The organism is Rhodothermus marinus (genome assembly GCF_009936275.1).
Classification (GTDB): Bacteria; Bacteroidota; Rhodothermia; order Rhodothermales; family Rhodothermaceae; genus Rhodothermus; species Rhodothermus marinus_A.
Genome location: NZ_AP019797.1, coordinates 177,501 through 408,186, shown reverse-complemented (window position 1 = coordinate 408,186; position 230,686 = coordinate 177,501). Strand labels below are relative to the sequence as shown.

General features: G+C 64.4%; 195 protein-coding genes, 3 tRNA genes and 2 rRNA genes (2 of these 200 only partly in view). 84 read left to right on the top strand and 116 right to left on the bottom strand.

Features of this window, described 5'->3' with window-relative positions; translation table 11 throughout:
• From GYH26_RS01850 to GYH26_RS01805, 10 genes are all read right to left on the bottom strand, one after another.
• Positions 1–224, bottom strand: partial view of a carbohydrate ABC transporter permease gene (locus tag GYH26_RS01850; protein WP_054683179.1) — the beginning only. The gene continues 586 nt to the left of window position 1, outside the view; only the first 224 of its 810 coding nucleotides appear in the window; the start codon lies at positions 222–224; its stop codon lies beyond the left edge, outside the window.
• Positions 225–227: 3 nt separating this feature from the next.
• Entirely contained in the window at positions 228–1,130 is a 903-nt protein-coding gene (locus tag GYH26_RS01845) for a carbohydrate ABC transporter permease (protein ID WP_161540254.1), read from the bottom strand.
• Positions 1,123–2,448 (bottom strand): ABC transporter substrate-binding protein, encoded by a 1,326-nt coding sequence (locus GYH26_RS01840; protein WP_161540253.1) that lies wholly within the window; start codon positions 2,446–2,448, stop codon positions 1,123–1,125. Before GYH26_RS01840 ends, GYH26_RS01845 begins: the two co-directional genes overlap by 8 nt.
• A gap of 3 nt (positions 2,449–2,451) precedes the next feature.
• On the bottom strand, positions 2,452–3,492 hold the full coding sequence (locus GYH26_RS01835) for a PorV/PorQ family protein (RefSeq protein ID WP_161540252.1): 1,041 nt from the start codon (positions 3,490–3,492) through the stop codon (positions 2,452–2,454).
• Positions 3,493–3,501: 9 nt separating this feature from the next.
• Entirely contained in the window at positions 3,502–6,795 is a 3,294-nt protein-coding gene (locus GYH26_RS01830) for a hypothetical protein (RefSeq protein ID WP_161540251.1), read from the bottom strand.
• 7 nt (positions 6,796–6,802) lie between these two features.
• The gene (locus tag GYH26_RS01825) at positions 6,803–9,469 is read right to left on the bottom strand and encodes a TonB-dependent receptor (protein ID WP_161540250.1); all 2,667 of its coding nucleotides are present in this window, start codon (positions 9,467–9,469) and stop codon (positions 6,803–6,805) included.
• A gap of 81 nt (positions 9,470–9,550) precedes the next feature.
• Positions 9,551–10,657, bottom strand: coding sequence for a T9SS type A sorting domain-containing protein (locus GYH26_RS15135; protein ID WP_242006544.1), 1,107 nt, complete (start codon positions 10,655–10,657; stop codon positions 9,551–9,553).
• Positions 10,658–10,683: 26 nt separating this feature from the next.
• Positions 10,684–11,682: an IS701 family transposase gene (locus tag GYH26_RS01815; protein ID WP_161540220.1), complete on the bottom strand. Its 999-nt coding sequence runs from the start codon at positions 11,680–11,682 to the stop codon at positions 10,684–10,686.
• A gap of 46 nt (positions 11,683–11,728) precedes the next feature.
• The gene (locus GYH26_RS01810; RefSeq protein ID WP_161540249.1) at positions 11,729–12,187 is read right to left on the bottom strand and encodes a hypothetical protein; all 459 of its coding nucleotides are present in this window, start codon (positions 12,185–12,187) and stop codon (positions 11,729–11,731) included.
• 123 nt (positions 12,188–12,310) lie between these two features.
• Positions 12,311–13,354, bottom strand: coding sequence for a LacI family DNA-binding transcriptional regulator (locus GYH26_RS01805; RefSeq protein ID WP_161540248.1), 1,044 nt, complete (start codon positions 13,352–13,354; stop codon positions 12,311–12,313).
• 322 nt (positions 13,355–13,676) lie between these two features.
• On the opposite strand from GYH26_RS01805, the gene GYH26_RS01800 reads away from it, so the two are divergent.
• Positions 13,677–14,072, top strand: a complete 396-nt coding sequence (locus GYH26_RS01800; protein WP_161540247.1) for a hypothetical protein — start codon at positions 13,677–13,679, stop codon at positions 14,070–14,072.
• Here GYH26_RS01800 and GYH26_RS01795 read toward each other — a convergent pair.
• Together GYH26_RS01795 and GYH26_RS01790 are read right to left on the bottom strand one after the other, a co-directional pair.
• Positions 14,051–14,236, bottom strand: a complete 186-nt coding sequence (locus GYH26_RS01795) for a hypothetical protein (protein ID WP_161540246.1) — start codon at positions 14,234–14,236, stop codon at positions 14,051–14,053. The genes GYH26_RS01800 and GYH26_RS01795 overlap by 22 nt on opposite strands.
• Positions 14,237–14,303: 67 nt before the next feature.
• Positions 14,304–15,188, bottom strand: coding sequence for a DMT family transporter (locus tag GYH26_RS01790; protein ID WP_161540245.1), 885 nt, complete (start codon positions 15,186–15,188; stop codon positions 14,304–14,306).
• Between the two features lie 116 nt (positions 15,189–15,304).
• On the opposite strand from GYH26_RS01790, the gene GYH26_RS01785 reads away from it, so the two are divergent.
• On the top strand, positions 15,305–16,549 hold the full coding sequence (locus tag GYH26_RS01785; RefSeq protein WP_161540244.1) for a metallophosphoesterase: 1,245 nt from the start codon (positions 15,305–15,307) through the stop codon (positions 16,547–16,549).
• 19 nt (positions 16,550–16,568) lie between these two features.
• Positions 16,569–17,870, top strand: a complete 1,302-nt coding sequence (locus tag GYH26_RS01780) for an RsmB/NOP family class I SAM-dependent RNA methyltransferase (RefSeq protein ID WP_161540243.1) — start codon at positions 16,569–16,571, stop codon at positions 17,868–17,870.
• Positions 17,871–18,227: 357 nt separating this feature from the next.
• Here the strand turns inward: GYH26_RS01780 and GYH26_RS01775 are convergent, their stop codons facing one another.
• Entirely contained in the window at positions 18,228–19,679 is a 1,452-nt protein-coding gene (locus tag GYH26_RS01775; RefSeq protein ID WP_161540242.1) for an amidohydrolase, read from the bottom strand.
• A gap of 233 nt (positions 19,680–19,912) precedes the next feature.
• On the opposite strand from GYH26_RS01775, the gene GYH26_RS01770 reads away from it, so the two are divergent.
• Positions 19,913–23,575, top strand: coding sequence for a two-component regulator propeller domain-containing protein (locus GYH26_RS01770; protein ID WP_242006541.1), 3,663 nt, complete (start codon positions 19,913–19,915; stop codon positions 23,573–23,575).
• Between the two features lie 94 nt (positions 23,576–23,669).
• On the opposite strand, the gene GYH26_RS01765 is transcribed toward GYH26_RS01770, so the two are convergent.
• From GYH26_RS01765 to GYH26_RS01745, 5 genes are all read right to left on the bottom strand, one after another.
• Positions 23,670–26,636, bottom strand: coding sequence for an LAGLIDADG family homing endonuclease (locus GYH26_RS01765; protein WP_161540240.1), 2,967 nt, complete (start codon positions 26,634–26,636; stop codon positions 23,670–23,672).
• A gap of 109 nt (positions 26,637–26,745) precedes the next feature.
• Entirely contained in the window at positions 26,746–27,288 is a 543-nt protein-coding gene (locus GYH26_RS01760) for a dihydrofolate reductase (RefSeq protein WP_161540239.1), read from the bottom strand.
• 10 nt (positions 27,289–27,298) lie between these two features.
• Entirely contained in the window at positions 27,299–27,688 is a 390-nt protein-coding gene (locus GYH26_RS01755) for a type II toxin-antitoxin system VapC family toxin (protein WP_161540238.1), read from the bottom strand.
• Complete coding sequence (locus tag GYH26_RS01750; RefSeq protein ID WP_161540237.1) at positions 27,681–27,911, bottom strand: type II toxin-antitoxin system Phd/YefM family antitoxin; 231 nt, start codon at positions 27,909–27,911, stop codon at positions 27,681–27,683. The genes GYH26_RS01755 and GYH26_RS01750 overlap by 8 nt, the downstream gene beginning before the upstream one ends.
• 56 nt (positions 27,912–27,967) lie before the next feature.
• Positions 27,968–28,819 carry a thymidylate synthase gene (locus GYH26_RS01745; RefSeq protein WP_161540236.1) on the bottom strand — a complete coding sequence of 284 codons (852 nt, stop codon included), beginning with the start codon at positions 28,817–28,819 and terminating at the stop codon, positions 27,968–27,970.
• Positions 28,820–28,900: 81 nt separating this feature from the next.
• On the opposite strand from GYH26_RS01745, the gene GYH26_RS01740 reads away from it, so the two are divergent.
• The gene (locus GYH26_RS01740) at positions 28,901–29,161 is read left to right on the top strand and encodes a hypothetical protein (RefSeq protein ID WP_054684982.1); all 261 of its coding nucleotides are present in this window, start codon (positions 28,901–28,903) and stop codon (positions 29,159–29,161) included.
• Between the two features lie 3 nt (positions 29,162–29,164).
• Here GYH26_RS01740 and apaG read toward each other — a convergent pair whose 3' ends face one another.
• Complete coding sequence (gene apaG / locus GYH26_RS01735; RefSeq protein ID WP_161540235.1) at positions 29,165–29,548, bottom strand: Co2+/Mg2+ efflux protein ApaG; 384 nt, start codon at positions 29,546–29,548, stop codon at positions 29,165–29,167.
• Positions 29,549–29,704: 156 nt separating this feature from the next.
• On the opposite strand from apaG, the gene GYH26_RS01730 reads away from it, so the two are divergent.
• The 4 genes from GYH26_RS01730 to GYH26_RS01715 all read left to right on the top strand — a co-directional run bounded on the left by GYH26_RS01730 (position 29,705) and on the right by GYH26_RS01715 (position 34,778).
• The gene (locus GYH26_RS01730) at positions 29,705–31,567 is read left to right on the top strand and encodes a 2-oxoacid:acceptor oxidoreductase subunit alpha (RefSeq protein WP_161540234.1); all 1,863 of its coding nucleotides are present in this window, start codon (positions 29,705–29,707) and stop codon (positions 31,565–31,567) included.
• A gap of 174 nt (positions 31,568–31,741) precedes the next feature.
• A complete protein-coding gene (locus tag GYH26_RS01725) occupies positions 31,742–32,800 on the top strand; it encodes a 2-oxoacid:ferredoxin oxidoreductase subunit beta (RefSeq protein WP_161542344.1) in 1,059 nt (352 codons plus the stop codon).
• A gap of 298 nt (positions 32,801–33,098) precedes the next feature.
• Positions 33,099–33,650 (top strand): hypothetical protein, encoded by a 552-nt coding sequence (locus GYH26_RS01720; protein ID WP_014066039.1) that lies wholly within the window; start codon positions 33,099–33,101, stop codon positions 33,648–33,650.
• A gap of 54 nt (positions 33,651–33,704) precedes the next feature.
• Positions 33,705–34,778 carry a PA0069 family radical SAM protein gene (locus tag GYH26_RS01715; protein ID WP_161540233.1) on the top strand — a complete coding sequence of 358 codons (1,074 nt, stop codon included), beginning with the start codon at positions 33,705–33,707 and terminating at the stop codon, positions 34,776–34,778.
• A 25-nt stretch (positions 34,779–34,803) separates the two neighbouring features.
• On the opposite strand, the gene GYH26_RS01710 is transcribed toward GYH26_RS01715, so the two are convergent.
• Positions 34,804–35,025, bottom strand: a complete 222-nt coding sequence (locus tag GYH26_RS01710; protein WP_161540232.1) for a DUF2283 domain-containing protein — start codon at positions 35,023–35,025, stop codon at positions 34,804–34,806.
• A gap of 420 nt (positions 35,026–35,445) precedes the next feature.
• Between GYH26_RS01710 and GYH26_RS01705 the strand changes: the two genes are divergently transcribed.
• From GYH26_RS01705 to GYH26_RS01695, 3 genes are all read left to right on the top strand, one after another.
• Positions 35,446–35,877 (top strand): DoxX family protein, encoded by a 432-nt coding sequence (locus GYH26_RS01705; protein ID WP_014066036.1) that lies wholly within the window; start codon positions 35,446–35,448, stop codon positions 35,875–35,877.
• A gap of 90 nt (positions 35,878–35,967) precedes the next feature.
• Positions 35,968–36,567: a DJ-1/PfpI family protein gene (locus GYH26_RS01700; protein WP_014066035.1), complete on the top strand. Its 600-nt coding sequence runs from the start codon at positions 35,968–35,970 to the stop codon at positions 36,565–36,567.
• Between the two features lie 191 nt (positions 36,568–36,758).
• Positions 36,759–38,051, top strand: coding sequence for a dipeptidase (locus GYH26_RS01695; RefSeq protein ID WP_242006539.1), 1,293 nt, complete (start codon positions 36,759–36,761; stop codon positions 38,049–38,051).
• On the opposite strand, the gene GYH26_RS01690 is transcribed toward GYH26_RS01695, so the two are convergent.
• The 7 genes from GYH26_RS01690 to GYH26_RS01660 all read right to left on the bottom strand — a co-directional run bounded on the left by GYH26_RS01690 (position 38,023) and on the right by GYH26_RS01660 (position 50,543).
• Positions 38,023–39,204 (bottom strand): endonuclease/exonuclease/phosphatase family protein, encoded by a 1,182-nt coding sequence (locus GYH26_RS01690; RefSeq protein ID WP_161540230.1) that lies wholly within the window; start codon positions 39,202–39,204, stop codon positions 38,023–38,025. The two genes, GYH26_RS01695 and GYH26_RS01690, sit on opposite strands and share 29 nt — an antisense overlap.
• Positions 39,201–40,472 (bottom strand): hypothetical protein, encoded by a 1,272-nt coding sequence (locus GYH26_RS01685; protein ID WP_161540229.1) that lies wholly within the window; start codon positions 40,470–40,472, stop codon positions 39,201–39,203. The genes GYH26_RS01690 and GYH26_RS01685 overlap by 4 nt, the downstream gene beginning before the upstream one ends.
• 2 nt (positions 40,473–40,474) lie before the next feature.
• On the bottom strand, positions 40,475–41,554 hold the full coding sequence (locus GYH26_RS01680; RefSeq protein WP_206751735.1) for a PorV/PorQ family protein: 1,080 nt from the start codon (positions 41,552–41,554) through the stop codon (positions 40,475–40,477).
• Entirely contained in the window at positions 41,544–44,459 is a 2,916-nt protein-coding gene (locus tag GYH26_RS01675; protein WP_161540227.1) for a TonB-dependent receptor, read from the bottom strand. The genes GYH26_RS01680 and GYH26_RS01675 overlap by 11 nt, the downstream gene beginning before the upstream one ends.
• Entirely contained in the window at positions 44,456–46,072 is a 1,617-nt protein-coding gene (locus tag GYH26_RS01670) for a hypothetical protein (RefSeq protein ID WP_161540226.1), read from the bottom strand. Before GYH26_RS01670 ends, GYH26_RS01675 begins: the two co-directional genes overlap by 4 nt.
• Before the next feature lie 70 nt (positions 46,073–46,142).
• Positions 46,143–48,341, bottom strand: a complete 2,199-nt coding sequence (locus tag GYH26_RS01665; protein WP_161540225.1) for a T9SS type A sorting domain-containing protein — start codon at positions 48,339–48,341, stop codon at positions 46,143–46,145.
• A 27-nt stretch (positions 48,342–48,368) separates the two neighbouring features.
• Entirely contained in the window at positions 48,369–50,543 is a 2,175-nt protein-coding gene (locus GYH26_RS01660) for a hypothetical protein (protein ID WP_161540224.1), read from the bottom strand.
• A 295-nt stretch (positions 50,544–50,838) separates the two neighbouring features.
• On the opposite strand from GYH26_RS01660, the gene GYH26_RS01655 reads away from it, so the two are divergent.
• Positions 50,839–53,982, top strand: coding sequence for a TonB-dependent receptor (locus GYH26_RS01655; protein WP_161540223.1), 3,144 nt, complete (start codon positions 50,839–50,841; stop codon positions 53,980–53,982).
• 72 nt (positions 53,983–54,054) lie between these two features.
• Here the strand turns inward: GYH26_RS01655 and GYH26_RS01650 are convergent, their stop codons facing one another.
• A complete protein-coding gene (locus GYH26_RS01650) occupies positions 54,055–56,457 on the bottom strand; it encodes an alpha/beta fold hydrolase (protein WP_161540222.1) in 2,403 nt (800 codons plus the stop codon).
• A gap of 63 nt (positions 56,458–56,520) precedes the next feature.
• Between GYH26_RS01650 and GYH26_RS01645 the strand changes: the two genes are divergently transcribed.
• The 3 genes from GYH26_RS01645 to GYH26_RS01635 all read left to right on the top strand — a co-directional run bounded on the left by GYH26_RS01645 (position 56,521) and on the right by GYH26_RS01635 (position 57,651).
• Positions 56,521–57,357, top strand: a complete 837-nt coding sequence (locus tag GYH26_RS01645; protein ID WP_161540221.1) for a DUF2726 domain-containing protein — start codon at positions 56,521–56,523, stop codon at positions 57,355–57,357.
• 129 nt (positions 57,358–57,486) lie between these two features.
• Positions 57,487–57,559 (top strand) — tRNA-Lys (locus GYH26_RS01640).
• A 7-nt stretch (positions 57,560–57,566) separates the two neighbouring features.
• A tRNA-Leu gene (locus GYH26_RS01635) sits at positions 57,567–57,651 on the top strand.
• A 70-nt stretch (positions 57,652–57,721) separates the two neighbouring features.
• Here GYH26_RS01635 and GYH26_RS01630 read toward each other — a convergent pair.
• The 5 genes from GYH26_RS01630 to GYH26_RS01615 form a co-directional block, all read right to left on the bottom strand.
• Complete coding sequence (locus tag GYH26_RS01630; protein ID WP_242006537.1) at positions 57,722–60,106, bottom strand: Eco57I restriction-modification methylase domain-containing protein; 2,385 nt, start codon at positions 60,104–60,106, stop codon at positions 57,722–57,724.
• Between the two features lie 228 nt (positions 60,107–60,334).
• On the bottom strand, positions 60,335–61,333 hold the full coding sequence (locus tag GYH26_RS01625; protein WP_161540220.1) for an IS701 family transposase: 999 nt from the start codon (positions 61,331–61,333) through the stop codon (positions 60,335–60,337).
• A 75-nt stretch (positions 61,334–61,408) separates the two neighbouring features.
• Positions 61,409–62,179, bottom strand: a complete 771-nt coding sequence (locus tag GYH26_RS01620) for a hypothetical protein (protein ID WP_242006535.1) — start codon at positions 62,177–62,179, stop codon at positions 61,409–61,411.
• Between the two features lie 24 nt (positions 62,180–62,203).
• Positions 62,204–62,431, bottom strand: coding sequence for a hypothetical protein (locus GYH26_RS15130; protein WP_242006533.1), 228 nt, complete (start codon positions 62,429–62,431; stop codon positions 62,204–62,206).
• A 221-nt stretch (positions 62,432–62,652) separates the two neighbouring features.
• A complete protein-coding gene (locus GYH26_RS01615; protein ID WP_161540219.1) occupies positions 62,653–63,306 on the bottom strand; it encodes a DUF2459 domain-containing protein in 654 nt (217 codons plus the stop codon).
• An 89-nt stretch (positions 63,307–63,395) separates the two neighbouring features.
• On the opposite strand from GYH26_RS01615, the gene ilvD reads away from it, so the two are divergent.
• Genes ilvD through GYH26_RS01600 form a run of 3 tightly spaced genes read left to right on the top strand, consistent with a single transcriptional unit; the run spans position 63,396 to position 68,340 of the window.
• On the top strand, positions 63,396–65,111 hold the full coding sequence (gene ilvD, locus GYH26_RS01610) for a dihydroxy-acid dehydratase (protein ID WP_161540218.1): 1,716 nt from the start codon (positions 63,396–63,398) through the stop codon (positions 65,109–65,111).
• 37 nt (positions 65,112–65,148) lie between these two features.
• Positions 65,149–66,525, top strand: coding sequence for an AAA family ATPase (locus GYH26_RS01605; protein ID WP_161540217.1), 1,377 nt, complete (start codon positions 65,149–65,151; stop codon positions 66,523–66,525).
• A gap of 57 nt (positions 66,526–66,582) precedes the next feature.
• On the top strand, positions 66,583–68,340 hold the full coding sequence (locus GYH26_RS01600) for a dynamin family protein (RefSeq protein ID WP_161540216.1): 1,758 nt from the start codon (positions 66,583–66,585) through the stop codon (positions 68,338–68,340).
• On the opposite strand, the gene queF is transcribed toward GYH26_RS01600, so the two are convergent.
• Positions 68,337–68,852, bottom strand: coding sequence for a preQ(1) synthase (gene queF / locus GYH26_RS01595; RefSeq protein ID WP_242006531.1), 516 nt, complete (start codon positions 68,850–68,852; stop codon positions 68,337–68,339). The genes GYH26_RS01600 and queF overlap by 4 nt on opposite strands.
• 130 nt (positions 68,853–68,982) lie before the next feature.
• Between queF and GYH26_RS01590 the strand changes: the two genes are divergently transcribed.
• The 5 genes from GYH26_RS01590 (at position 68,983) to GYH26_RS01570 (ending at position 75,743) form a co-directional block, all read left to right on the top strand.
• Complete coding sequence (locus GYH26_RS01590; protein WP_161540215.1) at positions 68,983–69,453, top strand: 6-pyruvoyl trahydropterin synthase family protein; 471 nt, start codon at positions 68,983–68,985, stop codon at positions 69,451–69,453.
• Positions 69,413–70,129 (top strand): 7-cyano-7-deazaguanine synthase QueC, encoded by a 717-nt coding sequence (gene queC / locus GYH26_RS01585; RefSeq protein ID WP_161540214.1) that lies wholly within the window; start codon positions 69,413–69,415, stop codon positions 70,127–70,129. Before GYH26_RS01590 ends, queC begins: the two co-directional genes overlap by 41 nt.
• A gap of 2 nt (positions 70,130–70,131) precedes the next feature.
• On the top strand, positions 70,132–70,833 hold the full coding sequence (locus GYH26_RS01580) for a 7-carboxy-7-deazaguanine synthase QueE (protein ID WP_161540213.1): 702 nt from the start codon (positions 70,132–70,134) through the stop codon (positions 70,831–70,833).
• Positions 70,834–71,160: 327 nt separating this feature from the next.
• Positions 71,161–72,054, top strand: coding sequence for a hypothetical protein (locus GYH26_RS15330; protein ID WP_161540212.1), 894 nt, complete (start codon positions 71,161–71,163; stop codon positions 72,052–72,054).
• Between the two features lie 35 nt (positions 72,055–72,089).
• Positions 72,090–75,743, top strand: coding sequence for a hypothetical protein (locus tag GYH26_RS01570; RefSeq protein ID WP_161540211.1), 3,654 nt, complete (start codon positions 72,090–72,092; stop codon positions 75,741–75,743).
• Positions 75,744–75,756: 13 nt separating this feature from the next.
• Here GYH26_RS01570 and GYH26_RS01565 read toward each other — a convergent pair whose 3' ends face one another.
• From GYH26_RS01565 to GYH26_RS01510, 12 genes are all read right to left on the bottom strand, one after another.
• Positions 75,757–78,858 (bottom strand): UvrD-helicase domain-containing protein, encoded by a 3,102-nt coding sequence (locus tag GYH26_RS01565; protein ID WP_161540210.1) that lies wholly within the window; start codon positions 78,856–78,858, stop codon positions 75,757–75,759.
• A 116-nt stretch (positions 78,859–78,974) separates the two neighbouring features.
• Positions 78,975–79,064 (bottom strand) — tRNA-Ser (locus tag GYH26_RS01560).
• 62 nt (positions 79,065–79,126) lie between these two features.
• Positions 79,127–80,056 carry an ATP synthase F1 subunit gamma gene (gene atpG / locus GYH26_RS01555; RefSeq protein ID WP_161540209.1) on the bottom strand — a complete coding sequence of 310 codons (930 nt, stop codon included), beginning with the start codon at positions 80,054–80,056 and terminating at the stop codon, positions 79,127–79,129.
• A gap of 14 nt (positions 80,057–80,070) precedes the next feature.
• Positions 80,071–81,675: a F0F1 ATP synthase subunit alpha gene (gene atpA / locus GYH26_RS01550; RefSeq protein ID WP_161540208.1), complete on the bottom strand. Its 1,605-nt coding sequence runs from the start codon at positions 81,673–81,675 to the stop codon at positions 80,071–80,073.
• Positions 81,676–81,679: 4 nt separating this feature from the next.
• Positions 81,680–82,258: an ATP synthase F1 subunit delta gene (gene atpH, locus GYH26_RS01545; RefSeq protein ID WP_161540207.1), complete on the bottom strand. Its 579-nt coding sequence runs from the start codon at positions 82,256–82,258 to the stop codon at positions 81,680–81,682.
• Positions 82,259–82,264: 6 nt separating this feature from the next.
• Positions 82,265–82,780 carry a F0F1 ATP synthase subunit B gene (atpF, locus tag GYH26_RS01540; protein WP_161540206.1) on the bottom strand — a complete coding sequence of 172 codons (516 nt, stop codon included), beginning with the start codon at positions 82,778–82,780 and terminating at the stop codon, positions 82,265–82,267.
• A 109-nt stretch (positions 82,781–82,889) separates the two neighbouring features.
• Entirely contained in the window at positions 82,890–83,117 is a 228-nt protein-coding gene (gene atpE, locus GYH26_RS01535) for an ATP synthase F0 subunit C (RefSeq protein WP_161540205.1), read from the bottom strand.
• 59 nt (positions 83,118–83,176) lie between these two features.
• Positions 83,177–84,379 carry a F0F1 ATP synthase subunit A gene (gene atpB / locus GYH26_RS01530; RefSeq protein ID WP_161540204.1) on the bottom strand — a complete coding sequence of 401 codons (1,203 nt, stop codon included), beginning with the start codon at positions 84,377–84,379 and terminating at the stop codon, positions 83,177–83,179.
• Positions 84,372–84,671, bottom strand: coding sequence for a hypothetical protein (locus GYH26_RS01525; protein ID WP_014066006.1), 300 nt, complete (start codon positions 84,669–84,671; stop codon positions 84,372–84,374). Before GYH26_RS01525 ends, atpB begins: the two co-directional genes overlap by 8 nt.
• Positions 84,672–84,789: 118 nt before the next feature.
• Positions 84,790–85,071, bottom strand: coding sequence for an AtpZ/AtpI family protein (locus tag GYH26_RS01520; protein ID WP_161540203.1), 282 nt, complete (start codon positions 85,069–85,071; stop codon positions 84,790–84,792).
• Positions 85,068–85,526 (bottom strand): bactofilin family protein, encoded by a 459-nt coding sequence (locus tag GYH26_RS01515; RefSeq protein WP_012842825.1) that lies wholly within the window; start codon positions 85,524–85,526, stop codon positions 85,068–85,070. The genes GYH26_RS01520 and GYH26_RS01515 overlap by 4 nt, the downstream gene beginning before the upstream one ends.
• 41 nt (positions 85,527–85,567) lie before the next feature.
• Positions 85,568–86,464, bottom strand: a complete 897-nt coding sequence (locus tag GYH26_RS01510; RefSeq protein WP_161540202.1) for a M23 family metallopeptidase — start codon at positions 86,462–86,464, stop codon at positions 85,568–85,570.
• Between the two features lie 125 nt (positions 86,465–86,589).
• On the opposite strand from GYH26_RS01510, the gene rpsT reads away from it, so the two are divergent.
• The 3 genes from rpsT (at position 86,590) to queG (ending at position 89,189) form a co-directional block, all read left to right on the top strand.
• Complete coding sequence (gene rpsT / locus GYH26_RS01505) at positions 86,590–86,844, top strand: 30S ribosomal protein S20 (RefSeq protein ID WP_012842823.1); 255 nt, start codon at positions 86,590–86,592, stop codon at positions 86,842–86,844.
• Positions 86,845–87,130: 286 nt separating this feature from the next.
• Positions 87,131–88,084 (top strand): PKD domain-containing protein, encoded by a 954-nt coding sequence (locus GYH26_RS01500; protein WP_161540201.1) that lies wholly within the window; start codon positions 87,131–87,133, stop codon positions 88,082–88,084.
• Between the two features lie 124 nt (positions 88,085–88,208).
• Positions 88,209–89,189 (top strand): tRNA epoxyqueuosine(34) reductase QueG, encoded by a 981-nt coding sequence (gene queG / locus GYH26_RS01495; protein ID WP_161540200.1) that lies wholly within the window; start codon positions 88,209–88,211, stop codon positions 89,187–89,189.
• Here the strand turns inward: queG and GYH26_RS01490 are convergent.
• The 8 genes from GYH26_RS01490 to GYH26_RS01455 form a co-directional block, all read right to left on the bottom strand.
• Positions 89,174–90,454, bottom strand: coding sequence for an MFS transporter (locus tag GYH26_RS01490; protein WP_014065999.1), 1,281 nt, complete (start codon positions 90,452–90,454; stop codon positions 89,174–89,176). The genes queG and GYH26_RS01490 overlap by 16 nt on opposite strands.
• A 7-nt stretch (positions 90,455–90,461) precedes the next feature.
• Positions 90,462–92,033 (bottom strand): lysine--tRNA ligase, encoded by a 1,572-nt coding sequence (gene lysS, locus GYH26_RS01485; protein WP_014065998.1) that lies wholly within the window; start codon positions 92,031–92,033, stop codon positions 90,462–90,464.
• Positions 92,034–92,154: 121 nt separating this feature from the next.
• Positions 92,155–92,937 carry a peptidylprolyl isomerase gene (locus tag GYH26_RS01480; RefSeq protein WP_161540199.1) on the bottom strand — a complete coding sequence of 261 codons (783 nt, stop codon included), beginning with the start codon at positions 92,935–92,937 and terminating at the stop codon, positions 92,155–92,157.
• Positions 92,934–93,329 carry a hypothetical protein gene (locus GYH26_RS01475; protein ID WP_161540198.1) on the bottom strand — a complete coding sequence of 132 codons (396 nt, stop codon included), beginning with the start codon at positions 93,327–93,329 and terminating at the stop codon, positions 92,934–92,936. Before GYH26_RS01475 ends, GYH26_RS01480 begins: the two co-directional genes overlap by 4 nt.
• Positions 93,304–93,858, bottom strand: coding sequence for a hypothetical protein (locus GYH26_RS01470; protein WP_161540197.1), 555 nt, complete (start codon positions 93,856–93,858; stop codon positions 93,304–93,306). Before GYH26_RS01470 ends, GYH26_RS01475 begins: the two co-directional genes overlap by 26 nt.
• Positions 93,859–93,935: 77 nt before the next feature.
• Positions 93,936–94,856 (bottom strand): Rossmann-like and DUF2520 domain-containing protein, encoded by a 921-nt coding sequence (locus GYH26_RS01465; RefSeq protein WP_161540196.1) that lies wholly within the window; start codon positions 94,854–94,856, stop codon positions 93,936–93,938.
• A gap of 90 nt (positions 94,857–94,946) precedes the next feature.
• Positions 94,947–95,867, bottom strand: a complete 921-nt coding sequence (locus GYH26_RS01460; protein WP_161540195.1) for an SDR family oxidoreductase — start codon at positions 95,865–95,867, stop codon at positions 94,947–94,949.
• Between the two features lie 33 nt (positions 95,868–95,900).
• The gene (locus GYH26_RS01455; protein ID WP_161540194.1) at positions 95,901–97,028 is read right to left on the bottom strand and encodes a 6-phosphofructokinase; all 1,128 of its coding nucleotides are present in this window, start codon (positions 97,026–97,028) and stop codon (positions 95,901–95,903) included.
• A gap of 130 nt (positions 97,029–97,158) precedes the next feature.
• Here GYH26_RS01455 and GYH26_RS01450 point away from each other — a divergent pair, with 130 nt between their 5' ends.
• From GYH26_RS01450 to GYH26_RS01410, 9 genes are all read left to right on the top strand, one after another.
• Positions 97,159–98,796 carry a LamG-like jellyroll fold domain-containing protein gene (locus tag GYH26_RS01450; RefSeq protein WP_161540193.1) on the top strand — a complete coding sequence of 546 codons (1,638 nt, stop codon included), beginning with the start codon at positions 97,159–97,161 and terminating at the stop codon, positions 98,794–98,796.
• 4 nt (positions 98,797–98,800) lie between these two features.
• Positions 98,801–100,792, top strand: a complete 1,992-nt coding sequence (locus GYH26_RS01445; RefSeq protein ID WP_161540192.1) for an OPT family oligopeptide transporter — start codon at positions 98,801–98,803, stop codon at positions 100,790–100,792.
• 88 nt (positions 100,793–100,880) lie between these two features.
• The gene (locus tag GYH26_RS01440; RefSeq protein WP_054684992.1) at positions 100,881–101,117 is read left to right on the top strand and encodes a DUF433 domain-containing protein; all 237 of its coding nucleotides are present in this window, start codon (positions 100,881–100,883) and stop codon (positions 101,115–101,117) included.
• Between the two features lie 3 nt (positions 101,118–101,120).
• Positions 101,121–101,483, top strand: a complete 363-nt coding sequence (locus GYH26_RS01435) for a DUF5615 family PIN-like protein (protein ID WP_161540191.1) — start codon at positions 101,121–101,123, stop codon at positions 101,481–101,483.
• A 118-nt stretch (positions 101,484–101,601) separates the two neighbouring features.
• Complete coding sequence (locus tag GYH26_RS01430) at positions 101,602–102,285, top strand: metal-dependent hydrolase (RefSeq protein WP_161540190.1); 684 nt, start codon at positions 101,602–101,604, stop codon at positions 102,283–102,285.
• A gap of 92 nt (positions 102,286–102,377) precedes the next feature.
• Positions 102,378–103,370: a hypothetical protein gene (locus tag GYH26_RS01425; RefSeq protein ID WP_161540189.1), complete on the top strand. Its 993-nt coding sequence runs from the start codon at positions 102,378–102,380 to the stop codon at positions 103,368–103,370.
• 45 nt (positions 103,371–103,415) lie between these two features.
• Positions 103,416–103,928: a metallophosphoesterase family protein gene (locus GYH26_RS01420; protein ID WP_161540188.1), complete on the top strand. Its 513-nt coding sequence runs from the start codon at positions 103,416–103,418 to the stop codon at positions 103,926–103,928.
• On the top strand, positions 103,925–105,643 hold the full coding sequence (locus GYH26_RS01415; RefSeq protein ID WP_161540187.1) for a PP2C family protein-serine/threonine phosphatase: 1,719 nt from the start codon (positions 103,925–103,927) through the stop codon (positions 105,641–105,643). The genes GYH26_RS01420 and GYH26_RS01415 overlap by 4 nt, the downstream gene beginning before the upstream one ends.
• A gap of 61 nt (positions 105,644–105,704) precedes the next feature.
• Positions 105,705–106,157 (top strand): LA_3696 family protein, encoded by a 453-nt coding sequence (locus GYH26_RS01410; protein ID WP_161540186.1) that lies wholly within the window; start codon positions 105,705–105,707, stop codon positions 106,155–106,157.
• A gap of 57 nt (positions 106,158–106,214) precedes the next feature.
• On the opposite strand, the gene GYH26_RS01405 is transcribed toward GYH26_RS01410, so the two are convergent.
• The 11 genes from GYH26_RS01405 to GYH26_RS01355 all read right to left on the bottom strand — a co-directional run bounded on the left by GYH26_RS01405 (position 106,215) and on the right by GYH26_RS01355 (position 126,858).
• Positions 106,215–108,050, bottom strand: coding sequence for a glycoside hydrolase family 13 protein (locus GYH26_RS01405; RefSeq protein WP_161540185.1), 1,836 nt, complete (start codon positions 108,048–108,050; stop codon positions 106,215–106,217).
• A gap of 35 nt (positions 108,051–108,085) precedes the next feature.
• Positions 108,086–111,058 (bottom strand): alpha-amylase family glycosyl hydrolase, encoded by a 2,973-nt coding sequence (locus GYH26_RS01400; RefSeq protein ID WP_161540184.1) that lies wholly within the window; start codon positions 111,056–111,058, stop codon positions 108,086–108,088.
• A 192-nt stretch (positions 111,059–111,250) separates the two neighbouring features.
• On the bottom strand, positions 111,251–113,302 hold the full coding sequence (locus tag GYH26_RS01395; RefSeq protein ID WP_161540183.1) for a T9SS type A sorting domain-containing protein: 2,052 nt from the start codon (positions 113,300–113,302) through the stop codon (positions 111,251–111,253).
• A 45-nt stretch (positions 113,303–113,347) separates the two neighbouring features.
• A complete protein-coding gene (locus GYH26_RS01390) occupies positions 113,348–114,388 on the bottom strand; it encodes a PorV/PorQ family protein (RefSeq protein ID WP_242006529.1) in 1,041 nt (346 codons plus the stop codon).
• Between the two features lie 5 nt (positions 114,389–114,393).
• Positions 114,394–118,191, bottom strand: a complete 3,798-nt coding sequence (locus GYH26_RS01385) for a hypothetical protein (RefSeq protein ID WP_161540181.1) — start codon at positions 118,189–118,191, stop codon at positions 114,394–114,396.
• A 13-nt stretch (positions 118,192–118,204) separates the two neighbouring features.
• Positions 118,205–121,063, bottom strand: a complete 2,859-nt coding sequence (locus tag GYH26_RS01380) for a TonB-dependent receptor (RefSeq protein WP_161540180.1) — start codon at positions 121,061–121,063, stop codon at positions 118,205–118,207.
• Between the two features lie 30 nt (positions 121,064–121,093).
• The gene (locus GYH26_RS01375) at positions 121,094–122,776 is read right to left on the bottom strand and encodes a peptidyl-prolyl cis-trans isomerase (protein WP_161540179.1); all 1,683 of its coding nucleotides are present in this window, start codon (positions 122,774–122,776) and stop codon (positions 121,094–121,096) included.
• Positions 122,773–123,828, bottom strand: a complete 1,056-nt coding sequence (locus GYH26_RS01370; protein ID WP_161540178.1) for a LacI family DNA-binding transcriptional regulator — start codon at positions 123,826–123,828, stop codon at positions 122,773–122,775. The genes GYH26_RS01375 and GYH26_RS01370 overlap by 4 nt, the downstream gene beginning before the upstream one ends.
• Positions 123,829–124,064: 236 nt before the next feature.
• Complete coding sequence (ispG, locus tag GYH26_RS01365; protein ID WP_161540177.1) at positions 124,065–125,180, bottom strand: flavodoxin-dependent (E)-4-hydroxy-3-methylbut-2-enyl-diphosphate synthase; 1,116 nt, start codon at positions 125,178–125,180, stop codon at positions 124,065–124,067.
• Positions 125,181–125,219: 39 nt separating this feature from the next.
• Entirely contained in the window at positions 125,220–126,125 is a 906-nt protein-coding gene (locus GYH26_RS01360; RefSeq protein WP_242006527.1) for a rhomboid family protein, read from the bottom strand.
• Between the two features lie 70 nt (positions 126,126–126,195).
• On the bottom strand, positions 126,196–126,858 hold the full coding sequence (locus GYH26_RS01355) for a rhomboid family intramembrane serine protease (protein ID WP_161540176.1): 663 nt from the start codon (positions 126,856–126,858) through the stop codon (positions 126,196–126,198).
• A gap of 143 nt (positions 126,859–127,001) precedes the next feature.
• On the opposite strand from GYH26_RS01355, the gene GYH26_RS01350 reads away from it, so the two are divergent.
• From GYH26_RS01350 to GYH26_RS01340, 3 genes are all read left to right on the top strand, one after another.
• The gene (locus GYH26_RS01350) at positions 127,002–127,751 is read left to right on the top strand and encodes a UDP-2,3-diacylglucosamine diphosphatase (protein ID WP_161540175.1); all 750 of its coding nucleotides are present in this window, start codon (positions 127,002–127,004) and stop codon (positions 127,749–127,751) included.
• A gap of 25 nt (positions 127,752–127,776) precedes the next feature.
• Entirely contained in the window at positions 127,777–130,128 is a 2,352-nt protein-coding gene (locus tag GYH26_RS01345; RefSeq protein WP_161540174.1) for a penicillin-binding protein 1A, read from the top strand.
• Positions 130,129–130,193: 65 nt separating this feature from the next.
• Positions 130,194–131,432: a metallophosphoesterase family protein gene (locus tag GYH26_RS01340; protein ID WP_161540173.1), complete on the top strand. Its 1,239-nt coding sequence runs from the start codon at positions 130,194–130,196 to the stop codon at positions 131,430–131,432.
• 6 nt (positions 131,433–131,438) lie between these two features.
• On the opposite strand, the gene GYH26_RS01335 is transcribed toward GYH26_RS01340, so the two are convergent.
• Positions 131,439–133,499: a S9 family peptidase gene (locus GYH26_RS01335; RefSeq protein ID WP_161540172.1), complete on the bottom strand. Its 2,061-nt coding sequence runs from the start codon at positions 133,497–133,499 to the stop codon at positions 131,439–131,441.
• 102 nt (positions 133,500–133,601) lie between these two features.
• Here GYH26_RS01335 and GYH26_RS01330 point away from each other — a divergent pair, with 102 nt between their 5' ends.
• A complete protein-coding gene (locus GYH26_RS01330) occupies positions 133,602–136,124 on the top strand; it encodes a zinc-dependent metalloprotease (protein WP_161540171.1) in 2,523 nt (840 codons plus the stop codon).
• Here GYH26_RS01330 and GYH26_RS01325 read toward each other — a convergent pair.
• Positions 136,118–136,426, bottom strand: coding sequence for an ArsR/SmtB family transcription factor (locus tag GYH26_RS01325; protein WP_161540170.1), 309 nt, complete (start codon positions 136,424–136,426; stop codon positions 136,118–136,120). The two genes, GYH26_RS01330 and GYH26_RS01325, sit on opposite strands and share 7 nt — an antisense overlap.
• A 181-nt stretch (positions 136,427–136,607) precedes the next feature.
• On the opposite strand from GYH26_RS01325, the gene GYH26_RS01320 reads away from it, so the two are divergent.
• From GYH26_RS01320 to GYH26_RS01285, 8 genes are all read left to right on the top strand, one after another.
• Positions 136,608–137,171 carry a YeeE/YedE family protein gene (locus GYH26_RS01320; protein WP_012842787.1) on the top strand — a complete coding sequence of 188 codons (564 nt, stop codon included), beginning with the start codon at positions 136,608–136,610 and terminating at the stop codon, positions 137,169–137,171.
• A 21-nt stretch (positions 137,172–137,192) separates the two neighbouring features.
• Positions 137,193–137,711, top strand: coding sequence for a DUF6691 family protein (locus tag GYH26_RS01315; RefSeq protein ID WP_161540169.1), 519 nt, complete (start codon positions 137,193–137,195; stop codon positions 137,709–137,711).
• Between the two features lie 94 nt (positions 137,712–137,805).
• The gene (locus GYH26_RS01310) at positions 137,806–139,260 is read left to right on the top strand and encodes an MBL fold metallo-hydrolase (protein WP_161540168.1); all 1,455 of its coding nucleotides are present in this window, start codon (positions 137,806–137,808) and stop codon (positions 139,258–139,260) included.
• Positions 139,261–139,373: 113 nt separating this feature from the next.
• Entirely contained in the window at positions 139,374–140,165 is a 792-nt protein-coding gene (locus GYH26_RS01305) for a sulfite exporter TauE/SafE family protein (RefSeq protein ID WP_161540167.1), read from the top strand.
• 47 nt (positions 140,166–140,212) lie between these two features.
• Entirely contained in the window at positions 140,213–140,545 is a 333-nt protein-coding gene (gene trxA, locus GYH26_RS01300; RefSeq protein WP_161540166.1) for a thioredoxin, read from the top strand.
• 17 nt (positions 140,546–140,562) lie between these two features.
• A complete protein-coding gene (locus GYH26_RS01295; RefSeq protein WP_161540165.1) occupies positions 140,563–141,132 on the top strand; it encodes a Tll0287-like domain-containing protein in 570 nt (189 codons plus the stop codon).
• Positions 141,133–141,208: 76 nt separating this feature from the next.
• Complete coding sequence (locus GYH26_RS01290) at positions 141,209–141,559, top strand: rhodanese-like domain-containing protein (protein WP_161540164.1); 351 nt, start codon at positions 141,209–141,211, stop codon at positions 141,557–141,559.
• 15 nt (positions 141,560–141,574) lie between these two features.
• Entirely contained in the window at positions 141,575–142,003 is a 429-nt protein-coding gene (locus GYH26_RS01285; protein ID WP_161540163.1) for a rhodanese-like domain-containing protein, read from the top strand.
• A gap of 175 nt (positions 142,004–142,178) precedes the next feature.
• On the opposite strand, the gene GYH26_RS01280 is transcribed toward GYH26_RS01285, so the two are convergent.
• The 9 genes from GYH26_RS01280 to GYH26_RS01240 form a co-directional block, all read right to left on the bottom strand.
• Complete coding sequence (locus tag GYH26_RS01280; protein ID WP_161540162.1) at positions 142,179–143,195, bottom strand: OmpP1/FadL family transporter; 1,017 nt, start codon at positions 143,193–143,195, stop codon at positions 142,179–142,181.
• Positions 143,192–144,775, bottom strand: coding sequence for a FlgD immunoglobulin-like domain containing protein (locus GYH26_RS01275; RefSeq protein WP_161540161.1), 1,584 nt, complete (start codon positions 144,773–144,775; stop codon positions 143,192–143,194). The genes GYH26_RS01280 and GYH26_RS01275 overlap by 4 nt, the downstream gene beginning before the upstream one ends.
• Positions 144,759–145,568, bottom strand: coding sequence for a hypothetical protein (locus GYH26_RS01270; protein WP_161542342.1), 810 nt, complete (start codon positions 145,566–145,568; stop codon positions 144,759–144,761). Before GYH26_RS01270 ends, GYH26_RS01275 begins: the two co-directional genes overlap by 17 nt.
• A gap of 107 nt (positions 145,569–145,675) precedes the next feature.
• Entirely contained in the window at positions 145,676–146,869 is a 1,194-nt protein-coding gene (locus GYH26_RS01265) for a site-2 protease family protein (protein ID WP_161540160.1), read from the bottom strand.
• Between the two features lie 68 nt (positions 146,870–146,937).
• Positions 146,938–148,146, bottom strand: coding sequence for a pyridoxal phosphate-dependent aminotransferase (locus GYH26_RS01260; RefSeq protein ID WP_161540159.1), 1,209 nt, complete (start codon positions 148,144–148,146; stop codon positions 146,938–146,940).
• A 73-nt stretch (positions 148,147–148,219) separates the two neighbouring features.
• Positions 148,220–148,708, bottom strand: coding sequence for a pantetheine-phosphate adenylyltransferase (gene coaD / locus GYH26_RS01255; protein ID WP_012842774.1), 489 nt, complete (start codon positions 148,706–148,708; stop codon positions 148,220–148,222).
• 5 nt (positions 148,709–148,713) lie between these two features.
• Positions 148,714–149,262, bottom strand: coding sequence for an RsmD family RNA methyltransferase (locus tag GYH26_RS01250; protein ID WP_161540158.1), 549 nt, complete (start codon positions 149,260–149,262; stop codon positions 148,714–148,716).
• A 16-nt stretch (positions 149,263–149,278) separates the two neighbouring features.
• Entirely contained in the window at positions 149,279–150,184 is a 906-nt protein-coding gene (locus GYH26_RS01245; protein ID WP_161540157.1) for a hypothetical protein, read from the bottom strand.
• 32 nt (positions 150,185–150,216) lie between these two features.
• A complete protein-coding gene (locus GYH26_RS01240; RefSeq protein ID WP_161540156.1) occupies positions 150,217–150,675 on the bottom strand; it encodes a hypothetical protein in 459 nt (152 codons plus the stop codon).
• A 210-nt stretch (positions 150,676–150,885) separates the two neighbouring features.
• On the opposite strand from GYH26_RS01240, the gene GYH26_RS01235 reads away from it, so the two are divergent.
• Both GYH26_RS01235 and era read left to right on the top strand, forming a co-directional pair.
• Positions 150,886–151,611, top strand: a complete 726-nt coding sequence (locus tag GYH26_RS01235) for a pyridoxine 5'-phosphate synthase (RefSeq protein ID WP_197738539.1) — start codon at positions 150,886–150,888, stop codon at positions 151,609–151,611.
• 10 nt (positions 151,612–151,621) lie between these two features.
• The gene (gene era / locus GYH26_RS01230) at positions 151,622–152,557 is read left to right on the top strand and encodes a GTPase Era (RefSeq protein WP_161540154.1); all 936 of its coding nucleotides are present in this window, start codon (positions 151,622–151,624) and stop codon (positions 152,555–152,557) included.
• Here the strand turns inward: era and GYH26_RS01225 are convergent.
• Both GYH26_RS01225 and GYH26_RS01220 read right to left on the bottom strand, forming a co-directional pair.
• Complete coding sequence (locus GYH26_RS01225) at positions 152,551–153,762, bottom strand: 4-phosphoerythronate dehydrogenase (protein ID WP_242006525.1); 1,212 nt, start codon at positions 153,760–153,762, stop codon at positions 152,551–152,553. The two genes, era and GYH26_RS01225, sit on opposite strands and share 7 nt — an antisense overlap.
• A gap of 70 nt (positions 153,763–153,832) precedes the next feature.
• Positions 153,833–155,326, bottom strand: a complete 1,494-nt coding sequence (locus tag GYH26_RS01220) for a TolB family protein (RefSeq protein WP_161540152.1) — start codon at positions 155,324–155,326, stop codon at positions 153,833–153,835.
• A gap of 281 nt (positions 155,327–155,607) precedes the next feature.
• On the opposite strand from GYH26_RS01220, the gene GYH26_RS01215 reads away from it, so the two are divergent.
• Both GYH26_RS01215 and GYH26_RS01210 read left to right on the top strand, forming a co-directional pair.
• On the top strand, positions 155,608–156,261 hold the full coding sequence (locus tag GYH26_RS01215) for a cell wall hydrolase (RefSeq protein WP_174238062.1): 654 nt from the start codon (positions 155,608–155,610) through the stop codon (positions 156,259–156,261).
• Between the two features lie 88 nt (positions 156,262–156,349).
• The gene (locus GYH26_RS01210) at positions 156,350–157,366 is read left to right on the top strand and encodes an endonuclease/exonuclease/phosphatase family protein (RefSeq protein WP_161540151.1); all 1,017 of its coding nucleotides are present in this window, start codon (positions 156,350–156,352) and stop codon (positions 157,364–157,366) included.
• Between the two features lie 58 nt (positions 157,367–157,424).
• Here the strand turns inward: GYH26_RS01210 and GYH26_RS01205 are convergent, their stop codons facing one another.
• Positions 157,425–158,060 carry a porin family protein gene (locus tag GYH26_RS01205; RefSeq protein WP_161540150.1) on the bottom strand — a complete coding sequence of 212 codons (636 nt, stop codon included), beginning with the start codon at positions 158,058–158,060 and terminating at the stop codon, positions 157,425–157,427.
• A gap of 110 nt (positions 158,061–158,170) precedes the next feature.
• Between GYH26_RS01205 and bshA the strand changes: the two genes are divergently transcribed.
• Positions 158,171–159,319: an N-acetyl-alpha-D-glucosaminyl L-malate synthase BshA gene (gene bshA, locus GYH26_RS01200; RefSeq protein ID WP_161540149.1), complete on the top strand. Its 1,149-nt coding sequence runs from the start codon at positions 158,171–158,173 to the stop codon at positions 159,317–159,319.
• 5 nt (positions 159,320–159,324) lie between these two features.
• Complete coding sequence (locus tag GYH26_RS01195) at positions 159,325–160,401, top strand: hypothetical protein (protein WP_161540148.1); 1,077 nt, start codon at positions 159,325–159,327, stop codon at positions 160,399–160,401.
• Positions 160,402–160,428: 27 nt separating this feature from the next.
• On the opposite strand, the gene GYH26_RS01190 is transcribed toward GYH26_RS01195, so the two are convergent.
• A complete protein-coding gene (locus tag GYH26_RS01190; protein ID WP_161540147.1) occupies positions 160,429–161,076 on the bottom strand; it encodes an MBL fold metallo-hydrolase in 648 nt (215 codons plus the stop codon).
• Between the two features lie 159 nt (positions 161,077–161,235).
• Between GYH26_RS01190 and GYH26_RS01185 the strand changes: the two genes are divergently transcribed.
• The 5 genes from GYH26_RS01185 to GYH26_RS01165 all read left to right on the top strand — a co-directional run bounded on the left by GYH26_RS01185 (position 161,236) and on the right by GYH26_RS01165 (position 168,650).
• Complete coding sequence (locus GYH26_RS01185; RefSeq protein WP_161540146.1) at positions 161,236–162,492, top strand: metallophosphoesterase; 1,257 nt, start codon at positions 161,236–161,238, stop codon at positions 162,490–162,492.
• A 10-nt stretch (positions 162,493–162,502) separates the two neighbouring features.
• Positions 162,503–163,948, top strand: coding sequence for an LptF/LptG family permease (locus GYH26_RS01180; protein ID WP_161540145.1), 1,446 nt, complete (start codon positions 162,503–162,505; stop codon positions 163,946–163,948).
• Entirely contained in the window at positions 163,917–164,657 is a 741-nt protein-coding gene (rsmI, locus tag GYH26_RS01175) for a 16S rRNA (cytidine(1402)-2'-O)-methyltransferase (protein WP_161540144.1), read from the top strand. Before GYH26_RS01180 ends, rsmI begins: the two co-directional genes overlap by 32 nt.
• Positions 164,654–165,739 (top strand): RNA 3'-terminal phosphate cyclase, encoded by a 1,086-nt coding sequence (gene rtcA / locus GYH26_RS01170; protein ID WP_161540143.1) that lies wholly within the window; start codon positions 164,654–164,656, stop codon positions 165,737–165,739. Before rsmI ends, rtcA begins: the two co-directional genes overlap by 4 nt.
• Before the next feature lie 67 nt (positions 165,740–165,806).
• Positions 165,807–168,650, top strand: a complete 2,844-nt coding sequence (locus tag GYH26_RS01165) for a glycosyltransferase family 117 protein (protein WP_161540142.1) — start codon at positions 165,807–165,809, stop codon at positions 168,648–168,650.
• Positions 168,651–168,653: 3 nt separating this feature from the next.
• On the opposite strand, the gene ybeY is transcribed toward GYH26_RS01165, so the two are convergent.
• The 17 genes from ybeY to GYH26_RS01080 all read right to left on the bottom strand — a co-directional run bounded on the left by ybeY (position 168,654) and on the right by GYH26_RS01080 (position 184,613).
• Complete coding sequence (ybeY, locus tag GYH26_RS01160) at positions 168,654–169,094, bottom strand: rRNA maturation RNase YbeY (RefSeq protein WP_014065938.1); 441 nt, start codon at positions 169,092–169,094, stop codon at positions 168,654–168,656.
• A complete protein-coding gene (locus GYH26_RS01155) occupies positions 169,091–169,558 on the bottom strand; it encodes a hypothetical protein (protein ID WP_014065937.1) in 468 nt (155 codons plus the stop codon). Before GYH26_RS01155 ends, ybeY begins: the two co-directional genes overlap by 4 nt.
• A gap of 78 nt (positions 169,559–169,636) precedes the next feature.
• Positions 169,637–169,924 (bottom strand): cold-shock protein, encoded by a 288-nt coding sequence (locus GYH26_RS01150; protein ID WP_014065936.1) that lies wholly within the window; start codon positions 169,922–169,924, stop codon positions 169,637–169,639.
• Between the two features lie 241 nt (positions 169,925–170,165).
• Positions 170,166–171,122 (bottom strand): methylenetetrahydrofolate reductase [NAD(P)H], encoded by a 957-nt coding sequence (metF, locus tag GYH26_RS01145; RefSeq protein WP_161540141.1) that lies wholly within the window; start codon positions 171,120–171,122, stop codon positions 170,166–170,168.
• A gap of 70 nt (positions 171,123–171,192) precedes the next feature.
• Positions 171,193–171,483: a hypothetical protein gene (locus GYH26_RS01140; RefSeq protein ID WP_242006523.1), complete on the bottom strand. Its 291-nt coding sequence runs from the start codon at positions 171,481–171,483 to the stop codon at positions 171,193–171,195.
• 109 nt (positions 171,484–171,592) lie between these two features.
• The gene (locus GYH26_RS01135; protein ID WP_161540139.1) at positions 171,593–171,961 is read right to left on the bottom strand and encodes a cytochrome C oxidase subunit IV family protein; all 369 of its coding nucleotides are present in this window, start codon (positions 171,959–171,961) and stop codon (positions 171,593–171,595) included.
• 18 nt (positions 171,962–171,979) lie between these two features.
• A complete protein-coding gene (locus tag GYH26_RS01130) occupies positions 171,980–172,660 on the bottom strand; it encodes a cytochrome c oxidase subunit 3 family protein (RefSeq protein ID WP_161540138.1) in 681 nt (226 codons plus the stop codon).
• Positions 172,661–172,700: 40 nt separating this feature from the next.
• A complete protein-coding gene (gene ctaD / locus GYH26_RS01125; RefSeq protein ID WP_161540137.1) occupies positions 172,701–174,398 on the bottom strand; it encodes a cytochrome c oxidase subunit I in 1,698 nt (565 codons plus the stop codon).
• An 18-nt stretch (positions 174,399–174,416) separates the two neighbouring features.
• A complete protein-coding gene (coxB, locus tag GYH26_RS01120; protein ID WP_161540136.1) occupies positions 174,417–175,367 on the bottom strand; it encodes a cytochrome c oxidase subunit II in 951 nt (316 codons plus the stop codon).
• A 23-nt stretch (positions 175,368–175,390) separates the two neighbouring features.
• Complete coding sequence (locus tag GYH26_RS01115; protein WP_242006521.1) at positions 175,391–176,194, bottom strand: SCO family protein; 804 nt, start codon at positions 176,192–176,194, stop codon at positions 175,391–175,393.
• A gap of 48 nt (positions 176,195–176,242) precedes the next feature.
• Entirely contained in the window at positions 176,243–176,635 is a 393-nt protein-coding gene (locus tag GYH26_RS01110; RefSeq protein WP_161540134.1) for a hypothetical protein, read from the bottom strand.
• A 79-nt stretch (positions 176,636–176,714) separates the two neighbouring features.
• Positions 176,715–177,968, bottom strand: a complete 1,254-nt coding sequence (locus GYH26_RS01105; RefSeq protein WP_161540133.1) for a hypothetical protein — start codon at positions 177,966–177,968, stop codon at positions 176,715–176,717.
• Positions 177,969–177,999: 31 nt separating this feature from the next.
• The gene (locus GYH26_RS01100; RefSeq protein ID WP_161540132.1) at positions 178,000–178,629 is read right to left on the bottom strand and encodes a c-type cytochrome; all 630 of its coding nucleotides are present in this window, start codon (positions 178,627–178,629) and stop codon (positions 178,000–178,002) included.
• A 6-nt stretch (positions 178,630–178,635) separates the two neighbouring features.
• Positions 178,636–179,289 (bottom strand): DUF3341 domain-containing protein, encoded by a 654-nt coding sequence (locus GYH26_RS01095; RefSeq protein WP_161540131.1) that lies wholly within the window; start codon positions 179,287–179,289, stop codon positions 178,636–178,638.
• Between the two features lie 16 nt (positions 179,290–179,305).
• A complete protein-coding gene (gene nrfD / locus GYH26_RS01090; RefSeq protein WP_161540130.1) occupies positions 179,306–180,760 on the bottom strand; it encodes an NrfD/PsrC family molybdoenzyme membrane anchor subunit in 1,455 nt (484 codons plus the stop codon).
• A gap of 28 nt (positions 180,761–180,788) precedes the next feature.
• Positions 180,789–183,908: a TAT-variant-translocated molybdopterin oxidoreductase gene (locus GYH26_RS01085; protein WP_161540129.1), complete on the bottom strand. Its 3,120-nt coding sequence runs from the start codon at positions 183,906–183,908 to the stop codon at positions 180,789–180,791.
• A 57-nt stretch (positions 183,909–183,965) separates the two neighbouring features.
• Positions 183,966–184,613 carry a cytochrome c3 family protein gene (locus tag GYH26_RS01080; RefSeq protein WP_161540128.1) on the bottom strand — a complete coding sequence of 216 codons (648 nt, stop codon included), beginning with the start codon at positions 184,611–184,613 and terminating at the stop codon, positions 183,966–183,968.
• 349 nt (positions 184,614–184,962) lie between these two features.
• On the opposite strand from GYH26_RS01080, the gene GYH26_RS01075 reads away from it, so the two are divergent.
• The 9 genes from GYH26_RS01075 (at position 184,963) to GYH26_RS01035 (ending at position 194,949) form a co-directional block, all read left to right on the top strand.
• A complete protein-coding gene (locus tag GYH26_RS01075) occupies positions 184,963–187,080 on the top strand; it encodes a glycosyltransferase (RefSeq protein ID WP_161540127.1) in 2,118 nt (705 codons plus the stop codon).
• An 8-nt stretch (positions 187,081–187,088) separates the two neighbouring features.
• Positions 187,089–188,120, top strand: coding sequence for an acetyl-CoA carboxylase carboxyltransferase subunit alpha (locus GYH26_RS01070; RefSeq protein WP_161540126.1), 1,032 nt, complete (start codon positions 187,089–187,091; stop codon positions 188,118–188,120).
• Positions 188,117–188,554 (top strand): acyl-CoA thioesterase, encoded by a 438-nt coding sequence (locus GYH26_RS01065; RefSeq protein WP_161540125.1) that lies wholly within the window; start codon positions 188,117–188,119, stop codon positions 188,552–188,554. The genes GYH26_RS01070 and GYH26_RS01065 overlap by 4 nt, the downstream gene beginning before the upstream one ends.
• A gap of 4 nt (positions 188,555–188,558) precedes the next feature.
• On the top strand, positions 188,559–189,473 hold the full coding sequence (nadC, locus tag GYH26_RS01060; RefSeq protein ID WP_161540124.1) for a carboxylating nicotinate-nucleotide diphosphorylase: 915 nt from the start codon (positions 188,559–188,561) through the stop codon (positions 189,471–189,473).
• A 48-nt stretch (positions 189,474–189,521) separates the two neighbouring features.
• Positions 189,522–190,706 carry a hypothetical protein gene (locus tag GYH26_RS01055; RefSeq protein WP_161540123.1) on the top strand — a complete coding sequence of 395 codons (1,185 nt, stop codon included), beginning with the start codon at positions 189,522–189,524 and terminating at the stop codon, positions 190,704–190,706.
• A gap of 69 nt (positions 190,707–190,775) precedes the next feature.
• The gene (locus tag GYH26_RS01050; RefSeq protein WP_242006519.1) at positions 190,776–192,962 is read left to right on the top strand and encodes a LysM peptidoglycan-binding domain-containing protein; all 2,187 of its coding nucleotides are present in this window, start codon (positions 190,776–190,778) and stop codon (positions 192,960–192,962) included.
• A gap of 142 nt (positions 192,963–193,104) precedes the next feature.
• Entirely contained in the window at positions 193,105–193,623 is a 519-nt protein-coding gene (locus GYH26_RS01045; RefSeq protein WP_161540121.1) for a translation initiation factor IF-2, read from the top strand.
• Positions 193,613–194,509 (top strand): GvpL/GvpF family gas vesicle protein, encoded by an 897-nt coding sequence (locus GYH26_RS01040; protein WP_242006516.1) that lies wholly within the window; start codon positions 193,613–193,615, stop codon positions 194,507–194,509. Before GYH26_RS01045 ends, GYH26_RS01040 begins: the two co-directional genes overlap by 11 nt.
• A complete protein-coding gene (locus GYH26_RS01035; RefSeq protein WP_161540119.1) occupies positions 194,506–194,949 on the top strand; it encodes a gamma-glutamylcyclotransferase family protein in 444 nt (147 codons plus the stop codon). Before GYH26_RS01040 ends, GYH26_RS01035 begins: the two co-directional genes overlap by 4 nt.
• Here GYH26_RS01035 and GYH26_RS01030 read toward each other — a convergent pair whose 3' ends face one another.
• Genes GYH26_RS01030 through sdhC form a run of 4 tightly spaced genes read right to left on the bottom strand, consistent with a single transcriptional unit; the run spans position 194,950 to position 198,428 of the window.
• Positions 194,950–195,666, bottom strand: a complete 717-nt coding sequence (locus GYH26_RS01030) for a succinate dehydrogenase iron-sulfur subunit (protein ID WP_161540118.1) — start codon at positions 195,664–195,666, stop codon at positions 194,950–194,952.
• A 49-nt stretch (positions 195,667–195,715) separates the two neighbouring features.
• Positions 195,716–197,455 carry a succinate dehydrogenase flavoprotein subunit gene (sdhA, locus tag GYH26_RS01025; protein WP_012842728.1) on the bottom strand — a complete coding sequence of 580 codons (1,740 nt, stop codon included), beginning with the start codon at positions 197,453–197,455 and terminating at the stop codon, positions 195,716–195,718.
• A gap of 37 nt (positions 197,456–197,492) precedes the next feature.
• Positions 197,493–197,996, bottom strand: a complete 504-nt coding sequence (locus GYH26_RS01020) for a succinate dehydrogenase hydrophobic membrane anchor subunit (protein ID WP_161540117.1) — start codon at positions 197,994–197,996, stop codon at positions 197,493–197,495.
• A 21-nt stretch (positions 197,997–198,017) separates the two neighbouring features.
• A complete protein-coding gene (gene sdhC, locus GYH26_RS01015) occupies positions 198,018–198,428 on the bottom strand; it encodes a succinate dehydrogenase, cytochrome b556 subunit (protein ID WP_161540116.1) in 411 nt (136 codons plus the stop codon).
• Positions 198,429–198,974: 546 nt separating this feature from the next.
• On the opposite strand from sdhC, the gene GYH26_RS01010 reads away from it, so the two are divergent.
• From GYH26_RS01010 to GYH26_RS00985, 6 genes are all read left to right on the top strand, one after another.
• Positions 198,975–200,789, top strand: a complete 1,815-nt coding sequence (locus tag GYH26_RS01010; protein ID WP_161540115.1) for an Rne/Rng family ribonuclease — start codon at positions 198,975–198,977, stop codon at positions 200,787–200,789.
• Between the two features lie 5 nt (positions 200,790–200,794).
• Positions 200,795–201,118 (top strand): hypothetical protein, encoded by a 324-nt coding sequence (locus tag GYH26_RS01005; protein ID WP_054683027.1) that lies wholly within the window; start codon positions 200,795–200,797, stop codon positions 201,116–201,118.
• 4 nt (positions 201,119–201,122) lie between these two features.
• Positions 201,123–201,914 carry an MBL fold metallo-hydrolase gene (locus GYH26_RS01000; RefSeq protein ID WP_272487315.1) on the top strand — a complete coding sequence of 264 codons (792 nt, stop codon included), beginning with the start codon at positions 201,123–201,125 and terminating at the stop codon, positions 201,912–201,914.
• Positions 201,915–201,986: 72 nt separating this feature from the next.
• On the top strand, positions 201,987–202,430 hold the full coding sequence (aroQ, locus tag GYH26_RS00995; RefSeq protein ID WP_161540113.1) for a type II 3-dehydroquinate dehydratase: 444 nt from the start codon (positions 201,987–201,989) through the stop codon (positions 202,428–202,430).
• 3 nt (positions 202,431–202,433) lie between these two features.
• Complete coding sequence (locus GYH26_RS00990) at positions 202,434–202,940, top strand: metal-dependent hydrolase (protein ID WP_161540112.1); 507 nt, start codon at positions 202,434–202,436, stop codon at positions 202,938–202,940.
• Positions 202,941–202,946: 6 nt separating this feature from the next.
• Positions 202,947–204,563 (top strand): lipopolysaccharide biosynthesis protein, encoded by a 1,617-nt coding sequence (locus GYH26_RS00985; RefSeq protein WP_161540111.1) that lies wholly within the window; start codon positions 202,947–202,949, stop codon positions 204,561–204,563.
• Here the strand turns inward: GYH26_RS00985 and GYH26_RS00980 are convergent.
• Positions 204,555–204,869: a hypothetical protein gene (locus GYH26_RS00980; RefSeq protein ID WP_012842719.1), complete on the bottom strand. Its 315-nt coding sequence runs from the start codon at positions 204,867–204,869 to the stop codon at positions 204,555–204,557. The two genes, GYH26_RS00985 and GYH26_RS00980, sit on opposite strands and share 9 nt — an antisense overlap.
• Before the next feature lie 66 nt (positions 204,870–204,935).
• Here GYH26_RS00980 and GYH26_RS00975 point away from each other — a divergent pair, with 66 nt between their 5' ends.
• A complete protein-coding gene (locus GYH26_RS00975; protein ID WP_242006514.1) occupies positions 204,936–207,251 on the top strand; it encodes a T9SS type A sorting domain-containing protein in 2,316 nt (771 codons plus the stop codon).
• Positions 207,252–207,254: 3 nt separating this feature from the next.
• Here the strand turns inward: GYH26_RS00975 and GYH26_RS00970 are convergent, their stop codons facing one another.
• On the bottom strand, positions 207,255–208,229 hold the full coding sequence (locus tag GYH26_RS00970) for an aldo/keto reductase (RefSeq protein ID WP_161540109.1): 975 nt from the start codon (positions 208,227–208,229) through the stop codon (positions 207,255–207,257).
• Between the two features lie 132 nt (positions 208,230–208,361).
• Between GYH26_RS00970 and GYH26_RS00965 the strand changes: the two genes are divergently transcribed.
• Both GYH26_RS00965 and GYH26_RS00960 read left to right on the top strand, forming a co-directional pair.
• Positions 208,362–208,790 carry a hypothetical protein gene (locus tag GYH26_RS00965; protein WP_242006512.1) on the top strand — a complete coding sequence of 143 codons (429 nt, stop codon included), beginning with the start codon at positions 208,362–208,364 and terminating at the stop codon, positions 208,788–208,790.
• An 8-nt stretch (positions 208,791–208,798) separates the two neighbouring features.
• Positions 208,799–209,350: a YqgE/AlgH family protein gene (locus GYH26_RS00960; protein WP_161540108.1), complete on the top strand. Its 552-nt coding sequence runs from the start codon at positions 208,799–208,801 to the stop codon at positions 209,348–209,350.
• Positions 209,351–209,360: 10 nt separating this feature from the next.
• Here GYH26_RS00960 and GYH26_RS00955 read toward each other — a convergent pair whose 3' ends face one another.
• Positions 209,361–210,464 carry a PAS domain-containing protein gene (locus GYH26_RS00955; RefSeq protein ID WP_161540107.1) on the bottom strand — a complete coding sequence of 368 codons (1,104 nt, stop codon included), beginning with the start codon at positions 210,462–210,464 and terminating at the stop codon, positions 209,361–209,363.
• A gap of 199 nt (positions 210,465–210,663) precedes the next feature.
• Here GYH26_RS00955 and GYH26_RS00950 point away from each other — a divergent pair, with 199 nt between their 5' ends.
• Complete coding sequence (locus GYH26_RS00950) at positions 210,664–212,025, top strand: nicotinate phosphoribosyltransferase (protein WP_161540106.1); 1,362 nt, start codon at positions 210,664–210,666, stop codon at positions 212,023–212,025.
• Here the strand turns inward: GYH26_RS00950 and GYH26_RS00945 are convergent, their stop codons facing one another.
• Genes GYH26_RS00945 through GYH26_RS00935 form a run of 3 tightly spaced genes read right to left on the bottom strand, consistent with a single transcriptional unit; the run spans position 212,026 to position 213,797 of the window.
• Positions 212,026–212,727 (bottom strand): SDR family oxidoreductase, encoded by a 702-nt coding sequence (locus GYH26_RS00945; RefSeq protein WP_161540105.1) that lies wholly within the window; start codon positions 212,725–212,727, stop codon positions 212,026–212,028.
• 4 nt (positions 212,728–212,731) lie between these two features.
• Complete coding sequence (folE, locus tag GYH26_RS00940) at positions 212,732–213,394, bottom strand: GTP cyclohydrolase I FolE (RefSeq protein WP_161540104.1); 663 nt, start codon at positions 213,392–213,394, stop codon at positions 212,732–212,734.
• Complete coding sequence (locus tag GYH26_RS00935) at positions 213,381–213,797, bottom strand: 6-carboxytetrahydropterin synthase (protein WP_161540103.1); 417 nt, start codon at positions 213,795–213,797, stop codon at positions 213,381–213,383. Before GYH26_RS00935 ends, folE begins: the two co-directional genes overlap by 14 nt.
• Before the next feature lie 159 nt (positions 213,798–213,956).
• Here GYH26_RS00935 and GYH26_RS00930 point away from each other — a divergent pair, with 159 nt between their 5' ends.
• The 3 genes from GYH26_RS00930 to coaE are packed head-to-tail and all read left to right on the top strand — an operon-like array spanning position 213,957 to position 216,922.
• Positions 213,957–214,304 carry a histidine triad nucleotide-binding protein gene (locus GYH26_RS00930; RefSeq protein ID WP_012842709.1) on the top strand — a complete coding sequence of 116 codons (348 nt, stop codon included), beginning with the start codon at positions 213,957–213,959 and terminating at the stop codon, positions 214,302–214,304.
• 6 nt (positions 214,305–214,310) lie between these two features.
• Complete coding sequence (locus tag GYH26_RS00925; RefSeq protein ID WP_161540102.1) at positions 214,311–216,272, top strand: hypothetical protein; 1,962 nt, start codon at positions 214,311–214,313, stop codon at positions 216,270–216,272.
• Positions 216,260–216,922: a dephospho-CoA kinase gene (gene coaE, locus GYH26_RS00920; RefSeq protein ID WP_242006510.1), complete on the top strand. Its 663-nt coding sequence runs from the start codon at positions 216,260–216,262 to the stop codon at positions 216,920–216,922. Before GYH26_RS00925 ends, coaE begins: the two co-directional genes overlap by 13 nt.
• Before the next feature lie 33 nt (positions 216,923–216,955).
• On the opposite strand, the gene GYH26_RS00915 is transcribed toward coaE, so the two are convergent.
• A complete protein-coding gene (locus GYH26_RS00915) occupies positions 216,956–217,813 on the bottom strand; it encodes a sulfurtransferase (protein WP_161540101.1) in 858 nt (285 codons plus the stop codon).
• Positions 217,814–217,858: 45 nt separating this feature from the next.
• Between GYH26_RS00915 and GYH26_RS00910 the strand changes: the two genes are divergently transcribed.
• A complete protein-coding gene (locus tag GYH26_RS00910) occupies positions 217,859–218,305 on the top strand; it encodes a hypothetical protein (RefSeq protein ID WP_161540100.1) in 447 nt (148 codons plus the stop codon).
• A gap of 11 nt (positions 218,306–218,316) precedes the next feature.
• On the opposite strand, the gene pdxH is transcribed toward GYH26_RS00910, so the two are convergent.
• On the bottom strand, positions 218,317–218,958 hold the full coding sequence (pdxH, locus tag GYH26_RS00905; protein ID WP_161540099.1) for a pyridoxamine 5'-phosphate oxidase: 642 nt from the start codon (positions 218,956–218,958) through the stop codon (positions 218,317–218,319).
• Positions 218,959–219,027: 69 nt separating this feature from the next.
• A complete protein-coding gene (locus GYH26_RS00900; RefSeq protein ID WP_161540098.1) occupies positions 219,028–221,103 on the bottom strand; it encodes a PAS domain-containing sensor histidine kinase in 2,076 nt (691 codons plus the stop codon).
• Between the two features lie 89 nt (positions 221,104–221,192).
• Between GYH26_RS00900 and GYH26_RS00895 the strand changes: the two genes are divergently transcribed.
• Positions 221,193–222,329 carry a trans-sulfuration enzyme family protein gene (locus GYH26_RS00895; protein ID WP_161540097.1) on the top strand — a complete coding sequence of 379 codons (1,137 nt, stop codon included), beginning with the start codon at positions 221,193–221,195 and terminating at the stop codon, positions 222,327–222,329.
• Positions 222,330–222,380: 51 nt separating this feature from the next.
• A complete protein-coding gene (locus GYH26_RS00890; RefSeq protein ID WP_161540096.1) occupies positions 222,381–223,253 on the top strand; it encodes a proline dehydrogenase family protein in 873 nt (290 codons plus the stop codon).
• A 1-nt stretch (position 223,254) separates the two neighbouring features.
• Here the strand turns inward: GYH26_RS00890 and GYH26_RS00885 are convergent, their stop codons facing one another.
• The 6 genes from GYH26_RS00885 to GYH26_RS00860 form a co-directional block, all read right to left on the bottom strand.
• Positions 223,255–223,818 (bottom strand): LysM peptidoglycan-binding domain-containing protein, encoded by a 564-nt coding sequence (locus GYH26_RS00885; RefSeq protein WP_161540095.1) that lies wholly within the window; start codon positions 223,816–223,818, stop codon positions 223,255–223,257.
• Entirely contained in the window at positions 223,815–224,819 is a 1,005-nt protein-coding gene (gene trxB / locus GYH26_RS00880; protein ID WP_012842699.1) for a thioredoxin-disulfide reductase, read from the bottom strand. Before trxB ends, GYH26_RS00885 begins: the two co-directional genes overlap by 4 nt.
• A gap of 29 nt (positions 224,820–224,848) precedes the next feature.
• Positions 224,849–225,196: a thioredoxin gene (gene trxA, locus GYH26_RS00875; RefSeq protein ID WP_012842698.1), complete on the bottom strand. Its 348-nt coding sequence runs from the start codon at positions 225,194–225,196 to the stop codon at positions 224,849–224,851.
• Positions 225,197–225,269: 73 nt separating this feature from the next.
• Positions 225,270–227,546, bottom strand: coding sequence for a phosphoribosylformylglycinamidine synthase subunit PurL (gene purL, locus GYH26_RS00870; protein WP_161540094.1), 2,277 nt, complete (start codon positions 227,544–227,546; stop codon positions 225,270–225,272).
• A 145-nt stretch (positions 227,547–227,691) separates the two neighbouring features.
• Positions 227,692–227,805, bottom strand: a 5S ribosomal RNA gene (rrf, locus tag GYH26_RS00865).
• A 113-nt stretch (positions 227,806–227,918) separates the two neighbouring features.
• Positions 227,919–230,686: ribosomal RNA gene (locus GYH26_RS00860) — 23S ribosomal RNA — on the bottom strand (it continues 909 nt past the right edge of the window).

Sequence of the window (230,686 nt, the reverse complement as noted above, 5' to 3'; positions counted from 1 at the left end):
GCCGTCACGGCCAGCGCCACCACCAGACTGTTGAGCAGCCCGCGCCAGACCGGAAGCCGCTCGAAGACGAGCCGGTAGTGGTCCAGTGTCCAGCGAGACGGAAGCAGCGTCAGCTCGGGAATTTCCGCCTCCGGCGTGAACGTGGCGATGCCCATCCAGACGAACGGATAGGCGAACACCACCAGTCCGATCCCGAGCAGCAGGTACAGTCCCAGCCGGCGCATGATTCAGCTCCAGGTGTCGGTTTCCACGAAACGTCGCTGCAGCAGCACCACGATGAAGATCACAATGGCAAAGCAGAAGCCCAGTGCGGCCGCATAGCCCATGTGGTTGAAGTAGAAGGCCTGGTTGTAGATGTAGAGCACGGCCGAGAGCGTGGCGTTGAGCGGTCCGCCGCCCGTCAGGATGTAGGGTTCGATGAACAGCGAGAATCCACCGATCGTCGAAAGCACCACCACCGTTACCATCGTGGGGTTCAGCATGGGAAGCGTCACGTGCCACCAGCGTTGCCAGGCGTTGGCGCCGTCCAGTTCGGCCGCCTCGTACAGGTGCTTCGGGATGTGCTGCAACCCGGCCAGAAACAGCACGATGTAGAGCCCCACGTTCTTCCAGGTCGCCATCAGCGCAATCGAAGGCATGGCCAGCGCCGGCGACACCAGCCAGGGCACCGGCTCCCCGCCCAGCGCCCGGATCATCCGGTTGATCAGGCCGGTGTCGAAGGCGAACAGTTGCTGAAACAGGATCGTGATAACCACGCCCGAAACCACCACGGGCATGAAGTAGGTCGCCCGGAAAAAGCCCCGGCCCCTGAGCGGACGGTTCAGCAGCTCCGCAAAAAACAGCGCCACAATGATCTGCAGCGGGATGTGGATGGTCAGAAAAATGCCCGTGTTGAGCAGCGCCCGGAAGAACAGATCGTCCCGCACCAGCCGCACGAAGTTCTTCAACCCCACGAACTCCATGGGCGTGACGATGTCCCAGCGATGGAACATCAGCACGAACGCAAACAGCAGCGGATAGCCGAAAAACACGGCCATGTGCAGCAGGTAAGGGGCCACGAGCACATAGCCGCTCCGCTCGCCGCGCAGGCGGATCTGCAGGCGCCGTAATGTCGCTCGAAGCTCAGGCATTCCAGTCCAGGATCATCTGAATGCGACGCAACGCACGACGGGTTGCCTCGGCGGGTGAGCGCACGCCGAAGACGGCGGCCGCCTCGAACTCCTGCGCGAACGCGTCCAGAATTTCTTTCAGATCAGGGGCACTGTCGACGCTCCGCGTGTAGGCGGCCTGTTCGGCAAAGCGCCGGAGGATCGGGTATTTTTCAAACACGGACGCGAAGTATGGATCGTCGAGCAGCCCCCGGCGCACGGGGATCTGGCGCGTGCGCTCCAGCAAGCGCCGGTCGGCCTCGCGCGACACCAGGAAGCGCGCCAGCCGCCAGGCCACGTCCGGATGCCGCGTGGTCGAAAAGATCACGATGTTCTTGTAGTCGCCATAGGTGTAGACCGGTCCTTCGTGATCGTCCGGCACGGGAATCGGCGCCACATCGTAGCGCAGCGTCGGCGGGGCGTTTTTTTCCAGCCAGATCAGGTGCCAGGGGCCGGTGAAGTCGGTGGCGAGCTGGCCTTTGAGAAAGCGGCTTCCGGCGCTGGTCCAGACGGCTTTCGGGAAGGCGCCCATGGCATACAGGCGGGCAAAGAAATCGAACACCCGGTTCGAAGCGGCCGTATCGACGGCCAGCCGTCCCTGTCGATCGAAGAGCGTGCGCCCGCCCGAAGCGGCAATGTAGAAGGCATAGTAGTCGAAATAGCGTTGCCACCAGATGGGTCGGATGTCGCGGTAGCCCATCCATCGGTCGATGAGCCCGTCGCCGTCGGTGTCGGCCGTGACGCGGCGGGCGGCCTCCAGGTACTCGCCGTAGGTGCGCGGCGGCCGCTCGAACCCCACCGCCCGCAATAGTTGCACGTTGTAGAACATCATGACGGGGTTCGTCTTCCAGGGAAGCTGGTAGAAGTGCCCGTCGCGGGAGCGGAACGGCTCGCGCACCGTCTCGGGGATACGGGCTTCGAGCAGCGAGTCGAAGTCCGGGAAGCGATCCAGCGGCACGAGCGCTCCGGCCTCGACGAAGTCTTCGACGATACCCGGCCAGATGTTCGAGCACAGATCGGGTGTCGTGCCCGCAGCCACGGCGGCCAGCAGCACCTCCTCGCTGGACTGTCCGGCCGGAATGGGCTGCACGATCACCTCGACGTCCGGGTGGGCCGCCGTCCATTCGGCCACCAGCTCACGGGCCAGCGCCAGCTCGTCGGGGTTGGGCGCCGTCCAGTAGACGAGCCGCACCTTTCCGTCTTCCGGTCCGGACGTCGGTGCCGGACGATGACAGCCGGCCAGCAGGAGCACCCCGGCCAGCAGCCCGATCCAGCAGCGATGTCGGAAGAGGCGGCGCATGAGTCAGAACGTAATGCCGATGCCTACGATATGCACGCCACCGAGCCGGCCGCTGTCGCGGTAGGCGTACTCCAGCTTGGCGAGTCCGCCCGCGTAGGGCAACACCTGATGTACGGCCAGCCCGGCCGAAAGCCCGCCTTCGGCCTCGGGTAGAAACAGCGCGTGATAGCCGCCACGCAGAAAGATCCGTTGCTGAAAGCCGTACTCCACGCCGACGTTGACGCTTTCGTAGTTGGCCGAAGGATGCAGTGCGTCGGCCGTAAGCAGCAGCTGATGCATGCGCGTTTGGATTGGACGCAGCGCTACGCCGAACTGAAAGTTGAGCGGCAGGCTCCAGCTATCCGTTTCGTAATTGGCCGGAATGCGGTTGTTGTTGCCCTCACGGGTGGGGTCCGGATCGACAAACGTGCGGAGATCCCGACCGCTCATCCGCATGTCGGTGCCGAAGTTGTAGACGGCCGCCCCGAGCGTCAGCCCGCCGAAAAAGTCGGTGTGGAACTGCACGCCCAGATCCACGGCAAAGCCCACGGCCGAGCTGTGCCAGATGCGCTGCTGGATGAACTTGGCCGTGGCGCCGATGGCGAAGCGGTCGGTAATGAAGCGGCCGTAGGACAGCCCGATGGCCAGATCGGCGGCATCGAACCATTCGCCGGTACCTTCCGGCCGGTCTTCGGTGCGCACGAGCATGTCCGGCACCGAAAGCATTGTGACCGAGACGCCGAGCGTACCCAGCGTCCCGAGCCGCAACGCGGCCCCCAGATAGTCGAAGCTGACGTCGGCCAGCCAGCGGCTGTGTACGGCCATGGCCTCGCCGCCCTCCAGGTGGGCCAGCCCGGCCGGATTCCAGTAAAGGGCCGACACGTCGTCGGCCGCCGCGACGAACGAGCCGCCCATGGCCATCGCACGGGCGCCCACGCCGATCTGCAGAAAGTCGCCGGCCACGGTGCCCGCCTTCGAGACGGTCTGTGCCCGAGTCGGCACCGCCAGTACCAGCGCCAGGCCGATCGCGGCCAGCCATTGCCCCTGTCGTATGCCCGTCTGCATGGTGGTTTTCTACTTGATGACCGCAAAGCGTCCGACGTACTCGCCCACGCCCGGCGCTTCCACGTGGAAGATGTAGACGCCGTAGGCGAGCTGCATTCCGTCCTTGGTGGTCAGATCCCAGGCCAGCTGGCCGTTGTCGATGCCGCCGTGATGCTCCAGCGTCTGCACATGCTGGCCCGAAAGCGTGTAGATGCGAATCGTGCACTCGGGCGGCAGATTCATGAAGTAGATGCGCCGCTCGCCCCGGCCGATGCGGTAGACGCTCGACGGCTCGAACGTACTGGTCGCCACGTACGGATTCGGCACCACGTAGATGTTGCGCAGGTCGTGGCGCGCTTTGCTGGCGTCGAAGGCCGGCGGCCGAATGGTAAACCGGATCCGGTCACCCGTCTGGAACGGCTTGATCGTCCGGAACCGGAAGCTCGTACCGGGCCGGGGCGGCCGGTCGGGTTTGTCCGGCTCCGCCACCGGGTCAGGTGGCAGGAAACGAATGGCCCAGGACGCCCGCCAGCGCCCTCCCTGCATCTGCGGCTCGCTATCAGGCGTCTCGCCCATGACCAGGATGATCAGGTCACCATGATCGTACTGTCCGTTCTGAAGTTCGGGCCGGTCTTCGACGATGATGAACGGTTGCCGTTCGCCCGTGGTCAGGTTTTCGATGTAGAACGGTGTGGGGATCTGCCGCATACCCAGCGCCAGCCGCAACGACGTATCGGCGAACGTCTCGGTAAAATGCACTTCGAAATCGGCCGGGAGCGGCACGTACCGGGCCGTGCCCACCACCGAGCTGGTCGAAGCCGGCTGCACGATGCCCGCGTAGGTCGTCTGCTCGTCGGTGAAAGTCAGTGAGCTACCGTCGATGCTGACGCCGGCCGGCTCATCGAGCGTCAGCACCCAGCCGCCTTCCAGCACGGCCAGTTCGTTCAGTCCCGCCCGCAGCGTCCCCTCCCGGAGCACCTCGCCCGTCTCACGCTGCACGCGGTAGTTGACCTCCGGCGCATTCTGCCAGAGCAACGGATTCTCGAACACCACCTCGTAGGTGGCGCCTTCCTGCACGGCCTCGGGTGCGGCCAGTTGCAGATCGATCGAGCCCGTGCCGATCGTCTGACGCTCGAACGCAGTCACTTCGGGGGGTACGTAGCCGGCCGCCGGCGCCCGGGGCGTCACCACGGCCGTGTTGATGTCAAGCGAAACCACCTGTCCGGCCAGGTCGGTCTTGATCGTGGCCGTGGTCAGGCTCGGCGCAATGCCCCGGATGAAGCCCTCGGGATCTACCACGATGTTGCCGTTTTCGTCGCGGGCCACATAGCCCCGGTCGTAGGCCACCACGGCGTAGTAGTAGGTCTGGCCGTTCTGCACGTCGCGATCGACGTAGACGTGCCGCAGGCCCGTGTCGTTGCCCAGGTTGAAGTGCACGCCGTTGACGGCCACCGGATGAAGCCCGCGAATGCCGTTCTTCAGGTCAAACTGTGCGATCGGCTTCCGGTAGGTCAGCGTGCCGTAGGCATCGGTGATCAGGAAGTTCTCGTTGAAATTGGGTTCGCTGGAGCGGTAGATCAGATAGCCCTCGAAGTCGTTCTCGCGCAGGAATGGATCGAACGAGCGCTCGGCCACGTCGTCCCAGATGAGCGTTACCTGACGGTCGCCCGGAATGGCAATGAGCGTGGGCTTATCGGGCGGCCGCGCAAACTGATAGTTCGCGTTGTAGATCTGCTGCACGGTCTCTTTCTTCCGGGCCAGCGACGTATTCTCCATGTTGCGCGGGTCCGTGAAGTCGTGGCCGGCAAACAGCAGCGCCATGGAGAAGCGCTCGGTCTGGCCCGGCTGCAGCGGGAAAGGACCCGACGAGAAGAACATGCCCAGGTTGCGCCCGCCTTCGAGCAGGATGTCTTCCAGCGGCGGCAACGCGCGCGAAAAGACCCGGTAGTCCTCCTCGTCGTCGATCAGCTCGTAGCGGTGCACATCGAAAATCTCGAAGCCGGTCAGGCCGATCTGGTCCGACTCGTCCTTATCTGTCGCGTCGAAGTTGCGCTCGCCGGGTGTGGGGCGGCCGTCGGTCTCGCCTCGATCGGCGCCGTTGTAGCCCGGATCGCCCGGACAGACCCCGTCCTCGCCGCAGTCGTCGTTAGTGGGCTCGCCCGGATCCCAGATGCCGTTCCCGTTCAGGTCGGTGAAACCCACCCAGGTCAGGTTCTCGTCGCTCGTCCACCAGCGCCCTGCCCGGTAGGCCGGACGCAATTCCAGCGGCCCGTAGAAGCGTTCGAAGTCCTGCAGGTTGTAATGCTGCTCCAGATAGGCCCGGATGTTTTCCTGACCTTCGATGAGCTGACCGGGACCACTGTCGCGCCGCTCGTCGGTGATGCCGTCCTGGTCGTTGTCGATGCCATCTGTGTGATTACCGGGCGACTCCAGGAAGGCATATCCTGCAACGCCCACCGGTCCCCACTGGCCCGGCGTGCCGATGCCGTCGAAGTCCCAGGCGAAGGCCAGATCGAGCCGCGTGTTGTAGGCCCCTTCGTCATCACCCGAATCGTCGGTGCCGCCCACGCCCCAGTCGATGTACTGGGCATAGAAAATGTCCGGGTAGAAAACGTCGCATTCGTTCGTGATCTCGTAGTGCCAGAAGATGACATCCTGGGCCAGCACATGCGTCCACTGGAAGCCACGCGCGGCCACCTCCATACCGAGCCCACCGCGTGTGGTATCATTCCGACACGGGAAGAACCGGTGGGGTGGTTGCGTCCACTCGAAGTCGTGCGCGTCGTCGAAGACGAAATAGGTCTCCAGGTCGGCGTTCATGATGCCCCGGCCGAAGTAGCCGTTCCAGTAGCCTGCCCATTCGATGGGGCGATCGGGCCACTCGGCCGGCCAGGTGCTCGGGTCGTCGCTGCGGGCCGGCGACGACTGGCGCGGATTCGAATAGCCGGGGAGCGGGGCCCAGCCCCAGGGAAGCTTGGTGACCGGGTCGCGGTCGATGAACTCCCGGTAGTTCGTGCTCATGGGGTAGATCGTGCGGCCCTGGCTGTCCTGCGTCCGCGCCGAGACGATCAGCGCCACGCCGTCCACGTAGGAGTGACCGGAGCCCTTGGGCCACTCGCCGGAAGGCTGATCGGGCCAGCGGGCCACCTCGCCGTGGTTGGCATAGAGCGTGCGCACCCGGTTTCCGTCCATGATCCCCCACTGCGTCAGCCGGGGGTCGCCTTTGTTCGGATCGGGCGTGCGCTGCGCCAGCGACGGCACGGCCAGCAGCCAGCCTGCCAGCAATCCGATCCCCCAGAACCGTCCTGCAGATACCCGCATCATGCCCGCACTAAAAGGTTACGTTCATGCCGATGTTGACCAGCCGCGGCGCCGAGTAGAAGTCGGGCCGCCGGAGGAATTCTTCTTTGGAATTCAATCCCTGCGGCTCACCGGAGTAGTAGCGCAGGTTCGGAAAAGCGCGGCCGGTATCGGTGTACACCTGGATTTCGTTACGATGGTCGAACACGTTGTAAACCCGAGCGAAAAGCTGCACACCGACGGGGCCGAGCTTCCAGAGACGGCTGGCGTACAGATCGAATTGCACGAAGCCGGGCCGCCGGGCCGAGTTTTCCACGCCGATGCGTTCGTCGGCGATCGATGGCGTGTAGGGAAGTCCGGACCCCAGACGCCCCACCAGCGTCACGGTCCAGCGCCCCGCCTCGCCCACGGTCAGGCTCGTATTGAGCTGATGGCGCCGGTCCCAGTCGAGCGGTACCAGTTGCTTTTCCGGCTCGATGCCCGACATTTCGTCGATGAGCACGGCCCGCGGGTCGCTCGCATTGCCCCGGGCAATCTGGAAGGTGTAGTCGATGCCGAGTCCGAAGCCGCCGGCCATGCGCCGTTCCAGCGACACCAGAAAGCCCTTGACCTGTCCGTAGTCCCGGTTCACGTAACGGCCGTACTTTTCGAGCTGGAACGGCTCGTCGAAGCCCGGTGCAATGACCTCGATCCGGGTGCTCAGCAGGTTGCGGATGTCTTTGTAATAGAGCACCAGATTCAGCCCGATCAATTCGGAAAACGCCTGCTGCAGGCCGATTTCGTAGGCGACAGTCTGCTCGGGCTCCAGGCCGGCATAGCCGAAAGCCCGACTCAGGCCGCGTTCCGGATCGTAGATGTAGTCGGCGTTCGTGTACAGGTAGTCGAAGGCGGGCATCTGGAAGAAATGCCCGTAGGCCAGTCGCACGGCGCCGTTCTGGCTGATCGGGAACGACAGGCCCAGCCGTGGTGAAAGCTGCCAGCGTACCGGAGCCGGACGGCGCGGAGAGGTGCGTGGCCGACTGAAATCCTCCAGCACTTCGGCCCGCGGATCGAAGAAATCGAACCGGAGCCCCACGTTTACCACCAGGTAATCGAATTCCATCTTGTCCTGCACGTAGGCGCTCAGCTCGATCGGTCGCTTGTGGTAGTAGACGTGGTCGGGCGTGTGCACCGGGGGAATGGCCGGCTGGAAGCCCGTCGACGGGTTGCGCTTGACCTCGAAGTCGCGCACCGTGAGCGTGTGCTGCTTGAACTCCACGCCGGCCTTCATCTGATGGCGCAACGTCACCTGGCTTGTGATGTCGAAGCGGGCCGTAAACGTCTCGGTTTTGCGCCGGAAATGCCGCATGATGGCACCGCCCCGGTAGAACGAGAAGTTGCCGCCCAGCAGCCGCAACGCATCGTCGCGCGGATAGCGGGGGTCCAGGGGATCTTCGTAGACGTATTCTCGCACTTCGTTGGTGAAATAGGCGCCTTTCAGCTCCGCAAACGTGCGCGACGAGAAGATGTGCGTGTAGGTGGCCAGTAACGAGCGCGAGCGGCCGTAGACCGTCGGCGTGCCGTCCGGGTTGTAGCGAAACAGGTGGTTGTAGTTCTTGCCCCGATCGCCCTGCCAGAGCCCGCTGAGCGTCAGCTTATGCTGTCCGAAGAGGCGGGCCGTCAGCTTGGCCTGCAGCGTGTGCTGCTCGCTCCAGTTCATGGGCACCAGCGCCGAGTCGCCCAGCGCCGGCACGAAGACCTGGCGGCCATCGACCGTCACGTACTGCGCACGAGGATCGTCCTGATCGACCGGCAACACGATCCGCCGGCCGTACAGGTGGCCGTCGTTGTGCACATAGCGCCCCGCCACAAAGAAGGTTACGTTCGAATAGCCCGGAATCAGCGGGCCGCTCAGGTCTCCCTGGATCGAGCGGGCATGGAGCGGCGAGATGCGCTCCAGTCCCATGAACAGGTCGGTAGCCGTCGTCAGGTAGTCGCCCACGTAGCCGCCCAGCGACCCCTGATAGCGCTCGCTTCCCTCGCGGGTCACGATGTTGACCACACCGGACTGAGCGCTTCCGTACTCGGCGTTGAAGGTCCCGGTGATGACCTCGATCTCCTGGATCGCGTTGTTTTCGACCTGGAAGGCAAAGGAGCGATCGTAAACGTCGTTGATCTGAACGCCATCGACCAGGTAGGCCACCTCCCCGATCCGGCCGCCCCGGAAATGGCCCTCCACGACGCCCGCCTGCAGGTTCACCACGTCCGTGAAGTTCTCCACGGGCAACACGGCCAGTTCTTCGCGGGAGACGGCCGCCGCCGTGGCCGTCAGGTCGCGCTGCACCAGCGGGCGCGTGGCCGTGATCACCACCTCCTGGCCGGTGATCGTCTCCTCTTGGAGCGTGAAGTTGACTTCGGTGGTCAGGTTGATCTGCACGCGCACCTCCTGCACCACCTGCGGCGTAAAGCCGACCATGGAGGCCCGGAGCGTGTAGGTGCCCGGCCGTACGTTCAGGATGACATAGTAGCCGTCGGCGTCGGTCGAAGCGCCCTGCTGTGTCTCCAGGATCACCACGTTCACACCGGGCAACGGCTCACCGGTCTGGGCGTCGGTCACGCGCCCGACGATCTTTCCCGTCGTCTGCGCCCGAAGCGGAAGGGTACTCAGCAGCAGGAGCAGCCCGATCCAACCCGCGCCACGCGTTACAAGTCCGGTCATCGTTCGACAGCCAGCAGCTTCTGGGGACAGAGAAAAAGGGCCGGGAGCCGCCCGACAGACGGCTCCCGGCCTGCAGCCGGACTACTTCACCAGCAGCATCTTGCGGGTCTCGACATACCGACCGGCCCGAAGCTGGTACAGATAGAGACCGGCCGGAAGGTCGCGCGCGTCGAACACCACCCGGTGCGTGCCGGCCGGAAGTAGTTCGTCCCGGATCAACGTGACCACTTCCTGGCCCAGCAGGTTGTACACCGCCAGCGTAACCCGCGTGGGCTCAGGCAACGAGAACGACAGCGTCGTGCTGCGACGGAACGGGTTCGGGTAGTTTGCATGGAGCAGGAAGCGCTGCGGCTGCTCGACCGAGCTTTCCTCGCTGACACCGGTGGGCAGTAGCGCACTGCCACCAATGCGCACGATGCTGACATCATCCCAGTAGGTGGTGCCGGTGAACTCATGCCAGTAACGCAAACGCAACTCCATCCCCACCGCCCCCTCCTTCGGATACACCACAAACGCATACTGACGCCATCCCGTCGAATCCACCCGCTCCGCCAACGGTATCACCTGCTCGTTGTACTCCCCGTTGAGCCGTATATCCACTCCCCCAATCTCCCCCCAGCCCGCCGCGCCACTCTCCATCTGATTGTACCACAGCGCCGTCAACCCAATGTTGTTGTTCCCCTCTCCAATCGTCTCCGGACTTGCCACCCCCTCGTACCGCACCCAGAAACTCACCAACACCGGCTCACCCGCCACCACCGGCACCCGCTCGCTGATCGCCACCGCCTCGTACTGCGACGTCCCCTGCAAATCCTCGATCCGCAGCGACCGACGCCCACGGTGCGCATCTGCCTCCGTCACCGTCACCGCAAACTCCTGACTGGCCGGCCATCCATCCAATCCCCGCGGAAAATCCGGCCACCAGTAATACCAACCTCCACTCACATCCACGTTCGCATTGAAAAAGTCCCCCTCCCAACCTTCCGCACTCGGATCCGCCTTCCGCACAAACACATCGTCCAGATACACCGTACCCGTCGCCTGCGAACCCTTCCGAAACTCGATCCGCACGCTCGTCGCATCCTCCGGCAAAATCAACGAACCCAGCGACGTGTTGTCGATCCGAACCCATCCGCCTGTCGACGGCTGATCCTGCGGCACATCGATCACCAGCGGACCGCCCAGCAAATCCTGCCCCGCACTGTTGTTAGGAGTTACGCAGTTGAATGAAGGATCAGGGAGGGAGAGGCCAAGTAATGACGGATAGCCTCCCGAAGGATGGCCTGTTTGGCCTCAAACCAGCTGATACCACGCTGCAAACGGGCCACTTCCAAGCGCAAAAAGGCTCGAATGGCCAAACCAATGTGGTTGCGCTGGGCTTCAGCCACACGAAATTGCCCCCGTTCGATCCCTGTGAACTGCTTCAGACCCTGATGATACACCTCGATTTGCCAGGCATGCCGGCCATACGCGGCGGTTTCTTCCAGGGTCATATCCAGGCGGCTGCTGGCCCGGTATTCCTCGCGACCGTCTGGGGTCACCGTCTTGAACACCTTCACCCAGCCGTACCCTTTCAGATGCATCACACAACCTTCAGCAGGGATCGGCCAACTCGATACCGGACGATTCCGGCGCTCGCCCTCTACCGAAACCAACCGGTTGGCTTTCAAACGCGTGAACCATTCCCATCCCAGCTGGCGCACATACTTCAAGTTGGCCAGACTGGCATACCAACTGTCAAAGACAACCAACCGGGGCTGAAAGCCACGCGCATGGGCCGTTTGCAGCAGGGCTCGAAAGTGGTCATTCTTGGTCAGGCCGTCTTCTGCCCGGTTGTAAAGGCGAAAATCGCAAGGCAGGCGTGCTTGGCCTTCGGTCCACAACAGCGAGATCAGGTTGATGCCCTGGACCACCCGCTTGTGCTTGCCCGACCAATGGCGTGTCACCCATGCCATCTTCCGAGCATGGGGCTTGTCCAGCGTGGTATCGTCCACCACCAACACCCCACGGTCTGGCCGGACAAAGGGGGCCACCTCCTGCCACAGGGCTTCCGTATCGGGCGGAATCCGCTTCAGCAGACGCGTATAGGCATCATGCGCCGGGGCGTTGAGCTCCCCTGCCCGAATCCGAGCCGCTTCGGTGGTGGTGAAGACCCGTTGGGCCGCAACCAAGAAATGAATGTAATCTAACTCATCCACTTTCGACGCGTTCACGGTTGGCCTCCCAGACTAAAGCGTTGTCCCAGTGTGCCTCCCAAAGTTACATCATCACGGTCAACTGCGTAAGTCCTATGTTGTAAAACGTAAAGACCAGCTGAAACTTCTCCTCGTCCGTCTGCGGGTTCGTGTTCACCCCCTCGGTCCACACCCAGCCCCCAACAACCAGCTCCAGATTCCCCGGAATCCGAGGCGTCCAGTTCCGAATCGCCTCCGACTGCACCCACGACGACGCCCCCGTCCCGCTGAGCTTCAAACTCCACTCCGGCGTGCGCGACCGCTCCCGCGTCCACGCCGCCCCATCGCCCACCGGCTCCCAGTAACTCGGTATCCCAGACTCAAACCCACCGTCCGAAAGCAGATTCATGGGCGAATCGGCCGTCAGCAGATCCAGCAGCGTCTGCTGCGCCTGCGCGGCCATGCTCCAGCCGCCGATTGTCAGGATCAGGCCGAGCCAGAGCGCCCGCCCGATCCGACCCGTGTGTCGTAGCATCGTCTTCATCGCCGTGCTCCGTTGGTGAAGGTTATCGTTTTTTTACATGGCCTTTTCATGCACGAAGCGGTTTCTGAAATCGAATTATAGTAAAGCGGTTTAATTCTCCGGCATAAAAAATCTGCTACCGGCTCATGCATTTTTTACCGACGAAGCGCGCACGATCAGCTCGGTGGGAGCCACGATCGTGTGCTGGCCGCGGGCGTAAGGACGGCGGGTCTGCTCCGGTCCGATCCGTTCGGCCAGGTGGCGCATGGCCAGTTCGCCCATCTGTTCCTTGAAGACACGCACGCTGGTAAGCGGCACCGGTGCCTGGGCGGCCCCCTGCACGTCGTCGAAACCCACCAGGGCCACATCGTCGGGCACCCGGAGTCCCGCCTGCAGCAGCGTTTCCATCACGCCCAGCGCCAGCGCGTCGTTGGCGCAAAAGGCGGCCGTGGGACGCTCCGGCAGCGCCAGCAGTTGTGCGCCCAGCCGTTGGCCCGTCGCCCGCGTGGGCTCGGCTTCCTCAACAACCAGCACCAGCGCCGGATCCATCGGCAGCCCGGCCCGCGCCAGCGCAATCCGGTAGCCTTCCAGCCGGTTGGCGATGCTCGGATGCCGGATGTCGGCACCGACAAAGGCAATGCGCCGGTGCCCCTGCTGGATCAGGTGCTCGACGGCCATGCGGGCGCCTCCCTGGTTGTCGATCACCACCGCCGGAAAACCTTCCGACTCATAATCGATCAGCACGGTGGGCAGCTTCATCGCCCGCACTTCCTCCAGAAACGCCTCGCTGACCTTGCCCGCGATCAGCAGACCGTCGACGCTTCGCTCCCGCAGAAAACGTGGCGTATGTTCGCCCTTGCGATAATCCCGCGGAATGGTGGTCAATAGCACGTAGAGGTTGTGCAGCCGCGCCTCGAATTCGGTCCCGAGGAAAATGTAGGTGTAAAACGGTTCACTGCGAGTGAAGTGATCTTCGCGAAGCACGAAGCCCACGTTGCCGGTGCGCTGCAGCGACAGGTCGCGCGCCGCGCGTGAGGGTACATAGCCCAGCTCCCGGGCGACTTTCAGCACACGCCGACGCGTCGCCTCGCTGACGTTGCCCTTGTTGTTGAGCACCAGCGAGACGGTCGAAATCGACACACCGGCCGCCCGGGCCACATCCCGAATCGTACTCCGAGCGCTTCTCATGTTGTCCAGCGCTTATCGAACCGTTTTACTAAAGGTAAGCGATCGCTCTTTTTCTGTCAAGGCCTTTGCTACAGGGGATTATCCGAAGCATGATGAGCCAGTGACTGCTATGCTCCGAGCACGACAGCGCGAACCTCCGCCGCATCTGGTGGCCCACGGTTCCGAACGGTCCTGCGCCCGTAGCCCGCCGCCAAACTTTTCGGCCCCTGGCCTTTGCCCTATCCCTCAGCGCCTGAAGTGCCCCGACGCCGACAAGATGCATACGAATCGACAGTCACCGACCGTTAGCACATGGTGCCTCAAGAATCGCCGTGTACAGATCATGCGATCGGTCTGCTCCGTGCTCCTGCTGGGGCTGCTTTCGATGGTCGACGCGCTGGCGCAGGACGCGCCGCGTATCTTCGGGTTTGAAGGGCTCCTCGATCGGGCCTGTCCCTGCCCGCCCGGACAGGTACTGGCGACGCCTCTGGTAGACCGGGCGATGATTCTTCCGCCGGACCCTCGTTTCCGACCGAAAATGCGCACCTTCCGTCCGGCACCCGGCCTTCGGCCACATTTCCGCAACCTGGCCTGTCGTCCGCTTCGACCACCGGCCTGGCTCGACTCGTTGCAGACGAAAGGACTCAGCCTGCGCTCAGGAGAACGCAAGCGGCTGCTGCGCTTTCGTTTTCCGGATCCGTGGCAATCGCACGCCGATTATGCCCGGAGATCGATGTGACGGCCGGTATCGCCGACGGAAGGTGCACCGGACGCATCCGGCGTCTCCTCACGCGTCTTCTTCCGACGCCGACGGTGCGTCGGTTCTTCCTCTTCCCGGTACTGCTCCCGATCGGCCGCCACTTCCGCCACCCGGGGCATCCAGCCAATATCGCCGGGACGCATGGTAACCCCCACACGTTGAAAGACATCTCTCCTAAATATCGTACATTTCGTGCCTTAATTAAACCCTTCATGAAAGGGAAACGGTCGCTCGGCGTGTGAAGGGACGAAGTTGCGAGAGCAGCATGCCGCCCAGCATCAGCCCACAGCCGAGAAGCTGGCGCGTCGAGAGCGTCTCGTCCAGCAGCCACCAGCCCCCCAGTGCCGCAAAGACGGCCTCTAAGCTGAACAGAATGGCGGCATGCGTGGGATGAGCCTCCCGCTGCGCCACCACCTGCAGCGTGTAGCCGATCCCCACCGACAGAAAACCCGCATAGAGCAACGCGCCCCAGGCCTCGCGAGCGGTCGGCAGCACGGGCGTTTCCACCAGCGCGGCCGTCAGGCCGCTCAGGACGGCACATGCGACAAACTGCGTGAAGGCCAGCCGGAAGGGCGACATGCGGTGCGCGTAGCGGTCGATCAGGTGAATATGAAAGGCCCAGCAGACGGCGCTGGCCAGCACGAGCACGTCCCCGGGATTGATCGTGAGCGTTTCGGCTACGCTCAGCAGGTACATGCCGGCGACGGCCAACACCGCCCCCAGCCAGGCGTCCGCATAGGTGTGTTGCCGCCAGAAGACACCCAGCAGCGGCACGAAGATGACGTAGAGTCCCGTGATGAAGCCAGCCTTGCCGGCCGTAGTGTAAACCAGTCCGATCTGCTGTGCGGAAGCACCGAGAAACAGGATCAATCCGGCCAGTAGTCCCACGCGGAGCTGCACGGCGGGCGGCACGTCGGACGGCTCGCGCCGCCCGAGCAGCGGTACCAGCACGAGGCTGCCCATCGCGAAGCGCAGCGCATTGAACCAGAACGGTCCCATGTGCTCCATGCCCACGCGCTGCGCCACAAACGCAAAGCCCCAGATGGCCGTCGCCAGCAGAATCAGCAGATCCGAACGCAGCGTGCGCGTCTTCATAACTCACCCGTGCCATGCCAGCGGTGGCGCATAATACGCCAATCAATGTATTTCCGGCAATTGATTCACCGGCATTTACCGGAACCGGGACCCGACGCTGCCGTCTCAGGGGCGCCATGCAGGAATCCGCCGTATCTGCTTCACGCCCGGGCGCTTCCGCCCCGCCTCATCCACCGGCCGCCGCGCTCCGGCGGCTGGCCCGTGGCGTGGTTCTCTGGACGACGGCGCACGCGGGCGTGCTGGCGCTCTTTCTGGCCGGCTACGGCTGGCCGGGACTTGTGGGCGCGGCGGTGCTCTGGCTACTGGGCATCGGACCAGCCTTCGTGCTGCTCCGGGCATTTCAGGGGAGGTTCTACCCGTCGGCGACCGTTCGGCGCTGGGTATTCCGGCCGTTCTGGTACGTGCAGCTGGCCCTGCCGCTGCTGAGCACTGCAACCGTGCTGGGCTGGCTGGCGGGGCTGCCGTTCAGCGCAGGCCTGGTAGGGGCACGCTACGCACTGGCTGTCATGGCGGGACTCTACCTGCTGGTGGTGCTGGCGGGCTATGCGGGCACCTACCGGCTGGTGGTGCACCACCGGACGTTCCGCTTTCCCACACTACCGCCAGCACTCGACGGGCTGCGCATCGTCCAGCTCAGCGACCTGCACATCGGACCGCATACCTCACGTTGGCTGCTGCGTCGCATCGCGCAGGCGGTCGAAGCGGCTGCGCCCGACCTGATCGTCTTCACCGGGGACCAGGTGGACGACTATGCGGCTGACGCTCGTCTGTTTGTGGACGCGTTCGGTTCGCTGCGGGCGCCGCTGGGCGTCTGGGCCATCGCCGGCAACCACGACATCTTCGCGGGCTGGCATGCAGTGCGGCACACCCTGGAATCGGCCGGCTTTATCGTGCCCGTCAACGAAGCACGCGCGGTCTCGTACCGGGGCGCCCGTTTCTGGGTGGTGGGTCTGGGCGACCCGGCCGGTTCGTTCTGGCCCTACGGTGGCGGTGCCGAAGCTGTGCCCGACGTAGCACGTGCGCTACAACACGTGCCGGATGGCGCCTTCGTGGTGGCGCTGGCCCACAATCCGGCCCTCTGGCCCGAGCTGGCCCGCCGCGGCGTGGCGCTGACGCTCAGCGGCCACACCCACCACGGCCAGGTCTCCATCCCGGCGCTGCGCTGGTGCCTGGCCTCGCCGTTCGTGCGCTTCGCCATGGGCTGCTACCGCTACCGGGATGCCGTGCTCTACGTACATCCCGGGTCGAACTACTGGGGGCTGCCGCTTCGGCTGGGCGCCTGGCCGGAGGTCACCGTGATCACGCTCCGGCGCGGACCCTCGGCGAACCATTGCACGAACGTGGCGTCTCTGGAAGACTGAGGGTGTAGGAGCTGACGCTATGGCGACCGAAACCGTCACACTGCGCGTCTATCCGGTGTGGATCGAGGCGGTGGCGACCGTCCTGCGGGAAATTTTCCGTTCCCCCCTGCCGGCCGACACCGTGCTGCAACAGTTCTTCCGGAAGCACCGGAGGATGGGCAAGCGCGACCGCGCGTTTGTGGCCGAGACCGTCTACGGCATGCTCCGGCATTATCGTCGACTGGCCCATGCGGCCCGGCGCCGGGCCGACGATCTGCGTTTCCTGACCCTGCTCTACCTGGAAGTGTTCGGCTTCGGCGAGGCGAAGCTGGACCTGCCCGTGCCTCCCGGAGAGGGCGGGGCGCTTGAAGCCGCCGCCCGGCGCTTCCGGGAGCCGGACTTACCGGACGATCCCGCCGCCCTCGGGATCCTGTACAGTCTGCCCGACTGGCTGGTGGCGGCCTGGCTGGAAGTATTGCCCCGCGAAACCGTCGAAGCACGCTGCGCCGCGCTGAAAGCACCGGCCCCGCTGACCGTCCGCGTCAACACACTCAAAGCCGACCGTGGAACGGTGCAGCAGCGGCTCCTGGAGGAAGGCTTCCCGAGCCGCCCGACGCCCTACAGCCCGGTGGGGCTCATTCTCGAAGAAAAAGCCTTCATCTTTCGCACCCGCGCCTTCCAGGAAGGTTTGTTCGAGGTGCAGGACGAAGGCAGCCAGCTCATCAGCCTGCTTACCGAGGCGCGTCCCGGTCAGGTGGTGGTGGACGGCTGTGCGGGTGGTGGCGGCAAGACGCTGCATCTGGCCGCGCTCATGGAGGGGAAGGGACGCCTGTACGCCTTCGACATTCATGAAGCCCGGCTACGGGAATTGCGTCCCCGGGCCCGTCGTGCCGACGTACACAACATCCGCCTGCACGTGCTGCCGCACAACCGGGCTTCCATCGTACGCCGCCTGTACGGCAAAGCGGACGCCGTACTGGTCGATGCGCCCTGCAGCGGCACGGGCGTGCTCCGACGCAACCCGGACGCCGCCTGGAAGATCACTCCGGAGCGGGTGACCGCCCTCGTCGAGCAGCAGCGGCAGATCCTGGAAGCCTACGCGCCACTTGTACGGCCGGGTGGGCGGCTCGTCTACGCCACCTGCTCGCTGCTCCCGGCCGAGAATGAACAGCAGATCCACACCTTTTTGAATGCGCATCCGGAGTTTACGCTGATTCCGGCTGCCGAAGTGCTGGCCCGTCAGGGCATCGCGCTTCCCCATCAGACCGACGCCTTTCTGCGCATCGAACCCGCCACGCACGGCACCGACGGCTTCTTTGCGGCCGTGCTGGTGCGAAGCTGATCTTTCAATGCGCTGATACCGACGCGCGGACACGACAGGGCGGACGCAGCGGTCTGTCCCTACGGGGTAGAAACGTTGCCGTTTGTCCGATAGGAGAGGCGCGCCGCCCGCGCTTTCAGCCCGGAAAAGAAAGGGGTTACAGCACACATGCCCATGCTACCCGAGCAATCGTATGGCCACGCATTGATCATGCGGTATGTCCTCCGCCTTCGCTTTCGGCGCCCCTTTCAGGCCCAGTGGCTACGCGCGCGCGGCGTGCATGTCGACTGCTCGTGCTGCCCGCTTTTTGCTGGCTGCGCGCCTACCACGCCACCGTGGACTTCCTCGACCGCATGTTACGCGACCGCCCGCTAATCATTAACGGTCGGTGCGGGACGGCAGAGGCGGCGGCTGATCGAGCGGCAGCGGCGATTGATAGGGCTTGCCGCCGGTCAGGCGAAGAAACTCCTCCCGGGCGGCTTCCAGCAGCTCGGGGCGCAGCAGCATGTCCAGGCCGGTCGTCGCAATGACCCTGGCGGCTACCTCAGCCCCTTTGTAGCCGATGGACGTACCGTGGCAGGCCGTCGTGGCCCAGCTATGCCAGGGCACATCCTTGGCCGCCGTCGCCACCGTAAAGCCCACCGTCGGCGTGATCCAGCTCACTTCGGCCACATCGGTCGATCCCCCGCTGGGCGGCTCCGGCCCTTCCGGCAGGGGCTTGATCGTCGTATCCAGCCCGACCGGTTCGATCTTCAGGAATTCCTGCAGACGGCGGGCGAACTGCTGCTCCTGCGCGTCGAACTGCGGCGGCCCCACCAGCTCCAGGTTGGCCTGCACCGCTTCCTGCAGCGGCCGGTTCAGCAGCACTTCATGCACGCCGGTAATGAACTCGATCTCGTACTCCGTACGCGTCATCAGGGCCGCCCCTTCGGCGATCTTTTTCAGCCATTCGTACATGAACTCGACGCGCTCCCGGTTGATGTCGCGCACATAATACCAGACCTCGGCGCGTTCCGGCACCACGTTGGGGGCCTCGCCGCCATCGGTGATCACGTAGTGGATCCGGGCGGTGGGGTGCACGTGCTCCCGCATCATGTTGGCCGCGTGGTTCATCAGCTCGACGGCGTCGAGGGCGCTGCGGCCGTTCCAGGGGTCGGCCGAGGCGTGGGCCGCCTGCCCGTAGAACCGCACGATGAAGTTGTTCATGGCCCGCCCCGGCTGGTTGCGCACGGCCGTCTCCGTGCCCGGGTGCCACTCGATGGCCGCGTCCAGATCATCGAAAACGCCCGCACGCGCCATGTACACCTTGCCCACCACCGTCTCTTCGGCGGGCGTCCCGTAGAGTCGGACCGTGCCGGGGATCCGGTGACGCTCCATCATGCGCTTCAGCACGATCGCTCCCACGGTGGAAGCGGCCCCGAACAGGTTGTGCCCGCAGCCGTGTCCGCTGCTGACCTCATCCTCTCTGGGATGGCGTTCCGGGACGGGCGCATTCCCCACCCCGGGCAGTGCGTCGTACTCCGCCAGAATGCCGATGATGGGCCGACCGCTCCCCCACTCGGCGATGAAGGCCGTCGGCATGCCGGCCACGCCCCGCTGCACCCGAAAGCCTTCGGCCTCCAGCGCATCGGCCAGCAAGGCGGCCGAGCGCTGCTCCTGAAGCGCCGTCTCGGCATAGCGCCAGAGTTCCTGTGCCAGGTGCCGGAGTGTTTCTCGGAGCTGCTCCGTTTCCTGCAGCGCCTCCTGCTTGTAGGCGGCCAGATCCTGACCTGCTGCCGCCGACGCGCTCAACGCCAGCAGCAGTGCCCAGACAATTCCGTAGCGTCGCATGGCTCGTTGTCTTGCGTTTTGCTTCACAAATATTTAACCAGTATGCTTTTCAAATGCAAGACGCCGTGGTTAATGCTCTGCTTTGAAAGTAAAGTCACAAATTGAATCGATTTAATTTTCTCTCATGATTGAACATTACGCTAAATGCGCTAAATGTCTGCATTTTTTAGTCGATAGTAGATCCGTAGGCTTGCGTACTTGAATCCTTCCAGTGTCCTGAATGCATGCGTTCAATGGGTCGTAGAATTGCAGCAATCGTGCTACTGGCCGGCGTCCTGAGCACCCCGGTGCTGGCGCAACGGCTTCGGTTTACGCATCTGACCAGCGACGACGGGCTTTCGCGTTCGTGGGTAACGGCCATCACGCAGGATTCGCCGGGCTTTCTCTGGATCGGGACGGCCGGCGGACTCAACCGCTACGACGGCTATCGCTTCACACTCTACGAGCACGATCCGCGCGATTCGACCAGCATCGCCAACAGCTACATCCGCTGCCTGTATGTCGATCGCCGCGGTACCCTGTGGGTAGGGACCGACGCCGGCCTCAGCCGCTACCTGCCAGCGCAGGACGCTTTTCGTAACTACCGGGCCGGCGACGGCACGGGCTTTCAGGGCGGTGCCGTACAGGACCTGATCGAAGATGCGCGGGGCTCCCTCTGGGTAGCCAGTACGAACGGACTGTACCGTTTCGATCCGAAGCGTGAAGCCTTCGCGCACTACGCAGCCGATCCTGAAAGTCCCACCGGCCTGAGCCACGCCGACGTGCGCGCGTTGCTGATCGACAGCCGGGGCAACTTCTGGGTGGCTACGGCCGGGGGGTTGGACCGCTTCGATCCCGCCACGGGCGTCTTCGAGCACTTCCGCCATGATCCCCGCGATCCACGCAGCCTGCCGCACAACGTGCTCTTCGACCTGGTGGAAGATGCGCACGGCCATCTCTGGGTATCGACCGACGGCGGTGGCCTGGGCCGGCTCGATCTGGACCACATCGCGCAGGGCTTCAAACGCTACCGGCACGATCCGCACAACCCGCGCAGCCTGGCCATCGACCGGGTGCGCGTGCTCTACGTGGATCGTGAAGGGCGCCTGTGGGTCGGCACCGAAAACGGCGGACTGGACCTGTTCGACTACCGCACCGAAACGTTCCGGCACCATCGCCACAGCCGCACCGATCCGAACAGCCTGAACAACGAATCGATCTGGGCCATCTATCAGGACCGCACCGGCAACCTGTGGTTCGGCACGTTTGCCGGGGGCCTGAACGTGCTCAAGCGCAACAGCCAGGCCATCGAACATTACCGCAGCGTGCCCGGCGATCCCTACAGCCTGAACGCCAACGCCGTCAGCCGCTTCTACGAAGACCCGCAGGGCAACCTCTGGGTGGCCACCGACGGCGGCGGCTTCCATCGCTTCGACCGTCGCACCGGTCGCTTCTACGGCTACAGCATGGCCAACACCAACGCCCGCACCGATGCGGTCTTCGCCATGGCCACCGATGCGGACGGCTACCTCTGGGTCGGCGGCTGGGCCGGCGGCATCGGCCGCTTCAGCCCCCGACAGGGGCGCTTCCTGGAGTTTTTCAATGACCAGAACGGCATGCTGCTCACGCCCCATGTGTTCGATGCGCTGGTGGATGCGCAGAACCGGCTCTGGGTGGCCAACTTCCTCGGAGGCCTGGTACGGATCGACCTGAACACCCGTCAGCGCAAGGTCTACACCCCGGAAAACAGTGCGCTGCGCAGCAATCAGATTCTTCGCATGGGGCACGACCCGGAGGGACGCCTCGTACTGGCCACGCAGGACGCGGGCGTGATTGTCTTCGACCCGCGCACCGAGACGTTCACCAACTACCGCCACGATCCTTCCAGTTCCAACAGCCTGAGCAACAACAGCGTGCTTTCGATCCTGGTCGCCGATGCCCACACGCTCTGGGTGGGCACGCAGTACGGCCTCAACCGGATCGATCGACAGACCGGCACCGTGACGCGCTTCTTCCGCGAAGATGGCCTGCCCAGCAATACGATCGTGGGCCTGGCACGCGACCGCCAGGGCTTTCTCTGGGTGGCCACCAACCGGGGCCTCTGCCGCTACAACGTGCAGGAAAAAACCTGCACCCTGTACACGAAAGCCGACGGGCTGCAGGGCAACGAGTTCAATCGCTTTGCCGACTACACGGCGCGGGACGGATCCCTCTATTTCGGCGGTTTCAACGGCTTCAACGTCATCTACCCGGATCGCTTCGAGCCCAACACGACCCCACCTCCCGTGGTGTTGACCGACTTCCGGCTCTTCAACCAGCCAGTGCGCGTCGGCACCAAAGACAGCCCGCTAAAGGCGCACATCAGCGTCACCCGCACGCTCACGCTGGCCCACTGGCAGAACGTGCTGACGTTCGAGTTTGCAGCACTGGACTTTACGGCGCCCTCGAAGAACCGCTACGCATACAAGCTCGAAGGCTTCGACCTGGACTGGAACGAGGTAAGCACACAGCGAACGGCCACCTACAGCAACCTGGATCCGGGCGAGTACGTCCTGCTCGTACGCGGCACGAACAACGACGGCGTCTGGAGCACCCGTCCCGCCACGCTGCACATCGTCATTACGCCGCCTTTCTGGGCGACCTGGTGGTTCCGATTGCTGGTGGGTCTGGCGCTGGTGGGTGCGGTGGTCGGGGTCGTCCATCGGGAACGTCGTCGCCGCAAACGCCAGGAAGCCATCAATGCCGAACTGGAGGCCATCAACCGGCGGCTCGAAGCCGAAATGCGCCATGCCGCCGAGGCTGAGCGAGAAAAACGCCGGGCCCGCGAAGAGGCGGCCGAGCACGACCGCCGCGCCCGCGAGCAACTCCAGCAGCAGCAGGAGTATCTGGAGCAGAGCGTACTCCGGATTCTGGAAGCCATGGAGCGGTTTTCGCAGGGCGATCTGACCGTCACGCTCACGGCCATGCAGGACGACGCCATCGGCCGCCTGTTTACCGGGTTCAACCGGGCCGTGGCCAACATGCAGGCCATCCTTCGGGAAGTCGCCTCGGTCATTCGGGCCACGGCCGACACCAGCAGGGAAATCTACCGGAACTCCGGCGAACTGGCCTCCGGGGTGCAACAGCTCACCCGGCAAACCGGCGAGGTGGCCGAGGCCATCGAAGCAATGGCCCGTACGATCTCGGAGGCCACCCGCAATCTGAGCCACGTGGCCGAACTGGCCGAGCAGTCCCTGCGACAGGCAGAAGAAGGCGGCCAGGTGGCCCGGGACGCCGTGGGCCGCATGAACGACGTGGCCGAAGCGGTAGCCCGCTCGTCGGCCATCATTCAGGCGCTGGACGAAAGCAGCCAGAAAATCGGCGAAATGGCCCGCATCATCGACGAGATCGCCGATCAGACGAACCTGCTGGCGCTGAACGCCGCCATCGAAGCGGCCCGGGCCGGTGAGCAGGGTCGCGGCTTTGCCGTCGTGGCCGACGAAGTACGCAAACTGGCCGAGCGCACGGCGGCCGCCACGAAAGAAATCGAACAGATGACCACCCGCATCCGGCACGATACGTCCCGCGCCGTGACCGCCATGGCCCGGGTCAACCAGGAAGTAGATACCGGCCGGGCACGCGTCGATCAGGTGGGCACGCTGCTGGAAGAAATCATCGCACGCTCCCGCCAGGTGCAGGAACGGATTGCCCAGGTGGCCACAAGCGGCGAAGAGCAGGCGGCCACCATCCAGCACATCAGCGAAAATGTCGAAGCCATCGCACAGGTCACGGAACAGGCGGCCGCCGGCAACACGTCGATCGCCGCCGCCATGGAGCAATTGACCGAGCGTATGGAAAGCCTCCGCCAGCTCGTCACCCGCTTCACCTTTGCCCGGACCGACTCGGAACCGAAGCCGGCCGGCTTCCCTGAAAGCTGACGGTATCCTCCCGTACTCGCTCGTCTTCCAGCAGCAGTGCCCATGCCTGCGGAACGGGCCTCTCGCCATCTGGCGAGGGGCTTCCTGCGTACGTTCAGTCGGCCTCGCGCTCGATGCTGCAGCAGTGCGTGCTTTCGGCCACGCCGGCGGTGACGGCTTCCAGCACGGCGCCCCGGACCGGGCTGGGCCGGTACGTGGTGCACCCTTTCAGGCCGTGATCGTAGGCCCAGTCGTAGAGCTGGCGGAAGGCACTGAAGGGCGTGTCGGCCGGCACGTTCACCGTCTTTGAAATGGCCCCGTCCACGTAGGGCTGCAGGGCTGCCTGCATCTTCAGGTGATCGTAGGGGTCCAGGTGCTGGGCATCGACGAACGCCTCGGGAAGCATCTCGCTGTCGCCGTGCAGCCGTTGCCACAACCGCAGGGCGTAGTCGGTGAGCGTGTAGGCCCGCCGCTCGCCATCAAGTCCCAGAATGTAGCGCGTGTAGCGATAGGCAAAGACGGGCTCGATGCCGCTCGACACGTTGTTGGCCAGCAGGCTGATCGTCCCTGTGGGCGCGATCGAAAGCAGGTGGCTGTTCCGGATCCCGTAGGTGGCGATGCCTTTGCGAATGTCTTCGGGGAGCGCCTGAATGAAGGGGCTTTCCAGATAACGCTCCCGCTCGAAGAAGGGGAAGACGCCTTTTTCGCGGGCCAGTGCAATGGACGTCCGGTAGGCCGTGTGGCAGATCGTCTGCATGACGCGGGCGGCCAGCTGGCGCGCCTCCTCCGAGGCATAGTGCAGGCCCAGCATGATCAGCGCGTCGGCCAGTCCGGTAATGCCCAGCCCGATACGCCGGGTGCCGCGGGCCTGCTCGGCCTGGGCCGGCAGCGGAAAGCCCGACACGTCGATCACGTTGTCGAGCATGCGCACGGCTACGGCGACGGTCTCCCGGATCCCCTCCCAGTCGAGATCGGCTTCGGGCGTAAAGGGCGCCCGCACGAAGCGCGTCAGGTTGATCGAACCCAGGTCGCAGGCCCCGTAGGGCGGCAGCGGCTGCTCGCCACAGTTATGCACAACAAAACCATTTGCATCAAAAGCATTGATTCCAGGCACACATGCATCATATACAGTTTCATAACCCTCAAACTTGACGCGGGCTATTCGGGCAATGAATACTTCTTTGTTCAGTGAGCGTTTATAGCTTTGCAAAGCTTCTTTTAGCTTTTTTGCCTTTTCATAATGTGAAAACCCTATTCTTTCTGCAAATATCTGCAAATTATCTTTTGAAATTACTAATTCATATTGTGCTCTACAATGGTATAGTCGAACTCCTCCTTTACCATCTGGTAAGTAATATTTGCCAGAGGGCCTTCTGTTAGAATAGATTTTAGCAACAATCCCCAAACGCAATAACATACGTTGTACTGCTCTTAGAATTTCTAAATTACTTTGCGCAAGTCGAATACTAATCCCTTTAAAATGCGATCCTTGTACACTGCCATCTGCATCAAATAGTCCACGCAAAAATCCCTTGTAAAAATCAGAAGAAGCTTTTTCTATTTTCGAAGTTATTATCTTTGCGCCAGGTCGAAGACCAAAACGATAAGCAAGAGAACGCAATGAAGCAGTTGCCAATCGATATTCGCCACGTTCTGGAATGGCTATCCAGCCACGAAAATCTTTACGGTGAGGAAAACTTCGAACAGCTGATTCAGCATATGCCATCATTGTACTTAAACTTTCTATCGAATCATTGTTAGTCCATACTGAAAGTACAGCTTTGTCTTTCTTAAGTGTTCCATCTCCTACTAATAATCCAAGTAAATACCCTTCTTCTTCAGAACCTTCCCCAGGCCATTCAAAACATCCTCGATGATTATTTAACACAACCCCATCTCCTATTTGGAGATATTTAACAGGAATCCATTCTGTTGTAGTACTCCAGCGAGTTCGCTTACGAACTCGAAGTACAGGATGATCTTCAGTTAAGCGAAGATTATAACCTTCCAGTGTTTCTAATCGATATACTTTTTTAACACCTGTGGCAAAAAATCCTTTAGGACACATGTAATCCTGACCGTTGACCCGGGCAAAAAATGGTTGACCTATCAAATCAGCCACACGACGTGGCCCCATAGAAGTGTGAATCCACGTGTCTGCTGTCACACAGGGGTTCGTCGCGGTGATGTGCTCGCGGTAGGCGAGGTTGTTCATCCGGTTGATCGTGTCGATGAAGAGCACGCCGGGCTCGGCGTAGTCGTAGGTAGAGCGCAGGATCTGCTCCCAGAGTGCCCGCGCCTTCACCACCCGGAGCACGCGGCAGGGCACAGGACCGTCGGTGCCCGTCCAGCGCCGGTACACGATCGGCCCGTCGCCCATGCCTTCGTCCTCCAGCGCGGCGGCCGGAAAGACCAGCGGCCAGTCGGCGTCGCGCCGCACGGCCTCCATGAACTCATCGAAGACCTGCACCGACAGGTTGAAGTGCGTGAGCACGCCGGGCCGGTGCTTGGCCGTGACGAAGGTTTCGATGTCGGGGTGGTCGCACCGGAGCGTGGCCATCATGGCGCCGCGCCGCGCGCCCGTCGAAAGCAGCGTGGCGCACATGGCGTCCCAGATGTGCATAAACGAAACCGGCCCCGAGGCGATCGTACCCGTCGTGCGCGCCCGCGTGCCGGCCGGCCGCAGCGTCGAAAAGTCGTAGCCCACGCCCCCGCCCTGCTGCATGGTCAACGCCCCTTCTTTGAGACTATCGAAGATGCCGTCGAGCGAGTCCTCAATGATGCCCATCACGAAGCAGTTGAAGAGCGTCACGCGGTGGCGCGTGCCGGCACCGGCCAGGATGCGCCCGCCCGGCAGAAACTTGAATCCGTAGAGTACCCGGTAAAAGCGTTCGGCCCAGCGCGCCCGCTCCGATTCCGGTTCGGCAGCCGCCAGCGCCCGGGCCACCCGCCGCCAGGTGTCCTCAATCGTCTGATCGCGCACGACGTTGCCTTCACGATAACGGTACTTCGCGTCCCAGACGTGCCAGGAGACCGGCTCGTGAAAGTGCGTGCCCAGATCCGGTAGCACTTCCGTTGCCATGGCCTATGCTCCTGTCAGTGCATGACTTGCCAGTAAAACGCCGTAGCACCTGCAGAGATTTGCCCTGCCGCGAAGAAGAAGCCGGCCTGCCGGAAAAGTGCCCGATTCGTTACGGCTTCGGCGCGTCGGGACGCCGCCGGTAGGTGACGAACCGAAAGCCCGGATGGCGCTCGACGGCCACCTCCTCGAAGACGGAGCCGATCAGATGCTCGTAGGGAGGAAAGAACGTATCGCCCTCGTAGTCGCCTTCGACGAGCGTCAGCTCCAGCCGATCGGCCCGGGGTAGAAACTGGGCATACACCTCGGCCCCTCCTGCAATGAACAGCACGGGCACATCGCCCACGGCCTTCAGCGCCGCCTCGACGTCCGGGTACACCTCGACGTTCGCCATGCCCGGATAGGTCCGACTCCGCGAGAGCACCAGGTGTCGCCGACCGGGCAGCGGCCCGCCGAACTCCTCCAGGAGCGACTCGAACGTCTTGCGGCCCATCAACAGCGGGTGCCCCATCGTCAGCCGCTTGAAGCGCCGCAGGTCCTCCGGCAGATGCCACGGAAGCCGGCCGTCGCGCCCGATCACCCGGTTCTTCTCGGCCAGCGCTGCAATCAGGACAATCTCCGGACGTCTGGATGTTACCGATGAAGACAAAGACATAGAAAAATCCTTAAATCAGCTCCACATTTTTGTACTTAATCAATGCGCTGTCCGCAGTTAAAAGCCGGGCTTTTTCGACAATAGCCTGAGCGACCAGTATTCGATCAAAAGGATCTCGATGATACAAAGGAAGATCTATAATTTTCGTAGCATGTTCTGTACGAATGGCCAGGGGTTCGAATCCTGAATCCTCCGCTGCTTCAACAATGGCATTCAAGTCGAGAGTAAGTTTCAGTCGCCCTATCTGTGCTTTTATAGCTATTTCCCACACACTTGCTGCACTGAAATACACCTCAAAGTATGGATCAATAAGACGTTCGCGTACTCGTTCAGGAATTCGTTCTGGACTAAAAAGCACCCATAGCAATACATGTGTATCGAGCAAATAGCGCTCAGGCATTTCCTTCAAAAGCGGATAGAATTTTTTCCGGCAGCGGTGCGTCGAAATCTTCGGGAATAGTCATGCGTCCCGCCAGCACACCCAGCTTTCGCGGCTTCCGCAGGGGTACCAGTCTGGCGACCGGACGCCCCGCCCGCATAATGATGACCTCCTCTCCCTGCTCCACCGCAGCGATCAACCGAGAAAGATGCACCCGGGCTTCTCTGATGTTAACAACCCGCATATCATCCCTGGTTTTTTCTGTAGAGACCCTGTACACCTGACCCGGGTTTCCCCTGTTCACACCGCAATGGGTGCCTTGATCGGCGGATGATGCCGGTAGTTCACGAATTCTAAATCCTCGTACCGATAGTCGAAGATCGACGGCGGGCGCCTTTTGATGACCAGCTTCGGCAGCGGGTACGGCTCGCGGGAGAGCAGCTCCTCGACCTGCTCCAGGTGGTTCAGGTAAATGTGACAATCGCCCCCGGTCCAGATGAGCTCGCCCACGTCCAGGTCCGTCTGCTGGGCGATCATGTGCGTGAGCAGACTGTAGGAGGCGATGTTGAAAGGCACGCCCAGAAACGCATCGGCCGAGCGCTGGTAGAGCTGGCAGGAAAGCCGCGGGCGCTCCCACTCGGGCCGCTCCGCCACGTAGAACTGAAACAGCACGTGACAGGGTGCCAGGGCCATCCGGCCCCGCCGTACGTTCTCCTGCGGTGAAAGGCGCTCGTCGGGCAGGTCGGCCACGTTCCAGGCGCTCACCACATGCCGCCGAGACCAGGGGCGCTCCCGGATCGAGCGCACCACCTCGGCAATCTGGTCGATCTCGCGTCCATCGGGCGCCAGCCACTGTCGCCACTGCTTGCCGTAGATCGGTCCCAGCTCGCCTTCCTCGGTGGCCCACTCGTCCCAGATCGTCACGCCGTGCTCGTGCAGGTATCGCAGGTTGGTGTCGCCCCGGAGGAACCAGAGCAGTTCGTGCACGACGCTCTTGATGTGGATCTTCTTCGTCGTGACCAGCGGAAAGCCTTCCTGCAGGTCAAAGCGCATCTGGTAGCCGAATACGCTGATCGTACCGACGCCCGTGCGGTCTTCCCTGCGCGTGCCGCGTTCCAGGATGTAGCGCAGAAACTCGTGATACTGGCGCATGGTGTGGCGGAACGTCGTGGGATGGCTCTCGTTCTTCGGGCGGACTGCCACAATCTACGAACAACCGGGCCGACAGGAAATATGGATCCGACGCTTCACCAGAAACAGGGAATCAACCACCTGAAGCGCGTGCTGTCCTACGCGCCCATGGTGGCCGAAAACGGCCGGGCGGAGGTCTTTCTGACGCAGGAGGACTGGTTCGTCGTGGCCGACACGCTCTTCCGGATGCACACCCCGAAGGAGCTGCTACCGCCGGAGATCCAGGAGTATCGGCTAACCGACGAAAACCGCGTGATCGAGCTGGTCACGCCGGAGCTGACCATCGAGGTCAAGATGTTCTGAGGCTCAGTTGGCCGCCACGCGCAGATCGAAGCGAGGGATCGTCACCCGGAAGCGGCGTCCGTCGGCTGAGCGCATCAGGTAGTAGCCTTCCATCGTGCCGCTGAGCGACGAGAGAATGCAGTAGCTGCTGTAGATGTGCGCATGGCCGGGCCGGATGACGGGCTGCTGGCCGATCACACCGACGCCTTCCACCTCGCGAACCGAGCCGTCCGCTTCCTCGATGCGCCAGTAGCGACGCAGGAGCTGCACCGGCTCGTCCGTGTGGTTTTCGATGCTGATGAAATAGGCGAAAACGAACCGCTTTTCGAAAAAGTCGGACGGATCATCCAGATAGACCGGACGTACGGTGACCGTCACACCCCGCGTTGTCGCTGCATAGGGAACCATGTCTGCCCCGCGCTTCTGTGCTGTTCAGTGGCCGGTGCATCGCACGAAGCGATGTAGCCGTTGAACTCCCCGCATCTTTTTGCGTTGCATCTTTTTGCGAAATATCGGACGTTCCGATAGATAGCCGTTATCAATCCGTCGTCTTTTTGCCAGATTATGGCCGTCTTTGAAAAACCTGTGGAGGTCCTCCCCGAGGCGACCGTGCTCTTTGCCGGCGACTCGGGTGACGGCATGCAGCTGACGGGATTGCAGTTCGCCCGGGCCACCGCCCTGGCCCGCAACGACCTGGCCACGCTGCCCGACTTTCCCGCCGAGATCCGCGCGCCGGCCGGCACCACCTACGGCGTGAGCGGCTACCAGCTTCACTTCGGCTCGGTCCCGGTACGCACGCCGGGCGATGCCGTCGATATGCTGGTGGCCATGAACCCGGCCGCGCTGAAGGTGCACCTGCCGCGCGTGCGTCGGGGTGGGACGCTGCTCATCAACGTGAACGCCTTCGACCGACGCGGGCTGGAGCTGGCCCGCTACGAGACGAACCCGCTCGAAGACGGCTCGCTCGAAGGCTATCAGGTCATCCCCGTCGAGCTGACACGTCTGACGCACGAAGCGCTGGCCGACAGCGAACTCGACAAAAAGGAGATCGACCGCTGCAAGAACATGTTTGCGCTGGGGCTCGTGCTCTGGCTCTACTCGCGCCCGCTGAAACCCGTCGAGGAATGGCTGGCGCAGAAATTTGCAAACCGGCCCGAGATCCGGGACGCCAACCTGAAGGTCCTGCACAAAGGCTACCACTACGGCGAGACGCACGAGCTGTTTGCCGTCCGTTACGAAGTGCGGCCGGCGCGCCTGGAGCCCGGTCTGTACCGGGCCATCCGGGGCGTCGAGGCGCTGGCGCTGGGGTTGATCGCGGCCAGCCACCAGAGCGGCCTGCCGCTCTTTTACGGCTCTTACCCGATCACGCCGGCCTCGGACCTGCTGCACGAGCTGAGCCGGCACAAGAACTTCGGCGTGATGACCTTCCAGGCCGAGGACGAGATTGCGGCCGTGGGGGCGGCGCTGGGCGCCAGCTTCGGCGGGGCGCTGGGCGTGACGGCCACCAGCGGCCCGGGTCTGGCGCTCAAGGCCGAAACGATCGGCCTGGCGGTGATGACCGAGCTGCCGCTCGTGGTGATCGACCTGCAGCGCGGCGGTCCCTCGACGGGTCTGCCCACCAAGACGGAGCAGAGCGACCTGCTCTTTGCACTCTACGGCCGCCACGGCGAGGCCCCGCTGCCCGTGCTGGCGGCCAGCTCGCCCGGCGACTGCTTCTACGCGGCCTACGAAGCCTGCCGCATCGCCGTACGCTACATGACCCCGGTGATCCTGCTGGCCGACGGCTACCTGGCCAACGGCGCCGAACCCTGGCGCGTGCCGGACGTCACCTCACTGCCGCCCTTCGCGGTGCAGTTTGCCACGGAGCCCAACTTCCGCCAGAACGGCGACGTGCGCTTCCTGCCCTACCGCCGCGACCCCGAGACGCTGGCGCGCCCGTGGGCACGTCCGGGCACGCCCGGCCTGGAGCACCGCATCGGCGGCCTCGAAAAAGAGCACGAGACGGGTAACGTCTCGTACGACCCGGCCAACCACCAGCGCATGGTGAAGCTCCGCGCCGAAAAGGTGGCCCGCGTGGCTCGGGAGATCCCGCCCACGGAAGTCTTTGGCGATCCCGAGGGCGACGTGCTGCTCATCGGCTGGGGTTCGACGCGCGGCGCCATCGAAGCGGCCGTCGAGCGCCTGCAGGCTCGCGGCCTGCGCGTCGGCAGCGTCCACCTACGCTACCTGAATCCGCTGCCGCCCGATCTGCCGGCCATTTTCGAGCGCTACCACCATCTGGTGGTGCCCGAGCTGAACAACGGCCAGCTCGTACGCGTCCTGCGCGACGCCTACCTGCGGCCGTTCGTGCCGCTGAACAAGATCCAGGGCCTGCCCTTCCAGGCCCGAGAGATCGAGGAGTTTGTGGCCGACCTGATGCCGTCCTGAAATTTCAACCCTGCGGTAGTTGCCATGTCCGACTCCAAGCGTCCGGAAGAAAACGCCCCGCGCGGTACGCGTCCCGCCATGCCGCCGGGGGCCAGGCCCGCCATGCCGCCCGGGGCCAAACCGGCCATGCCACCGGGGGCCGGTCCCGCTATGCCGCCACGTTCCAAACCGGCCATGCCGCCGGGGGCCAAACCGGCCGGCGACGGCAAGCCGCGCTTGACCCGCAAGGACTTCGCCTCGGATCAGGACGTGCGCTGGTGCCCGGGCTGCGGGGACTATGCCATCCTGGCCACCGTCCAGCGTCTGCTGCCCGAGCTGGACGTGCCCCGCGAGAACATCGTGTTCATCAGCGGGATCGGCTGCTCCAGCCGTTTCCCCTACTACATGAACACCTACGGCATGCACTCTATCCACGGCCGGGCACCGGCCATCGCCACGGGCCTGAAGGCCAGCCGGCCGGAGCTGGACGTGTGGATCATCACGGGCGACGGCGACGCCCTCTCGATCGGCGGCAACCACCTGATCCACATCCTGCGCCGCAACCTGAACGTGCAGATTCTGCTGTTCAACAACCAGATCTACGGCCTCACGAAGGGTCAGTACAGCCCGACCTCGGAAGAAGGCAAAATCACGAAAAGCTCGCCCTACGGCTCGATCGACCACCCCTTCAATCCGGTGGCGCTGGCACTGGGGGCCGACGCAACGTTCGTGGCCCGCTCCATGGACCGCGACACGAAGCACCTGCAGGAAATGCTCCGCCGGGCGCACGACCACCGGGGCGCCGCCTTCGTCGAGATCTACCAGAACTGCAACATCTTCAATGATGGCGCCTTCTTCCAGTTTACCGAGCGCGACACGAAGCCGCACCGGGCGCTCTTCCTGGAGCACGGCAAGCCGCTCGTCTTCGACGAAGGCCGCAAGGGGATCCGGCTCGACGGCTTCCGGCCCGAGGTGATCGACCTGACCGACGGCCGGTGGTCCCTCGACGACTGCCTCGTCTACGACGAGACGAACCGCGAACTGGCGCACATCATGGCGCGAATCTTCTTCCGGCCCGACCTGCCGCAACCCTTTGGCGTCTTCTACCGGGAGGAGCGGCCCACCTACGAGGACCTGCTGCACCGCCAGATCGCCGAAGTGACGGCGCGCAAGGGCAAAGGCGACCTGCAGGCCCTGCTCCAGAGCGGCGACACCTGGGTCATCGAACCCGAACCGGCCGAAGCCACCGAATAAAACCGGCACAGCGCACCGAACTGCCTGGCGAAGGGCGGTGCTCCCATCGCCCTTTGCTTTTCTGCACCGGCACGCTCGACGCGCCCGCTTCCGGGAAAAGCGCTCATGATATGATTTCCGGGAAATCATAGTGCATGTGAGAAAGCACGGGCGCACACTGCGGTGCGCCCCTACAGATCCTTGACGTTTTCCCTATCCCGTAGGGGCGGACCCCTGTATCCGCCCGATCATACCCGCCGGATCACGTCCGCCACACGGGGTGTGGCCTCCTCATGCACCAGTAAATCAGCGATCCCATATGACGCCTTTCGCCTACCTGTCGGTCCTGATCTCGATCGTGCTGGGTCTGGGACTCACCGAACTGCTCTCCGGCGTGCAGCGCCTCGTGCACCAGCGCGATCGGGTTCGTTTTCACTGGCTGCCGCTGACCTGGAGCGGCCTCGTCTTCGTGGCCCTGGTTCAGTGGTGGTGGGCCGCCTTCGGCCTGCGCCACCAGGTGGCCTGGAATTTCTTTTCATTTCTGCTGATTCTGCTTGTGCCGGTCCTGCTCTACCTGGCGGCCGCGCTGGTCCTCCCCAACAGGATCCCGGACGATCCCTGCGACCTGCTGGACCACTACCGCAAAATGCAACGGCCGTTTTTTGCGGCGCTCGCTGCGGTCAACGTGCTGGAAGGGCTCCGGGCGCTATCGGTGCACGACCGACAGGCGACCTTCCTGAACCTGGCGGGCGTCGTGCTGCTCGGCTCGCTGGCCGTCGTGCGTAACCTTCGTTACCACGCCGTGGTCACCATCCTCACTGCGATCCTGCTCCTGCTGTTCATCGTGCTGGAGACGCTCCGGATTTCGTAAGCGCGGCAACCTGAAGGGCCGAAGGCGGTACTTCCGACAAAACAACCCTGCTGCATGGCCCAGCTTCCAGCCCCCAAAGGCCGCGGGGCGGCCTTCAATCCGCCGAGCCGCTTCGAACCACGCCATCTGGAACCGGACCCGGAGGCGATCATCCGGGAAGAAACGCCCTACCGGGTACCCACGACCATCCTGGAAGACCACACGCGCTCGGCGCTCGCCCGCAACGACAGCCCGGACATCCCCTTCAACTTCGGGCTGAATCCCTATCGGGGCTGCGAGCACGGCTGCGCCTACTGCTACGCCCGCACCTATCACGAATACCTGGGCTTTTCGGCCGGACTGGACTTCGAGACGAAGATCGTCGTCAAACGCGACATTGCCCGCCTGCTCGAACAGACGCTCCGCCGCCCTTCCTGGGAGCCACAGCCCATTTCGCTCTCCGGCGTGACGGATCCCTACCAGCCGCTCGAACGCCGCCTGCGGCTGACGCGGGCCTGTCTGGACGTGCTGCTGCGCTATCGCAACCCGGTGGTGATCGTCACGAAAAACGCGCTCATCCGGCGCGACCTGGACCTGCTCGCCGAAATGGCCCGCCAGGAGCTGGTGCTCGTGTGGATCTCGGTCACCAGCCTGAAGCCGGACATCACGGCCCGCCTGGAGCCGCGCACGGCACGTCCGGCGCTGCGCCTGAAGACCATCGAAGCGTTGAGCCGGGCCGGCGTGCCCGTGGGCGTGCTGGCCGCCCCGATCATCCCCGGGTTGACCGACGAAGAGCTGCCGGCCATCCTGGAGGCGGCCGCCCGCGCCGGGGCCCGCTGGGCCGGCTACACGCTGCTCCGCCTGCCCGGAGCCGTACGCGAGATCTTTCTGGATGCACTCCGGCGTCACTTCCCCGAACGCTACGACCGCGTCGTGCGCCGCCTCGAAGCCATGCGTGGCCCTTCGCTCAACGACACGCGCGCCGGCCGCCGCCTGCACGGATCGGGCAAGGAGGCCGACCTGCTGGCTCAGCTTTTCCACCTGACGTGCCGACGACTGGGCCTCAACCGAACGCGCCCCGTGCTCCGCACCGACCGCTTCCGCCGCGACGGCGCCCAGCTCTCCCTGTTCGAGCAGGAAAGGCCCTGAGACAGGGCTTCGACCTGCACGCCGTTCAGGACGTCTCGCCGCCGGCCGGAACCGACTCGAACAGCAGGCGGCGCAGTTCTTCGGTAGCAACGCGCCGCGACAGGTAGAGCAATTCTATGCCGACCACCTGTCCGTCCTTGTTATAATCGAGCAGAATTCCGGGAGCTACCTCTTCCGTATAGGCAACCGGCTGATCACTTAGCGCCAGATAAAGCGCATCGGCCTGTTCGTCAATTTTCAGCCTCATACAAGCGTTATTCGACGATCGAAGTAAGCCGTAACCACACGAATTGGATTTACCTTCACGTTGACCACCACTCTAAGCGTTCGGTTTCCAAATGCAGCAATTGGTCCCAGGCGATGCTCCAGACTCGGATCCTGACGGTCCGGTTCGATACGATACGGATGAAACACCCAGGCCAGCGGAATGCCACGTCGTTCCAGCACCTCTGTTGCACGTCAGGGTATAGCTTCGCTCATGCGACATTGCAGCTCGTTCGCTACATGGAAACGAAACGAATTGTCAGAGATAAATTTATTTCACAACTCGAAACTGACGCGCATTCGGCCGCCGGTGCCATCCGTATCGGTTCAGAAGCGCTCCGCTTGTCTTGCGGGCGCGTCGCGACTATCTTCCGGCACCGGTTCACCAACCCATTGCGAAACCATGTGGCGTGATCCTGAAAAGCGTCGCGATCTGGGCCTGTTGATCGTGCGGATCGGTCTGGGCCTGACGTTTCTGTTCATCCACGGCGGTCCCAAACTGCTGGGCGGACCGGAGCGCTGGGCGCGCGTCGGTGGTGCCATGCAGGGCTTCGGGATCGACTTTGCGCCGACCTTCTGGGGTCTGGTAGCCGCGCTCTCGGAGGCGGTCGGTGGCGGTCTGTTGCTCCTGCTGGGCCTGTTCTTCCCCTGGGCCTTGATTTTCCCGACGCTCACGCTCCTGGTGGCCGCGCTCGGACACCTGACGGGCCTGATCCCCGGCGGTCCCTGGTATCCACTGGAGCTGGCCATTGTCTTCATCGCTCTGATGCTCACGGGTCCCGGCCGCTACAGCCTCGACGCGCGCCGCGCCCGCCAACAGGTAACGATTTCGTAACCGGCCCGACCGGAACAGCCCCGGCCGCTCTTCGTGCTTTCTCCGGAAGCGCTTAATCCCATCCCCATCCACCAATCCAGAGGAGGCGCCATGGCTGCCAAGCGAATTCTGATGATCGTCGGGGACTTCGGCGAGGACTACGAGATCATGGTCCCCTTCCAGGCGCTGCAGGCCGTCGGTTTCCAGGTCGATGCCGTCTGCCCGGGCAAGCGGAAAGGCGAAAAGGTCCGCACCGCCGTCCATGATTTCGAAGGCGACCAGACCTACTCCGAAAAGCCCGGCCACAACTTCCAGCTCAACGCCACCTTCGACGAGATCCGTCCGGAGGACTACGACGCGCTGGTGATTCCGGGTGGCCGGGCGCCCGAGTACCTGCGCCTGAACAACCGCGTGCTGGAGATCGTCCGCCACTTCGCTCAGAACAACAAGCCGATCGCGGCCATCTGCCACGGGCTGCAGATCCTGACGGCGGCCGACGTGCTGAAGGGCCGCCGCTGCACGGCCTACCCGGCCGTCGGTCCCGAGGTGAAGGCGGCCGGTGGCGAGTACGTCGAGGTGCCGGTCGATGAGGTCGTGGTGGACGGCAACCTGGTGACGGCGCCAGCCTGGCCGGCCCATCCGCGCTGGCTGGCCGAATTCTTCAAGGTGCTCGGGCTGCGCATCGAACACGAGGAAGCCGCCATGGCCTGAGCGCTCCTTGCACAGCATAGCCATCCGTGAGCCCCTCCCGCGCGGGAGGGGCTTTTCTGTATGGAGCCAGGCTGCGGATCGGCAAGCTATTCACGCCGTGAATCATTTTTATTCCCCGGCTTCACATACCTGATCGGCTCCCGGATCGAATGGCTGGCGCCGGACGTACTGGCCGCACCGTGGTGGACCGTATGCTGATGCGTCTCGCGTTTTTGCTGCTGTTGCTGGCGCCGGCCTGTCGGGCCCAGACGCCCACGCCGACGCCGCCTCTCCCGGCCGACACGCTCCGGGCCGAGGACGGTGGTCCCGTTGCGCTACCGCCACCCCGCTACCACGCCCTGCTGCGTCTGGACACACTCTGGGCACGGGTGCTGGCGCTCCACTACCGCACGCTGGTCTTCGACGGGCACATCGACACGCCCACCCGCATGCTGGAGGGCTTCGACTTCGGACGACGCCACCGCCGGGCCGACGGTCACGTGGACCTGCCCCGCATGTTCGAAGGCGGACTCGACGCCGCGTTCTTTTCGATCTATGTACCCGCCGCCTACGGCGAAGGCGCGGCGGCCGTCCGCTACGCCCGTCGCCTGATCGCCGAAGTGCGCCGCCAGGTGGCCGCCCACGCCGACAGCGTCGCGCTCGCCTACTCGGCCGCCGACGTGCTGCGCATCACACGAAGCGGCCGCAAAGCGATCCTGCTGGGGCTCGAAGGCGGCCACGCACTGGCCGGCTCGGTGGACACGCTCCGGGCGCTTTACGAAGCCGGCATTCGGTATGTCACGCTCACGCACGTCAACACGAATCGGCTGGCCGATGCCTCCCAGGATCGCCCGCGCTGGAACGGCCTCAGCAAAGAAGGCCGCCGGATCGTCCGCGCAATGAACCGCCTCGGCATGCTCATCGACCTATCGCACGCGTCCGACGCGACCTTCTTCGACGTGCTGGCCATCTCCGAGGCCCCCGTCATTCTCTCGCATTCCTCGATGCGGGCGCTGGTGCCCGCCGTCCGCAACGCCAGCGACGAAATGCTCCGGGCGCTGGCTCGCAACGGCGGCGTCGTGCTCATCAACTTCTTCGACGCGCTGGTCAATCCGCACCTGACGGCCGACGTCTACGCCGAGGCCGAGCGCCGCACAGGCGGCAACCTGCGCCAGCTCTGGAATGCTGTCTATGCGGTCCGGCGCGAGCGGGGTCTGCCGGGCGCCACGCTCGAAGACGTGCTCGACCATATCGACCACGCCGTGCAGGTGGCGGGGATCGACCACGTCGGGCTGGGCTCGGACTTCGACGGCGTGTTCGACCTGCCCGCCGGACTCGAAGACGTGACGCGTCTGCCCTGGATCACCTACGGCCTCTACCGCCGCGGCTACTCCGAGACGGACATTCAGAAAATCCTGGGCGGCAATTTGCTGCGCGTGCTGCGCGAAGCCGAACGCGTCGCCTCCCGCCTTCAGGCTACGGAAGCCGGATCAACGTCCGACTGACGCGCCGATCGCCCTCCGCCACCTCGACCCGATACACTCCGGCTGCCAGCCCTTCCAGATCGATGTAAAACCGCACCTGACCGACGCCCGCCGGTCGCTCCCACCGACGCACCAGACGTCCGAGCACATCCCATACTCGAATTGCGACCGGCGCCCCCCGGCCTTCCCAGACGACCCGGACCTGGCCGCGTGCAGGATTGGGGTACAGTTGCAGGGCAATCTCCGGCTCGCCGGAAACGGCCACGCCGGACGCCCCCCGAAACCGAAAGCGGGCATAAACCGGCAGGTGGTCCGACGTGGAAAACACGTAACCCGGGATTGCATCGAGCAGCGCCGTAAAACGGTCCGCCGAACTTTCCTCGTAGGCGTCGAACAGTTCGTCGGTGATCAGGATGTGGTCAAGTGTCGATCCCGTCCGGCACGTACTGCTGTTGCCGCACCAGGTGGGCAGGTCGGCCGCGTCCAGCGCTTCGGTCAGAAAGCGGTAATCGTCGGTATCGGAGCGGAAGTTTTCATAGGGCGACGGCAGGCCTGTGAGGATCGACGCGTGCAGCTCGTCGTTCCAGTCGCCCAGCACGATGACGGGACGGGTGCCATAGAGCAGATCGAGCCGGCTTTTCAGACGCTGTGCCGCTTCGCGCCGTCGGTCGTAGTCGTCCAGACCGCTCCCGGCTTTCATGTGCAGCGTGATGAAGGTGACTACGACCGTCGTATCGGGCAGGTGTACGGCAGCTTCCAGCAAAAGTGGCGGCCGGAAGGCGAACGCTTCGGCGAACTCGGTCAGGATTCGTTCGACGCGTCGGCGCTGCACCACGTCGCGGCGGTAGACGAAAGCCAGCCGCTGCGTCACGCCCGGCGAGGCCGTTTCGCCCAGCACGCCTTCGTAATCGCTTCCCAGACTATCGAGCAATGCCTGAAAGGCGGCCGGGTCGCTCACCTCCTGCAGGGCCCAGAGGTCGATCCCACTCTGCGCGATGACGGCGCGGACGTTCGCCTGCTGCCGCGCTTCGTCCGAGGGGCCGTTATCCGGATCGCCGAACCACTCCACGTTCCAGGTGCCCACCTCCAGCGTGGCGGATGTGCCCACCGAGGGGATCTGCGCCCACGCCGGAAGGACCCAGCCGAGCAGCAGGACGAGCAGCGCGCGCTTCATTCGAAGTCCGTGTTGAGGCGGAAGCGGGCGATGCGGTTGTTGCCGGTGTCGGCCACGTAGACGATGCGCCGGTCGTAGGCCACCCCCTGCGGGTTATTGAACTGGCGGGAGCCGTCTCCACGCCCACCGAACGATACCACCACCGGCTTCGTACTGGCCGCCCCGGGCGGCGGCGCCACGCCCTCGACACCCGCCGACGTGAAAACGAACAGGCTATCCTTGCAGGCGTCGAGCACGAACAGGTAGTTGGTGCCGTCGGCCGCAAAGGCCAGGTCCGAAGGACAGCCAAACTTGAAATCCTCGTACAGGAAGCCGTCGCCCCGCGTCGTGTCGCCCACGATCTGAATTTTGTCGGCGTCCGGGCGGTATTCGATCCCGTCGGGCGTCTCGACGGCGCGGATCGACAGGACGGCGTAGCGGAGCCGCTCCCCTTCGGGGGGCGTCTGGGCGATGTAAAAGTCGCGAAGGAATGGAAACGTCGTACGTTGCGGCGGATGAACGAACGTCAGCACATCCGAAGGGTTGATGGCGCTGCGAAGGCTCGGCTGGCGGGGATCGAGCGTCACGAGCGCCTGCGTGTTGATGCCGTCCGGCGTGAACTCCAGAATCGTGTTGTGGGGCAGAATGACCGAGGCCGGATCGTTGACCGGGCCGCGCCGCGCCACGTAGATCGAGTTGTCGGCCAGCACGGCCACGCCCGTGAACTCGACCTGTTCGTCGGTGGGAATCGGATCGGGTCGGTTCAGCCGACGCGAGCGGTCGTCGAACGGATGCCAGAGGATGTCCACCAGGCGGGGATTGCCCGTAGGAATGCCCGCATAGTGCAGCACGACGGGCAGATTCCAGGTGCGTCCTCCGATCGTGGTATCGCGCCGGGCCGTTACGTACACGTGCAGCCGCCGGTCCTGGATGACCGAAGTTGCCCCACCGGGAATCGGGATGAATACGGCCGGTCGGCCCGCCTGGTCCAGCACGTGCAGGCCCCGGGCGTCCACCACGTAGATGAACGTATCGAAGCCCACGTACACGTCCTTTGGCGCTTCCAGCGGCGCGCCGTCACCCCCCAGCGTGTAGAACGGAAAGAGCGGCACATACTCGACCTCGCGTAACAGGCCGGGCTCGGTGCGTCCCACGCGGAAAATCTCCTCGGTGGTCGGATCCTGCTTGGTGCCCAGCAGGGCGTCGCACCCGGCAAGCAGCAGTCCGAGTACGAGCAACGCGCCCCAGGTCTTTGTCCACCGACGTGCCACGCTACGGAAACGGCTCATGGTCACAACTCCAGATTAAGCCCCACGCGATGCACCGTGCCGAGGCGTTCCAGATGCTGGAACCCGTAGTCAAAGCGGGCCTGCACTCCGGCCACCAGTTCGGGCAATCGAAGCCCTACGCCCAGCGCGGGGGTGCGGAATTCCTCGACGCCGAACCGATAGCCCATCCGCACCATCAGCGTGTGATTCCAGGTGTATTCGGCCCCCACGTTGAAGGTCTCGGCGTTGTCGTTCGGGTTGGTGAGCTGGCCCAGCAGCGTTAGACGATGTTGCGGGTTGTCCCGGAGCAGCGTGTAGCTGACGCCCAGCAGAAACGTAGTGGGCGGCGTGATGGTCTCGAACTCGGTTTCGATGCGCACGCTCGGATCCGGCGTCGTCGCAATCGGCTCCGGATCGGCAGCCCGCTTGGCCGGACCCGTCTGCGCGATCACCGTACGCGCCAGTTTGCCCTCAGGGCGGCCGTCAAACCCGAAATGCCGGATCGCCACGGCCATCTGCACGCCGGTATCGCCCACCCGGTAGAAAATGCCCAGGTCGAACAGAAGCGTCTGCGTGACCAGCTCGGCCACACTCTCGCGCACGTAGCGGGCCGTGATGCCGTAGCTGAACAGGTCCGTGAGCGGCTGCGCCACGCTCAGCCCCAGCGCCAGGTCCCGGAAGCTGAACATCTCGCCGGTGCCATAGGGCTCGAACTCGGTCGTCACCGGCATCTCGCCCGAGTCGAGCGCCTCCAGGCTCAGCCCCAGCGTCAGCCCGCCCCAGCGGAGCGGATAGATCAGCGACAGGTAGTCGAGCCGGATGTCCACGAAATAGGCGGTGTGGCCGACGCCCACCTGCACGTTTTCGATCTGCGCGGCCAGCGCCGGATTCCAGAACAGCGCCGAAGCGTCGAATGCCTCGGCCACCACCGTCTCGCCCAGCGCGGCCGAGCGGGCATCCACCGGAATCTTCAGAAACTGGAAGCCCGACGTGCCGGCCCGATCTCGCCCGTAGGACGGCAGGAGCTGCGCCCGGGCCTCGCCGAACGCCCCGAGCAGCAGTGCCAGCAGCAGGCAGATCCGTGTCATTCGCTCAGAACGCATAGGAGATTCCAAACATCACATGGCGCGGCGGCAGGAAACGCGCCGGGTTGAACGGCGGCAACCCGGTCGTGGTCGGATCCTCGTAGCGCGGATCGCGCACGTTGATGGGCACATCGAAGTCTCGATTGCCCCGAAGCTTCGTAAAATCGGTCTTCTCCGGATCGACATCCGGATAGGCTTTACCCGTCACCGGATTGACGATCACGCTGTTTTTCTGATTGAACAGATTTGTGATCTCGACGGAAAGCTCCAGGTCGTTGCCAGCCAGTCGGATGCGACGGCGCAGGGCCAGATCGAACCACCACCAGGGCGCTCCGATGCGGCTGTAGCGGGCGGCCGGATCCGAGACGATCTCGTAGATGGGCCGCCAGTTCGCCTCGCCCGTGAAGGGATTCGTCTGGTAGCCTTTGAATTCGGCGGGCGTGTAGCGCTGGCCGCTCCGGAACGTCGTCGAAAGGAACAGTTGCAGCCGGTTCAATCCGGGCAGGCCCAGCAGCGGCCGCGGCCGATCGTAGGTGAGCGTGACGCTGGCCTTTAGATCGATCGGTCGGTCCCAGGCCAGCGGCGTTTCGAAGGTGTTTTCGATGTCGCCCCGGGCCAGAAATTGCACGAGCGCGTCGTTGTTCGTCGAGCTCAAGCCGGTGGCCCGCGAAAACGAGCCGGCCATCTGGCCCAGGAACCAGTCGCCGATGCGCTTCAGGTAGCTGACCTCCAGACCACGCACGCGGGCAAAATCGCCGTTGATACGGAAGGCGCGTACCGTCTCGCGGCCGGTCGGGTCGCGGATGATCACGTTTTCGATCGTGATAAAGTCGAACTTGTCCCGCCAGAAGGCCGTCACGCTCAGCACGTCGTTGCTCGTGACCTGGTAGCGAAGCCCCAGCTCGTAGGAGATGTCCACCTCCGGATTCAGGTTCGGATTGCCCAGGTCGGCAAAGAACGAGCGGTCCTGGTAGAACGGATCGAGCCCGGCATAGACGAAGGTCGGGTGCGGCAGGCGCGTTGCGCGCCCGTAGTTGAAAAAGAGCACCTGATTTTCGCGAATGGGGAACGAGACGCGAAGGCGCGGCAGCAGGAAGAACTTGGTCCGGAGCCCGAAAAACGGCACCGTGTCGTCCTTGTAGGCCCGGCGGACGGTCTCCAGAATCGGCGCGCGCGGATCGTCCACGAGCCGGTCCACGTACCGCCCCGGCGACCACCATTCCAGCCGAAGCCCGGCGTTCAGGATCAGGCCCCGGTAACGCACCTGGCCCGTCGTAAAGAGTGCACCGCGGCGCGGTTTGACGCGCCAGATGTCGGCGCTTTCACCGAGGCGTCCGGTCGCTTCCGCCGCTTCGGAGCCGATGGGCGCCCCCACCCAGGGCCGGATGATGTCGATCCACTGGTAGTCGTTGAATTTCAGCTCCAGTCCGGCATTCAGCCGCCGGTTGCGGTCCGTCGAAAACAGCGTGTAGGTGCCCAGCAGCGTCCACTCCTCGGCAAAGTGATCGTGGAAGCGCGTGGCGATCCCGCCGTTGTTGTACAGGCCGGGGCCGGGCAACACGAAGAGCGCGTTGGGGTCGAAGGGCTGGCCGTTTTCGTCCACGAAGATCGTGGCCGGGTAGGTGACGATGCTTCGCGGGTCCAGCTCGGTGGTAACGGCACGGGGGCGCCAGCGTCGCCCGTTCGCATCGGCCCGAAGCCGGGTAAAGAGACGGCTGATCTGGATTTCGTAGAAGGAGCGCTCGTTGATCACGTGCGAGGCCTTCACGTAGGCCAGCACGTTGTCGTGGGCGAACGTGTTGGCGTTTTCAGGCTGCAGGATGAAGGCATACTGGAAGCCGGGTGCCACCACGGCCTCGTTGCCCGTCACCTGCAGCATGCGCGTGTTCTGGTTGACCGTCAGCGAGCGCTGGTAGGCGGCCTGCAGCTTCAGTCCCGGCCAGGGCGTGTAGGTCAGTTTCAGAAAGCCATTCCAGCGGTTGCCCGTGCGGGGCAGCAGGAAGTCCCACTTCACCAGCGACGAGCGCACCGAGTCGGGATCCGATACGTGCCGGGTAAAGCCGTCGGAGAGCTGCACCTGACCGGCCACGAAAAAGCGAAGCCGGTCGGTGCCGAGCGGTCCGCCCAGCGTCAACTCGTAGAGGTCTTCGTGGAAGTTGCTGCCCCAGCTTTCGTTCAGGCTCCCGAAGTTATCCCGTTTGTGCGTGAAGCTACCCGAAAGACGCTCGCCGCCCTCACGGGTCTGGATCGAGACCACGCCCGAAGTGACGTCGCCGTAGCGGGCGTCCAGTCCGCCGGTGATCACCTCCACTTCCTGGAAGGCGTTCGTGCCCAGGTCGAGCCCGAAGCCGGTGCCGGCCAGCGGGTCGCGGGCCGAGACGCCGTCCACGTAGTAGCCGGTCTCGTAGGCGCGGCCGCCGCGGATGTACAGGCCCGTCGGATCGCGCAGGACGCCGGCCTGCTGGCCCACCACCTCCTGCACCGAACGCAGCGGCGCTGCCTCGATCTGCTCACGCGAGACGATGTAGGCGCTCGACGACTGTTCGACGTCCACCAGCGGCCGCTCGCCCACGACCACCACCTCTTCGCCGACCACCACCTGCTCCCGGAGCGTAACGTCCAGCGTGGTCGTCTCGCCGTCGCGGACGCGCACGCCGGTGAAGAGCACGGTCTCGAATCCCACGTAGGAGACGCGCACCGAGTACTCGCCCGGCCGCAATCCATCGATACGGAAGCGTCCGTCCAGGTCGGTGGCCGCCCCGTAGCTGGTGCCGACCACCACCACGTTCACGCCGGGCAGCGGCTCGCCGCGCTCGTCACGCACGGTGCCCGCAATGCTTCCCTGGCCGCGGGCCGGCAGGGCCCCGACCAGCGTCAGCAGCAACCACAGGATCGCGTTGCGTCCGGCTGTCCGTCGGTTCATCGTTCGGGAAAGCCAAGGCTTCGGAGCAGGAGCATGACGGCCCGGCGACCGGCCTCCGGGTCGCCGTCGGCCCCGACCAGCTCGGGCTCGCCACTGAGTTCGTTCACCAGGGGCAGCCCGAAAAGCGCCACGCGGGCGTCGGCGCTGATCGACGCCACGGTACGCGGATACGGCCAGGTGCCGCGCCGGCCGCTCCGGCTCAGGTACCGATAATCCGCCTCGTAGAGCGGGATGATTGTGGCCCCTTCGGCGAAGTAAGGCAGTTCGTTGATGAAGAACCGGTTGCTCTGCAGCGGCGGCAGTGCTTCGGCCACGCCCGGCGGTGCGCTGACGGGCGTGATGGCTGCGCCGGAGGGCAGCTCCAGCCGCCGCACCGAATCGGGCAGCACGAGCAGGTCGCTCAGCGGCAGCATCAGGATGGCCGGGTTGCCCAGGTTCGCTTCGGGGTCGCGCGGTTGCGTGACCGGACTGTGCACCAGGATACGCCCACCCCGTTCGAAGAACAGGTCCATCACCGCCGCGGCATAGGGCAGGTTGTTGCCAACCACGCTGTTGACCGTGGCCGTCGAGACCCAGTAGATGTAGTCCCAGAGCGCCAGCGTCTGGCGCAGCGTCGGGTCGGGCACGGGCGGCAGCGCGTCGGAGCGCGGCGTGTTGCCGGCCGATCCGGTTACGTAGGGGCGGGATATATCCCACTCGTCGATGGGCATACCCGGCGGCAGAAAGTCGCGCAGGATGGCCCGATGGTAGGCCATCACGACCGAACCCGTCGCCTTCCGGTAGTCGTTGACCAGCAGCACCCGGCTCCGGGGCTTCTTGACGAACCACGTGTGCCGGGCCAGCGCACTGCTCGTGTCGGCCTGATCCACGGCCCGCACGTAGAAGGTGTTTTCGGCGTCGAGCCGCAACCCCGGCACTTCGATCGTGGTAGACCGGAAGGCACGTCCCGTATAGACGCGGGCCGTTACTTCGGTCTGCGTCGGATCGTCGCGGTCGAAGTTCGCCACGAACGTCACGAAGTCCACGTCGGGCGGCAGCGCCACGAACTGCGTCGAGTCGTTGAAGCTGACTTCGATCCGGGCCAGGTTGACGGCACCGTCCGGATCTTCAGCCTGCCAGCTAAAGGAGAAGATCGGAAACGTCGTGTCGGGCGGCAGCTCGAAGCTGACCAGCCGGATTTCCGGCGGCGAATTCCGGATCGGGAAGACCGTGCGCGCAGGCGTGGGATCGGCCAGCCCTTCGTTGTCGATGGCCCGTACCTCGAACACCACATTGGCCGTGGCGCTCCCGGGCGGGATGGGCAGCAGGACGAGCGAGTCGTTGCGGATCGTGCGCGTCCAGAAGACGTCGGCCGGTCCCGTGGTGGCATCGTAGTAGCGGAACTCGTAGGCCGCCACATAGCCGTCCGGGTCGTCGCCCGTCCACGACACGTAGACGGTGCTGACGAGCCGCTCCTCGTCCGACAGGTTATCGACGAGCGAGCTGTCGCGCACGCTCAGGTAGGTCTCGGGCGGCTGGTTGGGTAGCGGCTCCCCCGTGAAGCCGGCGTCGCAACCGCCCAGCAGCACGATCAGCGCAATTAGTCCCGGTAACGCGCGCAGCGAGTACGTCACGGTCTCCTGCTCAAGTAATTGCCGGGCGGGGCGGCGGCCGCCTGACCGCCGCCCCGTTCCCGACGCTACGTTACTTCATGCGAACGATCATCCGCGTGGCCGTGCCGGCCTCCGTGGTCAGCCGCACCACGTAGAGGCCGTTCGACAGCCCGCGGCCGTCCAGCTTCACCTCGTGCACGCCGGCCGGCTGCACACCGTCGACCACCACGGCCACCCGGCGGCCCAGCAGGTCGAACACCTCCAGGCGCACCGGACCGGCCTGCGGAAGCGCGTAGCGCAGCGTGGTGACCTCGGCGAAGGGGTTCGGATAATTCGGGGCCAGCGTGAAGGCGGCCGGCAGGTTTTCGCCGGGTTCCACGTCGGTCGTGATCGGACCGATGTCCGTGTTCGGATCCTCGGGCACCAGCTTGTACTCGCCGAACGAGTACCACCAGATGCCCTGAATGAATTCCACCAGATCGCCCGCCTGGAAGGTGTTCACGGCAAAGTCCGAAGAAATGGCACTGGACCGGTCGTCGGCCTTTACCTTGTTTTCCTCGGTGCCGTCCGACGAGAACGACCACTCGCCATAGCCCTCGTCGGGATTGATGATCGTCACGTTCTCGAAACGCACGAGCATGCCTTCGTGGGCCTCGGCAATCGACGGATCGACCAGGTCGTTCGTAGTCATCGTCTTGTAGCCCAGAAAGTCGCCCGTGCCTTCTTTGGTGAACGTAAGGCTGTCTAACTCTGTTACACCTTGGTTTTCCTGGATGTAAGCTCGCGTGATGTGCAGCCGGTCACCCCGTTGGATCGTATCGCGGGCGGCCGAAGGCAGGTTCAGCAGGATGCCCGACCACGGCCCCAGGTTGGCGTCGTCCTGCACGGCCACCAGGCCCGAAACGGACGGCTGACTCTGCACCACCACATGCAGATCCATGTCGGTGGTCACACCGGCAAACGGACTGTCGCCCGGACCGCCGTTGGGCGTTTCCTGCACATGCGCGATCTGCGTAATGCCGCCATAGAGCACCCGGTAGTACTGATCGTCCGAGCGCGTGCGGGCACCCGTGTTGTCCTCGGCCTCGACCCAGTAGGTCACAAAATCGCCGTCCGGTGCGGCCGGAATCTGCGCTTCGTAGAGCGCCAGCGTACCCCGCGCGCCCGCCTTCGAAGCGGCCGGTGAAGCCTGCACCACCTGCGTGTCGGGCTGCGAGCTGGTGTAGTAGTGCAGCTCGACGCTCGTGAGCTGACGGTTCGGGTCGGCCGCCACGTCGAAGGTGATTGTCACGGGCTCGTTGCCCGGCACAAAGTCGGGGCGCCCCACATCCGAGATGGTCGGCGGCGCCTCAAGCACCTCCAGGTCGGTGTCTTCGAAGGGGGCCAGCCGCAGCATGGCGCCAGGCGGAATAGCCCCCAGATCGAATGCCTCAAAATACCCGCGGAAAACCACAAAGCCCTGCACGTTGATCAGTGCGCCCGGCGGCGGCGGGCGGAACGGATCGTTCGGAGCGCGCTTGTTGTACTCGTCCGGGTAGCCGGCGCGGTCATTCCGGAAGCGCAGCGAGATGTCGTCGGCCTGCACGAACGTCTCGCCACCGTCCGACGAGAACAGCCAGTTGGGGCGTCCCTGGTCGGCCAGCGTGCTGCGCAGCATCGTGGCGTTTTCGATCCGGACGTACTGATTGTTCAGCCGGGCGAAGTTGTCCCAGTTCACCTGCACTTTGCCTACGTCCACGTTCACGTTCAGGTCGGCCGTGGTGACCACCACCGGATCGAGCAGGCTGTCGGGCAATCCGAGACTTTTATAATCTCCCAGCAATTCAATTGAGATGGGCACTAACTGAATCGTGTTGAAATAATAGTCCACAACGGCCGTAAACGTAGCCACATCACCCTTTGTCAGGTTCTTCAGGCCCGTCGTCTCGTAGGCGCCGTCCACGATCTGAATGGTCATCCCATCTTTACCCTGCGAGACGGCCGACGTGTCGCGTACGAACACGTGCAGCCGGGAGGGTACGCCATCCTGGTTCGTGCTGGCCAGGCCGGACTTGCGTGGATCGCTCATCACCACGGCCGTGAACCGCACCGTGTCGCCGGTGAGCGGCGACTGAATGAGGCTTTCGATACGATCTGTAGTAAGGGAAGTACCGAGCTGTTTGAGCAGCGCCAGGCTGTCGGGGTGAATCTGGTTGATCTCCCGCACGGTCACGTCTTTGATCTGGGCGCGGGCCGGCAGCAGCAGCCCGATGCCCAGCAGCAGGAGCATCGTGGTAGCAATGCGTCGCATGGCAGTAAGGGGTCTGGTTGTTGAGGTCTATTTGATGATTACAAACTTCCCGCGCTGGACCTCGCCGGTATCGAGGTCCTTCACGGTGAAGAGGTAGAGTCCGGAAGCCAGGTCCAGGCCGTTTTCCGAGAGCAGGTCCCAGGCATGTTCTCCTCCGCTGAGCCGGCGGCCGGGACCGCTGAAGTCGTTGAACCAGCGGATGTCGCCCGTGTAGGTGGCCGCGTCGTGGTAGAGCGTTTTGACGATCTCGCCGGCCAGCGTGTAGATGCGGATTTCGCAACGAGGCGGCAGGTTGTAGAAGTAGAGCTTGCGCGTGCGGCTGGTGCCGCCGTCCCACGCTGCTCCGGCCCGATACGGGTTCGGGTAGACGCCGACCGGCCCGCGCCGCGTAGGCGTCGTGCCCGGAAAGACGCGCACCGCCCCGGCCGTTCGGGACGATTCGAGCGGCTCCAGCCCGGTATCGGGGTCGCCCTCGTCGAAGGCCGTCACGATGAACAGATACTGCCAGCCCGCCTTCAGATCGGACATCTCAAAGCGGTACCAGTACCGCGTCGTGTCGTCGGAAAACGTGACGGGCTCGGGCAGTCGGATTGCTTCAAATCCGTTGTTGAAGCCGGTCCGGTTGCCGGGTCTGTCGTACTGGGCGATCAGCACGGCCCGGTCGAGCAGGTTGCCAAACCGATCGTCGCCCGGATTCGTGCGGTAGATCCGGTAACCCTCGAAGTCCCGACGGCCGGTCACCGGGTCGATGGCCGACTCGGCGCTCCGGTCCCAGTAGAGCACCACGCCCGTGCGCGTGCGGCCTGTTTGCGGATCGGTGTCGGTGGTGAACTCGACGCGCACGCGAGGCGGCGGCGGGGGCTCAGGAATCAGGTAACGGTCGAGCCGACCATTGCCGTTCACATCTTCGCCCGGATCCAGCCGGCCGTTGTAGTTCAGGTCTTCGCCCGCGTAGGTGCGGCGGGCCCAGAACAGGTTCGTGCGCAGCAGGCTCCGGCTTTCGGCGTTGTCGATGGGACGCCCGGCCAGTCCCTGATAGGCTTCGGGCTTGAGCGCTCCGACGAAGGCGAACGTCACGCGCAGCGTATCGCCCGGCAGCACGCGTCGGAACGGCCCGACGGGCGTCAGGCCGATCCAGTTACCCTGCGAGCGCTGGCCGGCCGTGCGCAACTCTTCACGCCAGGCACGCACGGCCTGCACGTACGAAGAATCCTGGCAGGCCAGATCCTGCACGCCCCGGCAGCCCGGATAGTCGGCCGGATTCGGGTAGGGGGTGCCCATGCGCTGATAGCGCGTGCGGTCGTCGCCGGGCCGCGAGCGCTCGTCCGTTCCGCCGCTGAACAGCCACCAGCGCGGGTTCACGATGGGCGGCGTGTAGCCGTCCCGGATGTATTCGTCGGCTACATTCGGGTGAAAGAAGCGGTACTGTCCCGTGCGCGGATCCCGCCACTCGGCCCCCAGAAAGGCAATCGCCCCGTAGGTGTTGATCGACTCCTCGGTGCCGCCTGCATTGAAGGCATAGGTGGCCTGCAGGCTGTCGATGAAGCCGACGCCGTTTTTGTTAAAGAAAGCACTGCCCTGATCCTGCGTGGTGTTCACGTTGCGCACGACCAGGTCGTGGTAAAGCCCCACGTAAACGCTGTCCCAGGGCTGGTCGCTGATGTTGATGATGTCGAAGTTGATGATGACGAAGCTTTCGGTGAAGAGAAAATTCCAGGCGTAGCTGGTCTGGATGATCTTGGCGCCGAGCTGCCCGGCCGGATCCGGCATGGGAATGAGCGTGCCGGGCAGAAAGCGGGCCGTGTCGGTGTAGGCGGTCACGAAGTCCTGATGGCTGACGGCTGCACGGGTAAAGACAGGTGAGGTGGGCAGCGTGGAACGCTCGATGATCGGTTCCAGGGGCGCCAGTTCGTAGCCCGCTGCACCGGGCCGATAGCCGCCAGAAGAAGTGATAGCCCCGGTGCGCACCGTGATGAGGCCGTCGCTGCGGATGGCACCGATCCAGAGCCCGGCCTCGAACAGGTGCTCGACGCCCGAGTCGAGCGGATATTCGAACGAAGGCGGTCCGGCCGGATTGTTCCGCACGTTGGCTTTCCCCACGAAGCCCGCGTTCGTGATCGTGAGCCCCACGTTGCCGATGTTCACCACCGCTTCCTCGAAGCCCTGCGCCAGCGTTCCGGCACTCCACCACCCCAGCCACATCACAAGAAGGAAGCGCTTCCATATCTTCAGGGCCCAAGATGTCCTGCACATCTTCATCTGTGGAAGCACTGCTCGAACGACCGTTGATACCGTGTTTAATGTACGAGGTTGCCGCATAGAATACAATGCGGCGGGCAATTTAAAGCACGACCGCTTCCGTTTCAGGTTAAGCTTATGTTATGCGCAAAGTTTTAAAAATTAAATATTCTAAATGAACCGACTCTTCAACAATAGCGAACGCGCCGTTGTGTAATTTGGCGAGCGAATCGGTTCAACCAAACCCGTGCTTACCGCCATGCGACGAATCAGTCTGATACTGCTTTGCCTGCTGGGGCTTCCCCTGGCAGGCTATGCCCAGGGTGTGACGACCGCCGCCCTGACGGGCACGGTCACCGACGAACGCGGCGACCCCCTGCCGGGCGCCAACGTGGTGGCCGTGCATGAACCCACCGGCACCCAGTACGGCACCACCACCCAGATCGACGGCCGCTATGCGCTGCTGAACCTGCTGCCCGGCGGCCCCTATACCGTGACGGTTTCGTTCGTGGGGTACCAGACCCGTCGCGAAACCGACCTGATGCTCCCGCTGGGACAGACGCGCGTGCTCGACTTCACGCTCGCCGAAGCGACCGTAGAACTCCAGGCGCTCGAGGTGGTCGGCGTGCGCAGCTCGGTACTGAACTCCGACCGCACAGGCGCCCGCACCAACATCGACGAAGCCACCATCGAGCGGGTGCCCACCATCACGCGAAGCCTGGCCGACTTCACCCGGCTGACCCCTCAGGCCACCGGAGGCTTTTCGCTGGCCGGCCGCAACAACCGCTACAACAACATCCAGATCGACGGCGCCACGCTCAACGACGTCTTCGGCCTTTCGGGCACCGGGATGCCGGGCGGTCAGGCCGACGCCCAGCCCATCTCGCTGGACGCCATCCAGGAGTTCAACATCGACATCGCCCCCTTTGACGTCCGATACAACGGATTCACCGGCGGATCCATCAACGCCGTCACGAAAAGCGGCACGAATCGTTTGAGCGGCTCGGTGCGTTACCTGGGCCGTAACCAGAACTTCGTGGGCGATCTGAAAACACCCGACGGCGAGACGGTCCCCTTCGGCGACTTTTCGGAGTACACGCTGGTAGGCAACCTCGGCGGCCCCATTCAGCCCAACCGCGCCTTCTTCTTTGTCAACGCGGAATACCAGCGCCGCAAAACACCGCTGGACGTGGGCGTGCAGGGCAGCCGGGCCGCCACCATCTTTCCGGTAGCACTGGATTCGCTGAACCGGATCATCGAGATAGCGCGCACCCGCTATGGCTACGACCCCGGCGGCTTCGATCCGCTTTCCAACGGTACGGACAACTTCAAACTGCTGGCCAAAATCGACTGGAATCTGGCGCCCAACCATCGGCTGACGCTGCGCCACAACTACGTCAATGCCGACAAGGACGAGGGCATCAGCCGGGGCACGTTCAGCTTCGACCTGTCGAACCGGCGCTGGATCTTCGAAAGCGTCCAGAATTCGACGGTACTGGAACTGAAGAGCACCTTTGGCACCAATCTGTTCAACGAAGCGCGGCTGGTCTATACGCGCATCCGGGATAAGCGGACCGTTAAAGCCCAGCCGTTCCCGCAGGTGAGCATTCTGGTGAACAACCGCTACACGGTCAACCTGGGCATTGACCGCTTCTCCCAGGCCAATGCGCTGGACCAGGACCTGTGGGAGTTCACCGACAACCTGACCTACTTCCGCGGCAAGCATACGATCACCGTAGGCACCAGCAACCAGATCTATCGCTTCAGCAACCTGTTCATTCAGGATTACTACGGCGCCTACGAATTCAACAGCATTGCCGACTTCGAAGCCGGGCGGCCCTCGCGCTACTTCTTCAGCTACTCGTTGCTGGATGATCCCAAGCCGCGCGCCGAATTCACGGCCTACCAGCTCGGCTTCTACGTACAGGACCAGTATCAGGCGACGCCTCACCTGAGCGTGACGGTTGGCCTGCGCGTGGACGTACCGCTGTATCCGGACAAGCCGCTCTACAACCCGGCCGTGCCGGAGGCCTTCCCCGGCTACAGTACCGCCACGACGGCCAGCGGCAACCTGCTCTGGTCGCCACGCCTGGGCTTCAACTGGGATCTGTCGAAGGGGGCCCGTACCACCCAGCTCCGGGGTGGAACCGGCATCTTCTCGGGCCGCACGCCCTTCGTGTGGATTTCCAACCAGTACAGCAACACGGGTGTAGATTTCGGACGCGTCGACGCACGGAATCTACCCGAAGGCTGCTTCGTGCCCGAACCGGATCCCGCCGCCCAGCCGCGTCCGGGCACCGCGCTGGGTACCACCTGCGGTCTGGCGCCCATCACGACCACCGAGGTCAACCTGATCGACGAGGATTTCAAGTTCCCGCAGGTCTGGCGTACCGACCTGGCGCTCGACCAGCAATTGCCCTACGGGCTGATCGGTACCATTGAATTCCTCTATTCGAAGACGATCAACGATGTGGTCTTCGAGAACCTGAACATCGTCCGGACCGGTACGGCCCAGGGCGGCCGCGTGCTGTACGGCACACCGAGCTTCAACGGTTCGACCGCCCGCAAAGACCCGCGCTTCACGAACGCCATCCTGCTCAAAAATACCGACAAGGGCTACAGCACGAGCCTGACGGTGGGCGTACAACGTGAAGCCCAGGCCGAAGGGCTGAGCGGCGCCCTGTTCTACACGTGGAACCGGGCCGAAAACGTCAACAACGCCACCTCGAGCCGCGCCATCTCGAACTGGCAGTACAACGAAGCCCGCGACGTGAACAATCCGGAGCTGGGCACGGCCGACTTCGAGGTGCGCCACCGTATTCTGGCCCACCTGTCCTATCGCGTGCGCTACCAGCAGCGCTTTGCCACCACCGTCACATTGATCTACGAAGGACGCTCGGGTAGTCCCTTCACCTGGATCTACAACGGCAACGCGAATGCCGATACGCGCCGCGATAACGACCCGATCTACGTGCCGGCCAGCCCGGACGAGATCGTCTTCACGTCGGACTCGCCCGGCGGCTGGGACGAACTGAATGCCTTCATCGAAAGCGAACCCAGCCTGCGGAAGTACCGCGGCCAGATCGTGCCGCGCAACTCGGCCCGGGCTCCCTGGCGTAACCTGCTGGACCTGCAGCTCATTCAAGAGATTCAGACATTGGGTACCCAGCGTCTGGAGATTACCGCCACGTTGCTGAACGTGCTCAACCTGCTCAACAGCGACTGGGGTAAAGTTCGCTACACCCTTTTCGATACGGTCCGGCTGATGGACTTCCTGGGCTACGACGATCAGGGCCGGGCCATCGTGCGCTTCACGCCGGTGCAGGACCGGGACGATCTGTTCATCACGGACGACCTGGCTTCGCGCTGGCAGCTCCAGCTCGGTGTGCGCTACGTGTTCTAACGCCTGAGGCTCTCACCTGCAAAAAAGCCCCGCCCGGAGTCCGGGCGGGGCTTTTTGCGTTCAGGGCAACTCTTACCGCCGTCGGCCTGGGCCCACGGTCGTTTCGATCAGTTTCAGAATGCGTCTGTACTCGTCGGTCCAGCTCGAGGGCTCCTGGAAGCCGTGGCCTTCGACCGGGTAGACGGCCAGTTCCCAGTTCTCCTTGCCCAGCTCGATCAGCCGCTGCACCAGCCGGAAGATGTCCTGCGGCTGGACGTTCGTGTCCACCAGTCCGTGGCACATGAGCAGCGGGTCTTCGAGCCCCTCGGCATGGTAGATCGGCGAGGAGCGCACGTAGGCGATCGAATCGGTCTCGGGCGTGTTCAGGATGTTCGACGTGTAGGGATGATTGTAGTGCGCCCAGTCGGTCACGGCCCGAAGCGCGGCCCCTCCGCCGAAGTGTTCGCCTTCGGTAAAGAGCGCCATGAGCGTAAGGAAGCCGCCGTACGAACCGCCGTAGATGAAGACGCGCTCGGGCGGAATGCCATAGCGCTCCTGCACGTAGCGGGCGGCGTCCACGTAGTCCTGCAGGTCACGGCCGCCCATGTGGCGGTAGATGGCCGTGCGCCAGTCGCGGCCGTAGCCGGCCGAGCCCCGGTAGTCGAGGTCCAGCACCAGGTAGCCCCGGTCGGCCAGCAGGTTGTGGAACATGTACTCGCGGAAGTAGCTGCTCCACCAGCGGTGGACGTTCTGCAGGTAGCCGGCGCCGTGCACGAAGAAGACGGCCGCGCCGTTGAGTGAGTCGGGTTCGTAGACGCGGGCCGGCACCTGCGCGCCGTCGGAGGCCGGGATGAACCGGATCTCCGGATCCCGCCAGGGATAGGCCAGCCATTCTTCGGTGGGCGAGTGCGTGATACGCTGCGGCTCGCCCGGCCGCCCGCGCCGGAGCGGTTGCAGGTAGATTTCCGGCGGCCGGTTGCTGTAGGAATACAGGATCCCCATCACCTGCTCGTCCGGGCTCAGCACCACGTCGTTGCGGCCGGTCAGCGTGGTCAATCGCTCACGCGATCCGCCGTCGATGGGCATCCGGTAGAAATGGCGTTCGAAGGGCGAGCCCTCGCTGCTGATAAAGTACCAGTAGCGGCCGTCACGGGAAACGAACGGCTCGAACACCTCAAATTCCCCGTCGGTGAGCTGGCGGATCCGGCCGGTTTCGGCGTCCACCACGTACAGGTGGCTGTAGCCGGTGCGCTCGCTCTGGAAGTAGAAGTGCCGATTGTCGGGTAGCCAGCCCATCGTGCTGCGTCCGCCAAACCAGGAAATACCGGGACCGGCAATCCAGGCCTCGTCGTGCTGGCGGTCGAGCACGGTCAGCCGTCCCGTTTCCGGATCGAGCCGGACGATCCAGCGGTCCTTGTTGTCGCGCGCCCGGACCTCCAGCACGGCATAGCGCCCGTCGCCGCTCCAGTACGGCCCGTATGCGTACAGGAACCGCTTCGTCTTCTGCGAATCGGGCTCGACACCCTGCTCGCGCAGGTACTCGGGCACGTCGTAGGCGCCCGGCACCTGGTGCAGATTCACCCGGTAGGTCGTGTCGCGCATCAGGTCCTGCACATACAGCTCGAAGCTGCCCGGCGGCACGCCCACTTTGGGGCGCGCCTGCAACTCCCGCGCATAGCCCGACTCCGTCACATAATCCATGACGGCCGTGGCCTTTTCTCGCGGTTCGTCGGTCGTCAGCGCGAACGTTACGAAACGCCCGGTGGGGTCGAGCTGGAGTTGTTCAACGTTTTTATCGCCGTAGTAGAAGGTCGGCGGCGGATTTTCGGCCTTCCGATCACGCTCCTGTGCCTTTTCGCGCGCCTCGCGCATTTCCACCCGTTTGCGAATCACTTCGAAGAGGGCTCGCTGCTGCGCTTCGAGGAAGGCGTCCTGCGCGTCGGGCCTGCGCTCGCGCGGCTCCTGACCCCGTCGCAGGTCGGTCAGCTGCGTGAGCGCGCCCGTGCGCAGATCCAGTTGAAACAGATTGTTCTCTTTGACGAACACGACGGCCTGGCCGTCCGGCGTAAAGCGCGGGTTGCTTTCGCACTCGGCCGTGCGGGTCAGGCGCGTGAGCCGACGTGTAGTGCGGTCATACAGGTACAGGTCGCCGTCACGGGCGAACACCTTGCGCCGGAAGTCCGCGTCGTACACCCATTCGCCGTGATGCCAGCCGTCGAAGGCCGGCGGCAGGTTGCGGCGCTCTTCGGGCGTGACCTTCTCCGGCGCTCCGCCACTCCGAGACACCCTGTAGAGCGAGTCGGAGGGAAACTGTCCTTTGGGATTCCACCAGAAGTAGAGGTACTGGCCGTCCTCGGACCAGAACGGATTGTCGGGCCAGTCGCCGATCCAGGTTTTCGGATCCTGCATGATTTTCTCGACGGTGAGCTGCGGCTGGGCCCAGGCCACGCCGCCCAGCATCAGCAGCAGGATCCATCCGGCCGTCAGACGTTTCATGAGTGTGATCCGGCTTGTTGGTCGATGACAACACGCCCGCAAGATAAGTCGCCCGTGCAAAATATGGCGACCTCCTCCACGCCGGCTGATGTGGAAACACTCTACCGCCACGTGCAGGCACAGGCCTGGACGCCGGCGCTGGAGCTGGTTTACCGGCACCGGACGCTGCTTGCGGTCGATCCGCTCTGGCGGCATGCGGCCGACGTGCTCGTCCGGGAGCTGCATCCGCGTCTGGCCGAAGTCGGCGAGGCCGTGCTGGAACGGCTGTTTCTGCTGCACACCGGCCGACTCTACGCCCTTCCGGAGACGGTTTTCGCCGACCTGGTGGCCGAGCTGGTCCGTCGCCACGCCGACCGTCCTGAGCTGGCCCGGCGCTATGCCCGCTGGTGCCCGACGCACCCCGAATGCGCCCGTCTGCTCGCAACACCCACCACGGAGACGCCCTGGGAAGAGCTGAACGGCTTTGCCGTTCGACGGCACCAGCCCATCCAGCAGGTCAGATCGCCCTCGCTTTTTCGTTCGCAGCAGGAGTTCGTGTTTTTCCAGGCGGTGCGGGAGGTGTTTCCCACCTATCTGGTCTATCCGAACGTGGCGCTCTCGTGCCTGATCGATTATGAGCGCCTGGCCGATGTGCTCAGCGAAGCGGAACGCCGCTATGCACTCCAGGCACTGGTAGACTGCGCCGTGTTCGACCCGGACGACGGCTACCGTCCCCGCTACTGCTTCGAGCTGGACAGTCCGCTGCACGGCGCGCCGGAGCGCCGGCAACGCGACGCCCTCAAAGCCCGCATCCTGCAACAGGCCGGTTTGCCCCTTTTCTGCATTCGCCCGCCGACGGGCACCGTCGATCGTGACGCGTTCGTGGCCCTGCTGCGTCGACTCTTTCAACAGAACCTCTGAGCCGCGTTTGCATTTTTGCCTAATTGCGCGCAGGCTCCGTCCGGCCCGAATCCTTTGACGCGTGTTGTGCGTTTAGCGGTCTTGCCTGAAGGGAGAGGTCTGCTGTAATTTGGCATGCCTCTACCAGCGGACCCCGTAGCTCAGCTGGTAGAGCACCTGACTTTTAATCAGGGGGTCGCAGGTTCGAATCCTGCCGGGGTCACGGTAATGCCCGGGTGGCGGAATTGGTAGACGCGCCGTCTTGAGGGGGCGGTGCCCGTTAAGGGCGTGCTGGTTCGAGTCCAGTCCCGGGCACCTTTTCCAATTGATCGAACAAAAACAGGCCTGGCTTTACCGCCGGGCCTGTTTTTTTACCGGTTGCCCTTCAGGGGTGCACCGTGCGCGCCCGGCGCAATCGCTCGAGCACAAGCTGCGTGACGGCGCGATACACTTCAAGCTGTTCCCTATCGTTCAGCCCCAGTGCCCGGCATACCACCGTGTCCATCTGAAAGCGCTCGGGGGAAGCCTGTCGTACCTGGTCCAGCGTCAGCATCTCGGGCACCACGTGCTCATACGGATGATCAGGATGGGCGCATCGGGAACGGCGGCACCGTGGAAAACCCAGCTCCTCAAAAAGACTGCGGACGGGCCGATCTACCATCGCCTGAAATGCGGTTAGCAACCGGGCCTGCTCGTCGCTCGAAAGCACGTCTGGGGCGGGACACAGCAGCGCGGCCGCCTCGTACACTTTGAAATCCAACGCCCCTTCGCCCAGGTTGATGCGTCCCAGAAGTTCCATCTGTAGAGGGACAAGCGTGGTATTCATCAGCGCGGCCAGAAGCAGCGGGTCGGTCGTCTTCACATAGAGATCGTAGAGCCGGTTATCGCTCAACGCGACCGTATTGACCCAGAATGGATGCCGATCGTTGTAGGTCATCATGCAGAGCACCTGGCCGATCGGCCGCTCGCCGAGATCCCACCACCACCGGCGGCTGCTACACGTGGGGCGCTTCGGATAGCCCCGGGTTTCCCCCCATCGGATATAGTCGAGGATACCGGGATACCGAGCAAGTGGCGGATCCAGATTCGCTTCAAGATGAGCGCGCACCTCCTCAGGGGGCATCAATACCAGATATCGCAGATTTTCCAGACCAACCTTTAACGTGCGGATTTCTCGCGAGCTTTTGATGATGGGACGCAACCAGGCGGCCTCAAGGCGCCCTTCCCACCCGCGGCTGTTCCGCACCGGCACACGTGCCGATGGGTCCTGTTTTGCGAGCGTTGCGACCTCCTCGACCGTCTGTCCTACAGGCTCCAGATAGAAAAACTCGTTGACGCCCGTCGTAATGCCACGGCGCACTTCGGCTATCTCTCCCAATCGCACCCACCGACGCTGGCCCTGCTCAAAAAGGGTGTAAAAGATGTCGGGAGCCCGCAGGTACTTGCCCCCCCACTTGCTCCCCGAGTACTTTCCGGTTCGCCCGGCTTCTTGCAACAGCACGTTCGGCGCCCGCACGAGCACGCGGAAGGCTTCCTGACGCAGATCCTGCGTAGCCTCTACGATCTGGAGGATATCGGCCGGATGTACCTCTTCAAAGGCTCTGTAAAGCGCGTAGAAGCGCACCGGCTCACGATGCACAATCGGACGGGGAGCGAGTGCTACCGTGATGGCGGTGTTGATACCGGCGGCAAAAGAGCGATAGCTACGATTTTCCAGCACAAGCCGCAGGGGCGCATATCGCAGAAACAACTCCTGCAGCCAGCTCCCAAAGTCTACATCGAGCCAGGAATTCGACGCGATAAAAACGTGCACCCCTCGATCGTTCAGCAGCCGAAGTGAACGGACATAGAAGTAGACGTAGAGGTCAGCGCGCCGCTGCACTGCAGGCAAACGGGAACCAGCGATCGCTTCCCAGTCCATTCGGTAAGCGGCCGCCAGCATTGCTTTGTAAGCCGAGGGCGTAAGGTCACCCAGTACATCCGAAATCTGCTCCTGGCGCACATACGGAGGGTTACCGATCACCACATCAAAACCGCCCCGCTCTACCATCACATCGGAAAAATCCACCCACCAGACGAAGGGGCGGTGCCCCATGGCTGCAGCATCCAGCAGCTCCTGTAGCGCGGTCAATTGCTGCTGCGTTTCTGCATCGCCTGAGCTGCGGCGCGCTTTCTGGAACAGTTCGCCCGTGCTGCTGGCCTGTTGCTGCAACCTGCGACGCTCCTGCTGCACCATCGCCTGAAAGAGCGCTGTTTCGGCGGCACGCACCTGCTCCAGCGACGCCTTATTTTCAAAGTAAGCGCGGCGGTATTCGTTGAGCTGTTGGAGCGGTGCTCTGATTTCCGGGCGATTCCACAGCGGCCCGTCGGGACGCATCGGGAGCAGCCGCTTGCCGATCCGCTGGATCAGCGCATCGCCCTGCACAACGCGCAGACCCAGGCTGGGAAGAATCGGTCCTGAAGTATGCCGCACCCTGTCGTCTAAATCGACAAGGAGGGCCAGCCAGAGCCGCAGTTCGGTCATCCATACCGCCCAGCGCAGCACATCCACGCCATGCAGCACCTCGGCGATCAAGCGGCGCCGTCGTTGCACCCGGTCCGCACACCGATCTCCAAGGCTTTCATGGGTGCGGTCCAGTAGTTCTTCCAGCACCTGAAGCATGCCGACCAGAAAGGCACCGGAGCCAACCGCCGGATCAAGTACTTTGAGATCTTCCAGCGTTTTGCGTACCGCCAGCGCCTGATCGCTCTCAAGCTTCCCTTCGAACACAAAGCGGGCCGCCGCCGCTCAATCCAGCACCGCACGCTGCACCAGCGCTTCCATCAGCGCCAGCCGCACCATCAGATCGACTTCGACCCGGGGCGTATAGTGGGCCCCCACCTGTTCTTTCGCTCCGGTAATGCCCACCCCATTGATGAGCTGCTCCAGGATCAGACCCAGCAGTTCAGGCGTCAGCTCCAGATCGACGTCCTCATGCGTGCTTTCTTCAAGTAGGAGTTACGCAGTTGAATGAAGGATCAGGGAGGGAGAGGCCAAGTAATGACGGATAGCCTCCCGAAGGATGGCCTGTTTGGCCTCAAACCAGCTGATACCACGCTGCAAACGGGCCACTTCCAAGCGCAAAAAGGCTCGAATGGCCAAACCAATGTGGTTGCGCTGGGCTTCAGCCACACGAAATTGCCCCCGTTCGATCCCTGTGAACTGCTTCAGACCCTGATGATACACCTCGATTTGCCAGGCATGCCGGCCATACGCGGCGGTTTCTTCCAGGGTCATATCCAGGCGGCTGCTGGCCCGGTATTCCTCGCGACCGTCTGGGGTCACCGTCTTGAACACCTTCACCCAGCCGTACCCTTTCAGATGCATCACACAACCTTCAGCAGGGATCGGCCAACTCGATACCGGACGATTCCGGCGCTCGCCCTCTACCGAAACCAACCGGTTGGCTTTCAAACGCGTGAACCATTCCCATCCCAGCTGGCGCACATACTTCAAGTTGGCCAGACTGGCATACCAACTGTCAAAGACAACCAACCGGGGCTGAAAGCCACGCGCATGGGCCGTTTGCAGCAGGGCTCGAAAGTGGTCATTCTTGGTCAGGCCGTCTTCTGCCCGGTTGTAAAGGCGAAAATCGCAAGGCAGGCGTGCTTGGCCTTCGGTCCACAACAGCGAGATCAGGTTGATGCCCTGGACCACCCGCTTGTGCTTGCCCGACCAATGGCGTGTCACCCATGCCATCTTCCGAGCATGGGGCTTGTCCAGCGTGGTATCGTCCACCACCAACACCCCACGGTCTGGCCGGACAAAGGGGGCCACCTCCTGCCACAGGGCTTCCGTATCGGGCGGAATCCGCTTCAGCAGACGCGTATAGGCATCATGCGCCGGGGCGTTGAGCTCCCCTGCCCGAATCCGAGCCGCTTCGGTGGTGGTGAAGACCCGTTGGGCCGCAACCAAGAAATGAATGTAATCTAACTCATCCACTTTCGACGCGTTCACGGTTGGCCTCCCAGACTAAAGCGTTGTCCCAGTGTGCCTCCCAAAGTTACATCATCACGGTCAACTGCGTAAGTCCTACAAGAATAAAATTGAACCCATAGAGCAAGGAAAAAACCGGGCAATCGCCTCATCGGTAAGCGCAAGACGGGCATCGAAGGGTTGACGGCGAAACAGCTCCCCGTTGAGGAAAGGGGCGTCTCGGTAGATGATCGCGATGTCTTCGGGAAGCGTACGGAAACGTGCCGTTTTGGCCGAAGGAGCTGCACGAAACGCCTCAAAAAACAGCGGCCGAAGCCACCTGTTGTAGAAACCGGTCGCCTCCTCTTGCTGAGCGACCGTCTGGTAGCGTTCCAGGAGCCAGAGCAAAAAACGCGCCCCCTGATCCCCAAGCCATCCCTTTTTGGCCACAAAGCTCAAAAACAACACCCGTACGGTAAAGGCCAGGAAACAATCCTGATATTCTTGCCGGGAGCCTTCCCCATAGATACCGGAGACTACGCTCTTCTGAAAAATCTTTACATAGGCTGCGTAGAAAGCATGTCCAACGGCTTCCGCATCGAAAACTTCCAGCAAAGCCTCCCGGCTATCCGCCCGCATCAACAGGGGTACGCGTTCGCTAAAGGTTCGATTGGGATAACCCTGCTGCACCAGCAGGCTCCAGCGTCGGAAATTTCCCGATACGGGGGGACGTGCCTTTCCAGAACGTGGGCCTATCAAAGCCAGACGAAACGCCCTGCGCGCATCGTAAAACACACACAGTGCGGCTTCACCCTGTTGCGCACGTAACCAGGCGCACACAGCTTCCCAGTCGCTCCATCGCTTACGCTCGGCATCTGCAACCGGCACCGCTGCATCTGATAATATCAAGTCCTACCGCACTTCGAATCGCTTACGCTCGGCATCTGCAACCGGCACCTCCAACACCGGAACAGCTATATCCTCAAGCTCCAAAACGCCCAGCACCTGTGCCCGCGGCGGTGCAGCGGAGGCGTTCCCCGTCAGATCCTCTCGAAAACGCCCGGTCTTTTTCAACAACGCGAGCAACGTCGCGCGCTCATAGCCATGTGCAACGAGATGCGTACCTGGCTCCCGACTCATGCCCGATCACCTTTTGAACACGTTGACAATGCCTGCTTTGTGGTGCCGCCGGGTTACACGATAGCGCGAACAGGTATTTGTCCGCCCTCCCGGCTAACACACAGCCTCTAAGCTGGCACATGCTCGGTGACAGCACTATGTCTCTCCCGGCCCGCCGGCAAAATGCTCGTCGAACTACTTCATCTGGCGCTTGGAAGATACGCCTTCCACCGATTCGCTGGCTACCGGATGTTCGACAGGCACCCGGCCGCCTCCGGGCTGGCCGCCTGGCTCAACGGTTCAAGCTGACGCCAGAGGTCACCGAGGGTGAGCGCGCGGGCGGGATGAACGGACAGGCCAGCCGCGCGAAGCGCCCGCGCCACCCAGTGGTTGCAGTTGTTGAAAAGGTGATAGCGCCCCTCTGCCGCGTAGAACTGGCTCTCCATTCCGTACAATCCCGGCGCAACGGGCTTGAGCCTGCCCTGTGCGTCCCGTTTGAAATAATCGGCCACGTAGGCCACCAGCCGTCGGAATGCCGTGCTGTCGAGGTCGATCTGACGTACGGGTCCTTTGAAGATCAGAGCCGGCGGGTGGTCGAACGCGGCCACGTGCAGCACGGCGTCCGTGGGCCAGAGCGCCGCGCGAAGCGCATCGCCCGCACCGGGGTCCGGATCGGGGTAGTAGCCGGCCTCGCCCCAGCCCACCTCGACGAAGCGCCGCTCCGGAAAGAAAGCCTCGGCCGGCCAGTCGGTCCCTTCGAGATCGGCCTGACAGAAGGCGATCCCGGCATGCCAGCCGTGGTGGATCAGGTAGATCCGGAAACGCCGCTCCTGCGCCACGGCCAGTCCGACCAGCAGGAGCGTTAAGCCAAGCAGAAAGAAGCGCTTCCGATTCATCGATCCTCCATCTTGCGGGAACCCGAAATGCGCGGCCGGGGTGTGCAGCCGTTGCTGTTTGTCCGCGTAACCCAAGCCCAGGTTCCGCCATGCCGCCGCTCAACCGCTACAGTCGTCGCATCACTCAGCCGAAGTCCCAGGGGGCGTCGCAGGCCATGCTGCTGGCCACCGGCCTGAAGGAAGAAGACCTGGACAAACCCCAGATCGGCATCGCCTCGGTCTGGTACGAGGGCAACCCCTGCAACATGCATCTGCTGGACCTGGCCGCCGAGGTGAAGGCCGGCGTGCAGGAAGCCGGCATGGTGGGCTTCCGGTTCAACACGATCGGCGTCTCCGACGGCATCTCGATGGGCACCGAGGGTATGTCCTACAGCCTGCCCTCGCGCGACCTGATTGCGGATTCCATCGAGACGGTCATGGCCGCCCAGTGGTACGACGGTCTCATCGCGCTGCCCGGTTGCGACAAGAACATGCCGGGCTGCGTGATCGCCATGGGCCGGCTGAACCGCCCCTCCCTGATGATCTACGGCGGTACGATCCGCCCCGGCTGCCTCAACGGCCAGAAGCTCGACGTAGTGAGCGCCTTCCAGAGCTACGGCGAGTACCTGGCGGGCAAAATCACCGACGAGCAGCGGCGCGCCATCATCCGCCACGCCTGTCCGGGCCCGGGTGCCTGCGGCGGCATGTACACGGCCAACACGATGGCGGCGGCCATCGAGGCCATGGGCCTCTCGCTGCCCTTCAGCTCGAGCCTCCCGGCCGAAGACCCGCGCAAACGTGAGGAGTGCCGCCGGGCCGGGCACGTCATGCGCCAGCTTCTGGAACGGGACCTCAAGCCGCGCGACATCGTCACACGCGCCTCGCTCGAAAACGCCATCGCCGTCGTCATGGCGCTGGGCGGCTCAACGAACGCCGTGCTGCACCTGCTGGCCATCGCGCACGCCTTTGACCTGCCGCTGTCGCTCGACGACTTCCAGCGCATCGCCCGGCGCGTGCCGCTTCTGGCCGACATGAAGCCCAGCGGCCGCTACGTCATGGAAGACCTGTGCCGCATCGGCGGCGTGCCGGCCGTCATGAAGCTGCTGCTCGAGCACGGCGTGCTGCACGGCGACGCACTCACCGTGACGGGCAAGACGCTCGCCGAAAACCTGGCCGACGTGCCCGACCTGCCCGAGGATCAGGACATCATCCGCCCCTGGGACAACCCGATCAAGTCGAGCGCCCACATCTACATCCTCTACGGCAACCTGGCGCCCGGCGGCTGCGTGGCCAAAATCACGGGCAAAGAAGGACTCCGCTTCAGCGGTCCCGCCCGCGTCTTCGACTCCGAAGAAGACATGCTGGCCGGGCTCGAAGCGGGCCGCATTCAGCGCGGCGACGTGATCGTCATCCGCTACGAAGGACCGAAAGGCGGTCCGGGCATGCCCGAAATGCTCACGCCCACCTCGGCGCTGATGGGCGCCGGCCTGGGCAAAGACGTGGCGCTCATCACCGACGGCCGCTTCAGCGGCGGAAGCCACGGCTTCATCATCGGCCACGTGGTACCCGAGGCCCAGGAGGGCGGTCCCATCGCGCTCGTGCGCGATGGCGACATAATCACGATCGACGCCGAGGCCGGCCTTATCCACATGGACGTGTCCGACGAAGAGCTGGCCCGGCGGCGTGCCGCCTGGACTCCGCCCCCGCTCAAGGTCACCCGCGGCGCCCTCTTCCGCTACGTGCAGACCGTGCAGGACGCCTCGCGCGGCTGCATCACCGACGCCCCGATCGGCGAACCCCAACCCGCGGGATCTCCCACCACCTGAGGTGGTTTCCGTGGGGAAGCTCTGAGCGGGGAACGAGATGGCGGACCTGTTTCAACAGGCGGCCGAGCGGCTGCTGGCCGCGCAGGCGCCGCTGGCCGAACGCATGCGGCCGCGCACGCTCGACGAATTCGTCGGCCAGGAGCACATCCTGGGACCGGGTAAACTGCTGCGCCGCGCCATCGAGGCCGACCGGCTCTCGTCGCTGATCTTCTACGGACCACCCGGCACGGGCAAGACCACGCTGGCCCGCATCATCGCCCGCACCACCCGGGCGCACTTCACCGCACTCAACGCCGTACTGGCCGGCGTCAAAGACATCCGCGACGCGATCGAAGCGGCCCAGGAACGATTGCGGCTTCACCAGCAGCGCACCATCCTGTTCATCGACGAAGTCCATCGCTTCAACAAGGCCCAGCAGGACGCGCTGCTGCCGCACGTCGAAAACGGTACGGTCATCTTCATCGGCGCCACCACCGAAAACCCCTACTTCGAGGTCATCAAGCCGCTGGTGAGCCGCTCGCGCGTCTTCGAGTTGAAGCCGCTCACGCCCGAGCACCTGCGCCGCATTGCCGAGCAGGCGCTGACCGATCCCGAACGCGGCTACGGCCGCCTGAACGTCGTCATCGATCCCGAAGCGCTCGACCACCTGATCGACGTCGCCAACGGCGATGCCCGCTCGCTCCTCAACGCGCTGGAGCTGGCCGTCGAGACCACCCCGCCCGACGCATCCGGACGCATCCACATCACGCTCCCGGTGGCCGAAGAGTCCATCCAGCGCCGGGCCGTGCTCTACGACAAAGAAGGCGACGCGCATTTCGACACGATCAGCGCCTTCATCAAAAGCCTGCGCGGCTCCGATCCCGACGCGGCGCTCTACTGGCTGGCCCGCATGATCTACGCGGGCGAAGATCCGCGCTTCATCCTGCGCCGCATGCTCATCTTTGCGGCCGAGGACGTCGGGCTGGCCGATCCACGGGCGCTGCAGGTGGCGGCGGCCGCCGCCCAGGCCTTCGACTACGTGGGCATGCCGGAAGGCCAGTTCATTCTGGCCGAGTGCTGCCTGTACCTGGCCACCGCGCCGAAAAGCAATGCGACCATGGCCTACTTCAACGCGCTGGCCTACGTCGAGCGCGAGCAGTCCGGCGAGGTGCCCACCCACCTGAAAGACGCCAGCCGCGACCGCCAGGGCCTCGGCCACGGCCAGGGCTACAAATACCCGCACGCCTACCGTGAGCACTACGTCCCCCAGCAGTACCTGCCCGAGCACATGCAGGGCACCTACTTCTACGAACCATCCGATCAGGGCTACGAGCGCGTCATCGCCGAGCGGCTGGCCGCCTGGCGCCAGCGCGATCTGGCCGAAGGCCTGCAAAAACGCCTGCAACGCTACCTGCCCGACGATGCCGACCGGTAGCGCCGGTTGCGGACTTTTTTGTACCTTATCGTTCCCCGATCATCATCCACTCACCACATGGAAGCCCTCCTGACGGCCGAACACGAAGCGCTGCTCGAAGCCGAGCGCAACCTGCTGGCGCGTCTGCACGGGGTGCTGGCGCGCACAGGGGCCGACGAGTCGCTGCGCGAACGGCTTTCGGAAGTGATCGAGGCGCTCGACGCGCTCTTCGTGGTGGTCGTCGTGGGCGAGTTCAACGCGGGCAAATCGACCGTCCTGAACGCGCTCTTCGGTGAAAAACTGCTGGAAGAAGGACCGATCCCCACCACGGCAAAGATCACGCTGCTGCGCTACGGCGAAACGCCCATGGAGCGGCCGCGCTCGGAATATCTGGTCGAGCGCTACCATCCCTCGGAGCGGCTGCGCCATCTGGTGCTCGTCGACACCCCCGGCACCAACTCGATCATCCGCCGCCACCAGGAACTGACCGAGCATTTCATCCCGCGGGCCGATCTGGTGCTGTTCGTGACCTCGTTCGACCGCCCGCTGGCCGAAAGCGAACGTCAGTTTCTCTCGTACATTCGCGACACGTGGGGCAAGCGGCTCGTGTTCGTGCTGAACAAGGCCGATCTGGCCCGAAGCGAAGCGGATCTGGAGCAGGTGCTCGCGCACATTCGGACAGGCTGTCGGGAGCTGATGGGCTTCGAACCGGAAATCTTTCCGATCAGCGCGGCCCGCGCCTTCGAGGCGCGCACGAGCGACGATCCGGAGCAGCGCGCCCGGCTCTGGGAAAGCAGCGGCTTTGAAGACTTCGAGCGCCTGCTGCTCGATCGGCTGGCGGGTCCGGAGCGGCTTCGGATCAAACTGACGGCCCCGCTCGACGTGGCCGAGAAGCTGATCGAGCGCCTGCAGGCGCACCTGGCGGAGCGCCGCCAGCTCCTCGAACAGGACCGGACCAACCTGGAGCGCCTCGAAGCCCGGCTGGAGGAAGTTCGGACCGAGCTGATTGCCACCGTGCGGCCTTACCTTTCGGAGATCGACAACCAGCTCCTGCAGGTCGAACGCCGCGGGCTGCAGTTTCTGCAGGACACGATCCGCATCGGCCGTCTGGGACTACTGCGCGACCGCGACCGGTTCAAGGAGGAGTTCGCCCGCCAGGTGGTGCGCGATCTGGACCACCGGCTCGAAACGACGCTGGCCGAGGCCGTCGATCGCCTGCTGCAGCAGGGCCTACAGCTCTGGAATCAGACGCTGAGCGAATTTACCGAGCGCGTCGAGCAGGTGGTGCGGCGTCGTACGCCCCAGGTACGGGCCGATCTGCTCTACGATCGCCGCCAGCTCTTCGATGCCGTCGTGCGTCAGGCGACCCGCCAGCTCGAGACCTACGACCTGCGCGAAGAGGCCCGCCGCATTCTGGAAAACACGCGCGACGCCGTGGCGCTCTTTCTGGGCACCGAAGCGCTGGCCGGGCTCGGGGCGCTCGTGACAATGGTGATCACGGCGGCCGGACTGGACGTGACGGGCGGCTTCGTGGCGGCCGGGGCGCTGGCCGTCGTCGGACTCGTCGTGCTGCCCATCCAGAAGCGCCGCGCGCTGCGTGAATTTCGCGATCGGATCGAGCAGCTCCGCACCGAACTCCTGGCGGCGCTGGAGCAGCAACTCGAACGCGAGGTGGACGGCCTGCTCGAACGCCTGGCGGCCACACTGGCCCCCTACCGGGAGTTCGTGCATCACGAGCAGCATCTGGTCGAGGAAACCGGCGAGGCGCTGCAGGCGCTCGAGCGCGAGACGCGCCGCCTGCGGGCCGCCATCGAAAAAGCGGTGCCTGTCGGTTAACGGCCCTGCTCGCGGCTGTCGATCGTGCAGGTGGTCCGGATTCCCCCGCGCACGTTGTACACGGTGGTCACGCGGAGATATTCGGGGTCTTCGAGGTGGCGCATCAGGTCCTGGTAGATGATGGCCGTCAGGTCTTCCTGCGCCGCGCCGATGTTACGCCAGGAGACGATGTAGTACTTGAGGCTTTTCAGCTCGAGGATCCAGCTTCCGGGCACGTACTCGATCCGGAGCACGCCGTAATCCGGCAACCCCGAAAATGGACAGACGGCCGAAAATTCGCCGGGTTCGGTCTCGTAGACGACCACCTGACGCACGGCGTGCTCGTAGGGCAATCGATCGATGTGCTGCTGCCGCGCCTCCGGCGGCAAGAAGGGCTGAATGCGCCCTTCGGGCCGCACGCCAAAGCGGGCCATGTAGGCCAGGGCCTGTTCGGTGTGCGCCAGCGCCTCTTCGCGAAGCGCCGCCAGCTTCTCGGCCAGCGCCTGCCGCTCCTGCTCGGTCATCGCCTGCATGGGGTTCTGTTTACAACGCCTCGCTGCCAAACGCTTCGGCTTCGCGATGGTTCAAATTTTCCCGGAGCCGACACCCCCGGCGCCATCGCGCGTTGTATGCCGTGCAAGTGCTTGAAAAATTGAGCATCCCATGAAAGTTGCCAAACGGTTTCGGTTCGAGGCGGCGCACCGGCTGCCCTGGCACCCGGGCGCCTGTCGCCACCTGCACGGACATTCCTACCGGCTCGTCGTCGGGCTCGAAGGCGATCCCGACGCACGGGGCATTCTGGTGGATTTTCAGGACCTGAAACGGCTGGTCCAGCCCCTGATCGACACGTGGGACCACGCCACGCTGGTAGCCTCCGACGACACGGCGCTGCAGGAAGCGCTGGACGCGCTCGGCTCGCGCTACGTGGTACTGCCCTTCGACTCGACGGCCGAGAACCTGTGCACCTACGTGGCCGACTACCTGATCCGGGAGGCCGGCGACTGGCTCCGGGCACGGGGCGTCCGGCGGCTGTGGGTGCGCCTGGCCGAAACCGAGACCTCGTTTGCCGAAACCGAATGCGCGCTGATCCGCGATGTCCGCCCCGAACCTGCTGCCCACGCTGAAGCCCGCTGAGCACGGCGAGACGGCCCTGGTGCTGCTCTCCGGCGGGCAGGACTCGACCACCTGCCTCTACTGGGCGCTGCACTACTTCCCGAAGGTCGAGGCCATCGGCTTCCACTACGGCCAGAAGCACGCCGTCGAACTCGAGCAGGCCCGCAAGATCGCCGAACAGGCCGGCGTGCCCTTCACCGTGCTGGACCTGCGCGGCCTGCTGCGCGGCAGCGCCCTGACCGAGCACGACCAGGACGTCTCGGCCGCCCATCCGCTGGCCCCCCATCTGCCCGCCTCGTTCGTGCCCGGCCGCAACGCGCTGTTTCTGACGCTGGCCGCCAGCTACGGCTTCACGCGCGGCATCCACGACCTGGTCGGCGGCATGTGCCAGACCGACTACTCGGGCTATCCCGACTGCCGCCGCCCGTTCATCGACGCCATGGAGCGGGCGCTTTCGCTGGCGCTCGACACGACGATTCGCATCCACACGCCGCTGATGCACCTGACCAAAGCCGAAACCTGGCGTCTTGCCCGCGAACTGGGCATTTTGGACGTGATCATCGAACTGACGCACACCGACTACAACGGCGACCGCTCCGAGCGCCATGCGTGGGGCTACGGCCGGCTCGACAACCCGGCCTCGATCCTGCGCGCCCGCGGCTACGAGGAGGCGAAAGCCCGCGGCTGGCTCGACTGACCATGCGAAGCTATCGGATCAAAGCAATCTGGAAGACGCTGCAGGGCGAGGGTTTCTTTGCCGGACGCCCGGCCGTGTTCGTGCGTTTTGTGGGCTGCAACCTGTGGTCGGGCTACGAACAGGACCGGGAGCGCGACGCCCGGCGCACGGGCGCCGACTGTCCGCGCTGGTGCGACACGGACTTTCGGAAGGAAGGCAGCCGCGCCTATACGGCCGACGAGCTGGTGGCGGCCATGCAGGAAGTGGGCGGTCCGATTCGTTTCTGCGTGCTCACGGGCGGGGAGCCGCTGCTGCAACTCGACGCGGCGCTGATGCGCGCGCTGAAGGCGGCCGGGTACTTCGTGGCCATCGAGACGAACGGAACGATCAGTCTGCGCCAGGCCTGCACCGATCCGGAGACCGGCCAGGTCGTGGCACCCGACTGGATCGTGTGCAGTCCGAAGCTGCCCGAGGATCGGCTGACACTGGAGTACTTCGACGAGCTGAAGCTGGTCATGCCCGACTACCGGCCCGAGCAGTATGCACGTTTTGCGCGGCGGGCGCGCCCGCACCGGGCGGGCGGCCGGCGCGTGCCGCTGCTGTGGCTACAGCCCGAGGACGGTCCCCGTCTGGCGGAAGCCCGGCGCTGCGCCGTCGAACTGGCGCTGGCCCATCCCGACTGGCGCGTCTCCGTCCAGACCCACAAAATCCTCGGCGTACCGTAGGCCGACCCGGCCGCACATGCCCCAACGAACCCGATCGTCTTTCGGGAAAAGCCGCTTCGGCTGCTCATTTCAGCGTCTTCGATCGTCCCCCCAACCTTCCTGCGGCCGACTTTCTCTTACCTCAAACCACATCTTAACAATTTCTTAACCATTAAACACTTTCCTCGCAGACGCTTTTTTTTACAACTTGTATGTAGAGCTTCGTACAAAACCCGTCGGCCTGTCGGAGCCAGTGCTTTTCAGGCGGCAGGTCGAACTGCAGACCGTCAACTTTCAGAAGCCATGTCCGGCCGCATGATTAGAGGCAGAGCCTGCGGATCTCGGGCCATGCCAAGTCGGTGGCTGTGCGCGATCGGTTTGCTGGGCGCCCTGGCCCTCGGCCCGCCTTCCTCCCACGCCCAGTCGCTGCTCCAGGTGGTGCCCGATACACTCCTTCTCCACGACGAGGCAGGCTGCATGTGGATTGGCGAGGAAGAAGCCTGCTACAAGGGCCGGGCCGCTCTGATCAACCGCGGGACCGAACCCGTCCGTATCGACAGCCTCGGCATGCTGTGCGATGACCCCGAGGGAATCTGGTACATCTACTATGGCTGGGGAAATTACTGGGTAACGCTTTTCAAAGCTCCCGACTACAAGATAGAGGGGTTTCTCTACGGTCCAGACGATTGCTTTGCAAAATGTACCTACGAGGATGAAAACGGAATATCCCAGCCTGTACCAGGCTGCGTTGCTTTTCATTCCATCACCCTGGAGCTGGAAGTGCAGGACACGCTCTGGTTTTTGATTCGAGGCGTGGACATGTGCCCGATGTGTAAGCGGTCTGGTGCGGGCAACGTACAGGCCGACGCGATCGATATTCCGGACGTTTTCGCATTTTATCAGCAGGTGCCTTTTCCGGACACGGTGTGGTTGGCGGTGAGCTGGGATAGCCTGAGTCCTTCGGCGGTAGAGCCTGTGGAAGCGGAGGGGCTTGAGCTGCAGGCATATCCGCAACCGTTTCGGGAGCGTGTGCACCTTGCGCTGTCGGCCCGGCGGGCGGGTCTGTACGAGGTGGTGATCTGGGACGTGCTGGGGCGGGAGCAGGCGCGCTGGCGCTACCAGATGGTGCCGGGCGCCCGGCGGGAATGGTCCTGGCGGGCCGGGGCTTCGGGCGTGTACCTGGTGGGCATCTTCCGCGACGGACGCTTGCTGGCCTTTCGAACCCTGATAAGCATGCGATAGCCGCTTTTTCCGCAACCACCAAAACGCTTCCAGCCATGCATGCAGGCAAACGACTTGTCTTCCTTGTACTTCTTGTCTGTTCGCTCGGCATTACCGAAACGCTTGCCCAGTCGGGCTTGCCGGAGTTGAGCTGCGCCTCCGGAAGTGGCGAGGCGGTTACACAGGGCGTACAGCTGACCGGCACCCAGCCTTCCTATACTGCTGCCAGGCATTTTCCAGTGACCGGACAGGTAAACGTGCTGTTCATTCTGGCCAGGTTTCGCGACGACAACTACGAGCATTGCGCCGAAATTACCGGCTACGATGCGACCGGTTACCCCATCTTTGAGGAACGCAATTACCAGGCGTTCTGCGCCAACCGTAATGGTGACAGCTTCGAAGTGGGGGGCTTTCAGTCCTGGACGGACGATCCGGCTACGGAATGGCCCGTTGCTACGGGCGATCCTTCCAGGGACCGCCAGGTGTACAATGCGCACGAACACGAGCTGCCGGAATGGGCAAAGGGCACACGCCTGATCGATCCCCCTGGCGTCACAAGCATTACCCCGGGAAGCCTGACGGATTTCTACCATCGCATGTCGGGTGGGCAGCTTGACGTGCGCGGTTACGTCTGGCCGCGGGTCTATGTAACCGAGTACGGGCAAGACCATTACAAAGCTGATTCGATCGACAGCCAGGCCCGGTTTTTCGTAAACGGAGCCGCCGCTGCCTCCTACGAGATCATCACGTACGTGCGGGATCATCCACACGGGATTCCTCTGGCGAACTCTTCACTCTGGGATCGCTATACGAACGGCCAGGGGGACAACCTGACCCCGGACGGAAAGTTCGATATGATCGTGATCCTCTGGCGCTTTTCTAAGTTTGATTTTAGCTCCAGACCCGAGGAAAGAGACAAATCGTCAATTACAAGCCTGGGATCCACGTCTTCTTCAGGCGACGGTTTTGCTCGGGTGAACAACGGTCAGGGACTCTGGATACACGACCTGCAGGTGATCGACAATACCACGGCGGGTTCAGGCATTATTGGGGCGGCCCACACGCATAAAGGAGCCATTGCCATCACCGTCCACGAGCTCGGCCATCGCCATTTTGGTCTTTATCACACCATTGATGGACAGTCTTCTGCCTATCAATCGGCTTTCAGCGTGATGGGCGGGAGCTACTCGGTCATGGGGCCGGGCGATCGGCTCAAGCTGGGCTGGGTGGAGGCTGTGATGATCAATCTGGAAGACATTCGGAACCAGCACGGAGGCCGTCTCAGCTACGAACTGATCGACGGGACGCTCTCGAACCAGGTGCTCTACCTCTACGATGGCAGTCCTCAATGCGGCGACGTGGTGGTGGAAGCACGGACCTGGTCCAATTACTGGGACCGTCCCCCAGACGGGTTCAATGCCGACGGCGACTGGGAAGACACCTATTTGCCGGAAGGGCTCTACATAGAAAAAGCACCCTCTCCGTCCGGGAGTGGCTGTGGCTATGACTTTAATGGAAATCCTCGCTTTTCCAGTATGGAAAATACAGGCCTGGCTTTTGATCACCGACGTGTCGACAAATCGTTTCGATGGGGAAGTCGTTCTCCCATAGCCAGCGTGGCGTTTGGTCCCGGTGATGCCTATACGCCGTTTTCCCGGTACCTGCGGGATTTTCATCGCAACAGCACCCTGGACGGACGCCTTGCCCTGACCGACATCACGCGTTCAGGCAATGGTTTTCAGTTTACGATCTGGGGTGACTTTCCCGCGGCTTCTCAGACGCGACGCCTGACCACGAATTATGGCTTCGACGGTCAGACGGTAGCCCGGAATACCACCGGCGTCTGGTCGCTTCAGGGAGCACTGGTGCTACAGGGTACAGGAGCACCGCCTCCGATACCTGCCGGAACGACATTTCGTTTGGGATCCAATGCGCAACTTGTAGTCGAGCGGCCGGTCGAGGTGGTGGGCACGGCGACGCATCCGGTGCGGTTCGAACGGCTCGACCCCTCCCAGCCCTGGAAAGAACTCACGCTGCGGGCCGACAGCAACCGCTTCGAATACGTGGTCTTCGACGGTGGCACCAAGACGGTCGAGATTCTCAGCCGCGAGAACATGTTCCGCTTCTGTCGCTTTCGCAACGGCTGGCGGGGCCTCAGCTCGAATTTCTACCAGTATCCCGCTAACCAGGGGCGGAGCAGCTTCCGGCTGGAACAGAGCATCGTGGAAAACAACCAGACCGTCGGGGTGGTGGCCTACCACGCCGACGTGACGCTGCAGCAGGTGACGGTGCGCGGCAACGGCCAGGCCGGTCTGTGGCTCTACGACGGCTACGGGACCGTAGGAAGTAGTGTGATCGAACAAAACGGCACCGGTGCGTCCTATCGGAGCGGAATCGAGGTGCACTACAACAGCTACGTGCAGTTTTACTACACGAGCTCCTTTGTACCGGCCGTCAACCGGGTGGCGCGCAATGCGCACCACGAGGTGTATCTGGCCTCCAGTGCCGACGGGGCCTGGCTGGGTTATTGTTCGAGCGGTCCCATGGGCTCCTTCCACCTGGGGGATTACAATGCCATTTTTGACGACGGGCCGCAGGCCGGCGACGAGCGGCTCATCTACAACGGGACGAGCACGAACGTGGTGGCGCGCTGCAACTACTGGGCAGGCGCCGGGGCGGATAAGTTCTACGGGACGGTGGATCGGGCCTACCCGCTGAGTTACGATCCGACGGGGAGTTCGGGGGCCTACGAAGGGGGTGTGCCGGCGCGGGTGGCTTCGGACGCGCCACCCGAGGTGGCGACGGCGGGGTTGAACGCCTCGGTGGCGGCTTCGCCGGGCATGAGTGTCTCGGCAGCGGTAGCCGAAGAGGACGCGGCGCAGGCACTTCGGGCGCAGATGCGGGCGTTGCGGGCGCGGCTGTTGGCGGCGCCGGAAGCGCCGGAGGCGGACCGGTGGCTGCGCGAGTTGTACGCGCTGGAACAGGCGGACCGGTGGGACCGGCTGGGCGAACGGGCGGCCAACCGTCAGGTGCGGACGTGGCTGGCCGGTCGCCTGCTGGCGGGCGAGCGGCTGTCGGCGACGGGGCGACGGGCCGGCGAGGTGGCGCTGCTGCTGGAGCTGCGGGCGTTGCTGGCGGCGGGACAGTATGCGGAGGCGGCGGCCCGGCTGAAGTTCTACGATCGGTGGATTCGCGAGCCGGCCCATCGGCAGGAGCTGCGGTGGGCGCGGCTGGTGTTGCTGGAGCAGGCGGGTCGGCTGGCGGAAGCGCAGGCGGAGCTGGCGGCGCTGCAGGCGGAGGCTTCGGAGGCGGAGCGGGCGACGTGGTCGGTGCTGACCGAGGCGCTGGGTGCGAAGGCGGCCGCGGAGGAGGCAACGGCGAAGCGGCTGGAGGCGGCGCCGGAAGTGACGGCGGCGGAAGTGGCGGCAAAGCCGGAGGCGCTGACGCTGTCGGTCTATCCGCATCCGGTTCGGGATCGGGGCACGCTGGTGCTGGGATTGCCGGAGGCGGCGCGGGTGCGGGTGGTGGTCTACGACGTGCTGGGGCGCGAGGTGGGGGTGTTGCTGGAGGGGTGGCAGTCGGCGGGCTGGCACCGGGTGGTGCTGGATGGACGGCACTGGCGGAGTGGGTGGTACATGGTGCGGGCGGAGGTAGTGTGGCCGGACGGCCGGGTTGAGGCGCGCACACAGCCCCTGCTGCGGGTGCGGTGATTATCCCTGCAGGTCAGAACAGTTCCAGCTGACGGCCGCCGGTGGGAACGCGCCGCACGGTGTGGGTCCTGCGGCGGACGAACCGTGCGGGCAGATCGGCCAGAAAGCGCGACGGCTCGGGCGTGCGCACACGGCCCATCCAGCGCCGTCGCTGCGTATGCGTCAGGAAAAGTCGCTCCTGCGCCCGCGTCATACCCACGAACAACAGCCGACGCTCCTCGGCCTCCTGCTCCGGATCAAGGCGGCCGTCGTAGGTCAGCGGCAGCAGTCCCTCTTCACAGCCCACAATAAACACGACGCGGAATTCCAGCCCCTTGGCCGCGTGCAGCGTCAGCAGCGAAACGCCCTCGGCCCGCGCGTCCCACAGGTCTGCCTCGCTGCGAAGTGTCAGTTCGTTCCGGAAGGCTTCCAGATCGTCGCCGCACTGCGTGGCCAGCGTACGAAGCACACCGAGCAGCGCCTCGCGCTCCGGAGTACTTGTTGCCGCCCAGCGCTCCAGGCGCTCGGTCAGCGGGCCTTCGGGGTTTTCCTGCAGATAAGCCAGCAGCGCCTCAACCTCCGGCAGCTCGGCCAGCAGCCGGTGGCTGCGCTTCTGATAGGGGATGCCGGCCTGCGCGAGCACTTCCTGAAGCTCGGCCGCCTGCGCTTCGGTGCGGTAGAGCACGGCCACGTCGCCGAACGTGTAGCTGTGCTCCTCCCCGTCGGCCCGGCCGCTGTCGAGCGCATAGTACGACGTGCCGCCGATGAGCTTTTCGATCGTTTCCGCCACAAAAATGGCCTCAGAGCGCTCGCTCGGACAGGCCACGACTTCGACGGGCACGCCCCCCGGACGCACGGCCGCCAGTTCCCGATCGGGCACCAGCGAAGCACGCGCCATCATCCGAGCGGCCGCTTCCAGAATGGCCTGCGTCGAACGATAGTTCTGACGAAGGATCACGCGCCGGGTTGCCGGGTAGTCGTCGGCAAACCGGAGGAAGCAGCGCACGTCGCCGCCGCGGAAGCCGTAGATCGCCTGGTCCGGGTCGCCGATGACGAACAGCCGGGCGTCGGCCTCCGGCGCCAGCAGCCGAAGTAGCCGGTATTGATTGGCGTCCACATCCTGAAACTCATCGACAGCGATCCAGCGGAAGCGTTCGCGACAGGCGTCCGCCACGTCGGGATGGCTTTTCAGCAGGCGCACGCTCAGGCCGATCAGGTCGTCGTAGTCCACGCGGCCGCTTTCACGAAGGGCGCGGTCGTAGGCCTGCAGCGTGGCTTCCAGACGCTCGTCGCCCGGCTGGCCCGTCCGTTTTCGGTAGGAAATGCGGGGCAGCAGGCGCTGCGCCTGCGTGGGCGAAAGGCCCTGCGCTTCGAGCACGGCCCGCTGCTCGGCTTCGGTCGCCACCCGGAGCGGCTGCGGCAGCCCCAGCCGGTCGCCGCAGGTCTGCAGCAATTCAAGCCCGAGGCCGTGGAAGGTGGTCACCGTAACGTCGGCGGCCGCTTCGCCCAGCAGCGCCTGCAGGCGCGTGCGCATTTCGTCAGCGGCCCGGCGCGTGAACGTGACGGCCAGGCAATGCGCCGAATCGACGCCGCGCTCTTTGATCAGATAGGCCAGCCGGTAGGTGAGCGTGCGCGTCTTGCCCGTGCCCGGCCCCGCCACCACAAGCACCGGCCCGTCGGTGTACGTGGCAGCCGCCTGCTGCTCCGGGTCGAGTCCGACCAGCAGCCCACCGCTTCCGTTGCGCGGCGGTGTGTGAAGCGGCGGCGGAGTCGGCTCGGCCACCCGGGAAGGACGCGGCAGCGGGGGCTCGGAAGTGGCCGGACGTTTCTTACGGGGAGGTGTCGGTTCAGGCAGCTCGAACAGCAGCCCTACGGCGTTGCCCTGCTTGCGCTCGGCGTCGGTGAACAGCCGGATGACGCCGTAGGTCCCATCGTAGCCCGCCTCGCGGATGACCTCGCCGGCCCGCATGCGTCGGATCGCCTCGGCCAGCAGCGATCCCGCGCGCTGTTGCAGTTCTTCCAGCGGCACCTCCCGGAGGATCGTCAGCTCCGGACCGAACGTCCGAAGCAGCCGTTCGTAGCGCTGCTGGACGGCCTTCGTTCGGGCGCTCTTGTTTTCGATCTCGGCCAGCACCTCTTCAAGCGGAATCAGGCTCTCGAAGTGCATGGGTCGCGTCGGCGGTGTCCCCTCGGGGCGGTCGGCCAGCTCCTCGACGCGGTGCAGTACGCCCACGGTGAGCGGGCGGCCACAGACCGGACAGTGGCCGCCCAGCGCCCGCGTTTCGGACGGCTCCAGCCGCACGCCACAGGCGCGGTGGCCGTCCAGGTGGTATTTGCCTTCTTCCGGAAAGAACTCGACGGTGCCGCCGTAGCCCTGTCCCGTTTCCAGCGCCCGCTTGATGGCGAAATAGTCCAGCTCGGTGTCGAACAGGCAGGCCTCACGGCCCAGTCTGGCCGGCGAGTGGGCGTCGGAGTTCGACACCAGCGTGTAGCGATCCAGCGCCGAAAGCCGCCAGTTCATGGGCGGATCGGACGACAGGCCGGTCTCCACGGCAAAGATGTGCTCGGCCAGATCGCCATAGCATTCCTCGATGGAATCGAAACCTGACTTCGAGCCCAGCACCGAAAACCAGGGCGTCCAGATGTGCGCGGGCACCAGGTAGCAGCCCTCGCCCGCTTCGAGCGTGATTTCGAGCAGATCGCGGGAGTCCAGCCCGAGGATGGGCCGGCCGTCCGCGCTCAGGTTGCCGATGCGCCCGAGTGCCTCACGGATTCGTTCGGCCTTTTCCAGATCCGGCGCATAGATGAGGTGGTGGACTTTCCGGACGCGATCGCCTTTCTTGTAGATTGTGGAGATTTCCACTTCCAGCATGAAGCGCACGGGCGTCGTGGCGGGCACGCCGGCCAGGCGACGCGCCTCGCGGTCCAGCTCGTCGCGCAACCGGAACAGGCCCGGCTCGGCCGGCACGAGCTTTTCGCGGATTTCGGCCATCCAGGCCGGGTGCGTGAAGTCGCCCGTGGCCACGACGGCGATGCCCTTGCGGTAGGCCCAGAGCGCCAGGTGCTCCAGATCCAGATCGCGGCTGGTGGCGCGGGAGTACTTCGAGTGTACGTGCAGATCGGCCAGAAAAGCCATGGCGGTGGCACCGGTTTGCGTCTGGCCCAAAGTTAAGCGAAGCGCCCGCCCGATGCCAGTCCGAAAACAAACAGGCCCTGTCGCTTTTCGACAGGGCCTGCCTTTTCAGCGAGTTGCGGAGAGGGAGGGATTCGAACCCTCGGTACCGCTTTTGGCGGTACGGCGGTTTAGCAAACCGCTGGTTTCGACCGCTCACCCACCTCTCCGTATTGGAGCCGCGTGCTGTACGATGTTCGAAAAATAACGTTCCCGGCCACGTTTCGCAACGTCAACCGCCACCTTTTGCCAGCGCTTCAGCACCGCTGGTGATCTCCAGGATTTCTTTCGTGATGGCGTCCTGGCGCGCCCGGTTGTACTTGAGCCGGAGCTGATGGAGCAACTCTTCGGCGTTCGTGGTGGCATTGTCCATGGCCACCATGCGCGCGCCCTGCTCGGCGGCGTACGACTCCAGCAGGATGCGCCAGATCTGATAGTTCAGGTAGCGGGGCACGAGCGCGTCCAGGATGGCCTGCGAGCTCGGCTCGAAGATGTAATCCACCCGGTAGCCGGGCCGGAGCTGTGGCCGCCGCCCCAGCTCACGCTCCATGATAGGCGTCAGGAAACGCTCCGGCGGAATCGGCAGGAACGGCTCCACGATTCGGTTCTGCGCGATCGTGTTACGAAACTCGTTGTACACGATGCGCACCTCGTCCCACCGCCCTTCCAGGTAGCCGCTCACAATGTCCTCAGAGATTTCACGGGCGATGTCGAAAGTGAGCCGATCGAAGAAGCCCTGCCGGTTCGCCACGATCTGGTAGTTCCGCCGGCGGAAGTAGTCGTAGCCTTTCCGCCCCACGCAGTAGAGGTACAGACGGCCGGCCTGCTCCAGTTCGGCGTAGTCGCGGGCGATCGTCTGCTCGGTCAGCTTGATGATGTTCGCGTTGAAGGCACCGGCCAGTCCGCGATCGGCCGTGACCACCACAAGCAGCGCCGCCTGCCGTTCGGCGCGGGGCTGAAAGAGCGGGTGCGTGCTCGGATCAACGTGCCCCTGCAGGTGGCTGATCACCTCGGCCAGCTGGAAGGCATAGGGACGCGTCTGGAAGATGCGCTCCTGCGCCCGGCGCAGCTTGGCCGCCGCCACCATTTTCATGGCGCGCGTGACCTGCTGCGTGCTCTTGACCGAATTGATCCGGTTGCGGATGTCCCGAAGGCTTGCCATGGCGTGCGCTCAGCTCAGACCGGTTGGGTTTCGCCGCTCAGGTAGACTTCGATGAGCGCTTCGGCCTCTTTGCGGAAGATTTCGGTCAGCTCGTCGGTCAGGTCACCCGTCTCGGCCAGCGCCTTCAGCTTGTCGGCGTGGCGCAGGCGCAACCGCTCCAGGAATTCCCGCTCGAAGGGCCGCACCTTCTCGACGGGCAGGCGGTCGAGCAGGCCCTGCGTGGCCACGTAGATGATCGCGATCTGCTCTTCGACGGGCATCGGCTGGTACTGGCCCTGCTTGAGCACCTCGACAAGCCGCTCGCCGCGCCGGAGCTGCCGCTGCGTGGCCGGGTCCAGGTCCGAACCGAACTTCGCGAAGGCCTCCAGCTCGCGGTACTGGGCCAGTTCGATGCGGAGCGTACCGGCTACCTTCTTCATGGCCTTGATCTGGGCGCTACCACCCACACGGCTCACCGAGATACCCACGTTGATGGCCGGCCGGATGCCCGCGTTGAACAGGTTGGACTCCAGGTAAATCTGGCCGTCCGTGATCGAGATCACGTTCGTCGGGATGTAGGCCGACACGTCGCCCGCCTGCGTTTCGATGACCGGCAGCGCCGTCAGCGAGCCGCCGCCTTTGACCAGGTGTTTGATCGAAGGCGGCAGGTTGTTCATCTGGCGGGCCACCGCGTCGTCGCTGATGATCTTGGCGGCACGCTCCAGCAGACGGCTGTGCAGGTAGAAGATGTCGCCCGGATAGGCCTCGCGTCCCGGCGGACGGCGCAGCAGCAGCGACACTTCGCGGTAGGCCACCGCCTGCTTCGAGAGGTCGTCGTAGACGACGAGCGCGTGGCGGCCCGTGTCGCGGAAGAATTCACCGATGCAGGCGCCCGCAAACGGCGCAATGAACTGCATCGGGGCCGGCGCCGATGCCGGTGCGTTCACCACCACCGTGTACTCCATGGCGCCGTGCTCTTCGAGCGCCCGCACCACCTGGGCCACCGTCGAGGCCTTCTGCCCGACGGCCACGTAGATGCAGTAGACCGGCTTGTCGGTCTGGTGCGTGTACTTCTGGTTGATGATCGTATCGACGAGCACCGCCGTCTTCCCGGTCTGGCGGTCGCCGATGATGAGCTCGCGCTGGCCGCGGCCGATCGGAATCATCGCGTCGATGGCCTTGATACCCGTCTGCAGCGGCTCACGCACCGGCTCGCGGTAGATTACGCCCGGGGCCTTGCGCTCGAGCGGCATCTCGTACTTTTCGCCGCCGATGGGACCTTTGCCGTCGAGCGGATTGCCCAGCGGGTCGATCACGCGGCCCAGCATCTCTTCGGAAACCAGGATCGAAGCCACGCGGCGCGTCCGGCGTGCTTCGTCGCCTTCTTTGACCTTGTCGACTTCGCCGAAGAGCACGACGCCCACGTTGTCCTCTTCGAGGTTGAGCGCCATGCCCGTCACGCCGCTGCGCGGAAACTCGATCAGCTCGCCGGCTCCCACGCCGCGCAGCCCGTAGATGCGGGCGATCCCGTCGCCCACCTGCAGAACGGTGCCCACCTCGTACACGTCGGCTTCAGCCTCGAAGCCGCCCAGCTCCCGTCGGAGCACCTCGGTAATTTCGTCCGGTCGAATCGTTGCCATGGTTCTATTTCGATTCGTTGCTGCCGTTTACAAACGTTGCCCTGCGCCGCAGGCGCTCACGCAGCGCCGCCAGTTGCTGGCGCACGCTGCCGTCGTAGACCGTATCGCCCACCCGGACCACCACGCCCCCGATGAGCGAAGGATCCTGCTTGAGTTGCAGGCGGATCTTTTTCCCCGTCAGCCGCTCCAGCTTTTCCACGAGCGGCCGGGCGCCCGCCTCATCCAGCGGGAAGGCCGTGCGGACGTGCGCCTCGACGATCCCCTGCGCTTCGTCCTGCAACGCCCGGTAGGCCGCCACGATCGCCGGTAGCAGGTTTTCCCGCTCCTTTTCTACCAGCAGTTCCAGAAAGCGGATGGTCAGCGGCTGCAGCCGCCCGGTAAAAAGCGTCTCGATGATTTTTTTCTTCTTTTCCCGCGGGATCACGGGGCTTTCGAACACGCGGGCCAGTTCCCGCGAGGCCGCGAAGGCTTCGTGCAGCGCGGCCACGTCGGCGTCGATCACCTCGGCCTGACCCCGCGCCCGTGCTTCTTCGAACAGCGCCCGGGCGTAGCGTCGGGCTACCGGATGGCTGATTCCCTGCATCACGCTTCAGTTTTTGCTTGCCGGAAGCGACTCCAGGAACCGCTCCACCAGCCGCCGCTGCCGGTCGGCGTCCAGGCTTTCCCGAAGGATCTTCTCGGCAGCCTGAATGGCCAGGTCGGCCACCACGGCTCGCAGTTCGTCGAGCGCCCCCTGCTTTTCGCGCTCGATCTCGGCCCGGGCCTGCGCCTGCATCTGCTGGATTTGCACCCGGGTTTTCTGGAGTTCCTCCTGGCGCAGGCGCTCGGCTTCTTCACGGGCTTCGCGCAGGATGCGCTGCGCTTCCTGCTCGGCCTCGCGGCGGATCCGCTCGTTTTCGGCCTGGATCTGGCGCGCCTCGGCCAGCGCCCGCTCCGCGCGACGCAGTGAGGCATCGATGCTCTCTTCCCGCTCTTTGAGCGCCTGAAGAATCGGCTTCCAGGCAAACTTGTAGAGCAGGAAGAGCAGCAGCAGGAAGGTCAGGCTCTTCCAGAAGATCAGTCCCGGCTCAACCGAGACCAGGTTGGCTGCCAGTATCAGGTTCATTGTTGCCCTGTGGTCTTGGGTCTGTATCACACACGCTTGTACCCCCGGAGAGGCAGCCTCGGCCTACCTCTCCGGGGGCAGCCTGCTTCAGGCACCCCCTGAGCGCGTCTTACTTGATCGCCAGCAGGAAGCAGATCACCAGACCGAACAGCGCCACACCTTCGATCAGGGCGGCGGCAATGATCATCGACGTCCGGATGTCGCCGGCAGCCTCGGGCTGGCGGGCCGAACCCTCCATGGCCGAAGCGGCCAGGCGGCCAATACCCACGCCTGCACCGATGGCCACAATGCCCGCACCGATACCGGCGGCAAGGAATGCCAGAGCAGTTGGTTCCATAGCTCCTTACGTATGGTTGGTTTTACAGGGTTGCTGGTTGTAAAAGAAGTTGGTTGTCGTTATCCATGGACGACCACACGCGCCCCATCGGAGGTCGGCACCGCATGCACGACCGGCTCGTTGCCCGCTTCCTCTTCATGCTCGTGATGTTCATGGTCGTGCTCGACCACCGACATGCCGATGAAGAGCGCCGAAAGCAGCGTAAAGACGTACGCCTGAATGAAGGCCACCAGCAGCTTGATGGCCGAGATAAACAGCGTCAGCAGCACACTCGGCAGCGTGCTCATCCAGGCCGCCAGTGCCCCGAACAGCGCGTTGATCATGAAGATCAGGCCGATCAGGCTCAGGATCACCAGCGTGCCGGCCGTCATGTTGGCAAACAGACGGATGGCCAGCGCCGCGTGCCGGGTGAACAGCCCCATGATTTCCACGGGAATCAGAATCGGCTTGACGAAAACAGGCACGCCGGGCGGCCAGAAAATGTGCTTCCAGTGATCCTTCGAGGCGTAGATCGTGCCGATGATGAACGTAAACAGCGCCAGCACGCCCGTAACGGCCAGGTTCGAAGTGGCGGCGCCCAGGTTGGGCACCAGGCCGAGCAGATTGCAGAACAGGATAAAGAAGAAAGCCGTCAGCAGGTAGGGCAGAAAGCGGTCGGCCTTCTCGCCGATGTTGGGCCGGGCAATCTCGTCGCGGACAAAAACGATGAACACCTCGGCCAGATTCTGCAGCACGCCCCGCGGTGCCGTGGTGCGGCCAATCCCTTTGCGATAGCGTTGCGCGACCGGAATGAACAGCGCCAGCACCAGCAGGGCGGCGATCAGGCCGAATACGTAGTGGCGGGTGATCGACAGATCCAGCACCAGCTCGCCCTCGCGTGGATGCAGTTCGGCATAGAGGTGATGATGTGCCGCGATCAACTCTTCCAGTTCGGCGGGCGACTCGTAGCGACGCCCCTCGTAGTCGGCCACGTAGCGACCGGAGTGCAGCGCCGAGGCCGTGCTGCCGAAGGCGTCCAGTCGCCAGGAGCCCTCAGACGTTCGCACCAAGAAGATCCGGGGCAACTCAATCGTCACGAAAGGCTCCAGCGCGACGTAGTAACCATCGGCTGTATGATGGATAAGCACCTCGCTGATGTTCTCGTTCCCTTCGCCCTCTTCGGCGGCCAGCAGCGGACGCGGTATCAATCCGAACAACGCGACGACGGCAAGCCACAGACCGGTCCGACGCCACCCCTGCTGAATGTGCGTACGATCACCCATGCGTTCGTTGCAAAGCCGTTCGATGCCAGCTCCAGATTTCCAGAATCAATCCCAGGATAAACACCCCCCCAAATCCTCCCAGCAGCGCCGTCGTGTGCAGATTAAACACCCTGATGCACACGGCCAGCAGCAAAAGCGCGCCGATCATCCGCACCAGCATGCCGCCGAGCACCCAGCGCGTAAAGCGCGCCATGGGCCAGCGCCAGGCCCGTCGGACGCCCCAGAGGCCCACCCCCGTGTAACCCCCGGCCAGGCCGGCTCCCGCCATCAGGCTGATCCAGAGGTCTTCCATGCTAAAGCCCGGACGATGAACCCGCCGGAACGATCGACGCGCGCCTGGAACGTAAAAACTAAAACGAAAGACCCCACCGGTTGGGCCCAACGCAATGAATTCTGAATAAATAGGGGTTTTATTTTTCATGAGCCGCGTCGTGCTCCGGCCGGCGCGACCGTCGTTGCAGTTGCGTATTCACCTGCCAGAGCTTGGCCACGATGGCCACCAGCCCCAGCACGACGCCGACCAGCGTAAGCCAGGGCAATGTGCCCAGCCAGCGGTCCAGCAGGTAGCCCCCGACCGCAAAAAACGCCATCCCCAGGGCCAGTTGCAACCCCAGTCCCATGTAAGGCCCCAGCGCCCGAAGCGCTTCCTGCATGGAGGAAGTCGCCTCGCCGGATTTCTTTCGGGCCTTCATGCCCCGGCGCCTGGTTCAACATCCGCCTTTCGGGCACGCGCAGCATCCCGCGCGGGCGTCGCCGCTTCTTTGTCGGCCGAAGGCGTCGCCTTCGTCTCGATGACCCGGTCGATCTTGCCCATGCGGCATTCGCCGTCGAAAATGGCACCCGCCTCCACAACGAGCCGGCCAGTCTGGATGCGTCCTTCCACCCGGGCCGAGTCTTTGAGCAGGAGCGTCTCTTCGATGATCAGATCGCCCTGGACCTGACCGGCGACGTCGGCGCTTCGGGCATGCAACTGTCCTTCCAGCACCCCTTCGGCCGCAATGATCGCCTTCCCCTGCACGTACAGCGTACCGATCACCTTCCCACTGATGCGGATGTCGTGTGGCGTGCGCAGCGTCCCCTCGAAAACGGTGCCTTCGCCCACCAGATTCAACTGGCCGGGTGCCGGCGTGCCGGATGCGCGGCTCATGGTCGCCTCCTTTGTGTTTCCTTTAAATAAGGCCATAACGATCACTGGATGACAAAATAGTTCAACGGATCCTGCGCCAGTCCGTGGCGCCAGAGTTCAAAGTGCAGATGCGGGCCGGTGGTAATTTCGCCCGTATTGCCGCTCAATGCAATCGCCTCGCGGTCGCGCACGCGATCACCCACCTGCTTGAGCAGGCGCTGATTGTGCTTGTAGACCGAGACGTAGCCGTCGGCATGCTGTACGATAATAACGAATCCGCCCGCCTGCGTCCAGTCTGCAAAGATCACATAGCCGCTGCCGATAGACCGTACCACGGTGCCCTCCTCCACAGCCAGATCGACCCCGTAGTGTCCGCTGCGGGCATCGAAGCCTCGAGTCAGAAAACCTGCCACCGGCGGCAGCACGGGAAACTGAAGCTGCAACAGTGGATCGCTCCGGAGCACGGCCGGTTGCACCTTCGGCGTCGTCGGAACCGTCAGTTCCAGTACCGGCAGGGCAGGCGGCTGGTGCTCCTGCCAGTTTTCCGATGTCGGTGCGGCCTCGGGTAGCATCACACCCGTTTCGCCGGGCGACTCCGGCCGCTCCTCGCCTTCCCCGGCCGGCGTCACTTCTCCCAGGATAAGCTGACGCAACCGGGCAATGTACTCCTGCTGGACCGCCAGCGAATCTTCCAGCGCAGCCACCCGCATACTGCTCAGCCGCGCCCGCTGCCGCATTTCCTCAGTCGCCACACCGGGAAATAGCTCGCGCAGCGGCGTCAGCAGCACCAGCGCCACCAGCATGGCGGCCAGCAGCACCGCACTTCCCCCGATCAGTGCCAGCAAACGAAGCGGCCGCAGCGTATAGGGCACGGGCGCCCCGGCATAGGCGTCTTCCACTACCAGGACCACGACTTCTTCATCCCAGCGCGCCAACAACTTTTTGAAAAAAGGCCACATGGCTACGTTTTAAGATTTTTTGCAACACGCCTGCAACAAACCGGCCGGCATTCCGGTTTACGAAAGCCGCCATCGGCAGGATTTTTTTCTCAAACCGTCACGTTACTGAACCTTACAGGAGATCCATGGCACACCATAAGTCGGCGATCAAGCGCATTCGTCAGAACGCCAAGCGGCGCGCCCGTAACCGCTACTACCGTAGCTGGATGCGCACCCTGATCAAAAAAGTACGGGCAGCCCAGTCGCGCGAAGAGGCCCTTCCCCTGCTCAATCAGGCTAAAAGCCTGCTCGATCGCCTTGTGGTTAAGGGCATTATACACAAAAACAAAGCCGCAAACTACAAGCGCAAGCTGGAAAAGTACGTGAACCAGCTGGCCTGAAGCGGGGCTCTTTTGCCCTCCTGAGCCTGCCTGCGGGTGGGCTTTTTTTGTACCTTCCTTTCAAAAATTACAAATCGGTTGCTTTACTCTACGCGAAATTTTGCGTATGATATAGCTGGTTGTGAGCAAAGCGGGACGGCTCTTCCAGACAGTATGGAAATTCAGTTTCGTACCTACTGAAAATCCTGTTAACGATTTCCTGTTCGGCATTGGAAAGCTTGCTTTCGCTTTCGCTTTTGTAAATTGTATCCAGAGAATCTTGTTAACCAGTAACCTTCAACCAGCCATGCACACGATGAAACCCCAACGCTACCTTCTGCTGACCGCGCTGACGGCCCTGACCATTCTGGGCCTGACGGGCTGCCGTTCGACTCCGGTCGAAGTGCTGGGCGTCGAAGGCCCCGACAGCCTGCAGGTCAACCAGAGCGGCACCTTCACGGCCACGATCAACGAAGACGCCAAGCCGCCTGTCGAATTCAGCTGGGACTTCGGGGACGGAAGCTCCGCGGCGGGCAACCCGGTCACGCACGCCTACACGGAGCCCGGCACCTACACGGTGACCGTCACGGCCTCCAACCGGGGCGGCAAGTCCACGAGCACGGGTTCGACCTCGGTGGTCGTTTACCGCCCGCCCGTGCCGGCCGAGATCATCTCGATCACGGCCAACCCGATGCAGCCCGATACGCGCACGGCCGTGCGCTTCAGCGCGAACGTGCGCGGCGACCAGCCCATCACGTATCAGTGGAACTTCGGGGACGGCAGCACCGGCTCGGGTGCCAACCCCACGCACACCTACAGCCGTCCGGGCACCTACACCGTCACGCTGAACGTGTCGAACAACGCGGGCTCCGACTCGCGCACGCTTTCGATCACCGTGCGCCCCTACGAGGCGGAGTACTGCGCCGACGTGACGGAGATGAACCCGGTCTTCTTCGACCGGAACTCGAGCGTGCTGAACGACGCCGCCCGCGAGGCCCTGCAGGAGAACCTGCAGATCCTGCAGGACTGCCCGAACCTGTCGGTGCGCATCGAGGGCTGGGCCGCGCCGGGTGAGCGCAACCCGCAGCAGCTTTCGACCGACCGTGCCCGTGCCGTGGAGCAGTTCTACACGAGCAACGGTATCCCGGCCAGCCGCCTGGTGGTGGAAGGCAAGGGCCGCGTCACCGGCGTGACGAGCAAGAAGGAAGGGCTGGCGCAGTACCGTCGCGCCGACACCATCCCGGTGCGGGGCGGCATGTAATCGCCTCCTCAGGCTGAAAACAGCAGCGGGCTTCTCCTTCGGGGGAAGCCCGCTTTTTTATGGCGCCGGATCTCCGGGCGACCGCGTCCGTTGTTTTCTACGCGTACGCCAACCGCCTCCCCCTATGCCCGGCTTCGACGAACACGCACAGCAACGGCTGGCGCAGGCCCTGAAGGCCGAAGCGCGGCGGCTCGGCTTCGACGCCTGTGGCATCTCGAAGGCCGAGCCGCTCGACGAAGAAGCCCGTCGCCTGGAAGCCTGGCTGAAGGCGGGCTACCACGGCACCATGTACTGGATGGAGCGCCACTTCGACAAACGCATCGACCCGACCCGACTCGTCGAGGGCGCCCGCTCGGTCATCTCGGTACTGCACAACTACTACCAGCCCGTCGCACACGACCCCTCGCCCGAGACCGGCAAGATCAGCCGCTACGCCTGGGGCGACGACTACCACGAGGTGCTGAAGGAAAAGCTCTACCAGCTCTTCGCCTGGCTCGAAGCGCAGGTGGGCGAGGTGCACGGCCGCGCCTTTGTGGATTCGGCGCCGGTCATGGACAAGGCCTGGGCCCGCCGCAGCGGCCTGGGCTGGATTGGCAAAAACACGAACCTGATCAACCGCCGAATGGGCTCGTTCTTCTTCATCGGCGAGCTAATCGTGGACGTGCCCCTGCCACCTGACGGACCCATCCCGGACTACTGTGGCACCTGCACGCGCTGCATCGACGCCTGCCCCACCGGCGCGCTCGTGCAACCCTACGTGCTCGACGCCCGCCGCTGCATCTCCTACCTGACCATCGAGCACCGGGGCGACGACATCCCGCCGGAGCTGCAGGAAAAAATGGGCAACTGGATCTTCGGATGCGACATCTGTCAGGACGTCTGCCCCTGGAACAAGTTCAAGTACGCCACGAGCGAACCGCGCTTCATGCCGCGCCCCGGCCTGCCCGACACGCCGCTGGAACGCTGGGAAGAACTGGACCTGGAAGCGTTCCGCCAGAAATTCCGCAAAAACGCCGTCAAACGGGCCAAGTTTGACGGCTTCAAGCGCAACGTGCGGATCGCGCTGCAGAACGTGCGCCGCGCCACGCTTCAGACGCCCGAGTAAGCCCGTCGCTCCCGCGGTACGATCACGGCCAGCCAGGCCAGCCCGATCAGTCCCTGCACCAGCGCAAATGCCAGCACGGCTTCTCGCAGCGAGAGCACCTGCCACTCCAGCAGCATGCTGGCCGCCAGAATCGAGCAACTCTCCGAAAACAGCACGCCCAGCCACTCCGTGGCAAACACGCGTCCCCGGAAGGCGTCTTCCGTGCGCTGCTGGAGCAGCACGCTTGCCAGCACCCAGTTGGCGCCGCTGGCCGCATGGGCCAGCAGCACGGCGGGCGCCACGGCATAGGTCCAGTCCTGCAACCCCACCACGCCATAGCAGAGGCCGCTGAGCACGATGCTCCAGCCCAGCACGGCCGGCCAGCGCCGCGCATCCCGGAAGATCGCCCGGGCCAGCACCGGTCCGATTCCCGTGCCCAGCCCCCGTGCGGCAAACAGCCAGCCGATCCCGGCCGCCTGCGCCGTCGGCTCGATCGCTTCGCCGATCAGCGCCAGCATGTAGACGAGCCCTCCGCCAGCCAGCGCCCAGGCGCTCTTGGCCAGGGCGATGCGCCCGACACCGGGGTGCGTGGTGAGGTAGCGCCAGCCGTCCAGCAGCTCGCGCCTGGCCGTCCGCAGCAGGCCGCCCGCGGCCGGGGCCGTCTGTTGCGGGATGACGGTCCGGTAGATGAAAAAGGCCGAGACCAGATAGGTCAGGCTGTCGATCACGAACACCGGCGTCGTGCCCAGCCAGGCCGTCACCAGTCCGCCCGATGCCGCGCCCAGCGCCAGCATCACCGACCAGGTGGCCGACATGAGCGCGTTGGCCGTCAACAGTTCGTCGGTGCGGACGATGTTCGGGATCGATGCGCTCTTGGCCGGCTGAAAGACGGCCGTCACGACCACCTGCAGCGTGGTCAGCACATAGACCAGGTACACCTCGCCGGGCTCGTCGATCAGCAGGAAGCCCAGCACGATCACCGCCCGCACCAGATCGGCCCCGATCATGAGCCGCCGCCGATCGAACCGATCCACCAGCAGCCCGGCCAGCGGCGAAGCCAGCGCCCAGGGAAGCAGCTTTGTCAGAAACACGCCGCCCAGCGCGAACGGCGAGCCGGTCAGTTCCGAAACCAGCGTGTACAGAGCGATCGTGTTGAACCAGTCGCCCAGCAGCGAGATGAGGTTGCCCAGCCACAACCGGCGGAAATGCACGTTCCGGCGCACCAGCGCCACATAACCCGTCGCCGGGGCGGCGCGACCAACCGGCCGGGACGGAGCGGCCTCCATGGGACGCTCAGGCCTCGGACGTCTCCTTTTCGGCCCCGTCGGATCCGGCCGGCACGGCCGGTTGCTCGGGCCGCAGCAGCGGAAACAGAATCACGTCCCGAATCGAAGGCTGGTTCGTCAGAATCATGGCCAGCCGGTCGATGCCGATGCCCAGCCCGGCCGTCGGCGGCATGCCGTACTCCAGTGCCCGCAGGAAGTCTTCGTCGATCTGCATGGCTTCCTCGTCGCCGGCCGCCCGCAACCGCGCCTGCTCCTCGAAGCGTGCCCGCTGATCGTCCGGATCGTTCAGCTCACTGAAGGCATTGCACAGCTCCTTGCCGCCCACGATCACCTCGAAGCGCTCGACCAGCCCGGGCTTTTCGCGGTGGCGCTTCGCCAGCGGACTCAGCTCGATCGGATAATCAATGATGAAGGTGGGCTGGATCAGGTGGGGCTCGACGAATTCGCCGAAAATCTCGTCGATGATCTTGCCGCTGCCCATTGTGTCGTCGATCTCCAGCCCCAGCTTGCGGGCGATCTCGGCCAGCTCGTCGCGCGACTTGCCGTAGAGATCGTAGCCTGTCCGCTCCTTGATCGCCTCGAACATCGGGATGCGCGGCCAGGGCCGGCGGAACGAGATCGTGTGCTCGCCCCACTGCACCTCCGGCGAGCCGGTCACTTCGGTGGCCACATGCTCGAGCAACTCCTCCACGAAGTCCATCATCCAGTAGTAGTCCTTGTAGGCCACGTACAGCTCGAGCATCGTGAACTCCGGATTGTGGAAGCGGCTGAGCCCTTCGTTCCGGAAGTCTTTACCGATCTCGTAGACGCCCTCGTAGCCGCCCACGATCAGCCGCTTCAGGTACAGCTCGTCGGCAATGCGCAGGTAGAGCTGCATGTCGAGCGCGTTGTGGTACGTGATGAAGGGCCGGGCCGAAGCGCCCCCGTACATAGGCTGCAGAATGGGCGTTTCGACCTCCAGATAGCCCCGTTCGTCCAGGAACCGTCGGATCGTCGTAATCATGCGCGCCCGCTTGCGGAAAACCTCCCGCACTTCGGGGTTGATGATCAGATCGGCGTACCGCTGCCGGTAGCGAAATTCCTTGTCCGTCACCTCGTTGTACACCTTCCCGTCCTGCTCTTTGACGACGGGCAACGGACGGAGCGCTTTGGCCAGCAACTCGAGGCGTCGGGCGTGAACGGTGATTTCGCCCATGCGCGTGCGGAACACGAAGCCCTCCACGCCCACGATGTCGCCAATGTCCAGCAGTTTCTTGAAGACCTGATCGTAGAAGCCTTCGGGCAGGTCCTGGCGCCGGACGTACACCTGAATGCGGCCGGTTTCGTCCTGCAGATCGAAGAAGGCGGCCTTGCCCATGATGCGCCGCGTCATGATCCGGCCGGCAATCGACACCTCGTAGGGTTCGGGCGCCGGCCCGTCCTCCCGCGGCTGGTGCCGTTCATCGTCAAAGTTCTGCAGGATCTCGGCCGCATGGGCCGTAACCTCCCAGCGATAGGGGTACGGATTGATCCCCATCGCTTCGAGCTGCTGGCGCGCCCGGCGCCGTTCCAGTTCCTGTTCGGTCAGTACGCGCTTCATGGCTTGCGATCCGACGGCCTGACTTTCGGAAAAACAAAACAAAAGACGCAGCCCGACGAGCTACGTCCTTTCTGCCGGAAAACCGGGTAGCAGGTGGTACCGTACGCCGGCAAAACGGGTTTCAGGAGCCGGGTGAATAGTTTTCAAGCGGGCGAATCGTCATGGGAACGGGCTGCAGCGGCCGATCGAGCATTGTCGGCGGAGCCTGCCGACCGGTGCTTCGCGGCGTGGGCACCCGCGCGATGGCGTCCATCACCTCGAAGCCTTCGACCAGTTCACCGAAGACCGTGTAGAGTCCGTCCAGAAACGGCGCCCCGCCCACCGTCTGGTAAAGCTGCCGGACCGAGTCCGGGAAGGCGAAGTCCGGGGCCGGGATCTGCTCCCGCAGGTAGACTTCGATCTCGTCCAACGTGGCCTCGTCGAATGTGCGCCCGACGACCAGGTAGAACTGGCTGCCGCTGGAGCGCCGCTCGGGGTTCACCTCGTCGCCCTGACGGGCGGCGGCCAGTGCGCCGCGTTTGTGGAACAGGCCGGGACGAATCTCGGCCGGAAGCGTGTAGCCCGGCCCGCCGGTGCCGTCATTCGACGGGTCGGCGTCCTTCGAGTTCGGATCGCCGCCCTGAATGACGAACCCGTCGATCACCCGGTGAAACGTCGTGCTGTCGTAGAAGCCTGCCGCCACCAGCCGCTTGAAGTTGTCCCGGTGCAGCGGCGTTTCGTCGTAGAGCCGCACGACCATACGGCCCAGCGGCGTACGGATTTCGTAGTAGTTGGTGGCGGGAAGCGCCAGCGTGTCGGTCGCCTGCGCCAGGCTATCGGCTTCGACCGACGGTGTGGACGGGGCCGACTGACAGGCTGCTACAAAAAACGCCAGCGCCACGCCTGCAAGCCATCGTATGTTCATGACAGCAAGGGTTTGAAGTATTCCAGAATGGCAATGCGCAGCAGCTTTTCCTGATCGTCGCGCGAGAGTTCGGGCCAGGGTGAAAAGGCGGGCTCCCAGGCCGTGGGATCGTTCGCGACGCGCCGGTACAGGCCGATGGCGGCAAACGCATGCCGGGCGCCTTCCATGATCACCTCCTGCTTCTGTTCCCGGGACATTCCGGGCTCGAAGCCGCGCCCCCGTTCCTGAATGCCGATCAGAAACAGCACCTGTTCGATGCCGGTTGGCGTTCGGCCCACCAGATTTTCCAGATGCGCCAGGAGCCACGCCCACCGCGCTTCCAGCTCCTGATCGGCCTCGGCGAGCCAGCGCGCGATCGGTTCCGTGTTATTCGATCCACTCACGGGCTTCATGGAGGAGATGTCGTTGATGCTGTCGCAACAGGCGAAGCAGCAACGCTCCAACGCGACGGGACAGGCTGCTCCGGGGTTGCGCCCGGACGAGCGGTGGAATACGCTGCAGCGCGTCTTCGACGGCTTCGAGTGCTTCGGACAGAGCGAACCACCACGACCGCTCCGGCGGTCCGGATTCGACGGGCCGCTCGTAGCGCAGCACCTGCTGCCCGCGTTCGTTCAGCGCCCCGCGCAGCATCTGGATGGCGGTCGCCAGCGTCTCGGTCATCTCCTGCAGCGTCTCCCGCTGGGCCAGCGACAGCGAGGCGTCTGCCGCCTGCTGCTCGCGCTGCAGCACGCGCTCGAGCATGGGCAGCAACGCGGCCAGCACCGATTGGAATGCCAGCGTGGCCGCTTCTTCACCCCTCAGCAGGGTTTCCAGTCGTTCCAGGGCCGGATGCTCGATCGTAGCAAGCTCAACGGTTGGTGTTTCGGAAGATTGCGTCCAGCTCTTTCGTAAAGCCGCAGCGCGACGGCGTCGTATGCGCATATTTCAAACAACTCATTCTCCGTCACTTAGTCCGACGGCGCCCAACTTTGCAGGGCAAGGGATGTTCCGGTCTGTCGCTATGGCAGACGTTCCGGCGGTATATCCGACCGCGTATCGAGCGCTTCCTGCAGCCGATCCAGCAGGGCTGTCGCCCGCTCGGGGGCCAGACGCCCACTGCGCACGCCCACGCGGATCATCTCGGTGGTCAGCGCCGCATAGACGGGCAGCAGGTGGGGCAGGTGTTGCTGCAACGTCTCCAGGTGTTGCGTGATCGGCCCCAGATCGCCCCGCACGGCCGGTCCGGTCAGCGCCTCCTCCGGCAGCAACTGCTCCAGGTTGTGCAGCGTGCCCTGCACCAGCGGCAGCAGCATGGCATGCGCTTCGGGTCGCGAAAGGCCGATGCTGGCCAGCACTTCGCCGGCCATGGCCATGAGCGCTCCCAGCCCGTTCGAGGCGAGTACGGCGGCCAGGTGATAGCGCGGCTTCGTCTCGGCCGAGAGTTCGACCGGTCGGGCCCCCAGCGCCCGTGCCACCTCGCGTCCCAGCGCGACCGCCTCCGGATCGCCTTCCAGCCCGACGGCAACGCCCGCCAGCGAGGGCGGTGGCCCCTGACGGGGAAACGACTGGACCGGGTGAAAGCTCAGCAGCAGGGCGCCGCGGCGTCCCACCGGTTCCAGCACGCGCGCCGGGAGCGCGCCCGAGGTGTGCGCCACCACCGTACACGGCCAGTCGTGCGGCACCAGTGCCAGTTGTTCGGCCAGGCCGGGCAGCGCGTCGTCCGGCACACAACAGAACACCAGGCGCACTTCACCCGGCAGATCTTCCAGGGCCGCCGACGCCACCGGTGCTTCCACCTGCGCGGCCAGCTCGCGGGCCGAGACCGGATTGCGGCTGATCACGGCGGCGATCGGGTAGCCGGCCGCCCGCAACGATTGCCCCAGCGCCCGCCCGACGGCGCCGGCTCCCACGATGGCCACGACCGGTTGCGGGACCGACATGATCCGAGCCGTTTGTGATCCGCGTTACGGGAAAAGTAGGGATGCCACCACGCCTGCGCAACCAGCTTCTCTCAGGTAAAGCATACGTCCTCAGGCCGCCCGGCGCACGTAGGCGATCGTCTCGGGCGTGAAGGGTACCTGCGGCACGTCGAAGTCGCGGTAGAAAGCCGACGGATCGCACGTGTTGCCTTCGATCAGCATGGCGAGTTGCTCCGGGGTGACGGGCAGCAGGCCGATGCGTCCCAGCGTGCCGACCAGCAGACGCACCGGCCCCAACGGCAAATGCAATTTGGGTTTCGGCCGTCCGCGAAGGGCCCGGGCGATCACGTCCAGGATCTCGTCGTAGGCGAGCGGCTGCGGGCCGGCCACGCAGTAGGTCTGGCCACGCGCCTCCGGCCTGGTCAGCGCCTGCGCAAAAGCAGCCGCCACCACCTCGACGGCCACCGGCTGCAACCGATACTGCCCGTCGCCGAAGACGGGCAGTACCGGGAGCGGCCGGACGAGCCGTCGGGCCAGCTCCGTGACGAACTCCATCGGGGCCCCTTTCGGATCGCCGAAAATGATCGAAGGCCGGAAGATCGTCCAGTGCGCAAAGCCGGCATGCCGGACGATTTCCTCCGCTTCCCATTTGCTCGTCTGATAGGCCGTCGTGCCGTCGGGGCGTGCACCGTTGGCGCTCATGTGGATGAAGCGCGAAATGCCAGCCTGCTGAGCCGCCTCCACCATGTGCAGCGTGCCCCGACGGTGTACGGCATCGAACGTAATGCCCTGGCGGGGCTTTTCGGCGATGATGCCCACCAGGTGCACCACGGCCTCGCAACCGTCGAGCGTGCCCGCGAACGTCTCGGGGCGAAGCAGATCGCCGCCCACCTTCTCGACGCCCTCCTCCTCGAAAGGTAGCGGATGGTCGGGCTGCCGCACCAGGCACCGCACCTCGTGGCCGGCCGCCCGCAGCGCCTGCAGCACGTAGCGTCCGACGAATCCGGTGGCACCGGTCAGATAGACTTTCATGGTTCAGGCCATGGTTGGAAGCATTAATGCACCTCAGGCCAGCGGCGTGGTCGGCTCGGCGCCCACCAGCGGCGAGGTCAGCGCCCGGACGCCCAGCGACGTACCCACGGCCAGCGCGGCCCCCAGCATGGGGTGATCGAGCGGTACGGTACGCGTGCGTCCGGCCACCTCGGCCAGCGGGACGGTGGTCAGTCGGCCGTCGCGAAGTGCCACCATACAGCCATACCGTTCGGCCTGCACCAGCGCGGCCGCGTAGGCGCCAAAGGCCGAGGCCAGGCTGCGGTCGTAGGCTGTGGGCGTGCCGCCCCGCTGCACGTGGCCCAGCACGGTGGTGCGCACCTCGCTCCGCAGGCGCTCGCGAAGCTGGCGCTCCAGTTCGTAGCCGATCCCGCCCAGCCGGATCGGGTCGGGGCTTTCGGGCACGCGCTCCCGCACGTGGAAGGAGCCCCCTTCGGGACGCGCCCCTTCGGCCACCACGACGATCGTAAAGCGACGGCCGTCGCTTTCGCGCTCGCGGCACACCTCGGCCACCACCTCCACGTCGAAGGGCAGCTCGGGGATCAGGATCACGTCGGCTCCGGCCGCCACACCCGCATAGAGCGCGATCCACCCGGCATAGCGTCCCATCGTCTCACAGATCATCACGCGGTGGTGACTCTGCGCCGTGGTGTGCAGTCGATCGATGGCCTCCGTGGCGATGTGTACGGCCGTATCGAATCCGAACGTACGCTCGGTGCCCCAGATGTCGTTGTCGATCGTCTTGGGCACGCCGATGAAACGAAGTCCTCGCTCCGAGAGTCCGTGGGCGATCGTCATCGTGCCATCGCCGCCGATGGCCACGATGCCGTCCAGCTCCAGCTCGCGGTACAGCGCGATGACTTCGGCCGACACGTCGGCCTCCCCCCGTCGGTAGTAGCGAAACGGATTGGCCCGATTGCTCGTGCCGAGAATCGTACCGCCCCGCGTCAGGATGCCGCTGACGTCCTGAAATTCGAGCGTCCGAAATCGACCTTCGATGAGTCCTTCGTAGCCGTCTTCGAAGCCGATCACCTCGGCGTTGGCCTGAAGGATCAGGCTCTTGGTGACGGCGCGGATGACGGCGTTCATGCCCGGGCAATCGCCGCCGCCGGTCAGCAGGCCGATGCGTAAACGTCGCGGCATGGCTGGTAGCACCGTATGTTTTTCAGGGCTTCAAAGGGTCAACCCCGTTTGACAGGCGAAGGGTCCGCGCCTATCTTTTCCAACTGGTAACGAATCCCCCACCGAATCGCCGCTCTGCCGGCGCTTTTCCATGAAGACGCGGGCGCGTGTGCTGTTGCTGGCCGCGGTGCTGGCCTCGTGTCTGCGGGCGGGCACGGCCCGGGCGCAATTGCAGGCGCTCTGGAGCGGCGAGCGGTTGCAGGCTGGCCAGACGGCCAACCTGTTTGCCCGCTGGGAGGGTACGGTGCCCTTCTACGGAACCCTGCTGGACGTGCCGCCCGACTGGTCCGTGCGCCGGGCATGGGCCGTGCGTCCGGGCCTCGGACCGATTCTCCTTCGGCTCGACACGCTGGCAAGCGGTCGCTTCCGGCTGCGGCCGGATCGGCCGATCGACGGTCCACTGGTGCTCTGCATCGAGACGACGCCGGGCAGTCCCGGCCTGACGCTCTGGCAACTGGCATCGCTTGAGCCCTCCGAGTCTTCCGCAAAAAAGCTCGAACCCCGGACGGCCGAAGTGCAGCGACAGGCGCTTTTCGTGCAACCGGCCGATACGGAAAACCCGCGCAACTACGTGCTGGCGGTGCGGCGCGGCGCCCGGCCGCTCCTGGTGACGGACACGCTGCTGCGCCGACTGGACCTGCGGCATCCGTTCACCGTGGCCCTCTGGCTCAAAAGCACCGACCGCGACGCCGTGGTGCTCTCCACCTGGCGCGGCGACGAGCAGCAGCCCTATCCGATCGAGCTCGTGCTGGACGCGGCCGGCTTTCTGCGGGCCTACCGGGGCCGCCCCGGCCTGCACCAGGGCCTGATCACGCCACGTCCCGTCGCCGACGGAAGCTGGCATCACATCGCGCTGAGCTACGATCCGGTCTCGGGCTGGACCCGCCTCTATCTGGACGGCCGCGCGGTCGACTCGCTCTACGCACCGGACGTCGCGTCTATCGATCCGCCGGAAGCGCTCGCCCTCGGCGGTCGCCCGGGCCAGATGGAAACCGACTTCGGGGGCCTGCTGGATGCGATCGTGCTGGATCGACATGCCTGGTCGGCCGCTCAGGTGCGCCGCCTCTTCCGAAGGGCCGATCCGCCCGCCGACGGCCTGCGTCTCGACTTCGAGGCGGCTACGCTTCGCCTGCCGCCGGGCATGCGTCGTCGCCGCGCCGATCTATTTTTCTTTGAGCCCCTGCAACACCTGCAGGCGCTGAGCACCGACGACGGCCAGGTGCTGCTGAGCTGGACGTGCACGGACCGGCAGACCCGCGCCTTTGTGGTGGAGCGCTCCACCGACGGTCGCGACTTTACCATGATTGCCCGCGTGCCGGCCGACTGCTCGGGCCTGCCCTTTACGTTCCGCGATCCGTCGCCGCCTGACGCCCCGGTGCTCTACTATCGGATCCAGCAGGAACTTGAAGGCGGCGTGCTTTACCCTTCCGCCGTGCTCAAGCTGGGAAGGGCGCCCGTGCAGTCCGGACGCGCACTGCTGGTGGGCAACTTCCCGAATCCATTCCAGGGACGCACCACCATTCAGTACGAGCTGCACGAGCCGATGCCCGTCCGGCTGTCGATCTGGGACCTCTCGGGCCACGAAGTGCGCGTGCTGGTCGATGCCGTGCAGTCCCCCGGACGGTACACGCTCACCTTCGACGCTACAGATTTGCCCAGCGGTACGTATTTTCTCCGCCTGGAGACGCCCGAGGGCGTGCAGACGCACAAGATGATCCTGGTCCGCTGAGCCTATGGAACGTCCTGCTTCGGTTTCGACAGGTCCCTACATCCCGCCCGATCGATCGCTGCCGGAGATTACCGTCAAGGCGCTGATTCTGGGCGTGATTCTGGCCGCCGTGCTCGCCGCGGCGAACGCCTACCTGGGCCTCAAGGTGGGCATGACCGTATCGGCCTCGATTCCGGCCGCCGTCATCTCGATGGGCGTGCTGCGGCTGTTTCGACGCGCGAACATTCTGGAAAACAACATCGTGCAGACGGCCGCCTCGGCCGGCGAGTCGCTGGCGGCCGGCGTGATCTTCACGCTGCCGGCGCTGATCCTGCTGGGCTACTGGCAGGGCTTTCCATATCTCGACACACTGGCCGTGGCGGCGGCCGGCGGCGTGCTGGGTGTGCTGTTCACGATCCCGCTGCGACGGGCGCTCATCATCGAAGGGGGCCTGCGCTTTCCCGAAGGCATCGCCACGGCCGAGGTGCTCATTGCGGGCGACGAAGGCGGGCGGGGCGTGCGCGACATTGCCGTGGCGGCCGTTGCCGGCGGCCTGGTCAAGCTGGCCCAGACGGGCTTCCGAGTGCTGGCCGGCACGGTGGACGGCGCCGTGCAGGTGGGCCGCGCGCTGTTCGGCTTCGGGAGCGAGCTGGGCGTGGCGCTGCTGGGCGTGGGCTACATCGTGGGGCTCCGCATCGCGACGCTGGTCTTCGCGGGCGGACTGATCTCGTGGCTGTTCGGGATTCCCATCTACACGGCGCTGCACGGCCTGCCCGAGGGTGCTGAAGGCTACGAGGCCGCCCTGCAGATCTGGAGCACCAGGATTCGCTACCTGGGCGTGGGTGCCATGGCGGTCGGGGGCCTGTGGGCGCTGCTGTCGCTGATCCGTCCGATCCGCGACGGCGTGCGGGCTTCGTGGCAGGCTGTTCGGGAGGCCCGCCAGGGGCATCAGGTGGCCATCCCCCGCACCGAACGCGACACGCCCATTCATTTCGTGCTGGCCGGCACGCTGGCCATGGCGCTGCCGCTGGTGTTCGTCTTCCTGCACGTGATCGATCAACCGCACCTGGGCGCCTCAGACGGCACCTACGCGGCGACCATCGCCTTCGGCGTCCTGTTTGCGCTCGTGGCCGGCTTTCTGTTTTCATCGGTGGCCGGCTACATGGCCGGTCTGGTGGGCTCGTCGAACAACCCGATCTCCGGCGTCACGATCGCCACGATCCTGACGGCCTCGCTGCTGTTGCTGTTGCTGCTGGGCAGCCAGATCGACCTGCAGGTGAACGCCGAACGGGCCACGGCGGCGGCCGCCACGGCCATCCTGATCGGCGCGGTGGTCTGCTGCGCGGCGGCCATCGCCGGCGACAACATGCAGGACCTCAAAACCGGCCACCTGGTGGGCGCCACGCCCTACAAACAGCAGATCATGCAGATGGTGGGCGTGCTGACCGGTGCGCTCGTGCTGGCACCCGTGCTGGAGCTGCTCTTCAATGCCTACGGACTCGGCGGCGTCTTTCCGCGCGAGGGCATGGATCCGTCCCAGATGCTCGCAGCTCCCCAGGCCAGCCTCATGCAATCGGTGGCGCAGGGCGTCTTTGCCCGGAGCCTGGACTGGACGATCATCGGGATCGGCGCATTGATCGCCGTCGCCATCATTGCGGCCGATCAGGTGTTGAAGGCGCGTGGCAGCAGCTTCCGGATGCCCGTGCTGGCCGTAGCCGTGGGCATCTACCTGCCGCTGGAGCTGTCGGTGCCGATCTTCGTGGGCGGACTCGTCTCGTATGCGGCCGGACGGGCACTCGGCGGGCGCCAGGAGTCGTCGCGCGGGCTGCTGTTCGCCTCCGGGCTGATTACCGGCGAGGCGCTCGTGGGCATTCTGCTGGCCATTCCGTTCGCGCTGGCCCAGAGCACCGACGTGCTGCGCCTGGTGCCCGACAGCTTCGCCCCCGTGGCCCACACGCTGGGCGTGCTCGTTTTCCTCGGCTTCGTGTACTGGCTCTACCGCGTCGCGCGTACGTAATCACCTGCTGCATCGAAAACATGCGGCGATCCTCCGTGTCCTTTATGCGTAATTCAGCCTGAGCGTTGACATCTTGCCTGCACAACCCATGGAAAAGCCAGAGGCCCTGTGGACGCGTATTGAAGTCAATCCGCGCATCATGCTCGGGAAGCCGGTCATTCGCGGCACACGCATTCCCGTAGAACTCATTCTGCGCAAATTAAGCGAAGGTGCCACCGAAGAAATGCTCCTGGAAGCTTACCCCCACCTGACGCGTGAGGACATTCGGGCTGCCCTGGCTTTCGCTGCCGCCCTATTGGCCAACGAAGAGTCCTTAACGCTTTAATTCATGCCACTGCGTTTCCTGGTTGACGAAAGTTGCGACTACATAGTTGTTCAAGCGCTTCGGCAAGCTGGCCACGATGTACTGGCGGTTGCGGAGTCATTACGCGGCGCTGAAGACCAGAAAGTAGCTGAATACGCCTGGCGGGAAAAACGCATCGTTATCACGGAAGATAAAGATTTTGGACGTCTGGTTTATGCGCAGCGACAGACGCAAACAGGCGTTGTGCTGGTGCGCTTTCCCGCCTCCCGTCGAGCCGACCTGTGCCCGGCGCTTCTCTCGCTAATTCAGCGGTACGAGAATCAACTGGCCGGGGCCTTTATCGTTTTGCAGCCTGAACGTGTTCGCTTTCGCAAACTTCCCGAATAATCAACCCCTCGTAGCCGGATCGTAACAGGCACCTCGGCCGCTCGGACTGGCAAAAGACCTGGCCTTCTCGTTTATTAGAGAGGATGGATCCGGTCTTAACGCAAACCAGAGGATCACCATGAAGCTCACGTATTTCGGACATTCGGCCTTCCAGATCGAGACGAACGGCACGACGCTGCTTTTCGACCCCTTCATCACGGGCAATCCGCACACGCAGGGCGTCGTGACGGCCGACCAGCTGCGACCGGATGTGATTCTGCTCACGCATGCGCACGGCGATCACTGGGGCGATACGCTGTCCATCGCCCGCCGCACCAACGCGCTGCTGATCGCCAACTTCGAGATCACTCAGTATGCCCAGAAGCACGGGCACAGCAACGTCCACCCCATGAACACCGGCGGCTCCTGGCAATTCCCGTGGGGCCGCGTGACGCAGACCTACGCCCGGCACTCGTCGTCATTCCCGGACGGCACCTATGGCGGCAACCCGAACGGCTATATCCTTGAGATCGAAGGCAAGGTGATCTACGATCTGGGCGACACCTGCCCCTTCGCCGAGATGGCCTGGTACGGTGAGGATTACAACATCGACGTGGCGCTCATGCCGGTGGGCGATCTGTTCACGATGGGCGTCGAGGGGGCCGTCCGGGCCGCCAAGATGCTCAAACCCGGCCTGATCATTCCAATTCACTACAACACGTTCCCGCCCATTCAGATCGACATCGAGCAGTGCCGCAAGCGTCTGGAGCAGGAGGGCTTCAAAGTGCAGGTCATGAAGCCGGGCGAAAGCCTGACGCTCTAAGGGGCTGGACTTTTTGCAGATAATTTGTAAATTGTGGTTGCGGGTACGGTCCGATCCCGTACCCCTTTTGCCTTCACCAGCCATCCCCCACCATGCGAGGCGCTGGATTTCAGGCGCTGCGTCGGCTTGCCCGTACGGGCAGCATGTTGCTGCTGCTGGGCACCGGTCTGAGCGACCCGGCCGCAGCGCAGGCGCCCGCCCAGCTCAACGACGGGCTGTATCAGAGCGAAACGGCCCGCCGTAGTTTCTTCGACGGCTATGCCGTGGGAACCGAGCTGTTCTGCTGCGCCCGCACGCTCAATCAGGAAAGCGGTCCGGCCAGCAGCGGCCTGTTCGGTCTGCCGCTGGGGTTGCGCTTTCACCTGAACTATGCGCTGGGTGACCGGCTCGATCTGGGCGCCGTGCTCAACGCCAGCGGCAGCACCACAGGGCGCACGCTGGCCGTCGACTGGATCCTGCTCAAGTTCTATCAGGCTTCGGAAAACGACAGCTATGCGTTTCGGCTGGCCGTCGATCCGTCGGTAGACGGCATGCTGGGCTTTCCACAGATCGATGTGGCGCTGCTCACCTCGTCGCTGCTTTCGCCGTTCGTAGTGGCCAACTACGCCATCGGCCTGCGCCGCGTCCGCACCGGCTACGAGCGCTGGACGCCGCTGGAGGAAGTCGAGACGTCCCCGAACGCCGTACTGATTGCCGCCGACCCTCCGCCGCGCTTCGAAATCACCTACCAGCAGGCTTTCGGCTGGGAGTTGCACCTGCTGATGAGCTATGCGTTGCTGCTCAACCCGGCCCGCAGCAACGTCTTCGTGGGCCTGACCGGCACAGCCCGCTACTACAACCTGATGGAGTCGGCCCGCGAGACGCGCACCGTAACGGAAGGAGCCGGCAAGCGCGGCGCCGAGGAAGCGACCGTCTGGGAACGCACCTACAACGGCGGCATCGTCTGGGCGCAGGGTGGCCTGGAATACAACCGGCCGTCCTATCAGCTTTCGCCTTTCGTGGGGCTTCCGTTGCTGTTCTGGTCTTCGGAAACCGAAGAAGCCGCGCCGCGTGTGCAGGCAGGCCTGCGCCTGACATTGCGCTGAAGGCGTATCGGGACGGCAGGCGAATAAGCGGTCGTATTCGGTGCGATGATCCTCGGCATTCTCTCCGATACGCATGGTTTTTTTCATCCGGCGCTTCCCGAGGCGTTCGCGGGCGTCGACCTGATTCTGCACGCCGGCGATGTGGGCTCTCCGGAGGTGCTCGAGCGACTCGAAGCGCTGGCGCCCGTCCACGCCGTCTACGGCAACATCGACGGCCCCGAACTGCGCCGGCGCCTTCCGTCTGAACTCTGGCTGACGATGGAGGGCCTGCGTATCTGGATGACGCATATCGGCGGACGTCCCGGGCGCTGGGCGCCGGGCATCGCCGCCCGTCTGCGTCAGGAGCGGCCGGACGTGTTCATCTGCGGCCACAGCCACATCCTGCGCATCGAGCGCGTCCCCTCGCTGGGCGGCATGCTCTACCTGAATCCGGGCGCGGCCGGACGCGAGGGCTTTCACCGCGTCAAGACCTGCGTGCGGCTGCACCTGGCCGACGGCCGCGCGCGCCAGGCCGAAGTCGTGCATCTGGATGAAATCCCCGAAGCGTCGGCGCCATGAGCAACACCACCACGGTCAGACCGACCGACCGCTTCGACCTGCGGGCGCTCTACGAAGCGAGCCGCCTGCTGAGCACTTCGGACGACCGGGCGGCCGTCGTGCGCAACCTGCTGCTCTCGACGCTGAGCAAGCTGCTGGTCACACGCGGTGCCGTGCTGCTGTTCGACCCGCTGACGCAACGCTTCCGGGTGGCCGACGCCCGGGGACCGATCGATCTGGCACCGGGCACCGAACTGGCGCTGCCGCTACCGAATACGGATCGCCTGCTGCACGACGCGGAGGTGCCCGAAACCCTGCGCGCCCGGGGACTCTGCCTGCTGGTGCCCCTGATGTTTCGCCACCGGCTGCTGGGTCTGCTGGCACTGGGCCGTAAGGCTACGGGCCAGCCGTTTTCGAAGCGCGAACTGGAGTTCGTGCAGGCGCTGGCCACGCTGTCGGCCGCCGCGCTGCACAACGCGCTGCTCATCGAGGAACTGCAACAGGCCAACCGGGACCTGGATCTGCGCCTGCAGCAACTCGACACGCTGTTCGAGCTGGCACAGGAATTCAATGCGACGATCGATCGAAACCGGCTGGCGCATCTGCTCTCGCTGGCGCTGATGGGCCAGCTCCTCATCAACCGCTATCTGTTGCTGGTCCGCATCGAGGCCGCCGACGGCAACGCCACGTTCGAGGTACTTGCCAGCCGCGGACTGCCCTCCTCACTGCCTCCGGAGCGTATCGAACAACTGGGCCGCCTCGAACAGCCGCTGTTGCTGGAAGAAGCGCCCCCCGCCTGGGACTGGCTGCGGGCCTTTCAACTCTACCTGGTGCTGCCCATCCGGCAACAGGGGATCACCCAGGCCGTGCTGGGCCTGGGCCGGCGCATCAACGGCGCGCCCTACGGTCCGGGCGAACTGGAGTTTCTCTACGCGCTGGGGACGCTGGCCGCCTCGGCCATCCGCAACACGTTTCTGATCGAAGCCCAGATCGAACGCCAGCACCTGGAGCGTGAGCTGCAGCAGGCCCGCCAGATCCAGCAGCGCCTGCTGCCCCGGCGACTGCCCGAAGTGCCGGGCGTGGAGCTGGCCGCCTGTGCCCTGCCCAGCCAGGAGGTGGGCGGCGATTATTATGATGTACTGCGCGAACCCGACGGGAGTCTGCGCCTGGCCATCGCCGACGTGGCCGGCAAAGGCATGGCCGCCGCCCTGCTCATGGCCAACCTGCAGGCCTGCCTGCACGTGCTCGTGCCGCTCGAAAGCACGCTGGAACGGAGCACGGCCCAGATCAACCGCGTCGTCTGCGAAAACACCGAGGCCGACCGCTTCATCACGTTTTTCCAGGCACGCTACACCCCCTCCACCCGTCAGCTTGCCTACGTGAACGCCGGCCACAATCCGCCGATGCTGCTCCGCGCGTCCGGCCGGGCGGAGCGGCTGAGCCGCGGCGGCCTGCTGCTGGGCGTGCTTCCCGACGCCCGCTACGAAGCCGAACGCCTCTCCCTTGCGCCGGGCGACCTGCTCGTGCTGTTCACCGACGGCGTCACCGAAGCGATGGGACCCGGCGACGAACCCTTCGGCGAAGACCGCCTGCTGGCCTGCCTGCAGGCCCACCGCCACGCCTCGGCCCGGGCCATCGTCGAGGCCGTACGCCAGGCCGTCGAGCAGTTCACCGGTCGCCCGGCCAACAGCGACGACGACTTCACCCTGGTCGTTCTGAAAGTGCTGCCTTCCTGAGCCGGAACCTTTATCACAACATCACAAGTTCTGCAAAAGTAGCTGCTGATCGCCAGGTGCCATGGCCATTCTGACCGTTCCTAAAGTGCTCCGCGAAAAACTCGGCGACGATGGCGTCGAGGCGCTCATCGCGCTTTTGAACGAAGCGGCCCATCACGAGCGCAACAACCTGCTGGGCATCCTGGAGGAACGCTTCGAGCGGCGGGTGACGGAGGAAGGTAAGCGGCTGGAAGTGCAGATAGCCGAGACGGAAAAGCGTCTGGATTATCGAATCACGGAGGAGGTGGCCAAGCTGGACAACCGGATCACCGAGGAAATTGCCAAACTGGATAACCGAATCACGGAGGAGGTAGCTCGGCTGGACCGTCGCCTCACCGAAGAAGTCGCTCGTCTGGAGACGAGGTTGAGCACCCAGATGGCCGCAACACGCGCCGACCTGATCCGGTGGATGTTTATCTTCTGGGTGGGACAGATCGGAACACTCGTTGCCCTCCTGTTTGCCTTTCTCAGGTAAACAGGATTTTGTGCTTTATTCCATCCAGTATTTAGCGTAAAGGATTGCCGTTCTTCCTCACTGCCCGGCCAGCACAAGGCCGCTCAGCGGGGGTAGCGTCAGACGAAGCGTATCGGCTGTGGCGGTGACGGCATAGCCTTCGGACACCGTCGCCAGTCGGACCTGGAAACGCTCCGCTTCAGGCAACGACAGGGCCACCTCCCGCGCGTTTTCCTCCCGGTTGAGCGCCACCAGCACCTGCTCGCCCGCCAGCGCCCGTCGGAACACGAACAGCCCGCCGTCGGCCACCAGCACCTCGAACGTACCGCGACGCAGCGCGGCCGACTGCTTCCGCAGGGCGATTGCCTGCCGGTAGAAACGAAAGAGCGTGCTGTCGAAGCGCACCGGATCGGGCCGGCGCGGCCGCCCCAGCGGATCGGACGCCTCGTCGGCGTAGGTCAGCTCGGGCCAGACCATGGGCTTGCGATCGTCCGGGTCGTCGGCACCCCACATGCCCGCCTCCGTGCCATAGTAGATCATCGGCGCGCCCACGTAGGTCATCTGGAAAAGCGCCACCAGGCGTTGAATGGCCTGGTCGGTGGCATCAGGCGCCTGCACGTCGTAATCCGGGTTGTGACGCGGCGAGTTATCCCGATCGTAGCCGAACTGTTCGCGGTGCACATCCGCCGGATCCCGGTTGACGATCATCGACGCCAGCCGATCCGTGTCGTGCGAGTCGATCAGGTTCTGCATGGCGTACTGCACGGCCACCGGATAGCGATTGCGGCGTTCGTCGAGCAGGCGGGCAAACTCGGGCGCCTCCAGTCCGAAGTCGATCAGAAACGCCTTCACCGGAAAGGCAAACGCATAGTAGTTCATCGTGGCCGAAAAGCCGCCCTGCACGATCATCTCGCTGGCGTCCTGCCAGAGTTCGGTGACCGTGTAGGCGTTCGGATTCAGCTCCCGCACGTAGGCGTTCCAGTCAGCCCAGAAGCCCACGGGCACCTCGTTCGTCACGTCGAGCCGCCAGCCGTCGATGCCGTCGGACGGATCGCCATCGCCGTCGGGGTCCATCCACCGAGCCGTGGCGTGGAAGATGTAGCGTTTGGGGCCGGGATGCAGGTCGGTGCCATCCTCGTTGTCGGCAAAGACAGGGAGCGTCTTGACGCCCCACCAGCCCTCGTAGTCGAACTCGTTCGTGTCGGGGGTGGCCGGGTCGTCGAAGCTGTAGACGATGTACCAGTCCCTGTAGGGCGAGTCCTGCTGACGGCGGCGCAGGTCGGCGAAGGCGAAAAAGTCGCGGCCCGTGTGGTTGAACACGCCGTCGATGATCACGCGGATGCCGCGGGCATGGGCTTCCCGGATCAGTCGCAGAAACAGGCTATCGGCGGCCGTCCAGTGCCAGGTGTTCGGGTCTTCGGTTTCCTGCGCCATGAGTGCCAGGTCGCCTTCCGGATCGGGCCCGAAGTACGGGTCGATGTGGTGATAGGTGTTGCCGTCGTACTTGTGCAGCGAGCGGGCGTAGAAGACCGGGTTGAAGTAGATGGCCGTGATGCCCAGCTCCTGCAGATAGTCGAGTCGATCGATCACGCCCTGCAGGTCGCCGCCGTAGCGCCGGTGAAAGACCGCATAACTTTCGTAGAAGTCATCGCCCATTTCCCGTTCCCAGTCGTCGCGGGCGTACCAGTCGCCGGTCCAGGGCGAAATCCGCCACGAGGGCGGCGCCTCGGGCAGCGCGGGCGGATACTCCAGCGATTCGCGGGTGGGATCGTTCGTGGGATCGCCGTTCCAGAAGCGCTCGGGGAAAATCTGGTACCAGACGGCATCGGCCGCCCAGTCGGGCACGCGGGGACCGGAGGGACGCTCCGGCGCGCATCCGATCAGCAGCAGTGCCAGCAGCAACAGGCGTCGCATGGGGCAAGGTCTTCTGTGCAGAAGATGGTCGATCTTCAGGGGGCAAACAGCACCGGTCGGGTTTCCGCGTGGCCGCTGGCTTCGAGCCGCACCAGATACAGCCCGGCCGCCAGCTTTTCAGGCGTCCAGGTGATCGTGTGCCGTCCGGCCGCCTGCAGGCCGTCCGCCAGCGTGGCGATCCGACGCCCCAGCAGGTCGTAAACGGCCAGCTTCACCCGCATCGGCTCGGGCAGCGCGTAGTGAAGCGTAACCTGTGTGCGAAACGGATTCGGAAACGGCGCTTCCAGCCGCACGCGCTCCGGCCGCACCGACACGTCGCCCGAAGCAAGGCCCACGGTGATCAGGCCCGGCTCGGCCTGCCCCACATAACGGTTCGTGTAGAGCCGGAACTCGCCGGGCAGCAGTTCGATGCCTGTATTCGGATCGTCGACCACCAGCGAGTCGCCGTTGAAGTAGTCGTACCAGGTGCCCGTCTGCGGGAACGTGGGCGTGACCACCAGCGGCTCCAGGCCGAAGTTGCCCACCACCACAACGCTCAGCTCCGGATGCGTGAGCGAGAGCCACCGACCGGGCACGCCGTGCTGCAATCGCATGCGCACCTGCGTCTCCGGGCTGCGGAACACGGCATGTTCGCGCCGGAGCCTGAGCAGCTCGGCCCAGGTCTTGTACAGCTTCATCCGGAGCGGATCGTTGCGATAGTCCCAGCGGATGGGCTTCGGATCGATACGGCCGGGTGCAATAGACGGACAGCTATCGCCCGCGCCTTCCAGGCACTGCTCGCCGCGCTCGCCGTAGCCATAGCCCAGCTCGCCGAACTGCCAGATCATTTTCGGTCCGGGCACCGTGAAGAAAAACGCCCCGGCCAGCTTCATCCGATCCAGCGCCACGGGCAGGCTCCGCACGTCGTAGGATCCCTGCCGCGCTCCGTAGGCCCGCATCCGGTACATGAGCCACTGCTCGTCTTGGCTTTCCATGTAGGCGATCAGGTTCGGCGTCGGGAAACCCCGGTTTTTGTAATAGATCGTGGTCAGATCGGACGAAAAGTTCGGGTCGTTCAGGTACCCCGTCACGCTCTGGCTGAAGGCGCGGTTCAGGTTGTGCCAGAGTAGCATCCCGGCGCGTCCACGATCCTGCCCGTAGGCGGCCAGTTCTTTTTCTTCCTGATTGTCCGCAAAGTGCTCCAGAATGATGTAGGCCGTGGAATCGACCGCCCAGATCGCATCGGCCATGCGCTTGAGCAGCCGGATGCGCGAGGCGTCGTAGGCGCTCCAGGCACCGACGTCGTTGTCGGTGTATTTCTGCGTAAAGCCTTTCGAAAGGTCGAAGCGGAAGCCGTCCACGCGGAATTCCTCCAGCCAGTAGCGGTTGGCCCGGTCGAGCCAGTACTGAATGTAGGGGTGCTCGTGGTTCAGGTCGTAGAATACGTTGAAGGGATGGCGGGCGGGGATGTTGATGAAAGGATTGTCTGCGGTGGGGCCGTAGAGCTGCACCAGCGGCGAATTGCCCGTGGCATGGTTGTAGACGACATCGAGGATGACGGCAATGCCGCGGCGGTGGCACTCGTCCACGAAGCGCTTGAGGTCGTCGGCCGGACCGTAGTACTTGTCGGGCGCCAGATGAAAGGCCGGGTTGTAGCCCCAGCTGATGTTGCCGTCGAACTCGGCCACGGGCATCAGTTCGATGGCGTTGACGCCCAGGCGCTCCAGGTAGTCGAGCGTGTCGATAAGCGTGGCGTAGTCGTGCTTCGCCACGAAGTCGCGAAGGAGCAGCTCGTAGATGACCAGCTCGTGCGCGGGCGGCCGCTCGAAGTCGGTCACCTGCCACTGGTACTGTGGCGCGCCGGGTTGCAGCACGGCCACGATCCCTTCGGTCTTGCCGGTCGGGTAGGGTTTCAGGTTCGGGTACGTGCTGCTCGGGATGAACGGATCGTTCCAGGGATCGAGCACCTTGTGCGCGAACAGATCGGCCAGCCGCAACTCGCCGTCGATGAAATACTGGAAAGCGTACTCCTGCCCCGGCGTGAGCCCTTCGATGGTGATCCACCAGTGGACGCTGTCGGGCCGCGGTGCGTCGCGGTACATGAAGTAGGCCGGGTCCACCTCCCAGTTCGTGAAGTCGCCGATCACGTAGACGAACGACTTGCCCGGCGCATAAAGCGAGAGCGTGACCCGTGTGGGATCGTTCGGGTCGTAGTTGATCCCGTCTTCGATGCCGGGCGGACGCGGCCGGTCCTCGACGGCAGGGTTGCGAACGGCGTAGAAGGCGGCTGTATCGGCTTCGCCCAGCGAGTTTTCGGCGATGGCCAGCACGTCGAAACGACCGGGCACGTTCAGCGTCAGCGTGTAGCGAAGCGTGTCGTCGGTGGTCTGCGCTACTTCGACGCCTTCGACCAGCAGGCGGAAGGCCGTCAGCGTGGCGCCGGCCCCCGGATCGGCCACGGCGACGACCTCCACGCTGGTGTCGCGCGGTGCGATGAGCGGTCGCAGCGGCGTCACGCTCGGCGCGGCAAACGTGACGGCCAGACCGGGCGGCGCCACGTCCACGAAAATGTCGCGGCCGCCCACGTCTTTGCCCTCACGCGAGCCGTCGGCATTCCGAAAGACGAAAGCCAGCTTGAGGATCTGCTCGTCGTAGATGTTGTCCCACGGCGGCGCCCCGGGCGGCGGCGTGCCCGAGTAATCCTGATAGTAGGCGCGAATGTCGGGGATGTGCAGGCGATAGAGGTCTTCGCCGATGCGCTCCATGCGGATGTCCGCACGGTTTTCGCCCCAGTCCGCTTTCACATAGCGCCAGTCGGTGTCGGTGCGGCTTTCGTTCGTGATGACGCCCGTGTGCGCGTAGACATCGCCCGTGTAGCCGGCCAGCCCGCCCGTGCCTTCCTTCGCATTGAAGTAGATCGTAACGGGCCGGTCCACGCGCACCACGGCGGGATCGGTCCAGACCACCTGTGCCAACGCAGCGGTCGCGCCATACCAGAACAGCAGCGCAAACAGCCAGAACCTGCGCATGACTTTCGGATTTTTCTTCACGAATTCGCCCATGCCTGTATAAGCGGCGCGCCGTCTCCCGGCGCCACTTCGGCTGCGCCTTCGTGGCTTGCACCAAACAGTCTTCAGAAAAAATCGGGCGGGGTCGAGGCGGCCGGACCTACGGGTATGGGTATGTATTGCCCCGACCCCGCCCATTTCATGCACCCGGGCTTACCGGACGATCATCATCTTGCGGGCGAAGATGCCCGAAGGTGTCTCCAGTCGGTAGACGTAGATGCCGCTCGAGAGCCCGTCGGCGCGGAAGGTGACCCGGTAGGTGCCGGCCGGCTGCACCTCGTCGACGAGCGTGGCCACCACGCGACCCAGCAGGTCGTAGACGCGCACGCGCACGGGCTGCGTCTCGGGCAGCGTGTACTCGAACGTCGTGCGGTCCGCGAACGGGTTCGGGTAGTTGCGGCTCAGCGCGAAGCGCTCGGGCCGCGTGCCGTCGATCGGCTCGACGGCCGTGGGCGAGGTGCCGGCCGGATAGCAGAGGTCCTGCACGTCCTGCGGCAGCGAGGCCACGTCGGCCGTCGGATTGCACTCGAACGGCAGCAGGCCGCTTTCCTGAAACTGCACCAGCGGCATCGTGTATTCGGTCGGCCAGTTCTTGGCCGCCGAGGGCAGGATGTACTGATAGCGACGCCGACCGGGATCGAATCCGCCTTCCCCTTCATCCACGTAACCATCCACCACGTTGCCATAGCGGTAGCGGAAGCCGATGCCGTTGTAGGTCGGACCGGTCACCGTGAGCGTGCCCGTGTAGATCAGGTCGCCGTCGTCATCCGAGAGCAGCAGCGGCTCCAGGTCGCTCAGACCCAGCGGCATCGCCTGCGTCAGCCGCCAGAGCGGATCCTCGAAGACCACATAGACGCTGTCCTTTTCCGGATCGAAGGCCCGCTTGACCTGGAAGTTCAGCGCCGGGCTCATGTCGACCTGGAAGGTCACGTCGATCTGCGTGCCCTCCGGAATCACGTTCCCCTCCCGCACGTCGTTGAAAAACTGCACACCCAGATCCAGCGGGTCCTCGCCCGTAAAGACGAGCCGACGGTTGCTCCCACCGTAGTCCAGCGGTTCTTCCCAGCCCTCCGGCCATCCTTCGGCCTCAAAGTCCACGTAGAATTTGTAGTTGAATTCCGTATTCGGGAAGTTGGTGATCGGAATAGAGGTCGTGTACTGGGTGGGATCGACCGACTCGAACAGGGCGCAGTCGTCCGGGTTGCCGGCATCCAGACAGTTACCCCAGCCGTTGAAGTCGCCCCGCACGATGAGCGTGTCGCCTCGCTGCTTATCGAACAGTCCGGCGTTCACCAGCGGGTCGATATCCACGGTGAAGATCACGTTGGCCGTCACGCGCTGCTGGCCCAGCAGGTCCACCGGCTTCGTATTGCCGTAGTAGACCCAGTGCAGCGTCGTGTCTTTGTCGGGGATGACGAACGACCGGTTGCCGCTCAGATTGCCTTCTTCCCAGCCGTTGGGCTCGATGAAGAACTTGTACTCCTGGGTCGTGCCTGCCAGCGAGGCCGGATAGTAGGCCACACCGGAGAACAGATGGTAGCCGGGCATGTTTTTGTCGCTGGACTCCCGCTGCAGGATTACCCGGGTCGTGCCCCAGTCCAGCGGACCGGCCCCGTTGAGCGGATCCCCCCGCACGCCCACGACGATGCTGTCGGCGTTCGGATCGTAGCCATCGGCCGCGCCTTCCTCGGTACTCACGTAAACGCGGAACCAGACGGCGATCGTGTCGGGTTTCTGCTGCCAGGGCCGCCAGTCGTAGGCAAAGTCCCCACCTTTCTCGAAGAAGTGGAGCACCAGCGTGGTGTCGCCTGTACCGGCCGCCAGTACGTGGTTACCACCATCTTCCCAGCCGCCGATGCCGGTCGCCTCGGCCTGCGAGGAGAAGAATTTGAACTGCAGTTCTTCGTTGTCGGGGATCTGGAAGCTGATCTCCCAGTAGTCCCCGCCCACGTTCATGGGCTTGAGCGTGGTCTGATCGTCCCAAGAGATCACGTTGCCGTCGGGCAGCGTGAAGGGCCAGTCCTGGTTCGTAATCTGGCCGCGCACCTGGATGAGGCCGTCGGCCGTGCCCGTCGTGTCGGGCAGCGTGGCCGTGTTCAGGCGCAGCGTGACGGTGCGCTGCGCCAGCGCCTGGCCGGCCATCAGCACCGCCGCCAGGAGCAGCAGTGCCAGGCGGCCGCCGATTTTTGTGGTAGCGCTTACCATGGCGGTTTCACCGGTTTGGTTGTTGGGGTCTGGTTCGGGGTATGGTCAGAAGCCGACCATCAGCGTAAAGCGGTTGACGCCGTTGAAATAGCGCCAGCCTTCGTAGGCGTAGTCGAAAGTCACGTAGAAGGCACCGAACCGATAGCGCAGGCCACCGCCCAGCGAGAACGTGTGGGCGCTGTCGGTCAGAAACAGCTCGCTGTAGCCGCCGCGCAGCAGGAGCAGGTCGCCCAGCAGCCCGAGCTCGGCCCCCACGTTCACGTACTGGCTGCTGTTGCTCGGGCTGAGCGCATCAACGGCCAGCGTCAGCCGGTAGCCGTCGCGCTGCCAGACCTCGCCGGCCAGCCCGATGCGCATCGTCAGCGGTAGATCGAACGGGTCGGTGCGCAGCTCGGCCCGGTTGCTCGTGTTGTTGCCCCGGTTGTTCGGATCAATGTCGACGATCGTCAGCAGGTCGTCGCCGCGCATGCGCATCTTCGTGCCGAAGTTCGTGATGGCCGCCCCCAGGCGAATGCCCCGGAACGGCGTCACGAACAGCGTCCCGATGTCGAGCGCCAGTCCGCTGGCCGTCGAGAAGGAAATGCGCTCGGTGATGAACTTGACCGAACCGCCGATCGAGAACCGGTCGGTGAGCGCCCGCGCATAGCTCAGCGCCACGGCATAGGAGGCGGCCGTGAAGGTGCGTCCGGTGCCCTCCTGCTGCTCGACGGTGGTTTCTTCCATTTCCGGCGTGCGCACGGCCGTCACGCCGATACCTACCGTGCCGGCGCCCAGCGGCGTCGCCACGGCCACGTAGTTGACCGAGATGTCGGCCAGCCACTGCGCATATTCGGCCGTGAAGGTGCCGCGCGTCAGCCCGGTCAGACCGGCCGGATTCCAGTAGATGGCCGTCGGGTCGTCGATCGTTGCACTGACGGCGCTACCCATGGCGGTAGCACGCGCTCCGATCGGAATGCTCAGAAACTCTGCCGCGGCCGTACCGGCCCGCGTGACCGTGCGCGTCTCGCTGGCAAACTGCGCCTGCGCCACGCCGGCGGTCAGCACCAGCAGCCAGAGCATTGCCGCAATCGATCTATGTCCACGCATGGCGCTCATTTGATGATGGCAAAGGTTCCGGTTTTTTCGCCGATGCCCGGCGCTTCCACGTGGTAGAGGTAGACGCCGTAGGAGACCTCGAGCCCGTCCTCGGTGAGCAGGTCCCACACGAGCGTTCCGTTCATCAGCGAGGCGGCATCGAGCCCATCGTTGGAGCCCTCGTTCAGGCGAAGCGTGCGCACCAGCCGTCCGCTGATCGTGAAGATGCGCACGGTGGCCTGTGGCGGCAGGTGGATGAAGTGGATGGCCCGCGGGCCCCGCCCCGTCGTGTAGGGGTTCTGCTGCTCGAAGCGGTTCGTGGCGATGTACGGGTTGGGTACCACGCGAATCTGATCGAGCAGCGAGCGGGCGGCCTCCCGATCCACCGTCGGTCCTCGGGCCGTGAATTCGAATACGTCGGATGAAAGGAACGGCTTGCGCGTGATCAGCGTGGCCACGTCGCCCTGCTGCGGATTGCGCCGCCCCGTCTGTGTGATGTCGAGCGAAATGCGCCAGGTGACGCCCTCGCCGCCGCCGGGCAACGGTTCGATCAGCACCAGGTAGTCGCTGGCCGGAGGATTGGCTTCAGGGCTGGCCGTAAAGCGCGCCGGGGTATCCGACAGAATGCCGCCGTCCGTGTTGTCCCGATCCAGGAAGGCAAATTTCACTTCCTGGCCGGTGGAAATATTGACCACCCGGACGTTCGTGGGCCGCGCCGGGATGGTCTGCGCCCCGATCCGGAGCGGCTCGGACATCACCTCGCCGTCACCCACAATCTCGACCCGATAGTCGGCCGGATTTCGTAGCCCCTTGATGAACGGCGGCTGCACGAAGGGCTCCATCACCGGATCGTACACGTCCGGGTTGTTCCAGCCCGACTTTGTGCGGTCCTGCACCACGTAGGGATCCGGGAAGAAGATGAGCTGGAAGCCGTCGACGATGGGCACCTCGCGGCCGGGCTTGAAGGCCGTCGAGCGACGGATGAGCGTGTCGGGGTTGTCCGGATCCGTGATGTCGATCAGCGAGAAGTTCTTCGTCGTGAGCGTGTCGGGCGCGGTGCGCGTGCCGGGGATCAACGTGTCCTCAAACACGACGCGATAACGCGCCCCGTCGCGCACGGCCCGCGGGTCGATGATCTGATAGCCGATGCGGCTGGTCGTAAAGCCCTGCACGCGCGGCAGGAAGCCGTCGACGTTTTCCAGCTCGGCATTCCGGTAGCCGGCCACGGGCGCCGTGGGCGTCACGCGCACCACGTTCGGGCCGGTCTCGATCGTGCCGTCGGGCAACCGCCGGATGCGAATGGGCGTCTCGGTGGGGGCGATGTTCGCCTCGGCCGCGCCGAAGTCGTAGGCCGTCACGGCATAGTAGTAGGTGATGCCGTTCGTGACGGTCGTGTCGACAAACACGTGCCGGATGCCGGTGTCGTCGCCCAGGTAGAACTTGATCCCGTTGATGTCGACGGGATGGAAGCCCCGGATGCCGTCTTTCAGGTCGAACTGGGCGATCGGCTTGCGGAAGGTCAGGTTGCCGAAGCCGTCGGTGATGACCAGCGCGTCGAGGAAGGCCGGATCGGTGGCCCGGTAGATCCGGTAGCCCTCGAAGTCCCGACCGTTGAGCCCGATGCTTTCCAGATAGGAGTCGACGGACTCCTCGGCTTTCGAATCCCAGTAGAGCGTCACGCGGCCGTCGCCCGGCACGGCGACCACGGTGGGTGTCAGCGGCGCCTGGGCGAACTGGTAATCCTCCGAGTAGGCGCTCAGTGCGTAGTCGCGGCCCTTAAGCGCTTCGGTTCGATTGGCCGCCAGCACGATGGCCAGCGAGATGCGTTCGATCTGTCCGGCCCGGAGCGGGAACAGCCCGCTGGAGACGGCCAGGTCGTTATCGCCGGCAGGCGGCCGCTCCAGCTCCAGCTCGCCGGGCAGCATGAACGTGTTGAAGAGCGTCTGGTCGGCCGTCTGCGTCAGGTTCAGCGAGCCGGCCGGAAAGACCTGCACGTTGGTGATGCCGATCTGGTCCGACTCGGCCACGTCGGTTTTGTCGATGTTGCGCTCGCCGGGGAACGGCGTGCCGGCGCCACTGGTGGGCAGCCCGTCGGCCTCGCCCGGATCGCCAGAGTAAGGCACACCGTCGAGGCCTGTGTCGTCGCGGAGCGGATTCCAGTCGCCGTCGTTGTCGAGTCCGTCGTCGCGGCGCTCGTCAATCATCTCGTCAATGCCTTCGTCGATCCCCTCGTCCACGGCTCCGTCGCCGTCGTTGTCCACGCCGTCCGCATAGCACCTGCCCAGATCTTCCGGCCCCACGTCGTACAGAATGATGTCGGTGCCGGGCAGGCGGTAGCGACGGTAGGGATCGGTGGCGGCCGCGTCGATCATCTCCTGCGTCACACGCGGCGAGCCCGGCTCGGCCAGAATGTGCCCCTGTGCGTCGCACGTGTTATCGTTGTCGATTCCGTCCTTGAAGCCATGCCCCACGTCTTCCTGGCCCACGCCCACGAGGTGCACGATCGGCCGACCATTGGCACGCTGCTGAAGCGGATCGGACTCCGGATTCGGCGGCCAGCGGTTCCAGCGATCACCAGCGGCAGCCAGCACCATTTCGGGCGTCACAACAGGGCTCCCTACTTCTCCATCGTCGTCATTGTCAATGTAGTCCGCATAGCCCACGCCCGGGCTGGAACCCTGCTCGGCCTGGAAGGGCACGTGCGAGGCGTTCTCGTCGATCAGGCCATTGTTGTTGTCGTCGATCCCGTTCAGCGGGTTTTCGCCTTCCAGGAAAGCTTCGGGCACGACGGGGCTGTTACATTCGGCCACCGAGCAGTCCGGGTTGCCCGTTGAGCCGTCGGCGTCGTTGTCGATCCGGTCGATGCCGTTGCCGGGCGTCTCCAGAAACGTGATGGCCGCCACACCGACGGGATCCGGCCCGAAGTTCTGGTCGCCCACCCCGTCGCGGTCGGTCATGAAGGCGACGTCTTCAAGAATGTCGAAGTAGGGAATGTCGTCGCCACAGTCGCCACCGACACAGTCGGCCAGCCAGACCGTAAAGCCGACGCGTTCCAGGTCTTCGGTGCCGTCGTTTTTGACCTCGTAGAGCAGAAAGACGACGTCGTCGATCAAGATCTGCGTCCAGGCCATGTAGCGGGCCTCGACGATCAGCCCCAGTCCGCCACGCGAGGGATCGGTCGAGTCGGGCCGGTAGGCGTTCAGGTAGCGGTCGTACTGGTCGTCGCCCGCTTTGAAGAAGAACTCCTGGTCGGCGTTGAAGATGTTCTTGCCAAAGAAACCGTTCCACGAGCCGCGCCAGCCGGGATCGTTCTTGTCGGCCAGCTTGTCGGGCCAGAAGGGTGGCCAGCTCTCCGGGTCGTCGCTCTGCGCGATGCCGTATTCGCTTCCGGCCGGGTTGACGTAGCCTTTGATAGGCTCGAACGTCCAGGAATTCGTACCGCCGAAGCGATTCTGGCGGAAGTCGGCCACATCGACGATGTAGAGCGTCTGACCCGGGTTGCTCCCCACATTGGCCTTCACCTGCGCGCCCACCCAGAGCTGCGTCAACGACACGTAGATGCGGCGCGTGTTTTTGGGCCATTCGTACCAGAAGTCACCGGGATTGCCCGACTGCGCCGTCTGGAGCCAGTTCGTGATCGTGGCGCGGACGTTGTTGCCGTCGATGTCGTCGCGCCGACGCTCCAGCGGATCGACGCGTTCTTTACTGGGGACGTGCCCGCGCTCGATTGTCTGGGCACGTACCACGCTCCGGCCGGCGGCTCCGGCCAGCAGGATCAGGACAAGGCCATGGATCAGAAGTAAACGCTTACGCATAGCGGTTACACTTTCAAAACTGCAGTTCCAGTCCTACGTGAAGCCGTCGGGGCTCGCTGTAGTGTTCGGGCCGGACGAAGTAGCCCGGATCGAACGAGGCAGCCTGCTGCTGGGGCAGCGTCACGTCGGGCCGCCCCGTGTCGCTGAAGACGGCCACCGGGTTGCGCCGATCCAGCAGGTTGTACACCTGCACGAACAGACGCGGCCGCACCCCGGCGATCTCGAAGTCCCGGTAGGCGTAGAGGTCCACCTGCCAGGTGGACGGCATGCGGCGTGCATTGCGCGGAAAGGTCGGGGGCACGTCGGGTCCGGCGATGGCCGCTTCGGGGAACGACGGCGTGTAGGGGAAGCCGGAACCCCAGACGCTCACCATCGAGGCGCCCCAGTTCTTTCCGCCCAGATAGAAGGCGGCGGCCACCTTGTGCCGCTGGTCCCAGTCGAGCGGCAGCAGCGTCAGCGCGGGCTGCTGGTTGTTCAGCCGCGCGAAGAATTCTTCGTCCGGGTTCGAGTTGGAGCCCTCGGCCACCTGGTAGGTGTAGCTCACGTCGAAGCCCCAGCCGTGCTCGAAGCGCCGCGAGAAGGTGGCCGTCACGCCGCGCGTGCTCGCATAGTCGCGGTTCGTGTAGATCACATAGACGACGCCGGGGATCTCTGTCTCGATCGGGGTGGAGGTCGAGACCCAGTCGCGTACGTCCCGATAGTAGGCCGTCACGTCGAACAGGAAGGGACCCAGCCCCTGGCGGAAGCCGATCTCGTACATGACGGTCCGCTGCGCGTCGAGGTCCGGGTTGCCGTAAGGCCCGTACTGGCCCGACTGGTTCTGAATCTTGTAGCCGTAGCCGGCAAAAAGCAGGTTCAGCGTGGGAATCTGGAGAAAGTGCCCGTAGGAAAAATGCAGCACGCCGGTCTCGGTGATCGGGTAGGAAATGCCCAGCCGAGGCGAAAGCTGAAACTTGGGCTTCGGATACTTCCACCAGAACGCCTCGCGTTCTTCCAGTGTGTAGCGATTGTCCTCGCGTTCCTCGTCGACGGTGATCACGCCGTCGCCGTTCAGGTCTCTGTAGATGTGGATTTTCTTGAAGGGAAAGTAGATGTTCGGGTCTTCAGGATCGGCCGGGACCGGTGTGCGGGCGTCGAAGTAATCGAAGCGAAGCCCCACGTTCACAATGAAGTCCTCGAATTCGATCTTGTCCTGCACGTAGGCGCTGGCCGTAACTGGCGAGACGTCCTCGTAGTGCTGGTACCGCGGGGACGTCTCGGGCGGGATGGCCGGCCGGAAGGGCTGGATGACGTTGCCCTCGGCGTCGGTGGCCGGAATCAGGCTGAAGGCCGTGAAGTCCAGCCGGTCGATGCGCACCTCGGCGCCGAGCTTGACCAGGTGGTTGCGCGCCACCTGGCTGGTCAGGTCGGCCTTGGCAAAGTAAGCCTGCGAGGTACGCTCGAAGTGGTTCATGTCCATGCCGCCGCGGGCGAAGCGTCCTCCACCCGTCACGTAGGGTACCCAGACACCCGGCGCGACTTCGATGGAGTCCGGCGGCAGAATGGCCAACCCGTTGTAGCGAGGATCGAGCGGATCGTCGAATCGCCGGCTCCAGGCGTGCCGCCGGAAGGTGGCCAGATGGACTGTGTAGAAGGTACGGGAGCTGAGCAGGTGCTTGAGCTGCAGCTTCAGGTTGTAGCCCAGGTCGTAGTTGCGCGTGCGACCGTCAGGATTCCAGCGCCAGTAGAGGTCGTAAGGCCGGCTGCGCGTGACCGAGCCGAGGCCGATCAGGTTCAGAAACAGGTTGGGCGTCACCTGGAAGCGCAGGTTACCCTGCCAGCTCAGTTTCGAATAGGTGTTCATGGGCACCAGCGACGAGTCGCCGTAGGTGCCGTCCATGTTGAACATGCGGGCGCCATAGAGCCAGCCGTCGTTGTGGAAGTAGCGGACGAGCCCGAAAAGCGTCAGCCGTGGCGTGAAGATCGGCCCCTCGAGCGCCGCCTCGAAGTTGTAGTAGTGCGTGGGATTGATCGGCAGATAGCTGTAGGGATCGACGTCCCGGTACTGAATGCCCTGCCGCGTGTAGCGCTCCACCTCGACGCCGCGCAGGTAAGCCTCGCCCCCTTCGCCGAAGACCAGGTAGGAACCGCTGTAGGTCTTGATCGAACCGGCCCATCGGTCCGAGCGCCCTTCTTTCGTCACCACGTTGATCACGCCCGACATGGCGTTGCCGTACTCGGCGTTGAAGGTGCCCGAGATGACCTGCAGCTCCTGAATCCCTTCGTTTTCGAGCTGCACGGCCGTCGAGCCGTCGAAGTTGTCTGTGACGGGCACGCCGTCGACCATGACCACGACCTCGCTGGCGCGGCCGCCGCGGATGTGCAGGCCGCCCCGCTCGGTCACGCCCGCCTGTAGCGTCAGCACCTGGCTCACCTCCTGCACGGGCAGGCGGTCGATCGTCTCGGCCGTCACGCGCGCCTCGGAGCTGGTCAGGTCCTTGCGCACGGTGATCGGCGGCGCAACCACCACGATCTCTTCGCCCTCGATCACCTCCTCGCGGAGCGCAAAATCGACGCGCGTGGTCAGGCCGCTGCCCACCTGCACGCCCTCACGGCGCTCGGTGGCATAGCCCACAAAAGAGGCCACGACCGTATAGGTGCCCGGCCGCACGCCGATGATCACATATTCGCCGTCGACGTCCGTGGCGGCTCCCAGCGTGGTGCCCTCGATGTAAACGCTCACACCGGGGAGCGGCGCACCCGTGGCCGCATCGATGACGCGGCCGGTGATTTTCCCCGTGGTCTGTGCCAGAGCCGAACCGATCAGCCCACCGGCCAGCAGCAATCCACCCAGAAATGTAAGCGCTTTACTTACAATCGCTTGCGTTTTCATGATGGCCTGTAACAACGCGGTTGGTCCCATTCAGGCGTCGGTGGGGGATGTCAGGTGTAGCGTGTCCAGTCGGGCCAGATGGCGCGTGATCCGGTCTGCGTGACGCGCGGCCAGTTCTGCCAGGTGCTCCTGCCAGCGTCTGCGCGCAAAGAAAGGCCGGAGCTGGCGTTCGATGAGCGGCCGCGCCTCTTCGAAGGTCATGGGGCGTTCGGGCTGTTCAGCACCCACTCTCAGCAGCACGTAGCCGTCGGCAATCCGCAGCGGTCCCAGCACCTCTCCCTCGCCGGCGGCAAAGACGGCCTTCCCCACCTCACCCAGTTGTGCTTCGGCCACGAAGCCCAGATAGCCGCCCGTCGCCGCCGCGCCCGGTCGCCGCGAGTAGCGCCGGGCCAGTTCCTCGAACGGCGTGGTCGCCAGCAGCGTCCGGATGCGCTGCGCCTCTGCTTCGGTGGGCACCAGAATCTCCCAGACGGCCCGCCGGGCGGGCATCCGGAAATCTTCCCGGTGCGCCTCGTAGAAGGCCCGCAGTGTGTCCTCCGGCACCGTGGCCCCGGACTCCACCTGCTGCCGCACATACCGGTAGAGCCAGCGGTCGAGCGCCTCCTGCCGGGCCTGCTCGAAGGCCGGGCTGCGGTGCAGACCGGCCGCGCGGGCGCGCTCGGCCAGTACGTGGCGAACGACCAACCCGCGGGCGAACTCCTGCAGCGCCTCTGGCGAGCGCGCGGCCGCCTCCCGTTGTGCCCTGCCTGTCAGCCGCGCCTGCTCCCGGAAGTCGGCCACCGTCCAGGTCACGCGCTCTGTGGGCGGACCGAACGTCAGCAGCGGCGCCTGGAGCCAGCCTTCCCGTTCGCCCTCTGCCTCCTGCTCCACACGACCCGCAATCCGGGCGTAGAGTCGCTGCAGCGTCGCCTCGTGAAAGCGAATCTGCAGCGAATCGGCCAGACTACGCGCGCAGGCTTCCCGGGCGGCCTGTTGCTTCCGGTAGCGCAGGTAACGCTCCAGCAGGGGCCGCTTCTGCGCAAACTCGGTCTCGGTCAGGATCGGCTTCGTGAACCGATCCATCACCTGAATGATCGAGTAGCCGTAGGCCGTGCGCACCGGCGGCGAAATCTCGCCCGGCCTGAGCCGGAAGGCCACGTCCTCAAAGGCCGGATCCATTTCGTCAAACGAGAACCAGCCCAGATCGCCGCCGCTCCGGGCCAGTGCGGTGTCGCGGAAGACCTCGGCGGCCAGCTCCTCGAAGGAGGCGCCGGCCTGAAGGCGCGCGTAGAGCGATTCGGCGGCCGCCCGGGTGGGTGCCCACAGATGGCGCGCCCGCACCTCGGTGTTGATGCGCACGAACGCCTCGGCCAGCTCCGCTTCGCGCACCCGTACCGTGTCGTAGAGCACGTGCCGGGCGTAGGCCTCCACGAGCAGTTTGGTCTCGACGGCCCGGGCCTCTTCTTCGTAGGCCGGGGTGCGATCCAGCCCCTGCTGCCGGGCCTCGTAGGCCACCAGGGCCTCCCGGATCATCTGCTCCAGAAACAGTCGGCGCAGCCGCGGGCTGTCGGTCTGGCCGGAGCGCAGCAGGTAGTCCAGGTACGCCTCCCGGAAGGCGTCGGCCGTGATGTGCACGCCCGGCCCTTCGGCCAGCAGCGTCTGCTGGGCCGAACCGGCGTGGCAGCCGGCCAGCCAAAGCAAACCCACAACGGCGATGAGGCCCGTAGCCTTCATGTCTGGTTTCGGGAGAGCGTTGCCGTTTCGGGTTGACCGTCCCGCGCGCCCGGCGCACAGGTGCGGCGACAGATCAGCCGGGGGGCGAAAACCGTGCTGGTCACCGGCAGCTCCGGCTCGGCAATGCGTCGGAGCAGCTTTTCAGCGGCCAGCTTCCCCATTTCGTACATGGGCTGGCGCAGCGTGCTCAATCCGAGGAAGCGACTCACGCGCAGGTCATCGAAGCCGATCAGTCCCAGGTCGTCCGGCACCCGGAGCCCGGCCTCCTCAATGGCGCGTAGCGCGCCCAGCGCCATGATGTCGGACACGACGAACACGGCCTCCGGACGGGGCGAGCGCTCCAGGAGTTGCTTCATCGCCTCGTAGCCCCCTTCCTCCGTGTAGCCGTGGTTGTGCGGGTCGGTGCTGGCGACGATCAGGTCCGGATCGGGCTCCAGGCCGGCCTCGCGCAGCGCCCGCTCGTAGCCGTGACGGCGTTCCCGTGCCGGGACCGAGTCGGGATGCGCCATGAGCAGTCCGATGCGCCGATAGCCGTGCTCGAGCAGATGGCGCGCCGCCAGATACCCGCCCTGCTCGTTGTCGATCGAAACCGAGTCGAAATCCGGATGGAACGAATCCACCAGCACTACAGGCTGACGGCTGCGCTGCAGGCGCTCGACGCGCTCCAGAGTGATCGGCGTTGAAAAAATCATCACGCCGGCCGAACGGCCCCGCTGCAGCGCCCGTTCCAGGTGGGCATCCACGTCCGAAAGCGTAGGCGCGGCATAGACCAGCAGGTCGAAGTTCGTCTCGGCCAGCCGATCCTGCAGCCCCCGCAGCACTTCGACGAAGAAATAGTTGGTCAGCATGGGGACGATGGCCGCCACCGTCTGCGCCTGCCGCCGGGCCAGGCTCTGAGCGGACACGTGGGGCTGATAGCCCAGTCGCCGGGCCACTTCCAGTACCCGCTTGCGCGTGTGCGGCGCCACACGGGGGCTGTTGTTGAAGACGCGCGAAACGGTCGCTATCGAGACGCCTGCTTCACGGGCGATGTCGTAGATGGTCAGTCCCATGCGCCGGGCATATTGATCCAAACTTGCGTAAGCGCTTACCAGTCTATAAGTAAAACATCGAAGCGCCTCCTGTCAAGCCCAACGCGTCGCTTCGGCAGAAAAAATTCTACCCGGACTCCGGCCTTTCATCTTTTTTTGACAGAAAGGCAACCTGCCTGTGAAACCGGGCATGTAAGCCAGCCGACCTTTCACACAATGCGTTTCCGCCAGCCCGACGACGTGGCGGATCGCCCCCGTCAAGAGGCATCCGCCTGTCCGTTCGCTTGTGCGGGCGTCTCGTCCGGCGTCTCCTCCCACTGCTCGATCGCTTCCAGTACGGCGTCGACGATCTGGTCCTCGGGTACCACGCGCACGACCTTGCCCCGGATGAACAGATGCGCCCGACCGCGCCCCAGCGAAATGCCCAGATCGGCGCCGGCCGCCTCGCCCGGACCGTTCACCGCACAACCCATCAGCGCCACGTTCAGGTTCTTCTTGAACTTGCGCGCCTTGACGGCTTCCTCGACGGCCTCCACGATCGAGAACAGATCGCCGGTCAGACGGCCGCACGTCGGGCAGGCGATGATGTTCACGCCCGGCGGACCCAGCCGCAGCGCCTTCAGAATCTGGTGCGCCACCTCCACCTCTTTGACCGGATCCGTGGCCAGCGAGACCCGGATCGTGTCGCCGATGCCTTCGGCCAGCAGCGCCCCGATCCCGATGGCGCTCTTGATGCTACCGCTGACGAAAGACCCGGCCTCGGTCACGCCGAGATGCAGCGGGAAGTCCGTGCGCTCGGCAATCAGCCGGTAGGCCTGGATCATGTAGTAGACGTCGGAGTGCTTGACGGAGATGACGATGTCCTCGAAGCCGTGTTTGAGGCAGATCTCCACGTGCCGCATGGCGCTTTCGAAGAGCGCCTCCGGCTTCGGGTAGCCGTACTTGTCGAGCAGGTCGCGCTCGAGCGAGCCCGAATTGACGCCGATACGGATCGGGATGCCCTTCTCCTTGGCGGCCAGCAGCACCTCACGTTCCCACTCCTCTTTGCCGATGTTGCCCGGGTTGATGCGCACCTTGGCCACCCCGGCCTCGATGGCCTTCAGTGCATACTGGTAGTTGAAGTGGATGTCGGCCACGATGGGCACCGGGCTGCCCTGCACGATGTCGCGCAGCGCCTCGGCGTCTTCCGGGCGCGGCACGGCCACGCGCACGATGTCGGCCCCCGCCTCGGCCAGCTGTCGGATCTGCGCCAGCGTGGCCTCCACATCGTGCGTTTTCGTGGTCGTCATCGACTGGACGGAGATCGGGGCCACACCACCTATCTGCACATTCCCGACCATGACGGGCCGGGACCAGCGACGCGGTCGCTCCATGATCACATCAGGGGTTGCGTTCTCGGTTGGCTCCGGGCTTCAACGCCGACTGGCTTCGTAAAGGATCCGCTTCTCTTCCTCGGTGAGCGAATCGTACCCGTGCGCACTGATCTTATCCAGGATGCGATCCACCTCTTCCTCCAGCGAGCGTTCTTCGGCCGAGCTGCTCCGCCCTTCGGCCGCAGCACCGCGCCGTTGTTCCATCCAGGCGCCCACCCGGCGCAGCATATGGCCGGTCTCGGCCGTGACGGGCTGCCGCCGACGCGCGCGGCGCGGCTGGAAGAAGATGCGCGCCCAACCGGCCAGATCGAGCCCCCGCTGCTCCGCCTTCGCATACAGAAAGCCGAACAACGCACCGCCCAGGTGCGCCCCGACGGCCGTGCCGCTGCCGGCCATGAACAGCACGTCGAGCGCCAGAAAGATCAGCACCAGGTAGAGCAACCGGATCGGCCCGAACAGAAACAGCGCCACGCTCTTGAACGGGTAGAGAATGGCCACGGCCATGAGCACGCCCAGCACCGACGCCGAGGCGCCGTGCACCAGCCCGCCGAAGGCGCCCACGTTTGGAAACAGCGCATGCAGCAGCACGGTGAGCAACCCGCCGCCGACGCCGGCGATCAGGTACAGCGCCAGGAGCTGGTGCGAGCCGTGTAGCTCCTCGTATTCGCGGCCGATCCACACCAGCCAGAGCATGTTGAACAGAATGTGCAGCAGCCCCCAGAAGCCCGGTTGCAGGTGCAGAAAGTTGTAGGTGACGAGCTGCCAGGGGTGCGTCAGGATGGCCGGCCAGTCGGGGTTCAGCGCCAGCTGCATCCACACAAACCGGCGCACGGCGTCGATGTGCATGAGCGCCAGGATCCACAGCAGGTAGACCCCCACGTTGATCGTCAGCAGGGCCCGCAACGCGGGCGGCTGCATGCGATACCAGACCAGAAACCGGCTCACGGATCGCTCAAGCTGGGTGGTTCCACGGATCTGCTGTTGTGTACTGCATGGACGGGAGAAAGGTTTTGCCTTACCAGTACAGCCGCCGCGACGGTCGCCAGGGCAGCTTACCCCGCCAGTACTGAATCAGCAGAAAGCCGAACAGCATGCCCCCCAGATGGGCAAAGTGCGCCACGCCCGACTGGGTGCTCGTCACGCCGGCCCAAAGCTCCAGCAATCCGTAGCCGATCACGAGCCATTTGGCTTTGATCGGAAAGAGAAAGTACAGGTAAATGGGCGTGTTGGGAAACATCATCCCGAAGGCCAGCAGGATCCCGAACACGCCGCCCGAAGCACCTACCGTCGGGTACACTGCCCCGCTGAGCGTGACGACAAGCAACTGCGTCAGGCCCGCCCCCACCACACACACGAAGTAGTACACGCCGAAGCGCCGGGAGCCCCAGGCCCGCTCGATCGGCACGCCGAACATCCAGAGCGCGAACATATTGAAAAAGAGGTGGGCAAAGCCGCCGTGCAGGAAGCTGTAAGTGATGAGCTGCCAGGGCCAGAAGTTCGGATAGAAATCCGGAAGGCCCAGCGGCCAGAGCGCAAACCATTCGATGAGCAGCCGATCGGTGGTAGGCACCAGTTGCGCCAGAAACACCAGGCCGTTCAGAATCAGCAGGTTCTTGACGACCGGCGGAAAAACCGCAAACTGCGTGGGCGGCTGATAGTAGTCGTAGTCGCGGTACATGATCCGTTGGCTGGCTACCGGTTGACAGACGCGCTTCCAACGCTTCAACCGCCGAAAGGGTGCGTCTCTGGAACCCCACCGACGGCTTGCGCGAACAAGGGCGGCGCCATTAACAATTTACGCGATCTATTGCATAGCTGCCCGTGGTCCTGTTTTTCGCCGATCTGCATCTGGGACGCGCCGATCCCGCTACCGAGCGTGCGGTCGAGCAGGCGTTGCTGGCCTGCCTGACTGCGCTGGCCGAGCGGGTGCAGCACCTGGTGCTGGTCGGCGACGTCTTTCATCACTACATCGAATACCGTTACCTTGTCCCCCGCGGCTTTGTGCGCTTTCAGGCGCTGCTGGCCGACTGGACCGCACGCGGCATTCCGGTCACCTACGTGGTGGGCAACCACGATCCCTGGCACCGGGATTATTTCGAACAAGAGCTAGGCGTACGTGTGCTCCACGAGGCAGCGGTCGTTCCGTTGCTGGGACATCGTGTCTTTCTGGACCACGGCGATCTGGCCATCGCCCGGCCGCTCGCACGCGTGCTGCGCCGCTTGCTCCGTCACCCGGTGCCGGTCTGGCTCTACCGGACGCTGCTGCCCGGCGATCTGGGGCTCGCGCTGGCGCGGCGCGTCACGCAGTGGCGGCCGGAACGGCTAAACCCGGTCACCGTCGAGCGACTGCGGTGCTACGCACGGCGGGTGCTTCAGGAAAAACGGGCCGACGTGGTCGTACTGGGCCACAGCCATCAGGCCGAGCTGCTCCGCTGGCCCGACGGGCTGTACCTGAACCCGGGCTGCTGGTACCGGGATCAGACCTTCGGGCTGCTGGAGGACAACGCGCTGTCCCTCTGTCGTTGGACCCCGGACGGCCCACAGACGTTGATCCGATACGCACTATCCTGAGCCGAAAAACGGCATCGATCGATCCATGCCTGATCGCTGGACGCACACCGAGGAGGAACTGCGGCGGTATTTCAGCGACCCGAACTTCCGGCACGCCCGGTTGCGGGACGACGGCCACGCGACAAAGAAACGCCGGGGGCTGGTTGGCTTTTTCTATCGGCGCTTTCGAGATCCGCGGAAGGCGCAGGCCGCCCTGGTGCTGAGCGTGCTGGTGGGGCTGATCCTGCTGGGCACGCTGGCGCTGGGCCTGTACGTGTGGTCACTTTCGGACGAACTGCCTTCCTTCCAGCAGCTCGATAATCCCACCTTCGAACTGGCCACCATCGCCTACACGGCCGACGGCAAAGAGCTGGCCCGCTACGCCCGCCAGAACCGCACCTGGGTTTCCTACGACGAGATCTCGCCCTACGTCATCCAGGCCCTGCTGGCTACCGAAGACCACCGCTTCTACGACCACTGGGGCATCGATCTGTTTCGCACCGCCTCGGCCGTGGCGCAGACGATCCTGAGCCTGGGCCGCGAGGTGCAGGGCGGCTCGACCATCACGCAGCAGCTCGCCCGCAACCTGTACAACGAGCAGATCGGTCGGGCGCAGACGATCGAGCGCAAGCTCAAGGAAATGGTCACGGCCGTCGAGCTCGAGCGCCGCTACACCAAGCGCGAAATCATCGAAATGTACCTGAACACGGTCGAGTTCGTCTACAATGCGTTCGGCATCGAGTCGGCGGCCCGCACGTTCTTCAACAAGCCGGCCCGGGACCTGAACGTGCTGGAGGCGGCCACGCTCGTGGGCATGCTGCGCAACCCGGCCCTTTACAACCCGATCCGCTTTCCGGAGCGCGCCCGCCAGCGGCGCAACGTGGTGCTCTGGCAGATGGTCCGGCACGGTTACCTGGACCGGGATTTCTTCGAAGCGCACAAGGACGATCCGATCGTCACGGACTTTCGCACCTCGGCGATTACGGCCAGCATCGCTCCTTACTTTGCCGAATACGTGCGACGCTGGCTCGTAAACTGGGCGAAAGCGCACGGCTACAACATCTACACGGACGGTCTGCGCGTCTACACCACGCTTGACAGCCGACTGCAGGAGCTGGCCCGTCAGGCCGTCGACGAACAGATGCGCGGCCTGCAGGCCGTCGTCGACTACGAATGGAGCCGCCGCAGCGGGTTTTTCCTGGGCCAGGACGTCAACCTGTACCTCCAGCAAAAGAACTACGAGCCGTTCGCCTACTACTGGTCCAGCAAGCGCGACACGGTCGATCAGTTCATCCGGGAGACGGAGCGGTACCGGCGCCTGGTGGCCGGCGGCGTGGCCCCCGACGAAGCGCTCCGTCGGCTCCGGGCCGACCGGGCCTTCATGGATTCGCTCAAAGCGGTCAAGACGCGTCTGGAGGCCGGTTTTGTAGCGATCGACCCGCGCAACGGCTACGTCCGGGCCTGGGTGGGCGGCCGCGATCTGACACGGGACTGGTACGACCACGTGGCCATCGCGCGTCGGCAGCCCGGCTCGACGTTCAAGCCCTTCCTCTACACGGCGGCCATCGACAACGGCTGGTCGCCTTACGACGTGCTGCCCGACAGCTCGGTCACCTACGTGGACCCGGCGGGAAACGTCTGGCAGCCCAGAAACGCCGAGGGGGAATCGACCGGCCAGCTCCTCACACTGCGTGAGGCGCTGGCCCGCTCGGTCAACACGGTTTCGGCCCGGCTGGTACTGCAGGTGGGCGCGCGCAACGTGGCCTTCTACGCCCGGCGCATGGGCATCAAAAGTCCGCTGGAAGAAGTGCCCTCGCTGGCGCTGGGCACCAGCAACGTGACGCTCCTGGAGCTGGTCTCGGCCTATGTCACGCTGGCCAGCGGCGGCCTCTACTACGAACCCACGGTGGTCACCCGCATCGAAGATGCCAGCGGCAACGTGCTCTACGAAGCCCAGCCGGTACCGCGCGAGGCCATCTCTGAAGAGACCGCCTACACGGTGGTCGACATGCTGCGTGATGTGATTCGCTACGGGACCGGCACACGCATCCGCTGGCAGTTCGGGCTGACGCGTTACGACTTTGCCGGTAAGACGGGCACCACGCAGAACAGCGCCGACGGCTGGTTCATCCTGATGCATCCCGAGCTGGTCACCGGCGCCTGGGTGGGCTTCAACGACCCGCGCGTCACGTTCCGCACGCACTGGTGGGGCCAGGGCGCCCACAATGCCCTGTTTATCGTGGGTGATTTCTGGCGACGCATGGAGCAGGCGCCGGACATCGAAATCAGCAACGCCACGTTCCCGCTCCCGATCGGCCTGCACATGCCGGGCGCCGACTCGCTCCGCCAGGAACGTCGGATTACGCCCGAGCTGAACCAGCGACGCGTGGGCTGGTAAAGCGTGCTGGCATCCGATCGACCGCTGCCGTATCTTCTGGCTGATCGCCAGCCCGTCTTTCTCCCATGAAGATCCTGCACACGGCTGACATCCACCTGGGCATCACCACCTACGGCCGCGTCGATCCATCGACGGGGCTTAACTCGCGGCTGCAGGACTTCCGCCGCGCCTTCGAGTTCATGGTGGCGCAGGCGCTCGCCGAAGATGTCGATCTGTTTCTGTTCTGCGGCGACGCCTTCCGGAATCCCGATCCCTCCCCGACCGAGCAGACGATCTTTGCCGAGTGCCTGCAGCCGCTGACCGAGCGCGGCATCCCGATCGTCCTGCTGGTGGGCAACCACGACCACCCGGTCACCTTTGGCCGCGCCTCGTCGATCGACATCTTCCGCTATCTGGAAGGCCAGGCCCGCGTCTTCCGACGGCCCGAAGTGGCCACCATCCAGACGAAAAGCGGGCCGCTCCAGCTCATCGCCCTGCCCTGGCCGGTACGGAGCCTGCTGCTGACCCGCGAGGAATATCGCCGGAAATCGGCGTCCGAGGTGCGCGAGGTGATCGAGCAGCTCTACGTCGAATACGTACAGAAGGCGGTCGAGCGGCTCGATCCGTCGCTGCCCACCGTGCTGGCCGGACACTTCAGCGTGCAGGGCGCCGAGCTTTCCGGCTCGGAGCGCACCAGCCTGATCGCCCACGAGCCGAAGTTCACCGTGGGTCAGCTGGCGCTGCCGCCTATCGACTACGTGGCGCTGGGCCACATTCACCGGCATCAGAACCTCAATCCCGACGGCATCCCGGTCGTCTACAGCAGCAGCATCGAGCGCGTCACGTTCCGCGAAGCAGATGACCCGAAAGGCTTCGTGCTGGTGGAAATTCAGTCCAACGGCACGCGCAAGCAGACGCACTACCGCTTCGTGGAGACGCCCGCCCGCCGCTTCGTGGACCTGCACATAGACGCCCGCGACAGCGACGAACCCACCGAACGCATCCTGAGCGCCATCGCTCGCACTCCGGTGGCCGACGCCATCGTGCGCGTGCGCTACCAGGTGGACGAAGACCAGGTGGCCCGCGTCGACGTGCGCCGCATCCGCGAGGCGCTGCGCACGGCCGCCCACATTGCCGGCGTCGAGCGCACCGTCACGCCCGTGGTGCGCGAGCGCCGCACGATCGTCGAGCGCGACAGCTCGCTGCGCGAGGCGCTCTCGCGCTACATCGACCAGCACGAAAAGCTGCACCCGCTGCGCGAGCAGCTCATCGAAGCGGCGCTGGCGCTCGAAGCCCGCCTCGAAGCCGAGCGCCTGCCCGAGTAACCCCGGCTACTCCTCCGCCTCGACGGTCACGCCCGGAATGCGGCCTTTCTTCTCGAACCAGTCCATGATGTAGGCCTGCGTCCGCATGAAGTTGGACGGCCGCGAACCTGTCCCGTGGTACTCTTCATGGAAGCGGAGCAGCACGACCGGCACCCCCCGCATCTTCAGCGCCACATAGTACTCCTCGGTCTGACTCATCGGCGTGCGGAGGTCCAGCTCGCCGGTCATCAGCAGCGTGGGCGTTTTCACCCTGCCGGCCAGCATCAGCGGCGAGCGCGCCAGCCAGTCGGAGGGATCCTCCCAGAACGGCCGGTCAAACCAGTTGAACGTGAACAGCGGAACGTCGGTCGTGCCGGCCATGCTGATCCAGTCGGTAACCGGACAGCGCACGGCGGCCGCCGCGAACCGATCGGTCTGGCCGATCGCCCAGCTCGAAAGCACGCCACCGCCACTGCATCCGGTCACGAACAGCCGATCCGGGTCGATGTAGCCCCGCGCCAGCACCGCATCGACCCCGGCCATCAGGTCTTCGTGGTCCACGCCCGGATAGGCCTGGCTGATGGCCGCGCCGAATTCGGTGCCGTAGCCTGTGCTTCCGCGCGGGTTCGTGTAGAGCACAACGTAGCCGTTGGCGGCGAAATTCTGGAAGGAATAGTTGAAGCCCACGTTGTACATGGCATGGGGGCCGCCGTGGATGTGCAGGATCAGCGGATACTTCTGGGAAGGCTCGAAGTCCGGCGGCTTGACGATCCAGCCCTGAATGCGCGTGCCGTCGCGCGACGCATACCAGATTTCCTCGACCTCGCCCAGCTTTACGTCCTGCAGCACGTCGTCGTTGACGGCCGTCAGGCGTTCGATCTGATCCGGCCGGTCCAGCATAAAGCGAACGACGTCGTCCGGCTCATGGTAGCTGGTGCGTACGCCGACGGCAATACCGTTGCGGGCAATCGACGAGAGTGTCAGCATGTGCACGCCGCGCGTGACCTGCCGCACCTCGCCCCGGACCGAGGCGAAGTAGACGTTGCGCGTGCCCCGGTCGTCGATCGTGAAGTAGACGCCTGAGCCATCGGGGGCCCAGTGCAGATTGCTTACGTCCCGGTCGAGCGTTCGGGTCAGATTGCGCGGCGCGGTGCTGCCGTCGAGCGGCATCAGCCAGAGATCGGCGGCATGGTAGGTCTGGCGCGTCTCGGCATAGCCGGTGAAGGCCACCCAGCGCCCGTCCGGCGAGACGGCCGGCTGCGTCCAGCGTCCCGGCTCGCGGGTGAGCTGGCGAAGCTGCCGCGTGGCCACATCAATGGCATAAAGGTGGGCGTTCCGGTAATTGCGGTCCACCGAGTCGGCCGAGGCCTTGAACCCGTCGAAGACGATCGTGCGTCCGTCCGGGGTCCAGCTCAGCGTCGCACCGGCCGGAAGTCCGTCAAAGCGCGGTCCCACGTGCCAGGTGCCCTCGGTGAGTTGACGGGGCGTGCCGCCCTCGGCCGGGATCACAAACAGGTGCGTGTAGGCTTCTTCCATGAAACCGCGGCGGTCGGCCCGATAGTGCAGGCGCCGCACAAGCCGGGGCGGCTTGGTCCACGTGGCTCCTTCGGGCGGCTTGGGTAAGTCGACGTTCCAGCGCACCTCGACCGGCACGTTCATCGTGAAGGCGATCATCCGGCCGTCCGGCGACCAGGTGATGCTACCCGGCGCTTCCGTCAGGTGCGTCAACTGCGTGGGTGGCTCGGGAAGATCGACCCACTTGACGAAAATCTGCGGCCGGCCGTTTTCGTCCTCGGCAATAAAAGCGATCCGCGTGCCATCCGGCGACCAGCGCGGCGAGCTTCCCTCGACCAGAAACCGCTGCTGCGAACCATCGGCATTCATGATCCAGAGTGCCGATTGCCAGCGGTCCTTCTGCTTGTCCACCCAGCGACGCGTGAAGACGATACGCCGTCCGTCGGGTGAAATCTGCGGATCGTTGACGTCTTCCCATTCCAGGTAGCGCTCCAGCGTCAGTCGGTCCGATTGCGCACGGCTTGCCGGAGCAATCACCAGCAGGAGCAGCAGGGAAAAGACTGCGTGACGCATGGCGGCCTGCAGGTCTGGTTTTTCCAGAAAGCGCTTATCAAAATACGCGATTTGTTATTTTGATGCAGGCCGTACCTCCCTGCAAAATCAACCGAAAACGACATGCTGCGCCGCCTCCTGCTCGCGACGCTGTCGTTGCTCTGGGTTCGCCTGTCGGTTGCGCAACTACCGGACATCGACACCTTCACCCGCGATATGGTCCATCGGGACGGGCTGCTCCCGGTGTACCTCGACACGCTGAAGGGCAAGCTCTACCTGGAAGTCGTCCCTTCGGGCGAGGACCTGCTGCTGGTGCCGGCGCTCCCGGCCGGACTGGGCTCCAACGACGTGGGACTCGACCGGGGATTGTTCGGCAAGGAACGCGTCGTGCAGTTCCGACGGACCGGCAACCAGATCCTGCTCTACGCGCCCAACCTGACCTACCGGGCGCTCGAAGGCGATGCGCCGGCCCGGCGGGCCGTCGAGGAAGCCTTCGCGGCCTCCGTGCTGTGGCGCTTTCCGATCGTGGCGCGCCAGGGCGATCGGTTTCTGATCGACGCCACCGACTTTGCCCTGCACGACGCCATGGACGTGGTCGGCCGCCTGCGCCAGACCGATCAGGGCACGTTTCGGCTGGACCGCGACCGGAGCACGATCCTTTTCGAGGCGGTCAAGGCCTTTCCCCGCAACACGGTGATCGAAGCGCTGCTCACGTTTTCGAGCGAGCAACCGGGCCGTTTTGTGCGCCAGGTGGCGGCCGTGCCCGAGCACGTCACACTCCGCCAGCGTCTGATGTTTGTGGCCCTGCCGCCACCGGGCTATCGGCCTCGCGCACACGATCCACGGAGCGGTCTGTTCTACATCACCTTCTACGACTACACGAGCCCGGTGGGTGAGCCGCTGGCCCGACGATGGATCGTCCGGCATCGGCTGCAGAAAAAAGACCCGAATGCGCCCGTCAGCGAACCGGTACAGCCGATCGTTTACTACGTGGATCCCGGCGCGCCCGAGCCGATACGTCAGGCGCTGATCGAAGGCGCCTCGTGGTGGACCGAAGCGTTCGAGGCGGCCGGCTTTCGCAACGCTTTCCGCGTGGAGGTGCTGCCCGACACGGCCGATCCGCTCGACGTGCGCTACAACGTGATCCAGTGGGTGCATCGGGCCACGCGCGGCTGGAGCTATGGCCGTACGATCGTCGATCCGCGCACGGGCGAGATCATCAAGGGCCATGTGACGCTGGGCTCGCTGCGTATCCGCCAGGACTACCTGATCTTCGAAGGCCTGCTGGCACCCTACGACAGCGCATACGCCCACGGTTATCCACCGGAGGATGACCCCATGCTGCAACTGGCGCTGGCCCGCATCCGGCAACTGGCCGCGCACGAAGTGGGCCACACACTGGGCCTGCAGCACAACTTCGCCGCCTCGGTGAACGACCGCGCCTCGGTCATGGACTATCCGGCGCCCTACGTGCGCGTGCGCCCCGACGGTTCGCTGGACGTCTCGGAAGCCTACGACACGGGCATCGGCGCCTGGGATAAGATCGCCATCCGCTACGCCTACAGCGAATTCCCGCCCGGTACCGACGAGGCGGCCGCGCTGGAAGCCATTCTGGAAGAAGCCGCACGCCAGGGCCTGCACTTCATTACCGACGCCGATGCGCGGCCGCCAGGCGGGGCCCATCCGCTGGCGCACCTGTGGGACAACGGCACCGACGCCGTCGCGGCCCTGCACCGCGAGCTGCAGGTGCGAAGGGTGGCGCTGAAACGCTTCGGTCTCCGGAACCTGCGAGCGGGACGTCCGCTGGCCACGCTCGAAGAAGTGCTGGTGCCCATCTACCTGTGGCACCGGTATCAGACCGAGGCCACGGTCAAACTGATCGGCGGGGCGTTCTACACGTACGCGGTGCGCACGCCGGACATGCCCGAAGCGCCGGTAGTCCGTCCGGTGCCGGGTGCCACGCAACGGGCGGCGCTGGAGGCCCTGCTTACGGTCGTCCAACCGGCCACGCTACGGCTGCCCGAGACGCTGCGCGGACTCATTCCGCCGCGGCCGCCGGGCTATCCGGCCCTCCGCGAGCTGTTTGCCCGCCAGACGGCCCCGCTGTTCGATCCGGTGGCACCGGCCAAGGCGGCCGCGCGTCAGGTGTTCGACCTACTGCTGCAGCCGGAGCGGCTGAGCCGCCTGTACGATCAGGCCCTGCAGGATCCATCGCTTCCCTCGCTGGCGGAAGTGCTGGAACAGGTCAGCCGGAGCGTCTGGGCCGCGCCCGTGCCCGACGATCCCTACGACGCCCACCTGCAGCGCGTGGTGCAGACGGCCTGGACGGCCGGCCTGCTGGAGCGGGCACGGGACGCCCGCACGCCCGTGGATGTGCGCGTCGAGCTGGAAGCCCATCTGCACCGACTGGCCGACTGGCTCAGACAAAACCCGGGCACCGACGCGGCCACGCGGGCGCACCGGCGCTTCCATCGCGACTGGATCCGGCGCTTTCTGGAGCGTCCCTACACGCCCGACGAGCCGGGCGCGCCTGAACTGAACCTGCCCCCCGGCGCGCCGATCGGCCTGCTGGAGCAGGTGCTGGAAGCGCCCCGGCGCCTGCTGGAAGCCACCTACGATCCCGGCTGCGCGCTCATTGACTACTGAGCGGCGGCTTCCGGGACCTGGCTGCAGACGAGCACGCACAGGGCCGCCAGCATCGGATCGTTGATCCGGTAGTACGCATAGGGCCCTTCCTGGCGGCGGGCCACCAGTCCGGCCTCGCGGAGCAGCCGTAGGTGCTTGCTCACGTTTGCCTGGCTCTGCCCGGTGGCTTCCACCAGGTCCTGCACGGTCATCTCACCCCGTACGTGCAACAGGTTCAGGATCTCCAGCCGCACCGGATCGCCCAGCAGCCGAAAGCGCCGGGCCACCTGGTCGAGCTGCTCGCGCGGAATCAGTGTTTTCATCGATCTCCTTCAACATTCAACTCGCATGCAGGCCATGAAATAACTGGTCAGTTATATTTGTTTCTCCGATATGTTAACAAAATCAGTTTAAAGACATTAAATTTTGGCTAATGGCGGAAACAATATAACCGAATGGTTGTTCGACGCCCTCGAACACGCTTAACCCAACCCGGAGCAAACCATGCTGGAGTGGCTTTCACAACCGTGGCCCTGGTACGTGGCCGGTCCGCTGATCGGCCTGATCGTGCCGCTGCTGCTGCTGATCGGCGGTAAGTCGTTCGGCGTGTCGGCCAACCTGCGCCACCTGTGCGCGGCGGTGCTCCCGACGCGCGTGGACTTTCTGCGCTACGACTGGAAACGACAGGGACTGTGGAATCTGACCTTCGCGCTGGGCATCGTACTCGGCGGATTCATCGCCGCCACGCTGCTGGCCTCGCCGGATCCCTACGTGCACATCTCCGAGGCCACGCGCGCCGATCTGGCCGCGCTGGGCATCACGGACTTCCGGGGGCTGGTGCCTTCGGAGTTCATCAGCTGGAAGGGCCTGACCACGCTGCCGGGCCTGATCATGGTGGTGCTCGGGGGCTTTCTGATCGGCTTCGGAGCCCGCTACGCCGGCGGCTGCACCTCGGGACACGCCATCATGGGCCTGGCCGATCTGCAGCTGCCCTCGCTGGTGGCTACGATCGGCTTCTTCATCGGCGGCCTGATTGCCACCTACCTGATTCTGCCCCTGATTCTGTAACCTTCAACCGTGCAAAAGACCATGGCCGAACTGGTACGTGATACCCGGCCCGAAGCCTGCATCGACGTCGAGCAGGTAGCGCCGGACTACGAAGCACAGGCGCAGGAGACCGGCAACCGGCCGGGGAGCCTGCTGGCCTACCTGCTGCTGGGCATCTTTTTCGGAATCGTGCTGATCAAAAGCGAGGTGGCCTCCTGGTTTCGCATCCAGGAGATGTTCCGCTTCCAGAGCTTTCACATGTACGGCGTGATCGGCTCGGCCGTCGTGGTGGCCGGAGTGTCGGTGCAGCTCATCAAAAGGCTGCGGCTGAAGACGATCCACGGCGAGCCGATCGAGATCCAGCCCAAAGTCTGGGGCAAAGGGGTTCGCTACTGGCTGGGCGGAATCCTTTTCGGGCTGGGCTGGGGCCTGCTGGGCGCCTGCCCGGGACCGATGTTCGCGCTGCTGGGTAGCGGCGTGACCGTCATGGTGGTGGCCCTCGCCAGCGCCATGCTGGGCACCTGGGCCTACGCCGTGCTGCGCCCCCGCCTGCCCCACTGAGGGTTGACATCAACACTGGAAATGCATACGCTTCTGGAGCGGTCTTTTTATTGAGTAACTTGTAATAACATGTAAACCAACTTGCACGACTGCCATGCTATTCCGACAGATTTTCGACCCCAAGCTGGCCCAGTATGCCTACCTGATCGGCTGCCAGCAGACGAAAGAGGCCATCGTGATCGATCCGGAGCGGGATGTCGATCAGTACCTGCGTCTGGCCGAGGAGGAAGGGCTACGCATCGTGGCCGTGGCCGAGACGCACATTCACGCCGACTTCCTCTCGGGCGCGCGTGAACTGGCCGAACGCGTCGGTGCCCGGCTCTACCTTTCGGCCGAAGGCGAAGCGGACGGCTGGGCGTCGAACTGGGCCAGGAACGGCCGCTACGACGTCACCTTCCTGCGGGACGGCGACACGTTTCGGATCGGCAACATCGAATTCAGGGCCGTCCACACGCCCGGCCACACGCCGGAGCACCTGTGTTACCTGGTGACCGACCGGGGCGGCGGCGCCACCGAACCCATGGGTATCGTCACGGGCGACTTCGTGTTTGTGGGCGACCTGGGACGCCCGGATCTGCTCGAATCGGCCGCCAGGATTTCGGGCATGAAGGAGCCCTCGGCCCGCCGGCTCTATCAGTCCGTGCTGCGCTTCCTGGAATTGCCCGACTATCTGCAGGTCTGGCCCGGCCACGGCGCCGGATCGGCCTGCGGCAAGGCGCTGGGTGCCGTACCCGAATCGACGGTGGGCTACGAGAAACGCTTCAACGCCTCGCTGGCCCCGGCGCGTGAGGGTGAAGACGCCTTTGTGCAGGCCATCCTGAGTGGCCAGCCCGAACCGCCGCTCTACTACGCTCGCATGAAGGCCTACAACCGCGACGGCGTGCCCCTGCTGGGCCGCCTGCCTGCGCCACGCCGCCTGTCGGTGGCCGAACTGGACCGGCTGGTGAAGCAGGGCGAGGTGACCTTCGTCGACACGCGACTGGACCGCGCGGCCTTCATGCTTGCGCATCTCCCCGGCGCCCTCTATGCGCCTTTCAACAAGAGCTTCAATACGACGGTCGGCTCACTCGTGGCCGATGATCAGACGCCGCTCGTGCTGATCATCGACGACGAAGACGTGGAGCAGGCCGTGCGCGATCTGGTCCGCATCGGTTACGACCGCATCGAAGCCTACGCCACGCCGGAGACGCTTGTGCGCTACTTCAACGAGGGCGGCGCCCGGGCTTCGATCCCGATGATCACGTTCGAAGACGTCGTCCGCCTGCGCGAGCAGCCCGACGTGGCCGTGCTGGACGTCCGCTACGCTTCGGAATACGAAGCCGGTCACATCCCCGGCGCCATCAACGCCTCCTACACCCGGCTGCCGGAATACCTGGATCGTATTCCGAAAAACCGCACGCTGCTGGTGCACTGCGTCACGGGTGGACGGAGCGCGGCGGCCGCCTCGTTCCTGGCCGCTCAGGGCTACCGCGTGCAGTACGTCGCGGACGACTTCGCTACCTATCAGCAGATCGGGCCCGTGGAAAGTGGTCAGCCCGTCACGGCCTGACGCGACAGCACCAGGACCTTCCTCCGGTTGGGTTCCCCCGCCCCGCACGTGCGGGGCGGGGGCCGGGAAGGTTGCCTCTGAGTTTTTTTCAGCAACACAACGTGCATACGACCATGTGGATTGCGCTGATCGGGGCACTGCTGGTGGGACTTTCGCTGGGCCTCCTGGGCTCGGGTGGAAGCATCCTCACGGTGCCCGTGCTGGTGTATCTGGTGGGCGAGCCCGACAAGGTAGCCATCGCTGAAAGTCTGGGTATCGTGGCGGCCATTGCGGCGGCCGGCGCCCTGCCCTACGCCCGCCAGCGCACGATCGACTGGCGTAGCGTGCTGTTCTTCGGCATTCCGGGCATCGCGGGCACCTACGGCGGTGCCTGGCTGTCGCGCTTCGTGTCGGGACCGGTGCAGCTCGTGCTGTTTGCCGGCGTGATGCTGCTGGCCGCCGTGCTCATGTATCGCCGGAGCACACCCCGACCGACCCCGACCGTCTCCAGCGCGGGCGGCGTGGCTATCCGAAAGCACGCGGCCTGGAAAATCATGCTCGAAGGCGTCAGCGTGGGCGTGCTCACCGGACTGGTGGGCGTCGGCGGCGGCTTTCTGATCGTGCCGGCGCTCGTGCTGCTGGGCGGGCTCGACATGCGCCGGGCCGTCGGCACCAGCCTGGTCATCATCGCGCTCAAAAGTGTGGCCGGCTATCTGAAGTACCTCGACGTGCTGGCCGACCTGGGCCTGGCCGTCAACTGGGAAGTGGTAGGGTTGTTTGCCGCCGTGGGCATTGCCGGATCGTTCGCCGGCAACTGGATCGGCGGACGCATCCCCCAGCATCGACTGCAGCGCGGCTTTGCCGTCTTCCTGGTCGTTATGGGTCTCTGGATTCTCTACCAGAACCTGAGCGTGCTGACGGGATAACATACGGCGTGTATCCTTTTCTCAACAAAACCAAAGAAAAAAAAGCCATGACGCTTCCGGAATTCTTTCAGAAAGAGGTGATCGAAAAAAGCCACGAAAAGCCTGTGGTAGTGGACTTCTGGGCGCCCTGGTGTGGCCCCTGCCGCATCCTCGGGCCGGTGCTTGAAAAGCTGGCCCGGGAAAGCAAAGGGGCCTGGCGCCTGGTGAAGATCAACACGGATCAGCACCCCGAACTGGCCATGCACTATGGCGTGCGGGGCATTCCGACCGTCAAACTGTTCCGCAACGGCGAGGTGGTGGACGAGTTCGTGGGGGCGCTGCCCGAGCCGGCCGTTCGTCGCTGGCTCCAGCAGCACGTGCCGGAACCGAGCGCGTCCTGAAGCCTGAGCGATCGGCTATGCGAACCCTCATCGTAATGGCCGCGCTGTTGCTGGCCGCCTGCGGGCGAGAACCCGCCTCGGAAGCGCCGCCCGCGGCGGTCCGGCAACAGGTGGAAGAAGCGATCCGGGCGCTCGACGCCATGCGGGCCGGACTGGCCCGAACCATCACGGCCGGCGAGACGATCGACGAGGCCACGTTCAACCGCGTCTGCCGCCCCGTAGGCCAGCAGGCGCGGCAACTTGGCGAAACGAACGGCTGGATCGTGCAGCAACTGGCCGTGAAGTACCGCAACCCGGCGCATCGGCCCGACTCCCAGGCGGCCGCGCTGTTTGCCCGCTTCGAGGCCGACCCGTCGCTCGACAGCCTCTGGGTCCGCGCCACCTGGAGCGGTACGCCGGGCTGGCGCTACCTGCGCCGCATCACGGTCCGGCCTCAGTGTCTGGCCTGCCACGGCCCGCGCGATCGGCGCCCAGCCTTCATCGTGCAGAACTATCCCGAGGACCGGGCCTACGACTTCCGGCCCGGCGATCTGCGCGGCCTGTACAGCGTCTTCGTACCGGATTCGCTGCTGCAGACATCTTTTTGAACCAGACGCCCTGTCTGGTCAGCAGGAATCCGGGCGGATTTACCGTCTCCCGAAACCATTTTCAACGAAAACAACCATGTGGACTCGCCTGCTGGAATCACTGACGCGACCGGCTGAAACGCACGACGTGCTACGGCCGGAAGTTTTTCTACACCGCCGGCGTCCGGAAGACGTCGTGATCGATGTGCGCACGCCCGAGGAATTCGCCCAGGGGCATCTGGAAGGAGCGATCAATCTCGATCTGATGGCGCCTGACTTCCACGAAAAAATTGCGCGCCTCGATCCGAACCGGACGTACTATCTTTACTGTCGCTCCGGCAATCGTAGCGGACAGGCCGCACGGCTGCTGCGCGAACGCGGCCTGGAAGCCTACAACATCGGCGGGCTGGAAGACCTGGCCCGTGCCGGAGCTACCATCGTCCGCTGAAAACACTCGGTTGCTATGAAGACCCGTATCCTTTTGCTGCTGGCATTGCTATCTGGCTCGGCCGCCTGCACGACCGAACGCACCGAACCACCACAGACCACCACAACTGTGGTGGCCGACACGACGGCAATTGTGCGTCTCACGGCCGAGGAGTTTCTGACCCGCTACACGCCGGACGCCGTCGTGATCGACGTGCGCACGCCCGAGGAATTCGCACAGGGTCACCTGAAGGGCGCATTGAATATCGACGTGAAGGCGCCTGACTTCCGGGAGCAGATCCAGGCGCTCGGACTGGATCCGAACCGGCCCGTTTACCTCTACTGCCGCTCCGGTCGCCGGAGTCAGCGGGCCGCCGAAATCCTGCGTGAAATGGGCTTCCGCCAGCTTTACAACATCGGCGGCTTCGAGGACCTGGCCCGTGCCGGCGCCGAAGTGGCGCGTTGATAGGAGTTCCTGCGCCTCCTGCTTCCTTTCCCGGACTGAAATCGCGGCGTGCACCCTGCGTACCCGCGCCTCACACCAGGGCACCTGTGTTGCGCCCTCATGCCCCTGATCTGCGACGCTTTGGCGAGGCCGCTACCGAAACGCACCTGGATCCCGGAGTGCCGAACCGCCCCGGTCAGAGAAACAACCCCACCGACAGCATGTGCATCGGGGGAAGGGCGGTGTGTTCGAGCTGCACCGTGTAGCCGGCCTGGAAGGGCAGGTTGCCGAGCCGGGTAGCCAGCGAAAAGCCCAGCGCCGGTTGCCAGCCGCCGGCCTCGGGCAGGCGACCGATGCGGTCGAGTCCGCCCAGCAGCGCGAACGCCTCACTGAGCCGATAGGTGGCGCCCAGCCGGAGCTGCCCGCCCCGTGCCCAGCGCCGTTCGGAGACCAGCGCCTCGCGGGGCGTGTCGCCCACGAGCTGCACGCGCCGCTGTCGCACCTCGACGGACGTAAACGACGCCTCGTACTCGCCCAGCAGCCGGAGTCGCCCGGCCAGGGCCGTCCACGAAGCGCCCAGCCGCACGCGCATCGGAAAGCGATCCGACGTGGTGCTGCCCTGCTGCGGCCCGTAGAGATCCGACGTGTTCCAGGTGTAGCGGGCCAGCAGATCGTCGACGGCCAGTCCCAGGTGCAGCGTTTCGGTGGCGCGGTAGAGCAGCCCCAGGTCGAGCCCGATGCTCTGCACCGGCCGTAGCCCTTCGAACAGATCCGCCCGGAAGAACTGCAGGCCGAGCCCCAGCGTGAGCCGATCGCTCACCCGCGTGCCGAAGGCCACCAGCAGCGCGTACTCGTCCGTGCTGTAGGTCTGCGTGTGGTAGCCGCTGGCGTCGCGTCCGTCGATGTTGCGCACCCCGGCGTGCCGGAGCACGACCGCGATGCCCGCGCGCGGCGGCATGCGCGTGGACAGTTGTGCGCTCTGCAGCTCGCGATCGAGTGCCATAAACGCCGTGCTGAGCGCCAGCACAGGTCGTTCGGTAAACACGGCCAGCGCCGGGTTGTAGTAGGCGGCGGCGCCTTCGACATCGGCCACCAGGGCCTGTCCGAGCGCCAGCGCCCGCGCGTCGAGCCCCATCCGGGCGAAGACGCCCGCTTCCTGCGCCCGGGCCGCAACGGCCCAGCTCAGCACGATCAGCAGCGCGATCCGCTTCATTCGATCACCAGAATTTTGCCCCAGTAGGTGGCCGAGCCCGTCTCCACCGCGTAGAAGTACACACCGTTGGCCACGCGCACGCCGCGGGCGTCGAGTCCGTCCCAGATCACCTCGTGCGGGCCGGCCGGCTGCGTTCCTTCGAAGAGCGTGCGCACGCGCTGCAGGCCGAAGTCGAACACGTGCACGCGCACCGTGGCCTCTCGGTCCAGCTCGTAGCGAATGCGCACGAACGCATCGAGTGCGGGCGAGAACGGGTTCGGGTAGGCGTAGGTATCGACGCGGGGGACGGCCGGCGAGGGATTGTCGGGGCGAAGCGGCACATCGGCTCGGAACAGCCGCCAGGTGCGCCCGCCGTCGTCGCTGCGGAGGAGGCCGTCGGACGTCCCGATCCACAGATGCGAGCGCGTCACGGCCACGGCCAGCACGCGCACGTCGGGTCGCACGATGCGGTTCGAAGCGGGATCGTAAAAGTCGCGAATGGTGCGCCAGGTGCGCCCCTGATCCGTCGAGACGAACAGCCCGTTGTCGCCCGCGGCGTAGACGGTATCGCCCCGGAAGGCGAAGTCATTGATGCGCTCGCCCAGCAGCACCTGCTGGAAGGTGCGGCCACCGTCGGCCGTCCGCGTGATGCCGAACGTCTCGCCGGGTGCGGCGCCGGCCGGCCGCGTGGCGAACCACAGCACACGCTGACCGTTGGGTCGGCGCTGCTCGCCGATGGCCACGATCCAGTTGCCGGTGGGCGCATTGGGCCGGCCGTCGTTGAAGAACCGATCCCAGCTCAGTCCGCCGTCCACCGAGCGGTTGATGCCTCCGGCCGTGCCGGCCCAGACGGTCCCCTCGCCGTCCACATGCACGGAAAAGGCGAAGTAGTTGTCGTAGCGGTCCAGCGCGCTTACGGGCGGCGCTACGCGGAAGAAATAGGGCTGATCGGGACGAAGCGCGTCGAGCGAGTCGGGCGGGAGCACGGCCCGATGCCAGGTGCGGCCGAAGTCGTCTGAGTAGCGCAGGCCGCCGTACCAGCTCGCCGCCCAGAGCCGGCCGCGCCGCCGATCGTAGGCCAGGTCGAACGTCGTGGTAAGCTGCGGGGAGACGACCGGCTCGGCCGGGAGCCGCGAGACGCCGTAGGTGATCACCGTGTCGGTGGGTGCGTCGAGCGGCGGAAAGCGGAAGCCCCACGTGTTGCCGCCGTCGGTGGAATAGACCAGCCCCACGGCCTCGAACACGTCGTCGTCCACGCCGTCGCCGTTCAGGTCGGCCTGGTAGCGCGTGCCCAGGCTGGCCCAGATCGTGTCGCCCACTACCAGCAGTGCATAGACGCGGCCGCGTCCCTGCGTGATCGAATCGACGTCGGCCCGGTACCAAGTCTGTCCCCCGTCGAAGGTCAGGTCCAGGCGCGGCCCCACCCAGAGCGAGTCGCCGCGGGCGGCCAGGGTGCTGACAAAGTTTTCGGCGATGCCCGGCACCGGAATCAGCTCGGCCACGCGCCGGCTCCAGTCGGCTTTCGACTGCGCCCGCCCGTCGCCGGCCGTAAGGCCCAGCAGCAACCCCCCCCAGATCAGCCGCTTACTCCACGACCACATGACGGCGGACCTCCTCGCTGGTGAGTCCAGTTCGATCGATGGCCTGGAAGACGAACGTGTAGGTGCCCGGCACGTTGTCGCTGGCCAGCGAAAGCGTCATGGTGAACAGCCCGTCGCCGGCCACCGCGTCGCCGCTGTTGGGGATCCCGCCGCAGAGGCCTTCACCCCCATCGTCGCACAGCAGGATCGGCGCGCCGTTGTTGACGCGCAGCTCCACGCGCAGGATGTTTTCCAGACCGTCGGGGTCCGAAACCCGCGCCACCACCTGGAAGACAACGGGCGGCTCGCCAGGCGCCGGACGCCGGAGCGTGTCGGGCACCTGCACCTCCTCGATCACGGGCGGACCGCCGGTCGCCCAGAACCAGAGCGTACCGCGCACCTGATTGCTCAGGCGCTCCTCGTCGTCCACGGCATAGACCAGCACCGTGTAGGGGCCCACCTGCGCCCGATGCAGCCGGAGCGTCGTCTCGCCCGTGTAGCGATCCGTGCCGGACGCCTCCAGCGTGCCCATGGCCACGGGTTCGGTGGTGTTCAGCGGCGCCCGTACGACGAACGCCACGCGGGCAATCCGGCCGTCCGGATCGCGCGCCGTCACCGCCAGCGAAAGCGGGATGAGTGCCGTATCGCCCCGGATTTGCTCCGAAGGCAAGGTGTTGAAGTCGACCGAATCCGGCGCAAAGGAAAGGTCTGAAACCACCGGAGGACGCCCCTCCAGCGAGGGCGCGCCCGGAAGTGTATCGCATCCCCAGAGCAATCCGCCCGCCAGTGCCAGCAACCAGAAGACGTGTCGCATCGACACCGCTCCGTACGTCTGTTCAGCAGCCTGCGTGGTACCGAAGCGTCATAGGCGCGGGCGGATCTTTTCTGCAAAGATAAAAAACGGGAGGCTTCGATGCACCATCAGATCAGGTACAGCGGGCGAATGCTGAAGCAGAGCACGAAAATCGCGATGGCTACCCAGCCCAGCGCCCGCCGCGTACGCGAAAGCGGCACCCGGTACCATACCGGCGGATGATCGACCCGGATCAGGTACAGAATGATCAGACTCCAGAGAAACCAGCCGCTGTGTCCCATCCAGCCGACGAGGCTGGCCAGGCGGGGCGCCAGCGCGGCCAGCGCCATCAGCCCCAGCAGCACGGGCGCCACAATGCGGTGATCGCCGTCGAACAGCCGGTGCAGGTACAGGTAAAGCACCATTGCCAGACCGAACCAGGCGGCCGGCTCCAGCCACCAGATGCCCTCCTGCAGCAGGGGCGGAAGCGTCTCCAGCGCAAAGCCGATCGTGGCCGACACGAGCAGCAGCAGGACGAAGGCACGGGCCAGCCGCCGATGCCAGCGGCGTCCGAACAGCGCATAGAGCACATGTCCGCCGTCGAGCTGGCCCACCGGCAGCAGGTTCAGGGCCGTGAAGAACAGTCCCAGCCAGGCCGCAAACAGCGTGGGGTAGTGGTACAGCTCGTACATGGGCGGCACGTTCGGGAAAAAGCGGGCCAGCGTGTCGAACAGCAGCGTATGGCCCAGCACGAGCGTGACGCTCGTCGGGTCCTCGGAAGGGAGCGGGGCGGACGGAAAACGCCCGTGCGCCAGGATGTAGGCCTTGAGCGCTTCGTGGCCGGGCACGTCCAGCAGGTACGTGGGCGGCGGGAGCGTCAGCAGCGCATAGAACAGCACAACGAGCGCCACGACGAATCCGGCCAGCGGCCCGGCCACGCCGATGTCGAACAGCGAGCGCGTGTCGGGGATCGGCTCCCGGATGCGAATGACGGCCCCGAACGTTCCGATGCCGTTGAACGGAAACGGAATGTAGTAGGGCAGCGTGGCGTCGATCCGATGGGAGCGGGCGGCCAGGTAGTGCCCGAACTCGTGCACGGTCAGAATCAGCAGCAACGGCAGGCTGAAGCGCAGCCCGTCGGCCAGCAACGCGCCGTATCCCATCCGTTCGTAAAGCAGCCAGCGACCGGCCCAGTCGGGCCAGGTCAGCGTGGTGGTCACCAGCGTCAGCACGAACAGCAGCAGATGCAGCCACACCCGCTGCGGCCGCCGCGGGGGCGCCGCGACCGTTTCACGCCACCGGATGCCCGGAATCGGCTCCAAAGGTCTCTCCGACTTCGTTCGACATCGACCCGCTCATACGATCCGAGCGCCCGAATGCTTCCCGGTGCTCATTGCAGGGCCGCCAGCCCGGCTTCGATGCGCCGCATGGCCTCGGCCAGGTTTTCCATTGAGGCGGCATACGAGATGCGCACGCCGTTCGGATCGCCGAAGGCCTGGCCGGGTACCAGCGCCACATGGCACTGCTCCAGCAGGTACAGGCAGAGCGACTCGCTGTCGGTGATCGTCCGGCCGTCCGGCGTGCGCCGCCCGTAGAAGGCCGACACCTGCGGAAAGAGATAGAACGCCCCTTCCGGCTTCGGACAGGTGATGCCGTCAATGGCCTGCAGCCGCTCCAGCATGAAGTCGCGCCGCTGGCGGAAGGCGGCGACCATTTCCCGGATCGGCCCTTTGTCCATCTGCAGCGCGGCCAGCCCGGCCTTCTGCGAGATGCTGCAGGGGGCCGAGGTGAACTGACTCTGCACCTTGGCCGCCGCTTTGACGATGGGCCGCTCGGCCGCCAGATAGCCCAGCCGCCAGCCCGTCATGGCGAATCCCTTCGAGAAGCCGTTCACCGTGATCGTCCGCTCCTTCATGCCGGGCAGGCTCGCAAACGACACGTGCCTTGCGTCGAACAGGATGTATTCGTAGATCTCGTCCGAAAGCACGTAGACGTGCTCGTGGCGGCGCAGCACGTCGGCCAGCGCCTCCAGTTCTTCGGGCGCGTAGACCGTCCCCGTCGGGTTCGACGGCGAGCAGAGAATCAGCAGACGCGTGCGCTCGGTGATGGCCGCCTCCAGCTGCTCCGGCGTCAGCCGGTAGCCGGTTTCGACCGAGGTGGGCAGGATGACCGGCGTGGCCCCGGCCAGCCGGACCATCTCGGGGTAGCTGACCCAGTAAGGCGCCGGGATCAGCACTTCGTCCTCGGGCCGGCAGAGCACCTCGATGGCCATCGCCACGGCCTGCTTGGCCCCGTTCGTGCAGAGGATCTGGTCCGGCTCGTAGGTCAGCCCGTTCTCCTCGGCCAGCTTGCGGCAGATGGCCTCGCGGAGCTCGAGCATGCCCGCGTTTTCCGTGTAGTGTGTGAAGCCCTCCCGGATGGCCTGAATGGCGGCCTCGGCGATGGGTGCCGGTGTGTCGAAGTCCGGCTCACCGGCGCTCAGACTGATCACCGGCTTGCCTTCACGACGCAACTGCTTGGCCCGTGCCGTCATGGCCAGCGTGGCCGACGGCTGCACGGCCATCACCCGGGGATTGAACGTGTCGAGCTGCAGCGACATGGACGCTCTCGATTGGGTAGGAATTTTTACGGCAAAGATTTGCGCGGAAAGTTAAATGCAAAATGCGCCGGCTTCAACGGGCTGCACGTTTCTTCCGCAGCGCTTCAACAACGGGCGGCGGCACGAACAGGCTCACGTCGCCGCCCCAGCGATGGATCTCGCGCACGATCGAAGAGCTGATCATTGCATATTCTTCGGAGGTCATCAAGAAAACCGTTTCCAGTTCGGGGTACAGGCGACGGTTGGCAAACGCCATGCGAAATTCGTACTCAAAATCGCTCACCTGACGCAATCCGCGCACCAGCGCCGTGGCGCCGCGGGCTCGCGCGTGATCGACCAGCAGCCCCTCGAAAGCCACCACCTCGACGCGGTCCAGGTGCGCCGTGCACTGACGGATCAGCTCACAGCGTTCCTCGATGGAAAACAGCGGCTCCTTGCCGATGTTGACCGCCACGGTCACCTCTACCCGGTCGAAGATCCGAAGCGCACGCTCGACGATGTCGAGATGGCCGTAGGTGAACGGATCGAACGAGCCGGGGTAGAGGGCCAGGCGTTCACGCATGGGCGTCAGCGTTCGACGGGTTGCGGACGAAACACCGAGACGATCGTGCGACCGTAGCGTCGGCTGGTATCCAGATGCGGATGGCCCTCGAAGTTATGGCGCTTGTCGTGCTCAAGGATAAACAGGCCGTGCGGCTTCAGGTGAGGGAATGCCAGCTCCGGAAGCTGCGGCAGCTCGGGCAGATCGTAGGGCGGATCGGCCAGAATCAGGTCGAAGGGCGGCCCGCTGTAACGGCGCAGGTACTCGACGGCGTCGCCCCGAATGAATTCACAGGCATCCTCGACGCCCAGCGCCCGTGCGTTTTCTCGGGCGCAGACCAGCACCGGCCCCTGTAGTTCGACGAACGTCACGGCTACCGCGCCCCGGCTGATGGCCTCCAGCCCGAGCGCGCCGGTGCCGGCAAACAGATCGAGCACGTCGGCACCCTCCAGGTCCATCCGGCTTTCGACCAGATGGAAGAGTGACTCGCGCGTGCGGTCGGTGGTGGGGCGGGTCAGGTGTCCCTTGGGTGCCCGCAGCGTTTTACGGCGAAATCGTCCGGCAATGATCCGCATGGCGACGTCTCCTCGCTCAGCTTAAAGCAACCCCGATGCAGGGCACGTACGCCACGGCTTCCGCCGGGTTCAACGCCTTCGGGTCCAGCGTGGTCAGCACTACGGGATTGAGCAGCATGGGCTCCACCGGAAACAGCAGCCGGAGTTGCTCCGAGAGCGCTTCGGGCACATGCGAGCCGTAGAGCGCCACCTGTTCGACCATGACCGCACTCAGCCCGAGCCGATGCAGGAGCGCCATGGAGAAATAGGCTACGTCTTCGGTTCCGGGCGCGAAGTGGCTCAGGTACCAGTGGCCCCGACGGCAGAGCGTAAACTCGGTGTGCGTCTTGTAGCAACCGATGGCCAGCCCGACCTCGGGCGGCACCTCGGGTTCCGGACCGGGCAGGCGGCGTAACGTCTCGGCCGCACCGGCCGCGCTGAGTCGGATGCGATGTCGGCTGCAGGGTGCCTGCTGGAGCACGCGTTCCAGATGCGCCTGCATGTGGCGGGGCAGCACGAGCACCTGATACCAGCGCGCCCGTTCGTCTTCCGTCAGCGGCTGGTGCATGCCGGGCTCGACGTGCAGGTGCAGCGCGTCGGCCGGTCGACCGGTAATCCAGGAAGCTTCGGCAAGCAGGCGGCCGTGCAGCGCATCCGGTTCAAGCGCCTCGGGCTGCAGGCTGGCAAAGGCCGTCACGCCATGCGTCGGGTGCAACGCCACGTCCAGTTCGTCGGCGACCAGACCGGCCAGCACGTCCCGCAAGGCTTCCCCCACGATGTCCAGGTAGCGCGGCGCCTCGGCCTGGAGTTCGTCCAGCACGCCGAAGTCGAAGTCGCAGCTTCCCAGCCGCAGAAGCTGATAGCGATCACCGCGTCGCTCCAGCTCGGCGTAGCGCAGGACCGCGTCGTGTAGTTCAATCCCCGCCCGTGCCCGGGCTTCCATAAGCCAGCGCTCCTGGCCGCCTGTGGACGGCCTTATTCCCAACTGGCTGCATTCAGCTTGGTAACGTCCGGCTCCAGCGAACCGATGTGATCGTCGGAGGCCGGATCCTTCAGGTAATAGATTTCTACACGCCCCGTGTCGTTCACCACGTACTCGAATTTGCCGTCGCGCGGCGAGTAGATCAGCGAATCCAGATTGAAACCGGGCCCGAAGATGCTGTCGGCCTTGGCCATCATGAACGAATCCTGACGGATCCAGGCCACCAGCGAGTCGAGCGTCGGCGGATAGTGATCGTACAGCAGCTCGTAGCGGATGAGGGCCGTGCGAATGTCGCTCATGCGGTCACGTGTCAGGCGCGTCAACTCCTGCTCACGCTTCACCGCCTTGTAGGGCTCGGTGATCGACAGATACAGGTAGTACGCCAGGACCACGATCACCACACCCAGCACAATCTGCAGAACAATGCGCGTAATCTGACCACGGGTAGCCATGCGTTGCGTGCTCCTCTGATGGCTGAATCGTTTAACGGTTGCCGAAAGAAAAAGTGACATGGGAGGCCATGTCGGCTCGGAAAATACAGGACACGTCCGCGAAATGCAACCACTTTCTTTTCACGGACGCGGTGTTTCCGCCCGCCCTGCAACCCGCCTGCCTGCGCTCCGGTTAAAGGGGCCGGTCCGTAAAACCGAAGCATGATTGCCGTGACCCGTCTGCTTGTCAACATCGACCACGTAGCCACGCTGCGCAATGCCCGGCGCGAGACGTTTCCCGATCCGGTGCAGGCGGCCGTGCTATGCGAGCTGGCCGGCGCCGACGGAATCGTCTTTCACCTGCGGGAAGACCGGCGGCACATCACCGACCGCGACGTCTTCCGCCTGAAGGAAGTCGTCCAGGGCAAACTGGACTTCGAGCTGTCCACCAACGAAGAGATCGTGTCCATCTGCTGTCAGGTGCGGCCGCACCTGGCCACGCTGGTGCCCGAGCGCCGGGAAGAGATCACCACCGAAGGGGGGCTGGACGTGCTCGCCAATCGGGCCCGACTGCAGGAGGTCATTCCCCGTCTGTTCGACGCCGGCATCGAGGAAGTAGCGCTGTTCGTCGATCCGGATCCGCGCCAGATCGAGGCAGCCCGCGAAGTGGGCGCCAATGCCATCGAGCTGCATACGGGCGACTTCGCCAACGCGCCCACCGAAGCGGCCCGCCGCGCCGAAGCCGAAAAGCTGGCCGCCGCTGCCCGTGTGGCGCACGAGCTGGGCCTGCAGGTCCACGCCGGACACGGCCTCGACTACCACAACTATCCGCTCTTTCGCGAAACCGTCCCCCACGTCCACGAAGTGTCGATCGGCTTTGCCATCATCGCCCGGGCCGTACTGGTGGGGCTGGAAACCGCCGTGCGCGAAATGCGTCGGCTCGTGAAGGGTTACTGATTCATACGCCATGGAACCGGAAAAAACGCCATCACAACCCTCGCTGCTGATCGATCCCTCGCAGCTCCCGCCCGAACATCGGAGCGGCTACGTCGCCATCGTGGGTAAGCCCAACGTGGGCAAAAGCACGCTGATGAACGCCCTGCTGGGCCACAAGCTGTCGATCGTCACCCCCAAGCCGCAGACGACCCGCCATCGCATTCTGGGCATCCTCTCGGGCGACACCTACCAGATCGTCTTCCTGGACACGCCCGGCGTGCTCAAGAAGGCCCGCTATAAACTGCACGAGCACATGCTCCGCACCGTCGATCGGGCGGTGGCCGACGCCGATCTCGTCCTGTTCATGGCCGAGGCCACGCAGAAGACGCCCGATACGATCAGCCTGAGCCATCTGGGAAATCGTCCGGCCATTCTGGCCCTCAACAAAATGGACCTGGTGCGTAACCAGGAGCAGGTGCTGCCGCTCGTGGACGCCTACATGAAGCAGTATCCTTTCGAGGCGGTGGTGCCCATTTCAGCGCTGACCGGCTACAACCTGGATGTGTTGCTCAAGGAGATCATCCATCGCCTGCCGCCGGGTCCGCCGTTTTATCCTAAAGACCAGCTCAGCGAGCATCCCGAGCGCTTCTTCGTGGCCGAGATTATCCGGGAAAAAATCTTCGAGCAGTTCCGCGAAGAGATTCCCTATGCCGCGCAGGTCAACATCGTGGACTACAAAGAGCGGCCGGAAGGCAAGGATTTCATCGATGCGGAGATCATCGTCGAGCGCCCCACGCAGAAGGCCATTCTGATCGGCAAAGGCGGTCAGGCGCTCAAGCGGCTGGGTACGGCGGCCCGTCAGGAGATCGAGGCGTTTCTGGGGCGGCCGGTTTACCTGCAACTGCACGTCAAGGTGCGCGAGGACTGGCGCAACCGCGACCGACTGCTGCGCTCCTACGGCTACTGAGCCATTGTTTCCGCCGCGACCAGCTGCACGCCCAGCCCGACCGCCACAGCTTCCTGCAGCGAATCCGGGACGAAGGCGCGGTCGATCCGGTGCACCGAAAAGCTCCGGCGACGGGGATAGGTGCGGCGCAGTTCCAGAAAGCGCTCGGCCCGTCGCTCCGGCGTGCCGTTCTGCATGACGATTCGAAAGCGGGCATCGTCGGCGGCAATGTCGTACATCTGGCGCACCAGCTCGGCGAGCCATTGCGTTTCAGGCAGCCGATAATCGGGCGGGATCAGGTCCAGCCGATCGCCGGGCTGAGGCTGGAGCAGCTCGCTGTCGTCCGCCCGCAGCGGCAGGTTCAGATGCCGGGCCAGCGCTTCGGCCAGCATGAGCGTGGCCCGCACCTTGCCGTCGTAAGAGTGCCCGGCGATGTGTGGCGTGGCGATGTCCACATGGGCGACCAGTTCCGGATCGGGCGCCGGTTCGCCTTCCCAGACGTCCAGCACGACCGCCTCCGGACGCCCCTGTTTCCGGGCTTCCAGCAGAGCCCTTCCGTCCACGACGGCCCCGCGCGACGTGTTCAGCAGCCAGGCCGAAGGACGCAGGCGGGCCAGTGCCGCCGCGTCGATCAGGTGATAGGTGGCATGCGGGCCGGTGCGCGTCAGCGGCACGTGCAGCGTTACAATGTCGGCTTCGGCCAGGATGGTCTCGAGCGGCACGAAGTCGGTGCGTCCGGTCTGTTCGGCCAGCGGCGGATCGCAGCAGAGCACTTCCAGACCCAGCGTGGGTAGCCGTCGGGCCAGCCGTCCCCCGATGTGGCCACAGCCGACGATGCCGACCACCCGCCCCCGCAGCGACACGTTTCGACGCACGGCCAGCTCCAGCAGCGCCGCCAGCACGTACTCGACGACGGCATCTGCATTGGCACCGGGCGCATGGGCAAACGCAATACCCCGCTTCTGCAGATAGGCCAGATCGACGTGATCGATCCCGCTGGTGGCCGAGCCCACGAACTGCACACGACTGCCTTCCAGCAGGGCCGCATCGACGCGGGTCACGCTACGCACCAGCAGCACGTCGCAATTGCGCACTGTAGCCGGCGTGATCTGATCAGCGGGCAACGGCCGCACGACCCCGAACCCCCTGAAAGCTTCACGTGCAAAGGGGATGTTCTCGTCGGCAACGATGCGCAGGGGGCGCTGCAGCCCGGGGTGCAGCAACATGGGTCCGGCCATTGCCTGGGTTTCCTAAAAGTACAAAGGAAATGTCCCGAACGCCAGAGGCCGTCCCTTTTCAGGGCCGCAACCTGTCGCTGTTGCTTACAAAGGCGGCATGGCGGCTGTCCGGCGCCCAGCTGTTCACGTTCAGCGTACCCTGCCCACCGTAGAGATAAGCCACGACGCGCGGGGAACCGCCCGCTGCCGGCATCATGCGCAGGTACACCGGCCGGTAGAATGGATGATCGCTCGGATCGACGTCCGGCAGGTACGAGAGAAACAGCACCCAGCGGCCGTCCGGAGAAACATGTGGAAACCAGTTGTTGAACGCGTCATCCGTAAACTGTTCGGGCTCGGTCCCGTCCGGCCGCATACGCCAGATCTGCATGGTGCCGCTCCGCACCGAGTTGAAGTAGATATACCGGCCATCCGGCGAGTACTCCGGCCCGTCGTCCAGCCCGGGTGTGTCCGTCAGCCGTACCTCCTCGCCACCTTCTACCGGGATGCGGTAGATGTCGTAGTCACCGTCGCGTTCGGCCGTGTAGACCAGATAGCGGCCGTCCGGAGACCAGCCATGCAGGTACGACGGACCGGTGGGCGTTACCTGACGGGGCGTGCCGCCTTCGATCGGCACCACGTAGATGATGGAACGCCCACCGTACTCCGGGGCATGATGACTCAGTCCCAGCCAGCGACCGTCCGGTGAAAGCACGTGGTCGTTGTTGTTCTGGGTGGCAAAGCCGGTCGGAATCACCGAAGGCCTTCGTGTGGCCAGATCGAACCGGTAGAGCAGACCGTCCTGGTTGTAAATGAGGGCGCGTCCGTCCGGCGTCCAGTTGGGCGCCTGGATGGACGCCTCACTGGTGTAGAGCACCTTGCGGCGGCCGGTCTCCACGTCCAGCACTTCCAGCAGGCTGCCGATGTAGTCCTGGTAGGGCACGAAGTCTTCAGGGGCCGGCACGATCAGTCGGACGTTATCGAACAGGGCCCGCTCCAGTACCGTATCGTTGTGCGCACAGACGAACAAACCGGCATAGACGGTATCGCCCAGCGCCAAGCCACTCAGTTCCTGCTGAACGAACGGTTCGCCAAAACGGGCGACCGAGGCGACGTAGCGATCCCCGTCGCGTTCCAGCTGAAAAACGTCCGGTCCCTTCACGGCAAAGCGAATCTCTTCGGTGGGACCACCGCGGACGCGGCGGAACTGCACCGCAGCCAGTCCGTCGCCGTGAATGGCAATGTCCACGTAGGGATCGTCCGGCCCCAGTCCGGCCCGGATGATCCAGCCCATCTTGCGGTGCGGATCCACCCCTTCCCCGAGGAAGTGGCCGCGCGCCTGCAGCATGAAGCGGCCCGTCATGCGCCGCCAGAGAAAGTGGAATGCATCCCGATCGCCCCACATGTTGGCACCCGAGCCGGCCACCACAAAAACCTGCTCCTCAGGGTCATAGGCGACCGTTCCCGGTCGCTTTACTTCGCCGACATCGCCATGGGCTTCGAACGGTCCCAGCGGTTGCGCCTGTGCGTTCACAACAATCAGCAGCCAGCCTCCCAGTAGCAATGCCCGCATTGTTTTATTCCATTTGATGGATCTGTCTGTATAGCATACGGAACATTGCCCTTCAAAGACAAGCCCGCGTGTCGGCACAGGTTTTGACCAAAGTATTGGCGTGCATTCATCAGATTTTCGCCACATGCTCACCAATACTTGGCATTTAGCGAAACTACCGACGCACTGCGTCATTAGTGCCGCCAAGGGCTGCCGGGTCGTCAACAGGCAGGTTCATCACAGCCGCAGGCTGTCTGGCTGTTGACGACTCGGTTTGTTTTATGAACCAACCCGGTACGACTATGAGAAGCAGGCGAACAGCAGGTTTATTGCTGCTGGCGCTGCTCCTGCTGATGACCGGCGTTCTGGCGTTACATACGGATCGGTTGTTGGGTGACACCTCCCCCAGGGTTGAGGATACAGCGCAGGTGTACATAGAACTGGACTCGCTACAGACGGTACGGGCGCACCTGGTTCGGCTGGGTGCGCGTCGGCTGCCGCCGGTGCCGCCTGAAGCAATCGACTCAGAGACACTCTGGCTGGCACGGGTCATCTACTCCGAGACGAAGCGTCCCGAGGAGATGGAACTGGTGGCCTGGGTGGTCCGGAACCGCGTCGAGACGCGGTTCCGCGGCAAGGCCACCTACCGGGACGTGGTGCTCGATCCGTTCCAGTTCAGTGCCTTCATTCCCTACAACCCGCGCCGGCAGTATTACATGCGCCTGACGCCCCATTCCAGGGCGCCCGGCTGGCAGCAGGCGCTCAGCATCGCCTACTACGTACGCTTTGCGGATACAACGCATCGGCCGTTTTCCATCCGCACGCGCCATTTTTACAGCGAGCAGTCTATGACCGGCCGCCTGCTGCCCGTCTGGGCCGAAGGTGTCCATCCCGTACAACCCATGCGCTACCGGGTGGACGCACAGCGCTTCCGGTTTTACGAAGATATCTCCTGACACATCGCCACGCTTTCCGTAACTTGAAGGCCCGCGCTACAGAGACGCGGGCCTTTTTTGTTCCGAGAGCAGACATTCCGAACGTCCCATGCTGCGCCGTCTGACGCCCCTTTTGCTGACCATCTTCCTGCTGGTTCCTGCCTGTCGGCAGACCGAGCCGGAACCGGAAATCGTCGAATATCCGCGCGAAGGACTTTTCGTGCCCGAACCGCCCCCCGAGTATCGGGCCGAGGGCATCCGGATCGCGACGCTCAACACGTTCTTCCTGTTCGACGGCTACGGCGACGAAGGCCAGGCCGATTTTCCGCACAAGGGCAATCCCGAAGCGGCCCGTCGCCATCGCGCACGCATTGCACAGGTACTGCGCATGATCGACGCGGACCTTGTCGTCCTCCAGGAGGTGGAAAACGAAGAGGTGCTCCGGCGCATGGTGACCGAGGACCTGCCCGATCTGAACTATGAGGTCCATTTCGTGCAGGGACACGATACGTTCACCGGCCAGGATGTGGCCGTGCTGTCCCGCCTTCCGGTCGAAAAGATCGGCCGCACCGAGGAGCGCGTGCCGGTAGAAGGGACCGACGACACCTACGGCGTAAGCAAAAACATCTGGGTACGTCTCTACCTGGGCGATCTGCCCGCTACGATCATCGGCGTGCACTTTCTGGCGCAGCCAGACGACTCGCGTCGCAAGCCCCGCCGCGAAGCCCAGGCCGAGGTCATCCGCCGACTGGTCGAACGCGAACTGGCCGCCGGACGCGCCGTGGCTGTGCTCGGCGACTTCAACGACTACGACGACGCAATCCCTGACCTGAACGGCCACCGGCCGATCACCCGCACGCTGGCGCTGGTCAAAGCGGCCGGACCGGGACCCGACGACGACCTTTACAACGTGATGGCCGAAGTGCCCCAGCACGATCGTTTCACCGTCTTCTACGACGCCGACGAGGACTGGCAGGTGGAATGGCCAGAGCTGGCCGCCATCGACCACGTGCTGCTTTCGCCCCGGCTTCGTGCCCGCCTGCGCGAGGTACACTATGTGCAGGCCTACGACCCGCGCACCGTCACCGACCATTTTCCCATAGTGGTCATACTGGCCCCCCGCTGAAAAGCAGCAGGCCGCTCCGATGTTGGAGCGGCCTTCTTGTCGCAGATCGCTCACGGGCTTAAAGCGCTACCCCCACGCGCAGCATCACCACGTTCAGGTGCTGGCGGGCGTCGGGATTGATCTCGACCCCGGCCACTTCAAATCCTTTGGTAAACTCTGTGATGCCGAAAGTATATTGCAATTCAGGATAGAGCCGCAGTCCCAGCAGGCTCACCTCCACCCCCACGCCCAGACTACCGGCCAGGCTGAATTCTTTCAGATTATCCTTGATGCCCTCGTCACCAGACGGAAAACGCAGCACCGGACCGGCCATCACGTACGGCGTAAGAAACGGCAGCGTCATCCGGTAACGCACATCGATGGGAATCTCCAGCAGGGACACGTCGAAGCCTTCCTGAACTGATGGATCAGAAAGATCTTCCCGGAATCCCCGGTACAGAGACCCGGCGTCCATATAACGCAATCCGGGGCGAATGGCCACCGGTCCCAGCGGCAGATCGAACCAGACGGCCACGTGCCAGCCCTGGCTGTTGTCGAACGTGGCCCGGGTATCACCGGTTTTGATGTCGCTGAGCTGGTTGAAGTTGAGCCCCAGCGAAACGCCCAGTTGCGCCTGCGCGGTGGTCGGTAACGCAAGCAGCACCAAAAGCAACCCATACGAAAAGAAACGCGAAGCAACCGTCTGTCTGACCATAAGCCTTTCTGTTCCGGTTTGGTGAATGGTTACGTCTGCGGTGCAACCTGAACTCCGGCATCGGGTTCATGCTAACACGCCGCCTTGAGAAAATACCACCCGCCATCCCCATGCGCATCGGAATTTCCTGCTACCCGGTCTACGGAGGCAGCGGCGTGGTGGCCACCGAGCTGGGCAAAGCCCTGGCCGCCCGCGGCCACGAGATCCATTTTATCGCATACTCCATGCCGTTTCGGCTCTCGCACATCACCGAGCGCATCTATTTTCACGAAGTCAACGTCAACACCTACCCGCTTTTCGAATATCCGCCCTACGATCTGGCGCTGACCAGCAAGATGGTGGACGTGGTCAAGTACGAAAAGCTGGACCTGCTGCACGTCCACTATGCGATTCCGCACGCCACCAGCGCCGTGCTGGCCCGTCAGATTCTGGAAAAACAGGGCCTCTATGTGCCGGTCATCACCACGCTGCACGGCACCGACATCACGATCGTGGGGCAGGACCCATCGTTCAACCCGGTGGTCACCTATTCGATCAACGAATCGGACGGCGTCACGGCCGTTTCCGACTACCTGCGGCGCGAAACGCTCACGCACTTCGAGATCACCCGTCCCATCGAGGTCATTCCCAACTTCGTCAACACGCGGCGCTTTCGCCGGCTGAACAAGCTGCACTTCAAACAGGCCCTGTGTCCTGACGGCGAAAAGGTGATCGTGCACGTGTCCAACTTCCGGCCGGTCAAGCGCGTGCCGGAAGTGGTACGCGTCTTCCACCGGCTCCGGCAGGAAGGGCTGGCCGTCAAGCTGCTGCTGGTGGGCGACGGACCCGACCGCGTCCCGACCGAGCACCTGGCCCGTGAGCTGGGCGTCTACGACGACGTGCGCTTTCTGGGTAAGCAAGATCCGGTCGAAGAGATTCTTTCCATTGCGGACGTCTTCCTGATGCCCAGCGGCTCCGAGACGTTCGGCCTGGCCGCGCTCGAAGCGATGGCCTGCGGTGTGCCCGTTGTGGCCAGCAACATCGGCGGCCTGCCCGAGCTGATCGTCGACGGCGAGACCGGTTTCCTGTGCCCGCTGGGCGACCTGGACGCTTTCACCGAACGCACCCGTCGCATTCTCACCGACGACGAACTCTGGGCGCGCATGAGCCGGGCCGCCCGCCGCCGCGCCGTGGAACATTTCGACACGGAGCGCATCGTTCCCCGCTACGAAGCCTACTACGAGCAGGTGCTGGCCCAGGCCGCACCCCGCATGGTCTGACGATCATGGCGCATCTGATCAGCCGTAAAAAGCCGGCCTACCCGATCAGCGACTACCTGCGCACCTATCTGGAGCGCTACGGCCGCATCTACGACGGCGGCATCCGCTACGACGACCTGCTTCGCTACAACAACGCCATCCCGTTCTACGACGAACAGGGCCGCGACACGCTCTGGTCCACGGTCTTCTACCCGGAGCTGGAGCAGAAAGAAATCCACGACCGCCTGCGGCTCACCTACGCGCTCCTGAAGGCCGACGGCGACTTCTCTATCGCCGACCACCTCTACATCGACCGCATCGATCTGTGCCTCTACGGCAACACCTCGCCGTTCCGCGTGCGTATCGTCAACGCCCTCAACGACAACTTCGACTACTTTTACGTCAAGCGCGTCGATGCCAACCGCATCTACGGCCTCGAGCTGGAGCACATTCTCTCGCCCAACCGCATCAACTATTTCATCTGGGGCGACACGATCATCGAAGAGCACATCATCGGCATTCCCGGCGACGACTTCCTGAAAGACCACATGCCGACGAACCGATTCGACCAGGTGCGGCTGGCCAAAGAGTTCGTCAAATTCAACGAGCGCTGCTTCGTGCGGCTGCTGGGCGACATGCACGCGGGCAACTTCGTCATCGACGGCACGCCCGATCTCGAAAAGTGGCACTACCGGATCCGGCCGATCGACTTTGACCAGCAGAGCCACCACTGGCGCAAGGAGGTCTATCTGCCCGAATGCTTCCCGCAGAATGCGCCTTTCGTGGAACTGGTGGCCGAGTACCTGCCCGAGGAGACGATCATCCAGTACCAGAAGGAAGAGCGGGCGCTGATCGCCAACCGGATGCGCGTCTCGCACGGGCGCTTCCAGGCGCTCATGGAGGTGATGCAGGAAGACCTGATCGCACCCGAGGAGAACGTCCGCCGCCTGGGTGTGCAACTGGCCGAGCACTACGGCGACGCCCGCTTCGAGCGCTGCCTGACCATGGGCGAACTGGTATGGTGCTCCACGCAGATCGTGCTCGAGCGAAGCCGTCCGGCCTCGGTGGCTTTCTACCTCCGGGCCGTTATGGGCCACCCCTGAACGAAAAGCACGCGCCGCCGCCTTTTTTCACAGAGGAAAAGCCCCGGTCAGAAACGGATTGTGCCGCCGCTCCCGGCCGATGGTGGTCTCGGGTCCGTGCCCCGGATAGACGCGCGTGTCGTCGCCCAGCGGGACCAGCTTCTGAAAGATCGACTGCATGAGCACGGGCAGGCTGCCGCCGGGCAGGTCGGTGCGTCCGATCGATCCCTGAAAGAGCACGTCGCCCACGATCACCAGTTTGTGTTTTTCATCGTAGAAGCTGATGGAGCCCGGCGAATGGCCCGGCGTGTGCAGCACCGTCCAGGTGGTCTGGCCGAACGTGATCGTGTCGCCTTCGTCCAGAAAGCCTTCCGGCGGCGGAGGCGCCTCGACCGGCACGCCAAAGAACTGCCCCTGTGCTTCGGCCTGCTCCAGAAACGGCACATCGGCCCGGTGCATCCAGAAGCCTTTCCCCGCATACTCGCTGAAAAACCGACAGCCAAAGATGTGATCGATGTGGCCGTGCGTCAGCAGCAGATGGCGCAAGCGCAATCCGTTGCGCTCCAGGTAATCGACCACGGCCTGCTGCTCGGCGCGCGTGTGGCAGGACGGATCGACCAGCACGGCCTCGTCACCGTCGTGACAGATATAACAGTTCGTCTGAAACGGATTGAACGTGAAGCGATGAATTTTCATGGCGCCGGATTGTCGCGTTTCGGGCAAACTTATCACGCCGACGGCGTTTTTGAAAGCGGCTGACCGGTTTTTCACGCAGCGTCCGACACGAAGCGGAACATCTCCGGGGCGTTTCCGTGCTGCTTAGGCCATCGACCGGAGGGAAACGACGTCGTACGTATGGGGCGGTTTGCGCTGTTTTCGGTCGGGCTCGTGCTGCTGACGCTGGCCATCGACGGATACGTGTACGTGAACTGGCGTCGTTTTGCCCGACCCCGACCGGCGCTGCGCTGGACGCTTGCCATCTACCGGGTGCTGCTGTGGACGATGCCGCTGGCGCTGCCGGGCTACTTTCTGCTGTTTCGCTGGTGGGAGGTGGAGCCCAAGCTGGCCCGCGCGCTGTTTTTTGGCCTCTGGGCCTTTTACTACGTGCCCAAGGTGCCCATCGCCCTGGTGCTGCTGCTGAAAGACGGCGTGCGGCTGGCTTCCCGCCTGATGGCGCGCCTGCGCCCGGCCCCACCGGCCCCCTCCACCCCCTCAACGAACTCTGCCCGCCGCATGAGTCGCGCCGAATTTCTGCAGAAGCTGGGCTGGTCGGCCGCCGCCCTGCCGTTCCTGGCCGTCGGTCACGGCGTGCTGCGCACGCTGTACGACTTTACCGTCCATCGGGTGACGCTGCCCATCCCCGACCTGCCCCGAGCGCTCGACGGGCTGACCATCGGTCAGATTTCGGACCTGCACGCCGGTTCGTTTTTCGACGAGCGGCCGGCCCACGAGGCCGTCGAGCTGCTGCTGGCGCTCAAGCCCGACCTGGTCGTGATCACCGGCGACTACGTCAACCACGACGCCGACGAACTGCCCATCATCCTGCCAGCGCTCCGGAAGCTGAAGGCCGAGCTGGGCGTCTGGGGCTGCCTGGGCAACCATGACCATTACGCCCACACGCCCGACGTGGTGCGACGACTGCACGAGCAGACCCCGCTGCGGCTGCTCATCAATGCCCACCATACGTTCCAGATCGACGGAGCCCGCCTGCACCTGATCGGTACCGACAACACGGGCTTCCGCCAGCGTTTTGCCGACCTGCCCCGGGCACTGCAGGGGCTGGAGGCCGACCCGAACGGCGAAGAATTCCGATTGCTGCTGGCGCACGATCCGACGTTCTGGGACCTGGAAGTGCGGCCTTCTTACCCCGACATCGACCTGATGCTCTGCGGGCACACGCACGGCGGCCAGATTGGCGTCGAGCTGGGTCCGCTGCGCTGGGGACTGGCCCGGCTCGTCTACCAGCGCTGGGCCGGCCTCTACGAGGAACCCGCACCATCCCGCCGGGGCCGTCAGTACCTGTACGTCAACCGGGGCGTGGGTACCGTCGGACCACCGCTCCGGCTGGGCATCCGCCCCGAAATCACGCTGATCACGCTGCGCCGCGCCTGAACGGCCTGCCATGAAGCGGCTCCACCGCATGACGCTCGGCATGCTGCCCGGCCCGTTCCTGGGCTGGTTCGGCACGCTGATGTTTCTGCTCGTCATGCAGTTTCTCATCAAGTACCTGCCCGATCTGGTCGGCAAAGGCCTGCCGCTGGGCGTCATCCTGGAGCTGATCAGCTACAACCTGGCCTACATGGTGGTGCTGGCCGTGCCCATGGCCACGCTGATCGCCATGATCATGACGTTCGGGCGGCTGGCCGAATCGAACGCCTATCAGGTGATCAAAAGTGCGGGCATCTCGCTGCCGCAGCTGACCTGGCCGCTGCTCATCGTGGGGCTGTTGCTGACCGGCGGCATGATGTATTTCAACAACCTGATCCTGCCCGAAGCCAATCACCGCGCCCGCAACCTCTGGATCGACATCCAGCGCAAAAAGCCCGGCTTTCAGCTGCAGCCCGGCGTCTTCTACGACGGCATCGAAGGCTACAGCATTCTCGTGCAGCACCGCGATCCCGAAACCGACTCGCTTCGGGACGTCACGATCTACGACTACCGCAACAGCGGCGAGCATGTCGTGCTGAAGGCACAACAGGGTCTGCTGCAGCCCATTGCAGGCGGACGCTTCATCGACCTGATTCTGGAAGACGGCGAATTTCACCGGCTGCGCCGCCTCGAAGGCCAGGAGCGGTACGAGCGGCTGGCGTTTGGCCGCTACCGGCTGCGGCTGGACCTGTCGGACTTCGTGTTTACCCGGAGCCAGGAAGAAGGCTACCGCACCGACCGCACGACGCCTACCCCGCAGATGCTGGCGCTGGTCGATTCGATGGCGGCGGAGGTGCAACGCAACCGGACCCGCATTCGTCGGCTTCTGCTGCGTGTGCTGGGCGACACGGTGAGCGCTGCGCCTGCACCTGAACCGCCGCCTTTACAACGGGCTGCAGCCGACTCCGCCCGTCAGGCCACGCGACCGGCCCTTCGGGGTCTTTCGGAAAGCCAGCAGGCCAGGCTCTACGAGCTGGCCCTGCAGCAGACCCGACGGCTTCAGACCGAAATCGAAGACCTGCAGCGCTCGATCCAGTGGACCGAACGCCGGGCCGACCGCTACCGCGTCGAGATCCACAAGAAGTTTTCCATTGCCGTCGCCTGCCTGATCTTTGTGCTCATCGGCATGCCGCTGGGGCTGAGCGTGCGCCGGGGCGGTCTGGGGCTGGCCGGCGGACTGGCGCTGGGCATTTTTCTGTTCTACTGGATCACGCTCGTGCAGGGCGAAAAGCTGGCCGACCGGGGCTACCTGGCCCCCTGGATCGGCATGTGGTTGCCCAATCTGGTGATGGGGTTGCTCGGGGTAGCGCTGTTCGTGTACGTTTCGTTCGACCTGCGCGTGACGCGCCCGCTGACCTGGCTGGGCCGAAAACTGAAGACGCTGCGCCATGCTCTATCTCGTTCCTACGCCTATCGGTAACCTGGAAGACCTGACGCTGCGGGCGCTGCGCATCCTGCGCGAGGTGGATCTGATCGCCTGCGAGGACACGCGCACCTCGGCCAAGCTGCTCCGGCACTACGGCATCACGACGCCCACCACGAGCTACCATGCCCACAACGAAGCCCGCAAAGCGGCCGAGCTGGTGGCCCGCATGGAGGCCGGAGCACGTGTGGCGCTGATCACCGATGCCGGCACGCCCGGCATCAGCGATCCCGGCTTTTACCTGGTGCGCGCATGCCTGCGGCGGCGCATTCCGGTCGTGGCACTGCCGGGCCCGACGGCCTTCGTGCCGGCGCTGGCCGTCAGCGGACTGCCCACCGATCGGTTCGTGTTCGAGGGCTTTCTGCCAGTCAAAAAAGGACGCCAGAAACGTCTGGCCGAGCTGGCCGCCGAGCCACGCACGATCGTGCTGTACGAATCGCCCCACCGGCTGCTGCGCACGCTGGACGACCTGGCCCGTGCGCTGGGCGACGAACGTCCGGCCGTCGTGGCCCGCGAGCTGACCAAGACGTTCGAGGAATTCGCGCGGGGCACGCTGCGCACGCTCCACGCGTACTATGCGGCGCAACCGCGCGTCCGGGGCGAGCTGGTGCTCGTGGTAGCCGGGACCGGCTACCGGCCTGATCCCGACTGGCCGCGCGACCAGGCCATGGTCGTTTCGTCCTACACCTCGGAGGCCGCCTCATGAGCACCCCTGCACCGCTGCGTCTCGACGGAAGCCGGCACTCCGGAAGCGGCACGCTCGTGCGCCAGGCCGTGGCACTGGCGGCGCTGGTAGGCCGTCCGCTCCATCTCTACAATGTGCGGGCCCGCCGCCAGCCGCCGGGCCTGCGTCCCCAGCACCTGAAAGCCGTCGAGGCCGTGGCCGAGCTGGTCGACGCCCGCCTGGAAGGCGCCGAGGTCGGAAGCCGACGGCTGACGTTCGTGCCCCGACGTCGTCCGCGCGGAGGCACGTACCAGTGGGACATCGGCACGGCCGGCTCCGCCACGCTGCTGGTGCAGACCGTGCTGCCCGTGCTGGCCTTCGCCGACGGTCCGAGCCGGGCGCTCATCCGCGGCGGGCTGTTTCAGGACTTTGCCCCGACCTACTTCCACCTGCGCCATGCGTTGCTGCCCCTGCTGCACCGCATGGGACTGGAAGCCCGACTGGAGATGCTACGGCCGGGCTACGTGCCCCGGGGCGGCGGCGAGCTGCTGCTGGAGGTGACGCCGCTCCGGGCGCCCCTGCGTCCGCTCCGGCTGGAGCAGCAGGGGCGCCCTGTACGCGTCTTCGGCGTAGCGCTGGCTTCCCACCTGAAGCAACGCCGCGTGGCCCGGCGCATGGCCGACCGCTGCCGCCAGCGCCTGCTTGAAGCCGGTTTGCCCCAGCCACACATCGAGACGATCGACGACACGAGCGCCTACCAGCCGGGCGCCGCGCTGGCCGTTTTTGTCGAGACCGACACCGGCGCGCTGCTGGGCGCCGATCAGGCCGGCGCACCCGGCCGCCCTTCGGAGGCCATCGCCGACAACGTGGCCCGCATGCTGCTCGAAGACCTGCGCAGTGGTGCCACCGTCGATCGCCATCTGGCCGACCAGCTCATCCCTTATGTCGCACTGGCCGACGGAACGTCGCTCTACCACGTGCCCGAAGTGACCGACCACGTGGCTTCGAGCTGCTGGCTCGTGGAGCTGTTCTTCAACGTGGCCGTGGAACTGCAGGGACGCACGCTTTCGGTCGAGGGCAAAGCGCTGCAGCCGACCACCGGCAGGACAACAACGACGCCCTGACGGCAACCCGCCCTGCAGGGCGGCGTTAGAAAGGCGTTTTTTCGGGAAAAGACCAACCCCTGCCCCGATGCGTCGCACCCTGATTGAGCGTTTCGTAGCCGCTGCGGTTTTTCTGTACGCGCTGGTTCTCTACGGCCTGACCATCGCCCCGACCGTTTCGTTCTGGGATTCCGGCGAGTTCATTGCCAGCGTCTTTGGCCTGGAGGTAATGCATCCGCCGGGCGCGCCCTTCTACATGCTGGTGGCCCGGCTTTTCTCGATGCTGGCGCCGTCGCGCGAGCTGGTGGCCCTGGCCGTCAACTGGGTCTCGGCGCTTTCGAGTGTGGTCACCGTCCTGCTGACCTTCCTGATCATCGTGCGCCTGATCCGCTACTGGCAACCGCCGGCCGACCAGCGCACGTGGACAGACGACTTCATCGCGCTGGCCGGCGGCGTGGTGGGCGCCTGCACGTTCGCCGTGACCGATTCGTTCTGGTTCAATGCCGTCGAGGCCGAGGTGTACGCCATGTCCATGCTCTTCACCGCGCTGGTGGTATGGCTGGGGTTGCGGTGGAGCGAGCAGGCGGCCGCCGAAGTGGCCACGCTGCGGCGCGGCGGTACGCTCTCGGCCCTTTCGGCCAACCGCTACTTGGTGCTCATCGCCTACCTGTTCGGGCTGGCCATCGGGGTGCACCTGCTCAGCCTGCTGGCCCTGTTCTTTGTGGCGCTGCTGGTCTTTTTCACGGAGTTCGAGCGGCCGGAATGGACCTCCACGCAACGCTGGCTGCGCATCTTCGGGGCGCTGGTGGTCTCTTCGATCATCTTTTTGATCATCTATCCCGGCATCATTCAGGAATTGCCCGACTGGGCGGGTAAAAGTGGCGATCCGCTGCTGTTCGGCCTGGTGGTGCTGGCGCTGGTCGTAGGTGGCGTCTACTACACCCATCGCCGGCGGAAGCCCGCGGCCAACCTGGCCATGCTCTGCCTGGCGATGATCCTGCTGGGCTATTCGAGCTACGCGCTCATCATCATCCGGAGCAGCGTCGATCCCCCCATCGACCTGAACGATCCGGAGACGCCGCATGCCTTCGTCTCGTACCTGAAGCGCGAGCAGTACGGCGAGACGCCCCTGCTGCGCGGCGCCACCTACAACAACCAGACGGGCCAGATCGACCAGTCGCGTCAGGTGCTCTTTCCGCGTCGCTGGTCGCCGGACCCGAGCCACCTGCGCGTCTACGCGCAGTACGACTCGGACCTGGACTTCTTCCTGCGCTACCAGCTCGGCCACATGTACATCCGCTACTTCCTGTGGAACTTTGTCGGAAAGGCCAGCGACGTGCAGGACGCCCCGGCCATCACGGGCTTTCTGCCCGGCGAAAAAGATCTCTACTTCTTCCAGACGCCCAGCGAGCGCGCCTCCCGCAACGTTTACTACGCGCTGCCGCTGTTGCTGGGCCTGCTGGGCATGGCGTTCCACTTCAACCACGACTGGCGGCGGGCTTTCAGCGTGCTCGTACTGTTTCTGGTCACCGGCGTGGGGATCATTCTCTACCTGAACCAGACGCCGCTGCAACCGCGCGAGCGCGACTACTCCTACGTCGGGAGCTTCTTCGCCTTCAGCCTGTGGGTGGGTATCGGCGCGGCCGGATTGCTGGAAATCCTGCGAGACCGGCTCAAAGAGACGCTGCGGCGACCGTTGCTCTGGGGTGCGGCCGTGGTGATCTTTGCCGCCGTGCCGCTGCACATGCTGCTGCAGAACTACGACGACCACGACCGGAGCGGCCGCTACGTGGCCCGCGACTACGCATGGAATCTGCTGATGAGCCTGGACGACAACGCCATCGTTTTCACCAACGGCGACAACGACACCTATCCGCTCTGGTACCTGCAGGAAGTCGAAGGCGTGCGTCAGGACGTGCGCGTGGCCAACCTGTCGCTGCTGAACACCTCTTGGTACATCAAGCAGCTCAAGCACCAGTGGGCCCGCAAGTCGGCGCCGCTGCCCATCTCGCTGAGCGATGCCCAGATCGACCGCCTCAGCGTGGTGGCCTGGGAGCCACGCGAGATCGAATTGCCGGTCCGGCTCAATCCGGCCACCGACTACGAACGCCTGGGCATTGCCCCGGAAGACAGCGGCCGGGTCATGCGCCCGATGCGCTGGCGTCTGGAGGGCCGGCCCTACACGCGCGATCTGCACCTGCTCTATGCGGCCGACATCGCCGTGCTCGACATGCTCCGCACCAACGCCGAGCGCGACTGGGAGCGTCCCATCTACTTTGCCGTCACGGTCAGTCCCGACGGCCAGCTCGACCTGCAGAACTTCTTCCAGCTCGAAGGTCAGGCTTACCGCGTGGTGCCCATTCGCCACAACGTGACGCTCGGGCGCGTTGTGCCTTCGATCACGCTGGAGCGGCTCCGGCACTTCCGGTTCACCAACCTGGACAACCCGGATGTTTACTTCGACGAAAACATCCGCCGCATGGTGGATAACTACCGGAGCATTTACGCCCACATCGCCACGCAACTGGCCCAGCAGGGACTGGCCGACGAAGGCGAGGCGCTGCTCGACACGATCATGGTGCGCGTGCCGCTGGAGACGATCCCGGCCGACCTGCGCTCCTACTACTTCCTGGCCCAGGCCTACCAGCAGGTGGGCGCGCCCGAGAAGGCCGTGGCCATCTGGAAGAAGGCCGAACCGCTCGTACTCTTCACGCTGCGCACGGCTCGTTCCCAGCGCGAGGCCGACATGGCCGCCCAGTTCGTGCAGATCATCCGCTTCACCTACATGATGGCCGGCGACTATGAAGCGGCGGCGGCCTTCAGCAACCGGCTGGCGGACGTGCTGGGCGACGACAGCTTCCGCAAAACGCCGGACCAGCTGCGTCAGGAAATGCAGCAATTCCTGCGCGGCGACACCAGCGAAGAACAGTAGCGCCTACAGCAGCCCGGCGGCCTGCAGGTAACGGTCTTCGAGCCGGTGCATGTGCGCCCGGGCTTCGGGCGTGGCATCGTCGTAGCCGAGCAGGTGCAGCAGGCCGTGCACCACGTAGCGACAGGCTTCCTGTGTGAAGGTGGCACCGAACTCGGCGTGGCGCTCGGCCGCCGTGTCCAGATCGACGTAGATTTCTCCTTCCACCACGCCGGGTTCTTCGGAAAGCGGAAAGGAGAGCACGTCCGTGTCGTAGTCGTGGCCCAGATAGGTGCGGTTGAGCTCGCGCACGGTGGCGTGATCGGCCAGCACCAGACTCAAATAGCGCAAACGGGCCTTTTCGCCCGCAAGCACGGCCTGCACCAGACGCCGGAGCAGCGCGTTGGACAATCGACGAGAGGGGTGTGCCTGGACGATCTCCAGCGCCTCCGTCTCCGGAGCTTTCATTGTGACGACTCGTCCAGATCGTTGAAGAGCGTTTCGCTCATCGAGAGCGCCACGCTGCTCATGACCATTTCGGGCGGCAGTTGCATGAAGTCGGCCGAAAGCAGCCGCTCATGGACGTTGGCATAAAGCGAGCAGCCCACCTCGCGCTCGACCACCAGCCCGCTGACAAATCCCTGCTGGCGTCCGAAAAAGATCACCTCGCCCAGCTCCTGGCTGGCCAGGTACCCCGTGCAGCCCTGCAGTTGCAGAAACGAGCTGGGCGTGTAGACCGAAACCAGATTCGGTGGCATGACCTCCTGCAGCGCCGGGGGCAACTGCAGCGCACGCTGGATTTCGAGCGTCAGGCGACGTCCGCTTTCCGGATCGAACAGCGAAAACCGCACGCTGGAGCCTTCGATCTGCGGCGCCACGCCCAGCGCCGCAGCAATGCGCTGAATGTCTTCGTCGGAAAAGGTAAACGCCATGGTCTTCCGCTATCTTGCAGCCCCTGACTGCTGCAAGATAGCCGCACGACGAACGAAAAACAATGCCTCCGGCGCTTTTCAGGAGCGGCTCAGCGAATGGGATTGTTGCTGCCGGGGAGCGCGTTCGCCCGAGGCCGCCTTTCGCTGCGCTTCGTCGAGCGGCACCACGTTACGGGCATGGAGCCCTTTGGGGCCTTCGTGCAGCTCGAACTCGACGATCTGGCCGGTTCGCAACGTCTTGAAGCGCCGCTCGCTGATGATCTGCGAGTAGTGCACGAAAATATCGGCGCCTCCTTCCGGGTGGATGATGAAGCCGTACCCCTTTTTTGCGTCAAACCACTTGACGACGCCACGACGTGCTGCCATGGGAGGCCTCCCGCTGTCTACACTGGTACATATTTCCCGTCGGAAGCTTGGCCTCCCCGTCTCTCGCTGGCCGAGATGCCCGGGGACTACAGGCGCAAGACGCTATCTATCCGTAAGATAGCCGTCGATCCGTCGGCTGTCAATCTTTACCTATTCTACACAGAAAGGTCCGCATAAGCAACCACTCCGACTACTTTGCGCGAAAAACGCAGGGGGTGCCGATCTTTTGGCGTTAGTTCCGCTAAGCTATTTTGCGCAAATAGGCCACGACCTCGCGCACGTAGTCGGCGCGGAGCATGATGTAGAAGTGAATGCAGGGCACACCGGCCTCCAGCAACTCTTCGGCCTGTCGCCGCGCCCAGGCAATGCCGATTTCCGGAACGTGCTCCGGTTTGGCCGCTTCCACCTCGGCCACCAGTTCCTCCGGAATCTCAATGTGAAACCGGCTGGGGAGGAGCTGCAGGTGGCGTTTACTGGTCAGGATCTTCAATCCGGGAATGATCGGCACGGTAATGCCCACTTCCCGGCACCGCTCCACAAACCGGAAGTAGTGCCGGTTGTCGAAGAACATCTGCGTGGTGACGTAGTGGGCGCCCGCCTCGATCTTACGCTTCAGGTTCATGATGTCCCAGATCAGGTTGGGCGCCTCGAAGTGCTTTTCCGGATAGCCGGCCACCCCGATGCAGAAGTCGGTGGGCACGGCGTCTTCGAGCGGTTCCAGGTAGATGCCGCGGTTCATGTTGACGATCTGCCGCACCAGATCGACGGCGTATTCGTTCACCGTTCGATCCGGGGGGATGGGCTTCTGATAGTTGGGCGAGTCGCCCCGTAGCGCCATGACGTTCTGGATGCCCAGGTAATGCAGCTCGATCAGCGCGTCTTCGGTCTCCTCGCGCGTAAAGCCCCGGCAGAGCAGATGGGGTACGGTCTCGACGCCGAAGCGGCTTTTGATGGCGGCGCAGATGCCGATCGTCCCCGGCCGCTTGCGTTTGACGCGGGGCTTCAGGGTGCCGTCGGGCAACTGTTCGTACTCGACCTCGGCGGCGTGGCTGGTTACATCAATGAAGGGCGGATCGAACGGCATCAACTCTTCCACCACGGCCAGCACTTCATCCAGCGAGCCCCCTCGCCGTGGCGGAATGATTTCGTAGGAGATCAGCGGACCGGTCGCCTGCTCCAGAATCTCGATGACTTTCATGGCACGACGGGCGGGTTCTGCAAACGCCGCCTTCTACCGCGCTTGTCCGATCAGGTTCAGAAAAGAACGGTCAATTTCGCCGGAGCCAGAGATCGTCCACCCAGACCTCGGGCAAGCCATCGGAGTGGCCTTCTTCGAAGTGATAGACGGCCTGCGCAACGTGTGGCATGGTCGTGGCACGGGGGGCGGCCACGTGCACCGGCGCCCGGTGGCGGGGACGCATCGTCCAGCCCCGGAGCGAAAACTCACGATCGAAGGGTAGCGACCGCTCCGGAAACAGAATGCGTCCGGCCGTCACCACGGCCCAGACCAGCATGAAAAACAGTACGGGGACGAAAACCAGCGCCGGCAGCAGATACATGGCTTCGCCTTGATTTTCCATAGACACGCCCGGACGACGGTCAGGATCCACAAAAAAGGCGTCGGCCATGAAACCGACGCCTTTTGAAATTCCTCTGGTTTTCTGCCGCTCAGTGGCCGGCCGGGGCCTCCACCTGCTCTATCTGCGGCCCGCGAATCGGCTCCGGGCTGAGGTTTCCGATGTCGCCCCGATAGAATACATCCAGCAGCGTAAACGCCAGAAACACCCCTACCATCAGCAGGCCGATGATGAAAGCCAGCGCATTGATCGGCTTATCATATTTGAGTCCCATGAAAAACAGCACGACCAGCGCGGCCTTGATCACGGCAATGCCGATGGCCAGGGGCACGTGCAGAAAGTTGAAGGCGCCGAGGTCCGCCTGACCGGTCAGCGCCGTGATGATGGTCAGCGCCACCAGCGTCAGAAAAACCTTGAGCAACAGCGGCCGGGGAATGATATGGTGTGTCGCGTGTGCCATGATGCCTTTCCGTCTGCCTCAGTGAATCAGATACAGCAGCGGGAACAGGAAAATCCAGATGATATCCACCAGGTGCCAGTAGAGCGCCGAGATCTCGACCGGCGTGTAGTATTCGCTGCTGAAGACCCCTCGCTGCGCTTTCAGGGCCACCCAGGTCAGCACCCCCATACCTACCAGCACGTGCAGCCCGTGGATACCGGTCATCACGAAGTAAATGCTGAAAAACTGTCCCACGTAGGGAAGCTGCAGCCCTTCATAGGCATAGTTGCCGCCGGGAAAGATGTGGTGGTGGAATTTCTCCGAGTACTCGAAGTATTTCACCACCATGAACACGCCGGCCAGCGCGACCGTCAGCCACAGATTCTGCACCAGCCGCTTTTTATCCCCCAGTTGTGCATAGTGCACGGCCAGTGCTACGGTAAACGACGAAGTCAGCAGGACAATGGTGTTCAGACCGCCCAGCCGCCAGTCGAGCAGTTTGCTGGCCGCCTGGAACACCTCGGGATGCCAGACGCGGTAGACCGCGTAGGCTACAAACATCCCGCTGAACAGCAGAATTTCCGTGACCAGAAAGAGCCACATGCCGAGCTTGGCTGCATCGAACTGCTGCTCGGCCGACACAAAGTGATGCTGCAGATACGGCGGATGGTGCGCGTGCGCCTCCGCGTGCCCCGTTGCAGCTTCCGGAACGCCAGCCATGAGAACCCTTCTACGTTGTTGATGACGTCAACTTTCCGTTTCAGCTTTGCGCCTGCCCCTGCGCTGGAATGACCGCCGGGGTCCCACCCCCGTCGCCGTGGCCGTTGCCGAAGATCTCCTCGGCCAGGTGGTAGTCGTAGGGACCGCGCGTGACCACGGGCGTCCGCTCGAAGTTGTGCGGCGAGGGCAGCCGTCCCGTATGCGTCCATTCGAGCGTGCCGGCGCCCCACGGGTTGGCCGGTGCCAGCTGACCCTTGAAGAGGGAATGCAGCAGGCAGACGGCCACCAGCAGCAGCCCGAGGCCCAGAATCCAGGAACCCACCGTCGAAAGCTGGTGCAGCGTGGTGAACTCCGGCACGTAGTCGAAGTAGCGGCGCGGCATGCCCTGCGTTCCGAGGATGAACTGCGGGAAGAAGGTCACGTTGAAGCCCACGAAGATCAGCAACGCCGCGATCTGAGCCAGCTTTTCATTGTAGAGGCGGCCGAACATCTTGGGCCACCAGTAGTGCAGACCGCCCAGGAACGCCAGCAGCCCGCCGCTGACCATCACGTAGTGGAAGTGTGCCACCACGAAGTAGGTATCGTGCAGCGGCACGTCCAGCCCCAGCGTTCCCAGCGCAATGCCCGTGAATCCACCGATCGGGAAGACGAACAGGAACGCCAGCGCGTAGAGCAGCGGCGTGCGGAGCCAGATCGACCCGCGGTAGAGCGAAGCCACCCAGTTGAGCACCTTCACGCCCGTCGGCACGCCGATCAGGAAGGTCAGCAGCGAAAAGACCGTCGCCGCGGTGGCCGACTGACCCGAAACGAACATGTGGTGGCCCCACACCAGAAAGCCCAGGAAGGCAATGGCCACCGAGGAGAGCGCCACGAACTTGTAGCCGAAGATGCCCTTGCGCGAGAACGTCCCGATCAGCTCCGAAATCACCCCGAAGGCCGGCAGAATCATGATGTACACGGCCGGGTGCGAATAGAACCAGAAGAAGTGCTGGAACAGAATCGGGTCGCCGCCCAGCGCCGGATCGAAAATGCCGATTTTCAGAATGCGCTCCAGCGCCAGCAGCAGCAGCGTGATACCCAGCACCGGCGTGGCCAGAATCTGCACGATGCTCGTCGCGTAGAGCCCCCACACGAAAAGCGGCAACCGGCTCCAGGTCAGCCCGGGTGCCCGCATTTTATGCACGGTCACGATGAAGTTGAGACCCGTCAGAATCGACGAAAATCCCAGAATGAAGATACCCAGCACGACCCAGGTCACTCCCGAGCTGGTCATCGTCGAGTAGGGCGTATAGAACGTCCAGCCCGTGTCCAGGCCGCTGGTCACGATGCCCACCAGCATGGTAAGTGCTCCCAGCCAGAAGATGTACCAGCTGGCCAGGTTCAGCCGGGGGAAAGCCACATCCTTGGCGCCGATCATGATGGGCAACGCGAAGTTGCCCAGCACGGCCGGAACGGCCGGGATCAGGAACAGAAAGATCATGATCGCGCCGTGGAGCGTGAAGATGTGGTTGTAGGTATCGGCGGTCATGAGCGTCTGCCCGGGCTCGAACAGCTCGGCCCGAATCAGCAGCGCCAGAATACCGCCGACAATGAAGAAAAAGACCACCGAGATCAGGTACAGTATCCCGATCCGCTTATGGTCCAGCGTCAGCAGCCAGGACTTTAGCCCACGCGCGTGGTTCAGGTAATTGATCTCGGACTGTGCTGTCTTCTGGGCGGCGATCGTCTGCGTAGCCATGGCACCCCTCCTCAGCAATTACTGCTGCTGCTTGATAAATTCGATCAGCGCGGCCACTTCGCGCTCGCTCAACGAAGCATAGCTGGCCGGCATGACGTTCGGATACCCTTTCACAATTTTAGCCCCAGGTTGCAGAATGGATTCGCGGAGATAATTCTCGTCGGCAATGACAGTGGAGCCGTCTTCAAGTTCCACTTCGTGCCCGTAGAGTCCCTTGAAAGTCGGACCTACCGAGGGCGATCCATCGATGCTGTGGCAGCTGAAGCAGGCCTTCTCCCGATAGAGCCGGGCGCCCAGCTCGGCCAGCGGCATGTCTTCGGGAATGCCGGCGCTCTCCAGCCATTGCTCGAACTCCTCGCGCGGATGCACGATCACTCTGGCCAGCATGCCCGAATGCTGCGTGCCGCAGTACTCCGTGCAGAAGACCGTGTACTCGCCGGGTTTGGTCGCTTCAAACCAGAGTGACGAGTAGCGATCGGGCAGCACGTCCTGCTTGACCCGGAAGGCCGGCACGTAGAAGCTGTGAATCACGTCGGCGCTGGTCATGCGGAGCTTCACCGGCTGGCCGGCCGGCACATGCAGCTCGTTCGTGGTCTTGACCCCGTTCGGATATTCGAACTCCCAGTACCACTGATAGCCGTGTACCAGGATTTCGTAGGCATCCGGGGGCGCCGTGTACATCTTGATGTACACCCGGAAGCCCCAGGCAAAGACGATCAGCACCAGGATCGTCGGGACTACGATCCAGGCCAGCTCGACCACCTTCTTCTCCTTGACCGGCTCCGGCACCTCGTCGCGCCGGCGGCGCCGATAGCGCACCACGAAGAACGTCATGGCGCCGACGACGCCGACGAAAATAATCGCGCTCACCAGCGTCCAGAAGTGAAACAGGCTGTCCACTTCCGGCGCGATCGAAGAAGCCGCTTCGGGCAACCAGGCCGTATTCTGTAGCAGAATCATCCCGGACATCGCTTTGCGAACCTTCGCTTCGGTTAGCCGGCCGTCTGGAGCGCCTGCTGCTGGCGACGCCGCTCCCGCCGCCAGAACAGAAACAGGGTGATGCCGAGCACCACCACCGTCACCGCTCCACCCAGCCGCATGATGTTGTATGCGTTGGCTACGTAGGAATTTTCGTTCGGATCGTACTGAAAGCAGTAGAGCAATACCTGATCGACGACCGTCCCCACTTTCCCCTCCGACGCTTCCACGAGCGCCTTGCGCACATCGCCCGGATCATGCTCCAGGCCATAGAGGTAGCGTGAAATCTTCCCTTCGCCGCTCAGGAAAATCAGGGCCGCCGGATGCGCAAACTGCTGTTTTTCAGGCACCCAGCGGAAGGAGAACCCGACGGCATTGGTCAACGCTCGAATCGTCGTCGAATCGCCTGTCAGAAAGTGCAGCCCGGCCGCCGCTTCCGGCCGCTCCAGCATCTCCACATAGTGGGCCTTCTTCCGACGGGCCAGCTCGGGCGTCTCCCGATGGTTGAAGCTGACGGCCAGCACCTCGAACTGATCGCCCGGCGTCCACGACATCTGGCGCAGCGTCCTTGCCAGTCCGTCCAGCACCAGGTTGCAGAGCATCGGGCAGTCGTGATACACCAGCGTCAGCAGCACCGGCCGCCGACCGTCAAAGAACGTGCGGAGCGTCACCGGTTGCCCCGCTTCATCCCGGAACGTCAGGTCCAGCGGAATCCGCTCGCCCAGCTTTTCCTCGATCCCGACGCCCTCAAAGATGGCCAGATGCTGACCGCTCCGCTGAGCCTGCGCCGGAAATGCCAGCAAGCATACCAGGCTCAACAACCACCACCTTTTGCCCCACCACCGCATTGCAAAATCGTTGTCGGGTTACATGCGCCGCGAAACCGCTGAAGGCTGCGGAAGCGTCCAGACCGAATCTCCGCCGTAGGCCTCCACGATCTCCTCCATAGCCCGATCGATGGGCACGCGATAGACGCCCTGTTCGGCATCCACTACGCCATACCCCTCGAGCAGTTGCCGCGCGTGCGCCTCCGTCTCTTCCCGCAGCGGATAGCGCACCGTTGCCGCCGCCACTTCTGCATCTCGCTGCATCTGCCACTGGGTGAGCACCACCAGCCCGACCGAAATCACCGCCAGCAGTACGACGGTGATCCAGATCATCCGGTAAAGACGCGGCGCCTCAAAGTTCGCCTCGTCCGGCTGCACCGCCGGCAGTTCCGCTTCGGCTACGGCGGGCTGTTTTTTTTCCTGTTCGGCCATGGCTTTCGCAGTTCAACAGAACGAACGCCTGATAAAATTGCAGGTTGTCCTTTTTTGCAAAGGGCCTGTAAAAAAGTTCTTAATGCAGGGCCAACGAGCGTGCCAGGTAGGGATCGTTCTGCGGTACCAGACTGTGCCGGCTGAGCCGGTAAAAGAGCAACCCGACCACCACCCCGAGCAGCCCCAGCCAGCAGGTGACGTCCAGCCAGTGGAACGTCATGTGCTCGGTATGCAGCACGGGCATCGCCACCCAGAACAAGTCGATCCAGTGGATGATGGCGAACCAGATGCCCATCGTGCCCACCAGCAGCGGCGTACGCTTGGCCGCCCACGGAAGCAGGATCAGGAAGGGCAGCACGAAATGCCCCCAGATCAACGTCTGGCTCAACACCTCCCAGCCGTGCTCCAGCCGATGCCGATACCAGAGCGTTTCTTCAGGCAGGTTGCCGTACCAGATCAGCATGTACTGGCTGAAGGCGATGTAGGCCCAGAAGGCCGTAAAGCCGAACATCAACTTGCCCAGGTCCTGAAAGTGCGGCGTGCGCACGATGCCCTGAAGCGCCCCCCGACGCACCAGGATCGCGTAGCAGGTCGTAATGAAGCCCAGCGCCACGAAAAACGATCCTGCGAAGAAGTACACGCCGAAGATCGTCGAGTACCAGTGCGGATCGAGCGACATCAGAAAGTCGTAGCTGGCAAAGGCTACCGTCACGCCGTAAAGCGGCATGCCCCAGGCACTGACCTTCCGCTGCTGCGCAGGGATGGACGGATCCGGATCCACGTCCTGCCGCACCGAGAGCGTATAGAGCTTGTAGGCCAGCAGCGTCCAGATGAAGAAGTAGAAGGCGATCCGCACCAGAAAGAAGGGTACGTTCAGGTAAGCCCGCTTGCCGGCCAGGATGGGATCGTACTCGGGGCTGGATGGATCGTACAGCTCGTGGTGCGTCCAGTGATACAGATCGTGCAGCCCGAACAGAATGGGGATGAACAGCACGATCAGCACCGGGAACGTCCAGACGAGCGCCTCGGGCAATCGGCGCACGGCCACCACCCACTGCGCACGCGTCAGGTGCTGGATCATTACGAAAAACAGGCTCCCCAGCGCCAGCGTCAGGCAGAAAGTCCAGCCCACCAGGTAGGAGAAGTAGAACTGGCGCGCATCGATGGCCCAGCCCACCAGACTGACGATGAGCAGCCCGACGCCGATGGCCAGCGGTACGGCCCAGATCCGCACGTCTTCGGGCAGCCGGTAGCGCGGCTCTGCCTTTTCCCGCGTGGGCCGCAACGGATCCAGCAGCCAGCCCGGAAAACCGTTCGCATTCACTTCGGCCATGATCGTATCTCAGCCAGATGATTGATCTCGCTTATTCTCCCTGAAGCCGAGCCCGGACTTCCTCGGGCACGTCGGCCGCCGTCGCGTGCTGACTGCGCTGCAGCGCCCGCACGTAGGCCACGATGGCCCAGCGATCGGCCACCGGGATCTGATGGCCGTAGGCGGGCATGTTGCGCACGCCGTGGCTGATCACGTCGAAGATGTAGCCGTCCTCCACGTTGCGCAGCCGGTCGTCATGGAACGTCGGGGCCGGCGTGTAGCCGTAGTTGCCGCGCATGATGATGCCCTGGCCGTCGCCCGCCTGTCCGTGGCAGACGGCGCAGTAGATGTTGTAGCGTTCCCGCCCCCGAGCCACCAGCTCGGGCGTGACGGCCACGGGAATGCGCTCGACGTAGGCGCCGTCGGCCGTCTTACCGAAATAAAACGGCGTATCCTCTTTGAGCAGCCCCCGGGGTACCGTGCCGGGTACCGGCGGACGCATGGCCCGGCGGTCGGCGAAGAACGGGTTCAGCTCCTGCGCTTCAAATTTCTCCTGAAAGTCCATGTTCAGGTTCGGATGTACCGGGGGCTTGCTGGAGATCATGCCCCGGCAGCCTGCCAGTAGCAGGCCAAGCAGCAGTCCCGTCCAGATCGTGCGCGGCATTGCTGTGATGTTCTGCATGGTGGCTCAGCTCGTGGTTACGGCAGCTTCGGCGGCCGGTGCCGTCGCCGGCGTGACGTCCTCCTCGCCCCGGTCTTCGATGACCTCGATGTTGTAGCCGCCCAGCTGCTCCAGCAACTGGCGCGTGGCCGTCGGATCGAACTTCGGATCGCTGGCGGCGACGAACAGGAAGAACCCATCGTCGGTCACCCGCGCAAAGTTTTTCGAGTAGAACAGCGGGTTGTAGGGACGCGGCAGGCCGTTGAGTGCCAGCATGGTGGCCACCCCCGCCAGCGCCGAAAACAGGATCGTCAGCTCGAAGATGATGGGCACCGAGGGCGGCAGCGCAAAGAACGGCTTGCCGCTGATGTTCAGCGGGTAATCGACGGCGCCCATCCACCACTGCATCCACCAGGCCAGTGCGAAGCCGGCGATCGTGCCCGTAAAGAACGTGATGAAGGCCACCTTCGAGTTGCCCAGCCCCATGGCCTCGTCCATCCCGTGAATGGGGAAGGGGCTGTGCGCGTCGAAGTGGCGGTAGCCGGCCTTGCGCACCTGACGGGCCGCATGCAACAGCGCCGCCGGATCGGAAAACTCGGCCAGCAGGCCGTAGATCGACCCGTCGCGGGCCTCGTAGATGCCCATCGAAGCTTTCAGCGAGCGAAGCAATTCCTTCAGCATGGCGTCTCTCCGTTGCTCAGGACGAGCGTCCCCGGTTTACCTGGACCTCGGCCGGACGGCCGTGGCCGTCGCCGTGCGTCTCGTAAAAGTGCGGATCGGCCTCGGGCAGCACGCCCTTCACCTCGGCAATCGCCACCATCGGCACAAAGCGCAGGAACAGCAGGAACAGCGTGAAGAACAACCCGAACGAGCCGATCAGCGTGAGCACGTCCACCCAGGTGGGCACGAAGTAATCCCAGCTCGACGGCAGATAATCCCGGTGCAGCGACGTGATCGTGATCACGAACCGCTCGAACCACATGCCGATGTTGACCACGATCGACGCGATGAACATGAACGGGATGTTTCGCCGCAGCTTCTTGATCCAGAAGAACTGCGGGAAGATCAGGTTGCAGGACATCATCGTCCAGTAGGCCCAGGCGTACGGCCCCGTGGCCCGGTTGATGAAGGCGTACTGCTCGTAGGGCACGCCGGAGTACCAGGCGATGAAGAACTCCGTGATGTAGGCAAAGCCCACCATCGTGCCCGTCACGAGCATGATGATGTTCATCTTCTCCAGGTGGTCGATGGTGATCACGTTTTCCAGGCCATAGGCCTTGCGGGCGATCACCATGAGCGTTACGACCATGGCGAACCCGGAGAAGATGGCGCCGGCCACGAAGTAGGGCGGGAAGATCGTGGTGTGCCAGCCAGGAATGATCGAGACGGCAAAGTCGAACGACACGACCGAGTGCACCGAAAGCACCAGCGGCGTGGCCAGACCGGCCAGCAGCATGTAGACCTTCTCGTAGTTGCGCCAGTGGCGGTTGGCCCCGCACCAGCCCAGCGCGAAGAAGCCCAGAATCCTGGCGCGCAGGCGGCGGCCCATCAGGGCGGCCCGATCGCGGAGCGTGGCCAGGTCCGGAATGAGCCCGACGTACCAGAACACCAGCGACACAATGAAATAGCTGGAAACGGCGAACACATCCCAGAGCAGCGGGCTCTTGAACTGCGGCCACATCTCCATCTGGTTCGGGATGGGCAGCGTCCAGTAGATGACCCAGACGCGGCCCACGTGGAAGGTCGGGAAGATCAGGGCGCAGATCACGGCGAAGATGGTCATCGCCTCGGCCGCCCGGTTGATGGACGTGCGCCAGCGCTGGCGAAAGAGAAACAGGATGGCCGAAATCAGGGTCCCGGCGTGACCGATACCGACCCAGAAGACGAAGTTGACAATGGGCCAGCCCCAGCCGACCGGGATGTTGTTGCCCCAGACGCCCACGCCGTTCCAGACCTGGTAGGCCAGCATGGCCACCAGCGTCAGCATGCCCAGAAAGGCCACCGAAAAGGCGGCCCACCAGGCTTTCGGCGTCTTCTTCTCGGTATGCTGGGCAACCAGCTCCGTGATGTCGTGGAAGGTCAGTCCACCCCGCACCAGCACCTCTTCATCGGTGCGGGCCAGCGCCGACAGGTCTTTCGTTGCGTGCGCCATCGCGTTCTCGATCCTGCTTGCCTATCGATCAGGCCACTGGTTCCTGCTCCAGCAGCCGGGGATTCGGATTCGTAATGCGGGCCAGGTACGAAGTGCGCGGCTTGACGTTGAGTGCCGCCAGCATCTCGTACCGCCGCACGTTCTTGCGTTGCCGGACAACGGCACTATTCGGATCGTTTAGGTCGCCGAACGTGATCGCCTCGGCCGGGCAGGCCTGCTGGCAGGCCGTCTTGACCTCGCCGTCCCTGAGCGGCCGCTTTTCGATGTTGGCCTGCCGCTGCGCCTCGCGGATGCGCTGCACGCAGTAGGTGCATTTTTCCATCACCCCGCGGAAGCGCATGGTCACGTCCGGGTTCTGGGCCATCTGCACCTGAATGGGCAGCGTCTTGACCCAGTTGAACCAGTTGAACCGCCGTACCTTGTAGGGGCAGTTGTTCGAGCAGTAACGCGTACCGATGCAGCGGTTGTAGACCATTTCGTTGAGCCCGTCCGGCGAGTGCACCGTGGCGGCCACCGGGCAGACCGACTCGCAGGGCGCGTTCTCGCAGTGCATGCAGGGCACCGGCTGCACGACGATCTGCGGATCGTCGGCATGCGCCTCGTCGCTCACGAAGTAGCGGTCGATCCGCAGCCAGTGCATCTCGCGCCCGCGGCCCACCTCGTTTTTGCCCACCATCGGAATGTTATTCTCGCTATCGCAGGCCACGATGCACGCATTGCAGCCCGTGCAGGCGTTCAGGTCGATGACCATCGCCCACTGGTTGCGGTAGTAATCGCTGTCCTGGAAGGCGGGCTGCTTGCTCGGATGGGCCTCCTCCCAGAGGGTGGGATACTGATCCCACGGTTCCAGGCCCTCGAGTGGCGGCTCGGCCTCTTTTGCGAAGTCCGGGTTTTTCCGGAATTCCTCCACCGTGGCCATACGCACCAGCGGCCGCCCCACCATGGAGCCGTGGTCCTGCGTGGTCACGATCTTGTAGGTGCGTCCCGTCTTGCGCACCTGTGCGCCATAGGCCACCCAGGGGTTCTCGGGCCGCCGTAGCGGGGCTACGTTCACCCCCACACCGGTGGCAATGGCGCCGTGGCCGTAAATGTCCGTGTAGTCGTCCAGGTCGAAGAAAGGAGTCTTCCGCTCGGGCCGCGTCGAGGTGATCTCGCGACCGTAGCCCAGATAGACGGTGATCGAGTCGTCCGGATGGCCGGGCAGCACCCAGACGGGCAGCTCCACCGCGCGGCCGTCCAGCGACAGCTCGATCACGTCCGCGATGTAGACGCCCTTGTGGTATTCGGCTTTGACGCCCAGCGCCGCGGCCGTCTTCGGGCTCAGGATCGCAACGTTATCCCATACGATCTTCGTGATCGGATCGGGAAGCTCCTGCGCCCAGGCGTTGTTGGCGAAGCTGCCGTCCAGCACGGTCGGATCCAGCCGGAAGACCACCTCCAGACCGCCTTCCGTCGCCTGCGGCCAGTCGGCCAGTGCCTGACGGTTCGGGCGCAGCGAAACGGTCGGATAGCCCGAGTCCGGCAGGAAGCCGTCGTGCAGCACGCGCTGCCAGGCCTGCTCGAAGGCGCCCCGGCCTGCCAGCAGCCGCCGCCAGGTGTTACGCACCAGGTCGTAGGCGCTCTGCTCTTCGCCGGTGGCCAGCAGGGCCAGCACCTCCAGCGGCGAGTGGGCAGCTTCGTAGAGCGGAGCGATCAGCGGCTGGATGACCGAGAGCGTGCCGTCGTAGGCGCGTCCGTCGCCCCAGGCTTCCAGGTAGTGCGTGGAGGGCAGGTGCCAGGTGCTCCGGCGGGCCGTCTCGTCCACATGCAGTCCCAGGTGGATCACCTCGGGCACCTGCGCCAGTGCCTCGGCAAAGCCCAGGGCCGCCGGAGCGTCGTAGACCGGGTTGACGTTCAGCAGCAGCAGCGCGTCCACCTCACCGGCCTGCATGGCCTGCACCAGCTCGGCCAGTGCCGCATGCTGAGCGGTGGCCGGCTCCTCCAGCGCATGCAGGATCACCGTGCGGCCCAGGCTTCCCAGCAGGTCGTTGATGACGGCGCAGAGCGCGTGCACGGCCGGCGGCTGCGTTTCGCCTGCCAGCACCACGCCGCGCGCACCGGCCGCCCGCAGGTCGCGGGCAATCTCCACCACGTACGGATGCCCGGCAAAACGGGCGCCCGCTTCGCGGAGTTCGCCGACGCCCAGCTCGGCCGCCAGCGCCGCGGCGAACGCCGGAATGTCGCCGGCGCGCAGCCGCAGCCGGTGGTCGGCCATGCCGCCCGTGACCGTGTAGGTGCTTTCGATCACATACAGGCGGCTGATCTCATCTTCGGGCCGCTCCATGCGCCGGCTGGCGGCAAACTCACGCGTGTTCTCGACGAAGTTGCGGTCGGTCGGTCCCAGAAAGTCGGCGTCCAAGCTGACGATCACACGGGCCTCCGAAAAGCGGTAGCGGGCCCGCACCGGACGGCCGAAGGCCTGCTGCAATCCCAGCGCCTCGTGGTCGTCGCCCTCCGGACGGTAGGTGACCCAGCGCACCTGTGCGTAGCGCCGCTCCAGCTCTCGGCGCAGCGCGGCCAGCGTGGGCGAACTGCTCGGCTCGCAGAGCACGGCCAGCCGCTTCGACCCCGCCTCGGCGGCCAGCGACCGGGCAAACTGCACGAAGTCGCCCCACGAAGCCGGCTCGCCCTTGCGGAGCACCTGCTGCGAACGGTCCGGATCGTACAGATTCAGCAGCGAAGCCTGCTCGAAGACGCCCGTCGCGCCCCGGCTGAGCGGATGATCCGGGTTGCCCTCGATCTTGGTCGGGCGCCCCTCGTGGCTTTCGACCAGCAGCGGCCGCACGCTGCCCCGGAAGGGCATGGCCGTGGCGTAGTAGAGCGGAATGCCCGGAATGATCTCCTCGGGCTGGCGCACGTAGGGCAGGATCTTCTCGACGGGACGGCGACAGGCCGTCAGTCCGGCCAGCGCCATCGACGCCCCCATGATCTGCAAAAACTGGCGCCGCGAGGTGCCGCTCGGCGGCTCCGCCACCCCCGGCATGAACTCGTCGTGCGCCAGCTTCACCCATTCCGGATCCCGGCGCAGGTCGGCCGTGCTGCGCCAGAGGCGCTTGCCCGAACCGGGCGTCTCGGCACCGTCAGGATTGACCACAGGCAGTTCAATCATAGGACGCTCTCCACCGACAAACGCAAGATTCCTTCACAGAAAACAAGAAAGCCCGGCTCAATAGTGGCAGGCCGAGCAGTTCGTGGGAGGACGAATCCCTTCTTTCCGGATGCGCTCCAGGTTGCGCTCGATGTAATCGGCCGGCGGCTGATAACCCATCGTGGTGATTTCGCTCTGCGGCCGCAGGTACAGCTCCGGCTGGCGATGACACTCCAGACACCAGCCCATCGAGAGCGGCTTGACCACGCGCACCACGTCCATCTGATCAATCCGGCCGTGGCAGGTCTCACACCCCACTCCGTTGTTCACATGCGAGGCATGGCTGAAGTGCGCGTAGTCGGGCAGGTGATGCACCTTCACCCACTCGATAGACTGATCCGTCGCCCAGCTATCGCGCACGGCCTGCAGCCGGGGCGAGTCGGTCAGAATCTGGCTGTGACAGTTGATGCAGGTCTGCGTGGGCGGAATGTTCGCCTTGTCGGAGACCTCCACCCAGTTGTGGCAGTAGCGGCAGTCCAGCCCCAGCTTGCCTACGTGAATGCGGTGGCTGTAGGGAACCGGCTGCTCCGGCGCATAGCCTACCTCGTAAAACTCGGGCGAAAAGTAGTACCAGACCAGAAAAACGGCCAGCACGCCCCCGAAGACGGAACCGGCCAGCGAAAGCGCCGGCAGCCGGTTGGTCTTTCTGGAAAAAATCTGCGGCATAACGTTCCAGGCCTCAGGCTACACTCTCGGATAAGGAAGGAATCTACAGTTTCCCGCAAAATGCGGGAGCCCTTTCCTGCGAAATTCGGATAAAAAGCATTTCTTTGCAAAAACAGCCCTAACACTACAGGACTTAGCACGAAAAAATCAACCACCCCGAAGATTCCTTGCAGGATTTTCGGGAATCGTTGACAGAGCTTCCGCAATCCGCCCACATCTCGCCGATCGGCGGGTCCGGACAGAAAGTATGCCGCCGTTTTCTTTTTTGCAAACCCTTGGGCCGAAGGCCTGAGGCTTTCGTGTTATCTTTGAACCCGGCCGTGCCGTAGCGATCTGCCGCCCCGAATCGATGTCGTGCGCGTCGTCCATATCCGCTCCTGCCAACCCGGCCACACCGGCGCCCTGCGACCTGTCGGTCATCATCGTCAACTACAACGTGCGCGACCTGCTCGAACAGGCGCTGCGCTCGGTCTTCCGGGCCGCGGACGACCTGAAACTGGAAGTCTTCGTGGTGGACAACAACTCGGTGGACGGCTCCGTTGAGATGGTGCGTGCGCATTTCCCCGAGGTACACCTCATCGCCAATACCGAAAACGTCGGGTTCAGCCGCGCCAACAATCAGGCGATCCGCCGGGCTCGCGGCCGCTACCTGCTGCTGCTCAATCCCGACACCATCGTGCAGGAAGACACGCTGCGCGTGATGGTGGACTTTCTGGACGCGCATCCCGAGGTAGGCGCGGCCGGCTGCAAGATTCTCAACCCGGACGGCTCGTTCGCGCCGGAAAGCCGCCGGGCCTTCCCTACACCGGCCGTCGCCTTCTACCGCATGGTGGGGCTCAGCCGCCTGTTTCCACACAGCCGCCGCTTTGGCCGCTACAACCTGACCTACCTGTCGCCCGAGGTCGAAACCGAAGTCGACGCGCTCAGCGGCTCCTGCATGTTCGTCCGGCACGCCGCCCTCTACTTTTCTCGCACGGCCTACGAGCGCCTCTGCCGGGAAGGCCTCGGCCCCACCGCGCACCTGCTGCCCGACGGGCTGCAACCGGACGGCGGCGCGGGCCTGCTCGACGAAGACTTTTTCATGTATGGTGAAGACCTGGACTGGTGCTACCGCATTCAGCAGGCCGGCTGGAAGATCGTCTATACGCCCCGCACGCAGATCATCCACTACAAGGGCGAAAGCACCAAAAAAGGCGAACTGCGCTACGTGCGCCTGTTCTACGGAGCGATGCTGCGGTTCGTCGAAAAGCATTTCCGCGATCGGTACTCGCCGACCTTTCTGGCTCTGCTGCGGCTCGGCATTGCCCTGCGGGCCGGGCTTTCGGCACTGCACCGGGGCGCGCGCCGGCTGGCTCCGCCGGTGATCGACGGCCTGCTGACCGCCCTGATCGTCACGCTGGGCGGATGGCTGCGCTCGCTGGCGGCCGGACGCCCTCTGGCCGCGCTCTTTCTGCTCAGCGTGGTGCCGGCCTATGCGCTGAGCACGGTGGCCGGCATTGCACTGATGGGTGGCTACCGGCGCGGCCGCATATGGCAATTGCGTCCGGTCTTCTACGGCACGCTGATCGCCCTGCTCTTCATGGGTACGCTGTCGTTTCTGGTGCCCGACATCGCATTCTCCCGGATGGTAGTGCTGCTGAGCGCACCGTTCGCGCTGGCCGCGCTAATGGGCTGGCGACTGGCATGGCGTCGCCGCCATGCCGCCCGGCTGCAGCGGGCGCTGCTGGTGGGCCCCGCCGACGAAGCCCGACGCCTGCACCGGCTACTTGAGGCCGCTCCCTGGCCTTCTTTTCAGCTCATCGGATATGTATCGCCGGAGCCGGACGGTACGGATCGGGACACACCTCCACGACTGGGCGCGCTGCACCACCTGCGCGACCTGGTGCGACTGCGCCAGGTGGATGCCGTGATCTTCGCCACGGCGGGCCTGTCGCACACCACCGTGCTGCAGTTCATCCAGCAACTGCGCGACCTGCCCGTGCAATTCAAGATCCTGCCCGAAGGCCGCCCCCATGTGATCGGCAAAGCGCACATCGAAACGCTTGAGCCGCCCTCGCTCGTCGACGCCGAGGCCGCCCTGCCCACGCTGCGGAGCCTCCCCCTGGGCCGCGCGTTGGAGTGCGGGCTGGCACTGGTGGGGCTGGCTCTGCGGCCGTTGCTGAAGGGAATGGCCCGCCTGAGCGCCCGACCCGGCCTGCGGCAACTGGTCCGGCGCCTCGACGGCCTGCCCGATGTGCTGCGTGGGCGCCGCGCGCTCGTCGGCTGCCACCCGGACGAATGCGCGCTGCTGCCCGAAAGCTGGGGCATCCGGCCCGGCCTGTTTGCCGTCAGCGAAGCCCGCCCCACCCCGCCACGCACGCCGGAAGATATTCGCCAGCTTTATGCTTATTATATACAACAGCGAACCGCCTGGCTGGAGCTGCGCCTGCTCCTGCAGGCCCTCCGTCGGCTGCTGCAGACAACCTGACCAGACTTATGGCTCGAAAATCCTCGCAATACCTGCTTGATTTTGAAAAGCCTATCGCCGAGCTTGAGGAGAAGCTCGACGAGATGCGCGCCCTGATGGCCGAAAATCCCGAGGTGGACCTTTCTGCCGAAATATCGGCCCTTGAAGCCCGGGTGGCGGCCCTGCGGGAGTCGGTCTACCGCAACCTGACGCGCTGGCAACGGGTGCAGATCGCCCGCCATCCCGACCGCCCCTACACGCTCGATTACATCGGGGCGCTCTCGGAGGGCTTCGTCGAGCTGCACGGCGACCGCTGTGCCGGGGACGATCCGGCCATCGTGGGCGGCTTTGCCACATTTCAGGGCAGCCGCTTCGGCTACCGCGACCGCACCGTGCTGTTCGTGGGCCATCAGAAAGGGCGCGACACGAAAAGCCGGAAATACCGCCGCTTCGGGATGCCCAACCCCGAAGGCTATCGCAAGGCGCTCCGGCTGATGAAGCTGGCGGCCAAGTTCGGCAAGCCCGTCGTGACGATGCTCGACACGCCGGGCGCCTATCCGGGCATCGAAGCCGAAGAACACGGACAGGCCGAAGCGATTGCCCGCAACTTGTTCGAAATGGCGCGCCTGCCTGTGCCCATCGTGGTGGTGGTGATCGGCGAAGGGGCCTCGGGTGGTGCGCTGGGCATCGGCGTGGGCGACCGCATCCTGATGCTGGAAAACGCCTGGTACTCGGTCATCGCCCCCGAAAGCTGCTCCCAGATCCTCTGGCGTTCCTGGGATTACAAAGAAGAGGCAGCCCGTGCGCTGAAGCTCACCGCGGCCGACCTGCTCAAGCTGGGCGTCATCGACGAGATCATCCCCGAACCCATCGGCGGGGCCCATCGCGATCCCGAAGCGACCTTCCAGGCCGTCGGTGCCGCCATCGCCCGAGCGCTGCAGGAACTGGAAGGCCTCGAGCCGCGCGTGCTGATCGACGCCCGTATCGAAAAATTCGCCCGGATGGGCGTCTACCGCGAAGAGCCCGAAGCCACGCCCTCGACCGAAACCGGAGCCTCATGATTCGACACGTCTATCAGCACCGGGTGCGCTATCGGGAATGCGATCCGATGGGCATGGTCTACCACGCCCACTACGTGGACTATCTGGAAGCGGCCCGCACCGAAGCGCTGCGCGATCTGGGTCTGCCCTACCGCGAACTCGAGGCCTCCGGCATCATCATGCCCGTGGTGGACCTGAGCCTGCGCTTTCACCGACCGGCCTACTACGACGAGCTGCTGGACGTGATCACCATGATCCGTGAGCTGCCCCGCGCCCGGCTGCACCTCGACTACGAAGTGCGCCGCCACGAAACGCAGGAGCTGCTGGCGACCGGACACGTGACGCTCTGCTTTGTCGATCGCGCCCGCAACCGTCCCGTCCGGGCCCCGCAGGCGCTGCTGGACGTGCTGCAGAAAGCTCTGGAACCCTCGCTTTCGCCCGACGGTCAGCGCTGAGCCTATGGCTGCCGAGCCGACCACCTCGACCACCTGGCCGCCCTACGTGGACGAAGCCACGCTGGACCGTCTGATCCGGCAGTGGCTGGCCGAAGACATCGGTCCGGGCGACGTCACCACCGAGGCCACCGTGCCACCCGAGCGCAAGGCCCGCGGGCTTTTTCTGGCGAAAGCAAACGGCGTCGTGGCCGGACTCCAGGTGGCCACGCGCGTCTTTCAGCTCGTCGATCCCGACGTGCACGTCCGCTGGCACCAGGCCGACGGCTCGCGCGTGACGGCCGGTACCATTTTCGGCACGGTGGAAGGCCGCGCCCACAGCTTGCTCATGGCCGAGCGCCTGGCGCTGAATCTGCTGCAGCGCATGAGCGGCATCGCCACGGCCACCCGCCGCCTGGTGGAACGCGTACGGCCTTACGGCACCAAAGTGCTCGATACCCGCAAAACCGCTCCGGGACTCCGGCTGCTGGACAAATGGGCCGTGCGCCTGGGCGGCGGCACCAACCACCGCCTGGGCCTCTACGACATGATCCTGATCAAAGACAACCACATCGTGGCGGCCGGCGGCATCCGCGAAGCCATCGAAGCCGCCCGACGCTATCGGGAGCAGCACCGGCTCGACATTCCCATCGAGATCGAAGCGCAATCGCTGGAAGACGTCGATGCCATTCTCGCTACGGGCGGCGTCGACTGGATCCTGCTGGACAACTTCGCCCGGCGCCTACCCGACGGCACGCTCGACGTCGAGCCCCTCCGAGAGGCCGTCCGGCGCATCGGCAGCCGCTTCCACACGGAGGCTTCCGGTAACATCACGCTCGAAACGGCCGAGGCGATCGCCGCCACCGGCGTCGAAGCCATCTCCTGCGGCGCCCTGACCCACTCCGTACAGGCACTCGACCTGTCGCTGGAACTCAGTCTGTAGGCGACTTTATAAGGCGCGAACCCGTCCACGAATCGGGCCCATAGCGCCATGACCGAATTTGTCCGGCTGCTGTACCGCCAGCTTCAGGCGACATTGCCGCCCACCCGTGCCTATTCGATCCAGGAGCTTCGCCGGCTGGGCCTGCCCGACGCACTGGTGCACCACCTCCAGCATCAGGCGATCGCCCGGGCCGAAACCATGCTGCCGGTGCTCGACGACACCTGGTTCGAAACCGAGGCGCCGGACGTCCAGGAAGCCTTTCAGCAACTTCGCAACCGGCTTCGCTCACACGTGCGCATCCCCGCTTCGGTCTGGCCCGAATTGCTCGGCGAAAGCCTTCAGGCGCTGACCGGCTATCTGATCCAGCCCATCCGTACGCTCACGGCCCATATTTTTGACGAGGCCGATTCGGTCCCGGCCGCCGAAGCGCTGCGCCGCATGCACTGGTTTCAGCCTTATGCCTACTTCCGGGAGGCCGTCGCCCTCTACGTCGAGGAAAAGCAGGTAACCCGCCTGGAGCGCGACCGCTTCGAGAGCCTGCTCGTGCGCGTCGACCGCGAGCTGACGGCCGACTTCGACGCCGAAGCGTGGGTGCGCCTGCTGCGCCCGCTCTACGAACTGGCGACCCTGCTGCCGGAACGTCCCGTCGTGCTACCTGCCTCGCTGCTGATCGCCTTCTTCACGGAAAAACAGCGACCGGATCTGGTGCAGCGCCTTCAGGCCGAAGGCACCGCCTTGCTCACGGCCGAGGCGCTTGAGCGGCTACTTGCCGGCAAGGAGCCATCGGCTCCGGGTACCGCCCCTGTCGCCGAAGAAGAAGCGGAAGCTCTGCCACTCTGGCGCCGATTCCAGCTGCAGCAGGCCGGCGCAGGCGAGGCCCGATCCGCCAACGAAGCCGCCGCCCTGCCTCGCTGGATGCAGTTCTACCAGCAACCCCCGGCCGAGCAGATGCCGGCGCCGCCCACGGCGGAGCTGGAGCGCGAAGTGCTGGGCGAGACGGGGCTGCGCAACCGGGAGCTGTTCATCACGCACCTGTTCGATGGCGACCGTTCCGCTTACCTCCGCGTGCTGCGCCTGTTGCGCGACACGCCCACCTGGGCCGAGGCCTCGCAGCTCATCGCCCGCGAGGTCTTCCGCCGCTATCAGGTGAATATCTACAGCGAACCGGCCGTCGCCTTTACCGACGCCGTCGAACGCCGATACCGTAAAAATCAGGCGTCCCCCTTGCAATAAACGCGGCCGGTGTGTATTGTTGGGCAACGTGTTGAAGTGATACGTGAACGGTCAAAAATGAGGGCGGCTGTGTTACGAGGGCTATTCCTGTTGCTACTTGCGTGGAGTCTGGTCGGAACAGGACATGCGCAGGATACGAGGCGAATCGCTCCGCCACTTCCGCTGGAACGACTTCAGGCGTATCCTTCCGAAGAAATTCCCTTTGCCCGCCGGGTACGGCTGCTCGGCGCCGGGCTGGCGGGATTGCTTCCACCAGCCGACAGTCTGAGTGAAGCGGAGCTTCTCGAATACCTGGCCCGCCTGTACGATCAACAGGCACGTATTCTCAAAGCGGAAGCGGACGGCGATCTGGATCAGGCCGCCCAACTCCTGGATGAAGCGCTGGAAGCCCTGGCCGCACTGAGTCGTCAGCCCGGCATCGAGGCGGACGTCCGGTTTCGTGAACTGTACCGCTCGCTTCTTGTCGAATACGAGCAGCTCTACGGCACGCCGCCGGACACGCTGACGCTGAGCTACGGCGACATCTTCGCCTTCCGCGAGGCCATGTTCGCGGCCATGGAGACTGTACGCGAGCCGCTGCTGGAAGACGTTTTCACCCCGAACCTCACGGTCCCTGCCAGCTCGGTCCCGCTCACCATGAACCGGCTCGTCAAAGCCAGCATGGATTATCTGCTGCGCGAGCCGGAAAAGCACCTGCTGCGCTGGCTCAGCCGGGCCGAAACCTACTTCCCGATGATCGAGCAGATCTTCGAGGAAGAGGGCGTGCCGGACGAACTGAAGTACCTGGCCATGATCGAAAGCGGGCTCAACCCCTATGCTCGGAGCCGGGCCGGCGCCGTGGGCATGTGGCAGTTCATGGCCGGAACGGCCCGCCTGTACAACCTGAATATTACGCCCTGGGTGGATGAGCGACGGGATCCGGAAAAATCCACGCGGGCGGCCGCCCGTCACCTGAAGGACCTGTACGCCATGTTCGGCGACTGGCATCTGGCGCTGGCCGCTTACAATGCCGGAGCCGGCCGGGTCCAACGGGCACTTAATCAGGCTGCGGTGCGCCACGGCACAGACCAGCTCACCTTCTGGGACATCTACCCGTACCTGCCGCGCGAGACCCGCAACTACGTGCCCATGTTCATTGCGACAGCGCTGGTAGCCTCCAATCCCACCGCACTGAACCTGACAGTCGAGCCGGGCCCGCGCTACGAATACGACTACGTGCCCGTACAGGGCATGCTCTCGCTGGAAGAGATCGCGCACCTGGCCGGTACCGACGTGGCCACGTTGCGCGCGCTGAACCCCGAACTGCGCCAGAACACGCTACCGCCCAGCCGGGGCCCCTACTTCATCCGCCTGCCGCTGGGTAGTTACGCACGCTTCGCGGAGGCCTACGCCCGATTGCCGGAAGATCGTAAGCGGCCGGTCACGACCTACACGGTGCGTCGGGGCGACGCGCTCAGCATCATTGCCCGGCGCTTCGGCGTGAGCGTCTCGGCCCTGATGCGGGCCAACGGGCTGCGCAGCACGGTGATTCGTCCGGGCCAGCGCCTGATTGTGCCGGTCCCCCACTACGAAAGCACAAACGCCCTGCAACTGGCCGAGGCCAAGCCCGTCAGCGTGCAGTACGGCAGCCGGGCCGTCCGCCCGCTCTACACGACGCAACCCATCCAGACGAGGGCGCCCGCTACCACGGCACAACCGACCGCACTGGAAACGTCCTCGGAGCGAAATGAACCCCCGTCTGATGCAGAATCAACCGTCGACGAAGCCCGAACGCCCGAAGCTCCTACCCGTGTCGTATACACCGTGCGTCGGGGTGACGCCCTCAGCGAAATTGCTCAGAAGTACGGAGTCTCGGTGGCCGACATCAAACGCTGGAATAACCTCTCCGGCAACACCATCCGCGTCGGCCAGGAGTTAGTCCTCTATCTCTCCGAACCGGTAACGCCCGAGCGCGTGGTGTACACAGTACGCCGGGGCGACACGCTCAGCGAGATCGCCCAGCGCTTTGGTGTCTCGGTGCAGGACCTGAAACGCTGGAACAACCTCTCCAGCAATACCATTCGGATTGGCCAGCGCCTGACCATCTATCCGGAAGCTGGCGCCACACAGGGTTACACCATCTATCATGTGCGTCCCGGCGACACGCTCAGCGAGATCGCCCAGCGCTTCGGCGTCTCGGTGCGCGACCTCAAACGGTGGAACGGGCTGCGTTCCAGCCGGATTTATCCGGGCCAGCGCCTGAAAATTTTCTCATGAAAGGCTTTCTTTGCCCCGCAGATCGGAAAGCTTTTCCCTTGCAGGCCGAAACCCATGTTTCGGGCTATCGTTCGTCTATGCAGGCACGGCGCTTGTAGGTAAAACTACGGACCGAATCTCCCATCCATCCGGAGAGTGCACCATGCACGACGAACAGATTCGCAGGCTGATCGAACAGTTCCGGGCCAGGTTTCTGGAGCTTTCGAGCGAAGAGATTCAGCAACTGATCGAGGAGGCGAAGGCCGAGGCCCTGGCCGAAGCGCGCGCCATCATCAAGGAGCAGATGCTGGAGGCCATTCTGGAGCAGTCGGCTCGCCTGCAGACCCGGTCCGCAGCAGCCCAACCGGCTTCCTCCGCCGCCGCACCGACCTCCTCACCCCGGCAGCCCGAACCGGCGCAGCGCTCCCCTTTTGAAACACCCCGGGTGACGCTGGTCAGTCGCCCGGAAACGCCTCCTGCGCCGGAAAAAAAAACATCCCGGCCCAGTCCTGAGCCGGCCACTGTAGAAGCAGCCGAGCAGAACGGCGCCGAAATCGACGGGGCCCGCAAGATCCTGCGCGAGATCGAAAACCTACGCCAGCAGCTCAGCGCCAACGAAGAATGGCTGAAGCGTGCCGGCGGATCAGGCCCGGGAGCATCGGACTATGCGGATGAATCCTGAAAAACCGGCGCTGCGCTGGCACTTTCCCGAAGAGGAAATCCTCCAGTTGACCGAGGCTTCGCGACAGGAAGCGCTGGCGCAGGCGCGAGCGTTGCTCAAGCAGTGGTGGCTGGAGGCCATCCTGCAGCAGATTGGCCGGCATCTGGAGCCCATCCCGGCGCCGGAAGAACAGGTTTACTACGTCTACGGCGTCACCTGGGCGGGCCTTTCGGTGCAAGGGCCGGAACCGCTGGAGGCCATTCCGTTCCGCAACCTGCAGGCGCTGGTGCGCCGCGTCCCGGCGCACGAATATGGGCTGGACGTCCTCCGGCGGCGGCTGCAGGACACGGAATGGGTGCGCGAACAGCTCCGTGCGCATCATCGGTTGCTGGCCGCCCTCCAGCTGGAGGGACCGCTGCTGCCGCTGCGCTTCGGCACGATCTGTCCGGAAAAAGCGCACGTAGAAGCCCTGCTCGAAGCCAATTACGAGGATTTCTGCGCCACGCTGGCACTGCTGCACGGCCGCCAGGAATGGACGCTCCGGCTTGGTGCCGACCGTGCCCGCCTGAAGGAAGCGATCGCGCTGGTGCACGGCACGCGGCCCGACGATCCTTCGCTCGAAGCCGAAGCCGACCGACTGCTTCAGATGGCGGCCGAACACTGCCACCAGACGCTCTCGGCACTGGCCGACCGCAGCGAAATCCACCAGCTCGACGTCCGCCAACGTCCGGTGCTTCGCACAGCCTACCTGGTCGCCACTGGCCAGACCGACGCTTTCCGAAACCGAGTGGCTTCCCTGCAGCGGGCCTATCAGGCGCTGGGTATCCGACTGCACCTCGAAGGGCCTTCGCCGCCGTTCAACTTTGCCCGACTGCACCTGGAAGAAACGGATGCAGCGGCAACATGAGCCGCATGTGGTACCCGCCACGCTGTACGCCGGTCACGCTGCTTTTCGTCTACGGCACGCTGCGCGGGCAGATCCGACGATTTCTTCCGGCCACGCTGCACCACGCGGTGCACCTGCTGGGACCGGCCCGCTACCGGGGACGGCTGTATGATCTCGGCGCTTACCCCGGCGTCGTGCCGGATCCCGATCATTTCGTGCACGGCGAGCTGTATGCGATCCGACGCGACGAAGCCTCCCGCATCTTCACGTATCTGGACGCTTACGAAGGGTGCGATCCACAGCGCCCGGAAGCCGGCGAATACCGGCGCGTAATGGACACCGTACTGCTCCCCGATGGCCGGGCGCTTTCGGCCTGGATCTACCTGTACAACGGCGACCTGTCGCGGGCGCGGCCGATTCCGTCCGGCGACTGGCTTTGCCACCGGGGCCAGCCCCGGTGATTACCGCGCCGCCACCTCCATCACGGCCCGCCGCTTCAGCGCCGAGAGCCAGCGGGAAATGTCGATCTCCTTGGGGCAGGCCTCGTTGCAGTTGAAAATTGTGTAGCATTTCCAGAGTCCCTCGCGCGAATCGACCACCGGCAGCCGCTCCTCGGCCCCTTCGTCGCGCGAGTCGAACGTGTAGCGATAGGCTTTAAGCAGGGCGGCCGGCCCCAGGTAGTCCGGATCGGCCCACGTGCTGGGGCAGGCATGCGTGCAGGCCCCGCACATGATGCACTTGGTGGCGTCATCGATCAGCGCAAATTCTTCCGGACTCTGCAGCCGCTCCCGTTCGGGTGGTGGCGTACGCGTGATCAGCCAGGGCTTGACGGCCCGGTACTTCTCGAAGAAGCGGCTCTGATCGATGACCAGGTCCTTGACCACCGGCGCCGTGGGCAGCGGCTCGAACGTGATCGTGTCGCCCTCGCCCTTCACCAGATCCTTGACCAGCACTGAGCAGGCCAGGCGGTTTTCGCCGTTGATCTTCATGGCGTCCGAGCCGCAGACGCCGTGACCACAGCTCTTGCGGAAGGTAAGCGAGCCGTCAATATGCCACTTGATGTGCAGCAGCAGCGACAGCGCGCTGTCCATCGGATCCGCATCGACCTCGTAGGTCTCCCAGTGCGGCTCGGCGTCGGTCTCCGGATTGAACCGCTTGATTTTGACCTTGACTTTCATGGTTACAGTCTCGTCAGTTGGGCAACCCTGAACGAAACGGGCAGGGTGCTCAGTACTTCCGTTCCTGCGGCTGGAATCGGGTGATCGTCACCGGTTTGTAGTCGAATCGGTACTCGCCTTCCCCTTCGCGGTAAATGAGCGTATGCTTGAGCCAGTTCTCGTCGTCGCGCTTCGGGTAATCCTCACGCGAGTGGGCGCCGCGGCTTTCGGTTCGGTTCAGGGCCGAGCGCGTGATCACTTCGGCCAGATCGACCAGAAAGCCCAACTCGACAGCATCCATCAGCTCCGTGTTGAAGCGCTTGCTCTTGTCGCGGATCACCACGCGCTGGGCCCGCTCCCGGATCTGTTTGAGATCCTCCAGCGCCGTGTTCAGCGTCTCCTCGGTGCGGAAAACGGAGACGTTGTCCATCATGGTCTGCTGCAGGTCCGCGCGCACGACCGCTACCGGCTCGCCCTGCGTCCGGCTCAGAATGTCCTCCAGCATTTCGCGGACGCGTCGGTCCGGATTTTCCGGCAGCGGTTCTTTTTTGCGCCCTTCCTTGCGCAGCGTCTCGGCCATGTGGATGCCGGCCCGGCGTCCGAAGACGACCAGATCGACGAGCGAGTTGGAGCCCAGCCGGTTGGCACCGTGCACCGACACGCAGGCGCATTCGCCCACGGCGTAAAGGCCGGGCACGATGCTGCCGCGACCGGCCCGCTCCACCTGCCCGTCGTAGCTGGTGGGGATGCCGCCCATTGCATAGTGGCAGGTGGGCGCCACCGGGATCGGCTCTTTCACCGGATCGATCCCCAGATAGGTGCGGCTGAACGTGGCGATCTCGGGGAGCTTCGTCTCGATCACTTCGCGCCCGACGTGCCGCAGATCCAGATAGACGTAGTCCTTGCCGTTGATGCCACGGCCCTCGCGGATCTCCCGGTAGATGGCCCGCGAAACCAGGTCGCGCGGGGCCAGATCCTTCACGGTGGGCGCGTAGCGCTCCATGAAGCGCTCGCCCTTATCGTTGAGCAGAATGCCGCCTTCGCCGCGAGCCCCTTCGGTCACCAGAATGCCCAGCCGGTACAGGCCCGTGGGATGGAACTGCACGAACTCCATGTCTTCAAGCGGCAGGCCGCTGCGGAGCACGATGGCCATGCCGTCGCCCGTGCTGGCGTGGGCGTTCGAGGTCGTCTTATAGACGCGCCCGTAGCCGCCCGTGGCCAGGCAGACCATCTTCGCATGGAAGATGTGAATCTCGCCGGTGAGCAGCTCGTAGGCCACCACCCCGCAGCAGACCCCGTCGGGCGTCATGATCAGGTCCAGCGCCTGAAACTCGTCGTAGAAGCGAACCTGGTTTTTGACGCACTGGTCGTAGAGCGTATGCAGGATGGCGTGACCGGTCCGGTCGGCGGCGTGGCAGGTACGCCGCACCGGCGCCTCGCCGAAGTTGCGCGTATGGCCGCCGAAGCGCCGCTGCGCGATCTTCCCCTCCTTGTTGCGGCTGAAGGGCACGCCGTAGTGCTCCAGCTCGATGATGGTCCGGGGGGCGTCCTGGCACATGATCTCGATGGCATCCTGGTCGCCCAGGTAGTCGCTCCCCTTGACCGTATCGAAGGCGTGCCAGAGCCAGTGGTCTTCCTCTTCGTTGCCCAGCGCCGCGCCGATGCCTCCCTGCGCGGCCCCGGTATGCGAGCGCAGCGGGTGCAGCTTCGAGATCACCGCGACGTCCGCCCCTCCCTCTTTGGCATAAAGCGCCGCCATCAAGCCCGAACCACCGGCTCCTACGATGACGACGTCATGTGAGAAAATCATGGCCGTCTTCGGTTAGCAGTCAGAACCCCGTTGGCATTCACGATGCGGGCGTATAACCCCAACCGGCTACGATGATGGAGTACAGCCCCACAATGAGCAGCACCAGCGCCAGCGTCCAGGAGAGCGTCTGGGCCAGCACGCGCCCGATCGGATTGCGGATGTAGTCGGTCAGGATGTTGTTGAGCCCGTAGAACCCGTGATGCAGCGCAAAAATCAGAAACAGGATGTTGAATCCCTTCCAGAGCACGGCATAGACCGGATCGGCCAGCCGGAGCATCACCACGTCGTAGGGTGTGACCTCGGCGTCGGGGCCATAGCGGGCCCGCACCGCCTCTTTGGCCGCCTCCGGATAGTCGGGCAGCGCGCCGGCCTCGATCTGTTCGCTCGAGAGCACCTGGGCCGCCACGCTGGCCGTCTGCGCATCGTAGTGCTGCACCCAGAAATGCGTGATCAGCAGAAACACCAGAAACGTCCCGGTAATCCGGTGCAGGAACCAGTTCGTCGCATAGGATCGGGACGTCTTGCCGTACTGGATAGCCATGATCCCCGCTGCGTTTTGGTGTCAGGAACCCGTCAGGTACGTGATCACGGCATAGAGCGACGGATAGCCGCCCACGCCGATGATCAACAGACAGACGACGGCCAGCGTCCAGAACAACTTCTTGGAATGCGGATGCCAGCCCAGGAAATCGATCAGCACGATCCGCAGGCCGTTCAGCGCGTGATAGGCCACGGCTGCCAGCAGCAGAAACTCACCAATCTTAAAAATCGGTGCGTGGTAGGTGGCAATCAGTTCGTTGAACGCTTCCCGATCGGTAAGCGCCCGTAACCCCCACACGTGCAGAATGAGATAGACGACCAGTCCGATACCCGTCAGGCGATGCAGCAGCCAGGCCAGCATGCCCGTGCGGATGCGGTAGCGCTGCAGACGCCGAACGCGCCGGACCTCCGGTTCAACGGTTTCAACCGCCATGATCACCTTAAAGGTTTGCGTTTCAATCCGGTACCGCTTCGCGGGACTTCCATCTAATTTTAAGAAACCAGAAGGAAAATAATCAGGCCATTGCTTCGCTCCTTGCGAATTTACGTTAAAGCCTTTCCCGAGGCGAGGGGATCATTTTATCCACACGGGCGATTTATTTCCTTACCGGGATCAGGACTTTTCCCGGATGCTATCGGCAAAGGCCCCGCTTTTGCCAGCCGCTCTGCCGGTCCGAAAGCGCGGCCACCTGCCGCCTTGTTTTTTGTGGGGTTGCCAGCCACCGCATGGTTTTACGTCTGCTGCGCATAGTGTTTTCGCCATTGCTGCACCTTCTGGCGGTGCAGCACCCCTGCTTTATCCTGTATCCGCCAACCGCAATAACCGCCTCGAACCGGCGGGCGATCTGGAAACCGCGAGTTTCCCAGCCGAGCTTCCTTCAGCCGCCATTCTCGCCGTCGCTGCCTGCCGGCGGTTCCGCCTCTCTGCGCGCTCGTTTCCGACCGCACCCGGTTCGGGGCCCATGGAAAGAGGAGTTGTATGGCCAAGGAGATCATCATCAACGCCGAGAAGGATCAGACGCGCATTGCCATCGTCGAGGACGGGACCCTGGCCGAGTTCTACATCGAGGATCCCGAGCACGAACGCACCATCGGCAACATTTACCTGGCCCGGGTCTGCCGCGTCATGCCCAGCATTCAGGCCGCCTTTGTGGACATCGGTCAGCAGCAGGACGCCTTCCTGCACTTTTCGGACATTGCACCGAGCCTGCCCCTGCAATTGAAGTTTCTGGCCGATCCGCAACCGAGCGTTCGCAAACTGGCGGCCGAAATCGAACAGCATCACCAGAGCCTGGCTCGACGCCGACACCCACGGCCGCACCGCGCCGATAAGTCCGAAGCGTCCGACGAAGACGAAACAACGGAAGCAGCCGAATCCTCGCGGCGACGGCGGCTGGACGCCCGACTGCGCGGGCGACGACGCTCGGCGCAGCGCCGGCTGCAGCGGAAGACTTCGGCCGAAACGACGACCACCGAGGCCGAGGCGGCACCGCACACCGACGTTTCGCCCGAGACGCTGCTGAAACGCGACCAGCCGCTGCTTGTCAAGATCATCAAAGAGCCCATTTCGTCCAAAGGGAGCCGGGTCTCGACCGACATCTCGCTGGCCGGGCGTTTTCTGGTGCTGGTGCCATTTGCCAACTACGTGGCCGTCTCCAAGAAGATCACCTCCTACAAGGAGCGGCGGCGGCTGCGGGCACTGGCCCGGAGCCTGCTCCCTGAAGGCTTCGGTGTGATCGTGCGCACGGTGGCCGAAGGCCAGACCGCCAAGGCGCTCGACACCGACCTGCGCCTGCTCCTGGAGAAGTGGGAGCGCATCGAAAAGAAGCTGGCCGAGCACCCCAGACCGCCCGTCCTGCTCCATGAGGACGTGAACATGGTCTCGTCGGTCATCCGGGACCTGTTCTCGGAGGACTGCACGCGCATCCTGGTGGACAATCCCCGCCTGCATCGCAACATCCGGAGCTATGTGCAGGCGGTGGCCCCGCACAAGGTGGAGGTGGTGCAGCTCTACCGGGGCAAAGAACACATTTTCAAGGCCACGGGCATTGCCGAGCAGGTGGCCCAGGCCTTCGAAAGCCGCGTCGACCTGCCCTCGGGCGGCTACCTCTACATCGAGCACACCGAGGCCATGCACGTCATCGACGTGAACTCGGGACGGGCCGGACGCGGCCTGAGCCAGGAGGAAAACTCGCTGCGCGTGAACCTGGAGGCAGCCCGCGTCATCGCCCAGCAGGTGCGCGTGCGCGACCTGGGCGGCATCATCGTGATCGACTTCATCGATCTGAAAGACGAGAAAAACAAAAAGAAGGTCTACGACGAGCTCAAGAAGGAATTCAGGAAAGACCGGGCCGTGACCAAGATTCTGCCCATGAGCGACTTCGGCCTGGTCCAGATCACGCGCCAGCGGCTGCGGCCCAGCCTGACCACCACGTTCGACAAGATGGCCGAGCGGCTCGCCCGCGAGAAAATTCTGCCGCCGGCTCCATCTCAGCCCACCCCGGAGGCATTGCTGGAAGCCATGGAGCGCTGGCTGCAGGCCTACCGACACGCGGGCGGACGCCGGAACGTCACGCTGCGGGTGCATCCGTTCACGGCCGCCTACCTGACGCGACGCGTGCCGACCTACCCGACGCGCTGGTTGCTCAAGCACCTGGTACGCGTCCGGCTGGAATCCGACCCGAACCAGCCGCCGCTGAGCTTCCGCTTCGAGGATCCTGCGACCGGCGAGGACCTGACCGAACGGTTCACGATCTTCCAGAACGGACAGCACCCGGAAAAAATACCTGCCTGAAAGCGATGGCCCGCAGCCGGGACAGCAGGCACGCTGCCACACGCCGACTGGTGGACGAACTGATCGCCGTCGCCCGCCAGCTCGGCCTGGAGGTGCGCGTAGAGTCCGGACCGTTCCGGGGTGGCTACTGCGTCAAGCAGGGGGACGAGCTGGTCGTGCTCAACCGGCAGCACCCGCCCGAAGTGCATCTGGCCCTGCTGGCCGAGGCGCTGCGCACGCGGCCGCTCGACACGCTCTACCTGAAGCCGGCCGTCCGCCGCGCGCTCGAAGAAGCCTGGGATCGCTCCTCGCCTTCCACGGACGCCGTGCTGGATGTCGCGCTCGACTGACACCCTGCGGGTGACGCTGCTGGGCACCGGCACGTCCACCGGCGTGCCGGTCATCGGGTGCACCTGTCGCGTCTGCCGCTCCTCCGACCCGCGCGACAAACGCACGCGCTGCGCCTGCTACATCGAGGCCAACGGCCTGAGCATCCTGATCGACACCGGCCCGGACTTCCGCCAGCAGGCGCTGCGCGAGGGCATCCGGCGTCTGGACGCTGTGCTCTACACGCATCACCACTTCGACCACGTGGCCGGCATCGACGACCTGCGGCCGTTCTTCTTCGAGAACGACCGTCCCATCCCCTGCTATGCCCCGCCCAACACGGCCCGCGTGCTCTACCGGATGTACGCCTACATTTTCGCCGACGGCACCTATCCCGGCGTGCCCCGGCTGCGCCTGCACGCCGTCGAAGGCCCCTTCGAGGTCACCAGCCGCTACGGCGACGGCAGCCGCGTGCGCGTGGAGCCCATCGAGGTGCTGCACGGCCAGCTTCCCATGTACGGCTACCGCATCGGCCGCTTTGCCTACCTGACCGACGCCAGCCGCATTCCGGAAACCAGCTACGAACGCCTTCGGGATCTGGATGTGCTCGTGCTCGACGCGCTGCGCGAGCGGCCCCATCCCACGCACTTTTCCATCGACGAAGCCATCCGGGTGGCCCGACGCATCGGCGCCCGCCAGACCTATTTCATCCACATGACCCACGAGGTGCTGCACGCCGAAGTGGACGCCCGCCTGCCTGAAAGCATCAACCTGGCCTACGATGGCCTGCAGTTCACCTGCCGCCTCACCACTTCTTAACAGTGCAGTGTGCGCCGTTTTGTAATTTCACGGCGAACCTGCAGCCTCTGAACACCAACCGAATCATCTGCCATGAAAATTCTCGTATTGAACGGTCCCAATCTGAACCTGCTGGGCAAGCGCGAGCCGGCCATTTACGGACGCATCACGCTGCAGCAATTAGAAAAAATGCTCCGGGAAGCGTTTCCAGACGTCACGCTCGAGTTCGTGCAGAGCAACCACGAAGGCGAGCTGATCGATCAACTCCACCGGGCCGAAGCCGAGCACTTCGACGGCGTCGTCTTCAACCCGGGCGGCTACACGCACACGTCGGTGGCCATCCGCGATGCAGTGGCGGCCATCTCGGTGCCCGTGGTGGAGGTGCATCTTTCGAATCTGCACGCTCGGGAGCCCTTCCGGCAACACTCGCTGACGGCGGCCGTATGTGAGGGTCAGATCGTCGGCCTGGGAGCTATCGGCTACCGGCTGGCGATTGAGTATCTTGTAGAACGTGCGCGCCAGAAGCCCAAACGCTAAACCGTGGCAAACTATCGCGGACATCTGGCCGGGGCCACGGCCTTCTTTGCCGTGTACCTGGCCGGATTGTTCTACGTGTTTTCGATCGACGCGGCCTACACCCGCTTCACGCTGCTGGAGCTGGTGGCCTACCCGCTGGCCCTGTTCGGCCTCTGCCTGATGTTTGCGCTCTGGCCCGACGTAGATACGAATTCGCTGGGCCAGACGCTTTTCTACTGGATTTTTTTCCTGGTCGACGTGGTGCTGATTGCCACGCGCCACTTCCAGGAAGCCGCCTACCTGGGGTTGTTCGCCATCCTGCCCGTACTGGGCAAGCACCGGGGCTGGACGCACACCTGGTGGGCCATGCTGCTCATCCCCTCGCCGCTGCTCCTGCTACCCTACCTGTTCTTCCCGGAGCGGCCGCTCTACGGCCTGCCCTTCTACGGGGCGGCTGTCGTGGGTTACCTGAGCCACCTGGTACTCGACGGCGTGCTGTTTCGCATCCGCCGACGCCGCGCCTATCGCTGAGCTGCCATGCCTGCGGGACGCCTGCGCCAGCTCGCCTCCGAAACGGCCATCTACGGGCTGTCGTCCATCCTGGCCCGGCTGCTCAACTTTCTCCTTTTTCCCTTCTACTCGCACGTCTTTGCACCCGACGCCTATGGCGTCATCTCTATCGTCTATACGGCTTTCCTGTTCTTCAACATCGTCTACCAGTACGGCATGGAATCGGCCTACCTGCGCTTTGCCGTGGAGGCCGACGAGGACGGACGTCGACGCGTCTTCAGCACGGCCGTCGGTTCGCTGCTGGGCACCTCGCTGGTGCTCTCTGCGCTGATCGTGCTGTTCCCTGCGCCCGTGGCCGCCCTGATCGATCTGGAGGCCCGCTACCGATGGCTGCTCTACTACATGGCCGCGATTCTGGTGCTCGACACACTGGCCGTCGTACCCTTTGCCGAGCTGCGGCTGCGCAACCGCGCCTGGCGCTTCGCGCTGATCCGGCTGGCCGGCGTGGCGGTCAACATCGGCCTGAACGTGCTGCTGCTGGTGGGGCTGCACATGGGCGTGGCGGGCGTCTTCATGGCAAACGCTGCAGCGTCGGCCACCACCCTGCTGCTGCTGACGCCGGAATTTCTGCGGCTCTGGCGCCCGGTGTTCGATGCCGGACTCTGGCGCCAACTCCTGCGCTTCGGCTTGCCCTTTCTGCCCGGCGGGCTGGGCTATGCCATCACGGATCGCATCAACCTGCTGTTTCTGAAGCGCATGACGCCGGAGCAGGTACGCCGGCTCTACGGCGATCGGTTCGATCTGGAGGCGCTCGCCCACGAGGCCGAACGGGCGGCCCGCGCCGTGCTGGAACGGGCCAGCGGCGTACTGACGCCCGAGGTGCAGCAGCGCATGGCCGAGGCCGCCCAGGCCGTCTACGGCAACCACGTGGTGGGCGTCTACAACGGCGTGCTCAAGCTGGCCATCTTTCTGATGCTGGTGGTGCAGATGTTCCGGTTTGCCTGGCAACCGTTCTTCCTGCAGCACGCCCGCGATCCGGACGCCCCTCAGCTCTTCGCCCGCGTCTTCTCGCTGCTGACGGCCGTCAGCCTGCTGGTGCTGCTGAGCGTCTCGTTTTTTGCCGACGAGATCGTCCGCCTGCCCCTGCCCGGCGGCTACGCGCTGATCAACCCGCGCTACTGGACGGGGCTGTTCATCGTGCCGGTGGCGCTGCTGGGCTATGTGTTTCAGGGCTGGTACTACGTGTTCTCGGTGGGCGCCTACCTCCGACACCGCACAGCGCTGTTCATTCCGGCCACGCTGGCCGGAGCGGCCGTGGCGCTGCTGTTCAACGCGCTGCTGGTGCCCCGGCTGGGCATGCTGGGAGCCGCCTGGGCCACCACGCTGGCCTATGCCACCATGGCACTTGCGCTCTGGGGACTGACCCGCCTGCACTACGCGGTACCCTACCGATGGGGTCAGGTGCTGGCGCTGGGCGCCTGGAGCGCGCTCCTCTTCGGCGTCTGGCATACGTGGCCGGCGCTGCAGCGGCCCCTTTTCGAGCTGCTCCTGCTCGTCGGATGGGCGGCCGCCCTGCCCGTGCTCCGCGTGGTCACCCCCGCCGAGCTGCGCACGCTGCTCCGACGCCGCCCGCCCTCAGCGTAGCCGCTCCCACCGATGCACCCGGAGGTGCGTATAGGGTATCCCCTGCCAGCGATCCAGGTACGGCGTGCCCTCGACCCGGAGCCGGACCGGCGCTTCGGCGGCCACCGCCTGCCGATCGGCCTCGTTTTCAAAGACCAGCAGATAGTAGTTGTGCGCGGCGGTCTCCAGCACCAGGGCGGCAAACGGCGCCTGGCCCCGCGAGACCACTTCGCCCTCCACGACGATCGGCGGCTGTGCTGGTGGAGGCTGCGTGGCGCATCCGATCACAAAAAGCATGCTCAGCAGCAGTAATCCATAACAACGCATGGCGAAATGCTCCAGGGGTAGATTGTCCGGAACGCTTTGCAGTATTTTCGTAAAAATAAAACTTCCATGCCACCAGAACCCGAAGATTTTCCCATGTACCGGATCCTTGCAGGGCTTGTGCTGCTTTTCTGCGTCCCCGCCTTCGCCCAGCAGCTGCAGCCCTTTTCGCCCCGACCCGAGCCGGACAGCTACATCCTGCACGTGACCGACCGGCTCAACCGCCGGCCGGAAGTCCGTCAGGCGCTGGAAGATTTTCACCGGCGCAAGGCGCTGGGCCTGCTGCCGGCGACCCCGACCATCCAGGCACCCCCGCAGGTAGGCGATCGCCAGCCGTTCAAAGTGTACAACTTTGAAACCGAAACGACCGAATCCCGCGAGTTCGAGCTGCGCGTCATTGAAGACCGCTTCTACCTGTGGGTCGAAGTGGCCTCGCTCGACAGCGGCTGGGTGACCGACGAGAAGCTGGAGGCGCTGCGGGCGGCGCTGGCCGACGCCACCCCGGCCGGCTCCATCAATCCCAACCAGGGCATCATCGCCAACGACGAAGACGTTTTCGGCAACCCGCCCGATGTGGATGGCGACGGAAAAACTGACGTGCTGCTGGTGGACATTCGTGACGGCTGGGATCCCAAAAGTAGCGGCGGCTTCGTGGCCGGCTTTGTGTACGGAGGCGACCTGAGCCCTCTGGGAAATGGGAACCGTCGGGACATCCTGTACCTGGACACGAACCCATCGCTGTCCACCAACCGCCCGATCGAATCGCTCCTCTCGACGGCCGCCCACGAGTACCAGCACCTGATTCATTTCAACTACGATCTTGATGAAGAAAGTTTTGTCAATGAAGGGCTTTCCGAATGGGCCGAGGTGATGAACGGCTACGGCCGACGGGCCATGAGCTACCTGAGCGACGTCTCCCACTACAACGTGCCCATTTTCCGCTGGTCTGAAGACAACGTGAACGTGCTGGACGACTACGAACGTGCCGGGCTGTTCACCACCTATCTGGAAGACCGCATCGGCTGGGAGGCCGTGGGAGCCATCACCCGAGATCCCCAGAGTGGATTCTTCACCTATCAGAATGCCCTCTCTTCTCGGGGGCTTTCCTTCTACCCGGTTCTTCTGGACTTTCACACGGCCAACTTTCTGAACAATCGCAGTGTGAATCCCGCGTACGGTTACAGCCGCACCGACTTTCAGAACCTGGGAGCTGCCCCCTCGGTCGTCTACAACGGCCGTATCGCTACCCAGACGCCCGATACGACGATTACGGTAGCCGCCGGTGGTGTGCAGTATCTGGTGTGGCAGCATGTGCGGGATCTGCAGGTCACGCTTTCTGGCCCTACGCTGGTCATCCGCGCGCTGAAGTATCCGGAAGGCGGAGGCATTGTGGCTGAAGACCTGGATCCCGGAACTTCCCCCTTCACCTTTACCGGCGCGTACGAACAGGTGGTGCTGATCGTTACGCGCACTTCCACCTCCGGAAGCTCGCAGGTCACCTACAGCGCCACCTGGAGCTCGGACCAGACCTTCACCAGCCAGATTGCCCAGTTCGACAACGGCCAGGCCCTTGAGTTTATCCTTTCCGGTGGCCTGGAGCTGCTCACCCGCTTCGACAATCCGCAACCGGGCTACACGCTCCTGGGGCGCGTCTATCTGCCCCTGTATTTCTACAGCCAGTTCAGCAACGGACCGCCTGCCACCGAACCCCGCGACTTCACACTGACCGTGCGGGCCGCCCAGCCCGACGGCACCCCGGGAGACGTACTCTTTGAAACCACCATGGATGATCCGCGCGGTTATCAAGGAGTTACCTCTAACACCCTGCAGTTTGCTGAAATTGACCTCTTTCCCTATGCCGCCCAGATCGGCGACCTGCCCGAGGTGCTGTTCATCGGCTACCGGGACGCCGGAACCGACACCAATTCCATCGTACTGGCGACCTCCAGCTATACCCCCGAAAACCGCTCATTCATCGGCCCGACCCAGCAGGGCTGGCGGGCGCTCTGGGATGTCACACTCACCAATGGTACCTCGCTCAACGGCCGGATCATTCCCATTCGGGTCGAATTCCTGGTCGGAAGCGAGCCGGTGCCGTCCGAACCGGTGGCCGAATTGCCGCGTGAACTGGCCCTGGAGCCGCCCTATCCCAACCCGTTCCGCACGACCGCGCTGCTGCGCTACCACCTGCCGGAGACCGGTCCCGTGCGGCTACGCGTCTTCGATCTGCTGGGCCGTGAGGTGGCCCGGCTGGTCGATGGCCCGCAACCGGCCGGCACGCACACGGTGCGCCTGGACGCCAGCGGCTGGGCCAGTGGCCTGTACCTGTGCGTGCTGGAAGCGGGCGGACGGCGAAGTGTGCAACGCCTGCAGGTGGTGCGCTGAGGCTCAGGGCACGCGCTCGCCGCGGGCCGCCGTCAGCAGCGCGTACCACTCCTCGCGCGTCAGCGCAACGGCGTCGGCCTGCGCGCTGGCGCGGATGCGCTCGGGCCGCAACGTGCCGATGATCGGCTGAATGGGCGCCGGATGACGAAGCAGCCAGGCCAGCGCAACGGCCTCGCGGGTGGTCTGCCGCGCCTCGGCCAGTTGCGCCACGGCCTCGGCCGCGCGGAGCGTGCGGCCGTCCGCTTCGGCCGGCGGATCGATCAGATGCCCTCTGGCTACCGGCGACCAGGCCTGCACCAGCACCTCGTGCAACCGACAGTAGTCGAGCAACCCCGTCACGCCGGCATAGGCCGAGGCGTTGTCGTGGTTGGCCACGATGCCGTCTTCGATCAGGTGGGCATGCAGCAGACTGAGTTCGAGCTGATTGACTACCAGCGGCTGATCCACGTATCGAGCCAGCAACGCCATCTGGGCGGCCGTATGGTTGCTCACGCCGAAGTAACGCACCTTGCCGCTCCGGTGAAGTTCGTCGAATGCTCGCGCCACCTCTTCCGGCTCCATCAGCGGATCCGGCCGGTGCAATAGCAACAGATCCACATAATCCGTCTGCAACCGGCGCAGGCTGCCCTCGACCGAGCGCACGATGTGCTCGTAGCTGAAATCGTAGCGCTGCGGCGTGCCCGGCGGATCGTCCTTGAACCGAATGCCGCATTTGGTCTGGAGCACGATCTCGTCGCGCCGCACGAGCCCTGCTTTCAGCAGCTCGCCAAAGACCGCCTCGGATTTGCCCCGGCTGTAGATGTCGGCGTGATCGAACAGGTTGATGCCGACTTCCAGGGCCGTCTGCACGGCCTCGGCGGCCCGGCGGCGCACTTCGTCCGAAAGGGTCTCGGCCTCCCAGGGTCCGCCCAGATGCATGCAGCCGTAGGCAAGGCGCGAGACCTCCAGATCCGTGTGCGGGATGCGATACGTCTGCATCGGATTGATCCATCGGTTGGATGAAACTTCGTCTCAAGGTAGCGAACGCGGACGAGCGGCGCAACGGGAGCGCGGAAGCCTTGGCGCTTCGCGGGAGATTTCCGATCTTCCCCGAAAAAAACCGCGCTGCGTATGGGACGGGTCATCCGGACGGGCGATACGCCGGCCAGTCGGCGCCACCAATATCTGCGTTCCTGTGCCGAGGTGCTGCATCTGCTGGCAAAGCGCGCGCACTTCGACGACGAGGCGCGCGACATGGTGGCTTTTTTTGTGTTCAACCTGCGCAGTATTGCCCAGACCATCGAAGAGAGCGCACAGAGCTGGGAGAACCGGGGCTACTGGCGCAAGGCCGAATCCTTGCGGGAAAACTGGCGTTGGACCCGCACGGCCGCCGACGAACTGGAGCGGCTGATTCGTCAGGATCGCTGGGAAGCCATCCCGTCCGTCCTGCTTCGTCTGATGCCCCACTTTCAACACATTACGGTGGCGTCGATCACCCGCAACGCCGACTGGTGGTGCGGTGCGCTCAAAGCGCTGCTGCGTTCCACAACCAGGTCGTAACCGTGCCCATGGAGTCGCCGACGCTGCGTCCCGGAATCCTGCTCATCGCGCCCCCCATGCTGGAAGACCCGAACTTCTGGCGCACGGTGGTGCTGCTGTGCGCGCACGGCGAAGACGGGAGTTTCGGGCTGATTCTGAACCGGCCGACTACGCTGACGCTTCGCGAGGTGCTCGACGTGCCCGTCTCCTATCCGCTGTTCATGGGAGGCCCCGTTCAACCCGACACGTTGCACATCCTGCACCGGCTGGGCGACAAAATTCCCGAGGCGCAACCCGTGGTGGACGGCGTCTACTGGGGCGGTGAGGTGGAAGCCCTGCTGGACCGGCTGCGCACGAATCCACCGGAGCCCGACGACATGCGTTTCTTCCTGGGCTATTCGGGCTGGGCGCCGGGACAGCTCGAAGCCGAATACGAGGCGGGCGGCTGGATTCTCGCCCCGGCCCACGCGGCCAACGTATTTGAGGACACGCCCGAAAAGCTCTGGCGCACGGTGCTGCGCCGCATGGGCGGCGAGTATGCGCTGCTGGCCAACTTTCCGGACGATCCCCGCCTGAACTGACGTCGGCCGATCAACCAATCGGCACCTCGCCCACCACTGGACGCAGCACGATCACCATCCCGAATATCGGTTCCGAAAGCAACCGGAGCTGCACCTGAAACGTCTGCACGCTACCGCTCCGGCTTTCCAGTCTTCGGATTCCCTGCCAGATGCCTCCGTGCAACTCCAGCCAGGACATCATCCGATCGAACCGCTCGCCCGGCATAAGCGCCGTGAGCATTCCGTTGAGTGGCCGGCCTGTGATCTGGCGATGCGGCTCGCCCAGCAGCGTCCGTGCCGTGCGGTTGGCATACACCACACGTCCGACTTCATCGACCACCAGCACGGCTTCGTCGAGCGCTTCCAGAATGACCTCCGGCAGCGTCTCGGAAGCGTTCGACGCAAACCGCTCCTGTTGTTCGGCCTCGGTCAGTGGTCGCAACAGTACCAACTGGCAGGGATCATCCTCCTCACAGGGAATGATGCGTAGCCGAAGCCGGCTCGACCCGGGTGCTCGGAGCGCTCGGACAAAGCCCGGTGTTTCTTCCTGTACAAAGGCTTCGAGCGGCTGCCCAACCAGATGCGCCTCGGCGTAACCCAGCAGTCGCTGCGCCTCCTCGTTGGCCATCAGAATGCGCCCTTCGGCATCCAGAATCAGCAACCCGTCTGGATAATGTTGCAGAATCGCCCGAAAGCGGGCTTCGCTGGCGTACAGCTCCTGCAGGTATTCCGAAAGGTTGTTCTGCACGCGTTGCCGCTCCCAGGCCCGTTGTACCACGTGCTCCAACAGCGGCGCACTCAGCGCATCCCGGAGCAGGTAGTCGGCCGTGCCCATCTGCAGCAGGTGCGGCCCCAGCATGGCTTCGCTCCGGTCGATCAGTGCCACGACCGGAATGTTGATGGCGCGTACTTTGACCTCGGCAAACGCATCGAGTCCCTGATAATCAGGCAGGTTCAGATCGACCAGCACAAGATCGGGCGGATCTGCTTCCAGAGCATGCCAGTGAGTGATCAGCGCCTGCAGCGAAGGAAACCGTTCGCACACCTGCACCCCGGCGCGCTCAAGCCAGCTGCTCAGTTGAGCTTCCAGCCCCTCATCACCGCTGATCAGAATCAGTCGGGCGGCTCTGCGCATGGCGTGCGTTGTTTAGCTCTGGATTCGTTAGCACAAAATACAAGAAAGGTGCCGCTTTCTGCAGAATGCCTTCTTTCATGCAAACCGGCTAATTTTCACTTTTTTATGCGAAACCTAAAGACCTGAAGTAGCGACCTTAAAGTGCGCCCCTGTTGCCGTATCTTTTATCCGATCCTGCAATAGCAAATTTTTCCGCCCTATGCACTGGGTAACCGACGAAAACGCCGCACTGTTTACCGATCTGTACGAGCTGACCATGCTCCAGGCCTACTACCGGGAAGGCCTGGACACGGCTGTAGCGACGTTTGACCTGTTCGTGCGCCAGACGCCCGGCCGCAACTATCTGCTGGCCTGCGGCCTCGATACGGTGCTCCACTACCTGGAGACGCTGCACTTCACGCAGGAAGCGCTCGACTACCTGGCCTCGCTGGGGCGCTTCGAACCGGACTTTCTGAATTACCTGGCACGCTTTCGCTTCACGGGCGACGTGTACGCCGTACCCGAGGGGACGCCGGTCTTTGCCGGGGAACCGCTGCTCCAGGTGGTGGCGCCCATCGGACAGGCCCAGCTCATCGAAACCTTCGTGCTCAACCAGATCACCTTCCAGACGGGCATTGCCTCGAAAGCCAGTCGGGTGGTACAGGCGGCTCAGGGGCGGCTCGTGGCCGACTTCGGTGCCCGCCGCATGCACGGCGCCGACGCTGCGCTGAAGGCGGTCCGCGCCTATTACATCGCCGGGATTCAGGCGACCTCGCTGGTGCTGGGCGGCCAGATGTTCGGAGTGCCCGTCACCGGCACCATGGCGCACAGCTACGTCGAAGCCCACCCCACGGAAGAGGACGCCTTCCGGGCATTCGCCGGCCTTTACCCCGGCACGACGCTGCTGGTGGATACCTACGACACGCTGGAAGGCGTCCGGAAGGTCATTGCCCTCTGCAAAGAACAGGGCGACCGGTTTCAGGTAGGGGCGATCCGGATCGATTCGGGCGACCTGGCCGCGCTGGCGAAGGAAGCCCGACGCATGCTGGACGAGGCCGGCCTGACGCACATCAAGATCTTCGCCAGCGGCAGCCTCGACGAATACCGCATTGCCGAGCTGCTGGCCCAGGGTGCGCCCATCGACGGCTTCGGAGTGGGCACGCGCATGGGCACCATCAGCGACCGCCCCTACCTCGACAGCGCCTACAAGCTCAGTGAGTTCGAGGGCGAGGGACGCATGAAGCTGTCGCTGGAAAAGGCCAACCTGCCCGGACGCAAACAGGTCTTTCGGTTCTACGACGAGGACGGACGCGCTACCCACGACGTGATCGCCTGCCACGACGAACACTTGGAGGGTGGTGAGCCGCTGCTGCGCTGCGTGATGCGTGGTGGCCGGCGCACCGAAGCCGGTCGCGATACGCTGGAGGCGGCCCGCGAGCGCGCCCGCCGGGGCCTGGCCCGCCTGCCTGAACGGTTGCTTTCGCTCGAAGAAGCCGATCCGCCCTACCCGGTGCACATCAGCGAACGGCTGCAGGCGCTGGGCGAGGCCGTCCGCCACCGACTGATGCAGCAGGAAACCTGATCAGATGTCGCCCTCCTGGGGCCGCAGCACGATCTCTTCGGCCACGGTCCGGGGCGACAGGTGGTACAGCGCCCGTACGGTCCGGGCAATGTCCTCGGCCGGCATGAAGCGTTCCTCGGGCAAGTCCACGCCCTCCCAGCTCGGCGTGTAGGTGGCGCCGGGGAGCAGCACGGTCACGCGCAGTCCCAGCGTGCGCGTTTCCTCGCGCACCACGCGGGCCAGGCCCAGCAGGCCGTGCTTGGCCGCGCAGTAGGCCACGCTGCCCGGATAGGCCCGGATCGAGGCCACCGACCCCATGAAGAAGATATGCCCCTGCCGCCGGGCAATCATCGCTTCCAGAAAAGCCCGTGTCACCAGAAAGGCACCGGTCAGGTTGGCCTCGAGCTGTGCGCGAAACGTCTCGACCGAAGTTTCCCGCAGCGGGGCCGGCCGGAACTGCCCGGCGTTGTTGACGAGCACATCGGGCGCGCCCCAGCGGTCGAGCACCTGTCGGGCCATGGCTGCCACGGCCGCTTCGTCCGTTACGTCGCAGGGCAGCACCAGCACGTCGGCCCCGCGCGCCCGGCAATCGGCGGCCACCGCCTCCAGCTTGTGCTGCTGACGGGCCACCAGCGCCAGGCGTGCCTGCGGCTCCTCGGCAAACGCCCGCGCAATGGCCGCTCCGATTCCCTGACTGGCGCCGGTAATGACAACGACGGACACGGCCTCACCCTCCGTTGATCAGCCGCATGAACTCGGCCCGCGTGGCCTCTTTCAGAAATTCACCGCTCATCGCGCTGGTGGTGGTGATCGCATGCTGCTTTTCCACGCCGCGCATCATCATGCACAGGTGCTGCGCCTCGATCACCACGGCCACGCCCAGCGGCTGAAGCACCTCTTCCAGCGCATCCCGAATCTGAATCGTCAACCGCTCCTGCACCTGAAGCCGCCGGGCGAACACGTCCACCACACGGGGAATCTTGCTCAGTCCGACGATCTTTTTGTTCGGGATGTAAGCCACATGCGCTTTGCCGAAAAACGGCAAGAGGTGATGCTCGCAGAGCGAATAGATCTGAATATCTCGCACCAGGATCATCTCGCTGTAGTCTTCCTCGAAGAGGGCCGACTCCAGGATGGCCCGTGGATCCTGGTGATATCCCTGCGTCAGGTACTGGAGCGCCAGCGCAACCCGCTCCGGAGTGCGCCGGAGCCCTTCGCGATCCGGGTCCTCGCCGATCCAGCGAAGGATTTCGCGCATGTGCTGCTGAATGGCTTCGGTCGCCTCGGCCGGGTACCGATCCACCCGCTCGAAATGATCGATCGGGTGGCTGTCCAGCTCCAGGTGGGCGCCCGAGCGCACAAGCACCCCGGTCGATTTATTCTTCACCATAGTATTCCACGTAGTTGTGTTCGGTCTCGTAGAGCCGGATCCGGTGCAGGCGTCCGGCCGGCAGCGCGTCTTCCAACTCCCGCCAGATCGCGACGGCCAGGTTTTCGGTCGTCGGAATCACGCCCTGCAGGAAATCGACGTCCAAGTTCAGGTTCTTATGATCCAGCTTCTGCAGAATGCGCGTCTCCAGAATCTCTTTCAGGTGGGAAAGATTCAGCACGAAGCCGGTTTCCGGATTCGGCTCGCCGGCCACGGTGACTTCCAGCACGTAGTTGTGGCCGTGCCAGTTCGGATGATTGCAGGGGCCGAAGGTCTCCCGATTCCACGCTTCCGAGCGGGCCGGATTGTGCAGGCGATGCGCCGCGTTGAAGTGCACGCGACGGGTCACGTAAACGGTGGGCATCCTCCAGCCATCGGATTGTTTGCACATCGGTTGCCACAAACGTACGCTCCCGGAACGCGTTCCGGTTGGTGCAACGAATCGCCGATCCGTTACAGGCGAAAGTGCCCGCCGTGCCCTATATTTGAAGCGATCTGCAGCCGGACAACCATCCCCTGAGCCATGGCGGAAAAGACGTTGTTTCAACGCATCATGGACGGCGAGCTGCCGGGCGACATCGTCTATGAAGACGAGCAGTGCGTGGTGCTCCGCGACATCAACCCGCAGGCGCCCGTCCATCTGCTGATTATTCCCCGTAAGCCAATTCCTTCGCTGAACGAGGTGACCGAAGAAGACGCCCCACTGATCGGGCACCTGTTCGTAGTGGCCCGCCAGATGGCCGAACGCGAGGGCATCGCCCGCACCGGCTACCGGACCGTCTTCAACACAGGTCCGGACGCGCAGCAATCCGTCTATCACCTGCACCTGCATCTGCTGGGCGGCCGCAAGTTCACCTGGCCGCCCGGCTAATGGCACATGCGCTTCGGGCTGCTCGGCATCGGATGGCTGTTGCTGCTGAGCCAGGCGGCAATGGCCCAGTCGGGCTGGACCGTCCGGACCGGCTTCGTGCGGGATGTCAGTCGCTATCGGTGGACGGCCGGACTGGACCTCACGCCTTCGGTGGGCGCCTGGACGCTGCACTGGCAGCAGCAGTTCGTGAGCGACGCCTTCCAGTACGGGACCGATCGGCTGGACTTTCGGGATGAATCCTGGACGACCTGGACGCTTGCACCGGCGGGAGATACCACGTTGCAGCCCCGGCTGTTCGGCCAGTGGGCCTGGTTCAACCAGAGCCGCGTGCTTATGCAGCAGGCGCTGGCCGGCCTGCGCTATCGCCCCCGAAACGACCTCTGGCTGGAGCCGGCCCTGGGCGTCGCGCTGGACCAGCGACCGGGCGCCGGAGGAGGACTTGCGCAACCACCGCTCCAGACGGACTACGGCCCGGCGCTCAGCCTGCAACTGGGCTTTCGTCCGCAGACGCCGACCGGCTACACGCTGCGCCTGGAAGGCGGCGGCCTGCTGCAATACCTGACACCGCGTCGGGGCCTCACCGCCTACGTCGATCTGCTGTTTCAGCGACGGGCGGAGGCGGTTGACGTGCTCCTGCAGCTTCGTGGCGCGCGCTTTCGGCGCGATACCTACCAGGCCGTTTCGTTTCTCAACCGAACAACCGCCGCGCCTCCGCAGAGCGTCGAGGCCACCTGGAGCGACACACTCCAGGGGCTGCTGGCCGTGCAACTGCCCCTGCATTCCCACCTGCACCTGCGCGGACGGCTCGGCGGTGAGTGGTTCCGCCGACAGGTGCGCTTCCTCCGGGCGCCCGACGACGCACTGTTCTTCAACACACGCTTCGATCACCGCCAGCTCGACGGCGCCCTGGCCCTGCTCTACGGACGAGGCGGCCTGAACCTGGAACTCGAGCTGGAAACCGGCGCCGAGGAAGAAATCCGCACGCTGACCAACCGGGCCGATCTACCGGCCGCGCAGGCTTCCCAGAAGGCCCTGTTGCTCCAGCAGGCCGACTACGCCCGCAGCTACCTGACGCTGAGCGGCCGGAGTCAGCTCGAAGCCGGACGCCTGACCGTCGGCCTGCGGGCCTACGCCACCATCCTGCGCCACGACACGCCGGAAGTCAACCCGGACGACCGCGACGAACTCCAGCAACAGGCCCGCCTCGACCTCCGGTACCGGCTGACCCGAGCGCTGCAGCTCGACCTTGGTCTGGAGGGCGGCTACTACCATCTGGTTTACCTCAATGCCGTCCGCTCGGCCGAAAACCATGTGCAGCGCACGCTCCGGCTGCAGCCCGGGCTGACGTGGACGCCTGCGCCGACCACACGGCTGTGGCTACAGGGTGAGGTACGCGCCGCTTACACCGTGGACGACTTCGTGCTGCCCGGCCGCCAGCGTCAGGACCAGTCCGCCCGCGAGCTGGGCTACCGCCTGCAGGCCGAGCAGGTGCTTTCGCCCCGCCTTCGCGCGCGCTTCGACGGCTCCTACAGCGAACTGCGGCTGGGTCGGTTGCTCTGGGATCGGTTTGCCGAGATCCCCTTTGACACGCTTCGCACCTACACCGGCTGGCTCCGGCTGGAGGCGCAGACGGCTCGGCTACGCAGCAGCGTGGGCTTTCGCGTCTTTCTCCGACGCGACTACATGGGCGGCCTCCTGATCGCCTACACGACCGCCGAGGGCACCCCGGCTACGGTGAACCGACCGGGCCAGCTCTGGATCGTGCAGGTAGGTCCCACCTGCGGCCTGCACTGGCAACACGGCTCGTTGACTTTTTCGCTGGAGGGCTGGTTGATGCTCCAGCGCCTCCATCGTCGCCTCTACGGACCGCTTCCCGAAGCCTCGGCCGACCGCATCCGCGAGGCCGCCTGGAACGGCCCCCGCACCCGCATACCCAACCTGACGTTTTCACTCACATGGCAACGATGAACGCGCCGCACGTGCGGACCCTGGGCGTCACCGGCGGCATCGGCAGCGGCAAAAGCACGGTGTGCCGCCTGCTCGAAGCACTGGGCGCCCGGGTGTTCTATGCGGACGAAGAAGCGAAGCGCCTGATGACCGAAGATCCGGCGCTGCGCCGGGCCATCGTCGAGGCGTTCGGCCCCGAAAGCTACCTGCCCGACGGCCGGCTCAACCGAGCCTATCTGGCCGAGTGGGTGTTCCACGATCCCGAGGCGCTGCGCCGACTCAACGCGCTGGTACATCCGCGCGTGCTCGAAGCCTTCGAGCAGGCTCGTGAGCAGGCTGCCCGCGAGCAGGTGCCGCTGCTGGTGCTGGAAGCGGCCCTGCTGTTCGAGTCGGGCGCCGACCGCCTCGTCGATCACGTGCTGGTGGTGGACGCACCCGAGGCGGAGCGCATCCGGCGTGTAGTAGCACGCGACGGCGTCACGCCCGAGCAGGTGCGCGCCCGCATGCAGCACCAGCTTCCCCCGGAAGAACTCCGCCGCCGCGCCGACTTCGTGCTCGAAAACACCGGCTCACTGGAGACGCTTCGGCAGCAGGTGGAAGCCCTCTACCGCCGGCTCACGTCCGAAACGGAAACGCCGGGCCAGAAAAGTATCCGGCCGACTGATCGGTAATATTCCCCTGCCACTTCATACGGACGTTCTCTTTCACGGCGCGGCTCCGCGGGCCACGGGCCGCCGGGGATCGGTGATCCATTCGCTCCAGGAGCCCACGTACAGTCGGGCGCCCGGTAGCCCTGCATGGGCCATGGCCAGCAGGTTGTGGGCGGCCGTCACACCGGAACCGCAGTAGCAGATGACCCGCTCGGGCGGCACGTCCCCCAGCAATGCTTCGAACCGTTGCCGTAGCTGTTCAGGCGGACGGAAGGTGCCTTCGGGCGTCAGATTTTCGGCGAACGGCGCGTTCACAGCCCCGGGAATGTGGCCGGCCACCGGATCGATCGGCTCCTGCTCGCCTCGGTAGCGCGCGGGCGCCCGTGCGTCGAGCAGTCGCCAGGCGGGATCGTGCAGGTGCCGCAGCAGCTCGTCGGCCGAGACCACCCGTTCCGGCCGGATCTGCGGCACGAACGTCCGGGCCGGTCGCGTCTCGATCCCGCTGCGCACCGGCCGTCCCTCCCGCACCCAGCGGGGCCAGCCGCCGTCGAGCACGGCCACGGCCTCGTGTCCGAGCCAGCCCAGCAGCCACCAGAGCCGGGCGGCAAACGCCCCGCCGGCATCGTCGTAGGCCACCACCTGTGTGCGCTCATCGATACCCCAGGCCCCCAGCTTCCGGGCCAGTTGCTCCGGATCGGGCAACGGATGGCGGCCGGTCCGGCCGGGCACGATCGGCCCGGACAGATCCTCGTCCAGATGGGCATAGACGGCACCCGGAATGTGCGCGTCCTGATAGGCACGGCGTCCGTACGCCGGATCGCTTAGCGAAAACCGACAGTCCACCACCACCCAGTCGGGATCACCCAGATGCGCCTGGAGCGTTTCTGGATCGATCAGCGTCGTGAAAGCCATCGTTCGTATCTTTTATTGCAGAGCCATTCAGGAACGACAACCGCCATGTCTACGCTGCGTTTTGCATTTTTTGTGCTGCTCCTGCCGATCGGCCTGCTCCGCGCCCAGCCGCTCGCCGACACGCTGTTCGTCTGGCAGGGTTACCGGCAGGAAGGCCGCTGTCGCGTGCAGCTCTTTCGCACGCCGCCCGGCACCGACCGCGCCTACGTGGTGGTGCTGCAGGAGCTGGCCGACAACCCGGGTCCTTCCACCGTGGCCGATGCCCGCTACCTGGTGGAGCGCCTGAGCCGCCACTTCGGCTTCGATCCGGCCGACGCCTACTGGATCTTCCACTGGGGCGCCTTCAGCTTTCCCGGTGCCCGGGCTTCGTCCAAAGAGCTTTTCCTTCGCGCCACCTTCAGCCGCACCACGACGGGCCGGCTGAGCACCCCCCGGTGGCAGGTAATCACGCGGGCCGAAGTGGAACGGCTCACCGACCGGCAGTTTCGCTGAAGGCGAGCGCCTCACGGTGCCAGGCGCTCCCGCACCCAGCCATGCTCCGTGCGCCGGTAGCGTAGCCGATCGTGCAGGCGGCCGGGCCGTCCCTGCCAGAACTCGATCACGTCGGGCACCACCCGGTAGCCGCCCCAGTACGGAGGGCGCGGCACTTCACGACCGTCGTACTGCTGGGCCAGTTCGGCCACCCGGCGTTCGAGCGTAGCCCGATCTGGAATCACCTGACTCTGCGGCGAAGCCCAGGCGCCGAGCTGGCTTTCCCGCGGCCGCGTCTGGAAATAGGCGTCCGACTCCTCGGCGGGCACTTTCTCAACGCGTCCCTCGATCCGCACCTGACGCATCAGCTCCGCCCACCAGAATACCAGCGCCGCCCGGGGATTTTCGTCCAGCTCCCGTCCCTTGCGGCTTTCGTAGTTCGTGTAGAAGACGAACCCGGCCTCGTCGAAGTCCTTGAGCAGCATTACGCGAGCCGACGGCCGCCCCGAAGCGTCGGCCGTGGCCAGTACCATGGCGTTCGGATCGGTCAGCTCGGCGCGGAGCGCTTCCTCGAACCAGCGCCGAAAGAGCACCAGTGGATCGTCGGGTGCCTGCGTTTCGTCCAGCGGCTGTCCGGCATATTCCCGGCGCAGACGGGCAATTTCCGGATTCATAATAAACCTGGGCGAACTTGTTGAAAAGAAAAAGATACTTCGGTCCAAAAATAACGCGTCTGGTTCGCCTCAGGCGTTCGACTTTGTTGAATTTGCCGTGGTGGAAGTGGTCTCGGTCTTCGTTCCGTTCGTCAGGCGCAGCGGCAGCCAGACGGTGAACGTGGTACCCTTACCCTTTTCGCTCTGCACTTCGATGTGGCCGCCCATCATGTCGACGAGCCGGTGCGTGATGGCCAGTCCCAGCCCACTACCCTGGTGCGTGCGTGTCAGACCATTGTTTTCCTGACGAAATTCTTCAAAAATATGCGGCAGAAACTTCGGATCGATGCCCACGCCCGTATCCTGCACCTCCAGGCGGAGCCGATCCCCTTCGGCCGCCAGCCCGACGCGGATCATGCCTTCATCGGTGAACTTGACGGCATTCGAGACCAGGTTGACCACGATCCGGTGGAAGCCGTTGCGGTCCAGATAGACCGGCAGCGGGCCGTCCGGCAGGTCCAGCTCCAGCCGAAGCCCCTTGTCGTCGATCATACGCTGAAAGATGCGGACGCTCTGGCGCACTTCGTCGGCCGCATCGAACGGCTCCGGCGTGAGCACAAAGGCACCGGCTTCGATCCGGGCCAGATCCAGCAGCGTGTTGAGCGTCTCCAGCAGCCGACGGCCACTGTCGCGGATCAGCGCGGCCAGTTCACGATGCGGCTCATCCAGTTCCTCTTCGAGCACCTCGGCGAACCCGATGACACCGGCCAGCGGCGTGCGAATCTCATGGCTGATGTTGCTCAGCAACGTCGACTTGAGCCGGGCGATCTCCTCGGCCCGTTCCTTGGCCTCCAGCAGGTGCCGCTCGTACTGCTTGCGCTCGGTGATGTCGCGCAGGACCACCTGAAAGGCCGGGCGCCCCTGATACTGCACAGGGGCACTGACGAGTTCGACGTCCCGCACGGCCCCGTCGGCCCGCACCATCTGCTGCTCCATGGGGGGAAGCTGTCGGCCCTGCTGCACGGCCATTTCCAGATAGCGCCGAATGGCGTCGGCCTTTTCCGTTCGCAGAAACTGGTAGATCGATTTCCCGATCAGTTCTTCGGGACTGCTCAGTCCGGCAAAAGCGGCGGCCGCCGCGTTCGCATAGAGAATGGTTTCGCCGTCGTGCACGACCACCGACTCGGGCAACTGTTCCAGCAGCTGACGATAGCGCTCTTCTGTTTCCTGAAGGGCCTGTCTGGCCTGCTTTCGCTCGGTAATGTCAATCAGCACCCCGTCGAAGTACACCTGCCCGTCCTGTTCGACGATGCAGCGGGCGTAATCCTGCACCCAGATGATGGTGCCGTCGGGACGCCGCAGGGCCAGCTCGGCCGTTGCCTCCCCTTTCTCACGCAGTCGTTTTAGAAAGGCTTCGCGCTGCGCCGGATCAACATAGAACGAACGCGCATTGGCCCGGAGCAACGCCTCGACCGAGTCGTAGCCCAGCATGCGCGCGGCAGCCGTATTGGCAGCCCGGATCGTACCATCCAGCGTACTCCGGTAAACGCCCACGGGTAGATGTTCCAGCAACGTCCGGTAGCGCGCCTCGCTGGCCCGAAGCGCAGCCTCGGCTTCCTGCAGACTCGAAACATCCTCAACAGTCCCCTCAAACAGTTCCTCTCGCTTCCAGATATTCATGCGCGCCCAGAAGACTTCTCCGTTACGGCGCCGGAGCTGAAGGTAACGGTTGCGCACGGCACCGTGCGCCTTGAGCTGAAGCAGCAGGTGCTCGAACTCGGTTGCCTCGGCCAGCACATCGGTAGCGAGATGCAGCCCCTGGAGTTGCTCCGGCTGTTCGTAGCCCAGCATCCGGGCCAGCGCCGGATTGACCGCCAGCAGCTTGCCCTTTCGATCAGCCTGAAAAATGCCTTCCAGCGCATGCTCGAAAAAGGCCTGATAGGTCGCCAGCACCTCGGCGCGCTGTCGGCCCATAAGCCACAGCCCCGTACTCCAGGCCGCCGTCGCCACCAGCAGCGCCACCAACAGGCCGACGCTTTCCCATCCCCGCAACCACGACAACACGGCCACTCCTACACTCAACAACACGCCGCCCAGCAGCACCCCGTAGATCTGCCTGTTTGGTGCCGGATGATGCGCTTCATGTTCCGGGAGAAGCCGTCGCATGTTTTCTTCAACAGATTATGGTGAGAGTGGCGCGTCTGTCGTTCTATATTTCAGCGAAGCGGTCCATCAAGACCCGCTAACCACAAAACATGTACCACGACCGAATTCACCTTGAAACCCTGCTGGCCAAGGCCGGGTGCGAGCCGGACCCCGCCACCGGAGCCGTCGTCTCGCCGCCCTGCCTGAGCACGACCTTCACACGTGCACCTGATGGGAGCTACCCGCACGGCTACATCTACAGCCGTCACGACAACCCCACCCGCCATCAACTGGAAGACACGCTGGCCCGCCTCGAAGGCGGACAGGCCTGCGCGGCCTTCGCCTCGGGCATGGCGGCCGCCACGGCCCTGCTTCAGACGCTGGAACCCGGAAGTCACGTTTTGATCCCGGACGACGTTTACTACGGCGTTCGAAATTTACTTGAAAATGTTTTTGCAAGCCAGGGCCTTCATTACAGCACGGCCGATTTTACCGATCTCGAAGCCGTCCGAGCTGCGCTGCGCCCGAACACGCGCCTGATCTGGGCGGAAACGCCTTCCAATCCGCTGCTGAAGATTACCGATCTGGCCGGGCTGGCCCGCCTGACCCGTGAGGTCGGCGCCCGCCTGGTGGTCGACAGCACCTGGGCACCGCCGCCCATTCAGCGCCCGCTGGACCTGGGCGCCGACCTGGTGCTGCATTCGCTGACGAAGTACCTCTCGGGCCACTCCGACGTGATGGGCGGTGCGCTGATCGCCCGCGAAGCGGACGACTTTTTCGCCCGCATTCGCATGATCCAGCAGACGGCCGGCGCCGTGCTCGACCCATTCAGCGCCTGGCTGACGCTGCGTGGCCTGCGCACGCTGGCCGTTCGGCTCCAACGGCAATGCGAAAACGCCCGCCGTCTGGCAGCTTTCCTGCGCGACCATCCACGGGTAAAGCGCGTGTACTACCCGGGATTGCCGGAACATCCCGGCCACGAGATTGCCCGGCGTCAGATGCGCGACTTCGGCGCCATGCTTTCGTTTGAAGTGGACGGCGACGCCGAGCAGGCGCTGGCCGTGGCCGCCCGTACGCGCGTCTTCATGCGGGCCACCAGCCTGGGCGGCACCGAAAGCCTGATCGAACACCGGGCCTCCATCGAGACACCGCCTACCCGAACTCCCCCGAACCTGCTGCGCCTATCGATCGGGCTGGAACATGTTGATGATTTATTGGCAGATCTTTCGCAGGCGCTGGAAGATTGACAGCGCCGCATTTTTTATCTTCGGAAGCGCTTGCAACCCGTTTGTCCGGCCATGCCTGTAAAACTCCCGTTTGTACTGGCGCGCCGCTTCGTGGCGGCCGAATCGCTGGAAGGCACGCTGCCGGTCCTCCGGCAACTCTGCGCCGAAGGGCTCTACGTCACGGTTGACCGCCTGGGCGAGTACGTGCATGATCGCCAGCAGGCTCTCGCCACCCGTGACGCCTATCTGGGGCTGATCGACGTGCTGGCCAACGAGCGCGATGCCGGACGCCTGCGCGATGCCAACGTTTCGCTCAAGCTCTCCTCGCTGGGCCAGAAAATCGACGAAGCGTTCTGCCTGGACAACCTGCGCCAGCTCCTCGAAGCGGCCCGGCCTCGCGACGTGTTCATTCGGCTCGACATGGAAGGCAGCGACCTGACCGAGTCCACACTCCGGATTTTCGAGCAGGTCTACCCGGACTACCCCGACCATGTGGGCCCTGTGCTCCAGGCCTATCTGAAGCGCACCGCCCGCGACATTGCCCGCATGTGTGAGTTGAAGGCGCGCGTGCGCCTCTGCAAGGGCGCCTACAAAGAACCGCCTGAGATCGCCTACCAGGACATGCCGACCATCCGTGCTCGTTTCATCGAGTACATGCAGCGCCTGCTGCTTGAAGGACGCTATCCGGGCATTGCCACGCACGACGACGTGCTGATCGAGGCCACCAAACGCTTCGCCGCCGAGCACCAGATCGGGAGCGATCGCTTCGAATTCCAGATGCTCTACGGCATTCGGCCCGAAACGCAGCGTGAACTGGTCCGCCAGGGCTATCGAATGCGCGTGTACGTGCCCTACGGGACCGAGTGGCTGCCCTACTTCTACCGGCGACTGCGCGAGCGCAAGGAGAATGTCTGGTTCGTAGTGAAGAACCTGTTCCGCCGCTGAGCTATCGCACGCGAAGCCGCTGCCCGGGCCGAATCGTGGCGGTGCGCAGGCCGTTCTGCCGTCGGAGTTCCGGCACCGAAAGGCCGTAGCGGCGCGCGATGTCCCACAGCGTTTCGCCCGGCCGCACCGTGTGATACCGGGTCGATGCGTCATCGGCGGCTTCTACTTCCAGTTCGTTCAGGACCGCTTCTACGCCGGGCACACGCGCGGCTACCTGTGCCATTCGCTGGCGAAGCGCCTCGGACGGTACCACGCCGCGCAGCGTAACCCGGCCTTCCTGCACGACCACCGTCGGTAGATACGCACGCAATTCCGGCACGTCGCTCAATGCCAGCAACACCTGCGTGGCCAGCGCCCGGTCCCGCACATGCCGGGCGACCGTGCCTGTATCAGAGGGGATGTAAAACGATGCTTTCGGCAGAGGCTGCGCGGGCAGCGGGTCCACGGCTTCAACCGGGCGAGGATGCTCCGCCGCCGACGCACCTGGATGCTCCGGCGACGGAGCACACCCCGCCACGATCAGCGTCCATCCCAGTCCGACGATCCAGCCCCGGCGTTCAGTCATCCGGCCACGGTCGTCGATGCCGCCGCGTGTTCCTGTTCGGCCAGCCAGCGCTCGGCGTCGATGGCCGCCATGCAGCCCGAACCGGCCGCCGTCACGGCCTGGCGGTAGACGCGGTCCTGCACGTCGCCGCAGGCAAAGACACCGGGAATGTTGGTGTGCGTCGAGCAGTTTTTCGTCTTGATGTAGCCCTGCTCGTCCATTTCCAGCCAGCCCCGGAAGACCTCCGTGTTGGGTTTGTGGCCGATCGCAATGAAGAGCCCTTTCACAGGCAGTACCGAGACTTCGCCGGTTTTCACATTGCGCAGGCGCACACCTTCGACTTCGTTTTCGCCCAGCACGTCCTCGACCACCGTATTCCAGATGAAGGTGATCTTTTCGTTTTTGAAGGCGCGTTCCTGCATGATCTTCGAGGCCCGGAGCTGATCCCGCCGGTGGATGACGTACACGCGCGTGGCAAAGCGCGTCAGGAAGAGCGCTTCTTCCATGGCCGTGTCGCCGCCGCCCACGACGGCTACCTCCATGCCCCGGAAGAAGGCACCGTCGCACGTAGCGCAGGCCGAAACGCCACGGCCGATCAGCCGCCGCTCGTTTTCCAGCCCCAGGTATTTGGCCGAGGCGCCGGTGGCAATGATCACGGCATCGGCCAGCACCGGCGTCTGGTCATCGACCAGCAGGCGAAACGGCCGGCGCGAAAAATCCACGGCCGTTACCGTGCCGTAGCGCAGATCGGCCCCGAAGCGGGCGGCCTGCTGCTCGAAGCGCTGCATGAGCTCGGGTCCCAGAATGCCCTCCGGAAAGCCCGGATAGTTTTCGACCTCGGTGGTGGTGATGAGCTGGCCGCCCGGCTCCGGCCCGCGAAACACCACCGGAGCCAGGTTGGCCCGTGCGGCATAGAGTGCGGCCGTCAATCCGGCCGGTCCGGTCCCGATGATCACCAGCGTGTGGTGTTCAGCACCTTCGAAGTCGATGCCCTCGAAGGCCGACAGATCGGGTTGCGTCATGGCTTCCCCGTTCGCTTTGTGAACAGCATTCAGGCGGCTTCGGCCGAAACCAGCGCCTCCAGTTTCTCGACCAGCACCTTTTTCGGCACAGCGCCGATGAGCTGATCGACCACCTGACCGTTCTTGAAGAACAGCAGCGTGGGAATCGAGCGAATGCCGTACTGCATGGCCGTGCGCGGATTGTGGTCCACATCCAGCTTGCCCACTTTGGCCCGGCCTTCGTACTCGGCCGCCAGCTCTTCGATAATCGGCGCGATCATCCGGCACGGCCCGCACCAGACCGCCCAGAAATCGACGAGCACCGGCACGTCGGACTGCAGCACTTCCTGCTCGAAGTTGTCGTCGGTCAGCGTCACGTACTTGACGTTCTCACCCATGATGGCTTCCATTTAGCTGTTTAGACAGAAAGTTCGTCGGGTTCAACAGGTGTGGTCCGGGGTAGTTTCGGCGCTACACGGTGGGCATCCGGGACGGAATCGCCGTCTCGTAGGGCGCCACCAGCTGCGCGCGCTCCAGGTTCAGAATCGGTTGACCGTCCACCAGCAGCTCCAGGTGTTCGGCGTCGGTGACTGTCCCGATGCGCCGCGCCTGCACCGGCCGTCCTTCCAGCAGGCGGGCTACTTCCGCCTCGTGCTCGGGCGCCACGGTGAAGACGATGCGCGACTGCGCCTCGCCGAACAGCAGCGCGTCGAGCCGCACCTCCGGCGCGCCCGGTAGCTCGACGCGCGCGCCCAGTCCCGGCGAGAAGATCACGCATTCGGCCAGGCACACGGCCAGTCCGCCGTCGGCCACGTCGTGCGCGCTGCGGACCAGTCCGGCTTCGATCAATGCCAGCAGCGCCTGCTGCACGGCCTTCTCCTCCTCCAGGTCCAGGTGCGGTGCATCGCCCGCCGTGATCCCGTGTACATAGGCTAAGTACTCGGAGCCCCCCAGATCGTTACGGTGCAGCCAGGCGGCCGGCGTCAGCAGGTAAATGTGATCGCCGGCCTGCTTGAAATCGGCCGTGGTAGCGCGCGTCACGTCTTCCAGCACGCCCAGCATCCCGATCGTGGGCGTGGGGAAAATGGCACCCTGAGGGTTTTCGTTGTAAAACGAGACGTTGCCGCCGGTGACAGGCGTTTCCAGCGCGCGACAGGCGTCGCCGATGCCGGCGACGGCTTCTTTGAAGGTCCAGTAGACCTCCGGCTTGTACGGGTTGCCGAAGTTCAGGCAGTTCGTGATGGCCACGGGGCGTCCGCCCGCGCAGACGACGTTGCGGGCCGCCTCGCACACGGCGATCTGTCCGCCCCGTCGGGGATTCAGGTACACGTAGCGGCCGTTGCCGTCCACCTTGACGGCCAGCGCCTTGCGGGTACCTTTGATACGAATGACGGCCGCATCGCTGGGACCGGGTCCGACCACCGTATTGGTGCGCACCATCGTATCGTACTGCTCGAAGACCCAGCGTTTGGAAGCGATGTTGGGGCTTCCGAGCAGTTGCAGCAGCACATCGCCCGCCGTTTCCGGCGTGACGTCCGGCAGCGTGGCGGGATCGAAGGCGAGCGTTTCGTCCAGGTAGGCCGGACGCCGGGCTTCCCGGTAGTAGACCGGGGCACCGCCACCGAGCACCAGATGTTCGGCCTCGACGTCGGCCACGAGCTGGCCGTGCCAGTAGACGCGTACGCGGCCGTCGTCGGTCACCTCACCGATGCAGGCGGCGTGCAGGTCCCATTTGCGGAACACTTCTTCCAGTTCGGCCGCCTTTTCCGGCTCGCATACCACGAGCATGCGCTCCTGGCTTTCGGAGAGCATGATCTCGTAGGGCGTCATGTCGGGCTCACGCACCGGAACCCGCTCCAGGTAAAGCACCATGCCGCTTTTACCGCGGGCACTCATCTCGCACGAAGAGCAGGTGAGCCCGGCCGCGCCCATGTCCTGCATGCCGACGATAAGCCCTTTGCGGATGGCCTCCAGCGTGGCCTCCAGGAGCAGCTTTTCGGTAAAGGGATCGCCCACCTGGACGCTCGGCCGTTTGGCCTCGCTTTCTTCCGTGATTTCTTCGGAAGCGAACGTGGCCCCGTGGATGCCGTCGCGTCCGGTGGCCGAGCCCACGATGTAAACCAGGTTGCCTTTACCCCGCGCGGCGGCCGAGACGGTCTGTCCGACGCGGACGATGCCCACGCTCATCGCATTGACGAGCGGGTTGCCCTCGTAGGACGGATCGAAATAGACCTCGCCCGCCACGGTGGGGACGCCGAAGGCGTTGCCGTAGTCGGCAATGCCGCGCACGACGCCGTCGAGCAGGTAGCGCACGCGCGGATTGTCGAGCCGCCCGAAGCGAAGCGAGTTCAGCGCACAGATCGGGCGGGCGCCCATCGTGAAGATGTCGCGGTGGATGCCGCCCACGCCGGTAGCCGCGCCCTGGTAGGGTTCGACGGCCGACGGGTGGTTGTGGCTTTCGATCTTGAAGGCCACGGCCAGTCCGTCGCCGATGTCCACCAGCCCCGCATTTTCCTCGCCGGCGCCCACCAGCAGGGCCGGTCCTTCACGCGGCAGCGTCTTCAGGACCGCAATGGAGTTTTTGTAGGAGCAGTGTTCGCTCCACATGACGGAGTAGATACCCAGCTCTGTAAAGGTGGGTGTGCGGCCCAGTTTTTCGACGATCCAGCCGTATTCTTCGTCGGTCAGGCCGTGCTGGCGGGCCAGTTCGAGCGTGACTTCGGGTTCGTGGAGCAGCGTTTCGGCCATAGGTTCGGGGATTGCGTCGGTGACGGCGAGAGAACGCGCAAGGCGCGCGATCTATCCGGCGTTTGCGGATTTTTTGAAAGGGGTAAAATAAAAACGCGCGGACCGGCCTGCAGTCGCAGGCAGATCCGCGCGTGACATTCAAGGTCCCTGGCACCGACCTACTCTCCCGCCCTTTTCGGGCAGTACCATCGGCGCTGCGGGGCTTAACTTCTCTGTTCGGAATGGGAAGAGGTGTTTCCCCCGCGCTATAGGCACCAGAGACCCGGACGCGCCGAAGCGCGTCCCGCAAACTCATGACATGCGACACGCCGCAAGGTAGCGGCAAACCGGGCGCGGCAAAAAGCGCACGGTTGCTTGCCTGTAAAAGGGGTAGGGATTAAGTCACGCGGGCGATTAGTACGGCTCGGCTCAACGGGTTACCCCGCTTACACCTGCCGCCTATCGACGTCCTGGTCTCGGACGGCCCGCAGGGGAGGCCTCATCTTGCGGTGGGCTTCGCGCTTAGATGCTTTCAGCGCTTATCCCTTCCGGACATAGCTACCCAGCGGTGCACCTGGCGGCACAACTGGTACACTAGAGGTCCGTCCACCCCGGTCCTCTCGTACTAGGGGCAGCTCCGCTCAAGCCTCCTGCGCCCGCCGCAGATAGGGACCGAACTGTCTCACGACGTTCTGAACCCAGCTCACGTACCGCTTTAATGGGCGAACAGCCCAACCCTTGGGACCTTCTCCAGCCCCAGGATGCGATGAGCCGACATCGAGGTGCCAAACCGGGGCGTCGATGTGAACTCTTGGCCCCGATCAGCCTGTTATCCCCGGCGTACCTTTTATCCTTTGAGCGACGGCCCTTCCATTCGGAACCGCCGGATCACTAGGCCCGGCTTTCGCCCCTGCTCGACTTGTGTGTCTCGCAGTCAAGCCCCCTTATGCCCTTGCACTCTACGCACGATTACCGACCGTGCTGAGGGGACCTTTGGGAGCCTCCGTTACGCTTTAGGAGGCGACCGCCCCAGTCAAACCACCCACCTGACACTGTTCCCCGACCGGATAACGGCCGTGGGTTAGGCGCCAGCCAGAGCGAGGGCGGTATCTCAAGGGCGGCTCCACCGGAGCTGGCGCCCCGGCTTCACAGCCTCCCGCCTATCCTGCACACGCCCTGGCCGGCGTCAATGCCAGGCTGCAGTAAAGGTGCACGGGGTCTTTCCGTCCCGCGGCGGGTAGCCAGCGTCTTCACTGGCACCACAATTTCACCGAGCCCGTGGCCGAGACAGTGCCCAGGTCGTTACACCATTCGTGCAGGTCGGAACTTACCCGACAAGGAATTTCGCTCACCCTGATCCCACTGTTTCCAGCGGGGGTGGACCATCTCTTTATCCAGCAGCCAGCTGGGCCTTGATCGCTTCCAGACGCGGTCGGTCGCCGGTGTTCATCGAACTTGCAAGATCGATGATTTCGGCCAGGCCTTCCCGCGTCAGATGGCGTCCTTCTTTCATCATCAGCACAACGCGTCGGAATTTCCGGAAGTCCACGTTCTTGCGGGTCTTCAACGGGTGTTTCAGAAAGAACTCGCAGAGCTGCTCCAGGTGCTTCAGTTTGCGCACCCGGTAGGCATAGCGATCTGCGTGATTTTTCCGAACCACCCCGAAGCCGAAGAACCGCTTGAGCGCATACAGGATCTGAATGTCGCGCTCATGCTGGACCACCGTGAACTCCGGGAGCACCTGATAGCCGGTGCTCATCTCCGGGTGTTCGGCAATGCCCACGTGAAAACAACCTTCACCGTCGACAAAGCCGACCACCCAATCGGCAGTGAGCTGCATGAAAGTATTGGTTTGGTTTTATTTCAGGCCCGACTGGTACTGGATACCCGGCGTATGGCCTCTGAGGATCCCCCGCTTGCGGCGGGGTTTCCTGCGGGTTACCCAATCCACTTCATTTTTACGCCCGCCCTTGGGCGGGAGACGTAGAAGTGGCTCTCAGGGCGTTCCCGCATACAGCCGGGCTTGCCCCACAGGTTACCCTGTGGGCAGGCAGCGGATGCTACCTTAGGACCGTTATAGTTACGGCCGCCGTTTACCGGGGCTTCGGTCGGGAGCTTCTCCCGGCGCGAGGCCGGGATAACCCCCTTCCTTAACCTTCCGGCACCGGGCAGGTGTCACTCCCTATACGTCCTCTTACGAGTTCGCAGAGAGCTGTGTTTTTGTTAAACAGTCGCCTGGGCCTGGTCACTGCGGCCCCCTCCCGCTTTTGGATGGGAGGAGGCGCCCCTTCTCCCGAAGTTACGGGGCCAATTTGCCGAGTTCCTTAGCCACGGATCACTCGAGCGCCTGAGGATACTCGCCTCGCCCACCTGTGTCGGTTTCCGGTACGGGCACCCGAAGACAACCTGCGACGCTTTTCTTGGCAGTGTGCTTGGGGCCTCTATGGGTTTCCCTTGCGGGTCCCCCTACTGTCGCCTTTCGGCCTTAGCGGGTGGCGGATTTGCCTACCACCCAGCCTACGGGCTTCAACGCCCTATTCCGTCAGGGCGCGGGCCTTACGCTCCTGCGTCACGCCTCAGGTTAGCGCCTTCGGGTGGCACGGGAATATTAACCCGTTTCCCATCGCCTACGCCTTTCGGCCTCGGCTTAGGACCCGGCTAACCCTGCTCCGATTAGCGTTGAGCAGGAACCCTTGGGCTTACGGCGGACGGGTTTTTCACCCGTCTTCTCGTTACTCATGCCTACATTTTCTTTTCCAGTCGCTCCACCGCCCCTCACGAGACGACTTCAGCGCAACTGGAATGCTCCCCTACCGCTTGCAGCCCGAAGGCTGCAAACCCGAAGCTTCGGCGCCAGGCTTGATGCCCGACAATTTTCGGCGCCGGGCCGCTCGACCAGTGAGCTGTTACGCACTCTTTAAAGGAATGGCTGCTTCTAAGCCAACCTCCTGGTTGTCTTAGCAGCCCGACCTCCTTTGCCCAACTTAGCCTGGACTTCGGGGCCTTAGCTGTCGGTCTGGGTTGTCCCCCTCTCGGACATGGACCTTATCGCCCATGCCCTCACTGCCGCAGAGCATGTGCGGGCATTCGGAGTTTGACTGGGTTTGGTACCCGGTGAAGGGCCCTAGCCCAACCAGTGCTCTACCTCCCGCACACTCGGC

Coding starts and splice junctions, on each gene's coding strand:
- GYH26_RS01845 (WP_161540254.1), bottom strand. CDS start 1,130: ATGCCTGAGCTTCGAGCGACATTACGGCGCCTGCAGATCCGCCTGCGC.
- GYH26_RS01840 (WP_161540253.1), bottom strand. CDS start 2,448: ATGCGCCGCCTCTTCCGACATCGCTGCTGGATCGGGCTGCTGGCCGGG.
- GYH26_RS01835 (WP_161540252.1), bottom strand. CDS start 3,492: ATGCAGACGGGCATACGACAGGGGCAATGGCTGGCCGCGATCGGCCTG.
- GYH26_RS01830 (WP_161540251.1), bottom strand. CDS start 6,795: ATGATGCGGGTATCTGCAGGACGGTTCTGGGGGATCGGATTGCTGGCA.
- GYH26_RS01825 (WP_161540250.1), bottom strand. CDS start 9,469: ATGACCGGACTTGTAACGCGTGGCGCGGGTTGGATCGGGCTGCTCCTG.
- GYH26_RS01810 (WP_161540249.1), bottom strand. CDS start 12,187: ATGAAGACGATGCTACGACACACGGGTCGGATCGGGCGGGCGCTCTGG.
- GYH26_RS01805 (WP_161540248.1), bottom strand. CDS start 13,354: ATGAGAAGCGCTCGGAGTACGATTCGGGATGTGGCCCGGGCGGCCGGT.
- GYH26_RS01800 (WP_161540247.1), top strand. CDS start 13,677: ATGCGATCGGTCTGCTCCGTGCTCCTGCTGGGGCTGCTTTCGATGGTC.
- GYH26_RS01795 (WP_161540246.1), bottom strand. CDS start 14,236: ATGCGTCCCGGCGATATTGGCTGGATGCCCCGGGTGGCGGAAGTGGCG.
- GYH26_RS01790 (WP_161540245.1), bottom strand. CDS start 15,188: ATGAAGACGCGCACGCTGCGTTCGGATCTGCTGATTCTGCTGGCGACG.
- GYH26_RS01785 (WP_161540244.1), top strand. CDS start 15,305: ATGCAGGAATCCGCCGTATCTGCTTCACGCCCGGGCGCTTCCGCCCCG.
- GYH26_RS01780 (WP_161540243.1), top strand. CDS start 16,569: ATGGCGACCGAAACCGTCACACTGCGCGTCTATCCGGTGTGGATCGAG.
- GYH26_RS01775 (WP_161540242.1), bottom strand. CDS start 19,679: ATGCGACGCTACGGAATTGTCTGGGCACTGCTGCTGGCGTTGAGCGCG.
- GYH26_RS01770 (WP_242006541.1), top strand. CDS start 19,913: ATGGGTCGTAGAATTGCAGCAATCGTGCTACTGGCCGGCGTCCTGAGC.
- GYH26_RS01765 (WP_161540240.1), bottom strand. CDS start 26,636: ATGGCAACGGAAGTGCTACCGGATCTGGGCACGCACTTTCACGAGCCG.
- GYH26_RS01760 (WP_161540239.1), bottom strand. CDS start 27,288: ATGTCTTTGTCTTCATCGGTAACATCCAGACGTCCGGAGATTGTCCTG.
- GYH26_RS01755 (WP_161540238.1), bottom strand. CDS start 27,688: ATGCCTGAGCGCTATTTGCTCGATACACATGTATTGCTATGGGTGCTT.
- GYH26_RS01750 (WP_161540237.1), bottom strand. CDS start 27,911: ATGCGGGTTGTTAACATCAGAGAAGCCCGGGTGCATCTTTCTCGGTTG.
- GYH26_RS01745 (WP_161540236.1), bottom strand. CDS start 28,819: ATGCGCCAGTATCACGAGTTTCTGCGCTACATCCTGGAACGCGGCACG.
- GYH26_RS01740 (WP_054684982.1), top strand. CDS start 28,901: ATGGATCCGACGCTTCACCAGAAACAGGGAATCAACCACCTGAAGCGC.
- apaG (WP_161540235.1), bottom strand. CDS start 29,548: ATGGTTCCCTATGCAGCGACAACGCGGGGTGTGACGGTCACCGTACGT.
- GYH26_RS01730 (WP_161540234.1), top strand. CDS start 29,705: ATGGCCGTCTTTGAAAAACCTGTGGAGGTCCTCCCCGAGGCGACCGTG.
- GYH26_RS01725 (WP_161542344.1), top strand. CDS start 31,742: ATGCCGCCGGGGGCCAAACCGGCCGGCGACGGCAAGCCGCGCTTGACC.
- GYH26_RS01720 (WP_014066039.1), top strand. CDS start 33,099: ATGACGCCTTTCGCCTACCTGTCGGTCCTGATCTCGATCGTGCTGGGT.
- GYH26_RS01715 (WP_161540233.1), top strand. CDS start 33,705: ATGGCCCAGCTTCCAGCCCCCAAAGGCCGCGGGGCGGCCTTCAATCCG.
- GYH26_RS01710 (WP_161540232.1), bottom strand. CDS start 35,025: ATGAGGCTGAAAATTGACGAACAGGCCGATGCGCTTTATCTGGCGCTA.
- GYH26_RS01705 (WP_014066036.1), top strand. CDS start 35,446: ATGTGGCGTGATCCTGAAAAGCGTCGCGATCTGGGCCTGTTGATCGTG.
- GYH26_RS01700 (WP_014066035.1), top strand. CDS start 35,968: ATGGCTGCCAAGCGAATTCTGATGATCGTCGGGGACTTCGGCGAGGAC.
- GYH26_RS01695 (WP_242006539.1), top strand. CDS start 36,759: ATGCTGATGCGTCTCGCGTTTTTGCTGCTGTTGCTGGCGCCGGCCTGT.
- GYH26_RS01690 (WP_161540230.1), bottom strand. CDS start 39,204: ATGAAGCGCGCGCTGCTCGTCCTGCTGCTCGGCTGGGTCCTTCCGGCG.
- GYH26_RS01685 (WP_161540229.1), bottom strand. CDS start 40,472: ATGAGCCGTTTCCGTAGCGTGGCACGTCGGTGGACAAAGACCTGGGGC.
- GYH26_RS01680 (WP_206751735.1), bottom strand. CDS start 41,554: ATGCGTTCTGAGCGAATGACACGGATCTGCCTGCTGCTGGCACTGCTG.
- GYH26_RS01675 (WP_161540227.1), bottom strand. CDS start 44,459: ATGAACCGACGGACAGCCGGACGCAACGCGATCCTGTGGTTGCTGCTG.
- GYH26_RS01665 (WP_161540225.1), bottom strand. CDS start 48,341: ATGCGACGCATTGCTACCACGATGCTCCTGCTGCTGGGCATCGGGCTG.
- GYH26_RS01660 (WP_161540224.1), bottom strand. CDS start 50,543: ATGTGGCTGGGGTGGTGGAGTGCCGGAACGCTGGCGCAGGGCTTCGAG.
- GYH26_RS01655 (WP_161540223.1), top strand. CDS start 50,839: ATGCGACGAATCAGTCTGATACTGCTTTGCCTGCTGGGGCTTCCCCTG.
- GYH26_RS01650 (WP_161540222.1), bottom strand. CDS start 56,457: ATGAAACGTCTGACGGCCGGATGGATCCTGCTGCTGATGCTGGGCGGC.
- GYH26_RS01645 (WP_161540221.1), top strand. CDS start 56,521: ATGGCGACCTCCTCCACGCCGGCTGATGTGGAAACACTCTACCGCCAC.
- GYH26_RS15130 (WP_242006533.1), bottom strand. CDS start 62,431: ATGAGTCGGGAGCCAGGTACGCATCTCGTTGCACATGGCTATGAGCGC.
- GYH26_RS01615 (WP_161540219.1), bottom strand. CDS start 63,306: ATGAATCGGAAGCGCTTCTTTCTGCTTGGCTTAACGCTCCTGCTGGTC.
- ilvD (WP_161540218.1), top strand. CDS start 63,396: ATGCCGCCGCTCAACCGCTACAGTCGTCGCATCACTCAGCCGAAGTCC.
- GYH26_RS01605 (WP_161540217.1), top strand. CDS start 65,149: ATGGCGGACCTGTTTCAACAGGCGGCCGAGCGGCTGCTGGCCGCGCAG.
- GYH26_RS01600 (WP_161540216.1), top strand. CDS start 66,583: ATGGAAGCCCTCCTGACGGCCGAACACGAAGCGCTGCTCGAAGCCGAG.
- queF (WP_242006531.1), bottom strand. CDS start 68,852: ATGCAGGCGATGACCGAGCAGGAGCGGCAGGCGCTGGCCGAGAAGCTG.
- GYH26_RS01590 (WP_161540215.1), top strand. CDS start 68,983: ATGAAAGTTGCCAAACGGTTTCGGTTCGAGGCGGCGCACCGGCTGCCC.
- queC (WP_161540214.1), top strand. CDS start 69,413: ATGTCCGCCCCGAACCTGCTGCCCACGCTGAAGCCCGCTGAGCACGGC.
- GYH26_RS01580 (WP_161540213.1), top strand. CDS start 70,132: ATGCGAAGCTATCGGATCAAAGCAATCTGGAAGACGCTGCAGGGCGAG.
- GYH26_RS15330 (WP_161540212.1), top strand. CDS start 71,161: ATGCCAAGTCGGTGGCTGTGCGCGATCGGTTTGCTGGGCGCCCTGGCC.
- GYH26_RS01570 (WP_161540211.1), top strand. CDS start 72,090: ATGCATGCAGGCAAACGACTTGTCTTCCTTGTACTTCTTGTCTGTTCG.
- GYH26_RS01565 (WP_161540210.1), bottom strand. CDS start 78,858: ATGGCTTTTCTGGCCGATCTGCACGTACACTCGAAGTACTCCCGCGCC.
- atpG (WP_161540209.1), bottom strand. CDS start 80,056: ATGGCAAGCCTTCGGGACATCCGCAACCGGATCAATTCGGTCAAGAGC.
- atpA (WP_161540208.1), bottom strand. CDS start 81,675: ATGGCAACGATTCGACCGGACGAAATTACCGAGGTGCTCCGACGGGAG.
- atpH (WP_161540207.1), bottom strand. CDS start 82,258: ATGCAGGGAATCAGCCATCCGGTAGCCCGACGCTACGCCCGGGCGCTG.
- atpF (WP_161540206.1), bottom strand. CDS start 82,780: ATGAACCTGATACTGGCAGCCAACCTGGTCTCGGTTGAGCCGGGACTG.
- atpE (WP_161540205.1), bottom strand. CDS start 83,117: ATGGAACCAACTGCTCTGGCATTCCTTGCCGCCGGTATCGGTGCGGGC.
- atpB (WP_161540204.1), bottom strand. CDS start 84,379: ATGGGTGATCGTACGCACATTCAGCAGGGGTGGCGTCGGACCGGTCTG.
- GYH26_RS01525 (WP_014066006.1), bottom strand. CDS start 84,671: ATGGAAGACCTCTGGATCAGCCTGATGGCGGGAGCCGGCCTGGCCGGG.
- GYH26_RS01520 (WP_161540203.1), bottom strand. CDS start 85,071: ATGAAGGCCCGAAAGAAATCCGGCGAGGCGACTTCCTCCATGCAGGAA.
- GYH26_RS01515 (WP_012842825.1), bottom strand. CDS start 85,526: ATGAGCCGCGCATCCGGCACGCCGGCACCCGGCCAGTTGAATCTGGTG.
- GYH26_RS01510 (WP_161540202.1), bottom strand. CDS start 86,464: ATGTGGCCTTTTTTCAAAAAGTTGTTGGCGCGCTGGGATGAAGAAGTC.
- rpsT (WP_012842823.1), top strand. CDS start 86,590: ATGGCACACCATAAGTCGGCGATCAAGCGCATTCGTCAGAACGCCAAG.
- GYH26_RS01500 (WP_161540201.1), top strand. CDS start 87,131: ATGCACACGATGAAACCCCAACGCTACCTTCTGCTGACCGCGCTGACG.
- queG (WP_161540200.1), top strand. CDS start 88,209: ATGCCCGGCTTCGACGAACACGCACAGCAACGGCTGGCGCAGGCCCTG.
- GYH26_RS01490 (WP_014065999.1), bottom strand. CDS start 90,454: ATGGAGGCCGCTCCGTCCCGGCCGGTTGGTCGCGCCGCCCCGGCGACG.
- lysS (WP_014065998.1), bottom strand. CDS start 92,033: ATGAAGCGCGTACTGACCGAACAGGAACTGGAACGGCGCCGGGCGCGC.
- GYH26_RS01480 (WP_161540199.1), bottom strand. CDS start 92,937: ATGAACATACGATGGCTTGCAGGCGTGGCGCTGGCGTTTTTTGTAGCA.
- GYH26_RS01475 (WP_161540198.1), bottom strand. CDS start 93,329: ATGAAGCCCGTGAGTGGATCGAATAACACGGAACCGATCGCGCGCTGG.
- GYH26_RS01470 (WP_161540197.1), bottom strand. CDS start 93,858: ATGCGCATACGACGCCGTCGCGCTGCGGCTTTACGAAAGAGCTGGACG.
- GYH26_RS01465 (WP_161540196.1), bottom strand. CDS start 94,856: ATGTCGGTCCCGCAACCGGTCGTGGCCATCGTGGGAGCCGGCGCCGTC.
- GYH26_RS01460 (WP_161540195.1), bottom strand. CDS start 95,867: ATGAAAGTCTATCTGACCGGTGCCACCGGATTCGTCGGACGCTACGTG.
- GYH26_RS01455 (WP_161540194.1), bottom strand. CDS start 97,028: ATGCCGCGACGTTTACGCATCGGCCTGCTGACCGGCGGCGGCGATTGC.
- GYH26_RS01450 (WP_161540193.1), top strand. CDS start 97,159: ATGAAGACGCGGGCGCGTGTGCTGTTGCTGGCCGCGGTGCTGGCCTCG.
- GYH26_RS01445 (WP_161540192.1), top strand. CDS start 98,801: ATGGAACGTCCTGCTTCGGTTTCGACAGGTCCCTACATCCCGCCCGAT.
- GYH26_RS01440 (WP_054684992.1), top strand. CDS start 100,881: ATGGAAAAGCCAGAGGCCCTGTGGACGCGTATTGAAGTCAATCCGCGC.
- GYH26_RS01435 (WP_161540191.1), top strand. CDS start 101,121: ATGCCACTGCGTTTCCTGGTTGACGAAAGTTGCGACTACATAGTTGTT.
- GYH26_RS01430 (WP_161540190.1), top strand. CDS start 101,602: ATGAAGCTCACGTATTTCGGACATTCGGCCTTCCAGATCGAGACGAAC.
- GYH26_RS01425 (WP_161540189.1), top strand. CDS start 102,378: ATGCGAGGCGCTGGATTTCAGGCGCTGCGTCGGCTTGCCCGTACGGGC.
- GYH26_RS01420 (WP_161540188.1), top strand. CDS start 103,416: ATGATCCTCGGCATTCTCTCCGATACGCATGGTTTTTTTCATCCGGCG.
- GYH26_RS01415 (WP_161540187.1), top strand. CDS start 103,925: ATGAGCAACACCACCACGGTCAGACCGACCGACCGCTTCGACCTGCGG.
- GYH26_RS01410 (WP_161540186.1), top strand. CDS start 105,705: ATGGCCATTCTGACCGTTCCTAAAGTGCTCCGCGAAAAACTCGGCGAC.
- GYH26_RS01405 (WP_161540185.1), bottom strand. CDS start 108,050: ATGCGACGCCTGTTGCTGCTGGCACTGCTGCTGATCGGATGCGCGCCG.
- GYH26_RS01400 (WP_161540184.1), bottom strand. CDS start 111,058: ATGCGCAGGTTCTGGCTGTTTGCGCTGCTGTTCTGGTATGGCGCGACC.
- GYH26_RS01395 (WP_161540183.1), bottom strand. CDS start 113,302: ATGGTAAGCGCTACCACAAAAATCGGCGGCCGCCTGGCACTGCTGCTC.
- GYH26_RS01390 (WP_242006529.1), bottom strand. CDS start 114,388: ATGCGTGGACATAGATCGATTGCGGCAATGCTCTGGCTGCTGGTGCTG.
- GYH26_RS01385 (WP_161540181.1), bottom strand. CDS start 118,191: ATGCGTAAGCGTTTACTTCTGATCCATGGCCTTGTCCTGATCCTGCTG.
- GYH26_RS01380 (WP_161540180.1), bottom strand. CDS start 121,063: ATGAAAACGCAAGCGATTGTAAGTAAAGCGCTTACATTTCTGGGTGGA.
- GYH26_RS01375 (WP_161540179.1), bottom strand. CDS start 122,776: ATGAAGGCTACGGGCCTCATCGCCGTTGTGGGTTTGCTTTGGCTGGCC.
- GYH26_RS01370 (WP_161540178.1), bottom strand. CDS start 123,828: ATGGGACTGACCATCTACGACATCGCCCGTGAAGCAGGCGTCTCGATA.
- ispG (WP_161540177.1), bottom strand. CDS start 125,180: ATGGAGCGACCGCGTCGCTGGTCCCGGCCCGTCATGGTCGGGAATGTG.
- GYH26_RS01355 (WP_161540176.1), bottom strand. CDS start 126,858: ATGTACCGCGACTACGACTACTATCAGCCGCCCACGCAGTTTGCGGTT.
- GYH26_RS01345 (WP_161540174.1), top strand. CDS start 127,777: ATGCCTGATCGCTGGACGCACACCGAGGAGGAACTGCGGCGGTATTTC.
- GYH26_RS01340 (WP_161540173.1), top strand. CDS start 130,194: ATGAAGATCCTGCACACGGCTGACATCCACCTGGGCATCACCACCTAC.
- GYH26_RS01335 (WP_161540172.1), bottom strand. CDS start 133,499: ATGCGTCACGCAGTCTTTTCCCTGCTGCTCCTGCTGGTGATTGCTCCG.
- GYH26_RS01330 (WP_161540171.1), top strand. CDS start 133,602: ATGCTGCGCCGCCTCCTGCTCGCGACGCTGTCGTTGCTCTGGGTTCGC.
- GYH26_RS01325 (WP_161540170.1), bottom strand. CDS start 136,426: ATGAAAACACTGATTCCGCGCGAGCAGCTCGACCAGGTGGCCCGGCGC.
- GYH26_RS01320 (WP_012842787.1), top strand. CDS start 136,608: ATGCTGGAGTGGCTTTCACAACCGTGGCCCTGGTACGTGGCCGGTCCG.
- GYH26_RS01315 (WP_161540169.1), top strand. CDS start 137,193: ATGGCCGAACTGGTACGTGATACCCGGCCCGAAGCCTGCATCGACGTC.
- GYH26_RS01310 (WP_161540168.1), top strand. CDS start 137,806: ATGCTATTCCGACAGATTTTCGACCCCAAGCTGGCCCAGTATGCCTAC.
- GYH26_RS01305 (WP_161540167.1), top strand. CDS start 139,374: ATGTGGATTGCGCTGATCGGGGCACTGCTGGTGGGACTTTCGCTGGGC.
- trxA (WP_161540166.1), top strand. CDS start 140,213: ATGACGCTTCCGGAATTCTTTCAGAAAGAGGTGATCGAAAAAAGCCAC.
- GYH26_RS01295 (WP_161540165.1), top strand. CDS start 140,563: ATGCGAACCCTCATCGTAATGGCCGCGCTGTTGCTGGCCGCCTGCGGG.
- GYH26_RS01290 (WP_161540164.1), top strand. CDS start 141,209: ATGTGGACTCGCCTGCTGGAATCACTGACGCGACCGGCTGAAACGCAC.
- GYH26_RS01285 (WP_161540163.1), top strand. CDS start 141,575: ATGAAGACCCGTATCCTTTTGCTGCTGGCATTGCTATCTGGCTCGGCC.
- GYH26_RS01280 (WP_161540162.1), bottom strand. CDS start 143,195: ATGAAGCGGATCGCGCTGCTGATCGTGCTGAGCTGGGCCGTTGCGGCC.
- GYH26_RS01275 (WP_161540161.1), bottom strand. CDS start 144,775: ATGTGGTCGTGGAGTAAGCGGCTGATCTGGGGGGGGTTGCTGCTGGGC.
- GYH26_RS01270 (WP_161542342.1), bottom strand. CDS start 145,568: ATGCGACACGTCTTCTGGTTGCTGGCACTGGCGGGCGGATTGCTCTGG.
- GYH26_RS01260 (WP_161540159.1), bottom strand. CDS start 148,146: ATGTCGCTGCAGCTCGACACGTTCAATCCCCGGGTGATGGCCGTGCAG.
- coaD (WP_012842774.1), bottom strand. CDS start 148,708: ATGCGTGAACGCCTGGCCCTCTACCCCGGCTCGTTCGATCCGTTCACC.
- GYH26_RS01250 (WP_161540158.1), bottom strand. CDS start 149,262: ATGCGGATCATTGCCGGACGATTTCGCCGTAAAACGCTGCGGGCACCC.
- GYH26_RS01245 (WP_161540157.1), bottom strand. CDS start 150,184: ATGGAAGCCCGGGCACGGGCGGGGATTGAACTACACGACGCGGTCCTG.
- GYH26_RS01240 (WP_161540156.1), bottom strand. CDS start 150,675: ATGGCTACCCGTGGTCAGATTACGCGCATTGTTCTGCAGATTGTGCTG.
- era (WP_161540154.1), top strand. CDS start 151,622: ATGGAACCGGAAAAAACGCCATCACAACCCTCGCTGCTGATCGATCCC.
- GYH26_RS01225 (WP_242006525.1), bottom strand. CDS start 153,762: ATGTTGCTGCACCCCGGGCTGCAGCGCCCCCTGCGCATCGTTGCCGAC.
- GYH26_RS01220 (WP_161540152.1), bottom strand. CDS start 155,326: ATGCGGGCATTGCTACTGGGAGGCTGGCTGCTGATTGTTGTGAACGCA.
- GYH26_RS01215 (WP_174238062.1), top strand. CDS start 155,608: ATGAGAAGCAGGCGAACAGCAGGTTTATTGCTGCTGGCGCTGCTCCTG.
- GYH26_RS01210 (WP_161540151.1), top strand. CDS start 156,350: ATGCTGCGCCGTCTGACGCCCCTTTTGCTGACCATCTTCCTGCTGGTT.
- GYH26_RS01205 (WP_161540150.1), bottom strand. CDS start 158,060: ATGGTCAGACAGACGGTTGCTTCGCGTTTCTTTTCGTATGGGTTGCTT.
- bshA (WP_161540149.1), top strand. CDS start 158,171: ATGCGCATCGGAATTTCCTGCTACCCGGTCTACGGAGGCAGCGGCGTG.
- GYH26_RS01195 (WP_161540148.1), top strand. CDS start 159,325: ATGGCGCATCTGATCAGCCGTAAAAAGCCGGCCTACCCGATCAGCGAC.
- GYH26_RS01190 (WP_161540147.1), bottom strand. CDS start 161,076: ATGAAAATTCATCGCTTCACGTTCAATCCGTTTCAGACGAACTGTTAT.
- GYH26_RS01185 (WP_161540146.1), top strand. CDS start 161,236: ATGGGGCGGTTTGCGCTGTTTTCGGTCGGGCTCGTGCTGCTGACGCTG.
- GYH26_RS01180 (WP_161540145.1), top strand. CDS start 162,503: ATGAAGCGGCTCCACCGCATGACGCTCGGCATGCTGCCCGGCCCGTTC.
- rsmI (WP_161540144.1), top strand. CDS start 163,917: ATGCTCTATCTCGTTCCTACGCCTATCGGTAACCTGGAAGACCTGACG.
- rtcA (WP_161540143.1), top strand. CDS start 164,654: ATGAGCACCCCTGCACCGCTGCGTCTCGACGGAAGCCGGCACTCCGGA.
- GYH26_RS01165 (WP_161540142.1), top strand. CDS start 165,807: ATGCGTCGCACCCTGATTGAGCGTTTCGTAGCCGCTGCGGTTTTTCTG.
- ybeY (WP_014065938.1), bottom strand. CDS start 169,094: ATGAAAGCTCCGGAGACGGAGGCGCTGGAGATCGTCCAGGCACACCCC.
- GYH26_RS01155 (WP_014065937.1), bottom strand. CDS start 169,558: ATGGCGTTTACCTTTTCCGACGAAGACATTCAGCGCATTGCTGCGGCG.
- GYH26_RS01150 (WP_014065936.1), bottom strand. CDS start 169,924: ATGGCAGCACGTCGTGGCGTCGTCAAGTGGTTTGACGCAAAAAAGGGG.
- metF (WP_161540141.1), bottom strand. CDS start 171,122: ATGAAAGTCATCGAGATTCTGGAGCAGGCGACCGGTCCGCTGATCTCC.
- GYH26_RS01140 (WP_242006523.1), bottom strand. CDS start 171,483: ATGTATCTGCTGCCGGCGCTGGTTTTCGTCCCCGTACTGTTTTTCATG.
- GYH26_RS01135 (WP_161540139.1), bottom strand. CDS start 171,961: ATGGCACACGCGACACACCATATCATTCCCCGGCCGCTGTTGCTCAAG.
- GYH26_RS01130 (WP_161540138.1), bottom strand. CDS start 172,660: ATGGCTGGCGTTCCGGAAGCTGCAACGGGGCACGCGGAGGCGCACGCG.
- ctaD (WP_161540137.1), bottom strand. CDS start 174,398: ATGGCTACGCAGACGATCGCCGCCCAGAAGACAGCACAGTCCGAGATC.
- coxB (WP_161540136.1), bottom strand. CDS start 175,367: ATGTCCGGGATGATTCTGCTACAGAATACGGCCTGGTTGCCCGAAGCG.
- GYH26_RS01110 (WP_161540134.1), bottom strand. CDS start 176,635: ATGGCCGAACAGGAAAAAAAACAGCCCGCCGTAGCCGAAGCGGAACTG.
- GYH26_RS01105 (WP_161540133.1), bottom strand. CDS start 177,968: ATGGCCGAAGTGAATGCGAACGGTTTTCCGGGCTGGCTGCTGGATCCG.
- GYH26_RS01100 (WP_161540132.1), bottom strand. CDS start 178,629: ATGCAGAACATCACAGCAATGCCGCGCACGATCTGGACGGGACTGCTG.
- GYH26_RS01095 (WP_161540131.1), bottom strand. CDS start 179,289: ATGCTGAAGGAATTGCTTCGCTCGCTGAAAGCTTCGATGGGCATCTAC.
- nrfD (WP_161540130.1), bottom strand. CDS start 180,760: ATGGCGCACGCAACGAAAGACCTGTCGGCGCTGGCCCGCACCGATGAA.
- GYH26_RS01085 (WP_161540129.1), bottom strand. CDS start 183,908: ATGATTGAACTGCCTGTGGTCAATCCTGACGGTGCCGAGACGCCCGGT.
- GYH26_RS01080 (WP_161540128.1), bottom strand. CDS start 184,613: ATGCCGCAGATTTTTTCCAGAAAGACCAACCGGCTGCCGGCGCTTTCG.
- GYH26_RS01075 (WP_161540127.1), top strand. CDS start 184,963: ATGTCGTGCGCGTCGTCCATATCCGCTCCTGCCAACCCGGCCACACCG.
- GYH26_RS01070 (WP_161540126.1), top strand. CDS start 187,089: ATGGCTCGAAAATCCTCGCAATACCTGCTTGATTTTGAAAAGCCTATC.
- GYH26_RS01065 (WP_161540125.1), top strand. CDS start 188,117: ATGATTCGACACGTCTATCAGCACCGGGTGCGCTATCGGGAATGCGAT.
- nadC (WP_161540124.1), top strand. CDS start 188,559: ATGGCTGCCGAGCCGACCACCTCGACCACCTGGCCGCCCTACGTGGAC.
- GYH26_RS01055 (WP_161540123.1), top strand. CDS start 189,522: ATGACCGAATTTGTCCGGCTGCTGTACCGCCAGCTTCAGGCGACATTG.
- GYH26_RS01045 (WP_161540121.1), top strand. CDS start 193,105: ATGCACGACGAACAGATTCGCAGGCTGATCGAACAGTTCCGGGCCAGG.
- GYH26_RS01040 (WP_242006516.1), top strand. CDS start 193,613: ATGAATCCTGAAAAACCGGCGCTGCGCTGGCACTTTCCCGAAGAGGAA.
- GYH26_RS01035 (WP_161540119.1), top strand. CDS start 194,506: ATGAGCCGCATGTGGTACCCGCCACGCTGTACGCCGGTCACGCTGCTT.
- GYH26_RS01030 (WP_161540118.1), bottom strand. CDS start 195,666: ATGAAAGTCAAGGTCAAAATCAAGCGGTTCAATCCGGAGACCGACGCC.
- sdhA (WP_012842728.1), bottom strand. CDS start 197,455: ATGATTTTCTCACATGACGTCGTCATCGTAGGAGCCGGTGGTTCGGGC.
- GYH26_RS01020 (WP_161540117.1), bottom strand. CDS start 197,996: ATGGCTATCCAGTACGGCAAGACGTCCCGATCCTATGCGACGAACTGG.
- sdhC (WP_161540116.1), bottom strand. CDS start 198,428: ATGGCGGTTGAAACCGTTGAACCGGAGGTCCGGCGCGTTCGGCGTCTG.
- GYH26_RS01010 (WP_161540115.1), top strand. CDS start 198,975: ATGGCCAAGGAGATCATCATCAACGCCGAGAAGGATCAGACGCGCATT.
- GYH26_RS01005 (WP_054683027.1), top strand. CDS start 200,795: ATGGCCCGCAGCCGGGACAGCAGGCACGCTGCCACACGCCGACTGGTG.
- aroQ (WP_161540113.1), top strand. CDS start 201,987: ATGAAAATTCTCGTATTGAACGGTCCCAATCTGAACCTGCTGGGCAAG.
- GYH26_RS00985 (WP_161540111.1), top strand. CDS start 202,947: ATGCCTGCGGGACGCCTGCGCCAGCTCGCCTCCGAAACGGCCATCTAC.
- GYH26_RS00980 (WP_012842719.1), bottom strand. CDS start 204,869: ATGCGTTGTTATGGATTACTGCTGCTGAGCATGCTTTTTGTGATCGGA.
- GYH26_RS00975 (WP_242006514.1), top strand. CDS start 204,936: ATGCCACCAGAACCCGAAGATTTTCCCATGTACCGGATCCTTGCAGGG.
- GYH26_RS00970 (WP_161540109.1), bottom strand. CDS start 208,229: ATGCAGACGTATCGCATCCCGCACACGGATCTGGAGGTCTCGCGCCTT.
- GYH26_RS00965 (WP_242006512.1), top strand. CDS start 208,362: ATGGGACGGGTCATCCGGACGGGCGATACGCCGGCCAGTCGGCGCCAC.
- GYH26_RS00960 (WP_161540108.1), top strand. CDS start 208,799: ATGGAGTCGCCGACGCTGCGTCCCGGAATCCTGCTCATCGCGCCCCCC.
- GYH26_RS00955 (WP_161540107.1), bottom strand. CDS start 210,464: ATGCGCAGAGCCGCCCGACTGATTCTGATCAGCGGTGATGAGGGGCTG.
- GYH26_RS00950 (WP_161540106.1), top strand. CDS start 210,664: ATGCACTGGGTAACCGACGAAAACGCCGCACTGTTTACCGATCTGTAC.
- folE (WP_161540104.1), bottom strand. CDS start 213,394: ATGGTGAAGAATAAATCGACCGGGGTGCTTGTGCGCTCGGGCGCCCAC.
- GYH26_RS00935 (WP_161540103.1), bottom strand. CDS start 213,797: ATGCCCACCGTTTACGTGACCCGTCGCGTGCACTTCAACGCGGCGCAT.
- GYH26_RS00930 (WP_012842709.1), top strand. CDS start 213,957: ATGGCGGAAAAGACGTTGTTTCAACGCATCATGGACGGCGAGCTGCCG.
- GYH26_RS00925 (WP_161540102.1), top strand. CDS start 214,311: ATGCGCTTCGGGCTGCTCGGCATCGGATGGCTGTTGCTGCTGAGCCAG.
- coaE (WP_242006510.1), top strand. CDS start 216,260: ATGGCAACGATGAACGCGCCGCACGTGCGGACCCTGGGCGTCACCGGC.
- GYH26_RS00915 (WP_161540101.1), bottom strand. CDS start 217,813: ATGGCTTTCACGACGCTGATCGATCCAGAAACGCTCCAGGCGCATCTG.
- GYH26_RS00910 (WP_161540100.1), top strand. CDS start 217,859: ATGTCTACGCTGCGTTTTGCATTTTTTGTGCTGCTCCTGCCGATCGGC.
- pdxH (WP_161540099.1), bottom strand. CDS start 218,958: ATGAATCCGGAAATTGCCCGTCTGCGCCGGGAATATGCCGGACAGCCG.
- GYH26_RS00900 (WP_161540098.1), bottom strand. CDS start 221,103: ATGCGACGGCTTCTCCCGGAACATGAAGCGCATCATCCGGCACCAAAC.
- GYH26_RS00895 (WP_161540097.1), top strand. CDS start 221,193: ATGTACCACGACCGAATTCACCTTGAAACCCTGCTGGCCAAGGCCGGG.
- GYH26_RS00890 (WP_161540096.1), top strand. CDS start 222,381: ATGCCTGTAAAACTCCCGTTTGTACTGGCGCGCCGCTTCGTGGCGGCC.
- GYH26_RS00885 (WP_161540095.1), bottom strand. CDS start 223,818: ATGACTGAACGCCGGGGCTGGATCGTCGGACTGGGATGGACGCTGATC.
- trxB (WP_012842699.1), bottom strand. CDS start 224,819: ATGACGCAACCCGATCTGTCGGCCTTCGAGGGCATCGACTTCGAAGGT.
- trxA (WP_012842698.1), bottom strand. CDS start 225,196: ATGGGTGAGAACGTCAAGTACGTGACGCTGACCGACGACAACTTCGAG.
- purL (WP_161540094.1), bottom strand. CDS start 227,546: ATGGCCGAAACGCTGCTCCACGAACCCGAAGTCACGCTCGAACTGGCC.